196 protein-coding genes and 5 pseudogenes (2 of these 201 cut by a window edge) are annotated in these 230686 nt (G+C 68.8%); 88 read left to right on the forward strand and 113 right to left on the reverse strand.

Annotation, left to right across the window (positions count from 1 at the left end):
• From ACFX43_RS09970 to pafA, 9 genes are all read right to left on the reverse strand, one after another.
• Positions 1–144: the 5' end (the start) of a ferrochelatase gene (locus ACFX43_RS09970; protein ID WP_378820097.1), read on the reverse strand. 963 nt of this gene lie to the left of the window's left edge; 144 of the gene's 1107 nt are visible here — the first part of the coding sequence; its start codon is at positions 142–144; the stop codon falls past the left edge of the window.
• Between the two features lie 168 nt (positions 145–312).
• Positions 313–3093, reverse strand: coding sequence for a DEAD/DEAH box helicase (locus ACFX43_RS09975; RefSeq protein ID WP_378820100.1), 2781 nt, complete (start codon positions 3091–3093; stop codon positions 313–315).
• A 30-nt stretch (positions 3094–3123) separates the two neighbouring features.
• Complete coding sequence (locus tag ACFX43_RS09980) at positions 3124–4053, reverse strand: YegS/Rv2252/BmrU family lipid kinase (protein ID WP_378820103.1); 930 nt, start codon at positions 4051–4053, stop codon at positions 3124–3126.
• Between the two features lie 17 nt (positions 4054–4070).
• On the reverse strand, positions 4071–4922 hold the full coding sequence (gene tatC, locus ACFX43_RS09985) for a twin-arginine translocase subunit TatC (protein ID WP_378820106.1): 852 nt from the start codon (positions 4920–4922) through the stop codon (positions 4071–4073).
• Between the two features lie 12 nt (positions 4923–4934).
• The gene (gene tatA, locus ACFX43_RS09990; RefSeq protein WP_141804833.1) at positions 4935–5228 is read right to left on the reverse strand and encodes a twin-arginine translocase TatA/TatE family subunit; all 294 of its coding nucleotides are present in this window, start codon (positions 5226–5228) and stop codon (positions 4935–4937) included.
• Between the two features lie 38 nt (positions 5229–5266).
• Positions 5267–6298: a helix-turn-helix transcriptional regulator gene (locus ACFX43_RS09995; RefSeq protein ID WP_378820108.1), complete on the reverse strand. Its 1032-nt coding sequence runs from the start codon at positions 6296–6298 to the stop codon at positions 5267–5269.
• Positions 6295–7278 carry a helix-turn-helix transcriptional regulator gene (locus ACFX43_RS10000; RefSeq protein ID WP_378820111.1) on the reverse strand — a complete coding sequence of 328 codons (984 nt, stop codon included), beginning with the start codon at positions 7276–7278 and terminating at the stop codon, positions 6295–6297. Before ACFX43_RS10000 ends, ACFX43_RS09995 begins: the two co-directional genes overlap by 4 nt.
• 24 nt (positions 7279–7302) lie before the next feature.
• Positions 7303–8283, reverse strand: a complete 981-nt coding sequence (locus tag ACFX43_RS10005) for an FKBP-type peptidyl-prolyl cis-trans isomerase (RefSeq protein ID WP_378820114.1) — start codon at positions 8281–8283, stop codon at positions 7303–7305.
• Between the two features lie 99 nt (positions 8284–8382).
• The gene (gene pafA, locus ACFX43_RS10010; protein WP_355021337.1) at positions 8383–9744 is read right to left on the reverse strand and encodes a Pup--protein ligase; all 1362 of its coding nucleotides are present in this window, start codon (positions 9742–9744) and stop codon (positions 8383–8385) included.
• Positions 9745–9969: 225 nt separating this feature from the next.
• Between pafA and ACFX43_RS10015 the strand changes: the two genes are divergently transcribed.
• Together ACFX43_RS10015 and ACFX43_RS10020 are read left to right on the forward strand one after the other, a co-directional pair.
• Entirely contained in the window at positions 9970–11424 is a 1455-nt protein-coding gene (locus ACFX43_RS10015) for a SulP family inorganic anion transporter (RefSeq protein WP_378840823.1), read from the forward strand.
• A gap of 111 nt (positions 11425–11535) precedes the next feature.
• Positions 11536–11976: a VOC family protein gene (locus ACFX43_RS10020; RefSeq protein ID WP_378820116.1), complete on the forward strand. Its 441-nt coding sequence runs from the start codon at positions 11536–11538 to the stop codon at positions 11974–11976.
• A gap of 66 nt (positions 11977–12042) precedes the next feature.
• Here the strand turns inward: ACFX43_RS10020 and prcA are convergent, their stop codons facing one another.
• The 4 genes from prcA to dop form a co-directional block, all read right to left on the reverse strand.
• Entirely contained in the window at positions 12043–12891 is an 849-nt protein-coding gene (prcA, locus tag ACFX43_RS10025) for a proteasome subunit alpha (protein WP_378820119.1), read from the reverse strand.
• Complete coding sequence (gene prcB, locus ACFX43_RS10030) at positions 12888–13724, reverse strand: proteasome subunit beta (protein WP_378820122.1); 837 nt, start codon at positions 13722–13724, stop codon at positions 12888–12890. Before prcB ends, prcA begins: the two co-directional genes overlap by 4 nt.
• A gap of 3 nt (positions 13725–13727) precedes the next feature.
• Positions 13728–13925, reverse strand: coding sequence for a ubiquitin-like protein Pup (locus tag ACFX43_RS10035; protein ID WP_008356645.1), 198 nt, complete (start codon positions 13923–13925; stop codon positions 13728–13730).
• Positions 13926–14041: 116 nt separating this feature from the next.
• Positions 14042–15553 carry a depupylase/deamidase Dop gene (gene dop, locus ACFX43_RS10040; protein WP_357353853.1) on the reverse strand — a complete coding sequence of 504 codons (1512 nt, stop codon included), beginning with the start codon at positions 15551–15553 and terminating at the stop codon, positions 14042–14044.
• 168 nt (positions 15554–15721) lie between these two features.
• Here dop and ACFX43_RS10045 point away from each other — a divergent pair, with 168 nt between their 5' ends.
• Together ACFX43_RS10045 and ACFX43_RS10050 are read left to right on the forward strand one after the other, a co-directional pair.
• Entirely contained in the window at positions 15722–16348 is a 627-nt protein-coding gene (locus tag ACFX43_RS10045; RefSeq protein ID WP_378820125.1) for a GNAT family N-acetyltransferase, read from the forward strand.
• A gap of 6 nt (positions 16349–16354) precedes the next feature.
• Positions 16355–16978, forward strand: a complete 624-nt coding sequence (locus tag ACFX43_RS10050) for a class I SAM-dependent methyltransferase (protein ID WP_378820127.1) — start codon at positions 16355–16357, stop codon at positions 16976–16978.
• An 18-nt stretch (positions 16979–16996) separates the two neighbouring features.
• On the opposite strand, the gene ACFX43_RS10055 is transcribed toward ACFX43_RS10050, so the two are convergent.
• From ACFX43_RS10055 to ACFX43_RS10080, 6 genes are all read right to left on the reverse strand, one after another.
• Positions 16997–17338, reverse strand: coding sequence for a hypothetical protein (locus ACFX43_RS10055; protein ID WP_160023009.1), 342 nt, complete (start codon positions 17336–17338; stop codon positions 16997–16999).
• Positions 17339–17549: 211 nt separating this feature from the next.
• Positions 17550–18539, reverse strand: a complete 990-nt coding sequence (locus ACFX43_RS10060) for a zinc-binding alcohol dehydrogenase family protein (protein ID WP_378820128.1) — start codon at positions 18537–18539, stop codon at positions 17550–17552.
• Positions 18536–19057, reverse strand: a complete 522-nt coding sequence (locus tag ACFX43_RS10065; protein WP_378820130.1) for a PadR family transcriptional regulator — start codon at positions 19055–19057, stop codon at positions 18536–18538. Before ACFX43_RS10065 ends, ACFX43_RS10060 begins: the two co-directional genes overlap by 4 nt.
• An 87-nt stretch (positions 19058–19144) precedes the next feature.
• Positions 19145–20329: a thiolase family protein gene (locus tag ACFX43_RS10070; RefSeq protein ID WP_378820133.1), complete on the reverse strand. Its 1185-nt coding sequence runs from the start codon at positions 20327–20329 to the stop codon at positions 19145–19147.
• Positions 20330–20351: 22 nt separating this feature from the next.
• The gene (locus ACFX43_RS10075) at positions 20352–21986 is read right to left on the reverse strand and encodes a class I adenylate-forming enzyme family protein (protein WP_378820135.1); all 1635 of its coding nucleotides are present in this window, start codon (positions 21984–21986) and stop codon (positions 20352–20354) included.
• A gap of 7 nt (positions 21987–21993) precedes the next feature.
• On the reverse strand, positions 21994–23025 hold the full coding sequence (locus ACFX43_RS10080; protein WP_378820138.1) for an NADP-dependent oxidoreductase: 1032 nt from the start codon (positions 23023–23025) through the stop codon (positions 21994–21996).
• A 61-nt stretch (positions 23026–23086) separates the two neighbouring features.
• Here ACFX43_RS10080 and ACFX43_RS10085 point away from each other — a divergent pair, with 61 nt between their 5' ends.
• A complete protein-coding gene (locus tag ACFX43_RS10085; protein ID WP_378820141.1) occupies positions 23087–24043 on the forward strand; it encodes a zinc-binding dehydrogenase in 957 nt (318 codons plus the stop codon).
• A gap of 61 nt (positions 24044–24104) precedes the next feature.
• Here the strand turns inward: ACFX43_RS10085 and ACFX43_RS10090 are convergent, their stop codons facing one another.
• The 3 genes from ACFX43_RS10090 to ACFX43_RS10100 form a co-directional block, all read right to left on the reverse strand.
• Positions 24105–25247: an ABC transporter ATP-binding protein gene (locus ACFX43_RS10090; protein WP_378820143.1), complete on the reverse strand. Its 1143-nt coding sequence runs from the start codon at positions 25245–25247 to the stop codon at positions 24105–24107.
• A 74-nt stretch (positions 25248–25321) separates the two neighbouring features.
• Positions 25322–27022, reverse strand: coding sequence for an ABC transporter permease (locus ACFX43_RS10095; RefSeq protein ID WP_378820146.1), 1701 nt, complete (start codon positions 27020–27022; stop codon positions 25322–25324).
• Positions 27023–27062: 40 nt separating this feature from the next.
• Complete coding sequence (locus ACFX43_RS10100; protein WP_378820149.1) at positions 27063–28115, reverse strand: ABC transporter substrate-binding protein; 1053 nt, start codon at positions 28113–28115, stop codon at positions 27063–27065.
• Positions 28116–28255: 140 nt separating this feature from the next.
• Between ACFX43_RS10100 and ACFX43_RS10105 the strand changes: the two genes are divergently transcribed.
• Complete coding sequence (locus tag ACFX43_RS10105) at positions 28256–29005, forward strand: SDR family NAD(P)-dependent oxidoreductase (protein WP_378820152.1); 750 nt, start codon at positions 28256–28258, stop codon at positions 29003–29005.
• A gap of 13 nt (positions 29006–29018) precedes the next feature.
• Here ACFX43_RS10105 and ACFX43_RS10110 read toward each other — a convergent pair whose 3' ends face one another.
• Positions 29019–30953, reverse strand: coding sequence for an FAD-dependent oxidoreductase (locus ACFX43_RS10110; protein WP_378820154.1), 1935 nt, complete (start codon positions 30951–30953; stop codon positions 29019–29021).
• Between the two features lie 36 nt (positions 30954–30989).
• A complete protein-coding gene (locus ACFX43_RS10115) occupies positions 30990–31784 on the reverse strand; it encodes an SDR family NAD(P)-dependent oxidoreductase (protein ID WP_378820156.1) in 795 nt (264 codons plus the stop codon).
• A 126-nt stretch (positions 31785–31910) separates the two neighbouring features.
• Between ACFX43_RS10115 and ACFX43_RS10120 the strand changes: the two genes are divergently transcribed.
• Positions 31911–32279: a nuclear transport factor 2 family protein gene (locus tag ACFX43_RS10120; protein WP_378820158.1), complete on the forward strand. Its 369-nt coding sequence runs from the start codon at positions 31911–31913 to the stop codon at positions 32277–32279.
• Positions 32280–32303: 24 nt separating this feature from the next.
• Entirely contained in the window at positions 32304–32693 is a 390-nt protein-coding gene (locus ACFX43_RS10125) for a hypothetical protein (RefSeq protein WP_378820161.1), read from the forward strand.
• On the opposite strand, the gene ACFX43_RS10130 is transcribed toward ACFX43_RS10125, so the two are convergent.
• The 13 genes from ACFX43_RS10130 to ACFX43_RS10190 form a co-directional block, all read right to left on the reverse strand.
• On the reverse strand, positions 32683–33708 hold the full coding sequence (locus ACFX43_RS10130; RefSeq protein WP_378820164.1) for an MBL fold metallo-hydrolase: 1026 nt from the start codon (positions 33706–33708) through the stop codon (positions 32683–32685). The genes ACFX43_RS10125 and ACFX43_RS10130 overlap by 11 nt on opposite strands.
• Positions 33708–34025, reverse strand: coding sequence for an EthD family reductase (locus tag ACFX43_RS10135; RefSeq protein ID WP_141804858.1), 318 nt, complete (start codon positions 34023–34025; stop codon positions 33708–33710). The genes ACFX43_RS10130 and ACFX43_RS10135 overlap by 1 nt, the downstream gene beginning before the upstream one ends.
• 69 nt (positions 34026–34094) lie before the next feature.
• The gene (locus ACFX43_RS10140) at positions 34095–34715 is read right to left on the reverse strand and encodes a TetR/AcrR family transcriptional regulator (RefSeq protein WP_378820166.1); all 621 of its coding nucleotides are present in this window, start codon (positions 34713–34715) and stop codon (positions 34095–34097) included.
• A 54-nt stretch (positions 34716–34769) separates the two neighbouring features.
• Positions 34770–36269, reverse strand: coding sequence for a class I adenylate-forming enzyme family protein (locus ACFX43_RS10145; RefSeq protein ID WP_378820169.1), 1500 nt, complete (start codon positions 36267–36269; stop codon positions 34770–34772).
• Positions 36270–36323: 54 nt separating this feature from the next.
• Positions 36324–37379, reverse strand: a complete 1056-nt coding sequence (locus ACFX43_RS10150; protein WP_378820171.1) for an NAD(P)-dependent alcohol dehydrogenase — start codon at positions 37377–37379, stop codon at positions 36324–36326.
• Positions 37376–38134 (reverse strand): SDR family NAD(P)-dependent oxidoreductase, encoded by a 759-nt coding sequence (locus ACFX43_RS10155; RefSeq protein ID WP_378820173.1) that lies wholly within the window; start codon positions 38132–38134, stop codon positions 37376–37378. Before ACFX43_RS10155 ends, ACFX43_RS10150 begins: the two co-directional genes overlap by 4 nt.
• Before the next feature lie 42 nt (positions 38135–38176).
• Positions 38177–38932 (reverse strand): SDR family NAD(P)-dependent oxidoreductase, encoded by a 756-nt coding sequence (locus ACFX43_RS10160; RefSeq protein ID WP_378820176.1) that lies wholly within the window; start codon positions 38930–38932, stop codon positions 38177–38179.
• A complete protein-coding gene (locus ACFX43_RS10165) occupies positions 38929–40140 on the reverse strand; it encodes an acyl-CoA dehydrogenase family protein (protein WP_378820178.1) in 1212 nt (403 codons plus the stop codon). The genes ACFX43_RS10160 and ACFX43_RS10165 overlap by 4 nt, the downstream gene beginning before the upstream one ends.
• 21 nt (positions 40141–40161) lie before the next feature.
• Positions 40162–41145, reverse strand: coding sequence for a phosphotransferase family protein (locus ACFX43_RS10170; RefSeq protein WP_378820181.1), 984 nt, complete (start codon positions 41143–41145; stop codon positions 40162–40164).
• Positions 41142–42335: an acyl-CoA dehydrogenase family protein gene (locus tag ACFX43_RS10175; protein WP_378820184.1), complete on the reverse strand. Its 1194-nt coding sequence runs from the start codon at positions 42333–42335 to the stop codon at positions 41142–41144. Before ACFX43_RS10175 ends, ACFX43_RS10170 begins: the two co-directional genes overlap by 4 nt.
• A 2-nt stretch (positions 42336–42337) precedes the next feature.
• Positions 42338–43486: a thiolase family protein gene (locus tag ACFX43_RS10180; protein ID WP_378820187.1), complete on the reverse strand. Its 1149-nt coding sequence runs from the start codon at positions 43484–43486 to the stop codon at positions 42338–42340.
• Positions 43486–43866, reverse strand: a complete 381-nt coding sequence (locus ACFX43_RS10185; RefSeq protein WP_378820190.1) for a Zn-ribbon domain-containing OB-fold protein — start codon at positions 43864–43866, stop codon at positions 43486–43488. The genes ACFX43_RS10180 and ACFX43_RS10185 overlap by 1 nt, the downstream gene beginning before the upstream one ends.
• Positions 43867–43913: 47 nt before the next feature.
• Positions 43914–44705, reverse strand: coding sequence for an enoyl-CoA hydratase/isomerase family protein (locus ACFX43_RS10190; protein WP_350658766.1), 792 nt, complete (start codon positions 44703–44705; stop codon positions 43914–43916).
• 162 nt (positions 44706–44867) lie between these two features.
• Between ACFX43_RS10190 and ACFX43_RS10195 the strand changes: the two genes are divergently transcribed.
• Complete coding sequence (locus tag ACFX43_RS10195; protein ID WP_378820193.1) at positions 44868–46190, forward strand: FAD-dependent oxidoreductase; 1323 nt, start codon at positions 44868–44870, stop codon at positions 46188–46190.
• A 35-nt stretch (positions 46191–46225) separates the two neighbouring features.
• Here the strand turns inward: ACFX43_RS10195 and chvE are convergent.
• The 9 genes and pseudogenes from chvE to hemL form a co-directional block, all read right to left on the reverse strand.
• Positions 46226–47227 (reverse strand): annotated as a pseudogene (chvE, locus tag ACFX43_RS10200) (multiple monosaccharide ABC transporter substrate-binding protein); the annotation flags it as partial.
• A gap of 259 nt (positions 47228–47486) precedes the next feature.
• Positions 47487–48107, reverse strand: coding sequence for a hypothetical protein (locus ACFX43_RS10205; RefSeq protein WP_378820195.1), 621 nt, complete (start codon positions 48105–48107; stop codon positions 47487–47489).
• Positions 48108–48124: 17 nt separating this feature from the next.
• Positions 48125–48445, reverse strand: coding sequence for a DUF4229 domain-containing protein (locus tag ACFX43_RS10210; protein ID WP_378820198.1), 321 nt, complete (start codon positions 48443–48445; stop codon positions 48125–48127).
• Positions 48442–49443 carry a c-type cytochrome biogenesis protein CcsB gene (gene ccsB, locus ACFX43_RS10215; RefSeq protein ID WP_378820200.1) on the reverse strand — a complete coding sequence of 334 codons (1002 nt, stop codon included), beginning with the start codon at positions 49441–49443 and terminating at the stop codon, positions 48442–48444. The genes ACFX43_RS10210 and ccsB overlap by 4 nt, the downstream gene beginning before the upstream one ends.
• Complete coding sequence (locus tag ACFX43_RS10220; RefSeq protein ID WP_378820203.1) at positions 49440–51011, reverse strand: cytochrome c biogenesis protein ResB; 1572 nt, start codon at positions 51009–51011, stop codon at positions 49440–49442. The genes ccsB and ACFX43_RS10220 overlap by 4 nt, the downstream gene beginning before the upstream one ends.
• Positions 51008–51766, reverse strand: coding sequence for a cytochrome c biogenesis CcdA family protein (locus ACFX43_RS10225; RefSeq protein WP_160025716.1), 759 nt, complete (start codon positions 51764–51766; stop codon positions 51008–51010). Before ACFX43_RS10225 ends, ACFX43_RS10220 begins: the two co-directional genes overlap by 4 nt.
• The gene (locus ACFX43_RS10230; protein ID WP_378820206.1) at positions 51763–52329 is read right to left on the reverse strand and encodes a TlpA family protein disulfide reductase; all 567 of its coding nucleotides are present in this window, start codon (positions 52327–52329) and stop codon (positions 51763–51765) included. The genes ACFX43_RS10225 and ACFX43_RS10230 overlap by 4 nt, the downstream gene beginning before the upstream one ends.
• 34 nt (positions 52330–52363) lie before the next feature.
• A complete protein-coding gene (locus ACFX43_RS10235) occupies positions 52364–53041 on the reverse strand; it encodes a histidine phosphatase family protein (RefSeq protein ID WP_378820209.1) in 678 nt (225 codons plus the stop codon).
• Positions 53038–54363 carry a glutamate-1-semialdehyde 2,1-aminomutase gene (gene hemL / locus ACFX43_RS10240; RefSeq protein ID WP_378820211.1) on the reverse strand — a complete coding sequence of 442 codons (1326 nt, stop codon included), beginning with the start codon at positions 54361–54363 and terminating at the stop codon, positions 53038–53040. Before hemL ends, ACFX43_RS10235 begins: the two co-directional genes overlap by 4 nt.
• A 166-nt stretch (positions 54364–54529) precedes the next feature.
• Here hemL and ACFX43_RS10245 point away from each other — a divergent pair, with 166 nt between their 5' ends.
• Together ACFX43_RS10245 and ACFX43_RS10250 are read left to right on the forward strand one after the other, a co-directional pair.
• Positions 54530–55126, forward strand: a complete 597-nt coding sequence (locus ACFX43_RS10245) for a TetR family transcriptional regulator C-terminal domain-containing protein (protein ID WP_355229719.1) — start codon at positions 54530–54532, stop codon at positions 55124–55126.
• Positions 55127–55205: 79 nt separating this feature from the next.
• Positions 55206–57242: a discoidin domain-containing protein gene (locus tag ACFX43_RS10250; protein WP_378820214.1), complete on the forward strand. Its 2037-nt coding sequence runs from the start codon at positions 55206–55208 to the stop codon at positions 57240–57242.
• Here the strand turns inward: ACFX43_RS10250 and ACFX43_RS10255 are convergent.
• The 3 genes from ACFX43_RS10255 to ACFX43_RS10265 are packed head-to-tail and all read right to left on the reverse strand — an operon-like array spanning position 57230 to position 61248.
• Complete coding sequence (locus ACFX43_RS10255) at positions 57230–58627, reverse strand: GH1 family beta-glucosidase (protein ID WP_378820217.1); 1398 nt, start codon at positions 58625–58627, stop codon at positions 57230–57232. The two genes, ACFX43_RS10250 and ACFX43_RS10255, sit on opposite strands and share 13 nt — an antisense overlap.
• A gap of 10 nt (positions 58628–58637) precedes the next feature.
• Entirely contained in the window at positions 58638–59885 is a 1248-nt protein-coding gene (locus tag ACFX43_RS10260; RefSeq protein WP_378820220.1) for an MFS transporter, read from the reverse strand.
• Complete coding sequence (locus ACFX43_RS10265) at positions 59872–61248, reverse strand: GH1 family beta-glucosidase (RefSeq protein ID WP_378820222.1); 1377 nt, start codon at positions 61246–61248, stop codon at positions 59872–59874. Before ACFX43_RS10265 ends, ACFX43_RS10260 begins: the two co-directional genes overlap by 14 nt.
• Before the next feature lie 67 nt (positions 61249–61315).
• Here ACFX43_RS10265 and ACFX43_RS10270 point away from each other — a divergent pair, with 67 nt between their 5' ends.
• On the forward strand, positions 61316–61939 hold the full coding sequence (locus tag ACFX43_RS10270; RefSeq protein WP_378820225.1) for a TetR/AcrR family transcriptional regulator: 624 nt from the start codon (positions 61316–61318) through the stop codon (positions 61937–61939).
• Positions 61940–61958: 19 nt separating this feature from the next.
• Here ACFX43_RS10270 and ACFX43_RS10275 read toward each other — a convergent pair whose 3' ends face one another.
• From ACFX43_RS10275 to ACFX43_RS10285, 3 genes are read right to left on the reverse strand one after another with little or no spacing between them, the layout of a single operon-like run.
• Entirely contained in the window at positions 61959–63458 is a 1500-nt protein-coding gene (locus tag ACFX43_RS10275) for an aldehyde dehydrogenase family protein (RefSeq protein ID WP_378820228.1), read from the reverse strand.
• Entirely contained in the window at positions 63455–64639 is a 1185-nt protein-coding gene (locus tag ACFX43_RS10280) for an MFS transporter (RefSeq protein ID WP_378820229.1), read from the reverse strand. Before ACFX43_RS10280 ends, ACFX43_RS10275 begins: the two co-directional genes overlap by 4 nt.
• On the reverse strand, positions 64636–65844 hold the full coding sequence (locus ACFX43_RS10285) for an amino acid deaminase/aldolase (RefSeq protein ID WP_378820232.1): 1209 nt from the start codon (positions 65842–65844) through the stop codon (positions 64636–64638). The genes ACFX43_RS10280 and ACFX43_RS10285 overlap by 4 nt, the downstream gene beginning before the upstream one ends.
• A gap of 110 nt (positions 65845–65954) precedes the next feature.
• On the opposite strand from ACFX43_RS10285, the gene ACFX43_RS10290 reads away from it, so the two are divergent.
• Positions 65955–67289, forward strand: coding sequence for a D-arabinono-1,4-lactone oxidase (locus tag ACFX43_RS10290; RefSeq protein ID WP_378820235.1), 1335 nt, complete (start codon positions 65955–65957; stop codon positions 67287–67289).
• Here the strand turns inward: ACFX43_RS10290 and ACFX43_RS10295 are convergent.
• Genes ACFX43_RS10295 through ACFX43_RS10320 form a run of 6 tightly spaced genes read right to left on the reverse strand, consistent with a single transcriptional unit; the run spans position 67283 to position 73780 of the window.
• The gene (locus ACFX43_RS10295; RefSeq protein WP_378820237.1) at positions 67283–67759 is read right to left on the reverse strand and encodes an SRPBCC family protein; all 477 of its coding nucleotides are present in this window, start codon (positions 67757–67759) and stop codon (positions 67283–67285) included. The two genes, ACFX43_RS10290 and ACFX43_RS10295, sit on opposite strands and share 7 nt — an antisense overlap.
• Positions 67756–69147, reverse strand: coding sequence for a flavin monoamine oxidase family protein (locus tag ACFX43_RS10300; protein ID WP_378820240.1), 1392 nt, complete (start codon positions 69145–69147; stop codon positions 67756–67758). The genes ACFX43_RS10295 and ACFX43_RS10300 overlap by 4 nt, the downstream gene beginning before the upstream one ends.
• Before the next feature lie 3 nt (positions 69148–69150).
• Positions 69151–70095: a carbohydrate kinase family protein gene (locus ACFX43_RS10305; protein WP_378820243.1), complete on the reverse strand. Its 945-nt coding sequence runs from the start codon at positions 70093–70095 to the stop codon at positions 69151–69153.
• The gene (locus ACFX43_RS10310) at positions 70092–70769 is read right to left on the reverse strand and encodes a class II aldolase/adducin family protein (RefSeq protein WP_378820245.1); all 678 of its coding nucleotides are present in this window, start codon (positions 70767–70769) and stop codon (positions 70092–70094) included. Before ACFX43_RS10310 ends, ACFX43_RS10305 begins: the two co-directional genes overlap by 4 nt.
• Positions 70770–70778: 9 nt before the next feature.
• Complete coding sequence (gene sph, locus ACFX43_RS10315; RefSeq protein ID WP_378820248.1) at positions 70779–71720, reverse strand: sphingomyelin phosphodiesterase; 942 nt, start codon at positions 71718–71720, stop codon at positions 70779–70781.
• The gene (locus tag ACFX43_RS10320) at positions 71717–73780 is read right to left on the reverse strand and encodes a neutral/alkaline ceramidase (RefSeq protein ID WP_378820251.1); all 2064 of its coding nucleotides are present in this window, start codon (positions 73778–73780) and stop codon (positions 71717–71719) included. Before ACFX43_RS10320 ends, sph begins: the two co-directional genes overlap by 4 nt.
• Positions 73781–74071: 291 nt before the next feature.
• Between ACFX43_RS10320 and ACFX43_RS10325 the strand changes: the two genes are divergently transcribed.
• On the forward strand, positions 74072–75331 hold the full coding sequence (locus tag ACFX43_RS10325; RefSeq protein ID WP_378820253.1) for a lytic transglycosylase domain-containing protein: 1260 nt from the start codon (positions 74072–74074) through the stop codon (positions 75329–75331).
• Positions 75332–75556: 225 nt separating this feature from the next.
• Here ACFX43_RS10325 and phoU read toward each other — a convergent pair.
• Positions 75557–76108: pseudogene (gene phoU / locus ACFX43_RS10330) on the reverse strand (phosphate signaling complex protein PhoU); the annotation flags it as partial.
• Between the two features lie 120 nt (positions 76109–76228).
• On the opposite strand from phoU, the gene ACFX43_RS10335 reads away from it, so the two are divergent.
• The 3 genes from ACFX43_RS10335 (at position 76229) to ACFX43_RS10345 (ending at position 79216) form a co-directional block, all read left to right on the forward strand.
• On the forward strand, positions 76229–77386 hold the full coding sequence (locus tag ACFX43_RS10335; protein WP_378820256.1) for a sensor histidine kinase: 1158 nt from the start codon (positions 76229–76231) through the stop codon (positions 77384–77386).
• A complete protein-coding gene (locus ACFX43_RS10340; RefSeq protein WP_008360778.1) occupies positions 77383–78060 on the forward strand; it encodes a response regulator transcription factor in 678 nt (225 codons plus the stop codon). The genes ACFX43_RS10335 and ACFX43_RS10340 overlap by 4 nt, the downstream gene beginning before the upstream one ends.
• A 100-nt stretch (positions 78061–78160) precedes the next feature.
• Complete coding sequence (locus ACFX43_RS10345) at positions 78161–79216, forward strand: hypothetical protein (protein ID WP_378820258.1); 1056 nt, start codon at positions 78161–78163, stop codon at positions 79214–79216.
• Positions 79217–79309: 93 nt separating this feature from the next.
• On the opposite strand, the gene ACFX43_RS10350 is transcribed toward ACFX43_RS10345, so the two are convergent.
• Positions 79310–80647, reverse strand: a complete 1338-nt coding sequence (locus ACFX43_RS10350; RefSeq protein WP_378820260.1) for an MFS transporter — start codon at positions 80645–80647, stop codon at positions 79310–79312.
• Between the two features lie 72 nt (positions 80648–80719).
• Between ACFX43_RS10350 and ACFX43_RS10355 the strand changes: the two genes are divergently transcribed.
• Together ACFX43_RS10355 and ACFX43_RS10360 are read left to right on the forward strand one after the other, a co-directional pair.
• A complete protein-coding gene (locus ACFX43_RS10355; protein ID WP_378820263.1) occupies positions 80720–81703 on the forward strand; it encodes a GlxA family transcriptional regulator in 984 nt (327 codons plus the stop codon).
• Between the two features lie 200 nt (positions 81704–81903).
• Positions 81904–82806 (forward strand): DMT family transporter, encoded by a 903-nt coding sequence (locus ACFX43_RS10360; protein ID WP_378820266.1) that lies wholly within the window; start codon positions 81904–81906, stop codon positions 82804–82806.
• Here ACFX43_RS10360 and ACFX43_RS10365 read toward each other — a convergent pair.
• Together ACFX43_RS10365 and mshA are read right to left on the reverse strand one after the other, a co-directional pair.
• The gene (locus ACFX43_RS10365) at positions 82803–83330 is read right to left on the reverse strand and encodes a YbjN domain-containing protein (protein WP_378820268.1); all 528 of its coding nucleotides are present in this window, start codon (positions 83328–83330) and stop codon (positions 82803–82805) included. The genes ACFX43_RS10360 and ACFX43_RS10365 overlap by 4 nt on opposite strands.
• A complete protein-coding gene (gene mshA, locus ACFX43_RS10370; RefSeq protein WP_378820271.1) occupies positions 83327–84583 on the reverse strand; it encodes a D-inositol-3-phosphate glycosyltransferase in 1257 nt (418 codons plus the stop codon). Before mshA ends, ACFX43_RS10365 begins: the two co-directional genes overlap by 4 nt.
• Before the next feature lie 146 nt (positions 84584–84729).
• Here mshA and ACFX43_RS10375 point away from each other — a divergent pair, with 146 nt between their 5' ends.
• Together ACFX43_RS10375 and ACFX43_RS10380 are read left to right on the forward strand one after the other, a co-directional pair.
• Positions 84730–85473, forward strand: coding sequence for an SDR family NAD(P)-dependent oxidoreductase (locus tag ACFX43_RS10375; protein ID WP_378820274.1), 744 nt, complete (start codon positions 84730–84732; stop codon positions 85471–85473).
• A gap of 94 nt (positions 85474–85567) precedes the next feature.
• Positions 85568–86257 (forward strand): aspartate/glutamate racemase family protein, encoded by a 690-nt coding sequence (locus ACFX43_RS10380; RefSeq protein ID WP_378820276.1) that lies wholly within the window; start codon positions 85568–85570, stop codon positions 86255–86257.
• 3 nt (positions 86258–86260) lie between these two features.
• Here ACFX43_RS10380 and ACFX43_RS10385 read toward each other — a convergent pair whose 3' ends face one another.
• On the reverse strand, positions 86261–87556 hold the full coding sequence (locus ACFX43_RS10385) for a M4 family metallopeptidase (protein ID WP_378820278.1): 1296 nt from the start codon (positions 87554–87556) through the stop codon (positions 86261–86263).
• A 99-nt stretch (positions 87557–87655) separates the two neighbouring features.
• On the opposite strand from ACFX43_RS10385, the gene typA reads away from it, so the two are divergent.
• The 12 genes and pseudogenes from typA to ACFX43_RS10445 all read left to right on the forward strand — a co-directional run.
• Positions 87656–89548 carry a translational GTPase TypA gene (gene typA, locus ACFX43_RS10390; protein ID WP_160026809.1) on the forward strand — a complete coding sequence of 631 codons (1893 nt, stop codon included), beginning with the start codon at positions 87656–87658 and terminating at the stop codon, positions 89546–89548.
• Between the two features lie 76 nt (positions 89549–89624).
• Positions 89625–90458: a ketose-bisphosphate aldolase gene (locus ACFX43_RS10395; RefSeq protein ID WP_378820281.1), complete on the forward strand. Its 834-nt coding sequence runs from the start codon at positions 89625–89627 to the stop codon at positions 90456–90458.
• 160 nt (positions 90459–90618) lie between these two features.
• Positions 90619–91911, forward strand: a complete 1293-nt coding sequence (locus ACFX43_RS10400) for an ABC transporter substrate-binding protein (protein WP_378820284.1) — start codon at positions 90619–90621, stop codon at positions 91909–91911.
• A 3-nt stretch (positions 91912–91914) separates the two neighbouring features.
• Positions 91915–92907 carry a carbohydrate ABC transporter permease gene (locus ACFX43_RS10405; RefSeq protein ID WP_378820287.1) on the forward strand — a complete coding sequence of 331 codons (993 nt, stop codon included), beginning with the start codon at positions 91915–91917 and terminating at the stop codon, positions 92905–92907.
• Complete coding sequence (locus tag ACFX43_RS10410; protein WP_378820290.1) at positions 92904–93734, forward strand: carbohydrate ABC transporter permease; 831 nt, start codon at positions 92904–92906, stop codon at positions 93732–93734. Before ACFX43_RS10405 ends, ACFX43_RS10410 begins: the two co-directional genes overlap by 4 nt.
• Entirely contained in the window at positions 93731–95197 is a 1467-nt protein-coding gene (locus tag ACFX43_RS10415; RefSeq protein ID WP_378820293.1) for a glycoside hydrolase family 1 protein, read from the forward strand. The genes ACFX43_RS10410 and ACFX43_RS10415 overlap by 4 nt, the downstream gene beginning before the upstream one ends.
• A gap of 2 nt (positions 95198–95199) precedes the next feature.
• Positions 95200–96198, forward strand: a complete 999-nt coding sequence (locus tag ACFX43_RS10420; RefSeq protein WP_378840830.1) for a LacI family DNA-binding transcriptional regulator — start codon at positions 95200–95202, stop codon at positions 96196–96198.
• A gap of 113 nt (positions 96199–96311) precedes the next feature.
• Positions 96312–96812, forward strand: a complete 501-nt coding sequence (ectA, locus tag ACFX43_RS10425) for a diaminobutyrate acetyltransferase (RefSeq protein ID WP_378820294.1) — start codon at positions 96312–96314, stop codon at positions 96810–96812.
• A gap of 111 nt (positions 96813–96923) precedes the next feature.
• Complete coding sequence (gene ectB / locus ACFX43_RS10430; protein ID WP_378820296.1) at positions 96924–98237, forward strand: diaminobutyrate--2-oxoglutarate transaminase; 1314 nt, start codon at positions 96924–96926, stop codon at positions 98235–98237.
• A 28-nt stretch (positions 98238–98265) separates the two neighbouring features.
• On the forward strand, positions 98266–98682 hold the full coding sequence (locus ACFX43_RS10435) for an ectoine synthase (protein WP_378820298.1): 417 nt from the start codon (positions 98266–98268) through the stop codon (positions 98680–98682).
• Entirely contained in the window at positions 98679–99797 is a 1119-nt protein-coding gene (locus ACFX43_RS10440) for an SIS domain-containing protein (protein WP_378820300.1), read from the forward strand. Before ACFX43_RS10435 ends, ACFX43_RS10440 begins: the two co-directional genes overlap by 4 nt.
• Positions 99785–99889 (forward strand): annotated as a pseudogene (locus tag ACFX43_RS10445) (carboxyl transferase domain-containing protein); the annotation flags it as partial. The gene ACFX43_RS10440 and the pseudogene ACFX43_RS10445, both read left to right, overlap by 13 nt.
• On the opposite strand, the gene ACFX43_RS10450 reads toward ACFX43_RS10445, so the two are convergent.
• Together ACFX43_RS10450 and ACFX43_RS10455 are read right to left on the reverse strand one after the other, a co-directional pair.
• Positions 99873–101168, reverse strand: a complete 1296-nt coding sequence (locus tag ACFX43_RS10450) for a class II 3-deoxy-7-phosphoheptulonate synthase (RefSeq protein ID WP_378820302.1) — start codon at positions 101166–101168, stop codon at positions 99873–99875. The pseudogene ACFX43_RS10445 and the gene ACFX43_RS10450 sit on opposite strands and share 17 nt — an antisense overlap.
• Positions 101169–101279: 111 nt before the next feature.
• Complete coding sequence (locus ACFX43_RS10455; RefSeq protein WP_378820305.1) at positions 101280–102698, reverse strand: APC family permease; 1419 nt, start codon at positions 102696–102698, stop codon at positions 101280–101282.
• 189 nt (positions 102699–102887) lie between these two features.
• On the opposite strand from ACFX43_RS10455, the gene ACFX43_RS10460 reads away from it, so the two are divergent.
• From ACFX43_RS10460 to ACFX43_RS10475, 4 genes are read left to right on the forward strand one after another with little or no spacing between them, the layout of a single operon-like run.
• Positions 102888–103730, forward strand: a complete 843-nt coding sequence (locus tag ACFX43_RS10460; RefSeq protein WP_378820308.1) for a DUF1028 domain-containing protein — start codon at positions 102888–102890, stop codon at positions 103728–103730.
• On the forward strand, positions 103727–105196 hold the full coding sequence (locus ACFX43_RS10465; protein ID WP_378820311.1) for an FGGY family carbohydrate kinase: 1470 nt from the start codon (positions 103727–103729) through the stop codon (positions 105194–105196). The genes ACFX43_RS10460 and ACFX43_RS10465 overlap by 4 nt, the downstream gene beginning before the upstream one ends.
• Positions 105193–105660: a hypothetical protein gene (locus ACFX43_RS10470; protein WP_378820314.1), complete on the forward strand. Its 468-nt coding sequence runs from the start codon at positions 105193–105195 to the stop codon at positions 105658–105660. Before ACFX43_RS10465 ends, ACFX43_RS10470 begins: the two co-directional genes overlap by 4 nt.
• Positions 105657–106529 (forward strand): metallophosphoesterase, encoded by an 873-nt coding sequence (locus ACFX43_RS10475; protein WP_378820317.1) that lies wholly within the window; start codon positions 105657–105659, stop codon positions 106527–106529. The genes ACFX43_RS10470 and ACFX43_RS10475 overlap by 4 nt, the downstream gene beginning before the upstream one ends.
• A gap of 8 nt (positions 106530–106537) precedes the next feature.
• On the opposite strand, the gene ACFX43_RS10480 is transcribed toward ACFX43_RS10475, so the two are convergent.
• The gene (locus ACFX43_RS10480; protein WP_378820320.1) at positions 106538–107830 is read right to left on the reverse strand and encodes a DUF222 domain-containing protein; all 1293 of its coding nucleotides are present in this window, start codon (positions 107828–107830) and stop codon (positions 106538–106540) included.
• A 1590-nt stretch (positions 107831–109420) separates the two neighbouring features.
• Between ACFX43_RS10480 and ACFX43_RS10485 the strand changes: the two genes are divergently transcribed.
• On the forward strand, positions 109421–110089 hold the full coding sequence (locus ACFX43_RS10485) for a hypothetical protein (RefSeq protein WP_378820322.1): 669 nt from the start codon (positions 109421–109423) through the stop codon (positions 110087–110089).
• Here ACFX43_RS10485 and cofC read toward each other — a convergent pair.
• Complete coding sequence (gene cofC, locus ACFX43_RS10490; protein WP_378820325.1) at positions 110086–110727, reverse strand: 2-phospho-L-lactate guanylyltransferase; 642 nt, start codon at positions 110725–110727, stop codon at positions 110086–110088. The genes ACFX43_RS10485 and cofC overlap by 4 nt on opposite strands.
• A 61-nt stretch (positions 110728–110788) precedes the next feature.
• On the opposite strand from cofC, the gene ACFX43_RS10495 reads away from it, so the two are divergent.
• Both ACFX43_RS10495 and ACFX43_RS10500 read left to right on the forward strand, forming a co-directional pair.
• On the forward strand, positions 110789–111553 hold the full coding sequence (locus tag ACFX43_RS10495) for a lysophospholipid acyltransferase family protein (protein WP_378820328.1): 765 nt from the start codon (positions 110789–110791) through the stop codon (positions 111551–111553).
• On the forward strand, positions 111550–112554 hold the full coding sequence (locus ACFX43_RS10500) for an NAD(P)H-dependent glycerol-3-phosphate dehydrogenase (protein ID WP_378820331.1): 1005 nt from the start codon (positions 111550–111552) through the stop codon (positions 112552–112554). Before ACFX43_RS10495 ends, ACFX43_RS10500 begins: the two co-directional genes overlap by 4 nt.
• Positions 112555–112654: 100 nt before the next feature.
• Here ACFX43_RS10500 and ACFX43_RS10505 read toward each other — a convergent pair whose 3' ends face one another.
• Complete coding sequence (locus ACFX43_RS10505; protein ID WP_378820333.1) at positions 112655–114307, reverse strand: glycosyl hydrolase family 18 protein; 1653 nt, start codon at positions 114305–114307, stop codon at positions 112655–112657.
• A gap of 175 nt (positions 114308–114482) precedes the next feature.
• On the opposite strand from ACFX43_RS10505, the gene ggt reads away from it, so the two are divergent.
• Entirely contained in the window at positions 114483–116309 is a 1827-nt protein-coding gene (gene ggt, locus ACFX43_RS10510) for a gamma-glutamyltransferase (protein WP_378820336.1), read from the forward strand.
• On the opposite strand, the gene ACFX43_RS10515 is transcribed toward ggt, so the two are convergent.
• Positions 116306–117373, reverse strand: coding sequence for a trans-sulfuration enzyme family protein (locus tag ACFX43_RS10515; protein WP_378820339.1), 1068 nt, complete (start codon positions 117371–117373; stop codon positions 116306–116308). The two genes, ggt and ACFX43_RS10515, sit on opposite strands and share 4 nt — an antisense overlap.
• Before the next feature lie 87 nt (positions 117374–117460).
• On the opposite strand from ACFX43_RS10515, the gene ACFX43_RS10520 reads away from it, so the two are divergent.
• The 3 genes from ACFX43_RS10520 to ACFX43_RS10530 are packed head-to-tail and all read left to right on the forward strand — an operon-like array spanning position 117461 to position 120848.
• Positions 117461–118198 (forward strand): alpha/beta fold hydrolase, encoded by a 738-nt coding sequence (locus ACFX43_RS10520; protein ID WP_378820342.1) that lies wholly within the window; start codon positions 117461–117463, stop codon positions 118196–118198.
• A gap of 23 nt (positions 118199–118221) precedes the next feature.
• Positions 118222–119712, forward strand: a complete 1491-nt coding sequence (locus ACFX43_RS10525; RefSeq protein WP_378820344.1) for a Mur ligase family protein — start codon at positions 118222–118224, stop codon at positions 119710–119712.
• A 20-nt stretch (positions 119713–119732) separates the two neighbouring features.
• On the forward strand, positions 119733–120848 hold the full coding sequence (locus tag ACFX43_RS10530) for a hypothetical protein (RefSeq protein ID WP_378820347.1): 1116 nt from the start codon (positions 119733–119735) through the stop codon (positions 120846–120848).
• A 104-nt stretch (positions 120849–120952) separates the two neighbouring features.
• Here the strand turns inward: ACFX43_RS10530 and ACFX43_RS10535 are convergent, their stop codons facing one another.
• Positions 120953–121909: a D-alanine--D-alanine ligase gene (locus ACFX43_RS10535; protein ID WP_378820350.1), complete on the reverse strand. Its 957-nt coding sequence runs from the start codon at positions 121907–121909 to the stop codon at positions 120953–120955.
• Between the two features lie 39 nt (positions 121910–121948).
• A complete protein-coding gene (locus tag ACFX43_RS10540; protein WP_091049571.1) occupies positions 121949–122185 on the reverse strand; it encodes an Lrp/AsnC family transcriptional regulator in 237 nt (78 codons plus the stop codon).
• 155 nt (positions 122186–122340) lie between these two features.
• Here ACFX43_RS10540 and ACFX43_RS10545 point away from each other — a divergent pair, with 155 nt between their 5' ends.
• Entirely contained in the window at positions 122341–123297 is a 957-nt protein-coding gene (locus tag ACFX43_RS10545) for a thiamine-phosphate kinase (protein ID WP_378820353.1), read from the forward strand.
• Between the two features lie 58 nt (positions 123298–123355).
• On the opposite strand, the gene rpmB is transcribed toward ACFX43_RS10545, so the two are convergent.
• Together rpmB and ACFX43_RS10555 are read right to left on the reverse strand one after the other, a co-directional pair.
• Positions 123356–123541, reverse strand: coding sequence for a 50S ribosomal protein L28 (gene rpmB / locus ACFX43_RS10550; protein ID WP_141803692.1), 186 nt, complete (start codon positions 123539–123541; stop codon positions 123356–123358).
• Positions 123542–123666: 125 nt separating this feature from the next.
• A complete protein-coding gene (locus ACFX43_RS10555; protein ID WP_378820356.1) occupies positions 123667–124695 on the reverse strand; it encodes a methyltransferase domain-containing protein in 1029 nt (342 codons plus the stop codon).
• 239 nt (positions 124696–124934) lie between these two features.
• Between ACFX43_RS10555 and ACFX43_RS10560 the strand changes: the two genes are divergently transcribed.
• From ACFX43_RS10560 to ACFX43_RS10590, 7 genes are all read left to right on the forward strand, one after another.
• The gene (locus ACFX43_RS10560) at positions 124935–126569 is read left to right on the forward strand and encodes a DAK2 domain-containing protein (RefSeq protein ID WP_378820358.1); all 1635 of its coding nucleotides are present in this window, start codon (positions 124935–124937) and stop codon (positions 126567–126569) included.
• 13 nt (positions 126570–126582) lie between these two features.
• Positions 126583–128847: an ATP-dependent DNA helicase RecG gene (locus tag ACFX43_RS10565; protein WP_378820360.1), complete on the forward strand. Its 2265-nt coding sequence runs from the start codon at positions 126583–126585 to the stop codon at positions 128845–128847.
• Positions 128848–128856: 9 nt separating this feature from the next.
• Entirely contained in the window at positions 128857–129420 is a 564-nt protein-coding gene (gene rsmD / locus ACFX43_RS10570; protein WP_378820363.1) for a 16S rRNA (guanine(966)-N(2))-methyltransferase RsmD, read from the forward strand.
• A 20-nt stretch (positions 129421–129440) separates the two neighbouring features.
• Positions 129441–129932 (forward strand): pantetheine-phosphate adenylyltransferase, encoded by a 492-nt coding sequence (gene coaD / locus ACFX43_RS10575; protein ID WP_350661889.1) that lies wholly within the window; start codon positions 129441–129443, stop codon positions 129930–129932.
• 104 nt (positions 129933–130036) lie between these two features.
• The gene (locus ACFX43_RS10580) at positions 130037–130735 is read left to right on the forward strand and encodes a class I SAM-dependent methyltransferase (RefSeq protein WP_378820366.1); all 699 of its coding nucleotides are present in this window, start codon (positions 130037–130039) and stop codon (positions 130733–130735) included.
• Between the two features lie 108 nt (positions 130736–130843).
• Positions 130844–132550 (forward strand): hypothetical protein, encoded by a 1707-nt coding sequence (locus ACFX43_RS10585; RefSeq protein ID WP_378820369.1) that lies wholly within the window; start codon positions 130844–130846, stop codon positions 132548–132550.
• Between the two features lie 735 nt (positions 132551–133285).
• Positions 133286–134830 (forward strand): phospholipid carrier-dependent glycosyltransferase, encoded by a 1545-nt coding sequence (locus ACFX43_RS10590; RefSeq protein WP_378820371.1) that lies wholly within the window; start codon positions 133286–133288, stop codon positions 134828–134830.
• Here the strand turns inward: ACFX43_RS10590 and ACFX43_RS10595 are convergent.
• From ACFX43_RS10595 to ACFX43_RS10625, 7 genes are all read right to left on the reverse strand, one after another.
• Complete coding sequence (locus ACFX43_RS10595) at positions 134739–135710, reverse strand: hypothetical protein (protein ID WP_378820374.1); 972 nt, start codon at positions 135708–135710, stop codon at positions 134739–134741. The two genes, ACFX43_RS10590 and ACFX43_RS10595, sit on opposite strands and share 92 nt — an antisense overlap.
• Positions 135707–136795 carry a glycosyltransferase family 2 protein gene (locus ACFX43_RS10600; RefSeq protein ID WP_378820377.1) on the reverse strand — a complete coding sequence of 363 codons (1089 nt, stop codon included), beginning with the start codon at positions 136793–136795 and terminating at the stop codon, positions 135707–135709. Before ACFX43_RS10600 ends, ACFX43_RS10595 begins: the two co-directional genes overlap by 4 nt.
• 171 nt (positions 136796–136966) lie before the next feature.
• Positions 136967–137791 carry an enoyl-CoA hydratase gene (locus ACFX43_RS10605; protein ID WP_378820379.1) on the reverse strand — a complete coding sequence of 275 codons (825 nt, stop codon included), beginning with the start codon at positions 137789–137791 and terminating at the stop codon, positions 136967–136969.
• Between the two features lie 2 nt (positions 137792–137793).
• On the reverse strand, positions 137794–139407 hold the full coding sequence (locus ACFX43_RS10610; protein ID WP_378820382.1) for an acyl-CoA synthetase: 1614 nt from the start codon (positions 139405–139407) through the stop codon (positions 137794–137796).
• A gap of 65 nt (positions 139408–139472) precedes the next feature.
• The gene (locus tag ACFX43_RS10615; RefSeq protein WP_378820385.1) at positions 139473–142250 is read right to left on the reverse strand and encodes a YfhO family protein; all 2778 of its coding nucleotides are present in this window, start codon (positions 142248–142250) and stop codon (positions 139473–139475) included.
• 91 nt (positions 142251–142341) lie between these two features.
• Positions 142342–143097 (reverse strand): class I SAM-dependent methyltransferase, encoded by a 756-nt coding sequence (locus ACFX43_RS10620; protein WP_378820387.1) that lies wholly within the window; start codon positions 143095–143097, stop codon positions 142342–142344.
• Positions 143098–143120: 23 nt separating this feature from the next.
• Complete coding sequence (locus ACFX43_RS10625) at positions 143121–144221, reverse strand: glycosyltransferase (RefSeq protein ID WP_378820390.1); 1101 nt, start codon at positions 144219–144221, stop codon at positions 143121–143123.
• A 94-nt stretch (positions 144222–144315) separates the two neighbouring features.
• Here ACFX43_RS10625 and ACFX43_RS10630 point away from each other — a divergent pair, with 94 nt between their 5' ends.
• From ACFX43_RS10630 to ACFX43_RS10660, 7 genes are all read left to right on the forward strand, one after another.
• Positions 144316–145323, forward strand: a complete 1008-nt coding sequence (locus ACFX43_RS10630) for a lysylphosphatidylglycerol synthase domain-containing protein (RefSeq protein WP_378820392.1) — start codon at positions 144316–144318, stop codon at positions 145321–145323.
• Complete coding sequence (locus tag ACFX43_RS10635; RefSeq protein ID WP_378820394.1) at positions 145275–146813, forward strand: ArnT family glycosyltransferase; 1539 nt, start codon at positions 145275–145277, stop codon at positions 146811–146813. The genes ACFX43_RS10630 and ACFX43_RS10635 overlap by 49 nt, the downstream gene beginning before the upstream one ends.
• A 41-nt stretch (positions 146814–146854) precedes the next feature.
• Positions 146855–147409 (forward strand): DUF177 domain-containing protein, encoded by a 555-nt coding sequence (locus ACFX43_RS10640; RefSeq protein WP_355230142.1) that lies wholly within the window; start codon positions 146855–146857, stop codon positions 147407–147409.
• A 66-nt stretch (positions 147410–147475) separates the two neighbouring features.
• Complete coding sequence (gene rpmF / locus ACFX43_RS10645; RefSeq protein ID WP_008358292.1) at positions 147476–147661, forward strand: 50S ribosomal protein L32; 186 nt, start codon at positions 147476–147478, stop codon at positions 147659–147661.
• Between the two features lie 20 nt (positions 147662–147681).
• Positions 147682–148380: a ribonuclease III gene (rnc, locus tag ACFX43_RS10650; protein ID WP_355020137.1), complete on the forward strand. Its 699-nt coding sequence runs from the start codon at positions 147682–147684 to the stop codon at positions 148378–148380.
• On the forward strand, positions 148381–149226 hold the full coding sequence (gene mutM, locus ACFX43_RS10655) for a bifunctional DNA-formamidopyrimidine glycosylase/DNA-(apurinic or apyrimidinic site) lyase (RefSeq protein ID WP_378820398.1): 846 nt from the start codon (positions 148381–148383) through the stop codon (positions 149224–149226).
• 850 nt (positions 149227–150076) lie between these two features.
• A complete protein-coding gene (locus ACFX43_RS10660) occupies positions 150077–151723 on the forward strand; it encodes a DUF6119 family protein (protein ID WP_378820400.1) in 1647 nt (548 codons plus the stop codon).
• Position 151724: 1 nt separating this feature from the next.
• Here the strand turns inward: ACFX43_RS10660 and ACFX43_RS10665 are convergent, their stop codons facing one another.
• The 7 genes from ACFX43_RS10665 to ACFX43_RS10695 form a co-directional block, all read right to left on the reverse strand.
• Complete coding sequence (locus tag ACFX43_RS10665; RefSeq protein WP_378820403.1) at positions 151725–152960, reverse strand: TIGR02679 domain-containing protein; 1236 nt, start codon at positions 152958–152960, stop codon at positions 151725–151727.
• On the reverse strand, positions 152960–157168 hold the full coding sequence (locus ACFX43_RS10670) for a TIGR02680 family protein (RefSeq protein WP_378820406.1): 4209 nt from the start codon (positions 157166–157168) through the stop codon (positions 152960–152962). Before ACFX43_RS10670 ends, ACFX43_RS10665 begins: the two co-directional genes overlap by 1 nt.
• The gene (locus ACFX43_RS10675; RefSeq protein ID WP_378820409.1) at positions 157165–158304 is read right to left on the reverse strand and encodes a DUF2398 family protein; all 1140 of its coding nucleotides are present in this window, start codon (positions 158302–158304) and stop codon (positions 157165–157167) included. Before ACFX43_RS10675 ends, ACFX43_RS10670 begins: the two co-directional genes overlap by 4 nt.
• Entirely contained in the window at positions 158301–159833 is a 1533-nt protein-coding gene (locus tag ACFX43_RS10680) for a DUF2397 domain-containing protein (RefSeq protein WP_378820411.1), read from the reverse strand. The genes ACFX43_RS10675 and ACFX43_RS10680 overlap by 4 nt, the downstream gene beginning before the upstream one ends.
• 580 nt (positions 159834–160413) lie before the next feature.
• Positions 160414–161298: a DUF3039 domain-containing protein gene (locus tag ACFX43_RS10685; RefSeq protein ID WP_378820413.1), complete on the reverse strand. Its 885-nt coding sequence runs from the start codon at positions 161296–161298 to the stop codon at positions 160414–160416.
• Positions 161299–161478: 180 nt separating this feature from the next.
• The gene (locus tag ACFX43_RS10690; protein ID WP_378820416.1) at positions 161479–161877 is read right to left on the reverse strand and encodes a helix-turn-helix domain-containing protein; all 399 of its coding nucleotides are present in this window, start codon (positions 161875–161877) and stop codon (positions 161479–161481) included.
• Between the two features lie 269 nt (positions 161878–162146).
• The gene (locus ACFX43_RS10695; RefSeq protein ID WP_378820419.1) at positions 162147–162332 is read right to left on the reverse strand and encodes a hypothetical protein; all 186 of its coding nucleotides are present in this window, start codon (positions 162330–162332) and stop codon (positions 162147–162149) included.
• A gap of 1224 nt (positions 162333–163556) precedes the next feature.
• Between ACFX43_RS10695 and ACFX43_RS10700 the strand changes: the two genes are divergently transcribed.
• Positions 163557–164222, forward strand: a complete 666-nt coding sequence (locus ACFX43_RS10700) for a hypothetical protein (protein ID WP_378820422.1) — start codon at positions 163557–163559, stop codon at positions 164220–164222.
• Here the strand turns inward: ACFX43_RS10700 and ACFX43_RS10705 are convergent.
• Positions 164158–165255 (reverse strand): hypothetical protein, encoded by a 1098-nt coding sequence (locus tag ACFX43_RS10705; RefSeq protein WP_378820425.1) that lies wholly within the window; start codon positions 165253–165255, stop codon positions 164158–164160. The genes ACFX43_RS10700 and ACFX43_RS10705 overlap by 65 nt on opposite strands.
• 415 nt (positions 165256–165670) lie before the next feature.
• Here ACFX43_RS10705 and ACFX43_RS10710 point away from each other — a divergent pair.
• From ACFX43_RS10710 to smc, 9 genes and pseudogenes are all read left to right on the forward strand, one after another.
• Positions 165671–165775, forward strand: a pseudogene (locus tag ACFX43_RS10710) (zinc finger domain-containing protein); the annotation flags it as partial.
• A gap of 425 nt (positions 165776–166200) precedes the next feature.
• The gene (locus ACFX43_RS10715; protein WP_378820428.1) at positions 166201–167358 is read left to right on the forward strand and encodes a glycosyltransferase family 2 protein; all 1158 of its coding nucleotides are present in this window, start codon (positions 166201–166203) and stop codon (positions 167356–167358) included.
• Between the two features lie 85 nt (positions 167359–167443).
• Positions 167444–168247 (forward strand): DUF6576 domain-containing protein, encoded by an 804-nt coding sequence (locus tag ACFX43_RS10720; RefSeq protein ID WP_378820431.1) that lies wholly within the window; start codon positions 167444–167446, stop codon positions 168245–168247.
• 182 nt (positions 168248–168429) lie between these two features.
• Positions 168430–168627: a hypothetical protein gene (locus tag ACFX43_RS10725; RefSeq protein ID WP_141803713.1), complete on the forward strand. Its 198-nt coding sequence runs from the start codon at positions 168430–168432 to the stop codon at positions 168625–168627.
• Between the two features lie 307 nt (positions 168628–168934).
• A complete protein-coding gene (locus ACFX43_RS10730; RefSeq protein WP_378820434.1) occupies positions 168935–170971 on the forward strand; it encodes an acyltransferase family protein in 2037 nt (678 codons plus the stop codon).
• Positions 170972–170978: 7 nt separating this feature from the next.
• Entirely contained in the window at positions 170979–172829 is a 1851-nt protein-coding gene (locus ACFX43_RS10735) for a glycosyltransferase (protein ID WP_378820437.1), read from the forward strand.
• Positions 172830–172896: 67 nt separating this feature from the next.
• Entirely contained in the window at positions 172897–174558 is a 1662-nt protein-coding gene (locus ACFX43_RS10740) for a glycosyltransferase family 2 protein (protein ID WP_378820440.1), read from the forward strand.
• A complete protein-coding gene (locus ACFX43_RS10745; protein WP_378820443.1) occupies positions 174555–176051 on the forward strand; it encodes a glycosyltransferase family 61 protein in 1497 nt (498 codons plus the stop codon). The genes ACFX43_RS10740 and ACFX43_RS10745 overlap by 4 nt, the downstream gene beginning before the upstream one ends.
• Before the next feature lie 198 nt (positions 176052–176249).
• Positions 176250–179792 (forward strand): chromosome segregation protein SMC, encoded by a 3543-nt coding sequence (gene smc, locus ACFX43_RS10750; protein WP_378820446.1) that lies wholly within the window; start codon positions 176250–176252, stop codon positions 179790–179792.
• A 113-nt stretch (positions 179793–179905) separates the two neighbouring features.
• Here the strand turns inward: smc and ACFX43_RS10755 are convergent, their stop codons facing one another.
• Together ACFX43_RS10755 and ACFX43_RS10760 are read right to left on the reverse strand one after the other, a co-directional pair.
• A complete protein-coding gene (locus ACFX43_RS10755) occupies positions 179906–181111 on the reverse strand; it encodes an acyltransferase (protein ID WP_378820449.1) in 1206 nt (401 codons plus the stop codon).
• A 119-nt stretch (positions 181112–181230) separates the two neighbouring features.
• Positions 181231–181629 (reverse strand): nuclear transport factor 2 family protein, encoded by a 399-nt coding sequence (locus ACFX43_RS10760; protein ID WP_378820452.1) that lies wholly within the window; start codon positions 181627–181629, stop codon positions 181231–181233.
• Between the two features lie 33 nt (positions 181630–181662).
• Between ACFX43_RS10760 and ACFX43_RS10765 the strand changes: the two genes are divergently transcribed.
• On the forward strand, positions 181663–182238 hold the full coding sequence (locus ACFX43_RS10765; protein ID WP_378820455.1) for a TetR/AcrR family transcriptional regulator: 576 nt from the start codon (positions 181663–181665) through the stop codon (positions 182236–182238).
• Positions 182239–182306: 68 nt separating this feature from the next.
• Here the strand turns inward: ACFX43_RS10765 and ACFX43_RS10770 are convergent, their stop codons facing one another.
• Positions 182307–182501, reverse strand: coding sequence for a hypothetical protein (locus ACFX43_RS10770; protein WP_378820457.1), 195 nt, complete (start codon positions 182499–182501; stop codon positions 182307–182309).
• 25 nt (positions 182502–182526) lie between these two features.
• Between ACFX43_RS10770 and ACFX43_RS10775 the strand changes: the two genes are divergently transcribed.
• The 8 genes from ACFX43_RS10775 (at position 182527) to ACFX43_RS10810 (ending at position 192668) form a co-directional block, all read left to right on the forward strand.
• Positions 182527–183075: a CGNR zinc finger domain-containing protein gene (locus tag ACFX43_RS10775; protein ID WP_378820460.1), complete on the forward strand. Its 549-nt coding sequence runs from the start codon at positions 182527–182529 to the stop codon at positions 183073–183075.
• 60 nt (positions 183076–183135) lie between these two features.
• Positions 183136–184086, forward strand: a complete 951-nt coding sequence (locus ACFX43_RS10780) for an ATP-binding protein (protein ID WP_378820461.1) — start codon at positions 183136–183138, stop codon at positions 184084–184086.
• A gap of 267 nt (positions 184087–184353) precedes the next feature.
• On the forward strand, positions 184354–185451 hold the full coding sequence (locus tag ACFX43_RS10785) for a glycosyltransferase (protein WP_378820464.1): 1098 nt from the start codon (positions 184354–184356) through the stop codon (positions 185449–185451).
• Positions 185451–187169 carry a glycosyltransferase family 2 protein gene (locus ACFX43_RS10790; RefSeq protein WP_378820466.1) on the forward strand — a complete coding sequence of 573 codons (1719 nt, stop codon included), beginning with the start codon at positions 185451–185453 and terminating at the stop codon, positions 187167–187169. Before ACFX43_RS10785 ends, ACFX43_RS10790 begins: the two co-directional genes overlap by 1 nt.
• 48 nt (positions 187170–187217) lie before the next feature.
• Positions 187218–187670 carry an acyl-CoA thioesterase gene (locus tag ACFX43_RS10795; protein WP_378820468.1) on the forward strand — a complete coding sequence of 151 codons (453 nt, stop codon included), beginning with the start codon at positions 187218–187220 and terminating at the stop codon, positions 187668–187670.
• A 118-nt stretch (positions 187671–187788) separates the two neighbouring features.
• The gene (locus ACFX43_RS10800; RefSeq protein ID WP_378820471.1) at positions 187789–190938 is read left to right on the forward strand and encodes a glycosyltransferase; all 3150 of its coding nucleotides are present in this window, start codon (positions 187789–187791) and stop codon (positions 190936–190938) included.
• 18 nt (positions 190939–190956) lie between these two features.
• Positions 190957–191577, forward strand: a complete 621-nt coding sequence (locus tag ACFX43_RS10805; RefSeq protein ID WP_378820473.1) for a maleylpyruvate isomerase family mycothiol-dependent enzyme — start codon at positions 190957–190959, stop codon at positions 191575–191577.
• A 176-nt stretch (positions 191578–191753) separates the two neighbouring features.
• A complete protein-coding gene (locus tag ACFX43_RS10810; protein WP_378820475.1) occupies positions 191754–192668 on the forward strand; it encodes an FUSC family protein in 915 nt (304 codons plus the stop codon).
• A 187-nt stretch (positions 192669–192855) separates the two neighbouring features.
• On the opposite strand, the pseudogene ahcY reads toward ACFX43_RS10810, so the two are convergent.
• Positions 192856–194274, reverse strand: a pseudogene (gene ahcY, locus ACFX43_RS10815) (adenosylhomocysteinase); the annotation flags it as partial.
• 176 nt (positions 194275–194450) lie between these two features.
• On the opposite strand from ahcY, the gene ACFX43_RS10820 reads away from it, so the two are divergent.
• Together ACFX43_RS10820 and ACFX43_RS10825 are read left to right on the forward strand one after the other, a co-directional pair.
• On the forward strand, positions 194451–195620 hold the full coding sequence (locus ACFX43_RS10820; RefSeq protein ID WP_378820477.1) for a serine hydrolase domain-containing protein: 1170 nt from the start codon (positions 194451–194453) through the stop codon (positions 195618–195620).
• Positions 195617–196942, forward strand: a complete 1326-nt coding sequence (locus ACFX43_RS10825; RefSeq protein ID WP_378820479.1) for a flavin-containing monooxygenase — start codon at positions 195617–195619, stop codon at positions 196940–196942. The genes ACFX43_RS10820 and ACFX43_RS10825 overlap by 4 nt, the downstream gene beginning before the upstream one ends.
• A gap of 11 nt (positions 196943–196953) precedes the next feature.
• On the opposite strand, the gene ACFX43_RS10830 is transcribed toward ACFX43_RS10825, so the two are convergent.
• From ACFX43_RS10830 to ACFX43_RS10865, 8 genes are all read right to left on the reverse strand, one after another.
• The gene (locus tag ACFX43_RS10830; RefSeq protein WP_378820482.1) at positions 196954–197913 is read right to left on the reverse strand and encodes a DUF808 domain-containing protein; all 960 of its coding nucleotides are present in this window, start codon (positions 197911–197913) and stop codon (positions 196954–196956) included.
• Positions 197914–198020: 107 nt separating this feature from the next.
• Positions 198021–198839 carry a substrate-binding periplasmic protein gene (locus ACFX43_RS10835; RefSeq protein WP_378820485.1) on the reverse strand — a complete coding sequence of 273 codons (819 nt, stop codon included), beginning with the start codon at positions 198837–198839 and terminating at the stop codon, positions 198021–198023.
• A gap of 120 nt (positions 198840–198959) precedes the next feature.
• A complete protein-coding gene (locus tag ACFX43_RS10840; RefSeq protein WP_378820488.1) occupies positions 198960–199772 on the reverse strand; it encodes a substrate-binding periplasmic protein in 813 nt (270 codons plus the stop codon).
• Between the two features lie 264 nt (positions 199773–200036).
• Complete coding sequence (locus ACFX43_RS10845) at positions 200037–200849, reverse strand: substrate-binding periplasmic protein (protein WP_378820490.1); 813 nt, start codon at positions 200847–200849, stop codon at positions 200037–200039.
• A gap of 175 nt (positions 200850–201024) precedes the next feature.
• On the reverse strand, positions 201025–202056 hold the full coding sequence (locus ACFX43_RS10850; RefSeq protein WP_378820493.1) for an SIS domain-containing protein: 1032 nt from the start codon (positions 202054–202056) through the stop codon (positions 201025–201027).
• A 7-nt stretch (positions 202057–202063) separates the two neighbouring features.
• Positions 202064–202258 carry a Trm112 family protein gene (locus ACFX43_RS10855; RefSeq protein ID WP_373292290.1) on the reverse strand — a complete coding sequence of 65 codons (195 nt, stop codon included), beginning with the start codon at positions 202256–202258 and terminating at the stop codon, positions 202064–202066.
• Positions 202259–202275: 17 nt separating this feature from the next.
• Positions 202276–203679 carry a phosphomannomutase/phosphoglucomutase gene (locus ACFX43_RS10860; protein ID WP_378820496.1) on the reverse strand — a complete coding sequence of 468 codons (1404 nt, stop codon included), beginning with the start codon at positions 203677–203679 and terminating at the stop codon, positions 202276–202278.
• Between the two features lie 19 nt (positions 203680–203698).
• On the reverse strand, positions 203699–204151 hold the full coding sequence (locus ACFX43_RS10865) for a DUF3499 domain-containing protein (protein ID WP_091052677.1): 453 nt from the start codon (positions 204149–204151) through the stop codon (positions 203699–203701).
• Between ACFX43_RS10865 and ACFX43_RS10870 the strand changes: the two genes are divergently transcribed.
• Entirely contained in the window at positions 204150–204566 is a 417-nt protein-coding gene (locus ACFX43_RS10870; protein ID WP_378820499.1) for a metallopeptidase family protein, read from the forward strand. The genes ACFX43_RS10865 and ACFX43_RS10870 overlap by 2 nt on opposite strands.
• A gap of 475 nt (positions 204567–205041) precedes the next feature.
• On the opposite strand, the gene ACFX43_RS10875 is transcribed toward ACFX43_RS10870, so the two are convergent.
• From ACFX43_RS10875 to ACFX43_RS10885, 3 genes are all read right to left on the reverse strand, one after another.
• Positions 205042–206874 (reverse strand): DUF5719 family protein, encoded by a 1833-nt coding sequence (locus tag ACFX43_RS10875; protein WP_378820501.1) that lies wholly within the window; start codon positions 206872–206874, stop codon positions 205042–205044.
• Positions 206871–209777: a glycosyltransferase gene (locus tag ACFX43_RS10880; protein ID WP_378820503.1), complete on the reverse strand. Its 2907-nt coding sequence runs from the start codon at positions 209775–209777 to the stop codon at positions 206871–206873. Before ACFX43_RS10880 ends, ACFX43_RS10875 begins: the two co-directional genes overlap by 4 nt.
• Positions 209778–209923: 146 nt before the next feature.
• Positions 209924–210178 (reverse strand): WhiB family transcriptional regulator, encoded by a 255-nt coding sequence (locus tag ACFX43_RS10885; RefSeq protein ID WP_008361238.1) that lies wholly within the window; start codon positions 210176–210178, stop codon positions 209924–209926.
• A gap of 353 nt (positions 210179–210531) precedes the next feature.
• On the opposite strand from ACFX43_RS10885, the gene cofD reads away from it, so the two are divergent.
• From cofD to ACFX43_RS10900, 3 genes are read left to right on the forward strand one after another with little or no spacing between them, the layout of a single operon-like run.
• A complete protein-coding gene (gene cofD / locus ACFX43_RS10890) occupies positions 210532–211545 on the forward strand; it encodes a 2-phospho-L-lactate transferase (RefSeq protein ID WP_378820505.1) in 1014 nt (337 codons plus the stop codon).
• Positions 211546–211565: 20 nt separating this feature from the next.
• Complete coding sequence (gene cofE / locus ACFX43_RS10895) at positions 211566–212531, forward strand: coenzyme F420-0:L-glutamate ligase (RefSeq protein ID WP_378820508.1); 966 nt, start codon at positions 211566–211568, stop codon at positions 212529–212531.
• 41 nt (positions 212532–212572) lie between these two features.
• A complete protein-coding gene (locus tag ACFX43_RS10900; protein ID WP_378820511.1) occupies positions 212573–213355 on the forward strand; it encodes a DUF3105 domain-containing protein in 783 nt (260 codons plus the stop codon).
• Positions 213356–213438: 83 nt separating this feature from the next.
• On the opposite strand, the gene ACFX43_RS10905 is transcribed toward ACFX43_RS10900, so the two are convergent.
• The gene (locus ACFX43_RS10905; protein WP_378820513.1) at positions 213439–214515 is read right to left on the reverse strand and encodes a mannose-1-phosphate guanylyltransferase; all 1077 of its coding nucleotides are present in this window, start codon (positions 214513–214515) and stop codon (positions 213439–213441) included.
• 23 nt (positions 214516–214538) lie between these two features.
• Between ACFX43_RS10905 and ACFX43_RS10910 the strand changes: the two genes are divergently transcribed.
• Complete coding sequence (locus ACFX43_RS10910) at positions 214539–215270, forward strand: TIGR03089 family protein (protein ID WP_378820515.1); 732 nt, start codon at positions 214539–214541, stop codon at positions 215268–215270.
• Positions 215271–215278: 8 nt separating this feature from the next.
• Here the strand turns inward: ACFX43_RS10910 and ACFX43_RS10915 are convergent, their stop codons facing one another.
• The 8 genes from ACFX43_RS10915 to ACFX43_RS10950 all read right to left on the reverse strand — a co-directional run bounded on the left by ACFX43_RS10915 (position 215279) and on the right by ACFX43_RS10950 (position 225871).
• Positions 215279–217399 carry an N-acetylmuramoyl-L-alanine amidase gene (locus ACFX43_RS10915; protein WP_378820518.1) on the reverse strand — a complete coding sequence of 707 codons (2121 nt, stop codon included), beginning with the start codon at positions 217397–217399 and terminating at the stop codon, positions 215279–215281.
• A 122-nt stretch (positions 217400–217521) separates the two neighbouring features.
• The gene (locus tag ACFX43_RS10920) at positions 217522–218319 is read right to left on the reverse strand and encodes an ABC transporter ATP-binding protein (RefSeq protein WP_378820521.1); all 798 of its coding nucleotides are present in this window, start codon (positions 218317–218319) and stop codon (positions 217522–217524) included.
• On the reverse strand, positions 218316–219215 hold the full coding sequence (locus tag ACFX43_RS10925) for an ABC transporter permease (protein ID WP_378820524.1): 900 nt from the start codon (positions 219213–219215) through the stop codon (positions 218316–218318). Before ACFX43_RS10925 ends, ACFX43_RS10920 begins: the two co-directional genes overlap by 4 nt.
• Complete coding sequence (locus tag ACFX43_RS10930) at positions 219199–221214, reverse strand: glycosyltransferase (protein WP_378820527.1); 2016 nt, start codon at positions 221212–221214, stop codon at positions 219199–219201. The genes ACFX43_RS10925 and ACFX43_RS10930 overlap by 17 nt, the downstream gene beginning before the upstream one ends.
• Complete coding sequence (gene glf, locus ACFX43_RS10935; RefSeq protein WP_378820529.1) at positions 221211–222404, reverse strand: UDP-galactopyranose mutase; 1194 nt, start codon at positions 222402–222404, stop codon at positions 221211–221213. Before glf ends, ACFX43_RS10930 begins: the two co-directional genes overlap by 4 nt.
• A 37-nt stretch (positions 222405–222441) precedes the next feature.
• On the reverse strand, positions 222442–223344 hold the full coding sequence (locus ACFX43_RS10940; protein WP_378820532.1) for a glycosyltransferase: 903 nt from the start codon (positions 223342–223344) through the stop codon (positions 222442–222444).
• A complete protein-coding gene (locus tag ACFX43_RS10945) occupies positions 223341–224276 on the reverse strand; it encodes a glycosyltransferase (RefSeq protein WP_355224093.1) in 936 nt (311 codons plus the stop codon). Before ACFX43_RS10945 ends, ACFX43_RS10940 begins: the two co-directional genes overlap by 4 nt.
• A gap of 74 nt (positions 224277–224350) precedes the next feature.
• A complete protein-coding gene (locus ACFX43_RS10950; RefSeq protein ID WP_378820534.1) occupies positions 224351–225871 on the reverse strand; it encodes an LCP family protein in 1521 nt (506 codons plus the stop codon).
• A gap of 113 nt (positions 225872–225984) precedes the next feature.
• Between ACFX43_RS10950 and ACFX43_RS10955 the strand changes: the two genes are divergently transcribed.
• The 3 genes from ACFX43_RS10955 (at position 225985) to ACFX43_RS10965 (ending at position 228928) form a co-directional block, all read left to right on the forward strand.
• A complete protein-coding gene (locus tag ACFX43_RS10955; RefSeq protein WP_378820537.1) occupies positions 225985–227328 on the forward strand; it encodes an LCP family protein in 1344 nt (447 codons plus the stop codon).
• Positions 227329–227426: 98 nt separating this feature from the next.
• Entirely contained in the window at positions 227427–228155 is a 729-nt protein-coding gene (locus ACFX43_RS10960; protein WP_378820540.1) for an ABC transporter ATP-binding protein, read from the forward strand.
• Positions 228152–228928: an ABC transporter permease subunit gene (locus tag ACFX43_RS10965; protein WP_378820543.1), complete on the forward strand. Its 777-nt coding sequence runs from the start codon at positions 228152–228154 to the stop codon at positions 228926–228928. Before ACFX43_RS10960 ends, ACFX43_RS10965 begins: the two co-directional genes overlap by 4 nt.
• A gap of 12 nt (positions 228929–228940) precedes the next feature.
• Here the strand turns inward: ACFX43_RS10965 and ACFX43_RS10970 are convergent, their stop codons facing one another.
• On the reverse strand, positions 228941–230686 hold the 3' portion of the coding sequence (locus ACFX43_RS10970; protein ID WP_378820546.1) for an ExeM/NucH family extracellular endonuclease. It continues 192 nt past the right edge of the window; only the last 1746 of its 1938 coding nucleotides appear in the window; its start codon lies beyond the right edge, outside the window — the gene reads right to left on this strand; its stop codon occupies positions 228941–228943.

Consider the following 230686-nt stretch of genomic DNA (forward strand, 5'->3'; position numbering starts at 1 on the left):
GTAGTGCTGCCCCACCTCGACCAGCCGCTCCCGCGGGATCCCCCGCCCCCGGGTCACGTTCTCCAGGAACGGCACCACGTCCTCGGTCTTCTCCGGCCCCCCGAAAGAGACGAACAGCAGGGCATCGTAGGGAGAGACATCCACGAGGCCATCATATTCATCGCTCCCGCCGGTCGAGCCGCGAGGCCGCCCGCGGCCGAGCGTGTCGAGACCAACGCAGTCCCCTGTCACGCACGATGGGGCCGTGTTGGTCTCGACACGCCTACGCCGCCCTCGCTTCGCTCAGGTGCTCCGGCGGCTCGACCAGCGGAGCTACTCCACGACCGACGAATAGGCGACGACGCCGCGCTTGAGGAGATCCATGGTCTGGCGGGCAGTACGGCGCAGGGGGACGTCGCCGGCGGCGTCGGCGACCTGGCCGCAGAGGTCGATGAGCTGCTTGACCCAGCGGACGAAGTCGCCGGCGGCGAGCTCGACCTCGCTGAGGACGTCGTCGAGCTCGTCGCCCTCGGCCCAGCGGTAGGCGGCCCACGCGAAGCCGAGGTCGGGCTGGCGGAGGAAGTCGAGCTTGTGGTCGCGCTCGAGGGCGTCGAGCTGGCCCCACAGCCGCACGGTCTCGGCGATGACGTCCTTGACCCGGCCTCCGGGGAGGCGGGGCGGGGTGGCGTCGTCGGCGCGGCGGGCCTCGTAGACCAGCACCGAGAGGGCGGCGGCGAGCTCGGAGGGGGTCAGGTCGTCCCAGAGCCCCTCGCGGAGCGCCTCGGCGGCGACCAGGTCCATCTCGGAGTAGAGCCGCATCAGGTGCGTGCCGCGCTCGGTGACCGTCTCGCCCTCGAGGTAGTCGAGCGCGACCAGCACCTCGCAGACGCGGTCGAAGGTGCGCGCCACCGTGTTGGTGCGCGCCTCCACCCGGCGGCGCAGCGTGTCGGTGTCGCGCGACAGCTTGAACCAGCGCTCGGCCCAGCGAGCGTGGTCCTCGCGGTCGGGGCAGTCGTGGCAGGGATGCATCTTCAGCTCGCGCCGCAGCGCGGAGATCTGGGTCTCCGCCGAGCTCTTGCGCTCCTTGCGGGCGGTTGGCGACCCCTCGTAGGGCACCGGTCGCAGGTCGAGGGTCTTCTCCCGCAGCCGGGAGGCCATGTCGCGGCGCATCTGCGGGTTGCGGCCGTTGAACGACTTCGGCACACGCAGCCGGGTCTGGGCGACGATCGGCACGTTGAAGTCCATCATCGCCAGGCGACGGGCCTGCCGGTCCTGGGTGATCACGTAGGGACGCGGCCCTTCGGGGTCGAAGCCCGGGTCGACGACGACGGCATAGCCGGCGAACTTGCCCGTCGGCACGTCGATCACGTCACCGATCTTCAGCTTCGAGAGCGACTCGATGATCTCCTCACGACGGTCGGCACGCCGCTCGCGGGAGGAGGACTTCTCGACGTCGGAGATCTTGCGGCGGATCGCGGCGTACTCCATGAAGTCGCCGCGGTCGCAGGTCGCCGCCTCCTGATAGCCGTCGAGCGCGTCCTCCGCCTTCCGCACCTGGCGGGCCAGACCCACGACCGCCTTGTCGGCCTGGAACTGCGCGAACGACTGCTCCAGCAGCTCGCGCGAGCGCGCCCGCCCGAACTGGTGCACCAGGTTGACCGCCATGTTGTACGACGGCCTGAAGCTCGACCGCAGCGGATAGGTGCGCGTCGAGGCGAGGCCGGCGAGCTCGCGCGGGTTGAGCCCCTGCTGCCAGAGCACGACGCCGTGGCCCTCGACGTCGAGGCCGCGGCGGCCGGCGCGGCCGACGAGCTGGGTGTACTCCCCCGGCGAGAGGTTGACGTGGGCCTCGCCGTTCCACTTCGAGAGCTTCTCGATGACCACCGTGCGGGCGGGCATGTTGATGCCCAGCGCGAGCGTCTCGGTGGCGAAGACGGCCTTCACCAGGCCGCGCAGGAACAGCTCCTCGACGACCTGCTTGAACGCGGGTAGCAGCCCGGCGTGGTGGGCGGCGACGCCGCGGGAGAGGCCGTCGATCCAGTCGTGGTAGCCGAGGACGTGCCGGTCCTCGTCGGGCAGGTCGGCGCAGGCCTCCTCGACGTAGGCGAAGATCTCGTCGCGCTCGTCGGGCGTGGTCAGCCGAAGGTTGGCCTGGATGCACTGACCCACCGCGGCGTCGCAGCCGACCCGGGAGAAGACGAAGTTGATCGCGGGGAGCAGGTTGTCGCGCTGCAGGGCGGTGATGACCTCCACGCGCGACGGGATCCAGACCCGCCTCCCGTTGCCCACGCGCCGGTTCCCGTTGCCCTTGCGCTTGTCCTTGGGCGTACGCCGGTCGGTCATCCGTCCGGCCGCCCAGTCGTCGCGCGCCAGCCTCATCAGCTCGCCGTTGACCGGGGCGCCCTCCTTGACGAACCCTGCCGCGGCGTCGACGTCGGAGGAGGCGAACAGGTCCATGATCCGCCGGCCGGCCATCACGTGCTGGTAGAGCGGCACCGGCCGCTTCTCCTCGATGATCGTGGTGGTCTCACCACGCACCGTGGTGAGCCACTCGCCGAACTCCTCGGCATTGGAGACGGTCGCGCTCAGCGAGACGACCGAGACCGACTCGGGCAGGTGGATGATGACCTCCTCCCACACCGCGCCACGGGAACGGTCGGCGAGGTAGTGGACCTCGTCCATGACCACGAAGCCGAGGCCCATCAAGGTCTGCGAGCCCGCGTAGAGCATGTTGCGCAGCACCTCGGTGGTCATCACCACGACCGGCGCCTCGCCGTTGACGACGTTGTCGCCGGTCAGCAGGCCGACCTGGTCGGGGCCGTAGCGCTTGACCAGGTCGTTGTACTTCTGGTTGGAGAGCGCCTTGATCGGGGTCGTGTAGAACGCCTTGCGGCCGGTCGCGAGCGCCAGGTGGATGGCGAACTCACCGACGATCGTCTTGCCCGACCCGGTCGGTGCGGCGACCAGGACGCCCTTGCCCTCCTCGATCTCCTTGCACGCCTCGACCTGGAAGTCGTCGAGCCCGAAGTCGTAGAGCGAGGCAAAGTCCCGGAAGACGGGGAAGTCCTTGTCACGCTTGAAAGCGGCGTACTTCTCCGCTGGCGAGGCGTCCATGGTCCCGAGCCTATCGACCGACGCCGACAATCAGGACGGCGGCGGCACCAGTACGCCGAGAGCGGAAGGGACGCACTCGACGTCGAGCGGCAGCGGCCCGAGGCGCTCGCCGTCGCTATAGGCGATCACGCCGGGAGCGGAGGCGCTGATCCGGCGGGCACGGATGCGCTCGAAGGCCGGATGGGTGAGGTGCTTGGCCTGGCGTACGCCCGGGAAGACGCGCAGGAACTCCAGCCGCGAGACCGGCTTGATGAGGATGGCGTCCAGCAGGCCGTCGGCGGGGTCGCACTCCGCCGCGATCCGCAGCCCTCCCCCGTACGACTCGGTGTTCGCGATCGCCAGCAGCATCGCCTCCTGCTCGCGGACCGTGGTCGCGCCGGTCGCGTCCTCGATCTCGAGCCGGTAGGGCACCGGCTTCCAGCCGCGGATCACCGACAGCGCGGCGAGCGTGTAGCGCAGGTCGCCGTGGGGCCATCTCATCGCGTTGGCCCGCTCGTTGACCGCTGCGTCGAACCCGGCGGCCAGGACGGTCGCGAACCAGGTGTCGCCGGCCGAAGCGGAGCCCGAGGCAATGTGCCGAGCGCGGCCGAGGTCGATGCGGCGGGGGTGGTTGCCTACGACCACATCGGCGGCGGCGAGCGGGTCGCCGGCCGGGATCCCGAGCGCCCGCGCGAAGTCGTTACCCGTCCCCAGCGGGATGACACCGAGGCTGACCTCGGTCTCGGCCAGCGCCTGGACGGCGACGTGGACCATGCCGTCACCGCCGAGGGTCACGACCGTGTCGACCCCGTCGGCAGTCGCCTTCCGGGCCAGCTCGAGAGCGTGGTCGGCGTCGTCGCCGATCAGGTGCTCGACCACGGCCCCCGAGGCCGCCAGCCTCGCGGTGACCGCATCGAGGATCTGGTCGGCGTTGCCGCGGCCGGCGGTGGGGTTGGCGAGCAGGGCGATCTGACGCGTCACCCGGTGAAGACTAGTGGTCAGATCACCGACGGGACGTCAGGATCCCCGATCATGTCCTTGCGCTTGCTGGCCTTCCGCTTGTCGTGCGCCCGGGCGATGACCTCGGAGATCCCGAAGAGGACGACCATCGGGCCGGCCATGATCGTCATCGTGAACGGGTCACCCGACGGAGTCGCGACGGCGGCGAAGACGAAGGAGCCGACGATGATCCAGGCACGGTACTTGCCCAGGGCCGCACCGGGCAGGACCCCGATCCGGTTGAGCAGGATCACGAAGACCGGGATCTCGAAGGCGATGCCGAAGACCAGCAGCGTACGGCTCAGGAAGCTGAGGTATTCGCTGAACTCGACGATGTTCGTCAGGCCGTCGGGGACGAAGGCGAACAGGATCTCCAGGCCCTTGGGCAAGGTGACGTAGCCGAGCAGGACACCGACGAGGAACAGCGGGCCGGCGACAGCCACGAAGATCCTCGACATCTTCTTCTCGTGGGGGTGCAGGCCGGGCATCAGGAACGCCCAGATCTGGTAGAGCCAGATCGGCGCGGTGCCGATGAACGCGGCCAGGCCGCACAGCTTCAGGTAGAGCATGAAGCCGCCTGCGGCGCCGTTGACGGAGCTCAGCGATGCTGCCCCGCCTTCCCGGTCCATCATCTTGACGGCCTGGAGGTACGGGTCCATGACCAGGTCGAAGAGCTGCTCGAAGAAGAACAGCGCGACGATGAATCCGACGACCAGGGCCAGGGATGCCTTGATCACCCGCGCGCGGAGCTCACGCAGGTGGTCGGAGAGCGCCATCCGGCCGTCGTCGCCGATGGGGTGCTTGGGGGTGCCGCGGAAGATCGCGACAACACCGGCGATGGTACGAGCCATGAAGAGGTGGGCTCAGTTGCCGGAGAGGCGCTCGCGCTCGGCCTTGATCTCGGCCTCACGACGCTCGAGCTCGGCAATCCGCTCCTGCTCGGAGGCGGTCAGCTCGGCCGGCTTCTCGGCCTTGTCGCCCTTCTCCTTCTCGTCCTCGTCGCGAAGCCCCTTGGTCTCGGTCTTGAAGATACGCAGCGCCTGACCGGTGCCGCGGGCGAGCTCAGGAAGCTTTGCGGCACCGAAGACGAGGATGACGATCGCCAAGATGATGAGCCACTCGGCTCCCTGCGGCATACCGATCAATGGAGTGAACATGAACTACCTCATCTACGTCTAGGGGGAACGCCAGAAGTCTACGCGCCCGTACGGTACAGGCCGAGTGCCTGCCGCGCAGACGCGGCAAACGATTCAGTGAACTCTGTGCTCATCTGCGCCCTTCGGGCGTCCTCAGCCACGAGCTCGGCATAGGGCGCGAGCCGGAGCAGGAAGCGGGTGAGCCAGCGCTGGTCGTAGACCCGCAGCCCCACCTCGAGCCCGCCGTCGGGCAGCTCGACGGGGTCGATCACCGAATAGTATTCACCGACCCAGCGGGCCTCGGGAGCCAGCCGCACCCGGACGACCGTGCCGTAGTCCGTACGCTCCAGCAACCCGGCCGCGTCCTCGGCGCTCGCGCCGTCCTCGGGGTCGGTGGCCACCGGGGTGTCGAGCACCTCGGCGCCCCTGATCCGGTCGAGGCGGAAGCTGCGCGGCGCCTCGGCCGTGTGGCACCAGGCGTCGAGATACTCGATGTCGCGGATCGAGACCAGCGCGCGCGGATCGATGACCCGTGAGGACTCCTCGTCGCGCGCCGGGACCCAGTAGTCGATGCGTACCTGGCGACCCTGGTCGATCGCGGTCGCGATCGCGGCATGGATCTGGACGAGCGAGGTGTCGACCAGCTCCTCGCCGGGGTCGACGCGCGCCGCGGCACCTTCGGCGGCCGCCTGCTCGAGCTTGACCAGCGTACGGTCGACGACCTCCTTGGTCTCCGTGCTCACCGCTCCGCCCCGCAGCGCACGCAGCGCGACGATCACGGCGGTGGCCTCGATCGGGGTCAGCCGCAGCTGGCGGTCGAGGTAGTCGGCGTTGGAGATCCGGATGACCCGGTCGCCGTCGGGCTCGGTCAAGGCGTCGATGTCGACGTCGATCAGGTCGTCGGGGTAGCCGCCGGGCAGGCCGCACATGAAGAGCACCTGCAGGTCCTTGACCAGCTGCTTCTCCTCGACGCCGAGGTCGGCGGCCGCCTTGTCGAGGCGTACGTCGACCTCCTGGGAGTAGAGGTAGGGCACCAGCGTCAGCAGACGCCCGACCTGCCCCTTGGCGCCAGACGCACCCGTCACGCTCATCGTGCCGCTCCGTCCAGGTGCGCCACCAGCTGCTCCAGCCGCATCCCGACCTCGCGGCGCAGGTCCTCGGGCTCCTCGACGTAGGCGTCGGGGCCGTGCCCCAGCACCGCCCCGACGAGGTCGGCGGGCACCCGGGTCAGCACCACGCGGTCCCAGTCGTCGCTGCCGTCGGGTCCGGTCACCCCGGACTCGGTGGAGTCGGCGGCCCGCCGCAGGGTGTAGCCGCTCCCCTGCCGCAACAGCAGGACCGCCTTCCCGGTGGGCGGCGCCGGCGCCAGGGTCCGTGCGATATCGCGTACGTCGACCTCGGCCGGCACCTCGAAGGCATCGAACTCGCCGACCGCCCGAGCCTCCCCCAGGACGCGGGAGAGCCGGAAGATGCGGGTGTCGTCGCGGTCGACGTCGTGGCCGACGGCGTACCAACGGCCCGAGTAGCGCACCACGCCCCACGGCTGCAGCCGCCGATGGGACGGCTCGGGTGCCCGCGACCCGCGGTAGTCGAACTCGACGATCTGGCGGTCCTGGGTCGCGGCCACGAAGACGTCGAAGGAGCCCTCCTCAGCGGCCAGCCGCGGCTGCACGATCTCCAGCGCCGAGACGTCGGTCTCGAGCCCGGCTGCGTTGAGCTTGCGTACGGCCTCCGTGGTCGCCTCCGCCATCGAGGCGTTCTCCCAGACCTTGGTGGCCAGGGCGACCACCGCGAGCTCGTCGGCCTCGAGGGTGATCGGCGGCAGCGCGAACTGCTCGGGGCTGACCCGGTAGCCGATCTCGTCCTCGAAGAAGGAGTCGATCACCCCGGTCTCGATCGGCACACCGAGGCTGCGCAGCTCCTCCTTGTCGCGCTCGAACATCTTCTCGAACGCCTCACCGTGGGACGACGGGTAGAGGACCTCGCGGATCCGCTCCTTCGACACGTTGTCACGCTGCACGAGCAGCATGATGAGCAGGTTCATCAACCGCTCGGTCTTACCCGCCGCCACGGTGTTCTCCCCCTAGAGACTCTTCTACTGCGGCGCCGGGGTGGCTTCGGCCTTGACGACGTCGATGACGAAGTAGAGCGTGCTGTTGGCCGGGATCCCCGGCGTGCCGCCCTGGCCCGGCTTCTCCTCTGCACCGTAGCCCAGCTCCGGCGGGATCTGCAGCAGAACACGGCTGCCGACCTTGACGCCCTCCAGGCCGTTGGTCCAGCCCGCGACCACCTGGTTGAGGGCGAACGGAACGGCCTCCTTGCTGAAGCTCTCGTCGAAGGGCTTCTTGGCGCCGTAGGTCATGCCGAGGTAGTTGGCGGTGACCGTCTGGTCGGTGGTGATCTCCTCGCCGTCGCCCTCGGTGACGATGGCCCGCTTGAGCCCCTCGTCGGCCTTCGGCTTGGCGATGCCGGTGAAGTCGAACCCGGTCGGCTTGCCGTTCTTCTCGACGACCTTCGGGAGCTCGGAGGCGTCGACGTCCTGCGGCGTCTTGTCCGCGGCGGGCTTCACCACGTCGACGACGACCAGCAGCGTGTCGTGGTTGCCGATGCCCATCTGCGGGTTGCCGCCCTCGCCGAGCAGGTCGGCCGAGCCGACGATGGCCTCGATCCGGTCGCCGACCTTGGCGCCCTTCAGGATGGTGCTCCACGGCTTCTCCGCCGGGAGCTCCTCACCCTCGGGTGCCTGGCTCTCGTAGGCCCACTCCTTGTCCAGGGTGGTGGCGTTGCCGATGTAGATCTTGGCGAACACGCCGCGGCCGTCCGGGATCTCCTCACCCTTGCCCTCGGTCAGCGTCTTGACCTTGGGGTCCTTGGGGTAGGCGATCGCGGACTCCCACTTCAGCGTGGGCGCCTTGTCGACCGCGGCCGAGACCGTGACGCCGTCGAAGCCGGAGACGGTCTCGTCGCCGTACCCCGTCTTCTCCTCGCCGCCACAGGCGACCAGAGCCGGGATGAGCAGGGTGACGGCCAGCGCGCTGAGCGCGTGGCGCAGACGAGGCCGAGGAGCAGTGGGCACAGTGCAAACCTTCGTGACGTGAAATGGAGATAGACGACAGCGGAGCACACCATATCCGCCCGGTGGTTGCCCCGCAGCGAAGCCACCCCGCCAGGTGTCTCACATGCCGTCGATGAGCCGCTGAACGCGCTCGTCGTACGCCTTGAGCGGGTCCTTGCACAGCACGGTGCGCTGGGCCTGGTCGTTGAGCTTGAGGTGGACCCAGTCGACGGTGAAGTCGCGGCGGCGCTCCTGCGCCTTCTTGATGAACTCGCCGCGGAGCCGGGCACGGGTGGTCTGCGGCGGCACCGACTTGGCCTCGAAGATCTTCAGGTCGGTGGTCGCGCGCTTGACCGCGCCCTTCTTCTCCAGCAGGTAGTAGAGGCCGCGGTTGCGGTGGATGTCGTGGTAGGCGAGGTCGAGCTGGGCGACGCGGGCGTGGCCCAGCGGAATGCCGTGCTTGGCGCGGTAGCGGTCGATCAGCTTCCACTTGATCACCCAGTCGATCTCGCGGTCGACCAGGGAGAGGTCGTCGGACTCGATAGCCTTCAGGCCGCGCTCCCACAGGTCGAGGGCGGCGAGCATGGTCGGGTCGGTGATCTCGCGGCGGTCGACGAACTCGCGCGCCTTGGACAGGTATTCGTTCTGGATGTCGAGGGCACTGGCCTCGCGGCCGTTGGCCAGCCGCACCTTGCGGCGGCCGGTCAGGTCATGGGCGATCTCGCGGATGGCGCGGATCGGGTTCTCCATCGTCATGTCGCGCAGGACGACGCCCTCCTCGATCATCCGCAGCACCAGGTGGCAGCTCGCGATCTTGAGCATCGTGGTGGTCTCGGACATGTTCGAGTCACCGACGATCACGTGCAGGCGCCGGTACTTCTCGGCGTCCGCGTGCGGCTCGTCGCGGGTGTTGATGATCGGTCGGGACCGCGTCGTCGCCGACGACACGCCCTCCCAGATGTGCTCGGCACGCTGCGAGACCGCGAACCCGGCACCCCGCGGGGTGTGGGTGACCTTGCCGGCGCCGACGATGAGCTGGCGGGTGACCAGGAACGGGATGAGCACGTCGGCGAGCTTGGAGAACTCCCCGGCGCGGCTGACCATGTAGTTCTCGTGGCAGCCGTAGGAGTTGCCGGCCGAGTCGGTGTTGTTCTTGAACAGATAGATGTCGCCGGCGATGCCCTCGTCGTGCAACCGCTGCTCGGCGTCGAGGAGCAGCCCCTCCAGGATCCGCTCCCCCGCCTTGTCGTGGGTGACGACCGAGATCACGTCGTCGCACTCCGGCGTGGCGTACTCGGGGTGGGAGCCGACGTCGAGGTAGAGCCTCGCGCCGTTCCTGAGGAACACGTTCGAGCTGCGGCCCCAGCTCACGACCTTGCGGAAGAGATAGCGGGCCACCTCGTCCGGGCTCAGCCGCCGCTGGCCGCGGAACGTGCAGGTCACGCCGTACTCGTTCTCGATGCCGAAGATGCGCCTGTCCATACCTGAAACCCTAGACCGTCGACGGTGACTCCGGAGGCGTTCAGACGTACGACACGGCGGGGCGGGCCGTCCACCGGCACGCCGACCGCGAGCCGGCGCCGGAAGGGTCGAACCTCACATCGCTCACGAAGCCGGCGACGAGGACGGCCAGCCCTAGGATTGCGGCTCGTGCCCTCACCGCTGCCTTCGTCCTCCGCCAGCAACGAACCGGGCGTCCTCGCGGCGCTGCGTTCGCCGCGGCTGCTGCGTACGGAGGTGCTGGCGGGTCTCGTCGTCGCGCTCGCGCTGATCCCCGAGGCGATCTCGTTCTCGATCATCGCCGGGGTCGACCCGCGGGTCGGGCTGTTCGCGTCCTTCACCATGGCCGTCGCGATCTCGTTCCTCGGCGGGCGGCCGGCGATGATCTCGGCGGCCACCGGCGCGGTCGCGCTGGTGATCGCCCCGGTGATGCGGGACCACGGCTACGACTACCTGATCGCGACGGTGCTCCTGGGTGGCCTGATCCAGATCGGGCTGGCGCTGGCCGGGGTGGCCCGGCTGATGCGCTTCCTCCCCCGCTCGGTGATGGTCGGCTTCGTCAACGCGCTCGCGATCCTCGTCCTCGAGGCGCAGTTCGTCCACATGGTCGACGTGCCCTGGGCGGTCTACCCGATGATCGCCGCGGGCATCGCCATCATCGTCGGGTTCCCGCGGATCAACAAGATCATCCCTGCCCCGCTGGTGGCGATCGTCGCGCTCACCGCCTTCACCGTCATCGGCGCGGTCGACGTGCCGAACGTCGGCGACCAGGGCGAACTGCCCGACAGCCTGCCGACCTGGTTCCTCCCCGACGTACCTCTCACGTTCGACACGCTGCAGATCATCGCCCCCTACGCCCTCGGCATGGCGCTGGTCGGCCTGCTCGAGTCCCTGCTGACCGCCAAGCTCGTCGACGACATCACCGACACCCACTCCGACAAGACCCGCGAGGCCGGCGCGCAGGGTCTGGCGAACCTGATCACCGGCTTCTTCGGCGGCATGGGCGGCTGCGCGGTGGTCGGTCAGACGATGATCAACGTGAAGGTCTCCGGCGCCCGTACGCGCCTGTCCACCTTCCTGGCCGGCGTCTTCCTGCTCATCCTGGTCGTCGGCTTCGGCGACACCGTCGCGCTGATCCCGATGGCCGCCCTGGTCGCGGTGATGATCATGGTCTCGGTCAGCGCCTTCGACTGGCACTCGGTCCGGCCTGCCACCCTTCGACGGATGCCGCTCTCGGAGACCGCGGTGATGCTCACGACCGTCGCGGTCACCGTCGCGACCCGCAACCTCGCGATCGGCGTCATCGTCGGTGTCCTGGTCGCGATGACCCTCTTCGCGCGCCGCGTCGCCCACCTGACGCACACGCACCGAGAGGTGGTCGAGGACGCCGACGGCAGCATGAGGGCCGTCTACCGGGTCACCGGCGAGCTCTTCTTCGCCTCCAGCAACGACCTCTACACCCAGTTCGAGTACGCCGACGACCCCGACGAGATCGTCATCGACCTCTCCGACTCTCACATCTGGGACGCCTCCACGGTCGCGGCGCTCGACGCGATCACCCACAAGTACGCGACCAAGAACAAGTCCGTACGCATCGTCGGCCTGAACCCTTCCAGCGCCGACAGGCACGAGCGGCTGACCGGTCAGCTCAGCGGTCACTGACCGCGGCGCGGAGAATTCGTGTCGCCGACCATGTAGAGATCGGCGCGCCGGCCTCGTTCCCTCGTCGAAGGCACCCGCCACAACGACGAGCACAGTACGAGGATGGCAGTCATGACACACCTGTTGAAGTTCGACCACGTCGGCATCATCGTCGCCGACATCGACCTGGTCACGGAGTTCTTCGTCGGCCTGGGCCTGGAGATCGAGGGACGTACGTTCGTCGAGGGCGAGTTCATCGACACCGTCTGCGGGATCCCCGGGGCGCGTTGCGAGGTCGTGATGCTGCGCCCGCCGGGCGGCGACACCACCCTCGAGCTCGCCCGGTTCGTACGTCCCGACCACGTGCCCGGCTCGCCCGAGGCGATGGCCAACATGCTGGGCCTGCGCAACGTCTGCTTCCAGGTCGACGACCTCGACGCGGTCCTCGCCGCCCTGGCGGAGGACGGCTACGGGCTGGTCGGCGGCGTCGGCGTCTACGAGGACACCGTGCGGATGGCGTACGTCCGCGGGCCCGAGGGCATCGTCGTCTCGCTCTCGGACCAGATCGGCTGACACCTTGAATGTGACGTAGGAGTGCTGAGGTCACCAGGTGATCTCAGCACTCCCACGTCTCTGGGTTCAGTCGAGCGGCGGGGCGATCGGCGGCTCGCCGTCGTCGGCGGGCGGCGGGGCCAGCGGCGCGTCGCTGACCGGCTTCTCAGCCGGCTTCTCCGCCGGCTTGTCGGCGGGCGGCTCGACGGCGGCCGGCTTGGCTGCCTCGACCTCCGCGACGGCCGAACCGAGGATCTCGAGCAACGTCGCCGGCCGGATCCTGCGGAACTTGCGCGGCTGGGTGCGGTTGCGGTCGAGGACCGCGACCTCGAGGTCCTTGGCAGCGATCTCGCGGTCGTCGGTGTCGGTGTGGCCGAGCGCGGCGACCGCCAGCTTGATGGCGTCCTCGAGCGAGGCGCCCTCGGTGTAGCGCTCCTTGAGGTAGCCACCGACTGCCTCGGCCGCACCACCGATGGCCGCGAAGCCGTGCTCGTCGACGACCTGGCCGTCGTAGGTGAGCCGGTAGAGCTGGTCGTCCTCGGCGGAGTCACCGATCTCACCGACGAACAGCTCGACCTCGTAGGGCTTCTCCCCACCCGAGGAGAAGATCGTGCCGAGAGTCTGGGCGTAGGCGTTGGCCAGGCCACGCCCGGTGACGTCGCGCCGGTCGTAGGCGTAGCCGCGCATGTCGGCCAGCCGCACCCCGGCGATGCGAAGGTTCTCGAACTCGTTGTAGCGCCCGACCGCGGCGAAGGCGATCCGGTCATAGATCTCGCTCACCTTGTGCAACGCCGCCGAGGGGTTCTCGGAGGCGAACACGATGCCGTCGGCGTACTGCAGCGAGACCAGCGCCCGTCCCCGGGAGATGCCCTTGCGCGCGAAGTCCGCGCGGTCGCGCATCAGCTGCTCGGGAGAGACATAGAACGGAGTGCTCATCGGCCACCCTCCAGCTCGGCGATGGGACCGTCGGGCCGCTGCAGCCTCCCGGTGATGACGGCCTCGGCAACCGCTGCGACCTCGGCGTCGGGCAGCGTGCGCCCACCGTCAGCGGTGATCACGTGGACCAGAGGGAACAGCTTGCGGGACAGGTCCGGGCCACCGGTGGCCGAGTCGTCGTCGGCCGCGTCGTAGAGCGCCTGGACCAGGACCGCGACCAGGGTCGCCTCGTCGAGGTCGGCCCGGTAGAGCTTCTTGAGGGCACCCTTGGCGAACAGCGAGCCCGAGCCGACACCGGAGTATCCGGTCTGCTCGTAACGGCCGCCGGTCGGGTCGTACCCATAGATCTTTCCCTTGCCGGCCTCGGGGTCGAACCCGACGAAGAGCGGCACCACGACCAAGCCCTGCATGGCCATCGGGAGGTTGCCCCGGACGAGGGCGGAGAGCCGGCTGGCCTTGCCCTCGATCGAGAGCGTGGTGCCCTCGATCTTCTCGTAGTGCTCCAGCTCGGTCTGGAAGAGCTTGACCAGCTCGACCGCGAGCCCTGCTGAGCCGGCGATGCCGACCGCGGAGTATTCGTCGGACGGGAAGACCTTGCGCATGTCGCGCTCGGCGATCAGGTTGCCCTGGGTCGCCCGCCGGTCACCGGCGATGATCACGCCACCAGGGAAGGTGGCCGCGACGATCGTGGTGCCGTGCGGGGCGATGTCGTTCAGATTGCCCGGAACGGCGTCGCGTCGTGGAAGCAGCTCCGGGGACTGGGCCGTCAGAAAATCGGCAAAGGACGAGGTGCCCGGCGTCATGTAGGCAGCCGGGATACGGGATTCGGACATCTACTACTGCCCGCCCTTCTGGATGAAGGACTTCACGAAGTCCTCGGCGTTGGTCTCCAGGACGTCGTCGATCTCGTCCAGGATGTCGTCGACGTCGGAGTCAAGCGCTTCCTTGCGCTCATTCACATCGGTCTCGGGCGCGGTCTCGACGGACTCCTCCGTCTCGGAGGACTTCTTCGGCTGCTTCTGCTCCTGTGCCATGTCTTCAACCTATCCACTAGCACCGACAAACCTGAGGAAACAATGCCCGATTTCGCTACGGGAGGAAGCAGAAGTCGAACGTTGGGCCGAGATGTGGCACGAGTCGCGATCGACGCTCAGGAACCGGTCAGCCGGTTGAACAGGTCGACGGCGGTGTCGGAGGAGTCGAGCAGGCCACCCACGTGCTTCTTCGTGCCGCGCAGCGGATCGATGGTCGGGACCCGCTGCAACGACTCGCGCCCGGGCAGGTCGAAGATGACCGAGTCCCAGGAGGCCGCGGCGACGTTCTCGGAGTACTTCTCCAGGCAGCGTCCGCGGAAGTAGGCCCGGGTGTCGGTCGGCGGCTCGTGCATCGCCTTCTCCACCAGGTCGTCGGTCAGCAGGCGCTGGATCCGCCCGGCGCGGACGAGACGCTGGTAGAGGCCCTTCTCGGGGCGGATGTCTGCGTACTGCAGGTCGATCAGGTGGAGCTTGGGGTCGTCCCACTCCAGACCGTCACGGTCGCGGTAGCCGAGGAGGAGCTTGTACTTGGCCACCCAGTCGAGCTCGGTGGCGCACTCCATCGGGTCGCGCTCGAGGCGGTCGAGCACCGACTCCCAGCGCTCCAGGACGTCCTTTGTCTGGTAGTCGGCGTCGGAGCCGTAGCGCTCCTCGACGAACTTCTTGGCCAGGTCCAGATACTCCATCTGCAGCTGGACACCGGTCAGCTTGCGACCGTCCTTGAGCGTGATCAGCGTCTTCAGCGACGGGTCGTGGGAGACCGCGCGCAATGCCGAGACCGGGCCGTCGACGCTGAGATCGCGGGTGATGTAGCCGTCCTCGATCATGGCGAGCACCAGCGACGTACTCCCGAGCTTGAGGTAGGTCGAGATCTCGGCGAGGTTGGCGTCGCCGAGGATCACGTGGAGGCGGCGGTACTTCTCCGGGTCGGCGTGGGGCTCGTCGCGGGTGTTGATGATCGGTCGCTTGAGCGTGGTCTCCAGCCCGACCTCGACCTCGAAGAAGTCGGCGCGCTGGGAGATCTGGAAGCCGTGCTTGGGTCGCTCCTGGCCGATCCCGACCCGCCCGGCGCCGGCGAAGACCTGCCGAGAGACGAAGAACGGGGTCAGGTGCTTGACGATGTCGGCGAACGCGGTCGAGCGGCGCATGAGGAAGTTCTCGTGCGCACCGTAGGAGACACCCTTGTTGTCGGTGTTGTTCTTGTAGAGGTGGATCTGCGGGTTGCCCGGCAGCCGCGCGGCCGCGCGGGAGGCGTCGAGCATCACCTGCTCACCGGCCTTGTCCCAGCGCACCGCGTCCAGCGGGTTGGTGACCTCGGGGCAGGAGAACTCCGGGTGGGCATGGTCGACGTAGAGCCGGGCGCCGTTGGTGAGGATGACGTTGGCCAGCCCGAGATCCTCGTCGGTGAGCTGGCTGGGATCGGCCACCTGTCGCGACATGTCGAAGCCGCGCGCGTCGCGCAGCGGCGACTCCTCCTCGAAGTCCCAGCGCGCTCTCCTCGCCTTCAATGTCGAGGATGCGTACGCATTGACGACCTGCGAGGACGCCACCATCGGGTTGGCCTGGGGCTGTCCGGCCACGGAAATTCCGTATTCGACCTCCGTGCCCATCACCCGTCGTACGCTCATGCCTGCAAGGCTACCGGCCACGTGCACGAAGGCACGTGAGCATCCATACGCCACGCTGAGGTTTGCCCGAGGTTGTTCGGCTGGGCGGCACCAGGAGGAGACCGCTAGTGAAACGCGATGTCCCGGGGGTATGTCGGCGGCGGAAGCGGGTCATGGTGAGGTTGGGCCATGGGAACTCCTGAGATCCGGCGGGCCACCGCCGACGACCTCGACGACATCTTCTCGATCTGCCTGCTCACAGGGGCATCGGGCGAGGACGCCACCGAGTTCTATGACGACCCCCGACTGCCGGGGAACATCTACGCCGCTCCCTACATCGTGCTGCGTCTCGGGCTCGGGTTCGTGGCCGTCGACTCCGAGGGCGTGGTGGGCTACGTCGTCGGCACCCCGTTCACCCGAGCCTTCGAGAAGGAGTGCGAGGAGGACTGGTGGCCCGCGCTCCGCGTCGTCAACCCCGATCCGGGGCCAGACCACGACCGGAACGACTGGAACGCCCGGCTCCGCTCCCAGATCCACCGCCCGCCGCGGATGCTGGGCGAGATCCTCAGCGAGTTCCCGGCGCACCTGCACATCAACCTGCTCCCCCGCGCCCAGGGCCAAGGCGTCGGCAAGGAGCTGATCGGGATGATGCTCGGTGCCTTCCACGTCGCCGGCGTACGCGGCGCGCATCTCGGCGTCGCCGCCGGCAACACTCGCGCGATCGGGTTCTACCGGCGCATCGGCTTCACCACGCTCGTCGAGGGCGAGGACTCGATGCTGCTCGGTGTCCAATGGACCGGCGAGATGGAAGAGTGAGCTCCCATGGGACTCTGGGAGGCGCGGGTGGTGCCACACATCGTGGACCGCACCTGCGGCATCGCGCAGCTCGATCCGCTGCGCGAGCAGGCCTGTGACGGTCTCCACGGCCAGGTCGTCGAGATCGGCTTCGGCAGCGGGGGCAACATCGGTCTGTATCCGCCCGAGGTCACGGAGATCATCGCCGTCGAGCCCTCCGACGTGGCCTGGAAACTCTCGACCTCGCGCCGTTCGGCCTCATCGGTCCCGGTGAGCCGCGTCGGGCTCGACGGCGCCCGGCTCCCGCTCGCCGACGCCTCGGTCGACACGGGGCTGGTCACCTTCTCCCTGTGCACCATCCCCGATGTCGCCGGTGCCCTGGCCGAGATGCGCCGCGTCCTGCGCCCCGGCGGCACCATCGGCTTCGTCGAGCACGGCCTCTCCCCCGATCCTGGCGTCGCCCGCTGGCAGCACCGCCTCGACGGCCTCCAGCAGCGCCTCTTCGGCGGCTGCCACCTTGCCCGCGACATCCCACGGCTCGTCGAGGCCGCCGGCTTCACCCTCGACCGTCTGGAGCAGTCTTACCTCCCCGGACCGTCGCTCTCGCGCCCGTGGGGGTATCTCTCGGTCGGGCGCGCGGTTCCTTCGTAAAGGAGCCGCCCAGCACCCTCAGCGCTTACGCGTACGCAGCGCGTGGGCGACATTGACTCCGACGAGGCCGACCCAGGAGATCACCAGGGCACCGAGGTTGTCGGTGACGCCGAGGGTGATGCTGATCGGGATGCCGGCCACGGCCGATCCGGCGCCCAGGACGAACTGGAAGACCGAGGTGCGCGACTCGTTGCGCTCGGCGAGGGTGCGGGCGGCGGCGGTGGCGCCGACTCGCTCCTGAACGGTCTTCTCGATGCGGTCGGCGAAGCCGGCGACCAGTTCGGCGTCGAACGCATCGCCCAGCTCATGGCGGGTCTCCAGCCCTGCCTCGATGTCCTTGCGCGCCATCTCGTCTGCCACGTCGATCAACCTTAGGGGATCAGATGCCGGGGTCGATGTCCCCGACGTTGTGCTGAATGTTGGTTCGCTCGGCTCGACCGGACAGCACCACGACGACGACCGCGACGAGCGCCACCGCTCCCCCGTCCTCACCGGACCGCGAACGCTCAAACACTAGCCCCGCTCGACGCCGCCCGCAGCCGAATACACCCCGCTACGGGTTCGACGCCTTTCAGACGACCACGACGAGCTTCCCGCTGGTCGTACTCTCCTCCATCCGCTGGTGAGCCTCACGGATCCTGTCGAGGTCGTACGTCGTGTCGATCGGCACCACCGCACGACCGGCGGCCACATCGTCGAGGAACCCCTGGAGAACGTCGGCCGGGAGATCGTCGGCCTCACCGGCGTAGGCGGTGAGCCGAACACCTGTGGGGAGATAGTCGATCGGGTAGAACTCCTCGACGGTCCACACGTTGGAGAGCATCCCGGTGAAACAGACCGTGCCGTGGACACGGGTGGACCGTAGCGTGTCGGGGAGCGTCGGCGTACCGATCAGCTCGATCGCGCCGTCGACCCCTTCAGGAAGCAGGCGCCGCACCTGGGCCGCGACGTCGCCGGCGTCGATCAGCACGTCATCGACGCCGATCGCCTCGAGCGTCTCGGCCTTGGCCGCGCTCCGGGTCGTGGCGAGCACGCGAAGACCGCTCCGCTTGGCGAGCACCGCTGCCGCCATTCCGACCGACGAGGTGCCGCCTCGGATGAGAAGACTCTGACCAGGCTCGATGCCGACTCCGACGGTCAGGGAGCCGTACGCCGTCTGCAGCATCTCCGGCACGGCTCCCAATGTCGCCCAGTCGAGGTCGGAGTGGAACGGGATGACCTGCCCCGCGGGAACACAGGTGTACTCGGCGTAGCCGCCGTCGAACGTACGTCCCATCCCACCCATCATCGTCATCACCTGCTGCCCGGGCTCGAACTCACCGCTCGGCGCAAGATCCACCACTCCGGTGGCCTCGATGCCCAGCACCCGCGGGTACGTCACCGAGTCGCCGGCGAACCCCAGGCGGGTGTGCAGCTCCGAGCGGTTGATCCCGAACGCCTTGACCCGGATCCGCACCCAGCCCGGTTCGGGCTCCGGCAGGGGCAGGTTCCGGACCTGCAGGGCCTCCACCGGTCCGGGCGCCTCCAGGACAACAGCTCGCATGGTCTGGCTCGAGTTCACGAGTCGATCTCCTCTCTGATCCAGGCCCTCTCGGCAGCACTGGTGGCACGGGCGGTCAGCAGGAGACCGCGTCGGTAGGGGTCGGCGACCTCTTCGGCCCGGACCGGTCGGTCGCCCTCGTAGAAGAAGCTCGCCGGCGCCTCCAGGAACTCCAGTCGTCGACGAAGGACCGCGTGCTGGTCGGAACGGTGCGGCAGCAGCGACAGGAAGCTGAGCACGACGAAGAACCGGCTCGCGTCGGTGATGTCGTGGCCGTCGGCGGTGCGGATCGCTTCGAGCAGATGAGCCCGTCCTGCGTCGGTGAGGGTGAGTGTGTGTCGACCGGCCCGCCCACGTCCGGGCTCGGACTCCTTTGTCACGTAGCCGTTGCGTTCGAGTCGGTCGGTCGCGGGATAGAGCGTGCCGTCGCTGATCCGGCGGGTGTGGCCGTACAGCTGCTCGATCTTCCGTCGCAGCTCGTAGCCGTGCTGGGGTCCTTCGGCCAGGAAGCCGAGGACCATGACGTCGATGATGCTCACACCGCGGGATAGTACCTCGATCCGAGGTACTCGCCTAGCGGCGCCGCCTCGGCCAAGCCATACTCGGTCTCGTGGCCTCGAGCCAGATCAGTCGAGGCGACGGAACAACGCGGCGAGGGCCTGGCCGCCGCCGATACACATCGTGACGATGCCGAACTCACCTCCCGTACGTCGCAGGTGCTTGACCACCCGCAACGACAAGATCGCGCCAGTCGCCCCGACCGGGTGGCCGAGCGCAATCGCCCCGCCGTACGGATTGGTGCGCTCCGGATCGAGCCCCACGTCACGCGAGACCGCTACGGCCTGGGAGGCGAAGGCCTTGTTGAGCTCGACGATGTCGATGTCGGCAGGGGTGAGACCGGTGCGCTCGAAGAGACTCCGCAGGGCGAGCGTCGGGGCGTACCCCATCAAGCCCGGCTCCATCGCCGCGGTCGCCACCTGCTCGAGCGCGACCAGCCCGGTCGCACCGCGGTCACGAGCGGCCGACTCGGTCGCGAGCACGACCGCGGCGGCGCCGTCGTTGATCCCGGAGGCGTTGCCGGCGGTGACCGTACCGCCCTGGGCGAAGGCCGGCCGCAGCGCAGCGAGCACCTCCAGCGTGGTCTGTGGCTTGGGATGCTCGTCGGTGTCGACGACGGTGACGCCCCGTCGTCCCGAGATCTCGACGGGGACGATCTCCTCGGCGAAGGCCGCCTTGGCAGCCTTCTCCGCACACCGCTGTTGGGACCGGAGCGCGAACTCGTCCTGCTCCTCACGTGAGACGCCGTACTTCTCGGCCACCACTTCCGCGGTCACCCCCATGTGCACGCCGCCGAACGGATCGGTGAGGATCGCGACCGTGCCGTCGACCAGTTCGCGGTCGCCGAGCTGGTAGCCGCTGCGGGCGCCGAAGTCGTAGAACGGCATCCGGCTCATCGACTCGTCACCGCCGGCGACGGTGAATTGGAGATCGTTCCAGCGCATCTCCTGAGCGGCCGACCAGATGGCCTGCAGCCCGCTGCCGCACAGTCGGTTGACGGTGAAAGCGGGGACCGACGTGGGCAGGCCTGCCTCGATGGCGACCCGACGGGCGTTGTACGCATCGGGCCCGACCTGGCCGATGCAGCCCATCACGACCTCCTCGGCGTCCGCAGCGGCCACGCCGGAGCGCTCGAGCGCCGCGGTGACCACCGCCGCGCCGAGCTGGTGGGCCGGCACGTCCTTGAACTGGCCGCCGAAGCTGCCGATCGGGGTGCGGGCCCCGTCGAGCACGACGATGCGTTCCTTGGTCACTGTCTTCCACCATCTGATCCGGTCACGGCCGGGTCGTCGGCACGGCCTCGAGGCGGTCGCGCAGGTCGGTCTTGCGGATCTTCCCGCTCGGCGTACGTGGCATCTCGTCGATGAGCTCGAGTCGCTCGGGCAGCTTCTGGGTGGTCAGGCCGAGGACTCGCAGGTGGCTCGTGAGGGCTGCCAGATCGAGGTCGGCGCCGGGCTCGAGCACGACCCAGGCACAGACACGCTCGCCGAGCACGGCGTCGGGCACGGGCGTGACCGCGACGTCGGCGACGCCAGGGACCTCGGCGGCCAGGTCCTCGATCTCCCGCGCGCTGAACTTCTCGCCGCCGCGGTTGATGATGTCCTTGATCCGGCCCTGCACCGTCAGCCATCCACCGGCATCGAGGCGTACGAGGTCGCCCGTCCGGAACCAGCCGTCGGCGGTGAAGGCGTCGTTGTGCTCGGCATCGACGTACCCCGAGCACAGCTGCGGCCCGCGCCACCAGGCCTCACCGATCGAGCCGGACGGCAGGTCGCTGCCGATGCCGGGATCGACCACCCGCCCCTCGGTCGGGAAGAGCCAGTGCCCCTCGCTGCCCCAGCGCTGGAGTTCCGGGTCCCACGGCGAACCACAGCTGGCGTTGGGGCACTCGGTAGCACCGTACATCCGTACGACCGTGCCGAGCCGCCCATGAGCGCGGCGAGCAAGCGCCTCGGGTACGTCCGCACCACCGCACACGATCGTCCGGATGTGGTCCAGACGTACGCCACGTTCCTCCGCGACCTCGGTGAGGGCGGCCAGGAACGGGGTGGCGAAGATGAAGAAGGTCGTCCGATCGCGTTCGACCAGGTCGAACGCCTGCTGCGGATCCCAGGCCTCCTGGAGGGTGACCGAGCAGCCGAAGGAGACCGGGAAGAGGACGCTCAGCGAGATGCCGGTGATGTGGCTGAGCGGCGACGGGTTGAAGAGGACGTCGTTCTCGTTGAGCCCGAACGCGCGCTGACAGATGTCGCCCGAGGCCGCGATCCCCTCATGCGTATGGATCGCGCCCTTGGGGTCGGCGGTGGTCCCCGAGGTGTAGATGACGAGCGCGACGTCGCCGTCTCGCCCGGCGCTCCCGAGCGCGGTCTCCACGTCCACCGGTTCGGTACGCAGGGCATCCTCGAAACGCTCGCCACCTGCCCCGCCACGTACCCACAGGACGTGGTCGAGCCCGACGCCTTGACCGATCACTTCGGCGTAGAGGTCGCGGTAGGAGTATCCGCGGAACTCCTCGGCGACGATCGCGAAGCGGGCGCCGGTCTGGCGCAGGATGAAGCCGACCTCGCGCTGCCGCAGGATGCTCGTCATCGGGACCACGACACCGCCGGCCATCAGCACCCCGTGGAACGCCACTACCGCCTCCGTCCAGCTGGGCAGCTGGACGGCGACGGCCTCCCCGCGGCGCAGACCGCGCTCGCGCAACCAGCCTGCGAGAGCGGCGGCTCGGTCCCAGAGCTGGCCGAAGGTCAGCTGGGTCGTCGAGTCGCGGACCGCGATCTTGTCGCCGAAGCGGTCGACGCAGCGCCGCAGGTCGTCGGTGACGCAGGCCGGGCGCCACATCCCCGCCGCGCGGTAGAAGCGGTCGATCTCGGGTGCGGGCCGCCAGGTCGGCGCGATCGTGCGAGACATCCGGCCCTCAGATCCGGACCAGCGTCTTGCCGGTCGTACGTCCCGCCATCATGTCGGCGATCGCCTGCGGCGCGTTGGCGAGACCGTCGTAGACGCTCTCGCGGTAGCTCAACCGGCCCTCGGCGAGCCAGCCACCGACCCGCTGCTGCATCTCGTCGAGCAGCTGCGTGTGTGCGCTCCCCCGGAAGCCGCGGAGGGTGAGGTTCTTGGAGGTGGCGAGGAACAGGTTGTCGGGGCCAGCGGGTGCCCCTTCGTACTCCGAGATCGAGCCGCACAGGGCGATCCGGCCACGGTTGTTCATCGCCGCGAGGGCAGCCTCGAGGTGGCTGCCGCCGACGTTGTCGAAATAGAGGTCGAGCCCCTCGGGCGCGGCATCGCGCAGCGATTCCACCAGCGGGCGATCGCGCCAGCTGAAGGCGGCATCGACGCCGATCTCGTCACGCAGCCAGGCGACCTTCTCCTCGGTGCCCGCACTGGCGACGACCCGTAGGCCGGACAGCTTCGCGATCTGGCAGACCAGGCTCCCGACCGCTCCCGCGGCCGCCGAGACCCAGATCGTCGGAGTCTCGCCACGGACATCCAGCGCGTCGATCACGTGCAGCCCGGCGTACGCCGTCAGGCCCATCGGGCCTAGTGGACCGAGGTACGTCTGCGGGGAGAGCTGCTCGACATCGAGGACCCGCAGGTCGGCGACACCGTTCATCGCGACCTCGCCGGGATCGACGATCGCGTGGCTGCGCCAGCCGTAGGAGTGCCACACCGTCGCACCGACCGGAAAGCCCTCGGCACGGGACTCCTCGACGACACCGACCGTGAAGATCCCGTCCATCGGCTCGCGCGGCGGGAAGGCGGGGAAGTAGCCCTCAGGCGCGTCAGCACGCAGCCGGAGCCGCATCCCCGGGTCGACCGAGGTCCACGTGTTGCGGACCAGCACCTGACCGGTCCCTGGATCGGGCAGGTCGACGCTCACGAGCTCGAAGTGCTCCGGCCGTACGTCACCAGCCGGCAGCGTGACTACATGCACCTGAGTGCTCTTCACAGGACCTCCTCGATGTTTCGGCGCCTGGACACGGCACCTGAACCAAACTAACTTCAGTTCCATGAACACCGCAATGGGCGCATGGCAATGGACCGGGACCGGACGTCCCCTCACCCTCAACCAGGTGGCCGTCCCCACCCCCGCGGCGGACGAGGTCCTGATCCGCGTGCGCGCGGCCGGCATGTGCCATTCCGACGTGGGCGAGCTGGACGAGCCGTCCTGGGCCGTCAATATCACGCGCAACCCGATCACCCTCGGCCACGAGATCGCCGGCGAGATCGCGCAGGTCGGCACGGCGGTCACGCGGTGGCGGGTCGGGGACCGGGTCGGCGTACATCCTCTCGGCGCGACCGTGCCGGGCTACAGCCGCGACGGCGGGTACGCCGCCTACACCGTCGCTCCTGCCACCGACCTGGTCGCGATGCCCGACGGCCTTCCGTTCGACCTGGCCGCTGCCGGCACGGACGCCGGGATGACCTCCCATCATGCTGTCGCCGAGGTCGCCCGGGTCGGCGCCGGTGACCGCGTCGGCATCATCGGGCTCGGCGGGCTCGGCCAGTTCGGTGCCCGCATCGCCACCCTGCTCGGCGCCGAGGTGTACGCCGCCGACACCAGCCCCGCGGCAGTGGCGCTCGGCGAGCAGCTCGGCCTCGGCGCCGTGCACCCGCGAGCGGAGGACCTGATCGGCCTCGGCCTCGACGCGGTCATCGACTTCGCCGGCTTCGGCTCGACCACCTCGGCCGCGGTCAAGGCGATCCGCAAGGGCGGCACCATCGTCATGGTCGGCATGGGCACGGTCGAGACGACCCTCGTCACCGCCGACGTCATCCACCAGGGCGCCCACATCCACGGCTCCTCCGGCGGCACCCGCGAGGACATCGCGCAGGTGTATGACTACCTCGCCCGCGGTGAGATCACCCCGACCGTCGAGCATCTGGACCACGACCAGGTCCCGGAGGGCATCGAGCGCCTCCGGGCCGGCCGGGTCACGGGTCGGCTCGTGGTCACCACCGACTGACCCGAGGTCGAGCTGCTCGAGGTCGGGCCAGGCCGCTGCCCGCACAGCGACGTCGACCACCTCAGGACGCTGCGACCAGCGGCTTGGCCGCAGCCTCCGCCCCGGTCGATGCCGCATCCAGCGGATAGACCTGCATCGTCTCGGGGTGCAGCCCGATGACGACCTTCGTACCCTCCTCGGCGCGACGCAGCCACGACCCGTGGAGCGCGCTGCTCGCGCGGAGTCGGAACTCGTCCTGACCCGCGGCGACGGTGACGTCGTAGGTGCGTCCCCCGAACTCGGAGGAGAGCAGCGAGGCCTCGAGCGCGACGACGCCGGACGGCACCGAGGCCACGTCCCGGTAGAGCTCGAGGTCGTCGGGCCACAGCCGTGCGACCACGGCGTCCGAGTCGGGCAGATCCCGCTCGAGCGTGATGTCGACCCCCGCGTTCGTACGCCATCCGGCGGCGCTGCGGTGCAGCTCGAGCCGATTGGACATGCCGATGAACTCGGCGACGTAGTCGGTCGCCGGGTCGGCGAAGACGCGCTGCGGCGTGTCGACCTGCTCCATCCTGCCGGCGCGCATGATGGCCAGCCGGTCACCGAGCGCGAACGCCTCGGACTGGTCGTGCGTCACGAAGACCGCGCCGAAGCCGAGGCTCTCGTGCAACCGGTGGATCTCCGTACGCACCGTGTCCCGCAGTCTCGCGTCGAGGTTGCTCAGCGGCTCGTCGAAGAGCACCAGGTCCGGGCGCGAGACCAGGCCACGGGCGACGGCGATGCGCTGCTGCTGCCCACCACTGAGCTGGCTCGGGTAGCGATCGAGCAGGTGCTCGCAGTGCACCATCGCGGCAGCTTCCTCGACCCGCCCGGCGGCGAGCGCCTCGCGCATCTTGCGCACCTTCAGCGGGTAGGCGATGTTCTTGCGCACGGTCATGTTCGGCCACAGCGCGTACGACTGGAACACCATGCCGACGTCCCGCTTGTGTGCCGGCACGTTCACCCGTCGACCGGAGTCGAAGACGTGACGCCCCTTGAAGTCGATGACACCCGACTCCGGGGTCTCGAGGCCGGCAAGACAGCGCAGGGTCGTCGTCTTGCCACAGCCGCTCGGCCCCAGCAGGACCAGGAACTCGCCTTCCTCCATCTCGAGGTCGAGGTGGTCGACGATGACGTTCGACCCGTACGACTTGGTGAGTCCTTCGACTCGGAACTTGGCGGACATCGGCCATTCCTCCATGGGCTTGCTGGATATGGACTACGACGGGCGTACGCGCGGCGGATGCCGGGATCGGCCCCTCAGAGGTTGTCGAGCACGTTGCGGCCACCGACCAGCATCGCGATGGCGACACCGGCTCCGGTGACGGCGGACATCAGGATCGCCATCGCCCCGACCAGCGGGTAGGAGCCGTTGGTCCACTGGTCGTAGAGGAGCGTGCCCATCACCTGGGTCGTCGCCGAGCGCACCATGATCGAGGCGGCGAACTCGTGGGTGAGCAGGATGAACATCAGGGCGATGGAGCTCAGCACTGCTGGCTTGAGCATGGGAAGCGTGACGCCGAGCGCGGTACGCACCGGACCGGCGCCGCTCACCGCCGACGCCTCTTGATAGGTGGTGCCCAGCGACACCAGCGCCGTCAGCTGCATCCGGGTCGCGAACGGGATCATCAGGACGACGTAGACGAGCACGATGATCGCCTTGGTGCCGTACAGGATGAACGGCGGCTGGGTGTAGGTCAGCAGGAAGCCGACGCCGAAGATCACGGCCGGGATGCCGAGCGGCAGCGCGGTGATCAGGTCTCCGAGAAGGCGCACGAGGGGCAGATCCCGCCGCCGCACCATGAGCTGGGCGACACCGAGCCCGATGGGTACGCAGATCGCGACCGCGATCAGCGACGTGACCACGCTGGTCACCACCGACTCGACGATGCCAGGGGTCTCGAGCAGCGCGCGGTAGTTGTCCAGCGTGAACAGCCCCCACGACAGGTTGGCCGACCAGAACGGCGAGAGCGAGACCAGGGCCACCCCGATCAACGGCAGCACCAGCGCGACCAGTCCGTACCCGGCCACGGCGACTGCCGCCCAGGCGGACCGGCCGTGCGTCGGGGCGAAAGACTTGCCGCCGTGGGTGACGAACCGCGCCTGGTTGCCGAGCAGGTAGCGCTGGGCGAAGATCACCAGCAGTCCGAAGATCACCAATGGCGATCCCGCAGCCGCGGCAGCGGCGAAGTTGGTCGGCGACTCGCTCGTGCGTCGATACATCTCCGTGGTGAGTACGTTGACGCCCTCGTTCTGCCCGAGCAGCAGTGGCCCGGTGAACTGTCCGAGTCCGAGCAGGAGCGCGACGCCCGCGCCGTACACCAGCGACGGGCGCAGCAGCGGCAGCACCACCTTGAAGAAGACCCCGATCGTGGACGACCCACTGATCGCCGCCGCCTCGAGGTGCTCCGAGCCGATGTTCTGCATCCCCGCACTCACGAAGAGATAGACGAACGAGGTCAGCCCGAAGCCGGTGATGATGATGATCCAGGTCGTGCTGTAGATGTTGACCGGACCGCTCTCGAGGTCCTGCCACCACGGCAGGTGCCGCAGCATGGCGTTGAGGTAGCCGGGCCCCGGCGAGAGCAGGAACGCCCAGCCGGCGACGTTGGCCACCGACGGCATCACGATCGGGAGCAGCGGGACGACACGCAGGAAGCCGAATCGCCGCGGGAGCCGGCTCGTCGCGAACGCGAGGACGGTGCCGAGCACCATGGCGATGGCCAACGAGCCAACCGCGAGCAGGAGTGTCGTCCGGAGCGTCTCCCCGATGTCGTCGCGCCCGAACTGGGCCCGGTAGCCGCTCGCGCCGTCGGCGAACGCGAGCGACTGGAGCCGATAGAGCGGCACGACGACGAGATACCCGAGGATGAGGATCAAGGGCGCGTACGTCAGGCGTGCGCGCCAGGTAGCGGCGTCGCCGCGCAGACGCGGCAGTGGGCTGCTGACGATCGTGGTCATGAGGTCTTCCTCGAGGTCGGGGTGGGCGAAGGGGCGGGGATCAGCCCTGGAAGAGCGATTCCCACTGCTTCTGGTACTCGTTGACCGATTCCTGGTCGAGCGTCTTCGGGTCGGGAAGCTCGATGTCCTGCGCCAGCAGGTCCGAACCGGGGACGCCGGTCCCCTCGATGTCGGGCAGCACAGCCACGTAGTTGTGCGAGATCGCGGCCTGACCTTCGGGCGTCACCATGAAGTCGGCGAGCACCTGGGCGGCATTGGCGTGCGGCGCCGAGGCGAGCACCTGGCTGTACCACGGGACGCCGAACGGGTCCTCGGGGACCACGAAGTCGACCGGCGCACCGCTAGCCTTCGTGTCGAGCATCGTCGTAGCGGCCATAGGGGAGCCCCAGATCTCACCGGAGGCGATCGCCTGGTCGATGGCCACGGCGCTCGGGTAGAGACGCGGTTTCTGGGCGGCGAGCTTCTTCACGAACCCACCGCCCCAGTCGGCGTCGATCCGGCGGTACATGTCAACGTACGTCGGGATGCCGGCCGGGTTGGTGATACCCAGCTTCCCGCCGCGCGTGTTCGCGGCCAGGACGTCCTCGTAGGTGTGCAGGCCCTTCGGCAGCTTACGGGTGTTCCACCCGTAGCCGAAGACTGTCGCGCTGGAGAGGAACCACTTCTCGTCCATGATGCTCTCGGAGCGCTGGTAGTCCTCGTTGTCGAAGCTGGGGCCGACGACCTCGACGTTCCAGTCCTGCTTCGTGGCACGGTCCATGAAGCCCGCGTCGGTCGCCATCTGGACGTCCGCGGTGCCCTGGCCGGTCTGGATCTCGGTCTCGACCTTGGGGATGATGTCGGCGTCGGTGCCGCGTACATAGTTCAGCTTGATCCCGGGGTACTCCGCCTCGAACGCCTTCTTCAGCAGCTCGAGGTTGTCGGGGGCATGCGTGGAGTAGAGGGTGACCGAGCCCTCGTCCGTGGCCGCCGCGACGATCTCGTCCCAGCTACCGGCCAGCTCGGTCTTGGTGGCACCGCCACCGCAGGCCGTCAGGGTCGTCGCGACCGCCACCGTAGCGGCGGCCAGCGCGAACACGCGTCGTCTGATCATCTCGTCTCCCTTGAGGCACATCTTACTTACTAAAGTGAAGTTGGTTCAGGTAGACTGTATGGCGCACGTCACACGATGGCAAGGAAAAGTCTCATTGAATTCACTTGAGGATTCGAGGGACCGAGAGGACGAGGTGAAGGATGCAGCGGTACGCAGATCGGCGAGTGCTCGTGACCGGAGCGGGCGGCGGGCTGGGCAGGGAGATCTGCGCCCGGCTCAGCGCCGAGGGCGCACGGGTCGCCGCGGCCGACCTGGCCGGGACCGATCTCGGCCCCCTCGTCCGCTCTCTCACCGGCTCCGGCCACCTGGCCCTCGAGCTGGATGTCGCCGGCGAGGAGCAGTGGCGCGAGGCCACCTCGCGGATCGAGGCCGCCTGGGGCGGTCTCGACGTGCTCGTCAACAACGCCGCGATCGGCAGCATCGCAACCGTCGAGGACGAGGAACGCGCCACGTGGGACCGGGTGGTCGCCGTCGACCAGACAGGGGTCTGGCTGGGCATGAAGCACGTCGGACCGCTTCTGGAACGTACCGGCGGCGGATCGATCGTCAACGTCGCCTCGATCCTGGGCAGCACCGGCGGCCTCGGCAACAGCATCGCCTACCACGCCGCGAAGGGAGCGGTGCGCACGATGACGAAGAACGCCGCCCTGCACTGGGCCACCCGAGGCGTACGCGTCAACTCGCTGCACCCGGGATTCATCGAGACCCCGCAGCTGATCGAGCGGTTCGGCGGCTCGCCGCGCCACCAGGCGATGCTCGCCAACACCCCGATGGGCCGCCTCGGCACACCGGCCGAGATCGCCGGTGCGGTCGCCTTCCTCGGCAGTGACGACGCCGGCTACATGACCGGCAGCGAGGTGTACGCCGACGGCGGCTGGACCGCTCGCTGACGACCCGACGGACTCAGAGCTCGGCGCCGAGCCGGTATCCCTCCGCGATCGCATGCGTGACCCGCCGCGGCGTGAGGCAGTCGCCGATCACGCTCACGTTCTCGCCGGCGACGACACCTGGCAGCAGCACCGGCACCCGCGGCCGGTGCCAGACGGTGAGCACGGGCGCCAGATCCACCGGATCGCCTCCGAAGACCGGCGCCAGCCGGAGCGGTGCCGCCGGATCCTGCGGTACGACGACGGTGCTCGCGACACGGAGGTCGACCCCGGCAGCGCCGAGCCGGGTGAGCAGCGGACCCGCGCTCTCGGCGGGCACGCGGGAGGCGAGAGCGGCGAGTGGGGTCGCGAAGATGACCTGCCAGCCCGCGCGCACCAGTGCCTCGGCCGCGCTGTACGCCGGCCAGAACCCGTCTCCTTCGTCGTAGACGAGCGCACGCCGTTCGCCGACGTACTCGAGCTCACCGGTGATCACGTCGTCGACGGTTGCGAACGGCCGGCCGGCCAGCACCTCAGGCGGATCCGCCGGGCGCGATCCGGTCGCGATGACGACGTGATCAGCCATCTTGACGATCTCCTGGAGGTCGTCGGCCTCGATGCCGGCGGCAAGGTTCACGTCGACGCCGAGCCTCTTGAGCTCCCGCTCCTGGTAGTCGACGACGTCGATGAGGGTGGCCCGATGCGGAGACGCGGCGGCGACCCGCAACGTGCCACCCAGGTGCGGCGACTGCTCGAAGAGAGTGACCCGGTGGCCGCGGCCGGCCGCGATCCGGGCCGCCTCCAGGCCCGCCGGCCCTCCCCCGACGACGTAGATCTCCTTCGGGCGATCGGCACGGACACCGACGCCGGGATGCCGCCCGCGGCCGACCTCGGCGTTGACGGCGCAGTGCAGGTGCGGATCGAAGGCACGACAGTCCTGGTTGATGCCGAGACAGCCGCGCACCTCGCTCACCCGACCGGACTCGGACTTGGCGGGAAGGTCGGGGTCGGCGATCAGTGCGCGGGCCATCCCGACCAGATCGGCACGCCCCGTCTTCACGATGTGGTCAGCGGTCGCCGCGTCCCGGATGCGCTGTCCGACGAGGGTCGGCAGACCCGTGGCCGCCTTGACCCGCGCCGCCGACGGCACCGCGACGGCGTCCGGGTTCGTCGAGTCCTTGACGTACTTGCCGCGGGTGCCGTGCGTGATGCTGAAGTAGTCGACTCCGCGGCCGGCGAGATCCTCCGCGATGCGTACGCAGTCCTCGATGTCCATCCCGCCGGGGATCTCCTCCTCACCCGAGAGACGCACGCCGAGGACGAAGCCCTCGGGGATGACCGACTCCATCGCCTCGATGACGAGGTGCAGGAACCGCATCCGGTTCTCGAAGGAGCCACCGAAGGCGTCCTCACGCCGGTTGGTCAGCGGCGACATGAACTGCGCGGGGAGGTACCCGTGGGCGGCGTGGATCTCGACCCCGTCGGCACCGGCCTCCACCAGGTTCCTCGTCGATACCCGCCAGCCGTCGACGATGTCGTGGATCTCGGCGACGGTCAGCTCATGAGGCGGGTAGGCATCACGTCCCGTCTTGATCGGCGACGGCGCCACCGGAGGCGAGTCGGACTCGCCGCCGATGAACTCGCGCCCCAGATGGCACAGCTGCCCGATGAATCTGGCGCCGTGGCGATGGATGACGTCGGCCTTGGCGGCCGCGGCCGGCACGAACTCGTCGAGATAGGCCTCGACCAGCTTGCGGGAGCGCAGCGTGGTCGTCGGATGGACGACCGTGGCGCCACCGATGATCATGCCGACGCCGCCGGCGGCGAGACGCTCGAAGTGCTCGGTGTCGCCATGGGTCGGCACGCCGCCCTCGGCCATGCTGGTTCCGGCCGGGAGCGCGACCAGCCTGTTCTTCACCGACATCGGGCCGATGGTGAAGGGAGAGAAGAGGTGCGGGAACTCGGTGCCCATGGGTGTCCTTTCGTGGCGGGTCTCTGCGGTGGTTCCTCAGACGGTGAAGCGGCCGCCGTTGCTGAGCAGCACCGCCCCGACGACGTTCTTCGCGCCCGGCGAGGCGAGATAGCAGATGTTGTCCGCGAGGTCGTCGGCCGAGGCGTACCCGATGGCACCACTCGCCTCCATCGCCTTGCGCACGGCGCTCGGTGTGCGGCCGGCCATCGGGGTGTCGACCGGGCCGGGGGCAACAGTGTTCACCCGGATCCCGTACGGGATGACCTCCTTGGCAACGGACTGCGACAAGGCGTGCACGCCTGCCTTCGAGGCGGCGTAGTGCGGGTAGCCGACCAACGTGTCGTACGCCGCCGAGGAGCCGACGGTGACGATCGCTCCCCCACCACGCGCACGCATCGCCCGTACGGACGCGCGGAGCACGTGGAAGGTGCCGTCGAGGTTGATCGACATGACCCGGCGCCAGCCGTCGTCGTCGAGCTCGCACAGCGCGTCGACGGGCTCGCCCGACTCCTGGGCCGCGAGGATCCGCGTCTTGGCCGCGGGGTCGTCCACGCCGGCGGTATGGACGACGACATCCAGCCGGTCCTCTGCCCCGACGACCGCGGCGACGAGGTCATCGACCGCCTGGGGGTCGGCGACATCGACCACATGAGCGCTGCCACCCACGGACTCTGCGACCCTGGTCGCGTTGCCTACGTCGATGTCCGCGACATGTACCCGCGCACAGCCCTCCGCAGCGAGCCGCCTCGCCACCGCGGCACCGATGCCGGAACCACCTCCGGTCACGAGGGCGACCTGCCCGTCGAATCGCGCGGCCTGTTGCCCACTCATGCGCTGCTCCTTCGTCTCGTCCGGTCTGTGCACCGACCTCAAAGTCGAACTGAAGTCGGTTGAGATTGTAACCTCTATCACATCGATCCTCTGGACAACCCCTAGTCACTGAACTAAGTTCAAGTCATGTCGATCGAGGCCTCCCCCACGCTGGTCCGCTACTACTCCGCAGTCGACTCGAGCGACTTCGATACCGGCATGGCGCTCGTGACACCCGACGTGGAGTTCGCGATCCTGCTGCCCAACCGCGCCGTCCGCGGGATCGGCCGCAAGGACCTCGTGGCCTACCTGTCGGGCCGCGGCGACGTCGTACGCCGCCACGTACCGCAGCGGTCCTCGATCGCCGGCAACGTCGAGTTCGTCTACGGCGCCGTCCTCGAGGACGAGACGACCGTGACCGGCCACTTCCTCGCCGCCGCCCGGGTCGGCGAGGACGGCCTCATCTCCGCGTACCAGGTGGTCTTCGACCCCGAGCTCGGCCTGCTGCCCGACTGATCCGATCCACGAAGGAGACATCCCATGTCACAGACGACGAGTTCCAGCTCGACCCCGCTGCTGCACGACTGGTTCGAGATCATGGACTCGACCACTCCCGAGCGGGTCCTCGACATGATCACCGACGACTTCCAGCTCTCGATCCTCTTCTCCAAGGGCGCCGATCAGGCTGCGGAGTTCCGGGGCGACCGGGCCGGGCTGGTCGCCTACCTGGAGCAGCGCGAGGTCAGCATGCTCACCCACCATCTGCTCGCAGGTTCGCGGGTGGACGGCTCCGAGCTGGCCCTCGGCGAGACCCGACGTGACGGCGCCTTCGAGGCCTCCTTCAACGCCAGCGCCCAGCTCGACCCCGCCAGCGGCCGGGTGAGACGGTTGCTGATCTGCCGTACGCCTCAGGTGCGGTTCACCGACTGAAGCGGTCGACCCCGCAATCCTGGTCGACCGCGACATCGACGCGGTCGGCCAGGACGTCGAGGTGGGCGGCCGTCTCGCAGATCGCGATCATTCGGTTGAAGTCGTTGAGATCGGCATAAGGCACGTCGTGACGGGTCCACGGAAGACGCTCGGCGACCTCGGCTGCCGTCATCGCCCGCGCATGGGAGTCGAGGACGGCGACCACCTGACCGAACCGGTACTCGTGGTGCGCGAGCAGGTCGCGCACCCGTTCGTGGACGCTGTCGGTCGGGTGCCCGTGGGCGGGGATCAGCCGGGCGTCGGCTCGGTCCAGGAGCAGCGCGAGCGACTCCAGGTAGTGCTTGAGCGGCAGGTCCCACTCACCGAGCTCGAAACCGATCGACGGCGTGATCGTCGGGAGCACGTGGTCGCCCGAGAAGAGCAGCCCGCGCTCCTCGTCGTGAAAGACCAGATGGCCCTTCGTGTGGCCCGGCGTGTGCACGACCTCCACCCGCCATCCGGCGATCTCGAGCGGGCCGGCGTCGAGCCAGCCGTCGGGGTCTGCCCAGTCCGCGACGTCGTACGGCTCGACCTCGGTCTCCTTCTCGATGACCCGACCGAGATCATCCGCGCCCGATCGGCGGAGCTCACGCAGTGAGCTGACCGGGACGTTGTTGCCCAACTCCTGGATCGCGGCGAGACCGGGGCGTTCGAGCCGACCGAGGTGCACGCGCGGGCCGTACCTCTCCCTCAGCCGTACGGCGAAGGTGTAGTGGTCGCGATGGATGTGGGTGACCAGTACGTCACTGATCTCCTGCGGCGAGCGACCGATCATCGCCAGCGCCGACTCGAGCTCGTCCACCGCGGACGGCACCGCCCAGCCGCCGTCGACGAGGAGCAGGCCCTCGGCGGTCTCGACCGCGTACACGTTGACGGCACGCAAGCCGTCGTTGGGCATGCTCAGCGGGATCCGATGGACCCCGTCGACGACCTGGTAGCAGCCGGGCGCGCCCCACCAGGCCTTCGTGGCAGGCATCAGCCGACCATCGTCCGCTCTTCGCCCATGACGGCGATCCGGTGGCCGCGCATGCGGCCAACGTGCTTGATCGCCGCGGCCCACTCCTCGCTCGCGAGCGCCTGGTCGAGGGCTTCCTTGCTGTCGAAGCTCAGGATGGACACGCCGTCCCAGCCCTCCGACCGCTCCTCGAGAGCGACCTGGACATCGGTGTGCAGCCACCGGCGCAGACCGGGAAGCGGATACGTGACCTCCGCGTGCTCGCCACGCCACCACTCGATGAACTGCTCGTGAGACCAGTCCTCGGGACGAGAGGCCATCAAGATGAGGTTGTACATGTCACTCCTGATCTGAATTCTGTTTGGGTTCTGCGGACAGAGGTCCGCGCGGACCTGGAACGAGATGGGTCAGGGGCCGACGAGCCGCAGGACGGCGTCGGAGATGAAGTCGCGGATCTCCTCGAGCGTCGTCGGCCCGCCGGTGCGGTACCAGCGCCAGACGCTCACCACGAGGGCGAGCACCGCACGACTGGTCTGCTCGGGGTCCCGGTCGGCGAAGTCGCCCGACTCGATGCCACGCTTGACCAGGCCGGTCCAGTTCTCCTCGACCTTGCGGACGAGCTCGCGGGCATGCTGGCGCTCGGCCTCCTCACGCTCGGACTGCCGCGGGGTCGCCAGCAGGTCCATGTGGCTCTGCAGGATGCGCATCTGCAGCACCTCCTGCGGCGTCACGTCGTACGCCGCACGGACCGCAGCACGCAGCTGGTCGACGGGCGCGTCCTCGACGGAGACGACCCTCTCGAAGCGGCTGGCGCTGCGCTCGAGCTCGGTGCTCATGATCGTCAGCAGGCAGTGCACCTTCGACTCGAAGTAGTGGTAGAGCGCTGTCTGCCCGATGCCGACCTTGTCGGCGACGGAGGCCCACTTGGTGAGCTCGAACCCGTCGTCACCGAAGCTCTCGACTGCAGCACTGAGGATCAGCCCGCGCTTCGAACGGGGGCTCTCCGTCACGGTCGCCTGACGTGGCATGGCGGACCTTTCTCTCCTGGGACTTTCGCCGAGAATACCCGACTTGAGGTCAATTCAGTGGGCCATCGACCGTACCAGTTCGGCAGCCAGTCGGGTGGCATCCTTGCGCGCGAGCTTCCCGACGCGGTTCTGCGGAAGGTCCTCGACCACGAAGACGTACTCCGGCCACTGATGCTTCGGCGTGCCCTGTGGCTCCAGATGCGCGCGTACGGCCCGGAGGTCCAGGGACGGGTTCGGCGTGACGACCAGCGCGGCCGCCCGCTCCCCCAGCACCGGGTCCGGGACCGGGACGACGCAGACCTGGATCACATCGGGTACCGAGGCCACGGCTGCCTCGACCTCGTTGATATCGATGTTGCGGCCGCCACGGATGATGATCTGCTTCTCGCGACCGACGATGTTGATCGTGCCGTCGTCGTTGATGCGGGCGAGATCCCCGGTGAAGAGGAACCCGTCCTCGGTGAGCTCCGGCGGAACCGGAGCGCCTTCACGGGCGTACCCGGTGAAGAGCGAGGGCCCCTTGACCTGGGCTCGGCCGACCTCGCCGTCGGGAAGCGGCGCACCCTGGTCGTCGACGACACGCACCTCGATGCCGGGGAACGGCCGACCGTCGCGACTGAGGCGCACCTCTGCGGGGTCGGACGGAAGCGGGGTGGTGTGACCGAGACACTCCGACATCCCGAACACGCGTAGGAACCTGGTGCCGAGCAGCTCCTCGGCACGGCCGAGCGCGCCGGCATCCATCGGTCCACCACCGACGGTCATCGCCGTCAGGGGGGAGAGGCCGCCGGCAGCACCGTCGACCATGGCGAACTGGAGCGCCATGGTGGGCACCAGCATCGTCCAGCGCACCTGCTCCTCGCGGATCAGGTCGAGCGCGTCCGCGGGGTTCCACTTCGGCAGGCAGACCATGGTGCCGCCGAGCATGGCGGGCAGGTAGAGGCCGAAGCAGAGCGCCGCGACCGAGGAGAGCGGTACGAAGGCACCGACCCGGTCGCCGGCCTTCAGCCCGACGGCGTCGATCGTCGCCCGGCCGGCGAAACGGAGTGCCTCCTCGGACTGGACGACGCACTTGGGCCGGCCGGTCGAACCCGAGGTCATCGCGACCGCGGCGCCACCGTTCCACCGCTCGGTCCCCTGCGTCGTCCCGGGGACAGCGCGTACGGCCCAGCCGTCGAGATCGGAGGCCTCCGCGTCGAAGCCCTTCCGGGTGACGCCCCAGGCCGCGACACAGCCGTCGGAGGCGACCACCACGTCGGGACGTACGTCCTCGAGCACCAGGTCGAACTCGTCGGCCGTCGCGTGGCTGCTGAAGACGGCGACGAGACCGCCGAGGTGACCGGTGGCCAGCACGGTGGCCAGGGTGCGCCAGGAGTTGTCGGCCTGGACGAGGACCGTAGGGGCGCCCTCGACCAGTCGCGCGATGGTCGCGGCGAGCGCCTCTGCGGCGTGCCACACCTCGGCGGTGGTGTGCGCGCCGTCGGCGTCGATCACCGCCACCCGGTCCGGTTCCGTCACCACCCGGCCAGCGAACTCCTCGGCCAGCATCCGCATCAGCTCATCTCCTGACGTGCACTTGATTCATGGTTTGCCACCTGTGGTCCCGAGCTACGCACGCGAGGTCATTGTGGCGGGGATCACGACTGCGCGACCACGGATCTCTCCGGATCGGAGCCGGTCGTATGCCTCGATCGCCTCGGTGAGCGAGAACGTCTCGGTATGGGCGTGCAACCTCCCGGCACGGGCGAGCTCGACCACAGCCTCCAGATCGGGCTTGGGCCCCCAGAAGGGCGCCGAGACCGACCAGCCCTGCGCGAGGCCGAGGTCCTTACCGACCGGCAGGACACCACCGGCGCCCCCGACGACCCGTACCGAGCCGCCGGGGGCGAGGAGCGAGACGGCAGCACCCATGGTCGACTCGGCAGCGACGAAGTCGAAGACCGCGTCGAAGCGGCTGGTCGGCGTCACGGCCGTGCGGGCCACCGCCTTCAGATCGGGCAGCGTCTCGTGGGCGCCGAGCTCGGAGGCGAGCTCCCGGGCCGCCTGCTTCGGGTCGACCACGACGATCCTGGCCGACGTCTGCGCGAGCAGCTGGACGGCGAAGTGGCCGAGGCCACCTGCTCCGATGACGAGCGCGCGTGACTCCGCGTCGAGCTCGGGAAGGAAAGGCTTGAGAGCGTGGTAGGCCGTGAGTGCCGCATCCGTGAGCGGTGCCGCCTGCACAGGGTCGAGGCCGTCCGCCGGCACCAGATACCGGGTCGAGGGGACGGCCATGAACTCCGCCAGCCCGCCGTCGTACCCGAGACCGTTGCCGATCGCAGGCCGTCGATCGAGACAGTAGTTCTCCCGGCCGGCGCGGCACCGGCGGCAGGCGCCGCAGCCCCAGATGCCGTGGACGACCACGGCGCGGCCGATCCAGTCCGGGTCGGCGTCGTCACCGACGGCGACGACGGTTCCGGCGACCTCGTGCCCGAGCGTGAACGGGAGCGAGAACGGTAACCGGCCGGGCGGCGACTCCTCGACATGCAGGTCGGAGTGGCAGATGCCGGCGGCCATCACCTCGAGGAGCACCCCCTCGGGGCCGGGCTCGGGAATCGGTATCTCGCGCAGGCGGGCGCGTTCGCCCCAGGCCTCGAACCGTACGGCGAGCATCGTGTCGGTCATTTCGCGGTCCATCCGCCGTCGACGACCAGGACCTGCCCGGTGACGTACGAGGCGGCGTCCGAGGCCAGGAAGAGAACGGCTCCGTCGACCTCGCCGTCGCGGCCACCGCGGTTGAGCATGGTGCCGCGGCGCACCCAGGTCGCAGACTTGTCGTTGGTGAACAGCCCATCGGTCATCTCCGTATCGAACCAGCCCGGCACCACCGCGTTGACCCGGATCCCGCGACGGCCCCATTGACCGGCGAGCTCGCGGGTCATCCCGATCACCGCGGCCTTGGACGCGGCGTACCCGGCTCCGCCGATGGGCGCCGTGGAGCCGAGGCCGACGACGGAGGAGATGTTGATGATCGACGATGGGTGCTCGGGCGGCAGCGACCTGACGACCTCGGCCGAGAGGGCGAAGCCGGCGACCACGTTGAGCTGGAGCAGGCCCTCGAACTCCGGCACCGTCTCCGCCAGCGCGTCGGGGCCGCCGGCTCGGCCGGCGTTGTTGACCAGGAGGTCGATCGGCCCCTGGGCGGACGCGGTGGCGACGAGGCGACGGCGGTCCTCGTCATCGGTGACGTCGCAACGGACCGGGACGACGTTCGCCACCTCGGCCGCGAGCTTCTCGAGGCGGTCCACCCGGCGCGCGGCCGCGAACACGGTGGCACCGACGGCAGCGAGTGCCCGCGCGAAGCCCTCCCCCAGCCCGGACGACGCGCCGCTCACGATGGCGACGCGACCGCTCAGGTCAAAGGCGTGTGGCAGGTCCATGGTGTCCTTCCAGGGGAGAGATCGGATGAGGGGTCGGGCAGGTCAGTAGACGGCGGTACGGCCGCCGTCTACGGCGATGAGGGCGCCGGTGGTGTAGCCCGAACGATCGCCGGCGAGATGGACGACCATGCTCGCGACCTCGTCGGGCCTGCCGAGCCGACCGGCCGGCAGGTTGCGGGTGACGAGGTCGATGAACTCCTCGTCCCAGCCGGCGGCCATGTCGGTCTCGAACGCACCGGGCAGCACGCAGTTGACCCGCACCTGCGGGGCGTACTCCTGGGCGAAGGCCTGGGTGAGCGCGTTGAGTCCGCTCTTGGCGGCGGCGTACATCGCCTCAGCCGGGCTCGGACGTACGGCGCCGATGCTGGAGATGTTGATGATCGAGCCCGCGCCGCGCTCGCGCATGTGGGCGCCGGCGACGGCCATCAGCCGGAACGGACCCTTGAGATTGATCTCCATCGTCTTCTCGAGGAGCGCCTCGGTGACCTCGAGCAACGACGGCGCGAGCGGGGCGATCCCGGCGTTGTTGACCAGGATGTCGAGGTGCCCGAAGCGCTCGACGACCGTCGCGACGGCCGGCTCGATCTCGTCCCAGTGGCCGACATGCAGCGGCAGGGCGAGCGTCGCGACGCCGTACGTGGAGGCGATCTTCCCGGCAACCTCGCGGCAGGCGTCCTCCTTGCGGCTCGACACGACGACCGTGGCCCCCTCGGCCGCGAGCGCCTGTGCGATCGCGAGGCCGAGGCCACGGGTGGCACCGGTGACAAGAGCGACCTTCCCGGCGAGCTCCCCGCTCATGCACCGACCTCGTGGTTCTTCAGCTCCAGGCGGGCAATGGTGCGCAGGTGCACCTCGTTGGGGCCGTCGGCGATCTGGAGGGCACGGGTGATGGCGTAGAGGCGTCCGAGGATCGTGTCGTCGCTGACCCCGGCGGCTCCGTGGACCTGCACGGCACGATCGACGACGCGGTGCGCGGTCTCCATCGCGGCGACCTTGATCGCCGCCACGTCGGAGCGCGCGGACCTGTTGCCCTGGGTGTCCATCAGCCAGGCGGCGCGAAAGGTGAGCAGCCGGATCTGGTCGATCTCCATCCGGCTTCGCGCGATCCACTCGCGGATGACCCCACGCTCGGCCAGCGGCTCCTTGAAGGCGACCCGGGAGACTGCTCGCCGGCACATCAGGTCGAGCGCCCGCTCGGCGAACCCGATGGCCCGCATCGCGTAGTGCATCCGGCCCGGACCGAGTCGACCCTGGGCGATCCTGAAGCCGTCGCCCTCCTCGCCGAGCATGTTGGCTGCCGGCACCCGCACCTCGGTGAACTGCACCTCGCCATGGCCGAGCCGGTCGCGGTAGCCGAACATCGGCAGGTCGCGCAGCACCTCGATGCCGGGGGCGTCTGCCGGCACCAGGATCATGCTCTGCTGGCGGTACGTCGGGCCGTCCGGATCCGACTTGCCCATGAAGATCACGAGCTTGCAGTCCGGGTCGAGGATGCCGGAGGTGTACCACTTGCGGCCGTTGAGGACGTACTCGTCCCCGTCACGGGTGATCGTCGAGGTGATGTTGGTGGCATCCGAGCTGGCCACCTCGGGCTCGGTCATCGCGAAGGCGGACCGGATCTCGCAGGCGAGCAGCGGGTCGAGCCACTGCCTCTGCTGCTCCGGGGTGGCGTACATCGCCAGGATCTCCATGTTGCCGGTGTCCGGGGCGGAGCAGTTGATCGCCTCGTTGCCGATGATGGAGCGGCCCACGATCTCGGCGAGCGGGGCGTACTCCAGGTTGGTGAGCCCGGCGCCACGGTCGCCGTGGGTCATGAAGAGGTTCCAGAGCCCGCGGTCGCGAGCGATCTTCTGCAGGTCGCGCATGATCTGCGGCTGTTCGTGCGGGTTGTCGTTCTCGGCGATCTGCGCGTCGTAGACCGGCTCGGCCGGGTAGACGTGCTCGCTCATGAACCGTTCGAGCTCGGCCTTGAGCTCCTCGGTCCGCAGTGAGAGTGCGAAGTCCATGGTCATCCCTCCTGGTGGGGCTCAGCCGAGCCGCTCGAGTCCGCTGCTGATGAGCCGGACGATGGTCTCGGGCAGGCGCTCCTGGTCCGGATCGTGGTGCCTGCCCTCGCGGTGCCGCCGCAGGTTGTGACCCATGATCGCGGCCATCTTGAAGCGGCCCAGGGCGTTGAACCAGTCCATCGCCTCGGGGCCGCGGCCGCCCGCTGCGTACGCCTCGAGTAGCGCCTCCTCGGTGGGCAGGCCCGGGACCTCGCGACCGACCCCGGGGAAGTTCGAGCCGTCGGCGAAGACGAGGAACCAGCCGAGCTCGACGCGGGGATCGCCGATGCTCCAGATCTCCCAGTCGATGATCGCGGCGGGCTCGTTGCCGGTGCAGATGATGTTGCCAAGCCGGTAGTCACCGTGCACGAGCGTGACGTCACGAGCGTCCGGTACGCGGCGGGCGAGCCGCTCCTCGAGATCGACGGCACCCGGGACGAGCTCGGCGGGGACCGCGCCCATCGTCTTGACCCACCGGGCGAGCTCTTCCTGTGGGGTCAGCGGATCCCCGCCGGCAGGCAGGCTCGCCACCGGGACCCGGTGGAGCCGCGGCAGGATCTCCGCGGCCCGCAGCATCCGAGCAGAGGCGACCTCAGGGCCGATCGCCGGGTCGTCGAGGGTCGGCTCGATCGACTCGCCGGGGATGAAGTCGACGGCGAACCAAGCCGGTTCGGTCTCGTCGACGGCGCGCACCGGCGGCACCGGTACGTCTGTCGCGGCCAGGGCGGTCATGATCCGCGCTTGCTTGAGCATGTCGTGACGGCCGATGGACCGCTGACCGCGAGGGACGGCCTTGACCACGAGGTCGTGACCCTCTCCCACCGGAAGCCGGTAGGTGAGGCCGGAGTGACCACCGGGGAGGACGGCGAGCTCACCGATCCCGGTCGGCCCGGCCAGGTCGGTGCGCTCACGCAGGACGGCGGCGATGCGCGGGCCGAGCTCGAGCTCGTACGGCTGCTCGGTCATGAGCGCGGCTCCCGGGGTAGGCCGAGCACGCGCTCGGCGATGATGTTGTGCTGGATCTCGTCGGTGCCGCCCGCGATCCGGTAGCCGGGAGCGCCCAGGACGTGCTCGGTCCACGCCCACGTACCCCACCGCCCGGAGTTCGCGCTGAGCTCAGCACCGAGCAGGGCACGTACGACCTCCGAGGTACGCGCCATGGTGTCGGTGGCGAGGAGCTTGCCGACCGACGCCTCGGGGCCAGGGTCCTGACCGGAGACCACTGCCGCGGCGACGCGCATCCCGGTGACCCGTTGCACGAAGCTGCGGGTGATCAGGTCGGCGACGTGGTCGCGCTCGAGCGCGTCGAGCGGACGGCCGAGGTTACGTGCGAGCTCGACGGCCCGGTCGGCATTCTCCAGACCCAGGGTCCCGGAGTCGAGCCGCTCGGAGGCGAGCACGGTGAGGGCGACCTTCCAGCCCTGGCCCTCGGGACCGAGCCGCAGGGCATCATCGAGGACGACCCCGTCGAGATAGACCTCGTTGAACGAGGTCCCGCCCGTCATCTGGCGGATCGGACGTACGCTCACGCCCTCGGCGTCCATCGGCACGATGAAGACGGTGAGGCCGGCGTGCTTGGCAGCCGCGGCATCGGTGCGGGTGACCGCGACGCCGTAGTCGGCGACCCGGGCACCCGACGTCCAGACCTTGTGCCCGTCGAGCCGCCAACGGCCGTCGTCCAGACGGGTCGCCCTGGTGCGTACCGCCGCGAGGTCGGAGCCCGCCTCGGTCTCGGAGAAGAGCTGGCAGGCGATCAGATCCGTACGCAACATGGCGCGGACGTAGGTCGCCCGCTGCTCCTCGCTCCCCCACTGCGCGATGGCCGGCGCGATGAGCTGCTGGGTGACCGGGAACATCTCGGTGCGCCGAGGCACGTCGTACTCACCCTCGAGACGCCGGAAGGCGAGCAGGTAGGCGACCGGGAGGTCGCGGCCTCCGTACTCCGGCGACCAGGTGATCGCACCGAACCCGGCGTCGAACTTGGCCTGCTCGTACGCCCGGATGCGATCGGTCTCGGCACGCTCCTGCTCGGCGGTCCAGTTCTCGAAGACCGCGACGGAGTCCGAGCCCTCGCCCCAGGCGTGGGTGGTGCGTACGTCGGCGACCGATGCCAGCCAGGAGCGGCCCTCGGCCAGGAACTCCGTCAGCCCGATCATGCTCACACCCCCAGGACTGTGCACGCGCTGATACCGGGTGCACCGTAGACGTGGGTGAAGCCGAGCTTCGGGCTGCCGGGGACCTGCCGGTCGCCGGCCTCGCCGCGCAGCTGGGTGACGATCTCGTGCACCTGCCGCAGACCGGAGGCGCCGATCGGCTCCCCGTTGGCGATGCAGCCACCGTCGGTGTTGATCGGCAGCTGACCGCCGATCTCGGTGGCACCCGAGGCGATCAGGTCCTCCTGCTCGCCGTCCTTGCAGAAGCCGCACTCGGCCAGGTGCATCACCTCGGCCCCGCTCTCGGTGTCTTGGACCTGTGCGACATCGATCTGGTCGGGGGTGACCCCTGCCATGGCGAACGCTGCCGCCGCCGCGTCCGCGCTGACGCTCGAGGGACGGCCATGGCCCTGGACGGCCGGGCTGAAGACCTCGAACGAGCCGAACCGCCGGGTGCGTGCAGCCACCGACAGCAGCTGTACGGGACGTACGCCCGCCTTCCGGGCGGCCGAGTCACTGGCGACGATGATCGCCGCACCGCCCTCGCCCGGCGAGCAGAACATGAGCCGGGTCAGCGGGTCGTTGACCATGTCGGCGGAGAGGATCTCCTCCTCGCTGATCGGGTCGCGACGCCAGGCGTTCGGGTTGAGCGCACCGTTGCGGTAGGCCTTGGCCGCGACACGGCCGAGCGTCGCGTCACTGATCCCGTACTCGCGCATGTAACGAGCGATCTTGATGCCGAAGAACTGCGTGGTGACCATCAGCCCCGCCTCGCCGTAGCCGGGGTCGAGGCCCCAGTCCTCCGGGCGCGGATCGAAGGCACCCCGCGGATGCTTGTCGAAGCCGACCGCGAGAGCCACCTCGGCCTGTCCCGAGCGGATCGAGTTGACGGCGGAGAGCAGGGCGCTGCCACCGGTGGCACAGCCGTTCTTGACATTGGTGAACGGGATCCCGGTGAGGCCGAGGTCGGCCACGAGGGTGTCGGCGAGACCGGCACCGTCGCTGCCACCGAAGGCGACCTGGATGTCCGACCACCCGAGCTGGGCGTCGGCGAGCGCGGCATGGATCGCCGTCACCGCCATCTCCCGGCCCGGCACCCCGTGCTGGCGACCGAACTTCGACAGCCCGGCACCGATGATGGAGACGTTCGACATCAGCTCTCCTCCCGCGCGGCGCCACCACCGGTCGCCGCGAACCGCGGCACCGGAGTGGTGGCGACCAGCTCGACCTGCGCCTGCTCCTCGAGGTCGGCGAAGTCGGAGCAGTCCAGGACCGCCTCGACCTTCACTCCTTCGGGCAGCTCGACGTACCCGACCGCGAAAGGCCGGAAACCGTCGGCCGGAGGAACGTACGGCGGCGACTTCGGCGCAAACCGCTGGATGGTGAAACCCCACACCGTGCCACGCCGTCCAAGGTCCACCGGCTCCATCGCCACCGCGCCACAGCGTTGGCAGCCCCGCGCCTCGGGGAAGGCCACGTTGCCGCAGCCGGCACACCGGCTCCCCTTGAGGGCAGGGGTCTGCACGTCCGTCACTTCACTCTCCTCACCAGGGATGACTCGTCGGTCGGGTCAGCTGCGGATCAGCGGCCGACCCACTTGGGCTCGCGCTTGCCGAGGAAGGCCTCGACACCCTCCTTCGCGTCCTCGGACTGGAGGGCGTTGCCGACGGCGAGGTGCTCCATGACCATGAGCGAGCGAACGTCCGCATCGAGACCCTGGTTGATGGCCATCTTGGTCAGCCGCATCGCGAACGGGCTCTTGTCGATGATCGGCGCGACGAAGTCCTCGACGAGCTGATCGAGCTGCTCGGCCGGGGCCGAGTCGTTGATCAGGTCGAAGTCCTTGGCCTCCTGGCCGGAGAGGAGCTTGCCGGTGAGCATGAGCTCCTTGGTCTTGCGCAGACCGATCATGCGGGGCAGGCGGTAGATCGGGCCGGCGCCGCCGAAGAGGGCGCGACGGATGTGGAAGTCGCCGATCTTGGCGTCGTCCGAGGAGACCGCGAAGTCACAGGAGATCATCAGCTCGAAACCGCCGGCGGTCACGTACCCCTCAAGGACTGCGACGGACGGCGTGTTCATCTGGTAGAGCCGGTCGCAGACCTGGGCAGAGAGCACGGCGACCTCCATGGCCATCGTGTTGCCCACGTAGTTCTCCAGGAGCTCGTCGAGGTCGAAGCCGGAGCAGAAGGTGTTGCCGCGGCCGCGGAGCACCAGCACCTTCAGGTCGGGGTCCTCGTCGACCTCCTTGATGATCTCGTCGAGGCGGTGGAGCAGCTCGACGGTGACCGCGTTCTTCTTGTGCGGACGGTTGAGCCAGACGCGGGCGACGCCGCCGTCCTTCTCGAGAACGACGTGGTCGGTGTTGACAACCATGGCCGGGGCCTTTCGGTCGGTGGAAATATGAAGTGGATTCACTTCAGTATGCGATGTCCGTCACTCTCCGTCAATCGTTGAACTGAAGTTAGTTCGATTGATACGGTCACGAGGACACGACCACGAACCCGGGCGCACTGCCGGGCAGGACGAAAGGCACTCATGGACCTCTCCCCCGATCTCCTGGTCATCGGCGGTGGCATGGCCGGACTCACCGCCGCCGCCCATGCATCGCGCGACGGACAGCGGGTCACGGTCGTCGAGGTCTCGGCCGACGTCGGCGGCTCCGGCCGGTTCGCCGGCTACATCTGGACCGCGCCGTCGGACGCGGTCATGGACGAGCAGAATCCCGACGGCGACGAGGCCCTCAAGCGGGCTCTTGTCGAACGATTCGCCGCCGCGGTGGACTGGATCCGCAGCACCGGGGTCGAGGCCGGCCCGCCCCAGCCGATCCTCTCATTCGGTCAGGGACACGGCTTCGACACCAACCAGTACATCGACACCTGCCGTCGCATCGTGACCGAATCAGGCGGTCAGGTACTGCTCTCGACCACGACCGAGGAGCTCCTCGTCGACCACGGCGCCGTCGCCGGCGCCCGCCTGCGCCTGCCCACCGACGAGGTCGTGGAGATCCGGGCACGCAACACGGTCCTCGCCACCGGTGGTTTCCAGGCCGACCCCGCGATGCGCGAGGAGTTGGTCGGCCCAGGCGCCGGCGCCCTGCCCCTGCGGTCCAACCCGAACAGCCAGGGGGACGGGCTGCGCCTGGCGACGGCCGTGGGAGCCGCGACCGGTCACGAGCGCGCCGGGTTCTACGGCCACCTGGTGCCCAGCGGCGTAGCGTTCAAGGACTCCGGCGACTTCGTCGACCTCTCGCTCTACTACAGCGAGCACGCGCTGCTCTTCAACCTCGACAACGAGCGGTTCGTCGACGAGACGCTCGGCGACCACCTCACCACGGTCGCACTGAGCGAGCAACCCGAGGCGCGCGGACTGCTCATCGCCGATGCCCGGGTCCGTCGCGACTGGATGGTGCCGGCATACGTCGAGGGCGCGGTGAGCGTCGACAAGTTCGCGCTCGCCTCGAAGCGCGGCGGACGTACGGGCCTGGCCGAGTCGCTCGAGGAGCTCGAGTACCTGCCCGAGGAGTGGGGCTACGACGGGGCCGCCATCCGCTCGGCCATCGAGCGTTTCAACGCGGAGGTCACGGCGGGGACCACCCCGGGCAGGAAGCTCGATGCCACGCCGCTCGACGAGCCGCCGTACTACGTCATCGAGACCACCCCGGCGATCACGTTCCCGTTCACCGGGCTGTTGATCGACGACCGTTCGCGCGTCGTGACGGCCGACGGTGCTCCGATCCCAGGCCTCCTGGCAGCCGGGTCCGACACCGGAGGGCTGTGGAACCGGGCGTACGCCGGCGGTCTAGCCACGGCGATCGTGTTCGGGCTGACCGCGGCGCGCACGCATCTCGAGACAGCCTGATCTCCTGGGCCGAGCGGGGGGTGGNCGTCCTTGGTGACCACGACCGGGTCGAGGAGGTAGGACGGAACGACCTTCTCGCCGTTGTCGTAGGTCTCGGTGTCGTTGACCTCGGGCTCCTCGCCCGCACCGACGGCGACGATCATGTCGACGGTCACCTTCGCGAGCTCGCGGGTGTCCTTGAAGATCGTGGAGTACTGCTCACCGGCGTTGATCGACTTCACCGACTGCACCTCGGCGTCCTGACCGGTCACGACCGGGAGGTCGGCGGTGGTGTAGCCGTTGCCCTTGAGTGCGGCGATGATGCCGAGAGAGAGGCCGTCGTAGGGCGAGAGCACGCCCTGGACCTTCTTGGAGGCGTACGTCTTGGTGAGGATGTCCTCCATGCGCTTCTGCGCGGTGGCGGGGTCCCAGCGCAGGATCGCGGCCTGCTTGAAGTCCGTCTGACCGGAGGGGATGACGATCTCGCCGGACTTGATCAGCGGCTCGAGCACCGACATGGCGCCGTCCCAGAAGAAGGTGGCGTTGTTGTCGTCCGGCGAACCACCGAAGAGCTCGACGTTGTAGGGGCCCTCGCCCTTGGCCTTCAGGCCCTCGACGAGCGAGGTGGCCTGCTGCACGCCGACCTGGAAGTTGTCGAAGGTCGAGTAGTAGTCGACGGCCTCGGTGTCGCGGATGAGGCGGTCGTAGCTGATCACCGGGATGTCCTGCGACTCAGCGGTCTCGAGGACCTCGCCGAGCGCGGTGCCGTCGATGGCCGCGACCACCAGGACGTCGACGCCCTTGGTGACCATGTTCTCGACCTGGGAGACCTGGGTCGGGATGTCGTCCTCGGCGTACTGCAGGTCGACGTCGTAGCCCTCAGCCTCGAGCTGCTTCTTGATGTTGTTGCCGTCTGCGATCCAGCGCTCCGAGGACTTGGTCGGCATGGCTACACCGACAGTGCCCTTGTCGCCGCCCTCGCCGCCGTCGCCGCCGCCGCATGCCGCGAGGCCGAGCGCAAGCGCTGCCGCGGTGATCGTGGTGAGTACCTTGCGCACTTACCTGCTCCATTTCATCTACGGCCGCGTCGGTAGGCCTACGCGCCGCTGTCGGGGGGTGCCGGGAGATCGGCGCACGGGCCGGCTCCCAGGTGAGTCACATCACAGATGTGAACGCTCACATCGAGACAATGTGCCTCTTCATGTCCGAATGCGTCAAGTGCAGGACGACGATGTTTCCGACTCGTGACTTACGGGAGGCTCCGTTGATCATCTGCGCTACACAGCGGACTCACAGACAAGCCCCGAGGCCGTCCCGTCACAGATGACGTACGCCGACCAGCGCCCCGGCGCCGTCCGGCCAGGTGACCTGGATCGACTCCGCGCCGTCGGCGTCGGAGCCGTCGACGACGCGCTTCACGACGATCGCGAAGCTGCCCGCGTCCACGCGGGTGTCGGCACCGTGGGAACGGATGGTGACGCCGTCGAAGTGCGGCACCGCGTTGCGCGACCACGAGCCGGTGCCGGTCGCGGTGACGACGCTCTCGCGACGTTCAACCAGGCGGCCCCGGTCGTAGACGTCCATCGGCTCCTGGGTCGCGCCGGTGAGCGCGGCCGTCAGCAGGGCCCGGACCGCCACCGCGTCGGCGGTGGCGTCGTAGACGTAGCGCGTGCCCAGCGCCGAGTGTTCGGTGGTTGCCATCAGGAAGTCCTCGGCGCCGTCGAGGGGCGCCTCCCGGTAGGAGACCGGGAGGTGGACGACGGACTCGCCGACCTCGAGGAGCACGCACTCGATCCCGACCCGTCCGGCCGGGTCGTCGAACCGGTAGGAGCCGATCGTGCCGGTCAGGTCACCCTCGCACCACGTCCGGGTGGCGAGCCAGGCGCCGAAGATCTCTCTCTTCGACGGGGTGAGGGTGGCCTTGTGAACGATCGACATGACCGTTATCTACCAGTTCAGGACACCTTGTGGCTATCGCCTTCGCCGTTCGGGGTGGTGTCGCCCTCGGAGCCGGCCTCGGAGTCGATCTCGGCGTCCTCCTTGGCGCGAGCGGCCTCGACCGCCTTCGCGGCCCGGGCCTCGACCTTCTCGGCGAAGGCCCGGCGCTGCGGGTCGAGCACGAAGAAGGAGAGCACGCCGCTGATCACGAACGCCAGGATCACCGCGAAGAAGATGTCCACCTCGCCCGCGACGAGCGACCAGATGCCCGCCACGATGCCGAAGGTGGCGACCAGCGACAGCAGCCGCAGGCCGGTGTAGATCCAGAACTCTTTCATCGTGAGGCTCCCTCGGTGAGCTCGACGACCGCCGGTGCTGCGGGCGCAGCGTACGAATGCTGCGAGGTCGAGGAGAAGTAGTTGATGCCGATGAAGTTGAACCACAGCGTGGCCAGCCCGATCAGCGCCACGATCGCGGCCTTCTTGCCCTTCCACCCGGCGGTCGCGCGGGCGTGCAGGTAGCCGGCGTAGACGACCCAGGTGATGAACGCCCAGACCTCCTTGGGGTCCCAGTTCCAGTAGGAGCCCCAGGCCTCGTGTGCCCAGATCGGTCCGGAGATCAGCACCCCGAAGGTCCACACCGGGAACGCGAAGGCGTGGATCCGGTAGGAGACCCGGTCGAGGTTGTCGAGATCGGGCACCCGCGCCAACAGAGCGGCGTCGGGGAAGCGGCTCTTGAGGAGGTACGCCGCCGAGGCGATGCCGCCCAGCGTGAACCCACCGGTGGCGATGATGGCCGCGATGACGTGGATGACGAGCCAGTAGGAGTTGAGCGCCTCGGTCAGCGGCGCGACCGGCTCGTAGAGCCCGACCACGGCCAGCATCAGCACCACGACGGTGAAGCCGAGCACCCACGGCGCCATCCAGGACAGCTTGAGCCGCCGATGGAGAGCGACGTACGCAGCCGCCACCACGAACGAGCCGGAGATCGTGAACTCGTACATGTTGCCCCACGGCACCCGGTTGGGGTCGGCGGCCATCCCACGGCCGACCAGCGCCAGCAGGTGGCACGCGACCGCGATGGCGGTCAGGAGCAGGCTGAGGCGTCCGAAGAGAGCGGCGCGCTGCTCGCGTACGGCAGCGGCGGGGTTCGCTGCGGCGTCGGTGTCGTCTGCCGGGGCACCGGCGCCGACGAGCTCCTTCTCCGCGACCTCGGCCCTGGCGCGCGACTGCCAGGCCGACCACTCGACCAGCGCGCAGAGCAGCGCCAGGAAGTAGACGACGCCGGCGGCCGTGATGGCCTGGTTGCTGAGAACGCCCCAGGTGTGGTCAGTCATCGGTTCTCCTCCTGTGTTCGCGCGCCTCGTAAGGTCTCCGCAAGGCCGGCGACGACGGCTGCGGTGTCTCCACCGCCGGAGCGGTCGAGGGCGGCGATCTCGACCAGTGTGCGCCCATCGACTCGGCGGGCGCGAACCCACACCCGTCGCGAGCGGATGAAGAGGGACCCGAGCAGCCCCACGAGGGCGAGGGAGACGCCGAGGAGCGCCCACTCCTTGCCGGGTGACTTCGAGATCTGCACCCGGTTCCACTGCTGGACGTCGTCGAAGGAGATCGACCCCAGTCCGTCGGGGAGCTCGGCCGTCTCCCCGAGGCGCAGGTTGAAAGCCTTGCCGGTCTCGTCGGGCGACATCATGTTGGCCTTGGAGGTGTCGAGCGCGTAGACCGACTGGGGCCCGGCGTCGAGGTTGAGGTCGCCCCGGAAGCCCTGCAGCGAGAGCATCGCGTGCGACCCGTCCCCGATGTCGCCCATCAGGTTGACCGGCTCACCGTCGACGGTGCCCTCGAACGGGTAGAACAGCCCCTGGAAGCCGAGCTCCTCGGGCGAGGCGTAGGGCGCCTTCACGACCCCGAAGGAGAGCAGGTTCTGGCTCTGCGGGAGGAAGATCGTCGGGCCGGAGTAGGCGACGTCGCCCTTGCCGTCGCGCACGGTGATCACCGGCGCGTAGCCGTGGGCGAGCAGGAAGACGTCGGTGCTGCCGATGGTCAGCGGGTGGTTGACCCTGAGGTCGTAGGTCTTCTCGTCGCTCGTTCCCGCTGTGTAGCGGATCTTCGAGTTGAACCCGCGCGCGGTCCCGGCGCCCGCGCCTGTGCTGAGCCACTCGGCCTTGAAGTCGTCGATCTTGAAGCTGAAGTCGTCGAGGTCCTCAGGAGCGAAGAGCGAGCCGGACTTGAAGTCGTCGTACTGCGACAGCTCGTTGGCGAAGCCGTACTCCTCCCCCACCAGCACGATCACGCCGCCCTTGTAGCCGAACAGGCTCCCGGTCGCGAACGCGACCAGCACGATGATCAGCGACATGTGGAAGATCAGGTTGCCGGCCTCGCGCAGATAGCCCTTCTCGGCCGAGACGGAGTCGCCGTCAGCGTCTTTCCGGATGCGGTAGCCGCGCAGCTGCTTCCGCGCCGCGGCGAGCACCTCCGCGGGCTCCTCGTCGGTGACGTACGTCGTGGAGTCGGGCAGCCGGGTCAGCTTGGCCGGCGTCGCCGGCGGCTCGGCCCGCATGGCCCGCGCGTAGACGAGGCACCGCGGGATGATGCAGCCGACCAGCGAGACCATCAGCAGCAGGTAGATCGCCGCGAACCACGGCGTCGAGTAGACGTTGAAGAGCCCGAGCTTCTCGTAGATCGGCGTCAGCGTCGTGTGGGCCTCGCGCCACTGGTCAGCCTTGAGCGAGTCGACGCCGTCCTGCGGGATCAGCGACCCCGGGACGGCCGCGAGCGCGAGCAGCAGCAGCAGGATGAGTGCCGTACGCATCGAGGTCAGCTGGCGCCAGCCCCAGCGTGCCAGCTCGCGGGCGTTCAGCTCGCCCGGGCGGCGTACGTCCGCCGGCTCTTTCAGATCGGTCACAGCGCGATGCCCTCCCAACGCTGGACGAGCTGGACCTGCAGCCACTGGACGCCGTTGTCCCACCAGCCGGTGAGCATGGCGACGCCGATGAGGATCATCAGCACGCCGCCGATGATCGTGATCGCGCGGGTGTGCCGGCGGAACCAGGTGAGCGCGACGGTGGCCTTGCGCCACATCACCGCGACGAGGATGAACGGGATGCCGAGCCCGAGCGCGTAGACCGCGAGCAGCAGGCCGCCGCGGGCGGCGGTGCCCTGGTCCCAGGCGAGGCCGGCGATGACGCCCAGCGTCGGTCCGGTGCACGGGGTCCAGGCGAGCCCGAAGAGGAAGCCGAGCAGCGGCGCCGCGGCCAGGCCGACCGCCGGCACCTTGTGGAACTTCAGGTCGCGCTGCAGCAACGGGATGAAGCCCATGAACGCGATCCCCATGATGATCGAGAGCACGCCGAGAACCTTGGTGCCGGTCTGCTGGAACTCGAGCAGCTTGTACGCGATCCCGCCCACGGTGATGCCCATCAGGACGAAGACCACCGAGAACCCGGCGACGAAGAGCAGGGCGCCCGCGAGCATGCGGCCGCGGCGTACGTCACCGGAGGCGAGGTCGGCGCCGGACAGGCCGGTGGCGTAGGAGAGGTAGCCCGGGAGCATCGGCAGCGTGCACGGCGAGACGAACGAGAGGAACCCGGCCAGCAGCGCGACCGGGATGGCCAGCATCAGCGACCCGCTCCCGGCGGTGCTCGCGAACCAGTCCGTCACGACTTCTCACCAGCCGCGGAGATGAGCTCGTCGAGCGTACGTGCCGAGGGGATCTCGCCGCGGATCAGCGCCGCCACGCGCCCCTCGGTGTCGAGGATCGCGGTGGCCGGGATGGCGCGCGGCGCCAGCGAGCCCTTCAGCGCGAGGACGGCGGCTCCGTCGGGCGAGTAGACCGACGGGTACTCCACGCCGTAGTGCCGTTCGAAGGCCAGCCCCTGGGCGGCCGAGGCGTCGCGGGTGTTGAGCCCCACGAAGGCGACTTCGTCGCCCAGCTCCTCGTAGGCGGCCTGGAGCATCGGCATCTCCTTGCGGCACGGCGCGCAGCCGGTCCACCAGACGTTGAGCACCGTGACCTTGCCCCGGGTGTCGGCCAGGTCGAACGGCTTGCCCTCGAGGGTCTCGCCGGTGAGCTCGACCGGCTCCCCGCGGTCGGCGACCGGGATCTCCTGGGTGCGGCCGTCACCGGAGATGTAGCCGGCTTCGTTCGTGCCGGTCTGCCCGCAGGCAGCAAGCAGCCCCACCATGACCACGGTGAGGAGAAGACCGCCAAACCTGTAACGCACGCCCAGGACTCTGCCTAACAAAACTGAGAGACTTCTAATCTTCCGAGTCGCCGGCCGAGAACGGCGCGTACTTGTCCTTCGCCGGGAGCATGTCGCCGGCCGGCTCTCCGTAGGAGAGCGCGACGAACTCGTCGTCGACGAAGTGCAGCGAGGTCAGCGAGCACAGCGCGCACTGGCGGCGGCGCGGGTCGTGCAGGAAGCTGCGGCCCTCGATGTGGAGCCGGGTGGTCCAGATCGGCAGCTGGTGGGAGACGATGACCGCCTCGTGGCCCTTCGCCTGGTCCCGGGCGTCGTGGATCGCGGCCATCATCCTGGCCACGATCTCCAGGTAGGGCTCGCCCCACGACGGCTTGAACGGGTTGACCAGCTTCGGCCAGACCTTGGGGTCCTTCAGCGGGCCCAAGCCGTCCTTGAAGCTCTTGCCGACGAAGAGGTTCTCCGACTCGAGCACCCGCTCGTCGAGCGAGATGTCGACGCCGAGCGCCTTCGCCAGCGGCCCGGCGGTCTGCTGGGCGCGCTCGAGCGGGCTGGAGATGACGTGGGTGATGTCCTGCCCGCCGATACGGTCGGCGACCCGCTCGGCCATCCGCAGGCCGAGCTCGGAGAGGTTGAACCCTGGCCGGCGCCCGTAGAGGATCCCCTCCGGGTTGTGCACCTCACCGTGGCGCAGCAGGTGGACCGTGGTCTCGATGCCATTTCCCTGGGACGTCATGCCTTCACCTTTACAGCAGCCTCGGCGGCGTAGGGAACCGCCTCCGTGATCTGGGAGAGCGCCCGCTCGTCGTGGGCGGAGGAGAGGAACCAGGCCTCGTAGGCGCTCGGCGGCAGGTAGACGCCCTGATCGAGCATGGCGTGGAAGAAGGCCTTGTACGCCGTCTCGTCGGTGGTCTTGGCCTCGTCGAAGTTGCGCACCGGCTCGTCGGTGAAGAAGACCGAGAACATCGTGCCGGTGGACTGGATGACGTACGGGAGACCGACCTTGGTGAAGCTCTCCTCGATCGCGGCCTTCACGACGTCGGCGGCCCTGGTGATGTGGTCGTAGACCTCGTCGGTCGCCAGCCGCAGCGTGGTCAGGCCCGCGGTCGTCGCGACCGGGTTCCCGGAGAGCGTGCCGGCCTGGTAGACCGGCCCGTCGGGGCTGAGCGAGCCCATCACGTCGGCGCGGCCGCCGAAGGCCGCCGCCGGGAAGCCGCCGCCCATCACCTTGCCGAAGGTGACCAGGTCGGGCGTCCAGCCCTCGTTCTTGCCGTCCAGACCCCACTGCCCCTGCTTGCTGGCCCGGAACCCGGTCATCACCTCGTCGGAGATGAACAGGGCGCCGTTCCTCGTGCAGGTCTCGCTCAAGAACTGGTTGAACCCGGGCTCCGGCGGCACGATGCCCATGTTGCCCGGCGAGGCCTCGGTGATCAGGCAGGCCACCCGGCCGGCGTACTCCTCGAACGCCGCCGTGACCGCGGCTCGGTCGTTGTACGGCAGCACGACGGTGAGCTCGGTGCTGCTCTCCGGGACGCCCGGGGTGCCGGGGATCGCGTGGGTGACCAGCCCGGAGCCGGCGCTGGCGAGCAGCGAGTCCACATGGCCGTGGTAGTTGCCGGCGAACTTCAGGATCACGTCGCGCCCGGTGAACCCTCGTGCCAGCCGAATGGCCGACATCGTCGCCTCGGTGCCGCTGCTGACGAACCGCACCTTCTCGACCGGCGCTCGCTCGACGATCGCCTCGGCGAGCTCGACCTCGGGCGTGGTCGGAGTCCCGTAGGACGTGCCCCGGGCGACGGCCTCCAAGACCGCGGCCTGGACCTCCGGATGTGCGTGGCCCAGCAGCATCGGGCCCCAGGAGCAGATCAGGTCGACGTACTCGTTCCCGTCGACGTCGGTCAGCCACGCCCCCTTCGCCTCCCGGATGAAGCGCGGCGTCCCGCCCACCGCGTTGAAGGCGCGCACGGGCGAGTTCACGCCGCCCGGCGTCACGGCCTTCGCGCGGGCGAAGAGCGCTTCGGATGCCGCTGCGGACAGGGGTGCGATGTCGTGAGGCACCGCAGCATTGTTCCCCAGACCACGTCGATTCCCCATTTCTCCGCCCCGGCGCGGCACAGCGCAGCGGCGGATCTGCGCGGCGGCTCCGATGACAACCCGGATCCTGGTCATTCGTCTTGGTCACCTACGCTGGCGGCATGGGCTTCCTACTGGCGAAAGACCTCTGATGGCGCGCGTCTCAGCCGACGTACGCCGCGAACGCTTGGTCGAGGCCGCGATCCGGGTGATGGTCCGTGACGGCGTCGCCAAGACCACGACGCGCTCGATCGTGGCGGAGGCCGACATGCCGCTCGGGGCCTTCCACTACTGCTTCCGCTCCAAGCAGGAGCTCCTGGAGAACGTCATCGAGGCGATCACCGGGCACACGCTCAACCTGGCGCTGGTGGAGATGCGCGGCGAGGAGTCGTTCGAGGAGAAGCTGCAGGCGGCGCTCAGGGCGTACTGGCAGCACGTCATCGCCAACCCCGACGAGCACCAGGTGACCTACGAGCTGACGCAGTACGCCCTTCGTCAGCCGGGCCTGGCCACGGTCGCACGCCGTCAGTACGAGACCTACCTGGAGGCCAACACCCAGGTCCTCACCGTGCTCGCCGAGTCCACCGGGGTGACGTGGGACCAGCCGATCCCCATGCTCGCGAGATACCTCACCGCCAACATCGACGGCCTCACCCTGCTGTTCCTCAACGAGGGCGACGCCGAGGCCGCCGGCGCCGCGCTCGACTTCGCCGCGGCGCACGTCGCCTCCATGGCCAGATCGGCGTAGCCACCGGGTCTTTGGACCGTTGACCCGGTCATGCGACCAACTCTAGGATGCGGCGTACGTCACACACCCTGGAGGCACTGTGAACGCCATCCGCACGCTGCTCTGTCTGGTTCTGATCGGCTTCGTGGCGTTCGCCCCGCCGGGATGGTCGTCGCCGCCGGACCAGTGGTGGGAGCCGGCCGACCGGCCGGCGCCCGACTCCCAGGTCAACGTCACCGGCAAGCCGTTCACCGGCACCGATGCCAAGGGTGACGTACGCGGCTTCGCCGACGTCCACAACCACCTGATGACCAACGAGGCGTTCGGGGGCGAGCTGGTCTGCGGCAAGCCGTTCTCCGACGCCGGGGTCGCCGACGCGCTCGAGGACTGCGCGGCGCACTACCCCGACGGCTCCGGCGCGCTGCTGGAGAACCTCACCGGCGCGGAGCCGGACGGCAAGCACGACCCGGTGGGCTGGCCGACCTTCAAGGACTGGCCGTCATACCGCACGATGTCCCACCAGCAGAACTACTACTCCTGGCTGGAGCGGTCGTGGCGAGCCGGGCAGCGCGTCCTGGTCACCGACCTGACCAGCAACGGCGTCATCTGCTCGATCAACCCCAACCGCGATCGCGGCTGCGACGAGATGGAGTCGATCCGGCTGCAGGCGGAGAAGACCTACGACCTGCAGGACTTCGTCGACACGATGTACGGCGGCGAGGGCAAGGGCTGGTTCCGGATCGTCACCGATCCGGCACAAGCCCAGCAGGTCATCGAGGACGGCAAGCTCGCCGTGATCCTCGGCGTCGAGACCTCCGAGCCGTTCGGCTGCAAGCAGGTCCTCGACGTCCCGCAGTGCAGCAGGGCCGGCATCGACCAGGGCCTCGATGAGCTGCACGCCCTCGGCGTACGCAGCATGTTCCTGTGCCACAAGTTCGACAACGCGCTCTGCGGGGTGCGCTTCGACTCGGGCACGACCGGGACGATCATCAACGTCGGCCAGTTCCTGTCGACGGGCACCTTCTGGCAGACCGAGAAGTGCCGCGGCCCGCAGCACGACAACCCGATCGGCGACGCGCCGGTCCCCGAGATCGAGGAGAAGCTGCCCTCGGGCACCGAGGTGCCGACGTACGACGACGACGCGCAGTGCAACACCCGCGGCCTCTCCCGGCTCGGCGAGTACGCCATGCGCGGGATGATGCAGCGCGGCATGCTCGTCGAGCTCGACCACATGAGCGTGAAGGCCACCGGCCGCGCGCTCGACATCCTCGAGTCGGCCGACTACCCCGGCGTCATCTCCAGCCACAGCTGGGCGGACCTCGGCTGGGCCGAACGCGTCTGCGGGCTCGGCGGCTTCATCGGTGAGTACATGTTCGGGCCCGAGGAGTTCATCGGCGCCGCCGGGCGGACCGAGGCGCTGCGCACCGAGTACGACAAGGGCCTCGGCATCGGCACCGACTTCAACGGCCTCGGCTCCCACCCCGCTCCCCTGGGTGCCGACGGACCCAGCCCGGTGACCTATCCGTTCCGCAGTGTCGACGGCGGGTCGCTGATCGACCGGCAGGTCACCGGCGAACGGGTCTGGGACGTGAACACCGACGGCGGAGCCCACGTCGGCCTGGTCCCGGACTGGATCGAGCAGATCCGCCGCCTCGGCGGCACGGAGGCCGTCCAGGACCTGATGGGCGGAGCCCAGTCCTACCTCGACACGTGGGGCGCCGCCTCCGACTACACGCCGCCGAGCAACCTCGCGGCCGGGTCGCGTGCCACGGCGAGCTCGTCGGAGTGGAGCGCCTTCACCAGCTTCGCACCGGGACGCGCCATCGACGGCGACACCGGCACCCGCTGGGCCAGCGACTGGAGCGACGACCAGTGGTTCGCCCTCGACCTGCGCAGCGAGCGGACCGTGGGCCGCGTGGTCGCCGACTGGGAGAGCGCCCACGCGGCGGCATGGAAGGTCGAGGTCTCCTCGGACGGTACGACGTGGCGGACGGTGTGGTCGACCGACACCGGGAAGGGCGGGGTCGAGACCGCGACCTTCGAGCCGACCACCGCTCGCTACGTACGCATCCACGGCGTCAGCCGCGCCACCCGCTACGGCTACTCCCTGTGGGAGGTCGGGGTCTATGACCGCTGACCTGCGCGGGCGGCGATGAGCTCCCGGAACCAGCGGAACGAGTCCTTGGGAGTACGCCGCAGCGTGTCGTAGTCGACGTGCACGAGCCCGAAGCGCTCGGCGTACCCCTCCGCCCACTCGAAGTTGTCGAGCAGCGACCACGCGAAGTAGCCGCGTACGTCCACGCCCGCGGCGATGGCGTCGGCCACCGCCCGCAGGTGCGCGTCGTGGTAGTCGATCCGGGCCTGGTCGTGGACTCCCCCGTCCTCGGCGACGGTGTCGTGGAACGAGCAGCCGCTCTCGGTGACGTAGACCGGCGGCAGCGCGTCGGCGTACCGCTGGTGGAACTGGGCCAGGATCTCGGTGAGCCCGTCGGGGACGATAGCCCACCCGAAGTCGGTGGTGGGTACGCCGACGAGCTGGCGCGGCTCGAACGGAAGCCCCTCCGGCATGATCGCGCCCTCGAGCGCCGGGCCCTGGTCGCCGCCGGATCCGGGGGCGCCGACCAGCACCGGCTGGTAGTAGTTGATGCCGTACCAGTCGAGCGGCGTCGAGATCACCTTCAGGTCCTCCGCCACAGGTCCTGGCATCATCGAGGTGATCAGCTCGTCGGGGTACTCGCCGCGCAGGATCGGGTCGGAGAACAGCCAGTTGGTCAGCGTGCCGAACATCTCGGCCGCCTCCCGGTCCTCGGCCGAGTCCGACGCCGGCCGGGCGGGCTGGTGGTTGGACGCGATGCCGATGTTGCTCGCTCCGGCCGCCCGCAGCGCGGAGACGGACAGGCCGTGGCCGAGCAGAAGGTGATGGGCCACCGGCAGCGCGTCGAAGCCGAGCGCCTGGCCGGGGGCGTGGGTGCCGAGCGCATGCCCGAACATGGTGACCACGACCGGCTCGTTCAGTGGCATCCACATCGAGACCCGGTCGCCGAGGCGCTCGCCGACGATCGCGGCGTACTCGGCGAGGCGGAGCGAGGTGTCGCGGTTGAGCCAGCCGCCGGCGTCCTGCAGAGTCTGCGGCAGGTCCCAGTGGTAGAGCGTCGCGGCCGGCTTGATGCCCGCCTCCAGCAGCCCGTCGACGAGCCGGTCGTAGAAGGCCAGACCCTCGGCGTTGGCCGGCCCGGAGCCGGTCGGCTGGATACGGGGCCAGGCGACCGAGAACCGGTAGGCGTCCACGCCGAGGTCCTTCATCAGCGCGATGTCCTCGGGGTACCGGTGGTAGTGGTCGCACGCGACCGTCCCGGTATCACCGTTCTTGATCCGGCCCGGCTCTGCGCAGAACGTGTCCCAGATCGACGGCCCACGGCCGCCCTCCTCGACGGCACCTTCGATCTGGTACGACGCGGTCGAGACGCCGTACACGAAGTCGGTGGGGAGCCGCAGGCTGGGCAGATCAGGGTGGGTGGTCACGAGTTGTCTCCTATCGAACGGACTTGATCCGGTAGACCAGGACGGCGCCGGTCAGCGTCACTCCGGCGGCGACGGCGTACAGGGTGGAGTAGCCGCCGAGCACGCTCACGATCGGCGCGGCGACGACGGGGGCGAGCACCTGCGGCAGCGAGTTGGCGATGTTGACGACGCCGAGGTCCTTGCCGCGGTCGATCGCCTCGGGGAGTACGTCGATCATCAGCGCGAGGTCGACCGAGGTGAACACGCCCATGCCGAGACCGAGGACGGCCACACCGATGATCGCGGCCGTCCAGGAGTGGAAGCCGGCCAACGAGAGGGTGCCGGCAGCCATCACGACGCCGGCGACGGTCACGAAGATCCGGCGGCGGTCGAACCGGTCCGACAGCCATCCGCCGACAACGACCGTGATCAGCAGAGCGAGGGAGTTGACCGCCGAGAGCAGGAAGACGCCGGCCTCGGGGTTCTCGTGGTGAACCGCGTCGTCGAGGTAGAAGAGCAGGTAGACCAGCCCGATCGAGAACCCGAGGTTCATCAGGAAGCGGGTGAGCCACGCCCAGCCGAAGTCGGGGTGCAGACGAGGGCTGATCCAGAAGCCACGGAGGAACGTTCCCCACGAGAACGATGGCCGGTCAGCGAGGCCGAGGACCAGGTCGCGGCGCATCGCGACGTACGGCGCGCTCGCGATCACCAGGAAGACCGCGCACGCGAGATAGCCACCGACGATCCCGCCCGCAGCCGCCGCGAGCCCGGCGCCGACGACGGCGCCGACGGTCTGGGCGAGGCCGAGGAAGCCGCCGATGGTGCCGCGCTGCTGGTGCGGCGCATGGTCCGGCACGGCCGCGGTGATCGCCGCGAAGTTCGCGTTGAGGGCGATCTGGGCCAGGCACCAGCCGATGGCCACCACGACGAGGTTCGGCGCGAAGGCCAGCAGCACCAGGCTGGCCACGCCTCCACAGATGCCGAGGACCGTCCACGGCAGTCGACGGCCGTAGCGCGACGTGGTCCGGTCCGACAGCGCACCGAAGACCGGGTTGGCCACCGTCGAGCAGAGCGCGCCGATGCCGACGACCCAGGCGAGCGCGGCCTCCTTGTCGTCACCGGCGAACCGCTCCGCCTGCATCCCGAGCAGCGTCAGGATCGGTCCGAACCATGCGGTGAAGAGACCGACGTTGGCCAGCGAGATCGCGGCCACCCATGACTTGGGGGCAGGCTTGACCGGCTCGTCCAGCGCCGACCGAGTGAGCTCAGAGCTGGTCACGTTGGCCGCCGATCAGCTGCTGATACCAGGAGTAGGAGTCCTTCGGCGTCCGCACCAGGGTGTCGTAGTCGATGTGCACGAGGCCGAACCGCTGGGTGAAGCCGTGGGTCCACTCGAAGTTGTCGGTCGGCGACCAGACCCAGTAGCCACGGACATCCGCGCCCTCCTCGATCGCCTGGTGCACGGCGCGCACATGCGCGTCGAGGTAGGCGATCCGGCCGTCGTCGTGGATCCTGCCGTCGGCACCGGGTTCCTCGGTGCCGGGCTGCTGCGAGGTGCCGTTCTCGGTGACGATCAGCGGCGGCAGGTTCTCGCCGTACCGCTCGGTCAGCGTCAGCAGGACCTCGCGCAGGCCGTCGGGGCTGATCTCGCCGCCGAGCCCGGTCTTGGGCCCGTCGACCTCGACCGCCCGGAACGGCATCTCCGCCGGGATCTCGTGCTCCTGGATCAACGACGGCTCACCGGTCGGGGCGGCAACTCGCTGCGGGCTGTAGTAGTTGACGCCGTAGAAGTCGAGCGGGGTCGAGATGACCTCGAGGTCTTCGGCGACCGGACCGGGCATCCCCTCGGCATACCCCTCAGGGTAGCGACCGAGGAGGATCGGGTCGCCCCAGATCCAGTCGGTGAGGTCGGCGCTGAACGCAGCGGCGGCGAGGTCCTCCGGACTGTCGGTGGCGGGCCAGGTCGGTGCGTGCGGGTTGGCGGTCCCGACGCTGCGGCCGCCGGCCGCACGGATCGCCTGGACGCTGAGGCCATGGGCGAGCAGCTGGTGGTGGACGGTCGGCAGCGACTCGAAGAGCAGCTCCTGCCCGGGGGCGTGGCCGCCGATCGCATAGCCGAGCAACGAGAGCACCACCGGCTCGTTGAGCGGGATCCAGTACGCCGCGCGGTCGGCCAGCCGCTCGGCCACGACCGCGGCGTACTCACCGAAGCGGAGCGCGGTGTCTCGGCTCATCCAGCCGCCGGCTTCCTCGATCGGCAGCGGGGTGTCCCAGTGGTAGAGCGTCGGCGCCGGCTTCAGACCGGCCGCCAGCATCTCGTCGACGACCCGGTCGTAGAAGTCCAGGCCCTTCGCGTTGACCTCGCCCGACCCGGTCGGCAGGATCCGCGGCCAGGCGATCGAGAACCGGTAGACGTCGGCGCCGAGGTCACGTACCAGCGCGATGTCCTCGGGATAGCGGTCGTAGAAGCCGGCGCTGGTCGCCGGCGTCGATCCGTCGGCGATCCGCCCGGGCTGCTCGCAGAACACGTCCCACGTGGACCGTCCCCGCCCGTCGGCGCCGAGCGCGCCTTCGGTCTGGTACGCCGAGGCGCCGACACCCCACTCGAAGCCAGCGGGGAATCGGGGCGGCAGCCGGGTCATGGCCCTGACGATAACGCGAATACCGAATGTCCGCTAGGTTTTCGTTCGGGCCACCTAGACTGCCACCATGTCCAGCCGAGCCCGTGGTCCTTACGCCAAGTCCGCCGACCAGCGGCGCCGGATCCTCGACGTGGCTCAGGACGTGTTCGGGCGCCGCGGCAGCCATGGAGCGTCGCTGCGGGAGATCGCGGACCTGGCCGGCATGAGCCAGGCCGGGGTGCTGCATCACTTCGGCTCGAAGACGGGTCTGCTGATGGCCGTGCTGGAGGAGCGTGACCAGGCCTCGCGCCAGCAGCCGGACACCGGCGCCACCTGGGACGAGCAGGCCCAGGTGGCGCGGAGCATGTTCGAGCGGGCCATCGCCGACCGCGGGCTGACCCAGCTGTTCACCACCGTCACCGCCGAGTCGATCGTCCCCAGCCACCCGGCCCACGACTTCACCGTCGCCCGCTACCGGCGTACCGTCGCCGAGTTCACCGCAGCGCTGACCGAGGCCGCACCGGCCGAGCCCGAGCCGGGCGTGGCACCCGCTACGGACCTGGAGGGCGTCGCGCGCCTGGTGATGGCGGCCATGGACGGCCTGCAGCTGCAGCACCTGCTCGACCCGGACGCGAACGTGCTCGGAGCCTTCGACATCCTGCTCGAAGCGCTACCTCTTCTCGCCCCGCGCTCGCCCGGCTCGACGGACTGACCGACGTTCCGCGGAGAGCTCAGTCCTTCGTGTTGCGGGGGTGGCCGTAGAGCGTCTTGATGAGCCGGGTGAGCGTCCGGATGTTCGTGGCCTTGAACGGCATGCCATGGAGCTCGTTCTTCATGCCGAAGCGGGTCACCAGGATCGACTGCCGTTTGGTGAACTTCCGGATGCCGTCCCGCCCGTGCCGGGCACCGAGACCGGAGTCCTTCCATCCGCCCATCGGCAGCTCGAGCGCGAAGTAGTTGGCCAGCGCGTCGTTGACGGTGACGGTGCCGGCCTGGAGCTCGCGCGCGATGCGCTGCCCCTTGGCGAGGTCCTTGGTGTAGACCGCCGCCTGCAGGCCGTACGCCGAGTCGTTGGCCAGCCGCACGGCCTCGGCCGCGTCGGCGACCTTCATGATCGGCAGCGTCGGGCCGAACGTCTCCTCGCGCATGCACGCCATGTCCTGGTCGACATCGACCAGCAGCGTCGGCTCGAAGAACCGCCCCTCGCCCTCGCGTACGCCTCCTCCGGTGAGGGCCTTCGCACCGCCGGCCACCGCGTCCTCGACGTGCCGGGTGACGGTGTCGAGCTGCGGCGGGAAGGTCAGCGACCCCGACTCCGAGGTGCCGAAGCCGGTCGACTCACCGACGCGCAGCGACTCGAAGCGCTCGGTCATCAGGGCAACGAACTCGTCGTAGACCGGCGCCTCGACGTACACGCGCTCCGAGGAGGTGCAGGTCTGGCCGGAGTTGTGCATCGCGCTGAAGAGCGTCACGTTCGCGGCGCGCTCGAGGTCGGCATCGGCCAGCACGATCACCGGGTCCTTCCCGCCGAGCTCGAGGCTGCACGGGATCAGCCGCTCGCCGCAGCACCCGGCGACCTTCTTCCCGGTCCGGGTGGAGCCGGTGAACATCACCGCATCCACCTGCTCCACGAGCGCCGCGCCCGCGGCCCCGGAGCCGGTCGCGACGCCGAAGACGCCGTCGGGCAGGCCGATCTCGCGGGCCATCTCGGCCATCAGCACCGACGTGAGCGGAGTGACCTCCGACGGTTTGAGCACGGCGGTGTTGCCGGCCGCGAGCGCCGGGATCACGTCGCCGAAGTTGTTGAGGAGCGGGTTGTTCCACGGCCCGATCACGCCGACGACGCCCACCGGCTGGTAGCGGACGACCAGCTTGCGCCCGAGCACGAACGGAGACCGGCTGGTGATCTTCTCGTCGGCGAGGTACTCCGAGGCGTGCTTGGCCCAGAACGCGCTCGCGACAGCGCCGTACATCACCTCGATGTTGGCCTCGTCGATCGACTTGCCGTTCTCGGCGTGGATCGTCTCGGCGATCTGGTCGGCGTTGTCGAGGAACCACTTCTGCATGCGGCGCAGGTAGCGGCCACGGCCGGCGTACCCGAGGGCGGCCCAGGCCGGCTGCGCGGCCCTGGCGGTGGCGACGAGCGCCTCGACCTCGGCTGGACCGAGGTCGGGAACGCTCTCGATCGTCCTGCCTGTCGACGGGTTCTCGACCTCGATGACAGCACTCATGCCTTGCTCCTTACCTGGGGGGCGAACCGGGATGCCATCAGCAACAGGACCGGGCTGAGCAGCAGCGGCAGCACGAACATCGCGCGGTGGCTGACCTGCTCGGCGACGGTGGCGATGGCGACGGCGGCCACGAGGTAGCCGACGTAGTTGGACACGTTGACCCGGGCGACGGCCTGGCCGCCACCGTCGGCGTCGAGATGACCGGCCGCGACGAACGACAGCGGCGGGATCATCGCCAGGCCGGCGCCGAGCAGGCCGAAGCCCACGATCGCGACCCACACCGACGGCGCGGCGACGACCAGCGCCATCGAGACGATCGCGACGAGCCCGCTGATGCGCACGGTCTGCACCGGTCCGATGCGGCGTACGACCTTGTCACCGAACAGCCGGGTGATCAGCAGCACCGCCTGGTACGCCGTGAAAGCCAGGGCCGCCGCGCTCTGCGTCGACGACAGCCCATCGACCAGGTAGATGCCACCCCAGGCCGAGATCGACGAGTCGAGGAACCACATCACGAAGGTGGGTACGGCGAGCAGCAGGACCGGCAGCCACGGCACCTGCGGTGCGTGCGGCGTGTGATCACCGGCGTCGACATGGCCGTCGATGGGGTCGACCACCAGCAGGTCGCCCAGCAGCGCGACGTTGAGCACGAGCCCGACCGCGCAGATGATCGCGAACGACAGCAGGAGCGACCAGCCCAGCTCCAGGGTCAGCGCCGCATAGCCGCCGCCGATGACCGCGCCGAGGCTCCACATGCCGTGGAAGCCGACCATGATGCTGCGGCCGTAGCGGTCCTCGATGCCGACGCCCTGCATGTTCATGGCCGCATCGATCTGACCGACGAAGAGCCCGTACGCACACACCGCGACGACCAGGCCCGCGACGCTGTCCGGGAGCGAGACGAGCAGCGTCGCCACCGACGCGCCGACGAGCGCGACCCTGAGGACCCTGGCGCTGCCGAAGCGCGCCGCGGCGTAGCCGGCCAGCACGCTGCCGACGGTCGACGCGATCGCCACCCCGCCCAGCAGCATGAGCACCTGGTAGTCGCTCAGGTCGTGCTGGTCCTTGATCGTGGGCAGCCGGGTGATCAGGGACGCGAAGGTGAAGCCCTGGATGCCGAAGGCCGCCCAACAGGCCCGGCGGGCCGCGCGTGGGGGCGCGGCGGTGGCGGTCGTGGTCATAGGAACGTCTTTCCTTCTCCTCGGTAGGTCGCGACGGCGTCGACGACGCTGCCGTCGTCGACGAGCACCAGCTCGTCGACGTGCTCGCAGAGCTCGCCGGCCTTGGTGTGGCGGAACCAGACCCGGTCGCCGATCCGGAGACGGGCAGCCGCAGCACCGGTCAGCGGCGTCTGCACCTCGCCCGCTCCCTCGGACGGCACCAGACCGAGGCCGCGCGGCCACACCGGGATCGGGAGCCGGTCCTTGCCGGCCGCTCCGGAGGCGATCCAGCCGCCGCCGAGCACCGTCGCGTGGCGCGGTGAGGGGCGGCGTACGACCGACAGGACGAAGTACGCCGCAGGCTGGGGGTGGAACCGGGTGTAGTGGTCGAACAGGTGCGGGGCGAGCAGCCCCGAGCCCGCGGCCACCTCGGTCACGGCATCCTCGGCGGCGCTGGTCTCGATGCTGCCGGTGCCGCCGCCGTTGACGAACTCCAGCGGCGCGACGCTTCGCACAGCGGCCACGGCGGCGGCGCGTCGTTCGGCCAGCTCGTCGACGGACCTCCGCTGCATCGCCCGAACGAGGTGCTTGGACAGACCCGGCTGGTTGTCGCCCATCCCCGCGATCTGGCCCTCGTAGGCCATCACGCCGACCAGCTCGCAGCGCGGGTGGGCCACGACTGCCCGGGCGAGCGCGGCCGCCTGCTCGGGCGCGTGCACGGGCGAGCGCCTGGCGCCGAGGTGCACTCTGCCGGAGGCCAGGCGGAGGGAGGCGTCGAGCTCGATGCAGATCCGGATCCGCGGACCGCTGGCGCCGGCCGCGGCGGCGATCAGCTCCAGATGCTCGACGCTGTCGATCATCAGCGTCACCCGGGAGGCCAGCAGGTCGTCGTCGGCGAGCCGCCGGATGGCGGCCGTGTCCGCGGTCGGGTAGCCGACCACCACGTCGTCGATCTCGCGCGCGAGCCAGAGCGCCTCGGGCAGGGTGTAGGCGAGCACACCCTGGAAGCCCGGCATCGCCAGCGTGCTCCGCATCAGGGCACGGCAGCGCACGGACTTGCTCGCGACGCGGATCGGCTTGCCGCCGGCCCGCCGAACCAGGTCGGCAGCGTTGGTGCGCAGCGCGGCCACGTCCACCACGGCGTACGGCGTGGGGAGGTCGGCGGTGGCGGCTTCGAGGTCGTCGAAGGAGGCGCGCGCCCGCGTCGGGACGGTGAGATCCAGCATTCATCGAGCATGGACCGACCCCCGAATTAGGTCAAGTGTCCAAGACTATTGACCTTTGTTGTGACCTGCGTCATCCTGAGGCCCGACTGCCCACAGAAGGGAACCCATCCATGAGCACTCGATGGCGCAACTGGGCCGGTACCGAAGAGGCGACCCCCGCCCGCGTGGCCACGCCCGCGACGACCGATGAGGTCGCGGCCGCCGTGAAGGCTGCCGTCGCCGACGGCCTGACGGTGCGCGCGATCGGGTCCGGGCACTCCTTCACCGGCGCGGCAGTCGCCCCCGGCCTGCAGCTCCGGCCGGACCGGCTGGACGGCGTACTCTCCGTCGACGCCGAATCGGGCCTGGTCACGGTCGAGGCCGGAATCCCGCTGCACCGGCTCAACCCGATGCTCGCCCAGCACGGGCTGGCGATGGAGATCCTCGGCGACATCGACCGGCAGACGATCGCCGGCGCGGTCTCGACGGGAACCCACGGCAGCGGCGAGAGGTTCCGGAGCATCTCCAACCAGATCCGCGCGCTCGAGCTGGTGCTCGCCGACGGGTCCGTCGTGACGTGCTCGCGCGAGGAACGACCGGAGCTCTTCGAGGCCGCGCGGGTCTCGATCGGTGCGCTCGGCGTGATCACCAAGGTGACGCTCCAGTGCGTCCCGCTCTACGCGCTACGCGCGGTCGACGCGCCGATGCCGCTCGATGACACGCTCGACGGGCTCGACGAGCTGGTGGCGAGCAACGACCACTTCGAGTTCTTCTGGTTCCCGCACACGACGACCGCGCTGACGCGCCGGTTCCAGCGGCTGCCGGGCGACGCCGAGCTCAACCCGATGAGCACGCTCGCCAGGACCCTCGACGACAAGATCGTCACCAACATCGGCTTCGAGGCACTGCTGCGCGTCGGCACCCGCTTCCCTGGCCTGGTGCCGGGGATCACCCGGTTCGTGACCCGCGCGGTGTCGTCCAGGGACTTCACCGACCTGGCCCCGAACGTGTTCGCGTCCCACCGCGACGTGCGTTTCCGCGAGGGTGAGTACGCCGTCCCGCGGGCCGCGATCGGCGACGTGCTCCGCGAGCTCCGGCAGTGGGTCGACACCCATGACGAGAAGGTGTCGTTCCCGCTCGAGGTCCGCTTCGTGAGGAGCGACGACATCTGGCTCTCGCCGGCGTACGACCGCGACGTCGCGTATGTCGCCTTCCACCAGTACCACCGGATGGCCCACGAGCGCTGGTTCTCCGTCTGCGAGGACATCCTCGGCGCTGCCGACGGGCGTCCGCACTGGGGCAAGATGCACCGGCTCACCGCGGCCGACCTCGCCGAGCGATACCCGCGATTCGGCGACTTCACCGCGCTACGTGACGAGCTGGACCCGACCGGCGTCTTCGCCAACCCGTACGTCGACCGGGTCCTCGGCCTCCCCAAGCACCAGACCTCGCCGACCCGTCACTGACCTTCGGCGACGATCAGGTCCTCCAGGTTGCGCATCGACTGCTGGAACGCCTTCCGCAGCCCGGGCTGGGTGATCTTGTCGATCACCGCACCGAGCGGGCCGAGACCGACGCGGTAACGGACGGCGTACGTCATCTCAGTGCCGGCGTCGTCGACACCGTCGACAGCGACCGGCCGGAACCGGAAGACGTTGGTCATCTCGTGCAACGGGGCGAAGCCCTCACCGGTGTCGATGCGGGTCGTCAGCGGCTCGATCTCCCTGACCGTCCAGGTCGACCGCGTGGACAGCGGTCCGATGGTGCGGTTACGTTCGGCGTAGGTGCGGCCGACCTCGGCCTCGCCGTGATGGTCGGTCACCTCGAAGACGCCGTCCACCCACTCGGCGTACCGGTTCGTTGCCGACACCACCTGCCAGACCCGCTCCACAGGGACGGCCAGCACAGCGGTCTCGCTCAGCTCGGTCATGCTCATCTCTCATTTCCTTCCATCACGTCGATCACGGCAGCCGCGGCGTCGCGGCCGGAGCGGACGGCGCCGTCCATGTAGCCGTTCCAGTAGTCGGCGTGCTCCGCACCGGCCCAGTGCACGAGCCCGAAGGGCCGGTCCCGCCAGGCGCCGAGGGCGGTGAGTACGCCGGGGGCCAGAACCGAGGTCGGCCCGCCCCGGGTCCACTCCTCGCTCGACCAGTCCTGCTCGAAGTAGTCGCGCGGGCGCAGCGCCTCCCGCCCGACAGCCCGCGCGAAGGTACGCAGCACGGCGGCCCGGCGCTCGCGAGGCGGCCGGTGGGACAGCGCCCGCCAGGCACGGCCACCGAGGAAACCCATCAGCACACCGGGTCCGCCGCTCGGCGGGGTGTTGTCGAACATCGAGCAGATCGCCGAGTCGGGCGAGCGGAACGTGGCCTGCCCGGAGAGCCCGTCCGCGCGCCAGAACGGCTCGTCGTACACCGCCTCACACTTCATCAGGTTGCCCATCGGCATCCGATCGAAGAGAGCCGCCTGCGGAGCGGGCAGCAACGGTGACCACGAGATCTTGCCGGCGAGCGGGGGCGGGACGGCGACGATCGCATGCCCGGCCTGCCACACACCCGCGTCGGTACGCAGCTTCACGGTGCGGCCGTTCTGCTCGATCGCGCGCACCGAAGCGTTCGGCACCACCCGGTCGCCGAGCTGCTCGGCCATCGCCAGCGAGACCCCCTGCGACCCGCCGACGAAACGATCCTGCTGAGCTCCGCCCTCCACACCGATCCCACGGGTGATCGAGCCGGGGTGGTTCTCGTCGCCCATGCCGGCGACGTAGTGGAGGCTGAACAGAGCCGAGGCATCCGCCGCGGTGCCGCCGTAGGCCGAGCCGAAGAAGATGTTGACCAGGTCGACGCCGGCGGCACTGACAGTGGTGTCGCGGATCCACGAGTCGAATGTGACCGCGTCCAGCCGTGCGGCGTTGCGTGCCTGCCACGGCTCGCCCAACGGAATGCGCCGGGCGAGCCGGTCGATACGCGCCAGCGTGACCGCGACATCCGCCAGGGCCGCCGGGTCCGGAGGGATGTCCCCGGCGTAGCGCTTGGCGCGGCCGCCGCGGACGTAGACCGCCTCACCCTCGGTGTACGCCGGGAAGGTCTTGACGTCCAGCTCGGCGGCCAGCCCGAGAATGTGGTTCTGGGTCGGTCCGACGAACTGCCCGCCGGCCTCCACGACCTGGCCGTCGCCGAGGTCGTGGTTGAGGGTGCGGCCGCCGACCCGGTCGCGCGCCTCGAGTACGACGACGCTGCGGCCCGCGGCCACCAGGGCACGAGCGGCGGTCAGCCCGGCCAGGCCGGCGCCGACGATCGCCACGTCGACCCGAGCTGCCCGCGGCACTGCTCAGGCCTCCTTGAGCGCCGCGTCAGCGGCGAAGCTCTCGACCGAGGCGAGATCGAAGCTGCCGAAGTCGGACCCGAGACCGCCGGCGACCTGAGCGGCGGTCGCACAGCCCAGCCCGGCCGCCTCGGCGGGCGTCCGGCCCAGCGCGAGACCCCGGATGTAGCCCGCCGAGAACGCGTCGCCGCACCCGGTGGTGTCGACCACCTCGATGTCGTACGCCGGCACCCGGACCGTCTCGTCCGCAGTCACCACGACCGCGCCCTGGGCGCCGGCAGTCACGGCCACGCAGCCGGCGCCGGCCTCGACCAGCTTGCGGCAGGCCGCCTCCAGGTCGGCGGCGCCGGTCCAGCCGAGCGCCTGCTCGTCGTTGACCAGCAGGTGATCGACATAGGGGAACGCGGCCGCGATCCACTCGAACATGCCGGGGTCGCCGGGCGCGAGGGAGTCGAGCGAGGTGGTCACGCCGTTGTCGCGCGCGTGGGCGAGGATCTTCGCAGCCGCGTCGCCGCCCATGAACTCCGGGCCGCCGAGGTGCAGATGGTCCGCCGCGGCGATCACGTCCAGCGGCGCGTCGTCGGCTCCGTAGGCGCCGTTGGCACCGATCACGTGGAATGCCGGCCGCGACCCGTCGGGGCGGATCGGGAGCACGCTCGCCGAGGTCTGGTGGTCCTCGCGGCGTACCAGATGCTCGGTGTCCACGCCGTCGCGCTGCAGCAGCGAGAGCAGCTGGTCGCCGACCGCGTCGGTCCCGATCGCGCCCGCGCTGACCACGGTCGCGCCGAGCTTGGAGAGCACCAGCGCGGTGCCACCGGCGGGGCCGGCCGCGGTGACCCGGATCTCGTCGACCAGCTGGCCGTCCTGTCCTTCGGGGATCGACTCGACGTGGCGTACCAGCGTGTCGAGCACGTGTGCGCCGAGGGTGACGACGGTGGGGGAAGTGGTCACGAGTTCTCCTGTGATGAGGGGCGGGTGGTGCCGTAGCTGCGGGTCAGGGCGGCGTGGATCACCGCGGCCTGTTGGTCTTCGTCGAGGACGCGCGGGGTGCCGATGGCGGCAGCGCGCCAGTAGACGGTGCAGCCCCACTCCAGGAGCAGGGCCAGCTCGACCGCCTTGGCCAGGTCGGCCGCATGGGTGATCGCGCCGTGGTTGGCCATGAGCGCGCCGGCGCGGTCCTCGAGTGCCTCGATGACCAGCTCGGCGAGCTCCGGCGTACCGAAGGTCGCGTACGGGGCCACGCGGACCGTGCCGCCGAGCGCCAGCAGGCCGTAGTGGACGCACGGCAGCTCGGTAAGGACGCACGACAGCGCGGTGGCCATCGGCGCGTGCGTGTGAACGATCGCGCCCGTCTCCCGGCGGCGGTAGAGCCCGAGGTGCAGGTCGACCTCGGAGGTCGGCGCGAGCTCACCCGCGACGACCTGCCCGTCGAGGTCGAGGACGGTCACCTGCTCTGCGGTCATCTCGGCGAACGACGCCCCGGTCGCGGTGATCGCGACCAGGTCACCGGAGCGCACGCTGACGTTGCCCGCCGTACCGATGACCAGGCCCTCGGCCGCCAACGCCCGGCAGGCATCGGCGACCGCCTCTCGCTCGGCGGCCAGAGGGTTCGACGTGACGGTCATCGGAGCTCCTCAGCTGCCTGCGACGGGATAGTGGTCGGAGTAGTCGGTGTAGGACGTCCCGGCGTACTCCCAGGTCGGCGACGTCGGCGTGAGCACCGTGTTGGTCCACACCCGCGGGCGTACGTGGCCGCGGCGATGCAGCACGTAGTCGAGGTGCTCCTGCCCGCCCGTGGCGAGCGGGTTCGTCGTCGGGTCCCAGCTGAACGGGTGCCCGGCGTACGACGTCGGGGCGACGGTGTCGGTGGCCGCGAGCATGTCGGCGTACTCGGGCGAGGCCTTGTCGACGTTGAGGTCGCCGGTCACGATGACCTGTTCGTCGGCCGGGATCGCCAGGCCGTCCAGGAACTCGTCGATCGCCGCGAACTGCTCGGCGCGTACGGCCGCGCCGTCGCCGAAGCAGAGCGGGTCCTCCGCCTGGACGTGGGTGCCGACGACGTGGACAGGAGTGCCGTCGACATCCAGCTGCACGTAGACGAAGCCCTTGTTGGACAGCGCGTCGGCGCCGCAGCCGCCGCTGTAGACGTACTGGATCCTGTGGGTGATCGGCCACTTGCTCAGGATCGTCACGCCGCCGTCCTCGGGGGTCAGCCAGGAGTAGGCGCCGAGGGTCTCGTCCCAGCCCGACCTCGAGCGCCCGAGCACCGGCGTCTGGTGGGGATACTGCGCCGCGAGCCGGCTCTTGAGGGTCTCCGAGGGACCGTTGTCGAAGGCCTCGTCGAAGACCACCACGTCGTAGCCCTTCACGTAGTCGGCCTTCGCGATCAGCTCCGCCCGGGTGCCGTTGGCCTTGCCGCCGATGATCGCCGGCAGCATCTGGACGTTGTGCGTGAGCACTCGCACTCGCGGCGTGTCGGCCGCCGCTTCGGGCGCGGCCGCGGCGGTTCCCGGGAGCGCGAGCCCCGACGCCGCCAGCAGAGCGACACCCACCACCCGACCCACGACCCGGCTCACGAGCTGACCCCGAAGACCGGCGAGGTGCCGGTGAACGGCGAGACCGTCCCGAGCAGGCTGCGCGCATCGCCGAAGTAGCGGATCCGGTAGCTCCCTGACGCCGTGCCAGGTGGGACGTCCCACGTGATCGTCACCTTGGAGGCCGCGATGCCGTCGCGCGCCCAGCGGAACTTCGTCGACCAGTCGCCGTCGTCGGCGATCCGCTGCCAGGTCGTACCCACCTTGCGCTCGACGGCCAGGTAGCTGCCACCGAGATGGAGGTTGTTGTTGGGGTGCGCGCCGGCGAAGACCACGCTGACCTGCTGGCCGGGGCGGTAGATCGAGCCCGGCGCGCTCAGCACGTCGCCGAAGCTACGGCCGATCTGCGGCGCATCGACGAGTACGGCACCACTGGGCGACGGCAGCTGCCAGGCGCTCCGGTCGGCCTCCTTCTCCCCCTGCGGTACGTCGACCTCGGCGCGCATCGCCGTGCCGAGATCGGCGGCCACCTGCATGAAGGCCGGCAGCTCGTAGCGACCGAACAGCGTGCTCGCGCCTTCGTACTCCTTGGAGTCGTACTCCTCCGGCGTCGTCAGGTAGTGCGCGTAGGCGTTGGCGTAGCCCTGGACCAAGACGTTCTCGAGATCGGTGCCTACGGCCTCGGCGACGGCCCGTCGGATCCGCAGACCCGACACCACGGTGACCTCCGCCGGCATCCCGACCATGTAGAAGTCGCCGATCTTCATCAGCTGAACCGGCAGCTTCTGCTGCACCAGGTCGAGATCGCCGACAGGGAGCAGCACCTCCTTCGGCGCCTGGCAGGCCTTGAGCTCGGGCGACCCGGTGTAGAGCGCTCCGGAGATCAGCCCGACCAGGGGGTTGCCGCCGTCCTTGCCCTCCTTGAAGATCGGCAGTCCGCCACCGCCGTCCTCGGTGCTGCCGGCTGCGAAGGAGGCGCCGAGCGCAGCCGAGCAGGTGTTGTGCGGCTTGCCGTCGGGTGTGAACTCCGGCCGTACGGCGACCTTGCTGAGGTCCACGTAGACGATGCGCGAGTCGATGCCGCCCTCGAGCGACCGCTTGTCGGACTCGAGCCCCTCGCGGGCCGCGTCGAACATCCGGGTGCCGATGATGCGGGTGTTCTCGAACTCGTCCTTGGTCGGGCCGTCCGTCGGCTGCAGGTTGAGGTTGGGCGACATGTCGCCGGCATTGGACTGCGCGAACGACGCCACGAAGTCGGGATCGGTGTCGTCGATGTAGTCGACACCCCGCACCTGCCGCTCCCAGACGTACTCCGCATAGCCCTTGTTGTCGGGACTGATCAGCGTGTTGTTGGTCGACATGCTCGTGGCGTGCACGGGGAACCAGTTGATGATCCCGTCGAGCTCGCCTGCGCGCCGCACCTGAAGAGTGGTGCTTCGGGTGTCGGTGCCGTTGGGGAAGTACGCCCTGTCGGCCTCCGGGTTGCGGTCGAACGCCTGCTTGGAGCGGTTGACGTTGGCGTTGGTGAGCTGGCTGGTCGACAGGCTGAGGTCGGCCGGCGCGAGGTCGGCGTCGGCGCGTCCGATCGCGGCGACGATGCCGTCGACGACCGCCCGGAAGGTCTTCTCGTGGTAGCCGAGCGTCGTGATGTTGTAGAGGTTGTGGTGCGAGAACCCGCCCGGCCCGGCGTGGGTATGGGTCGCGGTGAGCATGACGTTGCGCTCGCCGTAGCGGTCGCCGTACCGCTGCTCGAGCTTGGTGAGCACTGCGTCGCGCACGCCCTGGAAGATCATCCCGACGTCGGCCACGACGTGGACCACGCGCTCACCGCTCGCCGCGTCGGCGATCACGAAGGCTCGGGCGCGCTGACGCATGTGGAGGCCCGTCGTGCTCTGCGCGAGGTCGGCGTAGCCCATCATGCCGTTCTCCCCCGGCTCGCCGGTGACGTCCGCGATGCCACGGCCGACGAGGTACGCCGACTCGGAGGCGGCGCTCGCGCTGCTCGGCCCCGGCCCGGGTGATGGCCCGAGCACCAGCACAGCGGCGGCAAGGGCGGCGACCAGCAGTCTGGCGCACGTCGTACTCGAACGGTGATGTCTCATCGGTCGGATCCTCTCGCCGGGTTGCGGTGTGATGAGGATTACCTTTTTCATTCGTTCGGTCAATCGTCCTGGTCACTTGACCCACATATTGGGACCAGAATGTTTCGGATCCGGGTTCGGCGTCATGAACTGGAGCTTTCATCCGTCTCACAGGCGTCTCGATTAGTGGAACGCTATGTTCACGTAAAACGTGACGCGCGTAACTTCGACGTGAGACGGTTCGTTTGAACGTTGCATGAGGGAGCACGACCTCCGTACGATTTCAGTGCGGTGATCACCAGGGGAGATTCGATGTCCGCTTCGCGCTACAGCCGCCTTCAGAAGGCGACCGCGCTCGTTCCGCTCGCCGTGCTGAGCGCGGCCTGGACGGTCAACGTCACCGGTCTGACGCAGTCGAGTGCCACCGCATCAGGGACCAGATACGACGACGCGTTCAGCCTGCCCGACGGGACATCGGTCCCGGCCGAGGCGATCGAGGCGCCGGCCAGCGTGTCGGCCTCGACCAACGAAGTCGACAAGTCGCTGCCCGGGACGGCCAGCGCCGCCGGGATCCCGTCCGCCGCGCTCGCCGCCTACCAGCGTGCAGCCACCGTCATCAACGCCGCCGACGCCGCCTGCAAGATCGACTGGCCGCTGATCGCCGCGATCGGACGGGTCGAGTCCAACCACGGGCGCGCCAACGACAACCGCCTCAGCGCCGAGGGCGTCTCCACTCCCGGCATCTACGGGGTCCCGCTCAACGGCAAGGGCAACGTTTCCCAGATCACCGACACCGACGGTGGGCAGTACGACGGCGACACCAGCTACGACCGCGCGGTCGGCCCGATGCAGTTCATCCCCTCCACCTGGGCGATGGTCGGCGTGGACGCCGACGGTGACGGCAAGCGCAACCCCCAGGACATCAACGACGCCGCCCTCGCCTCCGCCGTCTACCTCTGCTCCGGCAACGACGACCTCTCCACCGACCAGGGCGCGCGGGCAGCGGTCTTCCGCTACAACCACAGCCAGTCGTACGTCACGACCGTGCTCGGTGTCGCCGAGGCCTACCGCTCCGGCGACTTCACCTCGATCCCGAACAGCACGGTCCCGGTCGACTACGCGATCCCGCGGATGGAGGCTCCCAAGTCTTCGAAGCAGAAGGACCGCGAGTTCCGAGCAGGCGGCCAGCAGGCCGGCCCGCGCGGCGGCTCCTCGCAGTCTCCCTCCGGCCCCTCCAGCGAGGCCCCGTCCGGTGGGACTCCCGGAGGGAGCAACGGTGGTGGCACCGGGGGCGGCGGTGACGACGGCGGCGGCACCACCACCGACCCGGGGAAGGCGCTCGAGCCGGTGACCCAGCCGGTCGAGAAGGTGGTCGCGACCGTCGCCGAGCTGACCACGATCTGCACCAATGCGGTGATCGACCAGGTCGGCTCCGTCCTCGCCCGCACCGTCCCGCAGAGCACGATCACCGACTGCGTGGCGCAACTGCAGGGGAAGACCGTGAACGAGGCGACCGGTGCTGTCGGCGGCATCCTGACTGGCCTGCTGAGGCTGCTCGGTCTCGTCAAGTAGCCAAGCCAAATGCGAAGCGGCCCCACCATCCGGAGGGGCCGCTTCGGCACATCTTGAGAGTTGATCGCGGGTCTGCCGCCGCTGTAACACGTCGTTCGTAGGACTATCTGGTCGTTCTGATAGGGCGAGTAGTCCTACGAACGACGTGTTACAGCGGCGCGGGCANACCCGGTTGGCGACCGTGACCGCGTGGTCGGCGATGCGCTCGTAGTAGCGGCCCAGGAGAGCCACGTCGACGGCGGGCTCGACGCCGTGGGTCCAGTCCTGGCCCAGCAGCTCGGCGAAGGACTTGCGTCGCAGCTGGTCCATCTCGTCGTCGTCGGCGACCAGGTCCTGAGCGGCGGAGACATCGCGGGTGCGGAGGATCTCGCAGGTGCGCTCGACCATCTGCTGGGCGATCTCGGCCATCTTGGCGATGGTCGGCTGAGCCAGCTCGGGGACGGCCTTGTTCGGCGTACGCAGCCTGGCGATCTTGGCGACGTGGACGGAGAGGTCGCCCATCCGCTCGAGGTCGGAGATCATCCGCAGCGCGGCGACGACCACGCGCAGGTCGCCGGCGACCGGCGACTGGAGGCCGAGCAGCTCGAGGGCGTTCTCCTCGATGCGCTCGCGGGCGTCGTCGATCTCGACATCCTTGTCGATCACCTGCTCGGCGAGGTCGTTGCGGGCCTCGAGGAGAGCGGTGGTGGCGTCGCGTACGGCCACCGACACCAGCTCACAAACACTGGTGAGATCGGTGAAGATGGCATCGAGGTCCTCATGGAAAGCAGCGCGCATGGGCCGATCCTAGACACACGACATGTACTGATCTCCATCCCGAGTGAACCGACGGTGAACGTTCGGCGCGGAGACGTCCAGAGGTGAAGAAAGGGTGTTTGATGGGCTTACCCTGATCGTGTGGACTCGACGACGCAGGCCTTTCTTGCTGCGCTCCTCGGCGCTGTCGTCGCCGGAGCGGCGGTGCTTGCGTGGGCGATGAGCGAACGTTCCCGCCGCCGGATCCCCGAGGTCGAGCCCCCGAAGGTTCCCTCCGAGGTGGCCGCGGTCCTCTCGGTCCTGCGCAGCAGCGCCGTCGTCGTCGACGAGCACGACACGGTGCTCAAGGCCAGCGCTCCGGCGTACGCCCTGGGTCTGGTGCGCGGCACCTCGCTGGTCTCGCCCGAGCTCTCCGAGCTCGTCCACGGTGTGCGCCGTGACGGCCAGATCCGGGAGACCGAGCTGGTGATCTCGCGCGCCAACGGGGCCTCCCGGCACGTCACCGCCCGGGTCGCTCCGCTCGGCACCCGCCTGGCGCTCGCCCTGGTCGAGGACCGCACCCGAGAGCGCCGCGTCGAGGCCGTACGCCGCGACTTCGTCGCCAACGTCAGCCACGAGCTCAAGACGCCGGTCGGCGCGATAAGAGTGCTCGCCGACGCGGTCACCGAGGCCTCCGACGACCCCGAGGCCGTACGCCGCTTCTCCAACCGGATGATCACGGAGTCCGAGCGCCTGACCGAGCTCGTCCAGCAGATCATCGAGCTCTCCCGGCTCCAGGGCGACGAGCCCCTGGAGGCTCCGATCGCGGTCGACGTCGACAAGGTCATCGCGGCCGCCGTCGACGCCTCGACGGTCGATGCCGACGCCAAGGGCATCAAAGTGGTCAGCGCCGGCACCGCCGGGCTGCACGTCTTCGGCAACGACGAGCAGGTCTCGACCGCGGTCACCAACCTGGTCTCCAACGCGGTCGCCTACTCCGACCCCGGCTCGACCGTGACCGTCTCGACCCGCGCGACCGACGGCTCCGTCGAGATCTCCGTGGTCGATCAGGGCATCGGGATCCCGTCCACGGAGATCGACCGGATCTTCGAGCGCTTCTACCGCGTCGACCCGGCCCGCCACCGCTCCACCGGCGGCACCGGGCTCGGCCTGTCGATCGTCAAGCACGTCGCCGCTACGCATGGTGGCGAGGTCAAGGTCTGGTCGCAGGAGGGTCAGGGTTCCACCTTCACCCTCACCCTGCCCCAGCACCTACCAACTGCCGGGAAGTCCGGCACAAGCAAGGAGGAACGCCCGTGACCCGGGTACTCGTCGTCGAAGATGAAGCCAGCTACAGCGAGGCACTGTCCTACATGCTCCGCAAGGAGGGCTTCGAGGTCGCCGTCGCCGAGGACGGCACCGACGCTCTGAAGGAGTTCGACCGCAACGGGGCAGACATCGTGCTGCTCGATCTGATGCTTCCCGGTCTCTCCGGCACCGAGGTGTGCCGGCAGATCCGGGCCACCTCCTCGGTCCCGGTCATCATGGTGACCGCCAAGGACGACGAGGTCGACAAGGTCGTCGGTCTCGAGCTCGGCGCCGACGACTACGTGACCAAGCCCTACTCCCCGCGCGAGCTCGTCGCCCGGATCCGTGCCGTCCTCCGCCGAGGCACCGAGCCCGACGCGGCCCCTGCGACGCTCGAGGCCGGGCCGGTCCGGATGGACGTGGAGCGCCACGTCGTGACCGTGGACGGCAACGAGCAGCGGCTGCCGCTCAAGGAGTTCGAGCTCCTGGAGATGTTCCTGCGCAACCCCGGCCGGGTGCTGACCCGCGGCCAGCTCATCGACCGCGTCTGGGGCTCCGACTACGTCGGCGACACCAAGACCCTCGACGTACACGTCAAGCGCCTGCGCGCCAAGCTGGAGCCGGACCCGTCGGAGCCGAAGTTCCTGGTCACCGTGCGCGGGCTGGGCTACAAGCTCGACCTCTGACGAGCCCACGGGACGTGGGAGTTCTGAGGTCACCAGGTGACCCCGGGACTCCCACGTCGTTCTTTGCATAGCTCGAACGGGCCATGTTCACGGTCGGATCGTGCTGCTTAGCATGCCGTCGGCAGCCCGCATTCCCGCGGTGCCGGATGAAAGGTACGCGACGATGCGACGGTCGGCCCTCCTGCTCATGTTCTCGCTCGCGGCGCTACTTGTGCCGATCGGTTCGGTCGTATCGACCACGTCTTCCGCCGAGGCCGCATGCGCCCCCAGGATCAAGAGCCTGACAGCGGCACAGACGACGATCGTGAGCGGCACCTCGACACGAATGACAGTGCTGCTCACCTGTGCGCCGCGCAGCCGGAAGAACGTCTTCCTCAAGTCCGATCATCAACCCAACATCTACCCGAGCGCGACGTTCGTCACCGTCAAGGCGAGGCACCGCACGGCGACGTTCACGCTCTATACGAACTACAGGCCGACCACAGTGCGGGCGAAGGTTCAGGCACGGCTGGAACGCACATCGCGATGGGTTGCCTCGACGCCGCTGATCAGAGCCAGTGCCGAGGCGTGCAACGTGAAGGCGATCATCACCCCGCACCTTGTGTACGCCGGGCCGGCGGCTTCGGGAACTGTGAGTCTGACGTGCGTACTGGATGTGCCCAAGACCGTCTACCTGGAGCTTGACCCTGCCAGTGGTAGCAATCAGGTCCCGTCGTTCTTCCACGTGCCGACCAGCGTGACCGTGCCGGCGAAGCGGTCCTCGGCTCCGTTCCCCATCTCGTTCGGCACCTCAGCTCACCCGCAGTTCGCGTCGGTTCGTCTCAAGGGCTCGGGAAAGATCCTCGGTGATATCCAGTTTTACCCCGGGCTCTCCCTCCTCTCCGTGGAGAGCGTGGCTCCGGATGTCGGCATGCGTCAGCTGCGAGTCGGTGTGTACACGAGATACCCGGCACCGCGGAACTTCGTCGTACGCCTCTCGAGCAGCAGTCCGCGCTACTCACTTCCCCCGACGGTGACGATCCCGGAAGGGACAACCGGGGCGCAGGTCGTCTCTGTCGCGGTCCCTGCGCCCGAGCTGGACGAGCCGGTGACGGCTACCGCCTCCCCGCAGGGCTCCACGCAGGAGCTGACGCAAGAAGCGCTCGTGCTGCGATGACCTTGCCGTAGCCCTGTAGTCCGGGCGTACGAAACGGGCTGTCACTTGGCGGTAGAGGTTTCGCGGTCGCTCCTTTCACGGAGCTACGCGAGGTCAGGGAGCCTCGACCGAGATACCTCGGTGAGCATCCAAGGCGCCCCGTGGCACCACCAGCGACATCAGCGCGGCGGCGGCGCACAGGGCGCCGGCCGCGTACCAGACCAGGTCGTAGGACCCAGTGACGTCGCGTACGACGCCGCCGACCCAGGCGACCAGGCCGGCTCCGACCTGGTGGGAGGCGAGGACCCACCCGAAGACGATCGGGGCGTCCTCGGGCCAGACCTCGCGGCACAGTGCGAGCGTGGGTGGCACGGTGGCGACCCAGTCGAGGCCGTAGAAGACGATGAAGAACACCATCGGCAGGTGGACCTCGGACGAGAGCAGCATCGGCAGGAAGATCAGCGAGATCCCTCGGAGCGAGTAGTAGACGCCGAGCAGCACCACGGGGTTGAAGCGGTCGGTGAGCCAGCCGGAGAAGATCGTCCCGGCGACGTCGAAGATCCCGATCACGGCGAGCAGCGAGGCGGCCGCGACCGTGGCCATCCCGTGGTCGTGCGCGGCGGGCACGAAGTGGGTCCTGATCAGCCCGTTCGTGGTGATTCCGCAGATCGCGAAGGCACCGGCGAGGAGCCAGAAGGCCTTGGTACGCATCGCCATCCCGAGAACGCGCACGGTCCGTAGCGCGGCGCCGGTCGCCGGTGCGGGTCGCGGCACGATCTGCGAGGCGCCATAGGGCGCCAGGCCGATATCCGCCGGGTAGTCGCGGAGCAGCAGCAACACGAACGGGATCACCGCGGCGGCTACCAGGGCGATCGTGACCGAGGCGGCCCGCCAGCCGAACTCCCCGATCAGGATCGCCAGCACCGGCAGGAAGATCAGCTGTCCCGAAGCGCCGCCGGCGGTCAGCAGACCGCTGACCAGGCCCTGTCGCTTGTCGAACCAGCGGGTGGTGATGGTCGCTCCGAAGGCGAGCGCCATGCAGCCGCTGCCACCGCCGACGAGTACGCCCCAGCCGAGGACGAACTGCCACGACTCGCTCATCCAGACGGTGCCGAGCGAGCCGAGGGTGATCATGGTGAGCGCGACGGCGACCACCGGACGGATCCCGAAGCGGTCCATCAGAGCGGCGGCGAACGGCGCGGTCAGACCGTAGAGCGCGAGCTGCAGCGTGATCCCGACGCCGATCGTGCCGCGCGACCAGCCGAACTCCTCGTGCAGCGGACCGACCAGGAGGCCCGGTGCCGCGGTGAAGGCCGCGGCTCCGACGATGGTCACGAACGCGATGGCGGCCACCCACCAGGCCGGGTGGATGCGGGGGCGGCGCGCGGAGATGCGGCCGGCAGGCGGCGGGGTCGTCGTCTGGGCGGTGTCCTGAGCCTGTCGAAGGGTCATGTGAGCAATCGTTTCGCGTGCGCGCCCCCACCGAACAGTGGCCTGATTGACATCTATCGGTAAGATCCAGCCATGAGCGACGCATGGGTGGCTTCCCCGCATCGGGTCGCGGTGCTGATCCAGGACGGGTTCATCCCGTTCGAGATCGGCATCCCGCACCGGATCTTCGGCAGGGCCCGCGACAGCGAGGACCGACTGCTCTACGAGGTCGTCACCTGCACCACCGGCGGCCCCGGACCGGTGCAGTCGGACTCGGACGTGGTCGTCCTCGCGCCGCACGGCCCCGAGGCGCTCGCGGACGCGGACACCGTGGTGATCCCGAAGTTCGGCCTCGACTACCCGACGGTCTCGGACGGGGTCCTGTCGGCGCCGCTGAAGGAGGCGCTCGACATGATCCGGCCCGGCACCCGGATCATGTCGATCTGCACCGGCGCCTTCGCGCTGGCCGCAGCGGGGCTCCTCGACGGCCGCCCGGCGACCACCCACTGGTCGCACACCGACGACTTCCGCGCCCTGTTTCCGCAGGTCAAGCTGGACCCGGACGTACTCTTCGTCGACGACGGTGACATCCTCACCTCCGCCGGCGTGGCCTCCGGCCTGGACCTCTGCCTGCATGTCGTACGCAGCGACCACGGCGCCGCGGTCGCCAACCGCGTCGCCCGCGTGACGGTCGTACCTCCCCACCGCGACGGCGGGCAGGCCCAGTTCATCCGGCACCACGCACCCGCCCCCGGCGACACCGGCATCTCGGCGGCAACCGCCTGGGCCCTCGCCCATCTCGACCAGCCCCTCACCCTGGAGGCGATGGCGGCCCAGGTCTCGATGTCCGTACGCACCTTCACCAGGCGGTTCCGCGACGAGACCGGCGACTCCCCCGGCCGCTGGCTGCAGCGTCAGCGCATCGAGCTCGCCCGCACGCTGCTGGAGGCCACCGACCTCTCGATGGAGCAGGTCGCCGCCCGCTGCGGCCTCAACACCGCCCAGTCCCTCCGCCTCCACTTCCACGCCGCCCTCGGCATCACCCCCACCGCGTACCGCCGCACCTTCCGCGGCTGACCCCCAGCCGAAGCGTCACCCCGGTCGCCCGAAGCGTCGCTCCGGTCGGCCGAAACGGCACCACCCTGACCTCTCGGCCGACGCGCGTGACGTCTCGGCCGACGCTGCCGACGCCTCGGCCAGGGCTAGATGGCGGGATGTCGAACATCCTTGGCTGATATCCGCTCGCGCTCCGGGGCGTGGATCTTTACCCTTTTATCGTGACGACGACGATTAGCCCCGCGCCCGCTGCGACCACGCCGATCTGGAAGCCACTGATCGCTTGTGGGATCACGCTGGTTCTGTGGGCATCGGCGTTCGTGGGGATCCGTCACCTGGGCGACACCGTCCCGCCGGGGAGCCTGTCGCTGGGCCGGCTGGTGGTGATGGTGGCGGCGCTCGGTGCCTACCTCGCGCTGAAGGGCGGGTTCCGGCTGCCGACCCGCAAGGAATGGCCGCTGATCGCGCTGGGCGGTGCGTCCTGGCTGGGCGTCTACAACCTGGCGCTCAACGAGTCCGAGCGCCGGATCGACGCGGCGACGGCGGCGCTGATCGTGCAGGTCGGCCCGATCGTGGTGGCGCTGCTGGCGGGCCTCGTGCTCAAGGAGACGATCCACCGGTGGATCCTGATCGGCACCGGCGTCGGCTTCGCAGGGGTCGTCGTCATCGGCCGTGCCTCGGCCAACGGTGACACCGGCGACTGGATCGGCGTCGCCCTCTCGGTCGTCGCCGCGCTCACCTTCGCGGTCGGCGTCCTCACCCAGAAGAAGCTGCTGCCGACGATGAGCGCGCTGCTGCTGACGTTCTGGTACGCCATCGCCGGCCTCGTCATCTGCCTGCCGTGGTCGTTCGAGCTGGCGACCACGCTCCCCGACATCAGCGTCGGCAACATCGGCTGGATCGTCTACCTCGGCCTCTTCCCGAGCGCTCTGGCCTTCGTGACCTGGGCTTATGCCCTGTCCCACTCCGATGCCGGCAAGTTCGCGCAGTCGACGTTCCTGGTGCCGTTCATCACCGCGCTGATGGCGTGGCTGGTGCTCGACGAGGTGCCGCCCGCGCTCGCCTTCGTCGGTGGCGCGATGTGCATCGCGGGTGTTCTGATCACCCGGCGCCAGCCGCGCTAGTCCGTCGGGTCCTTGGTCGCCTCGAGCCAGCCCCGGAAGGCTTCGAGGTTGGCGGTCGACTCACCGCGGAGCTTGCGCCACTCCCACTCCTTGCGGATCGAAGAGGCGAAGCCGAGCTCGAGGATGGTGTTGAAGGACTCGTCCGCGTACGTCAGGACCGAGCCGAGCAGCCGGTCGAGCTCGCCCGGTTCGACCATCGCGAGCGGCAGCCGGCCGTCGAGGTAGATGTCGCCGAGCCGGTCCAGGCCGAACGAGACCCCGTAGAGCCGCAGGTTGCGCTCGAGCAGCCAGCGGTAGACGGTCTCGTGGTTCTCGTCCGGACGGCGGCAGACGAAGGCATGTACGCCGAGGGCGTGCTGCCCCAGGTCGAGCCGGACCGGCGTCTGCAGCTTGCGCTCGCCCGGGAGCGAGAACGAGAAGACCACCTCGCCACCCGGCTGGGACGTCTCGTCCCAGGTCAGGTCGTTGGACTTCAGCCAGCCGCGTACGACCTCTTCCTGATCGGTCCGCGCATCTACGGTCATGCCGTCAGCTCCTCACGCATCAGCATCTTGGCCTCTTCATAGACCTCGAGCGTATTGCGTGCGGTGAGATCCCAGGAGAAGTCCTGGGCGTGTTCGCGGGCGCCGTCGGCCAGAGCCGACCAGCGCGAGTGGGAGGCGATGGCGTTGGTGAGCGCGTCGGCCCACTGCGCCGGGTCGTGCCCGTCGACCAGGAGCCCGCTGCGGCCGTGGTGCACTGCCGTGGTCAGGCCGCCGACCGCGGCCGCGACGACGGGCGTGCCGCAGGCCTGGGCCTCGACGGCGACCAAGCCGAACGACTCGTTGTAGGAGGGGACGGCGACGACGGAGGCTGCGGAGTACCAGAGCGCGAGCTTGTCCTGGCGCACCGGCGGGACGAACCGGACCACATCGGATATCCCCAGCTCAGCGGCCAGATCGGCCAGGCCCGTCGGGTGCTCCAGACCGGAGCCGGAGGGACCGCCGACGATCGGCACGACGAGGTTGCGGCGCAGCGACGGGTCACGCGCGAGCATGACCGCGGCCGCCCGCAGGAGTACGTCGGGAGCCTTGAGCGGCTGGATGCGACCGGCGAAGAGGAGCACGTGAGCCCGGGCCGGCAGCCCGAGCGCGGCACGCGCCGCGGCCCGCCCGCGCGGACGGAAGACCCGCAGGTCGACCCCGGGATGGACGACGGCGACACGGCCTGGCTCGGCGTCGTACATGTTGATCAGCTGCTTGGCCTCGAGGTCGGTGTTGGCGATCAGCATGTCGGCGGCGTCGACGACCTGCTCCTCGCCGATCACGCGGGCCTCGGGCTCGGGACAGTCGCCCTCGGCGAGCGCCTCGTTCTTGACCTTGGCCATCGTGTGCATCGAGTGGACCAGCGGCACGCCCCAGCGGTCGCGGGAGAGCGCACCGACCTGGCCCGAGAGCCAGTAGTGGGAGTGCACTGCGTCGAAGTAGCCCGGCGGGTTGGACGCCTCCGCGCGGAGCACCTCGCGCGCGAACGTGCACAGCTGCCCCGGAAGGTCACCCTTGGCCAGCCCCTCGAACGGACCGGCGTGGACGTGGTGGACAGCGACCCCGTCGTACGCCTCCACGACCTGCGGCAGCCGCGAGGAGGTCGCGCGCGTGAAGATGTCGACCGCGATGCCCTGGGTGGCCAGCCGCCGGGAGAGCTCGAGCACGTATACGTTCATGCCGCCGGCGTCGCCGGTGCCGGGCTGGTCGAGCGGAGAGGTGTGCAGACTGACCATCGCTACGCGGTGGATCATTCCTGCCCCTTTGTGTATATGCCGATGGTCCCGTCTCTCAACACTCGGATCTCACTCATCATTCCCGGGCGCGTGAACCCGCGTGGATCGTCTTCGATCGTGGGACCCGGTGGGCAAAGTCGAGCGAGCGACGAGAGAATGACTCCATGTCGTCCAAGAATGCTGTCGTCACCGGCGCCTCGAGCGGGATCGGCGCGGCCACCGCCCGCCAGCTCGCCAAGGAGGGCTACCACGTCTTCCTCGCCGCTCGCCGGGCCGACCGGATCGAGGCCCTGGCCGAGGAGATCGGTGGCACCGCGATCGCGACCGACGTCACCTCCGACGACTCCGTCGCCGCGCTCGTCGAGGCGGTCGGCGACCGTCTCGACCTGCTGGTCAACAACGCCGGCGGCGCCTTCGGGGTGGACAAGGTGGCCGAGGCCGACCTGACCAAGTGGCAGGCGATGTTCGAGGTCAACGTGATCGGCCTGACCCGGGTGACGAAGGCGCTTCTCCCCGCGCTGATCGCTTCCGGCGCCGGCGCGGTCATCAACGTCGGCTCGATCGCCGGCCGTCGCGCCTACGAGGGCGGCGCGGGCTACAACGCGGCCAAGTTCGGCACCCGCGCGGTCACCGAGGCGCTGCGCCTGGAGATCGTCGACAAGCCGGTGCGGATCATGGAGATCGCCCCGGGCATGGTCCAGACCGAGGAGTTCTCGCTCGTACGTCTCGGGGGCGACCAGGCAGCGGCCGACGCGGTCTACCAGGGCGTCGCCGACCCGCTGGTGGCCGAGGACGTCGCCGACGCCATCGTGTGGATGGCGACCCGTCCGGCTCACGTCAACATCGACGAGCTCGTCATCAAGCCGCGCGCCCAGGCGGCCCCGCACAAGGTGCACCGCGAGGGCTGATCGCCCTTGATCCGGCCTCTGACCTGGTCTAGTCCAGGCCTGAGCGACGCCGAGGATTCAGTACGCAACAGCCGACGGTGTCACACTCGATGACGTGCAGACGATCGGACTCATCGGCGGCATGAGCTGGGAAAGCACCGCCGCTTACTACGAGGGACTCAACAAGGGTGTCCAGGAGCGGCTCGGCGGTCTCCACTCCGCCAAGATCGTGCTGGCCTCCGTCGACCTGGCCGAGCTGACGGCACTGCAGGAGAAGGAGTCCTGGGACCAGGTCGCCGAGATCCTGATCACCGCGGCCCGCAGCGTGGTGGCCGGCGGCGCCGACTTCATCCTGCTGTGCACCACCACCTTCCACAAGGTCTACGACGAGGTGGCGGCCGCCGTCGACGTACCCGTGCTGCACCTGGCCGACGAGCTCGCCTCGAAGGCCAAGGAGCTCGGCATCACCAAGGCCGGGTTCCTCGCCTCCCGCTACACCGTGGAGAACGACTTCTTCGCCCAGCGGATCTCCGACCACGGCGTCGACGTGAACCTGCCCGACACCCTTCACGTGGAGATGCTCGACTCGATCATCTACGAGGAGCTCATCCACCGGAACGTCGTGTCCGGCTCGCGCAAGCGGGTCCTCGAGGTCGTCCACGAGCTGTGGGACGCGGGTGCCGACGGCGTCATCCTCGGCGCCTCCGAGCTCAGCCTCCTGGTGCGGCCGACCGACGTCGACGTACCCATCCTCGACGCCATCACCGTGCACGTCGAGGCCGCGCTCGACCGCGCCCTCCCCTGAGGCTCAGCTCTCCAGAAGCTCGTTGGCGACGGCGCGCAGCTCAGGGCTCATGTCGCCCTCGTGCACGACGACGGTCCGGCCGTCGACCTCGAACTCGTAGATGTAGCGGTCGGCGCCCTTCGGCTTGGAAGGAGCGGCGCCGCCGGCAACCAGGTTCCGCAACGCGACCACCTGCGTGGCCGACGGTGCGAGCTCGGCGACCCCCTCCTTGGTACGTCCCAGGAACCCGCCGCTGCGGCGTACCTTCACCACGGTCGGCCCCTCGCCGTCGGGTGCGGGCGTCCCTGACGTCGGGGTGACACCGACCTCGGACCACGCGGTGGTGACCGCCTCGGCCTGGTCGCCGGCCTCGGCGATGGTGGCCGCGGCGAAACCGGCGAAGTCGGTGTCGGTGGTGACGGCGCCGCCGGTCAGTGCGGCGTACCAGATCTTGCCGGCACCGTCCCAGGAGTTGCCGCCGATCGCCTTGGCGGCGAGGGCGAAGGCGCGGTTGGGGATGCCGGAGTTGATGTGGACGCCGCCGTTGTCGTCGGTGCCGTCGTAGATGTCGTCCATGTGGGCCGGCTGCGGGTCCTTGCCCAGGCTGGGGTCGTCGTAGGCGGTCCCGGGCTCGAGCATGTGCCGCAGCCCGATGCCCTGGACCGACTCGGTGAAGAGGCCCTCGCCGATGATCCAGTCGGCCTCGTCGGCGCTCTGGCCTAGGAGGCGCTGCTTGAGGCAGGAGCCGAACACGTCCGACATCGACTCGTTGAGCGCGCCGGGCTGGCCCTGGTAGACGAGCCCGGCGGTATGCTCGGTGACCGCGTGGGAGAGCTCGTGGCCGATCACGTCGACGGCCTTGGTGAACCGCTGGAAGATCTCGCCGTCGCCGTCGCCGAAGACCAGCTGGGTGCCGTCCCAGAAGGCGTTGGCGTAGTCGCGGTCGTAGTGGACCGTCATCACGACCTCGATGCCCCGGCCGTCGTAGGAGTCGCGGCCGTAGACCTCCTCGAAGAGAGCCAGCGAGCCGGTGATGCCGGTCGCGGCCTCGTCGACGCTCTCGTCGCCCGACTCCGGCTCACCCGCGGCGCGGATCTTCTCCCCCGGCAGGTCGGTGCCGTTGTTCGCGGTGTAGACCGTCCAGTCCCCGGCCTCGGCGGTGGTCTCGCCGGCTTCGGGGGCGGGGCGCTGGGCGAGAACCCTGGTCAGGTGCTCGGCCCGAGCGGCTCGAAACGCGTTGTCCTGGTCGAGGCGGCCGGCGTTGAGCCGCTGCATGAGATACGGGGGCACGATCTGGCAGACGTGTTTCCGAGAAGTCATGGGCCTCAGCCAACCGTCATCTCCGGATGCGGGTCAAGGAGGTCACGGCGGATAAGATCAGACGTCCCGTCCCGCGCCAGAAATCGAGCCGCTTCGCACATGTCCGAGATCCTCAAGGCCAATCTACGCAACGTCGCCATCGTTGCGCACGTCGACCACGGCAAGACCACGCTGGTCGACGCCATGCTGCGTCAGGCAGGCACGTTCACCGAGCACGAGGCCGAATCGGTCGCCGACCGGGTCATGGACTCCGGTGAGCTCGAGCGCGAGAAGGGCATCACCATCCTCGCGAAGAACACCGCCATCCACTACACCGGGCCGAGCGCGCCCGAGGGGATGACGATCAACATCATCGACACCCCCGGCCACGCCGACTTCGGTGGTGAGGTCGAGCGCGGCCTGTCGATGGTCGACGGGATCGTGCTGCTGGTGGACGCCTCCGAGGGCCCGCTCCCCCAGACCCGGTTCGTGCTGCGCAAGGCGCTCAACGCCGACATGCCGGTCGTGCTGGTGGTCAACAAGGTCGACCGCCCCGACGCCCGCATCGAGGAGGTCGTCGACGAGACGTATGAGCTCTTCATGGACCTGCTCGACGACTCCCACAGCCAGGACGCCCTCGACTTCCCGGTGATCTACGCCTCGGGCAAGGCCGGCGTCGCGTCGCTCGAGCAGCCCGGCAACGGCGAGCTGCCCGACTCCAAGGACCTCGAGCCGCTCTTCCAGACGATCATGGACACGATCCCGGCTCCGACGTACGTCGAGGGCGCGCCCCTCCAGGCCCACGTCACCAACCTCGACGCGAGCCCGTTCCTCGGCCGCCTCGCGCTGGTCCGCATCCACCAGGGCACCCTGAAGAAGGGCCAGAACGTCGCCTGGATGCGCCGTGACGGCGAGGTCAAGAACGTACGCATCACCGAGCTGCTCATCACCGAGGGCCTCGAGCGCAAGCCGGGCGAGATCGCCGGTCCCGGCGACATCGTCGCCATCGCCGGCATCCCGGACATCACCATCGGCGAGACCCTCGCCGACCCGGAGAACCCGGTCGCGCTGCCGCTCATCCACGTCGACGAGCCGGCCATCTCGATGACCATCGGCACCAACACCTCGCCGCTGGTCGGCAAGGTCAAGGGCTCGAAGGTCACCGCGCGCCTGGTCAAGGACCGCCTCGACTCCGAGCTCATCGGCAACGTGTCGCTGAAGATCCTCAACACCGAGCGTCCCGACGCCTGGGAGGTCCAGGGCCGTGGCGAGCTGGCGCTGGCGATCCTGGTCGAGCAGATGCGCCGCGAGGGCTACGAGCTGACCGTCGGCAAGCCGCAGGTGGTCACCAAGGAGATCGACGGCAAGATCCACGAGCCGTTCGAGCGCCTGACCATCGACGCGCCGGAGGAGTACCTCGGCGCCATCACCGAGCTGCTCGCGAACCGCAAGGGCCGCATGGAGGGCATGACCAACCACGGCACCGGCTGGGTGCGCATGGAGTTCATCGTGCCGGCGCGCGGCCTGATCGGCTTCCGCACCGAGTTCCTCACCGAGACCCGCGGCACCGGCATCGCCCACCACATCTCCGAGGGCTACGACCGCTGGGCCGGCGAGATCCGCTCGCGCAACAACGGCTCGCTCGTCGCCGATCGGGCCGGCGCGGCCACGGCGTACGCCATGACCTCGCTGCAGGAGCGCGGCGTCATGTTCGTCGAGCCGGCGACCGAGGTCTACGAGGGCATGATCGTCGGCGAGAACTCCCGCGCCGACGACATGGACGTCAACATCACCAAGGAGAAGCAGCAGACCAACGTCCGCTCCGCCACCTCCGACAACTTCGAGAAGCTCATCCCGCCGAAGAAGCTCTCGCTCGAGCAGTGCCTGGAGTTCTGCCGCGAGGACGAGTGCGTCGAGGTCACCCCCGACATGGTCCGCATCCGCAAGGTCGTCCTCGACCAGAACGACCGCGCCAAGATCGCCTCGCGGGCCCGCAAGGCCAACAAGTCCTGACCGGCTTTCGTGACGGCCGCCGACCCTCTTGGGTCGGCGGCCGTTCTCGTCGTCGGCTGCCTGCGACACTTCGACCATGACCCTCACGACCACCGCCTCGCTGATCAGGTCGGCCTATGAGGAAGGCCGCGGTGTCGCCGCCTTCAACGCGATCAACCTGGAGACCGTCGAGGCGATAGCCACCGGAGCCGAGACCGCGAACCGCCCGGTCATCGTGCAGATCAGCGAGAACGCGGTGCGCTACCACGGCGGCCTGGCGCCGCTGGCCCATGCCGCGATCGCGGTCGCGTCCGGCTCGACGATGCCGATCTCGCTCCACCTGGACCATGCGACCGACGAGCGCCTGGTCGGGATCGCGGTCGATCTCGGCTTCTCGTCGGTGATGTACGACGCCTCCCAGCTCCCCTACGAGGACAACCTCACCCGCACCGCCGCCGTCGCCCGCCGCTGCCACGACCGCGGCGCCCACGTCGAGGCCGAGCTCGGCGAGGTCGGCGGTAAGGAGGGCGTCCACGCGCCCGGCGTACGCACCGACCCGGCCGAGGCGGCCGCGTTCGTCGCCAGCACCGGCGTCGACGCCCTCGCCGTCGCCGTCGGCTCGAGCCACAAGATGACCACCCGCGACGCGGCCCTGGACGAGGCGCTGATCGCAGCTATCCGCCGCGCCGTCGACGTCCCGCTGGTCCTGCACGGCTCCTCCGGCGTGAGCGACGACGGGCTCCGAGCCGCCATCGCCGCCGGGATGACGAAGATCAACGTCGCCACCCAGCTCAACAAGGCCTTCACCGGCGCTGTCCGCGAGACCCTCGAAGCCGACTCGGCCCTGGTCGACCAGCGCCGCTACCTCGCTGCCGGCCGCGACGCGATGGCCGCTGAGACCGCCCGGCTGCTCACCGTCATCTCGGCCTGACCGAGGCTGCCGTTTCCCCAGTTTGATGGAAGCGCTCCCACACCACACGAAATCGTTACCTCCGCGCCTCTTGACACAGACGTGTGAGCACACTCACACTCTCCCTAGTCCCGAGAGTGGAAGCGCTCTCACTCCCCACACAGACGTGCAGGAGCACCCCGTGTCCAAGATCTCCAAGTCCTGGCGCCGCGGTCTAGCCGCTGGCGCGGTCGCCACTCTCGTCGCTGGCCTCGTCGGGGCCTGCGGCGGCAGCGACGACACCGGCGAGCAGGCCAAGCTCGGCAAGGACGACACCCTGACCATCACGACCTTCAGCGAGTTCGGCTACGGCGACCTCATCGAGCAGTGGAACGCCGACCCTGATCGCCCCTTCAAGGTCAAGCAGACCGTCGTTGCCGAGTGGGACACCTGGAAGCAGAGCCTCACCACCGGCCTGCAGTCGGGCGAGGGTCTCACCGACATCGTCGGCATCGAGGGCGACATGATGCCCGCGCTCGTCGCCGAGGGCGCCTCCGAGCAGTTCGTCGATCTCACCGACAAGGAGCTCGACAGCCGCTGGATGGAGTCGAAGTACCTCGAGGGCCAGACCGCCGACGGCAAGCAGATCGGCTATCCGACCGATGCCGGTCCCGAGGCGTTCTGCTACCGCGCCGACCTCTTCGAGAAGGCCGGCCTCCCGAGCGACCGCGAGGCCGTGAAGGATCTCTTCAAGGACTGGGACACCTACTTCGCCACCGGCGAGCAGTTCAAGAAGAAGATGCCGAAGACGGCTTGGTACGACTCCAGCGGCGCGATCGCCCAGGCGATGCTCAACCAGGTCGAGTACCCCTTCCAGACCAAGGACCAGAAGATCGACGTCGACAACCCGGAGCTCCGGGAGGTCTACGACACGGTCGCGCAGTACGCCCCCACCCAGTCGACGAAGGTCGAGCAGTGGGGCGAGGACTGGATGGCCAACTTCACCAACGACGGTTTCGCCACCATCCCGTGCCCGGGCTGGATGTTCGCCAACATCAAGGACTCCGCGCCTGACGTGAAGGGCTGGGACATCGTCGACGCCTTCCCGGGCGGCGGCGGCAACTGGGGTGGCTCCTACCTCGCCGTCCCGGCGCAGTCGGAGCACCAGGACGAGGCCAAGGAGTTCGCCAACTACCTGACCAACGCCGAGTCCCAGGTGGCCGCGTCGAAGGTGGCCGGCAACTTCCCGGCCAACCTGGAGGCGCAGACGGTCCTGGCCGACGAGAACGCCACCGACCCCTACTTCAACAACGCCCCCACCTCGCAGATCCTCGCCAGCCGCGCGGAGGCCGTGCCGGCGGGTGTCCCGTTCAAGGGTGACAAGTACTCCGACATCCTGGGCCTCTTCCAGCAGGCGATCCGTCGTGTGGACGAGGGCACCGACCCCGAGAAGTCGTGGGCGACCTTCGTCGAGGGCGTCGAAGGAATGTCCTGATCCATGCCGACCACCACCTCTGCCCCGGTCGAGAACGCCACCCCGGCGCCCTCGACCGGGGCAGCACCCCGCCGCCAGGCGTGGCGTAACCGGCTCTCCCGGTGGGACTTCAAGTTCTCGCCCTACCTGTACGTCGCGCCGTTCTTCCTCGTGTTCCTCGTCATCGGGCTCTACCCGATGCTCTACACCGGCTACCTGTCCTTCTTCTCCTGGCCCGCCTACGGGTCCGAGGTCGGTCCGTGGGTCGGCTGGGACAACTACGCCCACGTCCTCGGTGACTCGGTGTTCCGTAAGGCCTTCTGGAACACCATCGGGATGTTCCTGCTCTCCTCGGTGCCGCAGATCATCGTGGCGACGATCCTCGCCGCGCTGCTCGACACCCGGCTCCGGGGCCGCACCCTGTGGCGGATGAGCATCCTGCTGCCCTTCGTGGTCGCTCCTGCGGCGTCCGCGATGATCTTCGGCGCGATCTTCGCTGACGGCACGGGCCTGATCAACCAGACGCTCGACGGCTTCGGTTTCCCGAAGGTGCCGTGGCACGCCGATCGGTTCGCGAGCTGGACCGCGATCGCGACCATGGTCAACTGGCGCTGGACGGGCTACAACGCGCTGATCATCCTCGCCGCCATGCAGGCGATCCCGCGCGATCTCTACGAAGCGGCCGAGATCGACGGCGCCTCCAAGGTGAAGCAGTTCTTCAACGTCACCCTGCCCTCGATCCGGCCGACGATGATCTTCGTCATCGTCACCTCGACCATCGGTGGCCTGCAGATCTTCACCGAGCCCCGGATCTTCGACACCAACCTGCGCTTCCAGGGCGGCTCCGACTTCCAGTACACGACCTTGACGATGTACGTCTTCAACACCGCCCAGTCCACGACCAACCCGTATCCCCGTGCGGCCGCCGCCGCCTGGGTGCTGTTCCTCATCATCGTGGGGATCGCCTTGGTCAACTTCCTGGTCACCCGGGCCGTACAACGAAGGAGCCTTCGATGAGCAGACGACCTGGATTCCTCGTATATGGCCTGCTCACGGCATTCCTGCTGGGTTCGGCGTTCCCGCTGTACTGGTCGTTCGTCATCGGCTCGGTCACCCGGCACCGGGCGATCCAGTCGCCTCCGCCGCTGGTCCCGGGAGGGCACTTCTTCGAGAATGCTGCCCGGGTCTTCGACCGGATCGACTTCTGGTCGGCGCTGCTCAACTCGATCATCGTCTCCGGGATCTCGGCGGCCTCGGTCGTGCTCTTCTCGACCCTGGCGGGCTACTCCTTCGCCAAGCTCCGCTTCCGCGGTGCCAACGCGGGGATGGTCTTCGTCGTCGCCACCCTGGCGGTGCCGACCCAGCTGGCGCTGGTGCCGATGCTCAAGCAGTTCTCCAACCTCGGCCTGACCGGCACCCACGCCGCCGTGATCCTGCCGTGGGTGGTGACCGCGTTCGGTGTCTTCTTCATGAGGCAGTACCTCGTCGACGCGATCCCCGACGAGCTCATCGACGCGGCCCGCGTCGACGGTGCGTCCATGATCCGTACGTTCTGGACCGTCGCCGTCCCAGCGGCGAGACCCGCGATGGCGATCCTCGGCCTGTTCACCTTCATGCAGGTGTGGACCGACTTCATGTGGCCGCTGATCGTGCTGCAGGGCTCCGACGTACAGACCCTGCAGACCGCGCTGGACGCGCTCAAGGTCGCGCCTGGACAGGGGCATGCCGACATGGCGCTGGTCCAGGCCGGAACGATCCTCGCGACCGTGCCCCTACTTCTGTTGTTCATCGCCACCGGCCGCCACCTGGTGTCCGGCATCATGCAAGGAGCCGTCAAGGGATGAATCTCTCGACAAACCCAGCCCGCGCCGAGCGTACGTTTCCCCAGGACTTCCTCTGGGGTGCGGCGACGGCTTCCTACCAGATCGAGGGAGCCATCGACGAGGACGGACGTACGCCCAGCAACTGGGACACCTTCACCAAGGTGCCCGGGGCGATCCTCAACGGCGACACCGGCGAGGTGGCCTGCGACCACTACCACCGGGTGCCCGAGGACGTCGCGCTGATGAAGCGCCTCAACCTGGCTTCGTACCGGTTCTCGACGGCGTGGCCGCGGATCCGTCCCGATGGCGGGAAGGTCAACCAGGCGGGGCTCGACTTCTACAGCCGTCTCGTCGACGAGCTGCTCGAGGCCGAGATCGCGCCGTGGATCACGCTCTACCACTGGGACCTCCCGCAGGCGCTGGAGGACCAGGGCGGCTGGACCAGCCGTGACACCGCCTACCGGTTCGTGGAGTACTCCACCACCGTCTACGACGCGCTCTCCGACCGCGTCGACAACTGGACGACGCTGAACGAGCCGTGGTGCTCGGCCTTCCTCGGCTACTCAGGTGGCCAGCACGCACCGGGTCGCCAGGAGGGTGTGGCCGGCATCGTCGCGGCTCACCACCTCATGCTCGGGCACGGCCTCGTGATCAACGAGCTGCGCGCCCGCGGCGCGACGCCGGAGAACGGGAAGTCCCTCGGCATCACCCTCAACCCGACGGTCGTCGACCCCTACGACGCCGACCGTCCCGAGGACGTCGACATGACCCGGCGGATCGACGGTCTGCACAACCGGGTGTTCCTCGACCCGCTGTTCCGGGGCAAGTACGCCGACGACCTGGCCGCGGACACCGAGGGCCTGACCTTCCAGGGCCGCCCGTGGCAGGACTGGGTGCTCGAGGGCGACCTGGAGGTCATCTCCGCGCCGCTCGACGTGCTCGGGGTCAACTTCTACTTCGGCAACGCCATCGCGGCGGAGCCGTTCGAGATCGACCCCGACCAGGTGCTGGGCAGTCGGCTCGTGCACTCCGACCTGCCGCGGGGGAACCCCTACCCCGGCGCCGAGTTCGTCACCCCGCGCACGGGCCGCGCCACGACTGCCCGCGACTGGGAGATCGACCCGGTCTGGCTGACCCGGCTGCTGACCCGGCTCAGCGGTGAGTACGGTGCCCCGCCCATCTACATCACCGAGAACGGGGCCTACTACGATGATGTGGTGGAGGATGGCGCCGTGCACGACACCGCCCGCCTCGACTACATCGACGAGCACCTGCGCGCGACCCTCGACGCGATGGAGCAGGGTGCGGACGTACGCGGCTACTTCGCCTGGTCCATGCTCGACAACTTCGAGTGGAGCTACGGCTACGCGCATCGGTTCGGGATCGTGCACGTGGACTTCGAGACCCAGGTGCGTACGCCGAAGGACAGCGGCCTCTGGTTCGCCGATGTGGCGGCGAACAACCGGGTGCCGGCGCGCGCGTGAACATGCCCACCCTCGACGAGGTCGCCCGGCTGGCTGGTGTCAGCCGGGCGACCGCGTCGCGCGCGATCAACGGCGGCTCGCGCGTCTCCGCGAAGGCCGCCGAGGCCGTCGCCGAGGCCGTCCGCACCCTCGGCTACACCCCCAACCCGGCGGCGCGGTCGCTGGTGACCCGGCGTACCGACTCGGTCGCCATGGTCATCCCGGAGGCCGATGAGCGGGTCTTCGCCGACCCGTTCTTCGCCCGTACGCTGCGCATCGTCACCCGGGCCCTCTCGTCGCGCGACCTGCAGGTGGTCCTGCTGATCGCGCGTCCGGGCGAGGAGGAGGACCGCATGCTGCGCTACCTGCGCGGTGGTCACATCGACGGCGCCATCGTCGTCTCCTCGCACCGCAGCGACCTGCTCGCCGACCACGTCGCCGACCTCGGTCTGCCGGCGGCATTCGTCGGCCGCCCGTGGACCGGCGCCCACCGGGTCTCCTACGCCGACACCGACAACTTCGCCGGTGCCCGCGAGGTCACCCAGGTGCTCATCGACCGCGGCTGCCGCCGGATCGGCACCATCACCGGTCCTGCCGACATGAGCGCGGGCGCCGACCGGGTGGCCGGCTGGCGGGCGGCCCTGGACGCTGCCGGGCTCGCCGCCGACGCGGTCGTCGAGGGCGACTTCACCGAGGACGGCGGCGAGGCTGCCTGCGAGATCCTGCTGGGCAGCCATCCGGACATCGACGGCCTCATGGTCGCCTCCGACCTGATGGCCGCGGGTGCGCTCCGCACCCTCGGCCGGGCCGGCCGCCGCGTCCCCGACGACATCGCGGTCGTCGGCTACGACGACCTCGGCATCGCCGAGCGCACCACTCCCCCGCTCACCACGGTCAAGAACCCGATAGGCGACATGGCCGAGGAGGCCGCCCGGCTCCTCCTCGCCCAGCTCGACGGCACCACCACCATCCCGCGGCGCGTCGTCTTCGCGCCCGAGCTGGTGCGGCGTACGTCTGCGTGATCTGACGCGCCGCTCGTCCGCCCGCATATCGGAGTGCGGACGCGACCCAGGCATACCTGCCGCAGGGCTGTTAGCGTCCTGACGCGATGCCACATCGCAATTCGACTGGCAGCGTGCCCCGCCTGAAGTCGGCTTCCCGAGTCGACTTCCGCTCACCGGACCTCGAGGACGGTCAGCACCTGTGGCGGATGGCAACGAAATCTCGGGTACTCGACGTCAATGCCTCGTATGCCTACCTGCTGTGGGCGCGCGACTTCGCGGAGACGTCGCTCATCGCGACCGTCGATGACGATCCAGGAGGATTCGTCACCGGCTACCGGCGTCCGGAGAAGCCGGAGACCCTGATGATCTGGCAGGTCGCCGTCGACGAACGGCACCGCGGCCAGGGTCTGGCCCGCCGCATGCTCGACGGGCTCGTCGACCGTCTGGCCGTCGACCAGGGCATACGTCACCTGGAGACGACCATCACCGCGGACAACAGCGCCTCGATCGCGCTGTTCACCTCGTTCGCGAACGCACGCAGCGCCCCGATCGAGCGCACGCCGCTCTTCGACGCCGCGATGTTCCCGGACGGGCACGACACGGAGCTGTTGTTACGCATCGGCCCGTTCTGACCGCACGATCCGCCCGCACGATCCGTCCGCACGATCCGACCGCACCCGGTCCGCCGGGCGCGTTGTGCGCCCGCGTAATCGGGATCGACGACACACGGAGGTGTCATTTCCATGACGACGACCACCGAACCCGCCCATACCGACACGCCTCAGGCCGCTGGCGGCACCGCGATCTTCGACTCCCTGGAGTCGCAGGTCCGCAGCTACTGCCGCAGCTGGCCCGCCGTGATGACCCACTCCCAGGGCTCCACCCTCACCAGCGAGGACGGGCGTGAGTTCCTGGACTTCTTCGCCGGAGCCGGCGCGCTCAACTACGGGCACAACAACCCCGCGCTGCTGGACCCGCTGCTCGACTACCTGCGCGAGGGCCGCATCCTGCACTCGCTGGACATGCACACCAGCGCGAAGCGGGACTTCCTGCAGGCCTTCTCGGACCTGATCCTCGAGCCGCGCAACCTCGACTACAAGGTGATGTTCCCCGGTCCGACCGGGACCAACTCCGTCGAGGCCGCTCTCAAGCTGGCCCGCAAGGTGACCGGGCGCCAGCACGTGCTGTCGTTCACCAACGCGTTCCACGGGATGACGCTCGGCTCGCTGGCAGTGACCGGCAACTCGATGAAGCGCAAGGGCGCGGGCATCCCGCTGACCAACAGCTCGAAGATCCCGTACGACGACTACTTCAACGGTGCCGTCGACGACTTCATGTGGCTGGAGCGCGTGCTCCAGGACAGCGGCTCCGGCGTCGACAAGCCGGCCGCGATCATCGTGGAGTCCGTCCAGGGCGAGGGTGGCCTCAACGCCGCTCGGCTGGAGTGGCTCAAGGCGCTCTCGGACCTGTGCCGCGAGTACGACATCATCCTGATCGTCGACGACGTGCAGGCGGGCTGCGGGCGTACTGGCACCTTCTTCAGCTTCGAGGAGGCCGGGTTCTCCCCCGACATCGTCTGTCTGTCGAAGTCGATCTCCGGCTTCGGCCTGCCGATGGCGCTGACTCTGATCCAGCCGGAGCTGGACCAGTTCGAGCCCGGTGAGCACAACGGCACCTTCCGCGGTCACAACCTCGCCTTCGTCACCGGCCGGGCTGCGCTGGAGAGGTACTGGGCCGATGACTCCTTCCAGAAGGACGTCCAGGCGAAGGCCGCCGACCTGCGCGCGGGGCTGACGAGGATCGCCGAGCGGTACGAGGGCGCGGCCGTCCGTGGTCGCGGCCTCCTGATCGGCATCGCCTTCCCAGATGCCAGCGCGGCCGGGAAGATCGCGACGGCGGCGTACGAGCTGGGCCTGCTGGTCGAGACCTCCGGACCCGAGGACGAGGTGCTCAAGACGATGCCGCCGCTGACCATCACCTCCGAGGACCTCACCCGCGGTCTCGCCGTCCTCGAGGAGGCCACCGCGTCCGTCCTGGGTGACGGCGACCCGGCCTGACCACCCCCGACAGCTGAAACGAGAGAACATGCGCGTCACCTATCTGGAAGACCTCGACGAGACCGACCGAGACGTACGCGTCGAGTCCGAGCACGGCGTCTGGCGCAGCCGCCGGATCGTGCTGGCCCGCGAGGGCGTCGGCTTCTCCTTCCACGAGACCAACATCCCCGCCGGGACGACGAACGAGTTCTGGTACGCCAACCACATCGAGTGCGTCTATTGCGTCGGCGGTGAGGGCGAGCTCCTCGACCGCGAGACCGGAGAGACGTACGAGATCCGCGACGGGATGTGCTACCTGCTCGACAAGCACGACAGGCACACCGTCACCGCCACGACCGACCTGCGTCTGATCTGCACCTTCAACCCGCCGGTCACCGGCCGGGAGGTGCACGACGAGAACGGCGTCTACCCGCTCCTCACCGAACCCAAGGAGGTAACTGCATGACCGCTACCACCGAACACGCCGAGGACGTGTACCCCACCCGTCTCGAGGAGGGCTTCAGCACGCTCCCCCGCCAGGACAAGGTCGTCTGGGGCACCGCCGCCGACGGGCCGATGGACCAGCAGACGCTCGACTCCTACGACGAGCGCGGCTACCTGACCGTCCCCGATCTGATCACGCCCGAGGAGGTCGCCGAGCTGCGCGCCGAGCTGCACCGGCTCAGCAACGACCCCGAGACCCGGGCCGACGAGCGCACCATCATCGAACCCGCCTCGCAGGAGGTTCGCTCGATCTTCGAGGTGCACAGGACCAGCGACCTCATCGCCCGGCTGGCGGGCGACCCGCGCGTGNTCGTGGCTTGCGGAACGAGCTACCATGCCGGTCTTGTCGGGAAACAATATATTGAAATGTGGGCAAACGTACCGGTTGAAGTGCATGTAGCGAGTGAATTCTCTTACAACATGCCGCTTCTGTCTAAGAAGCCGCTCTTTATCTTCCTTTCTCAAAGCGGAGAAACAGCGGACAGCCGCGCCGTGCTTGTTCAAGTCAAAGCGCTGGGTCACAAAGCGCTGACAATTACAAACGTTCCGGGATCAACGCTTTCTCGTGAAGCGGATTACACATTGCTTCTGCACGCAGGCCCTGAGATCGCTGTTGCATCAACAAAAGCGTATACGGCTCAGATTGCCGTCCTCGCGATCGTTGCGTCCGTTGCAGCAGAATGCAACGGCGTTGATATCGGTTTTGATTTGGTCAAAGAATTAGGTATTGCGGCAAACGCCATGGAAGCCCTCTGCGACCAGAAGGACGAAATGGAAATGATCGCACGTGAGTACCTGACTGTTTCAAGAAACGCTTTCTTCATCGGCCGCGGCCTTGACTACTTCGTGTGTGTCGAAGGTGCCCTGAAGCTGAAAGAGATTTCTTACATCCAGGCGGAAGGCTTCGCCGGCGGCGAGCTGAAGCATGGAACAATCGCTCTGATTGAAGAAGGAACACCGGTCTTTGCGCTTGCGACACAAGAACACGTCAACCTGAGCATCCGCGGAAACGTGAAGGAAGTCGCGGCCCGCGGCGCCAACACTTGCATCATCTCGCTGNGCACGCCTCCGGGGTGATCCCGCAGATCAGCCTGATCATGGGCAACTGCGCCGGCGGGCACGTCTACTCCCCCGCGGTCACCGACTTCACCATCATGGTCGACAAGACCTCNGCGGGTCGACGACGGACTCGTAGCGGTGCACGAGGCCGGCCTCGTCGAGCTCCTCGCCGCCGCCGATGATCTCGGTGACGTCGTCGCCGGTGTTCTCGACGAGGATGCCGCCGGGGACGGTGCCCAGGGCGTGGTGGACGTCGAAGAATCCCTGGACCTCGTCGAGGACGTCCTCGAAGCGGCGGGTCTTGTAGCCGTTGGAGGTGGAGAAGGTGTTGCCGTGCATCGGGTCGGAGATCCAGGTGACGTTGACGCCTTCGGCGGTGATCTTCTCGACCAGCCCGGGCAGCCCGTCGCGCACCTTCCCCGCGCCGAAGCGGGTGATGAAGGTGAGCCGGCCCTCCTCGTTCTTCGGGTTGAGCTTGGCGGCCAGCGCGAGCGCGTCGTCGGGGGTCGCGGTGGGACCGAGCTTGCAGCCGATCGGGTTGTTGAGGTGGCGGAAGTATTCGACGTGGGCGCCGTCGAGCTGACGGGTGCGCTCGCCGATCCAGACGAAGTGGCCGGAGACGTTGTAGGGCGTCTCGGTGCGCGAGTCGATGCGGGTCATCGCGTGCTCGTACTCGAGCAGCAGCGCCTCGTGGGAGGAGTAGAAGTCGACCCGGTGGAACTCCTCCGGGTCGGCGCCGATGGCCTCCATGAACGCGATCGCGCGCTCGATCTCGGAGCCCATCGCCTCGTACTTCGCGCCGACGGGCGAGTTGCGCACGAACTCGGAGTTCCAGGTGTGCACCTGACGCAGGTCGGCGTAGCCACCGGTGGTGAACGCGCGCACGAGGTTCAGCGTGGAGGAGGAGGCGTGGTAGACGTCCAGCAGCCGCTGGGGGTCGGGGATGCGGGACTCTTCGGTGAACTCGAAGCCGTTGACGGCGTCGCCGCGGTAGGCCGGCAGGGTCACCCCGTCGCGGGTCTCGGTGTCGGAGGAGCGCGGCTTGGCGTACTGCCCCGCGAGCCGGCCGATCTTCACGACCGGGACCGAGGCGGCGTAGGTCAGGACCACGGCCATCTGCAGCAGCACGCGCAGCTTGTTGCGGGTGTTGTCGGCGGTCGCCTCGGCGAAGACCTCGGCGCAGTCGCCGCCCTGCAGGATGAACGCCTCACCACGGCCGGCGGCCGCGATCGAGCTCTTGAGCTGGTCGCACTCCCCCGCAAAGACGAGCGGCGGCTGGTTCCTCAGCTTCTCGACCGCCGCGGCCAGCGCGGCCGGGTCGGAATAGGTCGGCTGCTGAAGGGCTCCGATGGCGTGCAGCTGCTCGAGGGAGGGGAAGGCGTCGTTCACGAGCCTCAGGGTACGCGGATCACCCGGTTGTTACGAAGTCATCTCAGACACGACAGGGCCGGCGTACGTCCTCGAGAGTTCGTATGCCGGCCCTGACCGAAGACACCTTCGTTACTTGTCGTCCTCGGGGTTCACGTCCATGTGCTCGATGTCCTGGAAGTGGGGCGGCTCGTCGTCCTTGTTGGCGAACTTGTTGATGAGCCAGGTGATGGCCCACAGGATCACGCCGATGACCATGAGGCCGCCGGCGATCTCGTAGACGATCCCGTCGCGGTCGACCCACGGGCCGGCCAGGTAGATGCACAGGATCGCGGCGAGCGGCGGCAGCCACCTCGGCGCGGTGAAGAACACCTTGTCGGTGTCGGCACGTCGGTTGCGCAGGACCACGCAGGCGATGTTGACGATCGCGAAGACGCACAGCAGGAGCAGCGCGGTCGTCGAGCCGAGGTTGGAGACGATGTTGCTGTCCGGGTCGCTGGAGACGTACCAGATCAGGCAGAGCGCCAGCACCGTGGTGAAGATGATGGCGATGTACGGCGTGCGGCGGCCGGGCAGGACCGCGCCCAGCTGCTTGGGCAGCACCCGCTGCTTGGCCATGCCGTAGACGAGCCGGCTGGCCATCAGCATGTTGATCAGCGCCGTGTTGGCGACGGCGAAGACCGCCAGGAACGGGAACACCTTGTCGATCGGGAAGTCGGGAGCACCCTTGGCGACCACCTCGAGCAGGGCCCGGCCCTCGGACTCACGGATCGTCTCGAGCTCTCCGGGGGTCAGGACACTGACGACCGAGACCGCGACCAGGATGTAGAGGAGCGCGGCTGCACCCAGGCCCATGAACATGGTGCGCGGGAAGATCCTCTCCGGCTCCTTGGTCTCCTCGACCATGTTGACCGCGTCCTCGAACCCGACCATCGCGAAGAACGCCACCGAGGTCGCCGCGGTGACCGCGAAGACCACGCCCATGTCGGAGTAGTCGTCGAAGGAGACCAGCTCGGACATCTCCGCCTTGCCCTGGGCGATCACGTAGAAGCCGACGCCGATCACGATGCACAGCGCGACCATCTCGACGATGGTGAGGATGATGTTGAACTTCACGCTCTCGCCCACGCCTCGCAGGTTGATCAGCGCGAGCAGGACCATGAAGCCCAACGCGACCAGTGTGACGACGCCCTCGCTGGGCGCGTCCATCCAGCCGTTGATCTCCAGACCACCGAAGAAGTTCTGTGCCAGCGTGTTGGCCGAGGTCGACGCGCTGGTGATGCCCGAGCAGGCGACCGCGAAGGTCACCATGAAGGTGAGGAAGTGGATGCCGAACGCCTTGTGCGTGTAGAGCGCGGCACCGGCGGCGCTGGGATACTTCGTCACCAGCTCGAGGTAGGAGAACGCCGTCATGGTGGCCACCACGAAGGCGAGCAGGAACGGCAGCCACAGGATGCCGCCCACGTAGCCGGCCATGGTCCCGGTGACGGCGTAGACGCCGGCTCCCAGGATGTCACCGACGATGAAGAGCAGAAGGAGCCAAGGCCCCATCACTCTCTTCAACTCGGGTGTTTCTTCTTTCGCCAGGGTTGTCATGATGTCCTTCCTGGTCACGTTCGAAACTCAGTTCCGAAATTGGGATGAAGGGATCCCTCAATCAAAGCCCAACCTCGCCGTCAGGTGTACGACAATTCGTCAACACGCCGTAACCGGACGAAATTTCGTGGATAGGGTCACGCCATGACCTTCTCCATCGTCGCCAGAGCAGTTGATCCAGGCACCGGGGAGCCCACCTGGGGTGTGGCCGTCGCTTCGAAGTTCCTCGCCGTCGGATCGGCCGTCCCGGCCGCCGTCGCGGGAGTCGGAGCCATCGCCACCCAGGCCGAGGCCAACGTCGCCTACAAGGGTCTCGCGCTCGCTCACCTCGACGAGGGTGCGACCGCTTCGGTCGCCCTCGAGAGGCTGCTGGAGGAGGACGAGCGACGGGACCACCGTCAGGTCGGCATCGTCGACGTCGACGGCAACGCCGCTTCCCACACCGGATCGTCCTGCTTCGCCTGGGCGGGCGGCCGGACGGGCTCCACCGAGGATGGGGCGTACGCGATCCAGGGCAACATCCTCACCGGCCCCGAGGTGGTCGAGGCGATGGAGGCCGTCTGGCTGGCTTCCTCTCCCGAGGAGCCGTTGCAGCACCGGCTGCTGGCGGCCCTGGCCGCCGGCGACGAGGCCGGCGGTGACAGCCGCGGCCGGCAGAGCGCGGCCCTTCTGGTGGTGCGCGAGGAGGCCGGCTACGGCGGCAACGACGACATCGCGGCAGACCTCCGGGTCGACGACCACGCGGCGCCGATCACCGAGCTGAAGCGGCTCCTGGATCTCAGCGACTTCTACCTGACCGCGTCGACCGAGACCGAGAAGGTGCAGGTCACCCCGGAGATCGAGGCCGAGGTGGAGACGTACGCCGCGGCGCAGGGCGCCTCGGGCTTCCTCGCCTGGGTCGCCACCGAGAACTACGAGATGCGGGTGGCCGAGGACCTGTCCTGGATCGACCGTCGCATCCTCGACATCGTCAGGACGTCGAAGTGAGCTCGATCCTCGCCATCGATGCCGGCACCACCGGGGTCACGGCCCTGATCGTGACCGAGAAGGGCGAGGTCGCGGCTCGGGGCTATGAGGAGTTCGACCAGCACTTCCCCAGCCCGGGCCGGGTCGAGCACGTGCCCGAGGGGATCTGGCAGGCGACCCTGGAGGCGTGCCGTACGGTCCTCGCGGCCCACGGCAAGGACGACCTCGTCGGCATCGGGATCACCAACCAGCGCGAGACGGTCGTGCTGTGGGACCGGGAGACGCTGGGGTCACCGCGGCGGGCGATCGTGTGGCAGGACCGGCGTACGACCGCGATGTGCGCCTCGATGGCCGACCACGACGCCCGCGTCCGGGAGCTGACCGGGCTCCGCCTGGACCCCTACTTCAGTGCGACGAAGCTCGCCTGGATCCGTGAGAACGAGCCGCACACCTGGGCGCACGTGGAGTCGGGGCGCTACGCGATCGGCACCGTCGACTCCTACCTCATCGCCCGGATGACCCGCGGCATGCACCACGTCTCCGACGTCTCGAACGCGTCGCGGACGCTGCTGTTCGACATCGGCGCCAACGACTGGTCCGACGAGCTGTGCGACCTCTTCGGGGTGCCGCGCGACGCGCTTCCGGAGATCGTCCCCAACTGGGGCCAGGGCGTGGTCACCGACCCGCGCTCCTTCCTGGATCTCTCGCTGCCGATCGCCGGGGTGGCCGGGGACCAGCAGGCGGCGCTGTTCGGGCAGGCCGCGTTCGAGGTGGGCGACTCCAAGTGCACCTACGGCACCGGCTCGTTCGTGCTGACCAACACCGGCACCACCCCGCAGCGGTCGGACTCCGGCCTGCTCACCTCGCCGGGCTGGATGTCGCCCGACGGAGAGGTCACCTACGTCCTCGAGGGCTCCATCTTCGTGACCGGCGCCGCGGTGCAGTGGCTGCGCGACGGCCTGCAGATCATCGGCTCGGCCGCGGAGACCGAGGCCCTGGCGCGCACCGTCACCTCGCCCGAAGGCGTCGTATTCGTGCCCGCCCTGACCGGCCTCGGCGCACCCCACTGGGACCCCGACGCCCGCGGCACGATCATCGGCATCACCCGCGGCACCACCCGCGCCCACATCGTGCGGGCGACCCTGGAGGCGATCACCTTCGAGGTACGCGACGTGATGGCGACCATGCCGACGCCCGTCGCCTCGCTCAACGTCGACGGCGGGGCGGCCGCCAACAACCTGCTCTGCCAGCTCCAGGCCGACCAGCTCGGGGTCGACGTCTCCCGCCCCCGCTATGTCGAGACCACGGGTCTCGGCGCGGCCTTCCTGGCCGGCCTCGGGGTCGGCGTGTGGTCCTCGTTCGACGAGATCCGCGAGACCTGGGCCCTGGACCGCACCTTCTCCCCCGACGCGTCGCGCCGCGACGCGGCCGATGAGGCGTACGCCTCCTGGAACCGGGCCGTCGAGCGCTCCCGACAGTGGGCATGAGCACCGCGCGGCGCGGCGTTCCGTGGTGGGCCTGGCTGCTCGTCGCGGGCGCCGTGTTCGTGGTCGTCGCGGGAGTCGGGCTCGTCGGGCTGGTCGTCTGGGTGGGCACTGACCTGGGTGAGTCGGGCGAGGCCGTGTCCGCCGACTGCGTCGACCTCGCGCAGGCGGTCGGGCTTTCCGATCTCCCGGCCGGAAGCTCGAATGCCTCCTGCACCTACATCGGGTTCCAGGACTGGCAGATCGAGGGCGCGATGACGGTCCCCCGCGCCGAGCTCGACACCTGGCTCGCCCGCCTCCCCGGCTCACCGGTGCTGGCCGAGAGCGGCTGCACCGACGCGGTGGCCTGCGTCCAGGTCGACCTCACCCAGGTCGAGGACGAGGTCGACGCCCACTACCTCGACGTCGCCGTCCTCAGCGAGAGCGACGGCATCGCCGAGGTCCTCATGTCAGCCTTCACCACATGACCCGAATCCTGCATCTCTCCGACACCCATGTCACCGCGACCGGCGTCGACATGGACGGTGTCGACGCCGTCGCCGCCCTCGAGCGCATCCTGTACGACGCCCGCCACGTGCCCGGATTGGACGCCGTCGTGGTCAGCGGCGACATCGCCGACGACGGATCGGCTGCGGGCTGCCGCTCCGTCATGGAGCGGGTGGGCGCGTTCGCGGCCGAGCGCGGCATCCCGCACCTCTACTCGACGGGCAACCACGATGCCCGCGGCCCGTTCCGCGAGGTGCTCGGCAGCGGGCATCGCGATCCCGACGGGAGCGACCGCGGCCGGCTGCTGGATCCGGACTCGGACCTGTGCGCGGCGGTCAGCTACCTGGGCGAGCTCAGGGTCATCACCATCGACAGCCTGGTCCCGGGCAAGACCCACGGCTTCCTCGACGAGCACCAGCTGGCCTGCCTCGCGAACGAGCTGGCCACTCCGGTACGCGACGGAACCGTCCTCGTCCTGCATCATCCGCCCCTTCACCTCGCCTCGGTCCCCTACGTCGCCGATGTCGTCCTGCGAAACATCTCCGCCCTCGGCCGGGTGGTGCGGAGCAGCGACGTACGCGCCATCCTCACCGGACACCTGCACTTCCAGGTCAGCGGATTCCTCGCCGGCGTACCCGTCTGGGTGACGCCCGGCGTCGTCACGCGCATCGACGCCACCGCTCCCCCGCATCTCGTACGCGGCGTGCTCGGCGCCGGCGCGACCGTCGTCGACCTCGCCGACCCGGCCTCCCCCACCTTCCACGTGCTCTCCGCCCGCGACCCACGCGCGGGCGAGCAGGTCTACCTCTACGACCCCGCATCCGGAGAGGACGCCCTCGAGGAGCTCTGATAGCTCGCTCAGGCAGCTGCCGTGTAGTCGAGCAGCATGTCGCGCAGCCCGAACTCGGCTCGGGACCAGGTTGGCGGGGGTTGTGCCCAAGTGTCTGGGGGTGGGCTGATGTAGGTGTGCCCGGTGGGTGTGATGGTGATGATGGTGCCGTCGGGTCCTGGCCTGGCCCGCCAGCCGAGGGCCTCCTTGGCTTGATTGCACCTTTCGCACAACCCTTGAAGGTTCTCGGCGCTCGTGGCGCCGCCGTCGGCATGGCGTTCGACGTGGTCGATGTTGCGGATCGGGGCGTCGCAGCCGTTGGTGCGGCAGATCCCGCCGTCACGGGTGGTGATGAACTCCGCGAGCCCGTCGGGTGCCTTCCTGGCGCGTGATTCCATCGCGACCAGTTGCCCGGCGGGGTCGGTGAACAGCCGCCGGACGAAGACCTCGGCATCGGCGAGGGCTTCACGGGCCCAGGCGGCGGGGACGGGTCCGTAGCCCTCGACCATGGCCGGCTGATCCGCGGCGCTGGTGAGGGCGTCGGCGGTCATCACGATCTTGACCTCGATCCGAGGCTTGGCTCCCTCAGCACGGCCGGTGACTCGGTCGACGAGGGTGTCGGCCATGACCTGCCCCCGGGTCCGATCGTCGCCGGCTGCGTGGGCAGCCTTCGCCGCCTGGTCCAGTGCCGCGAAGACCGCGACGCCGTCCTTGACCGGGAGCAGGGCACCGAGCCAGGTCATCGTGTCCGGTGCCGGCCGCAGGCTGACCCGGCGGTCCTTCTCTGCGCTCGCGGCGCGGGCGACGACGGATTCTTGGTCGAGGGTGATGGCCAGCTTCTTGGCAGCGTTCTCGAGCTGGCGTAGCCCCATCGCCACCGCCTTAGCCGGTTCACCGCCCGGCCCGGTGGCGCAGAGTTCGTAGTCGATGAACCTGCGGTCCTCCACCGACAAGCACGCGGTTTCACGAGCCAGGATGGTGGCCTGCCACTGGGAGAACAGCCCGGCTCTCATCAGGGCGAAGGTGTGGGGCATCTCGTTGGTCAGGATCTTCGCCAGCCCGAGCAGCTTGGCGCCCTTCTCCGGCGAGACCCGCCGCGCCAGCGCAACCTGGGAGGCCACGCCCTCGCCGAGCTTGCGGGCAGGAACCCCAGCCTCGGCCTGGCGTGCTCGGACGGCTTCCTCCAGACGTACCGCCGCTTCGGCCTGCACCGCCTCGGCGGTGCACTTGACCGCTTCGAGACCAGCGATCCAGTCGACCAGCTCAGCCTCGGACGCGCCCGGAGGCGGCCCTGCGAGGAGGTGGTCGATGGTCTCGTACACGCGCCTTATTATATGCGAAAGAGACCCATGCGGCGACCTATTTAAGCAGGTCAAACCCAAGTTATGCGGTCAGCGAACAAGCAACGTGAACTCCGCGCCACTCTCTCGCCGCCGCCCCGTTATAGGCGAAATCTTTCTCGATCGGGTGCCGGGTCAAGGATGGCCGAAGGCCNGTCGGCACCACGCTGGGAGCCGGTGACGCGGTCGCAGGAGCCGGTGTCGACCCAGCAGCGGAGGTACCAGGACTCGGCCGCGGTCGCGGTGTAGAGGACGACGCTGCGGTCGGACTCGAAGCCGGCGACGCGTACTTTCTCGACGGAGTCGGGTACGCGAAGGTCGATGTGCTCGGAGGTGCTCATGTTGACCGCGATGCCGCGCTCGGCGCCGTAGCTGATCATCCCGGGGTCGCTGGGGTTGCGGGCGATGGCGACGATCGAGCCGTCGGGGGAGTCGGCGACGGATCCGGGCAGCGGAGCGTGGACGCCGGGCTGGGTGAGGCTGCCGTCGGCCTCGATGGCGGCGAAGCGGGCCTCCCACTCGCTGGGGTTGTGGAGGAGTACGCCGCGGCGCAGCGGGATCAGCTGCTGGTAGCCGAGCGGCAGCGAGATCCGCTGCGTGGCCTCGCCCGGATCCCAGGCGGTCACCGGCGGCCGGGAGACGGTGAGCTCGCCGTAGTTCCCGGGCACTGCCGGCGGGGCGGGCACGATGCCGGTGCGCATGTAGGCCCTGGTGCGGTCGGTGCCGAGGACCGCGGTGGCGGCAGGGGTGCCCTCGAGCACGAGCCGGTCGGTCTCCTCGCCCGTCGTGGTGTCCACCGCGACGAGGGCGGAGACGGCGTCGTCGGTCTGCTGGAGCGCGAAGAGCTGGTTGCCGTCCTTGCTCAGGACCGGCTGGGTCCACAGGCCGGGGACCTGGATGGTCGACCCCCGCCGCGCGATCCACACCGGACCGGGCTTGTCGGCGCGCTCGTACATCAGCACCGTCCATCCGGCCACGCTCATCTGCGAGCCGAAGACCTTCTGCGGCTTCGCGCCGAGCTGGAGGCGACCGGCCTGGTCCACGAACGGCAGCGTCGTCGCGGGGCCGACGGGCAGATCGGCGTACGTCGCCGGGATGGCCGGCTCGCTGTTGCGGACCGTCGGAGCGGGTGGCGCCGGCGTCGGCACGTTGGCGCCGGTGCGGCCTTCGGCGAGCCGGGTCGTGTGGACGGCCAGCCAGGCCACGGAGGCGATCAGGGCGAGGATGATGCAGGCCGAGAACAGGATCCCGGCGCGGCTGGGCCTCGCCGTGGGCTGCGGCTCCTCGAGCACCACGGTGGGCTGCTCCTCGTCGATGTGCACGTCGGTGATGGTCGTACCTTCCTCGTCCTGTCTCCCGAAGGCTGCGATGTCGAAGCGATGCTGCGGACGTGCCCCGAGTCTCTCCACGGTAACCATGTCGAGGCGTCGGAATCAGGAGCGATCAGGTGAACAATCCGTTTTCGCATGCCGTCGGTATGTTCGGAAGCCCCGGAGATGGCTTAAGGTCGATCGGGTGGTGAGAAAACGAGTAGCTGATGCAGGCAAACAGGCCGGAAGAGTAGTCGGCGCGGTGCGGGAGACGGCCGGGAAGCTGGTCGCCGACGTGGTGTCCGGCAAGGTCAAGGTCCCCTCCGTCCCGAAGGTCAAGGTGCCGCGGCCAGGACGCAAGGCGCCGCCCAAGGCCGCTGAGCCGGTCGTGGAGCCGCCCGCCAAGCGGGTCGCCGAACCGGTCGCCGAGCCGGTCGCTGAGCCGGTGAAGCCCGAGCCCACCGTCGAGGCCGTGGCGGACCCGGTGGCCCAGGCGGACGAGAAGGCCGCGCCGGCGAAGAAGACCGCCGCCAAGAAGACCACTGCCAAGAAGAGCCCCGCGAAGAAGACGACGACCGCGGCGAAGAAGACGACTGCGACGAAGGCTCCGGCGGCGAAGAAGACGACCGCGGCGAAGAAGACGACTGCCAAGAAGGCTCCCGCGGCGAAGAAGACCACCGCAGGCGCGGCGACTCCGGCGACGGAGACCTCCGCCGCAGCCACCCCTGCGGAGACGACGGCCGCCGCCAAGAAGACGGCTGCGAAGAAGACGGCGGCGAAGAAGACGACCGCAGCCAAGAAGACGACGGCCAAGAAGGCTCCCGCGAAGAAGACAGCGGCGAAGAAGACGACCGCGGCGAAGAAGGCTCCCGCGAGCGGGACCTCGACGAGCCCGACGACCGGGACCGAGACGCCGTCAGGCGACTCCTAGCCCGGACTCCCGACGCGCACGGAGGCGAGGGCCGTGCGCGGCCCGAGCCCCAGGCTGCGTACGGTCTCGAGATCCTCGAGGGTGTCGACGTCGTGGCGCAGCGAGTGGAGGTCGCCCTCCAGTGGCTGGGCGCCGCCGTCGCGGTGGGCGGCGGCGGACCCAGGCCCGAACGCGGGCCGGAACCGGTCGTGGGTCGCGGTGTAGAGGGTCGTGCCCCCACCCGCCGCGTCCTCGACGTACGCAGCCCCGAACCCCTCCGCCGCGCTCAGTGCCGCGTCGAGGTCGGCGGAGCGGAGTGCGGGCAGGTCGCCGCACAGGGCAGCGGGGCGGAGCCCCGGCCAGCGGCGCCGGGCCTCGAGCGCTCCCTGTACGAGGGTCTCGTTGAGGTCACCGCTGACCCCGTCGGGGATGACGGCGGCGCCGAGGCGGGCGACGTCGGCGGCGAAGTAGGAGTCGTCGGTGATCACCAGGACGGCGCCGACCCCGGAGGCGGCCAGGCACGACTCGGCGGTGTCGAGGGCGAACGAGCGGGCGAGATCGGCGCGTTCGTGCGACTCGATTCCGACCAGCCGGGACTTGCCGCGCGCCGGAGGCTTGACGGGCAGCAGTACGACGTAACCGGGTGCAGGTACAGGCATCGAGGTAGATCCTGACAGGTATCTCACAACCACGCGGAGACGGCCCGGTAGCCTGCCTTGCGTGGGAAAGTACCGGAAGTTCCAGGAGGGCAAGCTCGGCTGGCCATGGGTCGTGGCTGTTGGCATCGTGAAGCCCGTCCTTCTCGCCACCACGAAGCACCAGTGGGTGGGCGGCGAGAAGATCCCGGAGAGCGGCGGAGCGGTGTTCGCGCTCAACCACGTCTCCGAGATCGACCCGTTCACCGCCGCGCACATCGTGTGGGACTACGGACGTAGGCCGAGCTATCTGGCCAAGGCCGCGTTGTTCAAGGGTCCGTTGGGCAAGTTCTTGCGGGCCGCCCGGCAGATCCCCGTGGACCGGACGGCCGGCGCGTCGGCGTTCGACGCGGCCGTGAAGGCCGTCAACGAGGGCAGCATCGTGGTCGTCTACGTCGAGGGGTCCATCACCAAGGACCCGACCGGCTGGCCGATGCGCGGCAAGTCCGGTGCGGCGCGGATCGCGCTCGCGACCGGTGCCCCGGTCTACCCGGTGGGACAGTGGGGAGCCCAGGAGCTGCTTCCGGCGTACTCTCTCAAGCCGCACCTGATCGGTCGCAAGATGATCCAGATGAAGATCGGTGATCCGGTGGATCTGAAGGATCTCGAGGTCCAGGAGCACACGCCGGCGGTCGTCAACCAGGCGACCGACCGGATCATGAAGGCGATCGTCGGCCTGGTGGCCGACATCCGGGATGAGGAGCCGCCCAGCGAGCTCTTCGACCCGAAGAAGGCCGGTGTGAACGCGACCGGCGACCCCCGCAAAACGAAGAAGAAGGACAGCAATTGACTGGCAAGGTAGCGGTGTTTGGAGCGGGCTCATGGGGCACCGCGTTCTCGGTCATCCTCGCCGACGCGGGCAACGACGTGACCATGTGGGCGCGGCGTGAGGAGGTCGCGGCGGCGATCAACGACACCCACGAGAACCCCGAGTACCACCCGGGCACCGAGCTGCCGCACAACATCAGCGCCACCCACGACATCGAGAAGGCCGCACACGGAGCCGATCTGGTCGTCCTCGCGGCGCCGTCGCAGACGCTGCGCGCCAACCTCACCGACTGGGCGCCGTTCCTGCCCCAGGACGTACCGCTGGTCTCGCTGATGAAGGGTGTCGAGCTCGGCACCCTCGAGCGGATGAGCGAGGTGATCGCCCACGTCACCGGTGCGGGGCCGGAGCGGATCGCGGTGGTCAGCGGTCCCAACCTGTCCAAGGAGATCATCCGTCGCGAGCCCGCCGCCGGTGTGGTGGCGTGCGCCGACGAGGAGGTCGCCAAGACGATCCAGGCGCGGGTGCACTCGCCCGCGTTCCGTCCCTACACCTCGACCGACGTGGTCGGCTGCGAGATCGGTGGGGCCTACAAGAACGTGGTCGCGATCTCCACCGGGATGGCCGCCGGCATGGGGTTCGGCGACAACACCCAGGCGTCGCTGATCACCCGCGGACTTGCCGAGACCGCCCGGCTGGCGGTGCAGCTGGGCGCCAACCCGATGACCCTCATGGGTCTGGCCGGCCTCGGAGACCTGGCCGCGACCTGCTCCTCGCCGCTCTCCCGCAACCGTACGTTCGGGGAGAAGCTCGGCAAGGGCATGACCACCGCCGACATCCTCGCCTCCAGCCACCAGGTCGCCGAGGGCGCCAAGTCGTCCCACTCGCTGCGCGAGCTGGCCGCGAAGGTCGGGGTGGACGTGCCGCTGGCGCAGTACGTCGACGACGTCGTCTCCGGTGCCAAGACCGTCAGCGAGATCATGGACGAGATGCTCGAGCGGCCGACGAAGGCCGAGACCGAGTAGGTTCCTTCGTCAAGGTATGCAGCCGAAGGCCCGCTTCCCGTGCGGAGTTCCGCGCGGGAAGCGGGCCTTTCTCTGCATACCTTGATGGAGGATCAGCGGGTCAGGCGGTGCCGAGGTCCTTCCACGGGCCCCACTCCTCGGTGCCGGGGGTGTTGCCCTGGGTCCACCACTTGGCCTCCCACAGGTGACCGCCGTAGGTGACGCGGTCACCGGCGACGTACACGGTGGTCGCCGACCATGCGGCCGCCCCGCCGGGCGGGTCGGTCGGTTCCTCGGTCGGCGGATCCGTGGGCTCCTCGGTGGGCGGGTCGGTCGGGTCCGGCTCCTCGACCGGGCCGCCGGTGCCGTTGCGCATGGCGTCGGCGAAGGTGCCGATCAGCTCGCCCTGACGGTCACCGGAGAGCTCCCACCACATGCCTCCGCCGAGGCCCTTGGAGATGGCGTACGCCGCCTTCTGCGCGATCGTGCGCTTGTTGTCGTAGCTCCACCACTGGTTGCCGTCGTAGCGCCACCCGGCGCCGGTCGCGGCGTCGTAGTGGTCGGTGCCGCGGGACTTGAGCTTGTCGTAGTCCTCGTTGCCCGCCTCGTACGTCCCTGGTGCCGCGGCGGTCGCCGGGCCCCAGGGGGCGGAGGAGGTCGCACCCTGCCAGCCACGGCCGTACGCGGCCATGCCGAGCCCGAGTTGGGCCGGTGAGATGCCGGCGTCGAGGTACTCCCGGACCGACTCGTCCACGCTGAACCGCTTGCCGTCGGGGCGCGGGTCGGCGGGGTCGGCGTAGAGGTTGCCCTGGTGGCCGGTCAGCGTCGGGTCCCAGGCACCCCACAGGTCGTAGCCCTGGATGTTGCCGAAGTCGAGGGAGTTGAAGATCGCCGGGTCGTTCCAGCCGCCCGCCTCGATGTCCTGCGGGTTGGCCGGGAGGAACGCGGAGAGCTGGTAGTCCTTGCCCGTGGTCGATCCCAGCGCGTCCAGCTGGGAGCGGAACTCGGCCAGCAGCGCCTTGAAGTTGGCGCGGTCGTTGACCGGGTCGACGTGGTTGCCGGTGTTGCCGTTGGGCGAGCCCGGCCACTCCCAGTCGATGTCGAAGCCGTCGAAGACGCCGGCGGCCGCTCCGGCGCCACCGCGGCCGTCGATGACCGGCAGGTTGCCCTTGATGTAGAGGTCGATGCAGGAGGAGACGAATTTGCGTCGCGACTCCGGCGTGGCCGCCGCGAGGGAGAAGTTCTTCGACCAGGTCCAGCCGCCCAGCGAGAGCAGGACCTTCAGGTCGGGGTGCTTCGCCTTGAGCTGCTTGAGCTGGTTGAAGGAGCCGGCCAGGGGCTGGTCCCAGGTGTCGGCCGTGCCGGAGACGGATGCGTCGGCTGCGTACGACATCCCGTAGTCGGCGTAGGCGTCACCGGCGCCGTCGGAGCCGTTGGGCCCCTCGCCCTGGGCCTTGTTGGCCTCGAAGCAGGTCAGCGTCTGGTGGTGGATGTTGCCGAAGGCGTAGTTGAGGTGGGTGAGGTCGTCGGCGACGCCGGACGTCTCCAGCTGCTTGAGCTTGAAGGCTCGGCCGTAGACACCCCACTGCACGAAGTAGCCGACGTTGCGGTAGCCGTTGATCGCTGTCGGCTCCGCGGCGGCCGTCTTCAGCGATGCGCTGGACGGGGTGCTGGTGAGGACGAGCGTGCCGGTGAGGGCGAGCGCTCCGGCGAGTGCGCCGATGAGAAGGCCGGCTGTCCGGCGTGATCTTCGTGAGGGCAAGGCGACATGCATGGTGACACCTCCGAGGTGATGGCTGGCTCGGGCACCAGGCGCCCGAATCGCCATTCGATGGTGGCAGTCGGTTTGTTTGTAAGCAACCCTTACTAATTAAGGAATTTCAGAACGTAATTCGAGGTCGGCGCCGAAGTAGTACGTTCGATGGGCCGCCAATCTCTGGGAGATCGCCATGCTCGGACGCCGCTCTGCAGTTGTCGCCACACTGACCGGAGGCGCGCTCGCGCTGGCCACCCTGGTCCCGTACGCCGGGGCGGCCGCCGCCCCGGAGGACAGGCTGGCGCCACCACCGAAGGTGCCCACCGCGGTCGGCTACGGAGGCGCGGTGGCGAGCGTCGACGCCGACGCGAGCCGGGTCGGGCTCGAGGTGCTCCGCAAGGGCGGCAACGCGACCGACGCCGCGGTCGCGACGGCTGCGGCGCTCGGTGTGACCGAGCCCTACTCGGCCGGGATCGGCGGGGGCGGCTTCTTCGTGCACTACTCCGCGCGCACCGGCGAGGTCGAGACGATCGACGGTCGGGAGAAGGCGCCGGCCGCGATGCCGCGCGATGCGTTCATCGACCCCGAGACCGGGAAGGAGTATCCGTTCTTCCCTGACATGGTCACCAGTGGCGCCTCGGTCGGAGTGCCCGGCACCCCGCTGACCTGGGACAAGGCGCTGAGGAAGTGGGGCACCCGGTCGCTCCGTCAGTCGCTCGAGCCGGCCGCGCGGTTGGCTCGCCGGGGCTTCGTCGTCGACCAGACCTTCCGCCAGCAGACCGTCGACAACGCGGAACGTTTCGCAGCGATCGATTCCACAGCCGAACTATTCCTTCCCGGAGGATCTGCGCCCGAGGTCGGCAGCCGGTTCCGCAACCCAGACATAGCCGCGACCTACGACCTGCTCGGACGCAAGGGCGTGAAGGCCTTCTACCGCGGCCCGCTGGCGGCCGAGATCGCCGCGACGGTGGCCGAGCCGCCCAAGACCGACGACACCGACCTGCCGGTTCCGGCCGGCTGGGTGACCACCGATGACCTCGCCGCCTACACCGCCCCCGACCGCGAGCCGACCCACTCGACCTACCGGGACCTGGACGTCTACGGGATGGCACCACCTTCCTCGGGTGGCACCTCGGTGGGCGAGGCGCTCAACATCCTGGAGCGCTACGAGCTGGCCGGGATGACCAACACCGAGGCCTACCACCATCTGCTCGAGGCGAGCGCGATCGCCTTCGCCGACCGGGGCGCCTACCTCGGCGACCCCGACCACGTCGAGGTACCCGTCGAGGCGCTCCTCGACGACACCTTCGCCGCCGAGCGGGCCTGCGGCATCGACCCCGCGGCGGCCCAGCCCAAGCCCGTAGCGGCCGGGAATGCGTACGACTTCGACGGGGTCTGCGACGGCGCGGAAGGCGCCGGCGAGACCGCGAAGGACACCGAGAACCTCGAGACCACCAACCTGACCGTCGTCGACCGCTGGGGCAACGTCGTCGAGTACACCCTGACCATCGAGCAGACCGGAGGATCCGGCATCACCGTGCCCGGCCGCGGCTTCATCCTCAACAACGAGCTGACCGACTTCTCGACGACCTACCGGGCCGACGACCCCAACCGGATCGAGCCCAACAAGCGCCCGCGCAGCTCGATGTCACCCACGATCGTCCTCTCCGACGGCCGGCCTGTGCTGGCGGTCGGTTCACCCGGCGGCTCGACGATCATCACCACGGTGCTCCAGATCCTCATCGAGCGGTACGCGCGCGACCGGACCCTGCCCGAGGCCATGGCGGCGCCGCGGGTCTCCCAGCGCAACGGAGCGAACACGGGTGCCGAGCCGGCGTTCATCGAGGCGTACGGAGGGCCGCTGACATCGCTGGGCCACACCTTCGCCCAGACCGCTGAGCTCGGCGCGGCCACCGCGATCGAGATCGGCCCTGACGGGCTGCTGACCTCGACCGCCGAGCCGTGGCGACGCGGTGGCGGGTCCGCGCTGGTGGTGAGCCCGGAGTCGCCGACCCACTAGCTCCCGATGCGGTCCAGCGCCTGGAGGAGGTCGGCCCAGAGGTCGTCGACGTCCTCGACCCCGACGGACATCCGCACCAGCCCGTCGGGCACCGTCGCCGACTCGGTCTTCCAGCGGCGACGGCGCTCGAAGGTTGACTCCACGCCGCCGAGGGAGGTCGCATGGACCCACAACGAGGTGGAGTGGGTGAGGAGGTCGGCCTGCTCCGCGGTGGGGAGGACCGCAGCGAGCATGCCGCCGAACCCGGGGTAGCGGACCTCGGCGACCGCCGGGTGCGCTGCCAGGCGCTCGGCGAGGGTCGCCGCGTTGGCGGAGGAGCGCTCGACGCGCAGGTGAAGCGTACGGATGCCGCGAAGCGCAAGCCACGCCTCGAACGGGCCGGGAATCGCGCCGAGCAGGTCGCGACGGGCCTTGAGCACGTCCCACAGCGTGTCGTCGGAGACGACGACCGCGCCCATGACGACGTCGGAGTGGCCGGCGATGAACTTGGTGGCCGAGTGGATGACGATGTCCGCGCCGAGCGCGAGCGGCTGCTGGAGCAGGGGAGTGGCGAAGGTGTTGTCGACCACGACCCGCGCTCCGGCCTTGTGCGCGGCGGCGATGACGGCCGGCAGGTCGGCGAGCTGCATCCCCGGGTTGGTCGGCGTCTCGACCCAGACCAGCGCGACCTCGCCGTCCAGCTTCTCGAGCAGCTTCACGACCGCGGCGGTGTCGGAGAAGTCCGCGAGGCGTGCGGTCAGCCGGCCGCGCCCCTCGAGGTCGGCCAGCTGGCCGATGGTCCCCAGATAGCTCTGCTCGGTCGCCACGACCACCGAGTCGTTGACCAGGTCGAGCAGCGTCGCGATCGCCGCGAGCCCGGAGGCGAACGACAGCGCCCGCCCGCCCTCGAGCTGCCCGAGCGCCTCCTCGAACGCCACCCACGAGTCGTTGGTGTAGCGCCCGTACTCCTTGTCGCCGCCGGCCACATAGGTCGAGGCCATCGTGATCGGAACGTTGAGCGGCTGGTCGGGCTCGTGGGCCGGCCGCCCGGCGTGGACGGCGATCGTGGCGGGCTTGTGATCCATGACTTCGACCCTATTGCCCGCTCGACAACCGGGCTCACGCGCCGCGCGGTTACGGGTCAGCGCATGGTCCCGGATAAGGTTGCGGCCGTGTTGACGACCCTGCTGGATGGACGTGCCTTCGGTGAGAAGCACGGCAAGGATGCTGCCACCGTCGTGGCCCTGCACGGCTGGGCCCGCAACCGCAGCGACTGGGGCTCGACGCTCGAGGGCCTGGACGCGCTCGCGCTCGACCAGCCCGGCTTCGGCGCGACCCCGGCCCCCGATGAGGCCTGGGGAAGCAAGGAGTACGCCGAGTGGCTGGCCCAGATCCTCGAGGGCCTCGACCGCCCGGTGCTCGTCGGCCACAGCTTCGGCGGCCGGGTGGCCGTCCAGCTCGCCGCGGCCCGCCCGGAGCTCGTCCGTGGCATCGTCCTCACCGGCGTGCCGCTGTTCCGCCCGAAGACCGGTGGCAAGCCCAAGCTCGCCTACCGGATCGGCCGCTGGCTCCACTCCAAGGGGCTGATCCCCGAGGCCCGGATGGAGGCGCTGCGGGAGAAGTACGGTTCGACCGACTACCGCAACGCCAAGGGCATCATCCGCGACATCTTCGTCAAGGTCGTCAACGAGTCCTACGGCGACCAGCTGGCAGCCATCCCGAAGGACCTTCCGGTCCGCCTGATCTGGGGTGAGAACGACACCGCCGCACCGGTCTGGATGCCCGGTGAGGCCATGGAGATCCTGGGGGCCAACGCGACCCTGGAGATCGTCCCCGGTTCCGCGCACCTGCTCGACGCGGGGCTGGTCAAGAGCCTTCGAGGCGCCATCGACGAACTTCGTACGAACTGAATCTGAGGGGCTGAAGAAGAAGCATGTGGATAGTCCTGGTCACCTCCGCGCTGACCCTGGTCTCGTACTACCGCTGGCTGCGGGTCGCTCAGCGTGAGCACTACGAGCCGACGCGGCTGTTCGCGATCGAGTGGATCTGGATCAAGGCACGCCCGGTCGAGGCGATCCTGCTCGGTGCGGTCGTCGTGGTCTGCCTGGCCTCGTTCGTGCTGCCCTACGGCGCGCTCGTCGGCGCGCTGCTGTTCATCGGCTGGCCGGTCGGGATGAGCTTCACGGGCGCCAAGCGGCTGGTGTGGACCGACCGCGTCAAGCGCCTGGCCGGCGTGCTCTTCGTGCTGCACGCGATCCTCACCGTCGTGATCGCGCTCGTCGTCCCGGCCGCTGCCGGGCTGCTCCCGATCCTCGCGGTCCCGCTGGCCGAGGCGGCGCTGGCGATCATGTGGCCGATCGAGAAGGCGATGGCGAAGAAGTGGCAGGTCCAGGCGGCCGCCACGATCAAGAAGGTCAACCCGCGGATCGTCGCGATCACCGGCTCCTACGGCAAGACCTCGACGAAGAACTACGCGACCCACCTCATGCAGGGCCGCTGGTCGACGCTGGCCTCGCCGGCGAGCTTCAACAACGCGATGGGCCTCTCCCGCGCGGTCAACGACCGCCTCCAGCCCGGCACCGACATCTTCGTCGCCGAGATGGGCACCTACGGCCCCGGCGAGATCGCCGAGCTGACCGAGATCTTCCCGCCCGAGGTCGCCGCCATCACCACGATCGGCGAGGCCCACCTGGAGCGGATGAAGTCGCGCGAGACGATCGTGAAGGCCAAGTCGGAGATCCTCCCGAAGGCCTCGACCGTGGTGCTCAACATCGACGTACCCGAGCTCGCGCTCATCGCCGAGAACCTCCGCGCCAGCAAGCGCGTCATCGCCTGCTCCGCCGTGCCGGGCACCACCGCCGAGGTCGTGGTGGCCGACGGCGCGCTTCAGATCAACGGCGAGACGTACGCAGTCCAGCTGCCCGACGAGGTCGGCCACCCGATCAACGTCGCGATCGCCGTCGGCCTCGCCCTCGCCGTCGAGGTCCCGATCGAGACGATCACCCAGCGGCTGGCGTCGATCCCCGGCACGCCCCACCGCGCCGAGGCCAACAGGACGCCCGGCGGCGTCTGGGTCATCGACGACACCTTCAACTCCAACCCCACCGGCGCCGCCGCCGCGCTCGCGAAGGCCAAGCGGCTGGCAGGGGAGTCGGGCACGGTGTGGACCATCACGCCCGGTATGGTCGAGCTGGGCAATGAGCAGGCCGCGCGCAACATCGAGTTCGCGCAGGCTGCCACGGCCTCCGACAAGATGCGGCTGTGCATCGTCGGTCGCACCAACCGAAAAGCGCTGCGTTCGGGGGAGCCAGCGCGGACCACTGCGTTCGAGAGCCGTAAGGCGGCAGCGGATCATGCTCTGACCGCGGCCAAGGAGGGCGACGTGGTGCTGTACGAGAACGACCTCCCCGACCACTACGCGTAGGACCCCCAGGAGCTTTCACCATGAGCGTAACCAAGGCCACCATCGTCTTCGGCGGTCCCAGCGCCGAGCACGACATCAGCATCCTCACCGGCCTTCAGGCCGAGCGGGTCCTCTCCGGTGCCGGCGTCGAGGTGACGTGCCTCTACTGGGCGCGTTCCGACAAGTGGTTCCTGGTGCCCGCCAAGCAGGAGGCGCGTGACTTCCTCGGCGGCGAGCCGAAGGGCTCCAAGGCGGTCGAGTTCCGCCTTGGGTCCGAGAAGGGCGACGGGTTCTACACCGTCGGCGGCTTCGGCGGCGGCAAGCGCCTCGAGACCGGCCCGATCCTCTCCGCCTTCCACGGTGGCGCGGGCGAGGCCGGCGGCATCCAGTGGCTCTTCGAGCTCGCCGGCCTCAAGGCGACCGGTGCGACCCCGGCCGCGGCCGCGCTCGGCATGGACAAGCTCGCCTTCGGCGCGGTCATGCTCAACGCCGGCCTCCCGTCGCTCCAGCGTGAGCTGCTCTCGCGCTACGCCGCCCCGTCCTTCGAGGGCCCCTACATCGTCAAGCCGCGCTTCGGCGGCTCCTCGATCGGCATCGAGGTCGTCGACGACTACGAGACCGGCCTGGCGCTCCTCAACACCTCACCGCACCTGCGTGCGGGCGCGGTCGTCGAGCCGTACCGCCCCGACCTCTTCGACCTCAACGCCTCGGTGCGCACCGCGCCCGAGGTTGCGGTGAGCGACGTCGAGCGTCCGCTGCGCTCGGATGAGGCGAAGATGTACGACTACTCCGCCAAGTACGTCCACACCGACGGCCTCTCCTCCTCCCCGCGCGAGTTCCCGGCGCAGGTCGAGGAGTCGGTCACCAAGCAGATCAAGGATCTGGCCGTACGCGTCGTGGAGCTCACCGGCCTCACCGGCATCCTCCGCATCGACTTCCTCTCCGACGGCAAGGGCGAGGTCTACATCAACGAGGTCAACTCCATCCCCGGCGCCCTCTCGCTCTACCTGTGGCCCGACACCCCCGCCTCCGAGGTCCTCACCAGCGCCATCGCCGAGGCCGAGAAGCACATCCCCCAGGTCACCCGGAACTTCGAGGAGGGCGTCGCCCTCAAGGCCGCCGGCGGCATCGCCGGCAAGCTCACCGGCCTGAGCTGAGCCCGAGTCGGCGCAAGCTGACCGAAAACCACGCCGAGTCGGCGCGTCTTAACGCGCCGACTCGGCGTGGTTTTGCGTCAGGACGAGCCGACTCGGCGTGCGGGTCAGCGGGAGAGGGCGCGCTTCAGAAGGGCGAGGGTGACCTCGCCCATCGAGGTGCCGTCGTGCTTGGCGGCGAAGGGGAAGACGCTGGTCTCGGTGGCACCGGGGGTGATGGCGACCTCGAGGACGACGAAGCTGCCGTCGGGGGTGACCATGAAGTCGGTGCGGGAGATGTCACGCATGCCGAGCATCTCGTGGGCGCGTACGGCGGTCTCGCCGAGCTCGGCGAGCAGCGCGTCGGGGAGGTCGGGGCGGCCGAAGCCGACGAACTCCGCGGTGTAGCGCGCCGCGAAGTCGAACTCGTGGCCCTTGCTGAAGTCGATGGCGATCGGGGTCAGCGGCTTGACGCCGTCGTCGGTCTCGTGGACGACCACGGAGACGTCGATGCCGGCGTAGAAACGCTCGATGAGCGCCTCGTCGCAGTAGGCGTAGGTCTTGACCAGGGCCGCGGGGAGGGCGGAGAGGCCGTCGACGCCGGTGACGCCGAGGGCAGAGCCGCCGCGCGAGGGCTTGACCACGACCCGCTCACCCAACCGCGAGATGACGTGCTCCATCAGCACCGGCGCGCCGACGTCACGGAACGTCGTGGACGACAGCGAGACCGAGTCCGGCACCGGGATGCCGCCGCGGCGCAGGAGCTCGCGGGCGGCCGTCTTGTCGAACGCGACGCGGCAGGAGGTGGAGACGGTGCCGACGTACGGGATCCCGATCAGCTCCAGGAGCGTCTGGATCTCGCCGTCCTCACCGAACTGGCCGTGCAGAGCCGGCAGCGCCACGACCGCCTTGTCGCGTTCGAGGTTGTGCAGCAGAGCCCGGTCGAAGTCGTACGCAGCCACCTCCACGCCCAGCGCCGACAGCTCGCGCACGAGGTTGCGGCCAGAGGCCAGCGACACGTCGCGCTCGTGGCTCAGCCCGCCGGCGATGACGGCGACAGGTCCGGAAAGGGGAGGTGTGCTCATGAGTTCGTTCTAACAGACGGCCGGGAAGAGCCGTCAATCTCAGATGTGGACGACCGGGCAGGTCAGGGTGCGGGTGATGCCTTCGAGGCTCTGGACTCGGGCCACGACCAGCTTGCCGAGCTCGTCGACGTTGCGGGCCTCGGCGCGGACGATCACGTCGTACGGACCGGTGACGTCCTCAGCCAGGGTCACGCCCTGGATCTTGCCGATCTCGGTGGCGACCTCTGCGGCCTTGCCGACGTCGGTCTGGATGAGGATGTACGCCTGTACGACCATGGTGCTGCTCCTGTTCTCCGTGCCTTCCTTGGCACAACGTCAGGCAAGTAACCTATCGCGTTATCTATCGATCGACCTACACCGACCCTGGGGATAAGACACGGTGATGCGTGTCCCGGTATCTCCGCGCATCGCGAGGAGGGTTGGATGGAGCCATGGCTTTTCCGAGGGACACGACGCTCGCCGACATCGGTGAGTTCGGGCTGATCACCGAGATGACCAAGCACTTCGCCCAGGGGGAGCAGGTGCTGGTCGGTCCCGGCGACGACGCCGCGCTGGTGCGGGTCAAGCAGGGTCATGTGGTCGTCTCGACCGATCTGCTCGTCGAGGGCCGCCACTTCCGGCGGGACTGGGCCGAGGCGTCCCACATCGGCCACCGGGCGGCGGGCCAGAACCTCGCCGACATCGCCGCGATGGGTGGCGTCGCGCACTCGATGACCCTCGGGCTAGCCCTTCCCTCGGACCTTCCCGCCGAGTGGGCCGTCGACTTCGCGGAGGGGTTCGCCGCGGAGTGCGCGCTGGTCGGGGCCTCGGTCGTCGGCGGTGACGTCACCGGCGCCGACCAGATCGTCATCTCCGTGACCGCCATCGGTGCGGTCGCCCAGGCGCCGGTGCTGCGCTCGGGCGCGGAGCCCGGCGACGTACTCGCGCTGTGCGGTCGCCAGGGGTGGGCCGCGGCGGGCCTGGCGATCCTCAAGCGAGGGTTCCGGTCACCACGGGTGCTGGTCGACGCCTACCGCCGCCCGCAACCGCCGTACGCAGCCGGCCCCGCCGCAGCGGCGGCCGGTGCCTCGGCGCTGATCGACGTCTCCGACGGGCTTCTGTCCGAGGCCAGGCACATCGCCGATGCCTCAGAGGTCTCGATCGACGTGCACACCGCTGCGCTGACCATCCCCGACGAGCTCAACGCGGTCGCCTCGGCGACCGGCGCCGACGCGCTCGCGTTCGTGCTGGGCGGGGGAGAGGATCACTCCCTGCTCGCCGCGTTCCCGCCCGACGTCGAGCTGCCGCAGGGGTGGACCGTGATCGGGACGATCGGCGAGCCCGGTGGGGAGCCGGTCACGGTCGACGGGAAGGTCTACGAGGGTTCGACGGGCTGGACGCACTTCTGAGAACGACGAAGGCCGCTGCCCGAGTGGGCAGCGGCCTTCGTGCGAGGAAGAACCCGGGTCAGCGAGCGACCTTGCCGGCCTTGATGCAGGTCGTGCAGACATTCATGCGCTTCGGGGTGCCGTTGATGACGGCGCGAACGCGCTGGATGTTGGGGTCGAAGCGGCGCCTGGTCGCCTTCTTGGACCACGGCCGGTTGTTGCCGAAGCCCGGCTTCTTGTCGCAGATGTCGCAGACGGCAGCCACCGTGAACTCCTGAGGTTGAATAGATGATCGAGGTCGATTGGATAGTGTCGGCGGGCGCGATGAACGGCTGCCCTGCCGAGACAACCGAACAAGCGTAGCCCGTCTGGCTGTGCCCGGCGAAATCGTCAGTCGTCCGAGCGGCGATCCCGCCACCTGTCCAGCGGCGCGGCCAGCGCGGTGGCCAGCTTCCACCGCTTCGACCCGCGCAGATCGTCGATCTCGGCGCGCTGGCCGGCGAGCTGCTTGCGCTGCGACTCGAGCCGCCGCCGCTGGTCCGCGACGACCTCGCGGAGCCTGGCGACCTCGTCGCGGAGCTCGAGGCCGTGCTCGACCCAGTCCGGGATCGCGGGCACCGCGGGGAGGTCGGGAGAGAGGCCGCGGCGCAGGACGACGTAGAACTCGATGTCGTTCTCGGGCACGGGCAGAAGGGACTCGACCGACCAGCCGGTCAGCCCCAGGCGGCGCAGCTCGGCGATGATCTCGGGGAACGAGCGGTCGGTGTAGGTCCACACGTGGCAGTCGACGTACTCGCCCCGGCGGGCGCGCTCGACCTGGGCTCTGGTGTAGCCGAGGTCGTGGATGCAGGTCTCGGCCTCGCTCGGCCCGCGGTGGTGGAGGCGTTTGGCGTCGCTGTTGACCGCGGCCCGGTGGTGGTCGAAGACGGCCCGCACCGACGGGGTCGTGTCGCCTGCCTCGTACGCCTGCAGGATCTGGCCCATCGTCGTGGGCGGGCGATGGGCGTCGAAGGTGTAGCGCCGGTCGGGGACGACCAGGACGAGGGCCCCGTCGGGAGCGACGACGGCCTCGACCTGCGCCAGCCATCCGACCAGGTCGGGAACGTGCTCGACGACGTGGCTGGCCAGCGCCCAGTCGAACGGGGCGCCCTCCTTGGCGGCCTCCTCGAGCGTACGCATCCGGGTGCCGTCCCACATCGGATAGTCGATCTCGGGGATGGTGTCGTGGTTCACCTGGGGTTGCTCGGCGTACGACTCGTAGAGCCGGTCGCGGTCGTAGAGGTCCAGATAGGAGACGGTCGCGGCACCTCGGGGGATGAGCGGTTGGTGCAGGGGGCCGATCTCCAGGCCGCGCCCGGCCGAGAAGTCGAAGAGTTCGTTGACGCGTTTCGCGCGTGGGGTCGGGGTCGGGATCGACATCCGTGAGTCCTTCGGCGTTGGGGAGGTCTCCACACTAGGGATGGATCGTCACCGGCGCAGGGGATGACTCGGTAGAACTTGTTACTCGCTCGTGTCTTTGCTGCAGCCTCGGATTTGTTCACCCGTCGTTTACCCCGTACCCAGAGACCGCCTACCCTTGGGGCCGCGATACCGGGAATTGTGCCCGGCGTCACGGTGTCTGGGTGTATGCAGGGGTGTCGAGGAGTAGGGAGGGCAGCGTGGCCGAGGTCAAGCTCGATCTGTTCCGCCGGTTCGGTGACCTGGCGACCGACGCGCTCGCGTCGCACCGCGAGGAGATCGACGCGCTCAACGTCTTCCCGGTGCCCGACAGCGACACCGGCACCAACCTCTACCTCACGATCGCCGCGGCCCGTGACCGGCTGCGCGAGTTCACCGGCTCCGACTGGCGTGAGGGGCTGCGTGCCTTCTCGCGCGGCGCGCTCCTGGACGCGCGTGGCAACTCGGGCGTGATCCTGGCCGAGATGATCGGCGCCCTGCTGCGCCGCCTGGTCCAGGCCACCGAGGAGGAGCGCACCGCCACGGTCTTCGCCGACGCGCTGCGCAAGGCGGCCAACGCCGCGTACGCCGCGGTGGGGGAGCCCCAGGAAGGCACCATGCTCAGCGTGCTCCGGGCCGCCGCCGACGCGGCCGAGGCGTGCGTCGAGATCGACGAGACTGCACGCACCCGCGATGTGATGTCGGTCGCCGCCAGCGCGGCCCGCGCCGCGCTTGCCCGTACGCAGGAGCAGCTGCCCATGCTCGCCGCTGCCGGGGTCGTCGATGCCGGCGGCCGCGGGATCTGCGTGCTTCTCGACGCCTTCGAGACCGCCCTGACCGGGCGCCGACCCAGTCCGCAGGAACCCACCCCGCACATCCCGATCCCGATCCCCGCGGCTCTGGGCGGAGCCGACGGCCACGCCCTGGAGCCCGGCGGGCCGGCGTACGAGGTGATGTACCTGCTCGACGCCGAGGACGCCGCGATCCCCGACCTCCGCAAGCGGCTCCAGCCGCTGGGCGACTCTCTGGTCGTGGTCGGCGGCGAGGGCATCTGGAACGTGCACGTCCATGTCGACGACGTCGGCGCCGCGATCGAGGCGGGGATCAACGCCGGGCGGCCCCACCGGATCCATGTGACCCACTTCGCCGAGCAGATCGCCGGCCAGGCCCATCGCCACGCGACTCGCGGTGGTCGGGCGGTGATCGCGTTCGCGGCCGGGCCGGGTCTGGCCGAGCTCTTCCGCGGTGCCGGCGCGATCGTGATCGAGGGCGGCCCGCACCGGCGCCCGACGACCTCCGAGCTGCTCGAGGCGATCACTGCCTCCGGTGCCGCCGAGGTGATCGTGCTCCCCAACGACTTCCCGACCCGGCAGTCGGCCGAGGCCGCGGCCCGCACCGCCGAGGACGACCTCGACATCAACGTCGCGGTGATCCCGACCCGCAGCCAGGTGCAGGGGCTGGCGGCGATCGCGGTCCACGAGCCCGGGCGGAAGTTCGACAAGGACGTGCTGGAGATGACCGCCACCGCGCGACACGCGCGGCATGGTGCGGTCACCATCTCGAACACCCGAGCGATTACCATGGCCGGGCCGTGTATGCCGGGTGACGCGCTCGGGGTGCTCGACGGAGACTTCGTCAAGGTCGGCCAGGAGCTGGAGACATGTGCGACCTACGTGCTCGCCCGGCTCATCGGTGGTGGCGGCGAGCTGGTGACGCTGGTCTCCGGTCTCGAGGACCCCACGGGCGAGCTCGCCGGTGCCGTCGCGGCGTGGCTGGCTGCCAACCACCCGGCCGTTGATGTGATGGTGTACGACGGAGGCCAGGAGCGCTACCCCCTCCTGATGTCGGTGGAGTAGAGGAGAAGAGACGGTGCCGATCACCCTCGAGTCGCCGATCGAGGCCGTGCTGGGCAACAGCAAGCACGCCACGAAGTTCACCAAGGGTCTCGGGCTGCGCACCGTCGGCGACCTGCTCTACCACTTCCCGCGGCGCTACCTGCGCACCGCCGACCTCAGCCAGACGCCGCAGCTGCACGAGGGCGAGATGCTCACGGTGCTCGGCGAGGTGGTCCGCAGCGTCGTACGCCAGCACACCGACCGCCGCACCGGCCGGCCCGCCTTCCGCGTCGAGACCCAGCTCAAGGCCGGCACCGCCGACCTGCAGCTCACCTTCTTCTCCAAGTCCCAGCGGATCGCCGAGTGGCGCCGCGGCGTGCTCGCCCCGGGCGTCCGGGGCGTCTTCGTCGGCAAGGCCGGATCCTTCCGCGGCGAGTGGCAGCTGGCCAACCCGCAGATGGTCGTCTTCGGTGACCCTTCCGACTCCGAGAACGCCGCCGAGGCGGCCGACAACCAGATGGCGGTCGAGGAGCTGACCGAGCTCTTCCCGATCTACCCGCTCACCGCCGGACTCCAGCACTGGGACGTGATGCGCGCGGTGCGGTTCGCCCGGCAGGTCGTCGAGGACGTCACCGACGTGCTCCCGGAGCGGCTCAGGGAGACGTACGCCGTTCCGGGGCTGCACGACGCCCTGGACCTGATTCACGCGCCCCATGAGCTCAAGGACGTCCAGCGCGCCCAGCACCGCTTCCGGTTCGAGGAGGCGCTCGGGCTGCAGCTCGTGCTGGGGCGCCGGCGACGGGCGCTCCAGGCGCTGGGCACCACCGCCCGCACCGGCGGCGTCCACCATCTGCTCGAGGCCTTCGACGAGCGGCTGCCGTTCACCCTGACCAAGGGACAGGAGGAGATCGGGGAGGAGCTCGAGGCCGCGCTGGCCCAGCCCCACCCGATGAACCGCCTGCTCCAGGGTGAGGTCGGCTCCGGCAAGACGCTGGTCGCGCTGCGCGCGATGCTGCGGGTCGTCGACTCCGGCGGCCAGGCCGCGCTGCTGGCGCCGACCGAGGTGCTCGCCCAACAGCACTACCGCTCGATCACCGCGATGCTCGGCGATCTGGCCGCCAGCGGCCTGGCCGGCGGGCTCTTCGCCGGCGACCAGGAGCAGACCCATGTCGAGCTGCTCACCGGCTCGATGACCAAGACCCAGCGCAAGGGGCCGCTGAGCCGGCTCGCCACCGGCGAGGCCGGGATCGTGGTCGGCACCCACGCGCTGCTCCAGGACCAGGTGATGTTCGACGACCTCGGCCTGGTCGTCGTCGACGAGCAGCACCGCTTCGGCGTCGAGCAGCGAGCCGCACTGACCGATAAGGCCGGCACCCCACCGCACCTGCTGGTGATGACCGCGACGCCGATCCCGCGCACGGTCGCGATGACCGTCTTCGGCGACCTCGAGGTCTCCACGCTCACCGAGCTCCCCGCCGGACGCGCCGAGATCCAGACCAACCTGGTCTCGCTCGTGGACCATCCGGCGTGGATCGCCCGGGTGTGGGAACGCGTCAAGGAAGAGGTCGAGAAGGGCCACCAGGTCTACGTCGTCGCCCCGCGGATCAGCGGCGACGAGTCCGAGCAGGGGGAGAGCGACCAGCGCGACTTCGACGCCGACGGCAACGAGGTCAAGGCCGCCCCGGCTCAGCTCTCGGCCGTCGACGAGGTCACCGAGGAGCTGACCACCGGTCCGCTGCAGGGGCTGAGCGTCGCCAAGCTCCACGGCAAGCTCCCCGCCGAGGAGAAGGAGCGCACCATGAGCGCCTTCGCCGTCGGCGACATCGACGTGCTGATCGCCACGACGGTGATCGAGGTCGGCGTCGACGTACCCAACGCCACCACCATGGTCATCCTCGACGCCGACCGCTTCGGGGTCTCCCAGCTCCACCAGCTGCGCGGCCGGGTCGGCCGTGGCGGGCTGCACGGACTGTGCCTGCTCGTCTCCCACGCCGAGGCCGGCACCCCGGCCAGGACCCGCCTCGACGCGGTCGCCCAGACCACCGACGGGTTCGCGCTGTCCCGGGTCGACCTCGACCAGCGCCGCGAGGGAGACGTGCTCGGCGCCTCCCAGTCGGGCCGGCGATCGAGCCTGGAGAGCCTGCGTGTGCTCCGTGACGAGGAGACGATCCTGGAGGCGCGCGAGGCGGCCGAGGCGCTGCTCGAGGCCGACCCGGATCTCGTGACAGCACCGCTCCTGGCCGAGCGGGTCACCGAGATCGAGGAGTCCGCTTCCGCCGACTACTTGGAAAAGTCCTAAGGTATCCCAATGACTCGGATCATCGGTGGCGTCGCAGGAGGGCGACGCCTACTCGCTCCCAAGGGGGTGCGGACCCGTCCCACCACCGATCGGGTCCGCGAGGCGCTCTTCTCGGCGATCGAGTCGTCCTACGGCTCCCTGGCCGGGCTGCGCTTCCTCGACCTCTACGCCGGCACCGGCGCGGTCGGGCTGGAGGCATGGTCCCGCGGTGCCGGGGTCGTGACCCTGGTCGAGTCGGACCGGCGTACGGCCGGGGTGATCCGGTCCAACGCGAAGGAGCTCGGCTTCCCGCGGGCCCACGTGGTCGCGGCCACCGTGGCTAGCACCCTGGTGACGTCGCCGCCGGCCCCCTACGACCTCGTCTTCCTCGACCCGCCCTACCCGCTCTCCGACGACGCCGTCTCCGAGGACATCGCGCTGCTGGTCAAGCACGGCTGGCTGGTTCCCGGCGCCCTGGTCGTCGTCGAGCGGTCCGCACGCAGCCCCGAGCCGGTCTGGCCCGACGGGTTCACCGACCAGAAGTCGAAGAAGTACGGCGAGACCACGCTCTGGTACGGCCACGCGCCGGACTGACCGAGAGAGAGAAGAAAACAATGACGCGTCGTGCGGTGTGCCCGGGTTCGTTCGACCCGCCCACGTTCGGCCACCTCGACATCTTCACCCGCGCCTCGGCGATGTTCGACGAGGTCGTCGTCGCGGTCGGGGTCAACCCGTCGAAGTCGAAGCGCCTGTTCACAGCCGAGGAACGGATGGAGATGATCACCGAGGTGACCGCTCCGCTGGGCAACGTACGGGTCCAGGGGTTCACCGGCCTGGTCACCGACTTCTGTGTCGAGATCGACGCCCAGGCGATCGTGAAGGGGCTGCGCGGGGCGCCCGACCTGGAGTACGAGGCGCCGATGGCGCAGATGAACGCCCACATGACCGGCGTCGAGACCGTCTTCCTGCTCAACGACCCGCGCTGGGCGGCGGTCTCCTCCTCGCTGATCAAGGAGATGGCCCATTTCGGTGGGGATGTGTCGGCTTTCCTGCCGCCGGATGTTCTTGCACGACTCACCAAGCGTTTGGCAGAACGTTCCGAGTAAGGGGCACTGTTCGCCGGTATCGTCTACTGGGCAGTTCCTTTGGGCTACCCCGACAATCCTTTCCCTGGAGATCAATGTCCACCTCAGGCCGTTCCCCGCTTTCCTTGGCCAAGCAGTCTTATGCCGCTTCCCTCAAGGCCGTCGGTCGCGGGCTGACGAAGACGGGACTCGCGAAGGAGACCGCGCCGCCGGTCGAGCAGCGCTGGCGTCACTGGGCCCACTCGCTCACCAAGGTCTACGACTCGCTGGCGATGGCGAAGCTCGACGTGCCGTGGTGGACCTACGACGCGATCGCCGCGGTCGACGCCTGGCTGAGCGAGCGTGAGCGCCCGATCCGGATCTACGAGTACGGCTCCGGCGCCTCCACCATCTGGCTCTCCCGTCGCGCCGACGAGATCCACTCCGTCGAGCACCACAAGGGTTTCGGCGAGATGATGCAGGCCGAGCTCGCCGGCGAGGAGAAGATCTCGCTGCGCGTCATCGAGCCGGTCGCCAGCGACAACCCCGTCATCCCCTCGCAGAAGGAGGGCCACGCGGGCCTCGACTTCGAGGCGTACGTCAACTCCATCGACGACGTCGACGGCGAGTTCGACCTCGTGGTGATCGACGGACGTGCCCGTGAGGCGTGCCTGGAGAAGGCCAAGGACCGGCTCGCTCCCGGCGGGATCATCGTCTTCGACAACAGCCGCCGCAAGCGCTACGTCGAGGCCATCGCCGCCTCGGGGATGAAGGAGACCATCCACGCCGGTCTCACCCCGACCCTGCCCTACCCCGAGCGCACCTCGGTCCTGACCAAGGGCTGACCTCGTACGTTTCGTGAGCGGCGGCGTGGATTGTCCACGCCGCCGCTTACGCGCTCTAAGGTCTGGCGCATGGCATCACCGGGGGAGCGAAACGAACCAGTCGGAGCTGTGCGTTGGGCGACGTTCGCCGGGGTATGCGTCGTGGCGCTGGTCTGGGCGGCCTACTCGGTCGGCGCCCAGAACGGCTCGTTCCTGACCCAGGACTTCGGCGCGCAGTACCACCTGGCCGAGATCACCGCCCACGGCGCGATCCCGCTTGTCGACTTCGAGCACGGCTGGAACGCCGGCTCGTTCTGGGTCAACGCGGCGCTCTACGCGATCGCCAGCGGCAGCCCGACGATCTGGTACTTCCTCTGGGGCCGCCTGCTCGGCGCCGGCCTCGGCGCGGTCCTCGCCGCCGCCATCGGGCTCCGTCTGCGGCTGCACCCGGCCGTGATGATCGCGCTCGCGCTCGGGGTGCTCCTGCTGGCCACCCCGCTGCACATCAAGTACACGATCTGCCTGCTGTGGGTCTTCGTCCTGCTGCCGACCGGTTGGCTCGAGTCACGCCCGCGCCTGGCCGCGGCCGCGCGGGTGCTCCTCCCGGCCCTCGTCTTCTGGCAGTACGTCGAGCTGGCCGTGCTCCTCACCGGCGCCTCGGGCCTCTTCGAGCTGTTCGCACGGCGCGCGGCGCCCTGGCGTACCCGGATCCTCAACTGCGTTCAGCTGGCTGGTGGGTTCGTACTCGGGCTGGTCGTCCAGGCGGTGGCGTACAAGGTCTTGTGGGGGCTCTCCTTCGCCGACTTCAACCGGCAGGTGATCCTCGGGCAGACCGAGACGCACGAGGGTTCGCAGTACGCCGTGTGGAACTTCTTCGACCTACCGACCGAGTCGGGGCGCTTCTTCATCCTGGCGCTCTACCCGTTCGCGCTGCTGATCCCCTTCGTGCCGCTGGTGTGGCAGCGGATCTCGGACTCCACCCGCCTGATCGCGCTGGCCGGCCTGGTCCTCGTCGTCGTCCCGATCCGGCGCGTCGACAACCCCCACACCACCACCGTCTCCGCCCTCGTCCTCCTCGCCGTCGTCCTGGCAGTGGCCGAGCTCTACGAGCGCCGCGCCTCGCTGGTTGAGCCGCCGGAGCCGCCAGGCGGAGGCGTGTCGAAACCAACACGGTCGGCTTTGGTGCTACTTCTGGCCGCAGCCGGCGGAGCCTGGGCCGCCGCCATCCTCTGGATCGGCTTCGGCCTGCAGAGCATGCTCGGCGCGGTCCTCCTGGTGGCCCTGGCGATCGCCGGGGCGGTCCTCGGAGGAGCGTTCCTCCGAGGAGCCATCGCAGCGGTCTCTGCCGGCGCGCTGGTCGTGCTGGGCTGCGTACCCGCTCTTGCCGCCATCGACCACCTCGACGACATGCGCCGCGACGCGAAGTCCTTCGCGGTGAGCGACTCGATCGCCCGCTGGGCGGGCCCGGAGTACGAACGCTGCAGCGGCGGCACCCGCGAGGCACTGGTGATGCCCAACTATCTCGAGCTCTACGACGCGCTGGGGATCACCAACCCGACGCCCTACTACCTGTTCCACTACGACTTCGCGCAGTACGAGGACGTGCTGGTGCCTCAGCTCGAGGACGGGTCGATCCCGGTCATCATCGAGACGATGCCGTTGCACACTCCGCAGCCGTGGCTCACCGATGCCATTCGCGCCAACTATGTTCCGTGCTCGGTCGTGAGGATCGAGAAGCAGGCGACGACTGTGACGATCTGGACTCACAAGTCTCGTGGTGATGTTCGGCAGCGGGATCTCACTGTTCGGGGTGGGGCGATGGGGTTGACGCGCTGAGGTTGCTGAGTTTTTGTGGTTGGGGTTTGCCGCCGACCCTTTCTGGGAGGGTGTTCTCAACGGATCCCGGAGTAAAGGACGGCCTGCGGCCGCCGGCTTCGCCGGTCGCCTGCGGCGATCCTTGACACCGGGATCCGCCGAGAATTTTGGCTGGCTATCGGGTCGGCGGCAGGGGTTTGGTGCGGCGATTTGGGTTGGGTTGGGGTTAGGGATCTTGGGCGAACGAATTTTCGTTCGTCCGGGATCCGCCCCCGGGACTCGCGCGGGGATTCGCCTCACGGCGAGGCGAACGAAAATTCGTTCGCCGCAAGATGTCGCCTCGGCCGCGGTGGGGTTGGCGGCTGGAAGAAACTTTTCTTTCACGCGGAGGCCCCCTGTCTGGCGTAGGCGTGGAGCGGTCACCTTCCGTGGGTGAGTGTTCCGCGGCCACACCCGGGCCGCCGCCCCGATAGCCAGCCAGATCTTTTCTCGACGTGGTCCGGTGTCAAGGACCGCGAAGCGGCCGGCGTAGCCGGCGGCCGAAGGCCGTCCTTGACTCCGGGGCAGGTCGAGAAGACCCTCGAAGAACGGGTCGGCGGCCCAAGACCAGCCCCACACAACAGTCGAAAACACAAGATCAACCCCGCACAAGCCCAAAGACAAGAGCCCCCAAACGACACGCCACAAGAGCAGGAGTACACCAGCGAAACACGCATAGGCTCACCAAAAGCCCACACGCCCCACCCGAAGGTCCAAATGCTCCACTCCACCCAAGAGGACCGCACCGACGTACGTCTCCCAAGACGGCTGCTGGCGGCGATGGTGCTGGTCGCGATCTTCGCGCTGAGCCTGAGCAGCTACGTCGCGCTGACCCGGGCGCTGCAGTACCAGACCCGCGACGAGGGGCCGAACGCCGGCTATGCGGTGGAGCTGTCTTCGGGACGGCTGCCGACGATCGATACGCCCGTGACGACTGATGCCCGCCGGTATCCCCAGGTCGTCGAAGGGCTGGGGACCATGGTGGATGAGCCGCACCGCCACATCTGGACCGCCAACCATCCTCCGCTCTACTACCTGATGTCGCTGCCGTTCGTGGCTGCGGCCGGTGCGCTGGATGCACCTCAGGTGATGGTCGTCGGGATGCGGCTCATCAACGCGGTCGGCTCCGCGCTGTGCGTACTGCTGGTGGGCCTGATCGCGTTCGAGGTGACCAGGCGGGAGGCGGTCGCGTTCCTGGCCACAGGGATCAGCGCCTCGTGTGCCGTACTGGTGACCGCAGGCGGGCACATCGCCAACGACGGGGTCGCGGTGGCAGCGTCGTCGCTGACCCTGCTGGCGACGATCCGGATCCTGAACCGCGGCCTGTCGCCCGGGCGCCTGGCACTGGTCGCCCTGGCCGGGGCCGCCGCGGCAGGGGCGAAGGCGCCTGGGGTCCTGACCGTCGTCCTGTGCGGTGCGGCCATCGCGGTGGCTCTGCTGCTGAGGGACCACTCGCGTCGCGGCGTGATCCGCGCTCTGGGGGCCTCGGCCGTGGCCACCGGTGTTCCTGCGCTCGCCACCGGCTGGTTCTACGTCCGCAACATCGTCATCTACGGCGACCCGACCGCCTCGGATGCGCTGCTGGACAAGTTCGACCGGGAGCCGAACGGGACCTGGTGGCAGGTTGTGACGGACGGTTCGCTCTGGAAGGACTGGTACGAGCGACTGTGGGTGCCGTTGCTGGCGGAGGGGTACGTCGTGGTCGTCGATGTGCTCGCCGTCGTCGCGGCGGCAGGCCTTCTCGTGCTGCTCGTCCGGCGGCGGATCGCCGAGCCGGCGGATCAGCCCTCTTCGGCGGCCGGATGGCTGCTGCTCACGGTCCATGCGGCGGTCATCCTGGCGAACCTGGTCGGGTTCGTCGCCGGTGGCGGGAACCCGAACGACCGGTATCTGATGCCCCTGATGCCCCTGCTGGCCACGGCGCTCGCCGTCGGCGTCATGGCGCTCATCGACCTGATCCCGGTCGGCGCCCGTGAGTCGCGGGCGCAGCTGGCGGCGGCCGCGATGACCCTGGCGCTGGGCGGGTACGCCCTGCTGATCTTCGACTGGTTCGTCAGCTCGACCATCTACGCCGGACGGCTGCCGAACTCCGGGGCGCGAGGGGCCGAGCTCGTGGTCGCCGCGGGCGTGGCGTGCGGTGTGCTCGCCGTCTGCCTCGCGGCCTGGCCGGTCAGGACGTACGCCGCCCGACAACCGCTCCCAGAGCAGCCAGCAGCACGTCAGCAAGGAGCAGGAGGACGCGCGAGGCGAGCGCAACGGTGAGCGCCTCGGGGACCCCGATGATCGGGCCGAGGGTGAGGGCGAGCAGCCCCTCGCGGATCCCGGCGCCGGCCGGGGCGGGGATGAACGCGATCCCCGCGGCCCACGCCAGGGCCATCCCGCCGGTCGCGGCCGCGACCTCGAGCAGCCCGATGGAGGCGTACGACTGCATCATCACGGCGAGATGGAGACCGAAGGCGACCCAGGCGAGCACCGCCCAGCCGATGGCGGTGAAGAGGCCCCGCGCGGTGAGGCGTACGTTGAGGGGTTCCCGGCCGAGCCGGGCGAAGAGCCAGTCGAGCACGCCCGGCACGACACGCGGGTGCAGGCAGACGGCCAGCGGCACCAGCAGGAGCAGCAGCCACCAGTAGCGGTCGAGGCCCTCGGACGACGACCAGGGGAGCAGGAGCGCGCCCATGCCGATGCCGCTGGCGACGACGACGCCCATGAAGAGGATGTTGGCACCGAGCATCGTCCGGCGCGCGACGCCCCAGCGCAGCCCGAACTGCATCTGCGCGACGACCGGCCACACCGAGCCGGGCAGATATTTGCCCAGCTGGGAGACGTAGAAGACCGAGTGCGAGTCGCGCAGCGACGGCCGGATGCCCATGCCGTGCAGGAGGGCGACCCAGATCTGGCCGATCAGCATGGTGCCGATGATCGCCAGGACCCCGGCGATCGCGACGCGGCCGAGGCTCAGCTCCTGGACCGCAGTGGCCAGGTCGGCGCGCTGGCGCCAGACCAGGTAGGCGCCGCCGAGCACGACGACGAGAGCGAGCGCGATCTTGAGCAGCCGCTTCGTCAGGCTGGGTTTCGCGGGGCTGGGCGTAGCCGACGACCCGGCCCCCGTGGCGGAGACCGGGCCGGAGTGGGTCGTTGTCACAGGCTGGTCGTCCACGTCTCGCCGGACTGGGCAGATGACTTGCTCGCGCGCGGCGTGTGCGGCAGGTCGAACTCGGCGACCGAGGTCTGGTCGCGGAGCATCTCGGTGCCGGACTTGCCGAAGCGAGCCTTCTTGGTGTGCTCCAGGTCGTCCTCGATGAGCACCCGGTTGGTGCGGATCAGGTCGGAGATCACGCCGAGCATCGCGGACATGAAGGCCAGGTTGATCAGCACGCCACCGAGCAGCAGCGACTGGATGTGGTTGCCGTTGTCGCCGCTCAGCCACAGCACGAGGTAGCGGAAGAACGGGATCGCCCCGAGGACGAAGAAGAAGGCGGTGAGCCAGACGAAGATGGCGTACGGCTTGTACATCATGTAGGAGCGCACGATCGCCGCGCCCGACTTCATGATGTGCTCCGGCATCGACTTGAACAGCCGCGACTCACGCGTCTTGGCGTTGGTCTCGATCGGCACCGAGGCGATCTTCATCCGCTTGTTGCCCGCCTGGATGATCGTCTCCATGCAGTAGGAGAAGCGGGTCACGGTGTTGAGCAGCATCAGTGACTCGCGCGAGTAGGCGCGGAAGCCGCTGGCCGCGTCGGGCAGGTCGGTCTCGGCGGCCATGTTGACCACCTTGGAGCCGACCTTCTGCAGCTTCTTCTTCAGCCCGGAGAAGTGCTCGATCCGGTCGACCTGCCGGTCGCCGATGACGATGTCGGCCTGGCCGTTGATGATCGGCTGGACCAGGTCGGTGATGCGGTCCTGCGGGTATTGGTTGTCGCCGTCGGTGTTGACCACGATGTCGGCGCCCAGCTCCAGCGCGCGAACCACCCCGTCGTGGAAGGAACGGCCAAGCCCTTGGTTGCGGGAGTGGTGCACGAACTCGCGGACGCCGTGCTCCTTGGCCACCTCGACCGTCCGGTCGGTGCATCCGTCGTCGACGATCAGGATCACGATCTCGTCGATTCCGGGGATCTGCTTCGGAATCGACTCCAGCACGGACGGGAGCGTCTCCTCCTCGTTGAGGCAGGGGACTTGAACGACAAGCTTCACAGGGACCTCAGGGCAAGTAGTGGGACCGAACACGGGGATTCGGGCAGATGAGGGGCTTCTGAGCTGCCACATTACCGCGTGGATTCCGCGGCCCCACGGCCCCTCGCGGGTGTCATCCGGCGTATGTGCTAAGGCAACCTGGTGTTCAACACCGGTCTACGCCGTGTCCGCTCCTTCGCCTGCGAGCCGGGGTGGCTCGGTGGGCTAGGGACGGGCCTGAGATCGGGGCAGGTCGTCGCGGAAACGTGCCGGCCGCCCCTCCTTGCGGGCGCGCGTGGCTTCCTCGAAGTTGTCGGTGAGCAGCCGTAGGTAGAGCTGGCCGATGCCCTCGATCGGCATGTAGCTCTCCATCGAACCGGCTGCGATGCCGGCATGGAGCGACTTCTTGGTCAGCTCGATGCCAGGTTGGGAGAGCTCCGCGATCCGCGTCCCGATCGCGATGGCCTCCTCGAGCACCGGGTCGGCCAGACGCGAGACGAGCCCGATGCGGGCGGCCTCCTCAGCGCTCAGGTCGCGGCCGGTGAACATCAGATCCGCCGCATGGCTGGAGCCGACCGCCCGCGGCAGCAGATAGCCGAGGCCGAGCTCGCTCGCGGTGAGGCCGTTGTTGATGCCGGCTGCACGGAAGTACGCCGAGGTGGAGGCGATCCGGACGTCGCAGGCGAGAGTCAGGCAGAGCCCGCCACCGATGGCCGCGCCGTTGACCGCTGCGATGACCGGTTGGTGCAGGCGCCGGATCGTTCCGATCACGTCCTCCAGGAGATCCAGCGACCGTAACGCGTAGCCCGGTCGGGCGAGCCCTTCGGTGTGCGGTGGCCGCCCGGCCGACTCCTGGTCCGCGCCGGCACAGAACGCCCGGCCGGCGCCGGTGATCACGATCGCCCGGACGCTGTTGTCGTGGCCGGTCTCGACCAGCTGGTCGCGCACCGGCACCATCACGTCGAACGACATGGCGTTCATCCGCTCGGGACGGTCCAGGGTGAGGACGGCGACGCCGTCGGCGGGGCGGTCGATCGTGACGTACGACATGGTCAGCTCGCCTTCTCGGCGCAGAGGGCGTCGGAGATCTCCCGGGCACGGCGATAGTCGGCCTTGCCGGTCACGTGTCGTGGCACCTTCTCGACGACGTGCACGGTGCGCGGGACCTTGTAGCCCGAGAGCCGGGCGCGCAGGTGCGCGCGGACGTCCTCGACGTCGAGCGCGACACCTGGCCGGGGCTCGACGAGGGCTGCGACCTGCTGGCCGTAGGTCGGGTCGGGAAGCGCGAAGACGAGGGCGTCGAAGACTCCCGGGTGCGACTTGAGGGCGACCTCGACCTCCTCGGGATAGACCTTCTCGCCGCCCGTGTTGATACAGCCGGACCCGCGTCCGAGCAGGGTCAGCCGATGGCCCTCCTCGATCTGGACATAGTCGCCGGGCACGGCGTACCGGGTGCCGTCGATCTCGATGAACGTGTGCGCAGTCTTCTCCGGATCGCCCAGGTAGCCGATCGGGATGGTGCCCGAGCGTGCCATCAGCCCGATCGCACCGACCTCGCTCGGATCGATGATCCGGTGCTGTTCGTCGACCACGGCGGTTCCCGGGCCGAGGTGCACCAGCGATCCCTTGTCCGCCAGCGTCTCGTGCTCGATCCGTCCGTTGCCCGTCATCCCGGTCTCGGAGGAGCCGATGACGTCGAGCACCACCGCGTCCGGGAACGTCTTGATCCACCGCTCCTTGACCTCGACGGAGAAGAGCGCGGCCGCGCTGGTCACGGTAGTCAGCGTGCTGCCGTCATAGGTGCCGCGCTCGAACTCCTCGATCAGCGGTCGTGCCATCGCATCGCCGACCAATGAGATCGTGTTGATCCGTTCGGCCTCGAAGGTCCGCCAGATCGTCGGCGGGTCGAACTTGGGAAGAAGTACGTTGGTCTGCCCGGTGATGAACCGCATCAACATCGCCCACTGCCCGCTGGCGTGCATGATCGGCCCGAGCTGGAGTGAGACCAGTGGCGATGGATCCTCGGCCGCGGCCCGTGACGGCGCGAACTCCTCGATCGGCTCCCGGGTCGCGAAGTCGGTGCCGCCACCCAGCGCCCGCCAGGCATCCTCCTGCCGCCACACCACGCCTTTGGGGTAACCCGTCGTCCCGCCGGTGTAGATGATGAAGACGTCATCAGCGCTGCGCTCGCCGAACCCCCTCGTCACGGGTTCGCGATCGAGCGCCGTCCGCCAGTCGATGGATTCGTACGCCGCGCTCTCGCCGCTGCCGTCGCGGATCGACACCACGTGCCGAAGGCGCTCGTGCCGCGACACGACCCCGGCCAGCACCGGTGCATAGCGCTCCTCGTGGACGAGGCCGACGATCCCGGAGTTCTCGAAGAGATAGTCGAGCTCCGCCTCGAGGTAGCGGTAGTTGATGTTGATCGGCACCACCCGCGCCTTGAAGCACCCCAGCATCGCGACCACATGCTCGGCCACGTTGCGGGCCATCAGCCCGACATGCTCGCCCGGCTCGATCCCGGCACCGAGCAAGTGGTGAGCGAAGCGATTGGCCTCCGCGTCCAGCTCGGCGTAGGTGTAGCGCACCTCGCCGGCGATCAGCGCCGGTCGCTCCGGGACGACATCGACCACATGCTCGAACAGGTCGGCGATCTGAACAGCCATGAGCGAGACCTTGGTACGTAGGCGGACGCGTGTCACGCTTGCGGTGTCGCTGGGTGGAACGTGTTCTAGATGCTGGCATCCTTCGTGGCCAAGGAGTCGTTCCTGCTTCGCCGCCTGTGGAGCACGGTCGGGATGAACAGGAGCGCAAGAAGAACGAGAACGCCGACTGCGGAGATCACCGCCCCGGCCCGCAGACCGGGCGCGTCATAGCGGAGGGTGACCGTGTGGGTTCCGTCGGGGACGGGCACGGCGGCGAAGGCGTGGTTGCCGGCGACCAGGTCCACCGGGCGGCCGTCGACCGTCGCCGACCAGCCCGGGCGGGCGATCGAGTCGGCGACGACGAGGTAGCCGGCTCCGTCGGCGGTGACCTCGGCCGAGATCGTCTCGGCCTCGTCGCGGCGTACGTCGACCCGGGCCGTCGAGCTGGACGCGGCCGGCGTCGAGTCGTCGTCGAGGAGCACCGTGCCGGGTGCGACGCCCTCGGTCAGCCGCCGCACTCGCGTGGGCCCGTCGGTGACGACCTCGCTGGTGCCGGCCCAGCGGATCCGCGGCAGCGCGCTCGCGCGCTCGTAGATGACCGCGCCGGCCGAGGCGTGCACCACCCGCAGCCCGTCGCCCTTCTCCGGCCGGACCGCGGCGCAGACCGCGGACCCGTCGGTGGGACCGGCCAGCTGGACAGGCTTCTTCTTCCCCGAGAACGAGATGGTGACCGGCACCGGACCGGACGCGAAGCGGTGGTCGGGGACGGCGACGCGCAGCTTCTCCCCGCGCTTGAGCGGCCGGTTCACGGCGATGGCCCGCTCGGAGGTGACCTTCTCTGCGCCGGCTCCGACGCTCACCCGGACGACCGTCGGCGTCTGCGCCCGCGGCTTCAGGCCGTCGGGCACGGTGACCTCGATCCCGCGCAGGTCGCCCTGCGGAACCCGGCACGTCGCCTGCTGGCCGGGCATCACCGTCAGCTTCTGCCGCTGCGCGACCGGCACCGGTGTCGGCTCGGAGACCCCGATGACCTCCATCGGCTGGGTCACCCAGTAGCGGACCGAGAGCTGGTCGAGCACCGGCTGACGCCCCGGCGTGGGCACGTTGGCGGGGAAGTCGCTGTAGGTCGGGGACAGCTGCGCATCAGGGCTGACCGCCGCGATCAGCGCCTTCCACTCCGGCGAGGTGAACTCATGGCCCGTCGGCGTACGCAGTCGGTAGTGGTCGGCGACGCCCGTGTGCTCCCAGCTCGAGGCGCCGTAGCGCTCCTCTCCGAGATTCTTCTTGAGGAACTCGTGGGCAGGCGTGACCGGGTAGAACTCGTCACGGTCGGTGAGCGGCAGCACCTCGCGTGCGAACATCGTGCTCTGCGCGAGCACCGCCAGCACGAGCACCAGCGGCCCCAGCAGCCGCAGCCGGCCCCGCAGCAGCAGCGTCGCCGCCACCGCGAGGACCGAGACCACTCCCAGCAGCGCCGGTACCCGCAGCTTCGCGGCGAGGTCAGGGATCGGTCGCGAGTCGCCGTCGATGTAGACGTACGCCGCAAACAGGAAGTACGCAGCCACCCCGGCGGCCGCCAGCAGCACGACCAGCGACATCACCAGACGCGGACGCCAGGACCGACCCTCCTCCTCAGCAGACCGCGACACCTCGGCCCGCTGGACGAGACGCTCCAGGCCGATCCCGGCCAGCACCGCACACAGGAACCCGAAGATCGAGTTCGCCCGCCCGAAGCTGTTGGAGCTGTAGCCGGGCAGCTTCTGGAGCAGCTCGAGCGGCAGACCGCCGATCCACAGCAGCCAGACGACCGCGGCCAGCACGACCGCGAGCAGGGCGGGCGTCGAGGGGCGGCGACCGCCGGGGAGCCTGACGACCAGGGCGCACAGCGCCAGGATCAGCGCCGCGACGCCGACGAACGCGATCGACTCGATCGGGTTGTCCTCGCCGGCCCAGAGCCCGTCGACACACGTGCCGTAGACGTCAGGGGCGACCGTGGTCAGCACGAGACTGGCAGGCTTGACCTGGTTGGGGACCCGCTCCTCGAGCCCGAGAGCGCTCATGTTGAGCACGAAAGGGAGCAGCTGGACCGAGGAGAGCGCGACCCCGAGACCGACGCCGCCGGCGGCGATGCCGCTCGCGACGAGCGTGCGCCGCACGTTCCTGAGCGCGAGCGCGCGCACGACCACGTAGATCCCGCCCAGGGTCAGCGCGAACATCGTCACCGCCGGGAACCCGCCGAGCAGCATCGCCGCGACGACGAGGCCGACGGCGGCGAGGTCGCGCGCGCCGCGCTCCTGCACGGCACGGTCCAGGGCCCACAGCAGCAGCGGGACCAGGCAGGCGACCTTGGTGTGCGGCCAGTTGGTCCACATCATCATGAACCCGGAGGTGAAGAAGACCAGCCCGGCGACCAGCGCGATGCTGCGCCGCACCCCGAGCCGGCCGAGGAACAGCACCATTCCGGCCAGCACCAGCACCAGCTCGGTCACCTTCACCCAGGCCGGCGCCAGCCACAGAGGCATCACCCAGTAGGGCCACGAGACCGGGCTCAGCACGGCGTGGTTCGGCAGCGAGGCCAGCGGCGTGCCGCCCACCTCGTAGGGCGCCCAGGTCTGCCAGTTGCCGTGGCGCGCGCCTTCGACGATGTTCTCGACGCCGGGCAGGTAGTAGTCCCAGGTGTCGCCGCGGCACCACAGCGTCCCTCGGGGGATCGGGCCGTCGGCGGCGTACGGCATCATCGCGTGCAGCCATCCGGTGTCCAGCAGCATGCCCTGTCCCACGAGCGCGGGACCGAAGGTCACCGCGACGAAGAGGACGAGAAGTGCCAGGACGACGCCCGAGCGCCACCGATCGGATGGGATCACAAGCCGGAAATCTATGAGTAGTCGGGAACGGGCGCCGGTAGCGCGCGCGGTAGGTCGTTCAAGTTGTCTTTCGGTCGTTCCGGCCGACGGGTCAGTCGCGCCTGGTCGCGACGGCCACCAGCCCGGTGCCGGCGTCGGGCCGTAGCCGCTGCAGGGCCATGAACGGGCTGGTCGCGAGGGCGATGGCGGCGCCCTTGAGCTGACCGCTGGGCTGGAACGTACGCCCGGTCGCCCGGGTGAGCTCCTCGGGTGTGAGGTCGCCCACCTCCTCCAGCTTCCTGGCGTCGATCCGGTTGCGGACCGCCTCCAGGGCGTAGCCGAGCGGCCAGCCGTAGACCGTGATGTCGACCTCGCCCAGACCGGCCTCCTCCAGCCGGTGGGTCAGCTCCTCGGGGCTGTAGCGACGGAAGTGCCCGGCATGCCGGTCCATCGGCCCGAACCGCTCCTGGAAGGCCGGAACCGAGAGCACCAGGTGGCCGCCGGGTCGGATGTGGGTGACCCACTCGGCCAGCGCTCCCTTGTCGTCCTCGATGTGCTCGAGCACCTCGAAGGCGCAGACCATGTCGTACGCCACTCCGGTCTCCAGCTCGGACGACATCGCGTTGAGCACCGTGCCGCCCAGGCACGTGATGCGCTCGTACGCCACCGCGAACGAGTCCGCGTCGGGCTCGACGCCTAGGTAGTCGGCGCGGGTGGCCAGGCGGGCACCGAAGGCGCCCTGACCGCAGCCGATCTCCAGCGCCGTGGCCGGCGCCAGCCGGTCGATGATCCGGCTGACGACGTCGTAGCGGAGCCACGCGCGGGGTGCGAGCGGCGGCAGCGGGCGTTCGGTGGCGGTGAGCGGCATCTGGTTCCTGGGTCGGGTCGGTATCACATAAGACATTCGAGGATGGGGGAGGCGACGGCCTGCGGGGTGTAGTGCTCCCGCGCCTGCTCGTAGGCGGCCTCGCGCAGGCGCTGGGCCTCGTCGGGGTCGTCGGCGAGCTTGGTCAGGGCCGAAGCGAGCTCCTCGGGACTTCCCGGGGAGACGAGCAGGGCCGCGCTCTCCAGCATCCGCCGCTGGGGCGCGGTGTCGGAGGTGAGGACGACCGCGCCTGCGGCGGCGCCCTGGAACGCCTTGTTGGGCACCACCCGGCGCGCTTGCGGGACGGTGCCGAAGATGCCGAGGCTCACGTCGAACCCGGCGACGAAGTCGGGAAGGTCTTCGGCGTCGACCCAGTCGACCCAGGAGACGCGCGGGTTGCCGGCCGCGAGGCGCCGTGCCTCGTCGTACTGCTGGCCCTGGCCCACCATCGTCACCTCGATCCGCTCGTCGTCGGCGAGGATGTCGAGGGCGTCGGCGATCACCGGCGCGCCGTGGGTGGGGGAGAAGAGGCCGACGAAGACCGCCTTCAGCGGCTCCTCGGTCGGCCGCTCGAGCGCCCTGGCCCCCACGTCGAACCACTCCGTGGTGGCACCCACCGGGCACACGACCGAGTGCCGGCGTACGTCCCCGGGCAGTCCCTCCTGCTGCTCGACCGTGTCCACGATGACCACGTCGGCCTGCTTCAGCGCCATCGCGTCGATCGCCTTCATCAGGCGCAGCTTCAACCCGCCCGAGCCGGCCAGCCGCCGGTTGGTGGCGACCCCGGCCGCCGAGACCATGTGGTCGAGCAGGATGGTCGAACGCGGGTGGAGGAGACGGGCCAGGTGCACGTCGAAGTGGCCCAGATAGCCGACCAGCACGGCGTCGGGACGCCCGCGCCGTCGCAGCGACTCCACGACCAGCCCACTCCAGCAGGTCAGCAGGCGCAGCACGAGCAGCGGCAGACGCCACGGTTGTCGCAGGATCGCCACCCTCGCCGCGGTGTCCAGGCCGAGCGGCCGGTTGACCTCGGTGACCTCCGCGCCACAGGCGCGCAAGCCCTCGATGAGTACCGCGACCCGCGGATGGGAGGCCACGTCGTAGGTGCCGAAGGCGACGATGTGCATCACCTCAACGTTAGGGTCGAGGTCAAGGAAAGTTCGAGCAGCACACCCCGCATCTGAGATGTCGGTACCCGAAAAGTGCTGCCAAGGAGGACCCGTGGGCCGAGGTTGGACGAAGGCGGTGCCGCTCAAGGCGGTGATCGTCGCGATCGTCGTCCTGGTGGCGGCGTACGCGGTCCACCGCAACTGGAACGCGCTCGTGCGGGGCTTCGAGGAGCTGCCGCTGTGGGTGCTCGGGGTCGCCTTTCTGCTGACCGCGCTCGCCCAGGGGGTGGCGCTGCTGATGTGGCGGGTGGTGCTGACCGATCTCGGCTCGCCCCTGCCGCTGGTGCCCGCGGCCAGGATCTTCTACGTCAGCCAGCTGGGGAAGTACCTGCCCGGCTCGGTGTGGACGATCCTCGGACAGATGGAGCTCGCCCGCGCCGAGCGGGTGCCGCGGCGTACGTCCCTGACCCAGGGTGTGCTCGTGCTGGCGATCGCCGTCGGCGCCGGCGTCATGGTGTCGGTGCTGCTGATGCCGTTCCTCGGCCAGGAGACGTTCGCGCGCTACTGGTGGGCGGTCCTGCTCCTACCGCTGATCCTGGTCGCGCTGCATCCGCCTGTCTTCGCGAAGGTGGCCGACACCGGGCTTCGGCTGCTGCGTCGCGAGCCGCTCGAGGTGCTGCCGACCTGGCGAGGGATCGGCACGGCGCTCGCGCTGCAGAGCCTGGTCTGGCTCCTCCTCGGCCTCCAGATCTGGGTCGTCGTGGTCGGCCTGGGCGGCGACCCGCTGCCCTCGTTGCTGGCCAGCGTCGGCGGCTATGCGCTCGGGTTCAGCCTGGGCATGGCCGCGATCGGACTCCCGGCCGGCGCCGGGCTGCGCGAGGCCGTCCTGGTGGTCGCCCTCTCCGGCGTCCTCTCGCCCGGGCTGGCCCTGCTGGTCGCCCTGCTGGCCCGCGGGATCGCCGTCCTGGCCGATGCCGCCGCCGCCCTGGTCGCCGCCTTCCTGACCCGTCGCGCCGGCGACCTTCCGACCCCCGCCCCGTCACCAGCCAACGAACCACTCGGGAGACCCCTGTGCCAACCGCACGGCCCACCGCACCGCAGCTCTGGACCGCCGGCCTGATCGCCAACCTCATCACCTGCGCCGGCGTGTGTGCCGGCTACGCGCTCTCCTCGCCGCTCTACGGCACCAAGGACGAGGTCGCCCATGTCGACCACGCCTACCAGCTGTGGCACGGCACCCTGATCAGCATCGGCGACCCGATGAGGATGCCGCAGATCTGGGGCTACACGCTGCCCTTCGACTGGACCGGCCAGCATCCACCGCTCTTCTACCTGCTGCTGGCACCCGTGGTCGGACCGCTCACCGACGCCGGCCACCTGCTCGCCGCCGGGATGGCGGCCCGCGGCATCGCCCTCGTGATCACCTGCCTGGTCGTGGCCGCGGTGATGTGGACGACGCGCCAGATCGTCCCCAGCCGCCCCGAGGTGTCGGTCGCGGCCGGCCTGGTCACCGCGCTCAGCCCGGCCCTGACCAGGCTCGGTGGCGTCGTCTTCAACGACAACCTGTTCGTGCTGTGGGCCACCCTCCTGGTCGGCCAGACGGTATGGCTGCTTCGCAACGGGTCCCGGACCGGCGGGCTGGTGCTCTTCGGTCTGTACGCCGCAGCCGCCCTCGGCACCCGGCTCCCCGGTGTCGTCTTCATCGGCCTGTGCGCGACGACCCTCGGCCTGGTCTGGCTCCTCGGCCCGCGCCGTGACTGGGCGGGCATCCTGCGCCTGGGCGTCGGGGTTCTCCTCGCCGTCGCCGTCAACGCGTGGTTCTACATCCGAAACTTCCGTGCCACCGGCAACTGGTCCGGCATGCAGACCGACCTCGTCGGCAAGCCCGGTGGCCCCCTGCAGGAGCGGGAGGTACGCCCCGTGATCGACGTCGCCACCGACTCCGACATCTGGCGCCAGCTGCTGATCCCGCCGGCGCTCCAGGAGCACGTCACCATCGGCGCCGTGCTCACCATCGTCCCGCTCGTGCTCGGGCTGGTCGTCGGTCTCCGCGCGTTCTGGGAGATCGCGCGGCCGTGGCCGCCTGCTGCGCGCCGCGATACGGGCGCGCTGGCTGCGTTGTCGTCTCTCGACGGTGCAACCAGACCGCCTTCGAGGCTCCGCCTTGCCAGCACACCCGTCTCGCGACGCTCGCGACGACGCCCCCAGCCGCGCGATCTCCCGTCGCGGCGGGAGCCCGTCCGGGTGGCGACGGCGCTGCTGCTGCTCGCCCTGACCGCGGTCATCGTCGGGATCCAGCTCAACTACGCGGCTGGTGGTGGCGGAGCGTACTGGCGCTATCTGATCCCACTCACCGTCGTGACCAGCCTGCTCACCGCGCTCGGGCTCGCCGCCACTCCGCGCCTGGCGGGGCCGGCGGTCGCGGTCTGGGCCGCGGCGGCGTTCGCGGTCTTCGCCGCCCACGTCGCTCCGCCGAACCCCTCCGGTGGCGACCTGGCCACCGCACCGGTCTTCCAGTCGGCGGCCTGGGTCGCGACGGGCATCGCCGGTCTAGCGTGCATGGCCGGTGTGGTGACCGTCCTTTTGGTCGCCGTCGTCCGGTCCCGGTAAGATCTCATCTGATCTGTCGTGCCCTCATCCGGAAGTGAAACATGACTGCCCTGGACCCGAGAGCGCCGCTCGTGCTCGATACACGCGAGCTCGGCCGCCGCCCGGGGTCCGAGCGTCACGTGGAGCTGACGGTGCCGGCGCCGGCGGATCTTGGTATCGAAGTCCTCTCTGTCCCCGAGGGTTCGCCGGTCGAGTTCGACCTGCGGCTCGAGGCGGTCATGGAGGGTGTGCTGGTCACGGGGACGGCTTTTGCTGTCCTCGAGGGCGAGTGCGTGCGGTGCCTGGAGCCGATCGAGGATGAAGCCGAGGTCGACATCCAGGAGCTGTACGTCTACAACGACTCTCGTGACGGCCAGGCCCCTGACGAGGACGACGAGACCAGCCGGACCGAGGGCGATCTGATCGACCTCGAGCCGGTGCTCAGGGATGCGGTGGTGCTCGCACTGCCGTTCCAGCCGATGTGCCAGGACGACTGTCCGGGACTGTGCCCCGAGTGTGGGGCGCGGCTCGCGGACGAGCCCGGGCACAACCACGGCGACAAGGTCGACCCGCGCTGGGCGGGGCTGGCTTCGCTGAAAGATGAGCCCAGCAACTAGAGTTCGCCAGTAACTAGGCTTCAGTAGCCGGTCGAGATCCGACCGGCCGAATAAGAGGAGAAAACAGTGGCTGTCCCGAAGCGGAAGATGTCGCGCAGCAACACCCGTCACCGCCGCTCGGCCTGGAAGGCCGTTGCGCCGACCCTGGTGACGTGCGCGAACCCCGCCTGCGGCGCCAAGCACATCCCGCACCGTGCGTGCGGCGAGTGCGGCCAGTACGGCGCTCGCGCCGAGCGTCGCCAGGTCCTCTGATCTGACACGCGGTTAGTCTCCTGACCAACTACGCCGAGCTTCGCAAAGCGCTCGGGGATCCGATCCTGGACCCCGAGCTGCTTGAGCGTTCGCTGACCCATCGGTCCTACGCCTACGAGAACGGTGGCCTGCCCACCAACGAGCGCCTGGAGTTCCTGGGCGACTCGGTGCTCGGCGTCGTGGTCACCGAGACCCTGTATCGCATCCACCCCGACCTGCCCGAGGGCAAGCTGGCCAAGCTGCGGGCGGCAGTTGTGAACGCCCGCGCCCTGGCCGAGGTCGGTCAGGCCATCGGCCTCGGCCAGCACATCAAGCTGGGCCGTGGCGAGGAGGCCACCGGTGGGCGCGAGAAGGCGTCGATCGTCTCCGACACCGTGGAAGCGGTGATCGGAGCGGTCCACCTCTCCGGTGGCATCGAGGTCTCCACGGTCCTCGTCCACCGACTCTTCGACCCCCTCATCGAGGCGGCCTCCGACCTCGGTGCCGGGCTCGACTGGAAGACCTCGCTGCAGGAGCTTGCCGCCGAGCGTGCCCTCGGTGTGCCCGAATACGTCATCACCGACGAGGGCCCCGACCACATGAAGACCTTCACGGCGAAGGTCCGAGTCGGCGAGCAGCTCTACGGCAACGGCGTCGGCCGCTCCAAGAAGGAGGCCGAGCAGGCCGCCGCGGAGACGGCCTACGGCGAGATCCAGGCCGCCGCCTCTTCTTCTGCCTAGATGCCTGAGCTTCCCGAGGTCGAGGTCGTACGCGCCGGTCTCGAGCGCCACGTACTCGGCGCGAGGATCGTCGCCGTCGAGGTCCTGCACCCCAGGCCCGTACGCCGCCACCTCGCCGGTGCCTCGGCCTTCGCCGAGGAGCTGAGGGGCCGCGTCCTCACCGGTGCCCGCCGCCGCGGCAAGTATCTGTGGCTGCCGCTCGATTCCGGTGACGCCCTCATGGCCCATCTGGGCATGAGCGGCCAGATGCTCGTCCAGCCGCCGGAGTCGCCCGACGAGCGCCACCTGCGGGTCCGCATGCGTCTCGACGGGGCCGCCGAGGGCCGCGAGCTCCGGTTCGTCGACCAGCGCATGTTCGGAGGCCTCTCGATCAGCCCCGGGGGAGCCGAGCTCCCGCCCGAGATCGTCCACATCGCCCCCGACCCGCTCGAAGCCGCCTTCGACGCGGAGGCGGTCGTGGCCCGCGTACGCCGCTCCTCCAGCGGCATCAAGCGGATCCTGCTCAACCAGACCGTGATCAGCGGCGTCGGCAACATCTACGCCGACGAGGCCCTGTGGCGCGCCAAGCTGCACGGCGAACGGCCGGGGGACCGGCTGACCGGCCCGAAGGTGCGCGAGCTGCTCGGCCACGTACGCGACGTGATGACCGAGGCGCTGTCCCAGGGTGGCACCTCCTTCGACGCGCTCTACGTCAACGTGAACGGCGAGTCGGGCTACTTTTCGAGAGACATTGACGTTTATGGCCGAGAAGGTGAGCCATGTCGCCGCTGCGGGACCCCGATCCGACGGGTTCCATTCATGAACCGCTCGTCGCACTTTTGCCCGCTCTGCCAGCGGGAACGCTGAATTGTCGCCGCGGACATGTGCCCGTACATGGGTTGCTCCGCGCTGGACTGGGTGGACACCATTGGACACTCTCGGCCACGTGAACGTCACACGCTGTCGTAATGGGTCGGGCTCGGTGTCGGACGTTGAGAATAGGCAGAGGTGTCCAACCGTGTCTGGCGTTGAGATCGTATGAGCTCAGTCGGTGGTGTGGAGGCTGAGGTCGAACCGGGCGCGCGTCGGTCTTGGAGCGACCTGTCGGCGCGTTCGTAGCAACAGACGACGAGGGTGAAACCGGTCGCTCTCCGTATGCATTCACCTTGTGGCGACCGTTCCAGCCCTCAGCGCGGCCCGAGAACCTCAATCGACCAGCGATCCGTCAACGCATGCCTCCCAACGCGAAGGCGCAGCGGGATGTATCCGGGCGGTGGCCATCGCTGCCGGCAACGGACTACTCCGATCCGACTGGCCGGGAGAGTAGGAGGGGCGGCCGGGATGAGATCCGTCTCGGCCGATCCGCGGCTTTGGAGTGGCCGCCGTCAGGTCAGACCAGTGATGCCGAGAGACCGTCATCGAGCACGTACGCGCTGCCTGTGATCCGCGTGGCCCGGTGTCGGCAGGAGAGCTGTCGATCCAGCGCCACAACGCGGGGATGACGACCCAACGTCAGCACGAACACGACGATGGGGTACTGACCCGTCTCAGCAGGGCCATCTGGCACGGTTGTCGGCTGCCCTTAGTCCTAATCGGGTAGTACCGCAGAAGGGGTACTCAACGGTGGGTCGGACCGTATTGCCCTCATTCGCCACCCGACTGCGCTCTCATGCCTACGGTAAATACCGTAACCCGGTTCAGGAAGGTGAGAGCAGCGATGCCCGACGAGGATCCTCCGAAGCTCATGTTCAACTGCTACCTCCTGGACAAGTCGCTCTCTGATCCAGAACACGCCCTACGTCCCAAGTACCGTTCGGGTGGCGAACATGAGCTATTGAAGCTGGCGGCGACCTCTGCGGCACCCAGCGGTGCCATCGCATACTTCGGGACCAGCGACCCCAAAATGCCAAAGTGGGCGGAGTTGTTGTCACCGATGTTCAACGGGCTTGACGTGCTCAATCGGACCAATCGTCTGGTCATCTTCATGCCTGTGAAGAAGCGAATATTCGCACTCTGCTTTGGATATGGCGGTGGCGCCCTCGAGTGGGATCGCTTGGAGACCTCGTTCGGGCTCCGGCTCGCAGCCCGCAAGCTCAAGCCAAACGAAATGACTGAGCTGCGCAGCAGGAGGATCGACGCTACGGCGCGGACACAGGATGTGTCGGTCGCTTCGGGGGGAGATCTTCGAGACCTCGGCGTGGAGCTCGAGGGAGAGTTCGTCCGAAAGTTGGTTGGTCGGCTCGATGTCGGCATCGATGGCATCGGCGGCAGTGTGGTGGCGGGCGACTCGATCGCCTTCCGGTCCGGGACAGACCTCTATCTCGTCAAGGAGATCCTCGGGAGGATGCTGGACGAGGTGACCGGTAGTGAGGCGCAGGATGAGTTCGAATTTATCGATGCTCTGGATCCGTTGAGGAACTCCAGCCAGATAGTCAAGGATCTAATGGTGCTGCTCGGGAGCAAGGTCCTCGAGAGAGATGAGGACCGGATCCCTGACCAGGTGAGCGCGTTCGACGTCCAGGTCGTCGAGTTCGCTCCGCCTGACGATGTGCGGATGGACCAGGTGGATTCATACCAGCTGACATACAACTCGAAGTCGGTCAGCTTCGATGTTCCGTCGTTGGAAGCCTTGCGCTCGGCCATGGCCGAGGCGGGTGTAAAGCGCGGGCACTCCTTCCTGATGAACGCTCGAGTGATAGCCATCGGCGCAGACGGAGACGAGCGGAGCCAGGACCTTGCATTGGTTCACTGGTTGGTCTTCGAGGCAGGGACGTCCTCCGACAGGTACGTGCTCACGCTCGGACGCTGGTTCCAGCTGAAGGAGCACTACACCGAGAAGCTCAACGCTGACCTCAAGAAGATCCGTGACGTTACCGACGAGCTGGGACTTGAACCGTGGCCGGCTGGCGACGAGGGTGAGTACAACGTGGCAGCAGCCGAAGCGGACGCAGACCTTCTCCACATGGACAAGGATCAAGTCTGGGCGGGCGGGCGGGGAACGATTGAGGCCTGCGATCTCCTGCACATCGACGGCTACCTCATTCACGTCAAGCGATACAACGGCAGCCAGACGCTGAGCCATCTCTTCGCCCAGGGGGCTGTGTCGGCGTCGCTGCTCAACGGCAACGAGAACTTCCGGCGACGGTTTGAGGAGAAGGTGTATGCCAAGGACCCCCGGTTCTCGGCGATTGCCATGGCAGCGCCGCAGATGGTCACCTACGCGATCGGCCTCGCCGACGAGCGGAACCTGCCTCTCGACTTGCCGACGTTCAGCAAGGTCAATCTGCGGGATCAAGCGCAACGACTGCGCAACGCCAGGGTCGAACCAACCTTGGCCAGGATCAATATGGGTACGGTCACATAAGTCAGATCCTCAATTGAGCAAGGTCTGTCAGCAGGTCTCCGAGAAGCCGCTCTTCGTGGACCGGGATGCGTGTAGCGGCGTAGTGGATGCGCAGCTCGTCGAGTGCGTTCGAGAGTCCATCTAGTGAGGCGGCGGGTTGGGGGTCGAGGTTGCACAGGGCGGCGTAGGTGGCTGCGTCGTAGCGCCAGGAACGCGCGAGCGGGGCGACGGAGAGGACTTGGTCGGCGATGGTGAAGCCTGCTTGGTCGAAGTCGGCTCGCGCTCGGATGATGCAGCCGCTCTCGGACAGGCCAGCGATGAGATCGAGTGCGGCGCCAGAGGCTATGCCGTCTGTGCAGACCATGGGCGGACAGCCTGAACCGAGGTCGTCGGCGGCAGCTTGTGCGACGGTGACGTTTTCGCACACGAAGATCGTGGTTGGCTGGCCAAGTGACCAGCGGCTGGACAAGGTACGGAGCGTGAGCCAGATGGGTTCGCCGTAGGCGTTCGCGCATTGACTCGCGGCAGGGGAGTTGCCCGTGAGTGGGAGGTTCAGGGCGAGTACGCGTGAGGAGATGGCGTCGCAGGTGACGCCGATGCTTGCCCAGGCGTTGCGCCAGTCGTGTCCAGCGCGTTGAGGGCGCGGCATGTCATGTGCGATCGCGGCGAGGCGCGCGGTGGCTCGGCCGAGCGGTTGGTTTGCGTCGAGTCTGTGAGCGTCGTTGAAGACGTCGGCGGCAAGTTGGGCGAGCCAGATCTTGCCGTGTGATTGCTTGATGTGGGTGAGAACCTCCACGACCTGGTCTGCGAGGGTTTGCAAGTTGCCGGTGCCCGGCTGGGGGAGGCCGCGGTCATTGAGCCATTGCTCGATGGTCGAGGGAACAACTCCGGCGGTGGCAAGCGCGGCCGCCACAGCGGCTCGCTCATGTCGGGCGGCGTCGGCCGCACGTTCGCGGCGCGCGCTGTCAGGCTCGATCGCCGCGCCGTGGGAGCTCTCGGCAAGTTGGCGCACAGAAAGACCGTGTTCACCCAGTCGTGCTGCGAGGTCTTGAAGTCGGACGGGTCTTCCTGAGAGTTCCCAGGGGGTGCCGAGCAGCTGCGCGACCTGGTTGCGTTCCTCGGGGGTCAAGGTGATGGTGCTGAGAGAGCCGTACTCGGTCTTGAACCCGCGGCGGGCGCGTATGACGACGGCATTGAGTATGGTGGCGGGCCCGGGTAGACGAACCCAGTTGCTGAGCGCAGCTGGTATTGGACTCATCAGGTCTCCGTCTGGGAGAAGAGTCCATCGGCGACCGATAGGTCTTCGGCCGAGATCGTGGTCGGGCCGACATCGACTGTGGTCCATTCGCCGCCGGACCACAGGTAGGGGACGGCGTCGACACCGGGGAGTCCCTTGTGGCGTGCGAGATCGTAGACCGCGACGGCAGGCACAGTGGTGTACTTGCACCATTCATCGTGTGCGGTGAGCATGATGTCGAGGTCGAAGTTGACGGTCAGGCCCATGAAGGAGGCCTTGATCTCCTCATCGACGCCCGTCATCGCCTCGTCAAGCCAGACGCAGCGTGGTGCGTGTTTGGAGGCGGCGTCGTAGGCGACGACGGCGGCTGCGAACAGCGGTTGGGAGAGCAGGACGACCTTTTCGCCGCCTGACTTGGCGCCGTGTTTGGCAGCGTCGAATGGCACCCATCTGCTGGTCGAGCTTGGTCTGTACTCCAACGTGATCCGCAGCCAGCTTCGATAGTCGAGCGCTGAGGACAGTTGCTCTCGCCAGTCCGCGGCACCGTCGGCTGCAGCGTCTCCCCGGGCTTCGTCGATCTTTCGTGCCAGGAATGCGCGGACGTCGCTCTGCTTCTCAGGGGTTAGCAGGTGGTAGCCCTGGGTGAGTGCCTCGACCACTGTTCCTGCGTCGTGATCGGCGGGATCGGGCCCCCACTTGAGGTTTACGGCGTTGCCGTGCCGGGTCGGGTGGCTCTCGAGTTGGGTGTTGATCCTCGCGAAGGTCCTCGCTGTGTAGTCGAGCCGGTCTTTGAGGTGCTCGATGAACGTCGAGCCGAGCAACGTCGTCAGGACGCTTTGCTGTTCGGTATCGAACGTCTCCTCCTGCCGCCGGACCTGTTCGGCCAGCAGATCAGCCGCATCAGATGGGTGTTGCCAGCCCGCTGTGCTGTCAGCCAGGATCACAACCTTCTGCAACCCATCAGCGACCTCGGATTCCAGCACCTGTGCATCGCGGTCGGGGAGCAGGACCTGACGAAGCGACTCCAGTTCGCGGTAGCACGCACGCCATGCGCGCTCGTGGTCGGCCGCCGGTCCGAGTTCTCGTCGCGCGGCGCGTGTCGACTCGCGGGCTGAGTCGACGCTTCGGCGCTCGGGTTCGAGCAATCCGATGGGAACGGCCAGGCCGGCGTCGTAGGTCTCCCACCACGCAGACATCGCTGCGTCTCGGACCAGTTCGGCCTCTTGGCGGCTGTCTTCATGCCTGTTCAGCGTCTCCTGGGCCTTGGTAGCGGCAACCCGCGCGTCCGCTACCTGACCGTTGATCTTCTCCAGCAGCTCCTCGGCTCTGGCGAGTTCTAGGTCGAGTTCTCCGCGTCGAGCGAGCTGGGCTTTGGCGTCGAGGCTGAGGGCTTCCTCTGCGGTGCGGAGGCGGACTTTGGTCTGCCTGATGGTGTTGGCGAGGGTGTTCGACTCGTTCTGAGTGGCGTCGAGACGCTGCTGGGCAGTTTGGGCGGTTGCTTGGGCACGTTTGCTCTGCGCTTGGTGGAGGCCGAGCAGCTCGACTTTCGTGGCGAGAGCGTCCAGCGCGGTGCCATACCGGGCGAGACCTCGTTCATATTCGACGAGGTCTTGCAGCGGGAACGCGTGATCGCCGGCGTAGCGGGTGAACTCGCCCCAGGCGGCGTCGCGTTCGTGTTGTCGGTCCTGATGCAGTTGGCGGGCGTCGTCGACCTTATTGCTGGATTCGATGACGTGTCGCTCATGTACGCGTACGCGTTCGGCTACGCGGGTGAGTTCGTACTCGGCCGGTACTCGTGCCTCCTCCGCCTGCAACACGGACAGGTTCGACTCGGAGGCGCCAATGAGTTCGTCGAGGGAGGCGATCAGTGCGTTGAGCTCGCCCAACCGTGTGCGGATGCGGGAGATCGCGCGTTGTTTGGCTGCCTCTCGGGCAGTGGCGCCCACGTAGGAGGCCGGCTGGATTGGCTGGGTGCGGCCTGTCAACGAGGCCCAGCCCCAGGTCCCGTCCGCGGCCAGCCATGTCTGTGGTGAGACTTGTGTCGAGCCGCGTGCCTGGCTGTCACCGGTAGGTGCGGTCGGCCACCAGCCAATGGATGCGAGCACACCGTGGATGACGGAGACCGGGACGCCGTCGGTGGGGGTGGGTTCCAAGACAGCGGTGAGGTTGGGCGTTCCCAGTTCGGCCGAAGGAGTCAAGAACGTGTCGGAGGGGGTCTCATCGGCTCTGTGCAACTGTCCGTCAGGCAGGATATAGGCATCGAGCAGGCCAGCGGCCGCGAGAGTTGCCTCCAGGAGATCTAGTTGGCGCGTGCCGATGCCGGTGTGGGGTTGCACGCACTTCCAGAACGGAGCTCCCTGACCGTCAGCACTCGAGCGGTCGCGCCGCTGCCAGAGCGTAGGCGGATCCGGTGGCCGTTCGACATTGTCGAGGAGGTCTTCGAGATCGGCACTGAGGTCTGCGTGCTCCTCGGTTAGCGGCTTCTTGTCCTGGATGAGCACCGCTTGCCGCTTTCGGATGTCGTCTCGCACGCCGTCGATGTGTCGCCGGATGGCGAGCGCCGGTGTTTCGACCATGTCGTCGGGTTCATCGGTCGCCAAGCTGACGACAAGGTCGCACCAGTCCTCAACCTGTTCGGCGGTCGCGGTGCTGACCGTGTTGCCGAGATTCCAGTCTCGAATCTGGGTCTGAAGGGTGTCCTTGGTGTTTTCCAGCTCCTGCTGAGCCTGGGCGAGCTTGTCGTTGACGTCTTGGAGGTCCTTCATCCGGCCGGCCAACGCTTCAGCTGCCGTATCAGTTGCTCGCTCCGCAGTGCGGTGCGCGCGTGAGAGGTCGCGCAGCCTGCGAAATCGCTCGTTTCGCACACCCAGGTCCGAACGTAACCCCGGTAGGTCTCGTGTCGGCATATGCCGCGAGGCGGACTCCTCCAGTCCGATTGCCTGCGCCTGCGACGCCGCCACCTCGGCAGCTTCCCCGGTTTCAAGCTCGGCACCCGCGGTCTCCGCGGCGGCCTCAGCTGCCGCCTCTAGGTAGTCGTCAAGCTCGTCCTGCTCACTGGTGCGCCGATCCTCAACGTTGTGCTGTTGGGTCTGAAGCGACTCGAGGTGGCCGCTCAGGGAACGAACTCGATCTGCAGCACTGACTGCGTCCTGGTAGGCGGGACTGTCCTGGAGCTCCCGTAGTTCGGTTGACAGGTCTGTACGCCGTTGCTTGTTCGTACTGAGCTTCTCGTTCAGCTCCAGCACTACGGCTTCTGCATTTGAGAGGGCATTCTCGGCGTTTCGGCGCGCGATGGTGGTGTCGTTCAACTTCGTGGTGGCCGAGGCGAATGCATCGGCGCGCAGACGCACGACCGTTCGGGCCCAGGGAAGCCACCCGTTGCGGGTGAAAGCGGCGACGCGGGTGGCTGCCGTGCGGATCTCATCGACGGACTTGCGTAGCTTCTCCAGGTTGTCCCAGCCGTCGGCGAGCTGGTTGATCTCGGTGCTTGCCAGCGGTGGCAGGGCGGCCCGCAAGGTGTCTGCGAGGCTCGCGGGGTTGAGACGTTCGCCGAGCTTGGGCCGTCGAAGCTCCTTGAGGAGTGCGGAAAGGTTGTCGAATCCTTCGGGGCTGAGCTCGAACAGGTCCGTGGCTAGCTTGGCCCGGTACTTGGTGGGGTTATCGAGCGGTTCGATCCCGGGGAGCTTGAGGAAGTCCTTCTTGTCGAGGGGGCGTTGACCGGTGACGAACTGGAAGTCCAGTCCGGGGCGCTTTCTGGTGGTGAAGTGCCACCGCGTGGGGGAGGTTGTCCCGCTGCCGCGTCGCAGGCTGAGGCCGAGGCCACAGACGAAGTAGTCCTCGTTGCCGGCCGCGTCGATTCGGCCGTACTCGGCCCAGGCATAACCCAAGCCGGCATCTGAGGGTGGACGTGGATCATCGTCGTCACCGCTAGGTAGCAGGTTGAACCGCATCGTGCGGTGCTGCGACCCGAACGGGTCCAGGACCGAGGGAGCAATCTCGCCTCGCAACAGCATCAGGGTCGTGAGCTCAAGAACCTTGGTCTTGCCAGCGCCATTCCCGCCGCGCAAGACGAGTCGACCATCAGCGAACCAGAACTCGCCCTCGTCGTACTCCCAAAGGTTGACGATGCCGACGCGCAGCGGTTGCCAACGCTCTCGGGTCGGACGAGGTAGGTCACCGGACAGAGCAGCGGTGAGCCACCTCTCGCTACCGCCGTCATGGAAGGTCACTGGTCATCTCCCTCATCGAGCCTGTTGGTGACTGTGACGACTCGTGGGTCGCGAAAGCGAGCCGCTGGGGGCGTCAGAATCCAGGAGTCGGGTTCATCAGTTCTGCGGAGCAAGTCCAGGGCACCGAGGATCTCCACGGTTGCTGTCTCGACGGCCTGGACTGGCTTCATGTCGTTGGTCAATGCCTTGGGATAGGTTGCCTTGACGCGCTCTGCTGCGGCGCTCAGGTTGTCGCAGGTGACTGGGACACCGATGCCGTGTCGTCGGATGAGCTCGTCGAGGACCACCAGAGCGAAGAAGTCGGGGGCTCGAAGTCCCGGAAACGGAAGGTCCGTGTCGCCTTCCTCTGCCGCTACGAGCGCGATGCCCTCGACCCGTTGCTCGGCGCTCCATCCGGTCATCTCGGCACACCACGCCAGCACTCGGTGTCGTTGACTGGTCAGGTAGACACGCTCAGCCTCGGTCAGGTCGTCGTAGAGCAGCACCGGTAGTTCGATGAGTCGGCGAAGTAGACCAAACCGGGTAGCCGACTCATTGGGTGCTTCGATCTGTTCACCGAGTGCCGCGCGCAGGGATTCTGGGTCCACCATCCGTAGGAGCAGGTCCCGTCGTATGTCGTAGGCGCCGCCGACCTGGTTCCTGCTGTGGGCCCAGCCCTCCCGCTGCTCGTCGTCGTTGCGACCCGTTGGCTGTAGAGCGCCGGCCAGAACCAGGAGCTGCATGGCCTTGATGAACAGCATCCGTTCGGCGAACCGGTCCGGATCGTACGGTGCTACTGCGACATCGTCGTGGGTGGACAGGGCGCGCACACGATCGGAGAGATCCTGAGTGGTGGTGATGTCTTCGGCGTCCTCAGCGGCGGCAGCAGCGAGAATGGCCAACACAAGCACCCGCCGCGGCGGTGGACGGAACCGGCGCGGGGCGAGCGCGATGCCGTTCAGCGGCAACCGGAACAGCCGTGCGGCGGAATCAGTCACCACCAATCGGTACCCGAGGCGGTGCGCGAACCACTCGATCAAGATGGTCCTGTTGGCGCGAACCAGCGGCCATACTTCAGGGTGGGAGATCCGGTCCAGGACGGGGGAGCGGAGCAGCGCTATGAAGGCGGTCTGCCGCGCAGTGGCATCACGAATCACGTCGGCTCCATCGTGAAGTGCCAGTCGAGCGTGGCGAGCTGCCCACCCGGCGTTCGGACAGTCGTGGTCTCGGCTGCGGCTTGCGGCTTGCGCAGTCCGATCCGCCAACGTCCGTCGCTGGTGACCGAGACACCTGATGGAGACCGCCGGGCCACACCGACGTACTCCAGGAAGAGATCGAGCTCAGGTTCGCTGATCTCGCCCCACGCCGACAAGGTCGTTCCCGATCGTTGACGCAACGACGCCTCGGCTGCGGTGCGCGCGGCCAGAGCCGCGACCCTCGCCGCTCGGGCGGCCTTCTTCCCGGTTGAATAGTTTGGAATTTTCGTACGCTGGCCCGTTGACGCGCGCTGGCCGTGTTCGCGATAGCGGGCTGTGACCGGTGCCCCGGGGGCGTCGAGCCAACTGAGGCTGTGATTGTCGGTCGTTTCTGGGACAAGAAGGAGGTGCCGCGTCGAGAACAGACTGGTGGCGGTATCCCAGATCTGCCAGGCCGCGGTGTCGCTGGGAGCGCGCTCGATCGCGCCTACGAGCTTGATCAGTTCCGCCCGTCGGGTGACTGCGCCCCCGGTGTCGAGGAGAATGTTCATGTTGCGCGCCCACGGCGCGACGAGATTGCGGAGCTGACGGCGAAGGTGGCGCGCCTGGCTGTTCTCGCCGGTGAACCACGCGGACAAGGCGTCCCAGGTATGCGTCCAGCGCTCCGCTTGATCCAGCACCAACTGATCTTCGACGTCTGTATCGACCGAGGCGCGAACACAAGCCCGCCAAACCTCCGAGGTCAGGAGAGGTTGGAGCTGACCCATCTGTTCTGCGATTCCGGGGCTGTGCACATCTACCTGCTCGCCCCACATGCCGACATAGGAGCGCAGGGTGTTCCACAACAGTTCCTGCTTCGCCGGATCGGGGCCACCCGAGAGGGCATGGGCTAACGTCCGCTGCCAACCACGAGCTGCCGTTGCCATCGCGACGTGAAGTGCGGAGACTTGCTGGAACTCTGTCGCCGCGTCGGTGTAGACCTCGCTCCGAACCGCATCAGCGAATGCCGCCAGCCGATCGTGGATCGCTCGCGGCGCCAAGGTCAGATCGCTGGCCGCCTCCTCAACATCACCCGCAGCGGCCCAGAAGACATGCAGACTCGCGGCCCGCGGGGTGAGCTGATAGCGGTCGCGCCTTCGCAGAAAGTCCTCGCCGGTCCGGGCTGGTTCTTGCCAACGCGTGATCACCTTCCATAGCACCAGCCGGTCGAGCCGAGCGTCGAGATGCAGCACAGCGGGGTCCAAGAGTCGGTCCGCGACGTCATCGGTGACCCGCTCGCGGAGGTAAGCACGCATCCCCGCTGCCACCATGTCGTACGACAACCCCGTCAAGCTCGTGTCTTGCTCGGCGAGCAAGACTTCGACGATCGCCCGATACTGCGCGGCAAGCGGAGATGTCAGATAGGCAGGCACCAGTTCCTGGCTGGGCAGCACGGCCGACCAGGGGTCGGTTCCCTCCACCGCCTCCGGCAACTCCCGCGGATCATTCATTGGTTCGAGGATACGGTCGGTTCTGTTCAGCGTCTTAGCTTCATTCAAAGGAGCGTCGCCAGCGTGAAATGTAGGATTTCCTACACTCGATGAGGTGCGTGATTGGGAGATCCGAGTCACGAACGAGTTCCTCGTCTGGGCCGAGGAAACTCGAGGAAGCATCGATGACGCAGGTGATTGATGCGATCGACCGACTGGCGGATGCTGGCCGGCGCTCGGCCGCCCGTTGGTGGACAGACTCACCGCATCGAACATTCACAACCTCAAAGAGTCCGGCCTGGATCGGTCTTCGATGTCTCGAGGTTACGACGACTCGGCCGACTCGTCACCCCGTGCTTGCGCGACGTACCGCCCGCGAGATTCGGATATGTGCTGCCGGAACCCTCCGGAAACGCCGGAGGCAGCTGTATCAGTCATCCAGGGAAGGCGGAGTGAACTGTCTGCCAGCGTGGATCGACCATGGCCGCCCAGAGGGACGTCGTCCCGATGTTCCTCTGGACTAGGTCTTCGCGCCGGACCCTGGGCCGGGCTGAAGCTGGCAGCAGTGGTCACGAGCGTCCGTGCGGACAGGGTCCCAATGTCACCGGGGGAGTTCGGTGAGTCGCTCCTGGCAGGTGGGGCAGGCTGGGAGTGACTCGTGGTCCTGCGTGGATACGAAGTAGACCCCGCACAGTGCACGGACGGCTTGGCCCTCGATGGTGCGTCCGGCGAGGTGCTGGCGGTGGGTGAGGTGGCTGGTAGACCCGGGTTCGGAGACGGCGAGGTCACCGGACTCGACCGTCTTGGCCAGCGACTCGACCCGGTTGGTCCACGCTCCAGGTTCGCCGATATTGGCGTAGGTGTCACCGACGCGGTCCCAGCCCTGCTCGGGCGGCTCGATCGAGATCAGGACCCGAATGGTGAGCTGCCACAGGAGGACGCTGCCGGCGTGGGTGCTCTCGGGGAGAACCTCGACCAGCACCTCATCGGCGTCATAGCCGGCCTCGCGGACCAGGGCAACGGTGATCTCCACCTGGGCCAGGCGTCCGTGCCCCGGTACGGGGTGTGGGACATCGAACCGTCGACTTCCTCCTTCATTGACCGCGCTCAGGACGTCGAGTACGGAGCGCTGAGTCGCGAGCTCCCATGTTGTTCGCAGTCGCGCGGCGGTCTCCTGTTTCAGCATCTTGATGTCTTGCTCGCTGGGCAGCCACAACGTGGGGTCACCGTGGTCGTTCTCACGCTGGACCCGTTGGTAGAAGTCGTCCCTATCCTGGTGACCGCCCTTCGCCAGCCCCGCGACCACCAGCCAGCACACGCCGGTCTCTTCGTCCTCCCAGACCCCACCGCGCCACTGCGACTGCTTGATCTCGAGCAGCCGGAGGCGGGTCGAACTAGCGATCGGGCCGACGAAGTTGTCCTGACCCTGTATTGAACCGAAGGAGTCGGCCGCCTTGGTGACGATCGGATGGGGCAGTTCGCTCATTGGGTGCAACTCGCCGTATCGCCCCTCGGCGACTCGGCGTTGCACGTGAGGGGAGGCCCAATCCGAGGTGAGGTCCTCGCGAAGGACGCGGAGTGTGGGGCGGGCGCGGCGGTTGTGCACGTATCCAGTCTGCCCGACCGCAACGACGATGATCGTCACCGTGCGGTGTGTCAGTGCCTGTCAGATCAGGGCGGCGATCTCGTCGTTAGCAGCCTCGGTGGTCGCGTGCTGGTGTGCAAACCGCTCGGCGAGTTCGCGACGGTCACGCTGACGCTGCTCCTCGAAGGCGGCCAGGTCGTGGAGGCGGATGCGGCGGTCGCGGCCGACGCGGTGGAACACGATCTCACCACGGTCAAGGAGCTTGTACAGATGGGTACGGCTCATCCCGAGACGCTCGGCGGCCTGACTCGGCGTCACGGTCTGGGAACCGTCGATGGCGACGATTTCATCGCCGTCCCGTACGCAGCGAGACAGGCTGAGCAGCAGATCACGAAGCTCGGGGCCAGCTGTGGACGCGGCGAACTGCTCGAGCGCGGTGAGCTGCTCGACAGGGATCGTGGCGGTCTCAAGAGTCTTCATGGCGTCATCCAGGGTGTCGCAGATGGTGTAGATGTCACAGATGATTCTAGTTGACTATCGGTCATCAAGCAATCGAAGGTTGACTTGGTCCCGCCTCAGGCCCGGCAACGTGTCCTCGACGGTAGCGTCGAGGGCCCCGGACCAGGTCGGTACTGGCCGGTTGCGTCGTCGGTGAGGTAGATCTCGTCGCCGCGTCCGTCTAGCCGTGTTGGACGTCCGGAGGGGTTCACGTCGGCGCCGAGCGATTCGAATAGGGGCAAGGCTTGTGTTCATCCGAACCATCGCTGGACGGTGTCGATGGCGCGGAGGGTGCTGATCACGAAGGTGAGTATCGGGTTCGCCCGGTCGACCCAGATCGCGACCTTGTCGTAGGCGCCGTGTGTGTTCGGTTCTCGATCGCGTCGGCTACGAGCGCGTCGGATGGCTTGGTCGTGGGAGTTCGGGGTGGTGGTCATCAGGGTTTCCTCCTTGGGGCTGTTACTTGAGGCAAGTGCTGCGATTGGCTCTTGTGTGACACGGTTGGCCAGACGTTCTTGGCGGATCTCTGCTCAGTGATCAGAAGGCATCCGGCCGGCGCCTCGTGCTCACAGTCGTCAAGCCGAGTGTCGGCTGGCCCTCTTGGTCTTTGCGTACGGGGATAGGCAGCAGGGAGGGGTCGGAATCGGACAGCTGGCCGGGGATGGATTCATCGCGCTCGGGCGTCTTGCCGATCGCCCTGAGCCCGGCGACGGGCACCTCGTCTTGGAAACGCACAAGACTGACCTCAACGTGACCTGGCCTACGCGCGAGGAGACTGTCGAGACCATCCGTGGCCGGGTCGACGCAATGTTGAGCGGATTCGCCGCCGTCGCTGGCGATAGCGCCTGCTTGATGATCCAACCTGATGATGCAATGAGCTGACGGCGAAGGACCTGGTTGGAGGTTGGCACGATGCGGCGGTGGGACAAGCTCAACGAGCGGCAGTTGGCGATCTTGAAGCGAATCGCTGTCGGGGAAGACCTGGCTGGTGACGTGAATATCCCGGCACGGACTTCGGCGGGCGCGCTGCGTAACCGGGGTCTGGTGGCCATCCATCGTCGCGGAGGTTCCTGGGACGCGGAGATCACCGAAGCCGGACGTTTCTATCTCGCCAACGGACATCATCCGGACGACCCGAGACACCAAACCTCGAAGCACCAGACGCCGAAGCCGGCGGGCACGCCTGTCCCGCGGAAGGTGGCTGTGGTGCGGAAGCCCACGATCACTGATCAACGACAGGAGGCTGCCAAGGCGTTGATGGAGCGGCTGGCTGCTGAGCGGCGGGTGAGGCTGAAGCTCGATGTTGACGGTGGCGTGGACGGTGGCCTGGACTATTGGCGACGTGTCATCGACTTCGCCAAACGGCACGATATGGCGCCTGAGGGGACCAGGATCGAGAAGTCACAGACGTTCCTCGGTGACGAGCTCGTTGTTGAGCTCGTGAACGGTGTGCACCCGAACAGTGCCTCGGTAGAACAGGCGTGTCCTGCGGTACCTGTGCCAGATCAGCTCCGTTCGCTGCATCCAGTCGTCGCTGCGGCTCAGGGCGGACAAGCAGCGTTTGATGATGCCCGCATCGATCCGGCACCGGAGTTTACGTGTTCTGCAGGCGCTGGCGGCCGGGTTGGTCAAGCGGGGGCCACACCATTCATCCCCGTGCGGTGGCCGAGCGCCACGTCGGCTATCACTACGCCGGGCGCCATGAGCCTCGCTATGCACGCCGGGATGGCCAGATCGATGTCGTCATCGGCGAGAACACCTATGAAGTCAGCATCAGCCAGGAGTCTCCCAACTCTGCCGACGAAGAGAAGGTTGCCAGGCTTCTCCTCGAGTTGTCGGGCTACCGGTCGATCAATCGCTACAGGTGGGCAGATCGCAAACGCAGGCGGGTCGAGGACTGGCTAAGCGACGTGTGTGATGAACTCGAAGCCCGTGCCACGGCAGACGACCAGTATCGGATCGACCAGGCCCGGGAGGCGGCCGAGCGCCGTACGCGCTGGCAAGCTGCGATGGACCGAGCCCGCTTCCATGCATTGGAGGCGCACCGAACCAAGGTGCTCACGGCCCAGGTCGAACAATGGACTCTCGCCAACGCGATCAGGACCTATTGCGATGCGCTGGGTCAGAGGTTGGCCCAGATTGAGGACCCCGACGAGTCTGCCGCAGAATGGCTGACCTGGGCTCGCGCCCGAGCGGCGTCTCTCGACCCGCTCACTTCGGTCCCCACGATGCCTCCCGACCCTGAACTCACCGCCGAAGAACTCAAGCCACACCTTGGCCGCTGGAGCCCATATGGCCCCGATGCCGGACGGGCAGGCTGGCGATGAGCCAGTTCGGATCTGCTTGTCTCCGATTCCGCACCGCCATGCCGACACATGTGACGCGCTGTTCTGGGCCGTCAGTTGGAGACCAGCTAGAGACCGGTTGGAGACTTGCTGGGAACCAGATGGCGGCCAGGCGCGGTCCCGTCGCGCCGATCCATGCACCCAGGCTGGACAGTGGATCGGCGCTGGCCAGGTCAAGCCCGGGTGAAGCCCAGGTGCGGCGCCGTATCGGCCACACGGGGCCCAATCGCGGGCCACCGGTGCGAATGGTCGGGGATATCGCTCGCCGCGGCTGGGACCATTGGGGCGCACGAAGTGGCCGATGGCGTGGATCGGCCCCGGTCTGATGGCGGGTGATCCGGCGGCTGCGGTAGTAGTAGAGGGTGGTCTCGCGACGTTCGCGGGGCAGGTTGCCGTACTCGTCGACCACGCCCTCAGGGTCACCGACGACTGGTGCTAGCCGCTCGATCTCGGCTTCAAGTTGAGCCACGGATTTCTCAAGTTTGCTCACCTGGGCGGCGCGACGCTCCGGGTCTATCTGCGGGAACGACTCACCGGATCGCATCTGGGACAGTTCCAAGCGCCGACGGGCCAGGATGTGCCGTTGCTCGAGCAAGTCGAGCCGTGCGGCCTCGCGTTCGGCGTTGTACGTCGCGAGGTTTCTTTCGCGCTGCCGTTCACGTTCGGCTTGCTCGCCTTCGAAGTCGGCGTCGCGTTGAGCCATCCATTCTTCGACCTCGGACGCGGTCCATTGCCGGAAGCCGGGCTCGGCGCGTTTCCACTGCTCGACGGTGTCCTTGGCCCGTTCCAGCGCCTCTGCGGCTGCTTCGAACCGCCATGGGTTCCAGTCCCTGTCGTTGTGGAGGTCTTGGAACAGTTCTCGTGCCTCGAGGAGATCCTCGAACGTGGTGGTCGCGCCAGGTTTGGCGCGCCACAGGAGCGCGCCGTCACTGTAGACGCCCTCGGGCAGTGGTCCTGGGTCGCTGGCCGGGTCGTCGGCCAGGTCGTTGGTCGATGGGGTCTTGTCGTGTGTCATCGGTTCTCCACCAGGATGGAGAGAGCCCCGAGTTGCAGCACCTCGCGGGCGTCCATGCTCCGAGGCTACGACGACTCGGTCGACTCGTCACCCCGCGCTTGCGCGGCGCGCCCGGACCCAGGCGCCGACGAGATCGACCGCCCCTTCGTGGAGGTCTGAACAGCCGGGGGAACCACCACGTGCGCTGTCCCACTCTGTCCATGCCTGTCCACCCCAGATGCACCGGAGCAGCATTAGAACGGGGTCAAGAGACGTCGAGAACGCCCCGTTGGTGGGCCCAAAACCCGCTCACAGCGCGGGATCGAGGAGATTGGACACACCTGGACACCGAGGGCCACCTCAGCGTTACCAGCTGACCTAGTCGGGCAACTTCGAGAGGTCGCTCGCTGCGTACGGACGTGAGGGCGAGCCCTGCGATCGGTGCGGTGCCCCGATGCGCCGCACCGCCTTCATGAACCGCTCCTCCTACTTCTGCCCCACCTGCCAGCCGGCACCTCGAGCCCGGCGAATCCCGGGGTAGATAGTCCATCTGGACTATTGCTCACGGCCCCTTCGGATCACCCGAATGTTGCGTGCCCGTGACAGTTCCGACGATCCTCAGCGTTGGTTAAGGAAACCGGATTCCGGTGGGCTAATCTCTGGTCCGTTCGTCTCCGTTCGTCCTGGGTGCAGCGATGCACCGGCTGGGCGCAGCAGACGACGCACCGCCTTGTTCGGGCTGGCGGTTTTAGCCGGGTGGCGACGTGGTCATCCGGATCTCGGGGAAGACAACCACGGCCCACCCATACCGGCACAGACGTGAACGACAGTTGCTGCCATCGGTTGGTCAACAGCTCGACAAGGACATCAGGTGGCTCCCCACAAGCTCCCGGAAGGACGCCCAACTGTGAGAGTTGCTCGGGCGTGACGGGCTGGAGGAGGCTGGGCGAAGCCGGTGTCCGTCGAGTGAGAGACCTGGCGAGGTTCAGGCCGACGCTCAGCGTGGTCGTGCCGGTCTACAACGTGGCGGAGTACGTCGAGAAGAGCCTGCGCAGCATCTTGGACCAGCCGCGGAGCGAGATCTCGAAGCTCGAGGTGATCGTCGTCGACGACGGCTCGACCGACGGGTCGGCGCAGATCCTGCGTCGACTGGCCGCGGAGGAGTCCTGCATCACCGTCATCACCCAGCCGAACTCGGGGGTCTCGCGGGCGCGTCACACCGGGATCGACGCCGCGACAGGTGAGCTGCTGACGTTCGTCGACCCCGACGACACCCTGCCGCATGATGCATGGTCGGCGATGGTGCGGTCGCTACGGCGTACGGGCTCCGACTTCGCGGTCGGTGCGGCAGAGCGGGTGGCCGTCGAAGGCGGGGTCGAGCGCAGGTTCATGACGCCGCTGATGCGCCGCAACCACGCGGAGGAACGGCTCAGGTGCCGGATCGAGGACGCTCCGTTGATGCTCGCCGACATCTTCGTCTGGAACAAGATCTTCCGGCGGTCGTTCTGGACGGAGAACGCGATCGCCTTCCCCGAGCGCACTCGCTACCAGGACCAGGTCGCACTCACCCAGGTGTTCCTCGCCGCGGACTCCTTCGACGTCATGACGGAGATCGTCTACGACTGGCAGGTCCGCTCCGACCGGTCCTCGGCGACGCAGAAGCGTGCGCAGATCGCGAACCTGGTCGAGCGGATCGACACCAAGCGCCAGACCATCGAGCTCGTTCGCGCGGCCGGCTCGGCGAAGCTCATGGAGACCCTGCTCGTCGAGGTCCTGCCGATCGACATGTGGGAGCACTTCCGCGCGGCCGTCCACCCCGACACCGAGGACCCGAGCCGCTACTGGAAGCTGCTGCGCGCCGCCGTCCTGGAGTTCTGGTACGACGCCGGGGTGCCGTTCGAGAACACGGCGGTTCCACGTGCTCAACGGCTGATGGCGTGGCTGGTCGCCCAGGACCGTGCCGAGGACCTCGTCGCGCTGATCGCGATGATCGACAGGTACGGCGCCCGCGCGGCCTTTCGGCAGCATCCGTGGCGCAACGATCCGGCGCTGCCCCCGGATCTGAGCAACATCGAGAAGGTCGGTGGGAGTGCCCTGCTGACGCGGCAACCAATGCGTGGATAGGCTCGGCCCCGTGCGAGAACGTTTCCGGTTGACCCCAGGCGGTCGTTACCCCCACGAGCCTTGGTTCCACATCGGTTCATTGGGGGTGACCACGACGTGGCTCGTGGTCTTCGCGAGCATCGTCGGGCTGATCCTCTTCGCCGTGATGGGCGGCCAGGGTGTGCTGGCCGGGCTGGCCCTGATCCAGCCCAATCTCGCCGAGCTCAAGCTGTGGACGCTGTTCACCTGGCCGTTCGCCTACCCGCAGTTCAGCATCTTCGACGTCCTGGCGATCTTCTTCTTCTGGTACTTCGGCTCCGACCTCGAGCGCAACGAGCTCGGCCGGGTCCGGTTCGCCTGGCTGCTGGTGGCCTTCACCGCGGTGCTCTCGTTCTTGGCCGTCCTCTTCGGCGCGGTGCTGGACCCGAACTACGTTCTCGCCGGCCTCGGGATGCTGGAGATGATGGTGGTGCTGCTGTGGATCGCGCAGTGGCCCGACCGGATGTTCATGTTCAACATCCCGGCTTGGCTCTTCGGCGTGATCCTCGTCGGCATCCAGCTGATCCAGTACCTCGGCTACCGCAGCTGGGTGATGCTGCTGGTCTTCGTCGTCGGCCTCTTCGTCAACGCCTTCGTGGCGCGTCAGTTCGGCCTGCTCGACCGGTTCCCCTGGATCCCGCAGGTGGCCGGCGGTCCGGGGCAGCCGAGGGCGGCCAAGCCGGCCAAGGCCAAGAAGCGCAAGTCGGGCCCGACCGTGGTCACCGGTCCCTGGGAGTCCTCGACCGTCTCCAAGGACGACCAGCGGATGGACGAGCTCCTCGAGAAGATCCACGCCGAGGGCGCCGACTCGCTGACCAGCAAGGAGAAGAAGGAGCTCATGCAGCTGCGGGAGCGCCGACGCCGCGGCTGAGGCGGAAATCGGCCGAAGTTGAGTGCGATCGACTCAAATCTCGGCCGTATTCGCGGTGAATGCATGGTCGGAGGTCCCGGCTTTGGACGCGTGACGTTGACGCTTGTCGATAACGGTGTCACTCTTGTAGACGGCCCGGTATCGCGGGAACTTCTAGTGATTCCAACGAAGGAAACGTATTCATGGCGAAGGCGCTGATCGGTTACATGAGCAGCGACCTGCGGACTCCCGCCCACCTCACCGCCGAGAATGCTCGGTTGCGTGCACGTGTGCGTGAGCTCGAGGATCTCGTTCTCACTCTGAAGACGGAGAACGACGCTCTGGTCGCGGCTCACACCGCCGACCTGGACACCTCGATGCAGGAGATGCAGCCCGCCTGACCTGCGGGCAACTCTGCAACACCACGAGCGAGAGCTATTTCGTGTTTCACGGCTAGCTTCGTTCAGGGGGAACCGACTCTGAAACTCAGGGTCGGTTTCGACCTTTTCGGGCGGACTACTCGCTGGTTGCGGAGCATCCCCTGAAATTCACCCTTCAGGTGGCGAGGAATAACCGACTTGGTTAAGATCACGCGGTTCGCCGCGGACGGCGGACCTCCGCATCCTCCCCCACAGGAGCTCCTCCCTTGTACTCGTTGTGCCATGCCCTGGACTCGGCGTGCGCGCCGCTGCCACCACAAGCCGCACGATGAAGGGCCGTCCTGGCCCGCGACTCGACATCCAGGCGCTGCGGGCCGTCGCGGTGTCGCTCGTCGTCGTCTACCACTTCTGGCCGCACCGGCTCACCGGCGGCTACGTCGGCGTCGACGTCTTCTTCGTCATCTCGGGCTTCCTGATCACCACGCACCTGCTGGACCACGTCCCGTCCTCGCTGCGTGACCTCGGTGAGTTCTGGGGGAGGCGGATCCGGCGGCTGCTCCCGGCCGCGCTGAGCGTGATCGCGGTGACGCTGGCGGCCACCTGGTGGATCGCTCCGGCGACGCTGTGGGACGCTACGGCCCGGCAGGCGGTCGCCTCCGCCATCTACGTGCAGAACTGGTTCCTTGCGGGGGAGGCGGTCGACTACCTCGCTGCCGACAACGCCGCCACGCCGGTGCAGCACTACTGGTCGCTCTCGGTCGAGGAGCAGTTCTATCTCCTCTGGCCCGTGCTCCTGCTCGCCGTCGGCGTGGTCGCCCGCCGCCGCAGGATGTCGGTACGCCGCGTCGCAGGCGTGGCTGTGGCGCTCCTCGTGGTCGGCTCGCTGCTCTGCTCGGTCCTGATCACCGACGCCTCGGCCTACTTCGTGACCCAGACACGGGTCTGGGAGCTGGGTCTGGGCGGCCTTGTCGCGATCGCCGCACCACGCCTGGGCCGATTGCCGGACGTCGCCCGTTTGGCGCTGGTCTGGAGCGGGCTGGGGCTGGTGGCGTACGCCTCGGTGGTGTTCGACCACGCAACCGTGTTCCCTGGCGCCGCTGCGCTGGTCCCGGTCGTCGGTGCCGCTCTGGTCATCGCCGCCGACGTACGTCGCGGCCCGCTTTCTCCGCTGTGGCTGATGGCAAGGCGTCCGTTGCAGGTGCTCGGCGACCTGTCCTACTCGATCTATCTGTGGCACTGGCCGCTGGTCGTCCTGCTGCCCTACGCGCTGGACGGTCCGGTTCCGGGCGTGGTCAAGCTCCTCGGCCTGTGTGCTGTCGTGCTGGCCGCGTGGGCGACCAAGACCTACGTGGAAGACCCGCTGCGCGGACGGCGTCCGCTCGGTCTTCCACTGCGCCGCAGCTTCGTCTTCGCGCTGGCCGGAGCACTGATCATCGGCACCTGCGGGTTCGCGCTCCACCGCGAGTCCGAGGCGCAGGCTCGGCAGACCGCTGCGCCCTCGTCCACGGAGGACCCCTGCTACGCGGCGGCTGCGCTGTCTCAGGCGTCGTGCGCCCCGCACGGCTCGGGAGAGCTCTACCTGCCGCCGCTGGCCGCTGTCGACGACAGGTCTCGCCTCTTCGAGAATGGATGCGTCCTGCAGATGGACGACACGTCCCGGCGTACCTGCACCTTCGGGAGCGACGCACCCGACGCAACCCCGGTCGCGTTGGTGGGCAACTCGCATGCCGCGATGTGGGCGCCGGCGCTGGACCTCGTCGCCCGGGAGCGCAACTGGCAGGTCACGGCCTACCTGAAGTACGAGTGCTACACCGTTGACCGGCCGGTTGAGCTGCCGGACCAGGCGGCGACGAAAGCGTGCGCCGACTGGAACACCTATGTCATCAACCGGGTCGCGGGTGGTCGGGAACGGCTGGTGGTGGTCAGCAACCGCTACTACCGCACCATGGCTGCCGCCGACGGTGATCGGGGCGAGAGCCTCGAGCTGGCCCGTAAGGCGTCCGGCCGGGTGCTGAAGCGTTGGGTGGCCGCCGACAAGAGGGTGCTGGTGATCGAGGACCCGCCCACGCCGCCGACGCCGAACACGCCGAACTGCGTCGCCGCCAACCCGCGTGATCTCGGCGCGTGCGACGGGAGCGTGAAGCAGACCGCCTCACCGGACCCGATGGCAGCCGTCGCCCGCACCTCACCCCTGGACGGTGTCGAGGTGCTCGACACCACCACCGACTTCTGCCGTGACGGCAGGTGCTACGCGACGATCGGCGGGGTGGTGGCCTACTACGACCGCTCGCACGTGACCGCGACATACGTGAAGAGTCTGACCGGCCGCCTCGACGCGGCCACGACGGCAGCCCTAGGAAATTGAAGGACCCATGCCCACACACCCCGTGACAAGTGCATCAGCCGAACCCCGTGAGGACGAGGTGCTGGCGAGCGCCGAGGACGTACGGACCTATCTCGCGCAGCTGCCGCGGCCCGCCAGCCAGGTGTCGATCGTGGTCGCCGACGTGGACCTGGTCCGCGTCCTGACGCTCGCCGACCCGGAGGTCACCGCGAAACGGTTCGCGATGCGGATCGAGCGGTGGGAGTCCCCGCACAGTCGGTGGAACGGCCGCCTCGGCTGGGCGCCGGGAGTGCTCCGCCAAGAGATGCGCTATCCACGCAGCGGCGTCGGCACCGCCGAGGTCGAGATCGTGCTACGCGAGCCGATCCCGCTCGCCGCGATCGTTCGCGCCGTCTACCCGCTCTTCGCGGTCACGCGCGGGCAGCACGGCTACGGGTACGTCGAGCTCGGCACCGACGCGCTCGCGCCCGCCGGGCTCGGGCTGCTGCCCACGCCGACAGCCCCGGGCATCCCGGAGCTGCCGGTCGACCACCTCAGTGGCGTCGGCCTGAGCTTGGCCGACTTCGGCCTGGTCAGCGACCCGTCGCGGCTGGCCGAGCTGACCGCAGTCAAGGACGACCCGGCGAACACGGTCTTCCGGCACCCGCTGGCCGTCGACCCCACGACCGGACACCTGGTCGTCTCCGACCGTGGCATCGCGCCGTTGGTCGACCTCAACGTGCACAATCCGGTCGGGCGGTTCCAGGGTTGGTACGACCCCGACGGCTGGCTGACGGCGACCCTCGCCTCCGGGCAGCTGCGGCTCGAGCCGACCGCTGCCTCGACCTCCGCGGCGACGGGGTTCGCTCAGGCGCTGACGGAGCCGCTGCGCGCCGCGGACGTGCGCAGCCTGCGCCGGATCGAGTCGGTCGATCTGTCCGGCCTCGAGGTGACCGACGCCGGCGAGGAGCGTGCGGTATATCGCCGGCTGGCCGAGCTGGCGGCCACCGGCGTCATCCTGCACTCGCTCCCCGCCGCGATGCGGCTCGCCGAGGACGTACTCGGCAAGGAGCTGGCTGCGATGCTGCGCCTGCCGCACCGACCGAGCAGCGGCCTGGTGCGCGAGCTGCGGTCGGTGCCCCAGCGACGCGAGGCGATGGAGCGCTTCGGCGGCTTCTTCGAGCTCGCCGGCCACGCCCAGGAGCACGGGCACCGGCTGCTCCCCAAGGTCAGCGCCGTCCTCTCCACAATGCGGCCGGGCCGGGTCGCCGGGGTGATCGAGGCACTCGCCGCGCAGCGTTATCCGCACCTGGAGATCATCGTTGCCGTCCACGGTGCCGAGGGGCCGCTCCCGCCGCGGCTGGAGAAGGTCATCGCAGCGACCGGCGCGATCCTCACCCGCCACGAGAAGGCGAAGGCGTTCGGTTCCGTCCTGGCCGATGCGGCGCGGGTGGCGTCGGGCGACCTGGTCGTGAAGATCGACGACGACGACATCTACGGCCCGCAGGTGATCGGCGACCTGGTGCTCGCCTACCTCTACTCCGGTGCCGACATGGTCGGGAAGACGACCGAGTACCTCTACCTCGAGGCGCTCGACCACACCGTCCACCGCACCTTCGCGACCGAGGCGTACCACTACCAGCTCGCCGGCGGCGCGATGATGCTCTCCACAGGCATGCTCAACGAGATCGGTGGATGGCGGCCCACGCCCAACTCGACCGACCGGTCGGTGCTGATCCGGGCTGGGAACGTGGGTGCGATCGGCTATCGCACCCATGGGCTCGGCTACGTCTACATCCGTCACGCCGACGGACACACCTGGCGGCGTGACGACTCCAGCCTGGTCGCCGGCTCCTACGAACAGTGGCCACGCTTCATGCCCGAGATCGTCGAAGGCTGAGCGCTCACACGCTCGGCCGTCCAGAACCCCCTAGCGAACCCCCACAGAAGGCCCAGAGAAGGACTCCATGCCGAAGTCATTGACCCCCAATCCCGCGCTCAGCGACGTCGTCTTCAAGAACCAATGGCGCGACGTGTTCGACGGCACCGTCCCGGACGGCTGGGAGCCGACGCTGAAGGTCTCGGTGGTGACCGCCGCCTTCAACTCCAAGACCCTCGATCTCACCCTCGCCTCGCTCGCGGCGCAGGACTATCCCGAGGAGCTCCTCGAGGTCATCGTCATCGACGACGGCAGTGAGCCGGCGGTCGAGATCGGGACGTACGCCCCGAAGAACACGCGACTGATCCGAGTCCACGAGGAGCTCGGCGAGGGCTGGGGACGCTCCAACGCGCTGCAGATCGGTATCGAGGCCTCCGACGGCGACATCATCTACTGGGTCGACTCGGACATGATCCTCTTCTCCGACAACGTGCGTGAGCACGCGAAGTGGGCGCACTTCATCCCCGAGGCGGCGACCATCGGCCACAAGGGGTTCGTCGAGGAGTGGGACTTCACTCCTGAGCAGGTCTTCGATGAGGTCAGATCCGGCGAGATCCGCAAGCACCACGACCTGGAGACTCTGCACCGGCACTGGTCGCTGGACATCTACGAGGAGACCGACGACCTCAACGCCAGCGGTGGTCGCAACTACTCCACGCACATGGGGGCGTGCGCCACGGTCACCCGCTCGGTCTACGAGCAGACCTTCGGGCAGCGTCCTGAGCTGAAGCTCGGAGACGACACCGAGATCGCCTACCAGATCTGGCAGCGGGGCGCGGTCTTCATTCCGGTGCAGTCGGCCCAGACCTATCACCTGGGTCGTGCGACGGTGCAGGACAAGGGCCGCGAGGTCGCTCACTTCAACGACGTCCACTTCGCGCAGCGGATGCCGATCCCGCGCTACCGGCGCGCCGCGACGAACCGGCAGTGGGAGGTGCCGTTCGTCACCGCGGTGGTAAAGGTCGACATCGACACCGCCGAGGTGGCCCGGCGCTGCGTAGACATGCTGCTCAACCAGACCGAGTCCGACCTGCAGGTGCTGCTTGTCGGTCCCTGGTCGACGCTGGAGACCGGGCGCCGTCGGGTGCTCGCCGACGTGGCGGTAGAGCTTCACCTACTGCAGGAGTGGTATCGCTGCGAAGGCCGCGTGACGATGGTCGAGGACGACCCCGACGACGTCTTCCCCTCGCCCTACCGCCTCGACGTACCGGTCACCCTCGGACTGGGACCCAGTGCGCTGAACGAGATCATGCGGGACGTCTACGGCAACGACCTCGGCGTGGTGAACTACTTCCCGCCCGAGGGTGTCGAGCAGTCCGAGGTTCTCACGATCAGGCCGACCCAGGCCTACAGCCGGGCGTTGCGATACGCCTCCGAGACGGTCAGCCCCATCGAGGCCCTCGACGCCGTGTGGGGCGTCGAGTGGCGCTCCAGCAAGGAGCTCGGTCTCGTCGACCTTCGCACGGCCGAGCCGGTCAAGAAGATCACCCGTGGGGACAGTGACCTGGCCGTGGCCGATCTGCGGGAACAGCTGGCGATGGCACGCCAGCGGATCGAGAACGTCAGGAACCGGGCACACGCCAACCGGAAGCGCGCCGAGGTCGCCGAGGCACGCGCCGAGGCGCTGGGCATCAAGCGCCGCGTCCGCAGCAAGGTCGGGCGGGTTGCGCGCGGTCTGCGGCGTTCATGAACGGGATCACCGAGGAGCAGATTCAAGGGCTCGTCGAGGCCAGAGACGTCGCCGGAGCCGTAGCCGCGCTCGAGGCGTGGCGCCAGCAGAGCGGGCGGAGTCCTGACGAGGGACTGTTGATCGCCGCCGAGGCCCTGCAGCACGGTGCCGGTCGTCTCGTTGCTGACCGTCTGGTCCGGCCGGACGGGACCCTTGACGGGAGCGGGTTCAACGCCGCCGTGCGCTTCCTCAGCTTCTACGGGTTGCAGGATCTGGCGGCCGGAGTGGTCGGCGAGGTGGAGCAGCTCGGGTTGCTCCCCGGCGGCGACCAGCGGTTGGAGAGCGCCAAGAGCGTCATCGACGGCGTGCGTCGCCAGCTCGAGGAGTTCACCAAGCACGTCGACAGTGGGGCATACGAGCTCGTCCGGCTCACCGAAGCGCGCGAGTTCGAGCGCCGTCCGATGCCAGATCGCCTTCCGCTCGACACCGAGGCAGACCTGGTCTGCTTCCAGACCGGGTCGAGGATCGGGGATCATCCGTCCACCTTCGACCAGGACTTCGCCGCGCTGCCGGTCGACCAGCGCGAGGCCCTGCTGGCGGCCGGGTTCGACCGCGGGCACACCGAGACCGACGTCGAGCGGGTCTTCCTCGCCCGAGACGTGCGTTTCTGCATCAGCGACGAAGATGTCGCCACGGCCTTCACCGGACAGCGCCGTACCCGCGTGATCCGCGCCTCCCGGTACGCCAAGGCCAGCAGCCTCAACGTCGCCGCGCCCGTCACTGACCAGATCCCTGCTGCGTACGTCTTGCCGTTCGCGCACAACTACGTGAACTACTATCACGCGATCGCTGAGACGGCGGCTGGCCTGCGGAGCGTCCACCGGGTGCCCGACCACGTCCCGATCGTCTACGTCGAGGACCGCTTCGGTGTCCTGCCGTTCGTCTTCGAGCGGCTCGGGCTCGATCCGTCCCGCCTGGTCGCCGCCAAGGATCTCGAGACCACCCTCGTCGCCTGTGCCTACTGGCCGGACCCGCCGCCATTCCTGTGGGCGAGCTGGGTCTATGACTTCTTCGGCGCACTGGGGTCGGGCGACATCGACCGCCGCTACCGACGCGTCTACCTCTCCCGGGCCCGGTCGATACGCTCGTTCGACAACGAGGCCGACGTCGAGAGTGCCCTCGCCCGCCTCGGCTACCAGATCGTCTACGCCGAAGACCTGGACATCGACGAGCAGGCACATGTCTTCGGCGCCGCCGACGTCATCGTCGCCCCACACGGTGCCGGCCTCACCAACCTGGTCTTCTCCCGCTCCGGCACCCGGCTCGTGGAGCTGTTTCCCTCGACGTTCGTGAAACCCAACTTCTATCTCAGGTCCAAGCACCTCGGGGTCGACTATCGGGCCATGGTCGTATCCGACAACACCGTCGACCTGAGCCTTCTCCTCCAGCTCGTCGGGAGTGTGGATCGGCCGTGGGCTCCGGGCTGGTTGGCTGCGTGGTCGGTGCGGCGCTGAAGGCGGGGCGTCACCTGTGGCGGGTGGCCGGCGACAGGCTCGAGCTCGACGTCCGTCGATGAGTGACCTCCGCGGGTTATCCTCGACCCGCTGGGGTTCCCCTGAGCAGCGGCGATTAGATTTGCTGGCTCACCTCAGCCACGCTGATGTGTTGCGAACTGTGTACGACCACGTGGTCCTGAGCCGGGGGAGAAGCCGATGTACCTCAAGCGTCTGACGCTGAAGGGTTTCAAGTCGTTCGCCTCCGCTACGACCCTCGAGCTCGAACCGGGGATCACCTGCATCGTCGGCCCCAACGGCTCGGGCAAGTCCAACGTCGTCGACGCGCTCGCCTGGGTCATGGGCGAGCAGGGCGCCAAGAGCCTGCGCGGCGGCAAGATGGAGGACGTCATCTTCGCCGGTACGGCCGGGCGCGCCCCGCTGGGCCGCGCCGAGGTCTCGCTGACAATCGACAACACCGACGGCGCGCTGCCGATCGAGTACGCCGAGGTCACCATCTCGCGCACGATGTTCCGCAACGGCGGATCGGAGTACGCCATCAACGGCAGCCCGTGCCGGCTGCTCGACGTCCAGGACCTCCTCTCGGACTCCGGCATCGGCCGCGAGATGCACGTCATCGTCGGCCAGGGCCAGCTCGACACGATCCTGCGCGCGACCCCGGAGGACCGTCGCGGCTTCATCGAGGAGGCCGCCGGCGTCCTCAAGCACCGCAAGCGCAAGGAGAAGGCGCTGCGCAAGCTCGACTCCACGCAGGTCAACCTGGACCGGCTCCAGGACCTGCTCGTCGAGATCCGCCGCCAGCTCAAGCCGCTCGGCCGCCAGGCGGAGGTCGCCCGGCAGGCGCAGACGGTGCAGATGGACGTACGCGACGCGAAGGCCCGCATCTACGCCGACGACCTGGTCACCGCCAAGACCGAGCTCGACAAGGAGCTCGCCGACGAGGGTGCGCTGCTGGCCCGGCGTGCCGAGGTCGAGGAGACCATCGCGGAGGGACGCGAGCAGGAGGCGGTCCTGGAGGCCGCTCTGCGCGAGGACCTGCCGGCGCTGGCCGCCGCGCAGGAGACCTGGTTCGCGCTGAACTCCCTGCGCGAGCGGTTGCGCGGCACCCAGTCGCTGGCCTCCGAGCGGGTGCGCAACGCGGCCGGCTCCGAGGACCTCGAGGTGCGCCAGGGGCGCGACCCCGAGGAGCTCGAGGCCCAGGCCGAGGTGGCGCGCGAGCAGGAGGAGACCGCCGACGCCGAGGTCGAGGAGCTTCGCTACTCCCTCGAGGAGGCCGTCGAGTCTCGTAAGGAAGCGGAGGATGCCGCGGCCGAGGAGGAACGCCGGGTCAAGGGGCTCGAGCGCGCCGCCGCCGACCGTCGCGAGGGGCTGGCTCGGTTGACCGGTCAGGTCAATGCGCTCAAGTCGCGCGCCGCTGCCGCCGATGACGAGGTCGGGCGCCTGACCACTGCTCGCGAGGAGGCGCTGGCACGCGCCGAGCGGGCCCAGCGCGACTTCACCGCCCTGGAGACCAAGGTCGCCGGGTTGGACGCGGGGGAGGAGGGCCTCGACGCCGAGCACGAGGCCGCTGCCGCCGCGCTCGAGGACATCGAGGAGCGACTGGCCAAGCTGCAGGCCGAGGCGCAGCAGGCCGACCGGGACCGCTCGACGTTGGCCGCCCGCAAGGACGCCCTGGAGATGGGTCTGAACCGCAAGGACGGCGCCGGCGCGCTGCTCGGCTCCGACCTTCCGGGAGTGCTGGGGTCTGTCGCCTCGCTGCTGGCGGTGCGCTCCGGCTATGAGGCCGCGGTCGCGGCGGCACTCGGGACCGCGTCGGACGCGGTCGTCGTCGAGTCCGCCGAGCGTGCCGTCGGCGCGATCGAGCACCTCAAGACCGAGGACCTCGGCCGGGCCGGGCTGCTCCTGGGCGGCTCGCCCGAGGAGACCGGTGGATGGCCGGCGCTGCCCGCCGGCGCCGAGTACGCGTTGGACGTGGTCGAGTGCCAGCCGGTGCTGCGGCCCGCGGTGGCGCGGCTGCTCGACAAGGTCGCGGTGGTCGAGGACCTCGCCACGGCCCGCGCGCTCGCGGCGGAGAACCCCGAGATCACCGCGGTGACCCGCGAGGGCGACCTGATCGGCGCTCACTTCGCCTCCGGCGGCTCCTCCAGCGTGCCCAGCCTGATCGAGGTGCAGGCCGCGGTCGACGAGGCCACCGCCCAGCTCGCCGAGGCCCATGCCGTCTCCGAGCGGGCCACCTTCGAGACCTCCCGGCTCGAGGCCGAGCGGCTGGCCGCGCAGAAGCGCGTCGACGTCGCGCTGGCCAAGCTGCACGAGTCCGACGCGACCCTGGCCGCCGTCGCCGAGGAGCTCGGCCAGTTCGGCGCGCAGTCGCGTGCGGCTCGCGGCGAGGCCGAGCGGCTGCTGGCCGCCGTCGAGCAGGCGCAGGAGGCGCGCGAGAACGCCGTCGCCGGGCTCGCCGAGCTCGAGGAGCGCCTGGCGATGGCCGAGGAGGACCCCGAGGACGAGCCCGACCTCAGTGCCCGCGACGGGTTGGCCCAGGCCGCCGCCCGCGACGCACGCCAGCGCGAGATGGACGCGCGGTTGGCGCTGCGTACCTCCGAGGAGCGTGCCCGTGCACTGGCCGGTCGTGCCGACGGACTGCTCCGCGCGGCCCGTCAGGAGCGCGAGCAGCGCGCCAAGGCGGCCGCCCGCCGCGAGCAGATGCGCCGCGAGGGCGAGGCCGCGCGAGCGGTCGGGACCGCGGTGGCGTACGCGCTGGACCGTCTGGAGGTCTCGGTGCAGCAGGCCGCTCGCGCCCGCACCGAGATCGAGGAGTCCCGCGCCGGGCGCGAGCAGGCGCTGCGCGAGTGCCGCTCGCTGCTGCGCAACCTCGGCAAGGAGCTCGAGGAGCTGGTCAACTCCGTCCACCGCGACGAGATGGCCCGCGCCCAGCAGCGCATGCGGATCGAGCAGCTCGAGGAGCGGATCCTCGAGGAGCTCGGTCTCGACGCCGAGGCGATCGTGAAGGACTACGGCCCCGACCAGCTGGTCCCGCAGCACCCCGACGAGGACGGCAACGAGCGCGAGCCGATCGCCTACGTCCGTGCCGAGCAGGCCAAGCGGCTCAAGATCGCCGAGAAGAACCTGCGCGCGCTGGGCAAGGTCAACCCGCTGGCCCTGGAGGAGTTCGCCGCCATGGAGGAGCGTCACAAGTTCCTCACCGAGCAGCTCGAGGACCTCAAGCAGACCCGAAAGGACCTCCTCGACATCGTCAAGGAGGTCGACAACCGCGTCGAGCAGGTCTTCACCGAGGCCTGGGAGGACGTACGCGTCGCCTTCGACCACGTCTTCGCGCGGCTCTTCCCGGGAGGTGAGGGCAGGCTAGTGCTCACCGACCCGGACAACATGCTCACCACCGGCATCGAGGTCGAGGCCCGGCCGCCGGGCAAGAAGGTCAAGCGGCTCTCGCTGCTCTCCGGTGGCGAGCGGTCCCTGGTAGCCGTAGCGTTCCTGGTCTCGCTCTTCAAGGCGCGCCCCTCGCCCTTCTACATCCTCGACGAGGTCGAGGCCGCGCTTGACGACACCAACCTCGGCCGGCTCCTGGAGATCTACGAGGAGCTGCGTGAGTCCTCACAGCTGCTCGTCATCACTCACCAGAAGCGCACCATGGAGGTCGGCGACGCGCTCTACGGCGTCACCATGCGCGGCGACGGCGTCACCACCGTCATCTCGCAGCGCCTCCGCGACGCCCAGCCGGCCTGACAACCAGCTCCTACGCGATCGGACTGCGCGGAGGATCGCGCTGGATCCGAACACCGCAGCGCACGTTGCAGCGCGCCCTCGCCTCGGGTCCGGCGGACTTCATCCGGAGGGTCCTAGAGGATGCGACCCACGTACGGCACCCGGCGGATGACGAGCCAGGCGAGTGCGAACGATCCCGCGACGCCGCCGGTCGCGACGGCAAGCGCCTTCACCTCCGCCGGAACCGGCAGCGGCCGCAGCGCGACGGCAAGGCCGATCAGGACAAAGCCTTGCAGCATGAATGCGGCGTAGGCGCTGCGGCTGATGGCGGGGCCCGCCCAGCGGATGCGTCGGCCCAGGTATCGCTGCGCCACGCCGAGTAACCACACCGGACCGAACACCGCAAGGACGCTCTCCAACGCGGCGAACACGAGCGCGGCCCAGTGCCAGCCTCCCCAGAGGTGCTCCTCGACGCCGAGGGCGCTGGCGATGCCTACGAAGCCGGCCAGGACGACGACGGTCACCAGAGTCGTGGCCCGACTAGGACGGCGAAGCTGGTCGGGGACGGCGTCTAGCCATCCCCGCGTGGAGGCGGCGATACCCAGCATGAAGAGCGCGAAGCACGCCGGCCACTCCCACAGGTTCAGGTCCCAGAAGCCGCTCTCGCTCCCGAACGAGTACACGACGCGGACCAGGAACGACAGCAGGGCAACCGCGGCAGCAAGCAGCGCGAGGTGGCGTGCCGTGAGCTCGCCCGCCCCGTGCCGACCGAGGTACGACGGTCGCAACCGGACCCAGCCCGCGTAGGCGAGGGAGAAGATCAGCAGGACACCCACGAACCAGAGCGGACCTGCGTCGAGCTCACCCTCGTCGCTGAGGAACTCCTCCCAGTAGGAGCCCGGCGCCGCGCCGAGAGGGTGGTAGAGCGCGTACATGAGCATCGGCTGCAACATCAGGACGAACACGACGAAGGGCACACCGAGACGCAGCAACCGGTCCCTTGCGAACCGACCTACGCCCTTGCGTTCCAGCGACCCCGGGGTCAGCATGCCAGCGACCAGGAACAGCAGCGGGATCATGAACAGCGCGAACGGACCCGCTACCACGACGACAGCGGCCTCGATCGCCGGACTGAGGGTGACCTCTTGGACGTCGGCGTACGACCAGTACCGGTCGGAGCCGACGTAGCTCAACACGCCGTGCAACGCGATGATGGCGGAGATCAGGGCGACCTTGAGGTTGTCCAGGTAGAGCCGTCGTCCCTCGGCCCACGCCTCGGCCTTGGAACCATGCCGGCCGGGCGCGGACCCACGAAAGGAACCTGAGTCGCTGACTGCCACAACCCCACAGTCCGGTGTCTCGGGAGCAGACACCAAGAGCCGTACGTCCTCACGGTGCGGGCCGTCGGGCCTGATCCCTCCGCGCGCTCATCGGCGATAGGACACGGGGTGGGCTGCGTTCAGGCTGGCCGTGACGGAACGACGATCCGAGCGCTGATGCGCCACCCGTTGGCCGTTCGCACCACGTCGTCCTTGTAGACGACCGTGCCCGTGCGTCCGTCCGCCATGACCGAGAGGCCCTTGGAGCGCACGCTGGCCCGGTCGTCGCGATCGGGATCGGCTGTGACGATCACGTTGGTGACGTGGTGACCGACGGGCTGATTGCCGGGCGCGGAGGCGAAGAGCTCGATGAGCGCCGGCAGCCCCTTGACCACCCCAAGGTCATAGGCGGTCACGTCATACGACGCCTCGGGCGTCAGCAGGAGTCCAAGGTCATCGGAGCGCCGGTCGTCGGCCAGATGCCCGTGCAAAGAGACCAGCTCGTGGATGGCCAGCCGATCGGCGGTAGTGAGAGGCACTGGGGCTCCTGGGCTTCGTGGAAGTATGTGAACGTGACTGATCCTAAACGGGGCGCGCGCCCCGCTTCAAGCGCGCCGCTCCGTGCGGACGCGGTCGCCAACCGCGCCAAGGTGGTGGCCGCGGCGCGCGCTGCGTTCACGGCCGAGGGGCCTGACGTGTCCCTTGACGAGATCGCCAGGCGTGCCGGCGTCGGCGCAGGCACCGTCCACCGGCACTTCGCCACCAAGGCCGATCTGGTCGAGACGGTGCTCGCGGCGGCGGTTGAGGATCTTGTCGCCACGGCGTCGACGTACGCGGAGTCCGAAGAGCCCGGCGCGGCCCTGCGTGCCTTTCTGGTGCACCTGGTCACAGAAGGAGCTGCGACCCACGAGCTCGCTGCCCGCCTGCGTGTTCGTGCCGGCGACGTCGACGCCGCGGTGTCCGGCCCGGTCGCTGACCTCGATCGCGCGATGGCTCTCCTTCTGTCTCGTGCTCATGACGCGGGCGCTGTCCATGCGGACGTCGACGAGCGCGACCTGGCCGCGATCGTCGCGGCCGCGCACGCGGCTTACGTCCATCCCCTGGGCGGCGAACGCGCGGTGGCACTGGTGCTGCGGGCGCTCGACTGATACGGCACTTCCGAGCCGTGGACCGCGATCAACGTCCGCACCGTGGCGGAGGAGGGACGCTCCTCCGCTCACCCCTGCTCGCGGCTCAGCGGTCGCGGCGGTAGGAGCGGGTGAGGCTGGAGGTCGACGCGACGTACGCCGCAGACTGCGCAGCGCACGTAGACGACTCGGCCCTCCGATGTCTGATGGCTGGACTCGGTGAGCCAGCCGTGGTCGTGGGTGGCGTCCGTGCGCCGGGACTCCTCTGTTGCGCTGTCGGTCATGGCGCCACTCTGCTGTAATGGTCTTATGCATCTCAACCCTTACGGCGAGTACGCCGTGCTCCTGGCCGCTTCGCTGGCCGACGACTGGCCCGAGGACCGGGTCGGGATCGAGGCCCGGACCCGGGAGTTCGGGATGACGATGGACTTCGCGGAGTCTCCGGACGACCACAGTCGCACTCGGCAGGTGATCGATGAGTGGCTTCGCGTCGTCGATGCGTCGGAGCCGGGGGAGAGGGCGCGGTTGCTCAACGAGCTGATGGCGCAGGCGACCGCGTACCCGAGGCTGACCGATCACGGGCGGGAGGGGTGGCACATCCACTACCGCGACGACACCAACGATTCTCTGCCGGATGTGCTGCGAGCGGTGATCAGCGTGGGCACGGCACTGCACCTGACCACTCGGGGCATCCATCGCCTGAGCCGGTGCGAAGCGGGGAAGGTGGAGGGGGACCCATGCTCTTCGGTGGTCGTGGACGTGACCCGCAACGGACGCCAGCGCTACTGCTCTGTCCGCTGTGCCAACCGTGCTGCGGTCCGCCGGCACCGCGCCCGGCGCTCCCAGACCACCTACTGATCAGCACAATGTCAGGTCGAGTCGGTGACGGCTGGCGCGGACGCGAGGCACACTGACCCCATGATGTCCGTGCACGACGGTGGCCGTCCTGAGCTGCGGGTGCGCCTCGCCGCTGAGACCGCCAGCGTGCCGGGCGCGCGCAGATTCGTCACCGACGGTCTCGTGGAGTGGGGCCGTGAGCATCTCGTCGACGATGCCGCCCTGTGCATCACCGAGATGGCGGCGAACTCAGCCCTGCACAGCGGCAGCCCCTACATGCACATCCGGCTGCGTGACCTCGAACCGGCCGTGCGGCTCAGCGTCGAGGACGACGGCGCACTGGTCCCGCTCCCGGCCGTGGCCCCGCCGCCTGTTGAGAGCCAGGGCACCACCGGGCGTGGGTTGGTGATCGTGTCGGTGCTGGCGAAGTCATGGGGGATCGAGGAACGTGCCGACGGGCGGCGTATCTGGGCCGAGCTCGCCGGCGATGGCGTCGAGCACGACGTACGGCCTCCCATGGTGGAGTACGGCGAGCAGGCGATACCGGAGCCGACCGCCCTCCCCGCGGACTGGGTCACTGTGCGGCTTCCCGCCTGTCCGGTGCAGCTGGGGCTCCAGATCGACCAGCGTCTCGACGATCTGGTCCGTGAGCTCCAGCTCATCGACTCCGAGGACGGCCCGACCCCGCCACGCGAGCTCGGCGAGCTCATCGAGCGGCTGGTGACCCGACCGGCCTTCGCACGCCACCTGGGCCGGCGTACCGCCCTGGACGCGGCCGCGGCGGGGCTGGAGTACGTCGACATCGAGATGACCCTTCCCCGCGAGATGGGCGCCGTGGTGCGTGAGCTGCTGGCCGCGGACAACCTGGCCGACGAGCTCGGCGAGACCCACCAGCTGCTCACCCTGCGCTCCACGCCGGAGATGGTGTCGCTGCGGACCTGGTTCACCGAGAGCATCGTCGGGCAGGCGGAGAACGACGCCGACCCGGTGCCGTACGACGAATGGGTGAACGCGCGAGACGGCGCAGGGTGATGTAGTGGTTGACGCCTGACTGCTACTTGGATATGGCATCAGACCAGGTCCTCGGCGATATGAACGCGTATGTCTCATGAACGTTCAATGAACAAAAGGTCAACGCGCGCTAGCAATGGCGCTGATTGGTAAAGGCGGTCCTCTTGAGCCGTCTAGAATTCCTCAGCCGCCGGCTAATTGGTGGCTCCGGCGAGACCCGTCTCGTCATGTTGACGTCCGTCCGGGGGAGCGTCACGTCATAACGAGAAACCTTCGAGGACCCCCCACATGCCTTCGACCCTGCTGTCGTTCCCCCATTACGCGAGCAACCCGTACCTGACCATGCTCACCGTGGCGCCGCGAGCCGCGGGCTGGGATGTCACGGACGGCATCCGAGGTCTACGCCGGCTAGAGGCGCGCGCGGAGCACATGGGGCGGGGAGATGTGCTTCACGTCCACTGGACCTCGCCTGTGACGGCCGGCTGCGAGAGCGTCGAGGAGGCCTGGGCCAACGCGGCCCGGTTCGAGGACGTGCTGAGCGGCCTGCGTGACCGTGGTGCCGACGTGCTGTGGACGGTGCACAACTCGATCGCTCACGAGGCCGACTACGTCGATGTCGAGCTCGCGGTCGCCAAGGCGCTGGCGAGCTACGCGACCCGGATCATCCAGCTCAACCCGGCCACCGTCGAGGAGACCGCGGCCTACTACGCGCTCCCGCCGGACAAGGTCGTCGACCTGCCGCACTCGTCCTACCTCGGTGTCTACCCCGACGGTGGTGACGACGCCGCCTCGCGCGAGCGCATCGGGGTCCCGCAGGGGGTCCCGACGGTCGGCTTCATCGGTCAGATCCGGGCGTACAAGGGCCTTGACGTGCTCTGCCGGGCGGTAGAGATCGCTGCCGAGCAGGTTCCCGACCTGACCTTCGTCGTGGCCGGCAAGGTGGTGCCCGCCTCCGACGTGGAGACGGTCGAGGAGATGCTCTCGGCGCCCAACATCGTCAAGCGCCTCGGGTTCGTCGAGGCCGCAGACTTCTCCGACTGGATGCGGGCCAGTGACGTCGTGGCGCTGCCCTACCGCCGCATCCTCAACTCCGGCTCGCTGCTGGCCGCCGGCACCTTCGGCCGCACCGCCCTGATCCCGGAGGACACCCCGGTCGCGCGGCAGTACGCCGACCAGCCGTGGGTGGTGTCGTACGCGCCGGAGCCCGATGAGCCGGTGGCGCTGGCGGCGGCGATCCTGGAGGCCTTGGACGGGCAGAAGTCGCGGCATCGGGCCGCTCAGGAGTTCACACGTGCGTACACGCCCTACGACATGTCGCGCGACTACCTGCGGCTGCTTGACGGGCTGGCGAGCGATCTGGCCGGCGACCTGGAGAGCGCGGCCTGATGACCACACCGGAGCTTTCCGTGGTCGTCCCGACGCACGATGTCGGCCTGTGGGTCGGCGAGCTTCTCTCCTCCATCCTCGAGGACCAGTCCACGCCCGCCGATCCGGTGGACCTGGAGGTCATCGTCGTCGACGACAGCTCGACCGACGAGACGTTCGAGATCGCCGAGGCGTACGCCGCCCGCGACCAGCGCCTGACGGTGGTCCGCTCGCCGGGGAAGGGCGGGGGACAGGCGCGCAACCACGGTGTCTCGCTGGCGCGCGGCCGCTTCCTCGCGTTCGCGGACGGCGACGACCTGGTGCCCCGCGGGGCGTACGCCGCGATGCTGCGCATGACGCGGGAGACCGGCTCGGACATGGTCGTCGGCCGGTTCTTCAAGCTCTTCAGCGACCGGGTCTGGTGGCCGGTGCGGGCGTGGCCGGCGTTCGACGAGGAGCGCACCCTGGTCACGCTGGCCGACGCGCCGTCCGCGTTGCGCAACCGAGCATGCTGGAACCGGGTCTTCCGGCGCGACTTCTGGGACGCGGCGCAGATCTCGTTCCCCGACGCCTCGCGCTCCAACGACATCGAGCCGATGGTGCGCGCGCTTACCATGGCCCGCTTCGACATCGTCACTGAGACGGTCTACGTCTACCGCGACCGGCCCGGACCGGGATCGATGACGGCGAAGTCGCACTCGCCGGCGGGGATCATCAGCTACCTGGAGCAGGAGCTGCGCTGTGCCCGCAGGATCGTCGCGCTCGGTGACCCGAAGGTGTGCGCGGAGTACGCCTCGCTGGTCTTCGATGCCGACGGTTGGACGGCGATCGTCCGGGCGCTTCGCGGGATGCCGGTGATCGACGCGGCAGCGCTGGAGCCGGCGCGGCTGCTGGTCGGTGAGCTGGTCGGTCTCATCGGTGAGGGTGTCATTGACGAGCTGGACAACGTGAAGCGATGGGGCTGGCGTCTGGTCGAGTCGGGCAGATGGGCGACCGTAGCCCGGCTGATCGGTGACGAGGTCCGCTGGGATGACCGGACCGTTGCTGATGTCCTCGAGACGCTTGGACTGGTCGCTGACAGTGGCGTGGTGCCGCTGCGTACGCTCCAACGGCCGCTCGTCAACGCCTTCGCGACCCTCTCGCTGAGCGACGAGACACTCCTCGGCGACGACCTCGCCGACCTGGTGCTCAAGCATCGCGACCTCTTCACGGCGGTCGCCGAAGCTGCCGAGACGCCCGGTTGGCGCCTGAGCCGGATCATGACGGCGCTCGAGGACGGTCCCGAGCTGCTCCGCCAGGTGGTCGCGGGCGCGACCGACCCGGTGACCGCCATTTCGCTCTCGCTCGTGGACGGACGCGCTCATCTGCGGCTCGCTCACACGATGGTGGGTGCTGAAGGTCTCCGGGTGGTCTTCCTCCACGACAGCCGGCGCCGAACGTTCGACTACGCCGCCGCTGAGCTCGCTTCGGGCAGGCTCGAGGTGGCGCTGCCGACCTCCGCGCTCTCGGGCGGTCGCTGGCGGGTGCGGTTCGAGGGACGCGACGCGCTGGGTGAGTTCGACGGGCCGGTCGTCATCAATGCGGACGCCGTCGGTGAACGCATCGGCGAGGGGGCCCGAATCGTCGAGCTCGAGGGCCGCGCGCGCCATGGGATCGACATCGAGCCGAGCATCGCCGAGCGGGGGGTGCGCAAGGCTCGGCGCGTGGCCGGGCGGATCGCCCGACGAGTCCGCCGGTGACGGCGTCGAGGGCGCGGCCCTCCTGGGTTCTGCTTATGATCAGCCGCGATGAGCACTCCTGACCGCAAGGCCCCGACCCGCGCCGACTACGTGCACTGGCGCACGATCACCACCCGCTGGCGCGACGACGACGCGTACGGTCACCTCAACAACGCGACCTACTACGAGTACTTCGACACCGCCGTCAACGCCTACCTCTTCGAGACGACCGGCGTGAACGTGCGGAAGCTGCCGAAGATCGGGATCGTCGCGGAGACCTCGTGCCGCTACCTGCGCGAGATCGGGTTCCCCGAGCCGGTCGAGGCCGGGCTGGTCGTCGACAAGGTCGGGAGCTCGTCGGTCATCTACCGGATCGGGCTCTTCCAGGGACCGGGCGAGGAGGCCGCCGCCGAGGGCCGGTTCGTGCACGTCTACGTCGACAACACCGACCCATCGCGTCCGGTGACGCCGATGCCCGACGAGATCCGGGAAGCGGTCACGCCGCTGTGGCGGCAGAACTGACGGTGACGCCTCGCTAAATCTTGCGTGGCGCCATTCACCGTTCTCCGGCACTGTGACAGGCTGATCCACCGCCGTAGCACGATCTAGAGCGTCTTGGGGGACCTCTGTGGACGAAGAGTTGAAGCGCATCGCACGTGGCGGACTGCGCAGGGGCCGAGACCTTGCTCGCAAGGTCTACAACGACTCGCCCCTCTACAGCCGGGCCGACGACGTACGACTGCTCGTCGACTGCCCGCTGTTCGACCACGAGTGGTACGCGGAGCAGGTCGGTGAGCGCCTCGACCGCAAGCGGGCCGCCCGGCACTATCTCGAGCAGGACCCGGCCAAGCCGCTGGCGCAGCCCAGCCCGCTCTTCGACCCGGAGTTCTTCGTCGCGCGGCTGACCCCGCGGCTGCGCAAGCAGATGGGCGATCAGGACCCGTTCCTCTACTGGCTGCGCGCCGAGCTGTGGCTGCAGCCGACGCACCCGCTCTTCGACACCGACGGCTACACCGAGCGGCGCAAGACCGAGAACTTCTACGGCGGCGCGATCGGTCACTACGTCGACCGGGGCGCCCGCAACGGACGCCGCGCCAACGACTGGATGGAGCAGGTCGACGGCCGGTTCCCCGACCTGCGCGACTGGATCCGCGACCGGCGCGCGGAGTGGCAGGCCCGGCAGGGCGGCCCGAAGACCTGGCGGCCGGACATCGACCGCGCCCCGGCTGCCCCCGCCGGTCGTGAGCCGGTCGGCACGGTCAGCGTCATCGTCGATCTGGGCGCCTCCGACGAGTTCGCCCGGGCGACGCTGGACAGCGTCGCCGCCCAGACCGGGCTGAGCACCGAGGTCATCGTCATCGACCGTGGCCTGACCCCGTCGGTCGCCGAGGTCATCGCTGAGGTCACCCCTGGCGCCCTGGTGGCGCTCGGCGACCCGGACCGCGGTGAGCCCGGCGTCGTCGCGGCGTTCTCGCAGGTGAGCGGCGACTTCGTCGCGTACGTCGCCGGGGGAGATGTCTGGATGCCCGGCCGTCTCGCGCGGCTGGTCTCGGCGGCCGCGGCGGCCGGGAATCCGCTGGTCGCCGACGTGCTGGAGCGTCCGTGGCAGGCGGAGCAGCGGTTCGCCGTCGACGTACCTCCAGCCTCGCCGGGACCCGATGTGCCCGGTCCGTTGATGCGGACCCTGCTCTCGCGACTGCTGATCTCGGCGCCGCTTCTGGCGGAGGTCGGTGGTCCCCGTGACGACATCGGCTTCGGCTGGGCCTACGACCTCGCGCTGCGGCTGACCTCGAAGGCCACCGTCGAGGTCGTGCCCGAGGTCGGCGTCGAGCGCCGCCAGGGCATCAACCCGCGCCGTCCGCGCCAGGACCGGCTCCCGCTCGACCCCTTCGACCTCGAGTCGTGGGACGACGTCGTACGCAACCGGACCTTCATCGACTGGTCCGCGCTCGGCTCGCGCACCCCTGACCCGGACGTGGTCTCGGTGGTCATCCCGACCTACGACGACTCGCTGCTGACCGTGGGCGCGGTCGAGGCCGTGATGGAGCACGGCGCGGGCGAGAAGCGGCTCGAGATCGTGGTCTGGGACAACGGCTCCTCGGCCCGCGTCTCGGCGGTGCTCGACTCGCTGCCGCTGCGGTTCCCCGAGGTGAAGGTGGTGCACAGCACCGTCAACCACAACTTCGCGCTCGGCAACAACCTCGCCATCCCGTACGTCACCGGGGAGACCGTGGTCTTCCTCAACAACGACACCACGGCGCTGGCCGGCTGGCTGGAGCCGCTGGTCTCGGCCCTCGAAGATCCCGAGGTGCTCGCGGTCCAGCCGCTGCTGCTCTACCCGAGCGGGTCGGTGCAGTCGGCCGGGGTCGTCTTCCCGCCCTTCGGTGGGCTGCCCTACAACATGCTCGCCGAGTACCCGCCCGAGGACGCCGCCGGTCTCGACGGACACCCGTTCTCCGCGCTCACCGGCGCGGCGCTGGTGATGCGCTACCGCGACGTCGTCGCATGTGAGGGGTTCGACCCGATCTTCACCAACGGCATGGAGGACGTCGACCTGTGCCACCGGCTCGCCGCGCAGCGTCCGGGCTCGTTCCGGGTCGTGACCTCCGCCGAGGTCGTCCACCACGAGTCGAAGTCGAAGGGTCGCTTCGCCCGTGCTCCGCGCAACCGGCTGATCTACCTCGACCGCTGGGCCGGGCGCACCGAGCCTCGTGACGACGTGGCCGCCTGGGCGGCCTGCGGCTACCAGGTCGTCGGCCGGGCGGCGGCCGGGAACCCGACCGGTCCTGCGAAGACGTACGCCGCCACCCGCCCGATCCTCGCCCCGATGCCGCGGGCCTCGGTCGTCGAGGGCGTCCCGCAGCTGCGCTGGTCGATCAAGATCTCCGCGCCCGGGGCGCCGGAGGGGGAGCGGTGGGGTGACACCCACTTCGCCCGTGCGCTGGCCCGCTCGCTGCGTAGGCTCGGCCAGTCAGCGGTCGTCGACCACCACTACGAGTGGGAGCGGCCGAGCGCGCTCGACGACGACGTCGTGGTCACCCTGCGCGGCCTCTCGCGCTACTTCCCCGCGCCCGACGGCCGGATCAACATCGGCTGGGTGATCTCCCACCCCGACGCGGTCACCCGCGCCGAGGCGGCCTCGTTCGACCGGCTGCTGGCGGCCGGGCCGATCTGGGCCGAGCGGATGTCGGCACGGTGGGGCATCCGCATCGACCCGCTGCTGCAGGCCACCGACCCCGAGCTGTTCAACCCCGACCGGGCGCTGCCCGACTCCGGTCACGCGGTGCTCTTCGTCGGCACCTCGCGCGACGTCGAGCGCCCGATCATCCACGACGCGGTCTCGGCGGGCCTGCCGCTGTCGGTCTACGGCCACGGCTGGGAGCCCTACATCCCGCGCCACTACGTCAAGGCCCAGCACATGTCCAACACCCGGCTCGGCGCCGAGTACCGGGCCGCTGGGGTCGTGCTCAACGACCACTGGGCCGACATGCGCGACTACGGCTTCATCTCCAACCGGCTCTTCGACGCCGTCGCCTCCGGTGCCCGGGTCATCTCCGACGACGTCGTCGGCCTCCGCGACGTCTTCGGTGACACGGTGCAGGTCTACGAGACCCCCGAGGACCTGGTGAAGTGGTCCTCGATGCCCGACCCCTCGGTCGTCTTCGGCACCGACGAGCACATCCGCGCCGAGGCCGCCCGCATCCACCGCGAACACGGGTTCGACGCCCGCGCCCGATCCCTCCTCGACATCGCGCTCGAGGAGCGCGCCAAACGCGACCGCCCCGAGTGACCCTGTCAGAGTGTCCGCATGACGAAGCTGTCGGTGACCCAGCTGCGCGAACGGGACGCACTGGTCGATGACCTCAGGTCGCTCTCGCCCGAGCAGTGGCGCTCGGCCACCCTCTGCGGGGAGTGGGACGCGGAGGAGGTCGTGTCGCACCTCGGCGCGGCCTCGCGACTCTCGTTCCCGGCCTGGCTGCGCAGCATGATCGGGGCGCGGTTCGATCCGGACGTACACAACCGCAGGCGGCTCGAGGAGTTCCGCGGATCCTCGCCGGAGGAGACGCTCGAGATGTTCGCCGGGATCGGTCCCATCAGGCTGCCGAGGAAGGAGAGCGTCGGCGGGCTGGGGGAGATGATCGTGCACGGCGAGGACATCCGGCGGCCCCTCGGCATCCGGCACGACCCCGACCCCGAAGGGCTCTCGGCGGTCGCCAGGCTCTTCGCCACCAAGGACTTCGCGGTCAACAGCAAGTCGCTGGTCGAGGGACTCCGGCTCCGAGCGGTCGACGCGGAGTTCGTGGCCGGAGATGGTCCCGAGGTCAACGGGCGTCTGCTCGATCTGGTCATGGCAATGGCCGGAAGGCGCCAGGTGCTCGAGGACCTGAAGGGAGACGGGGTCTCCGAGCTGCGGCGCCGGCTGGACTGAGCACTCCGAACCATCTGGTTCGTCCAGGGGGCCGTAAGGTGGCTGATGCGATGACGGCACCACGGTATGGGGGAGACGGGTTGGGCAGCGACCGGAGTCGGCTCGAACGGTTGATGCAGGAGTCCGTCCGGGTCTCCCCGGCGCCAGGAAGCCATTCGCCTGCCTGGCGCGCGAGCGTGACGCTGCTCGTCGGATTGGTGGCGCTGGCCGGCATCGGACACATCGAGCTGGCCGCGTACGCCTGTTTCGGCACCTTCGCCTCGATCTACGGTGGCCGCCAGCCGCTGCGAGGACGGTGGCGGACCCAGGCTGCGGCCGGGGCGCTGATGTGCTTCGCGGTCCTGTGCGGCGCGCTCGTGGCGACCTCCTCGCACCGGGCCTGGCTCGTCATCCCCGTCGCTGCGGTATGGGCCGCGGCCGGGTCGATGCTCTCGGACCGGTTCGTGCTGCGGCCTCCGGGACCGATGTTCCCGGTCTTCGCGGTGGCGACCTGTGCCGCGCTCCCGGTGACCATGCCGGGGGTCGTGGTGGCGGTCGGCGTGGCGGCCGCCGCGGCCCTGATCGCGGTGCTCCTCGGGCTGCTCGAGGAGCGCCTGGCCGGCAGTGGAGCCTCGGTCGAAGCGAGCCGTGGTGAGGTACGGCTCGACCACGCGACGGCCGTCGTGGTCGCGGTCGTGGTCGCCGGCACGATCTCCACCGCGCTCGGGCTCAGCCACACCTATTGGGCGATGGTGGCCGCGGCGGTGCCGTTCGGCGTCACCGGGCTGCTGGCGCAGACGACCCGCGGACTGCAGCGTGTGGTCGGCACCCTGGTCGGCCTGGTCCTGGCAGCGGTGCTGCTCTCGGTCTCGCTCCCCGCCCTCGTCGTCGCGGTGGTCGTCGCCGCGCTCCAAGCGGTCACCGAGCTGCTCGTCGGACGTCACTACGGCCTCGCCCTCGTCGCCATCACCCCGCTCTCGCTGCTGATGGTCCAGCTCGGCCACCCGCAGCCCGTCGACGCCCTGCTCTGGTCCCGCCTCGCCGAGACCCTCCTCGGCGTCGTCGTGGGCCTCGCCGCCGCCCTCGCCCTCCGCGAGTTCCGCCGCCGCTGACCCGCCGAGGCGTCACGTACGTCGGCCGAGACGTCACATATGGCGGACGAAACGGCACTTACGTCGGCCGAGACGTCACGGCAGTGCCAAGTCGGCCGTCCTAAGCGACGCTTCGGCCGTCCTCAGTGACGCTTCGGGCGTCCGGACGCCGAGGTAGAGGATTTCGGGCCGAGGCGGCGCAACCNGACTTGTAGGGACCCTCGACCGGGACGCCGAGGTAGTCGGCCTGAGCCTTGTTGAGCTCGGTGAGCTCGACGCCGAGGGCGTCGAGGTGGAGGCGGGCGACCTCCTCGTCGAGCGCCTTGGGCAGGACGTAGACGCCGATCGGGTACTCGTCGGTCTTGGTGAAGAGCTCGATCTGCGCCAGCGTCTGGTTGGTGAACGAGTTCGACATCACGAAGCTCGGGTGACCGGTGGCGTTGCCCAGGTTGAGCAGGCGACCCTCCGACAGAACGATGATCTTCTTACCATCGGGGAAGATCCACTGGTGGACCTGCGGCTTGATCTCGTCCTTGACGATGCCCGGGATCTTCGCGAGGCCGGCCATGTCGATCTCGTTGTCGAAGTGGCCGATGTTGCCGACGATGGCCTGGTTCTTCATCTTCTCGAAGTGCTCGACCCGGATGATGTCGAAGTTGCCCGTCGTGGTGATGAAGATGTCGGCGGTCTCGACGACCGACTCCAGGCGGCGGACCTCGTAGCCGTCCATCGCCGCCTGCAGAGCGCAGATCGGGTCGATCTCGGTGACGATGACGCGAGCGCCCTGGCCACGCAGCGACTCCGCGGAGCCCTTGCCGACGTCGCCGTAGCCGCACACGACCGCGACCTTGCCGCCGATCATCACGTCGGTGGCGCGGTTGATGCCGTCGATGAGCGAGTGGCGGCAGCCGTACTTGTTGTCGAACTTGGACTTGGTGACCGAGTCGTTGACGTTGATCGCCGGGAAGAGGAGCGAGCCCTCCTTGAACCGGTCGTAGAGGCGCAGGACACCGGTGGTGGTCTCCTCGGTGACGCCCTTGATGCCGTTGGCGATGTTGGTCCAGCGCTGCGGGTCGTTGGTCAGCGAACGGTCGAGGACCCGGAGGACCTCCTTGAACTCCTCGTTGTCGGTGGAGTCCTGGCCCGGCACGGCGCCGGCCTTCTCGAACTCGACACCCTTGTGGACGAGCAGCGTGATGTCGCCACCGTCGTCGAGGAGCATGTTGGGGCCGACCTTGTTGCCGTCGGCGTCGGTGAAGTCGAAGACCTTCTCGGCCTCGTCCCAGTATTCCGCCAGGGTCTCGCCCTTCCAGGCGAAGACCGGGGTGCCCTGCGGGTCCTCGGCGGTGCCGTTGCCGACGACGACGGCAGCGGCGGCGTGGTCCTGGGTGGAGAAGATGTTGCAGGTGGCCCAGCGCACGTCGGCGCCGAGCGCGGTCAGCGTCTCGATCAGGACGCCGGTCTGGATCGTCATGTGCAGCGAGCCGGCGATGCGGGCGCCCTTGAGCGGCTGGTCCTTGCCATAGCGCTCGCGCATGGCCATCAGGCCCGGCATCTCGTGCTCGGCGAGGGAGAGCTCCTTGCGGCCGAACTCGGCCAGGCTCAGGTCGGCAACCTTGTAGTCCATGGTTATTCCTTACCGAAGTTAATGCGGGCCTGCGTCGCGCATCTGCGCATCAGCGGGATCTCCCACGCAGGTTGCTCTCAGACTACAAGCGCTGGTTGACGGGAGCGGTAATCCGCAACCAACAGTTCGCCTGTGACCCTGTCGGAAACTAGAACGAGTTCCTATTATTGGCGGGCATGATGGCACCCACACCCGACCCGCACACGGTCCAGGGCGACTGCGCCCCTGCGTACGAGCCCTTGCGCGACCGGCTCGCGCGCAACCTCTCCTCCGGAGCCGACCTCGGTGCCTCCGTCGCGGTGATCCGTGACGGCGAGCTCGTGGCCGATCTGTGGGGTGGTGAGGCCCGGCCGGGCGAGGCGTGGCAGGAGGACACCATCGTCCGGGTCTGGTCGGTGACCAAGACGATGGCTTCTCTGACCGCACTCGTACTCGCCGACCGTGGCCACCTGGACCTGGACGCTCCGGTCGCGGCCTACTGGCCCTCGTTCGCCGACGAGCGGGTTCTCGTCCGCCACCTGCTCTCTCACACCTCCGGCATGTCCGGGTGGACCGAGCGGCTCTCCACCGAGGCGCTCCTGGACCTGCCGCTCGCCAACGAGATGCTCGCCCGACAGGAACCCTGGTTCGAGCCGGGCTCGGGGTCGGGGTACCACATGGTCTCCTACGGGCATCTGGTCGACGGCCTGGTCCGTGGCGCCACCGGGAAGCCGCTCTCGGAGGTGTTCGCCGAGCTGGTCGCGGGGCCGCTGAGGGCCGACTTCCACCTGGGTGTCCCGGAGAGCGAGCTCGGCCGCTGCGCCGACCTCGAGGCTCCCCCGCCCGGAGGGATCGACGTCGCCGCGCTGCCCGAGGGCAACCTGATGATCCCGACCCTGGTCAACCCGAAGCTGGATCCGGCCGAGTTCAACACGGGCCCGATGCGAACGGTCTCGTTGGCGGGGATCAACGGTCACGGCAACGCCCGCTCGATCGCCCGGATCCAGTCTGCCGTCTCCCACGGCGGGGAGGTCGACGGCGTACGTCTGCTGTCACCGGCCACCATCGAGCGGATCTTCGAGGTGCAGGCCGACGGTGTCGACCAGGTGCTGCTGACGCCGATGCGATGGGGAATCGGCTACGGCCTGCCGCAGCCGGTCGCGGCGCCGGCGGTGCCCGAGGGACGGGTCTGCTGGTGGACCGGCTACGGCGGTGCGATCGTGGTCAACGACGTGGAACGGCGGGTCACGGTGGCGTACGCGATGAACCGGATGACCCAGCACATGACCTCCTCGGAGCGCACCGACGCCTACGTGCGCACCGCCTTCGAGTGCGTGGAGGCGGCTGGCATGGAGGTGGCCCGATGAGCGAGGTCAAGGTCTGCATCATCGGTGCCGGTTGCTCGGGCATCACGACGGCCAAGCGGCTCAAGGAGTTCGGGGTCGCCTACGACCAGTTCGAGCTCTCCGACGACGTCGGCGGGAACTGGTACTTCCGCAACCCCAACGGGCTCTCCTCGGTCTACGAGTCGTTGCACATCGACACCTCGACCAGCCGGCTGGAGTTCGAGGATTTCCCCGCGCCGGAGTCGTTCCCGCACTTCCCGCACCACACCCTGATCCACCAGTACTTCCGCGACTACACCGACCACTTCCGGCTGCGGGAGCAGATCACGTTCAACACCGGGGTCGAACGAGCCACGCAGCGCGAGGACGGCTCCTGGGAGGTCACCCTGTCGACCGGGGAGACCCGCTCCTACACCGACCTGGTGGTCGCCAACGGCCACCACTGGTCACCGCGGCTGCCTGCGTGGGAAGGCGAGTTCGCCGGCGAGATCGTCCACAGCCATTCCTACGTCTCCCCGTTCGAGCCCGTCGAGATCCGCGGCAAGCGGGTGATCGTGGTCGGGATGGGCAACTCGGCGATGGACATCGCCTCGGAGCTGTCCTCGCCCTGGATGGCGTCGAAGCTGTACGTCTCCGCGCGACGAGGCGTGTGGGTGCTGCCGAAGTATCGCAACGGGCAGCCTGCCGACAAGGTGATGGCGCCGCCCGACATCCCCAAGGAACAGGCGTTGGCGGCCTCCCGCGAGCTGATCCGCGGGCTGGTCGGGTCGATGTCGACGTACGGGCTCCCGGAGCCCGACCACGAGCCGCTGTCCGCGCATCCGTCGGTCAGCGCCGACTTCCTGACCAAAGCAGGCTCGGGCGACATCCACATGCTTCCCGAGATCGCTCGGTTCGAGGGATCGACGGTGCATCTCGTCGACGGCTCGTCGGTCGAGGCGGACGTGGTGATCGCGGCAACCGGCTACGACATGTCGTTCCCGTTCTTCGACCCCGCCGAGGTCTCGCTGCATCCCGACGCCGACCACCGCTATCCGCTGTTCAAGCGGATGATCAAGCCGGGCGCCGACCACCTCTATTTCATGGGGCTCGCCCAGTCCTCGCCCACCATCGTCAACCTCGCCGAGCAGCAGTCCAAGCTCCTGGCCCGCCTGCTCACCGGGAGCTATGCGCTTCCGCCTGTCGAGGATCAGGAGCGCATCCTGAAGGCCGACGAGGAGGCTCACCTGGAGCAGTACTACGCCGCCCCACGCCACACCATCCAGATCGACTTCGCCCGCTACGTCATCGACCTGATGGCCGAGATCGAGGCCGGGGAGGCACGAGCAGCCGGGGCCGGGTAGGCGCAGGTGCGTCAGTGCTTCTTCTTGAACGGCAGCAGGTGGAGTACGCCGACCACGATCGCGCCGACGATGAGCCCGACGAGCGCGGAGAAGAAGGTGTTGACCAACCAGGCGGCGGCCGCGCCGACGGCGCCGAGGGCGTGGTGAACCTCCTCCTCGAGGTGGTGCACGGTGTCGTAGGGCCACGCCCAGCCGGGGTGGCCGGCGGCGAGGCCGTTGACGTCGTGGACACCGACCAGGATCAGGTGGCCGCCGACCCAGAGCATCGCGATGGTGCCGACGATCGAGATCACGGTGAGCACCTTCGGCATCGCCGAGACCATGCCCAGGCCGAGCCGCTGGGCGAAGGCGCCGGGGCGCTGCGAGAGCGACAGGCCGGCGTCGTCCATCTTCACGATCAGGGCGACCACGCCGTAGACCACGATCGTGATCAGGAAGGCGACCGCCACCAGAGCGCCGAGGCGCATCCAGAAGCCCTGGTCGATGACCTCGTTGAGCGCGATCACCATGATCTCCGTGGAGAGGATCAGGTCGGTGCGTACGGCACCCGCGATCATCGTCTTCTCGGCCTCGGGCCCTTCCAGGGCGACCGGCGTCTCGTGGGCCTCCTCGTGCGGCCGGACCCATTCCAGGACCTTCTCGACGCCCTCGTAGGCGAGGAAGGCGCCACCGAGCATCAGGATCGGGGTGATCGCCCAGGGCGCCCACTGCGCCAGGATCAGCGCCACCGGCAGGATGATCAGCAGCTTGTTGCGCAGCGAGCCGAGCGCGATCTTCTTGATGATCGGCACCTCACGCTCGGCGGCGATGCCGTGAACGTACTGCGGCGTCACCGCGGTGTCGTCGATGACGACCCCGGCGGCCTTGGCCGAGGCCTTGCCGGCGGCAGCGCCGACGTCGTCGACGGACGCAGCCGCCAGCTTGGCGATGGCGGCTACGTCGTCGAGGAGTGCGAAGAGTCCGGCGCTCATGCCGTCGCCTCCGTAGTGGAGGGCGAAGAATACGGACGCGACGGCCTGAGGCCTACTGTCGCTCGCTGTCGCTCGCTCATGACTCGAACCTTAGCGGGCGGGCCGTGCTACTCGACGCCCTGCTCCCGGAACCGCTCCGAGAGCGGGTACTCCTTGAAGTAGTCGGTCTTGATCCTCAGCCAGTCCCCGTTGACGATCATCTCGTCGATCGCGTCGTCGGCCTGGTCCCTGAGCCCGTCGCCCTTGCGGAAGACGAAGGCGATGGGGGCCTTGTCGGACGGAAAGACGATCCGCTCCTCCATCGGGATCGGGGCGCTCTTGATCAGCCCCTCGGTGAAGGGCGCGTCGTAGAAGAACGAGTCCGCCTTGCCCGTGGCGACCGCCTCGAGCGCGGCCGCCTCGTTCTTCCGCTTCACGATCTCGGCCTTCGGGAAGCGTGCCTTGAGGATGCTCTCCTGCGCGGTGCCGTCCACGATGGCGACCCTGGTGCCGTTGACGTCCTTGAGCTTCTTGATCGGGGAGTTCTTCGGGGTCGTGAAGGACAGGTAGGTGACGAAGTAGGGGTGCGAGAAGTCGTACGCCTCCTCGCGCTCCTCGGTCACGCTCACCTGGGAGGCGATCATGTCGATCTTGCCTTCGTCGAGCGCGGTGAACAGGTCGGCGAAGTCCATCGGGACGAACGACGGCTTGATGCCGAGCGACTCGGTGACGCCGAGGGCCACCTCGTAGTCGAAGCCCTTCACGGTGGAATCTTCGGTGTAGTAGACCGGCGCACTGTCCAGCACGCCGATCTTGAGCTGGCCGTCATCGGCGGCGCTGCTGCGCCTGGCGGAGGAGGGGCCGGTCGTCTCAACCGTGTTGGAGACCACGATCAGGATCACCAGAAGGGTGACCGCGCCCGCAAGGATGAACTTCAGGGATTTCATACGACGTCCTGGTTGGGGGGAGGGGTGCGCCGAGACACTGTGACCTGGCTGCGCCAGGCCAGCGGGCATCGTAGGCTACTGGACTTCAGGCGCCCCAAAGTGGGGCGAGCCGCGTCAGGCTCAGGCGCCCTTGTCCTTGAAGACCTCCGAGAGCGGGTACTCCTTGAAGTACTCCTTCTTGATCTTCAGCCACTTCCCATCGAGGATCATCTCCTCGAGGACTCCGTCGATCGTCTTCTTGCGCTCGTCACCCTTCTGCATGACGAACCCGATCGGAGCATCGTCCGCCGGGTAGACGATCGCCTCCTTCAACGTGATCGGCGCCCGGCCGATGATCGGCGCGGTGTAGGGCGCGTCGTAGAAGAACGCGTCGGCCTCGCCGGTCTCGATCGCCTTGACCGCGGAGTCCTCGTCCTTGGCCTTGATGACGTTGACGTTCTCGTACTGCTCGTCGAGGTAGCGCTCGTGGATGGTGCCCTCGACGACAGCGATGTTCTTGCCGTTGATGTCGTCGCGGGTCTTGATGGGCGAGTCCTCCGGGGTGAGGAAGGACAGGTAGGTGACGAAGTAGGGCGCGGTGAAGTCGAAGTCCTGCTTCCGCTCCGCGGTCTCGGTGACCTGGGCGCCGATCATGTCGATCTCGCCGGCCTCGAGCGCGGTGAAGAGGTCACTGAAGTCCATCACCACGAACTCCGGCTTGGCGCCCAGACCCTCGGCGACGCCGAGCGCCATCTCGTAGTCGAATCCTTTGGTCACGCCGTCGACCTTGTAGTAGGCGGGCTCGGTGCCGTCGACGCCGATCCGCAGCGTGCCTCCTGCGGAGGCGCTCTTCTCATCGGTCGCTTTGGGGGCTGGGTCGGCGAAGTAGCCGCCGATGACCAAGACCCCTAGAAGGGCCAGGGCGCCGGCGACGACAAACTTGATGTGATTCATGCGGAAGTCCTGTGTTTTCGGGATGGTGGGGCATGCCCGTCACGTCGGCGCCGAGAATCCGAGACGTGCTGGCCAAGAGTGGCCGGACGATGTTGCATCAAACACCTGTCTGCTCCCCCGCGTCCAGGTTTTCGTCCATCGCTGTCACGATCTGTCACGATCCGTGACCGAACCTTCACCGCCCTGCGTGACACAGATCACGCACATCGTTCACCTTTGAGAACCCGCCCCAGGTGAACGGAACCAAACACAGACACCCGTGCCTCAGGCGCCCTTTTCCCTGAAGACCTCGGAGAGCGGGACCGCCTCGAAGTAGTCCGTCTTGATCTTCACCCACTCCCCGTTGAGGACCATGTCCTCGATGACCTCGTCGATCTGCTCCTTGCGCTGATCGCCCTCCCGAACGACGAACCCGATCGGGGCGTCCTCGGCCTGGTAGACGATCGGCTCGGTCAGCGGGATCGGCGCACCCTTGATGACCGACCGGGAGTAGGGAGCGCCGTAGAAGAACGCGTCGGCCTCGCCCCGCCCCATCGAACTGACCGCGGCGTCCGCGTTCGGAGTCTTGATGACGGTGACGTCCTCGTACTGCTCTTCGAGGTAGCGCTCCTGGACGGTGCCCTCGACGACGGCGACCTTCTTGCCGTCGATGTCGTCGCGGCTCTTGATGGTCGAGCCCTTCGGGGCGAGGAAGGACACGTACGTCACGAAGTACGGAGCGCTGAAGTCGTACTTCCGCTCCGCCTCCTCGGTCTTGGTGACCTGGGCACCGATCATGTCGATCTCGCCCGCATCTAGGGCCGGGAAGAGCTCGTTGAACTCCATCTCCACGAACTCCGGCTCCGCACCCATGCCCTCGGCGACACTGCGCGCCATCTGGTAGTCGAAGCCCTTGGTGACGCCGTCGACCTTGTAGTACGCCGGCTCCGCGCTGTCGACGCCGATCCGGAGGGTGCCGCCGGCCGCGGCACTCGCCTCGTCGGTCGCGGGCGGGGCGGGGTCGGAGAGTCGTCCACTGAAGACGATCGCGCCCAGGAGGGCAAGGGCACCGACGACGACGAACTTGGTCTGGCTCATGGGAGGGGGATCCTGTTCCAGGGAGGGGCCAGCCTTCGATGTGGCTGAATTGTTGCCAAATCCAACAGCGGGCCACTCCCCGGCGTCCAGGGTCTTCAACTCATAGCGAGATGGCGCCTACGACCCTGACCGTGCGATATGAGCCAGATCACACGTTTCCGTCCGTCATTCGGAATTAACCGTCGTTAACCAGGCCCAAACGAAGATACTCCGCGGAGTATGTGCCCTGGAGCAGCAGGGACGCGTAGCGGGCGACCTCCGTGGTCGCGTTCGCCTCGACGACCTCCACCCGTACGCCGCGCGTGTCCGCGGCCTCGGTGAGCAGGCGTCGCTGCTCGACCATGATCGGATCGGTCGCGCCGTCGTCGAGGATGACCAGGACGGGACGTACGGACGCCTCCTCCTCGGCGAAGGGGTCGTCGAAGACGTTGCGCGGCCGCGCCGCCTCGAGGACCGGGAGCAGGTCGTCGGCGTCACCGGCGATGGCACCGCGGCCGCTGGCCCGGCGCAGGTTCTCGGCGACACGACGGGCCGCGCGGGCGGCCAGGACGGAGCCACCCCACACGACCGGGAGCGAGTCGGCCAGCGAGATCGCCAGGATCTTGCCCGGGTTGACCGAGATGTCGCGATGCGGCGAGCAGGCGGTGGCGACATCGTCGAGAGCGTCGGCCACCTTGTCCGCGTCGGCCTCCGGACCGAGACCGACCGAGTTGAGGTAGGTGAGCATCAGGATCGCCATCGCGAGCGTGTCCCCGCCCTCGACCGGGAGCAGGGTGCTGTCGCGCCCCTCGGCGTGCTGGGCGACCAGCGACTTCTCCGGAGCGGCCACGACCAGCTGGGCGCCACGGCGGACGGCCTCGGCGGCGGCCGAGGCCTCACCCGGGTCGGAGCCGGTCGGGGCCAGCACGACCACGAGGTCGAGGCTCCCGGCCCAGCCCGGCAGACCCGGGGCCGGCCAGGCGACGAACGGAACCGGGCAGAACGGCTCGAGGACGGCGCGCAGCAGACGCGAGTCGGGACCCGCCGCGACGACGGCCCGAGGTCGGCCGGACTCTGCGGCGCGGCGTACGGCCTCCTGCAGGGGCTCTGCGGCACCCGCAGCTTCCCGGCGGACCCGGGCTCCGGACTCGGCCAGCGAACGCAGCAGCAGGTCGATACCGGCCAGCGCTCGCTCGTCGTCCAGCCTGGACTCGTCGAACCAGGTCATCGCGGCCTCACTCGCCCTTGGTGGGACGGGCCTCGTCGATGAGCAGGACGGGAATGCCGTCGCGGACCGGGTAGGCCAGCCCGCACTCCCCCTGGCAGACCAGCTCGCCATCCTGGTCGGGCACAGTGGCCTCGACGGGCAGCAGGTCGCCGTGGCACTGCGGGCAGACGATGATCTCGAGCAGCTTCTCGCTCAGGCCCAGAGGTGTCGTTGCGCCAGTCATGCGCCTCGCCTTTCGTTCGGTGGAGTCTTTCGGATGATCGCGAGCGCCTCGTCGCGCACGCGCTCCATGGTGAGTGTGTCCTTGCCCTCCGCGTTGAGCCGCAGCAGCGGCTCGGTGTTGGAGGCGCGTACGTTGAACGACCAGTCGGCGTGGGAGAGGGTCAGGCCGTCGAGCTTGTCGACGGTGACACCGTCGCGCCCGGCGTACGCCTTCTCGATCTCGGCCACGGTGGCGGCCTGGTCGGGGACGGTGGAGTTGATCTCGCCGCTCATCGGATAGCGAGCGTAGGCAGCCAGCAGCTCGCTCAGCGGCTGGTCCGTCTCGGCAAGGGCCGCGAGGACGTGCAGCGCGGCGAGCATGCCGGAGTCGGCGCGCCAGAAGTCGCGGAAGTAGAAGTGGCCGCTGTGCTCCCCGCCGAAGGCCGCCTCGGACTCGGCCATCACGGCCTTGATGTAGGAGTGGCCGACGCGGGTGCGTACCGGGGTGCCGCCGAGCTCGCTCACGATCTCCGGAACCGCGCGGGAGGTGATCAGGTTGTGGATGATCGTCGCGCCCGGCTCCTGGGCCAGAGCACGCTCGGCGATCAGCGCGGTGATCGCGCTCGGGCTGACCACCTCGCCCTTCTCGTCGACCAGGAAGCAGCGGTCGGCGTCGCCGTCGAAGGCCAGGCCGGCGTCGGCGCCGGTCTCGCGCACCTTGGCCTGCAGGTCGACCAGCGTCGTCGAGTCGAGCGGGTTGGCCTCGTGGTTGGGGAAGGTGCCGTCGAGCTCGAAGTACATCGGGATCAGCTCGACGGCCTCCGCGCCCAGGCGACCGAAGACCGCGGGCGCGGTGTGGCCGGCCATGCCGTTACCTGCGTCGGCGACGACGGTGAGCCGGCGACCCGTGACCGGGGCCAAGCTGAGCAGGTGCGCGGCGTACGCCTCCAGCACATCGGTCTCGCTGATGTCGCCGGAGACATCGGCGATCGGAACCTCGCCGGAGATGACCAGATCACGGATCTCGTCGAGCCCGGTCTCGGCACCGACCGGGACCGCGTTGGCCCGGCACAGCTTGATGCCGTTGTACTGCGCCGGGTTGTGGCTGGCGGTGAACATCGCGCCCGGCAGGCCGAGGTGACCGGAGGCGAAGTAGAGCTCGTCGGTCGAGGCCAGCCCGATCATCGTCACGTCGGCACCGGCCTCGGTCGCACCATCGGCGAAGGCGCCGGCGAGCGCCGGGGAGCTGGGCCGCATGTCGTGACCCACCACGATCTCTCCGCCACGGGCGTCGACGACGTGTACGAAGGCGCGCCCGGCGAGTCGGGCGAGGTTCTCGTCGATCTGGTCAGGGACGGTGCCACGGACGTCGTACGCCTTGAAGACGGCGTTGGCGATGTCGGGGTCGACTCTCTCCGGCATGTCCGGAACTCTAGTCGTCCTACTCCGACGTCAACACGCGGAGGTGCCCGCGGCGGGTGCCGCCGGGGCGGGGCTGGCCGTCGTTCGCCCCCGGCTCGTCGGCGTCGTCCTGCCCGGGCGCCCCGACGGGTCCTCGCGGGGACGGAGCCGGCGGCCTCGCGGCCTCACGGACGGCATCGGCCAGAGCCAGCAGGTCATCGCCCTTGGGCTGCGGGTCGACGGGCTCACGGGCCAGCCTGACGACCTCCCAGCCCCTGGGCGCGGAGAGCCGCTCGGCATGCTCCTCGCACAAGTCATAGGCATGCGGCTCGGCATAGGTCGCCAGCGGGCCGAGAACGGCCGTCTGGTCGGCGTACACATAGGTGAGCGTGCAGACGGCTTGACGCTGGCAGGCGGTACGCGAACAACGACGAGCAGTCACGGGTGAACCGTACTCCCCTGAGGCCAGCCGCGCAGTTAGGCTCGCGTACATGACCAGGCACAGGGATCGGCACGGCCGTGGGAGACGCGGCCCGATGGCCGTCCCGACCGACCCGAAGGTGCCGGTCCTGCGCACCCGCCGCGAGCGCTTCGACGACATCGCGCTCGCCATCGTCACCGAGATCGACGGTCGCTGGCAGTCACGGCTGGGCCTGATCGAGTACGCCGTCGAGGAGTCGCCGGACATCCCCAAAGAGTGGACCGTCGAGGACCACATCCCGCTCGGGTCGCTCGAGCGTGGCGCCGGCGCGAAACCCGCGCGGCTGGTGATCTACCGGCGGCCGATCGAGCACCGCTGCCACACCCGGTCCGAGGTCGAAGCGATGGTTCTCATGGTCGTGGTCGAGCAGATCGCGGATCTGCTCGGGATCGCTGCCGAGGACGTGGATCCTCGGTATCAGCCCTGATCTGTGTTTGCAGGGCGCTTGCGGGCTGTGTGTTCGTGGTTGGTGTGGGCCCCAGGTGCTGGCTCCTCCGGAGGTAGCCGTTTCCGAGGCGAACGAAAATTCGTTCGCCCCACCACCGCACCAGGAGGAGCCCCACCCTGGGTGAAAGAAAATTCTCTTTCACCCTCCAACCCGGTCCCTCCGGCGAGGGGTGCCCGGGCCCGAACGAAAATTCGTTCACCCCACCGTCCAGCCACCCGTCCCAAGCCCGTGCCCAACCGAATCGCCGCACCAAACCCCTGCCGCCGGCCCGATAACCAGCCAAATCTTTTCTCGGCGACGGCCGGTGTCAAGGATCGCCGAAGGCGACCGGCGAAGCCGGCGGCCGCAGGCCGTCCTTTACTCCGGACGCCGCCGAGAACACCCTCCAAACAAGGGTCGGCGGCAAACACCAACCCCAAAACACACCAACCCGCCGACGTGCAGTGCTGAAGACTCAGCGCTCCAACGGAAGCGGCAACCCCGGAGCAACCCCAGCAGTACGCACCTCGGTCCGCAGCGGACGGAACGGAACCACCGCATCCCCATCCCCGCTCATCACCACGGCCGCGTTGATCTCCACGCCCGCAGGCACGAGCTGGATCAGCGCTGCCTCCGCGGGCACCTCGACCTCGGCACCCAGCCCGGGGCCGACATCGACGGACTTGGCCTTGAGCGCCTTGCCCTTCGCGGTCATCGGGACCACCTTGACGGTGCCGCTGGTCCCGGTCTTGGCGACCGGCCCGGAGATCAGGACCCGCTTCTTGCCGACGCCGCCGCCGGCCGGGACGACCACCGCGGTCGGCTCCGAGATCGTCTCGGTGGCCGTGGTGATCGCGACGTCGCCGCGGTCGACGGAGCGCATCGCGGTGGCGACCGGGCCGGTGGCGACGATCTCCACCCCGTACGCGTCACCGGCGCTGTCCTTGCCGAGCAGCCTGGTCAGGTCGACCTGCGTCTGCCCGTTGGGCGGGACGCTGATCTCCGGAGCGCCCTCCGGGGTGAGCACGTTCTTCGGGGTGAGCAGGCGCAGCTCCGCGCTCACCTGGGCATCGCCCGGATTGGTGACGGTGAGCGTGCGGCTCGCGGACTTGTTGGGGTAGCCGACCAGCAGGTTGGTCTCGGCCGGCGTCGACTGACCCGGGAAGTAGTCCTCGGTGCCCTTCTCCGTCTCGAGCGCGATCGCACGGTCACGGACCATGACCCCGGCCTGGCCGCGTACGACCGTGGTCTTCAGGGAGAGCTCGCCCTTGCGCGGGATCACGTGCAGCAGGTCGAAGGTGCGGGTGGTGTTGCCGGGGATCGCGACGCCGCGGAGGTCCTCGGGGACCGCCACGACGCCCTTCTCGTCGTAGAGCGAGATGTCGACCGTGGCCGCGCCGCTGTTGGGGTTCGTGAGCTCGAGGATCGAGTTGTGGGTGGCACCCGCACCGACGCCCGGGAACCAGGCTTCCGCCTGCGGAGGCAGGCAGCCCGTCGCCGCGAGCGGCTTGGTCGTCGAACGTCCGGCGACCAGCCCGGGCGCGACCTCCTTGCCCGCCTTGACCACGACCGAGCCGGGCTTGACCGACGCGCTGGTGACCTTGCCGGACCCCGCGGTGGTCTCGGCGCCGTCGCCCGCGCCTGGGCCGCTCAGCGTGACCTTGCCGGACCCCTTGGCAGCATTGGTGACGGCGACCTGGTCGGCGCCGGACTTCGGCTTGCCGGGGCACACCACGGTGGCCGCCGTGGGCGCGCTGCTGTCGGCGGCCAGCTTCGGCTGCTCCCACTGGTGGGGCCGGTTGAGCAGCAGCGCGACGGCCATCGCACCGACCAGACCCAGTGCCACCAGCACGGTGTTGTCGAGGCGGCGGCCGCGCTGCCTGCGTACGCGGCGCAGCCGGGGTCGTGCAGCGGCCGCCGCTGCGGCGGCAGCGGCCATCCGTCCGCCCTTGGCCCGCTCCTGCTCGGCCTCCGGCTCCTCCGCCCGCATCTCGTCGGCGGTCGGCCACGCCTCGAACTCCGGCTCGAAGCCACCCCGGAACTCGCCGGTCCGATAATCGCCGGTCTGATAATCGCCTTCGTACGCCGGCGGGTAGCCCGTCTGGGCGAGCATCTGTCCCGTCTCCGGGCCCGGCACGTAGGGCTCCTGGGCGTAGAGCTGCTCCGGGGTGTAGCCCTCCGGCGGCGTCTGGGCCGTCTGACCCGTGTATGGGTCGGCGAACGGGTCCAGCATCCACGGCTCCTGGCCGTAGACGTCGTCGGCCTGCGGCTCGTGCGAGCGGTCGTAGGGGTCTCGTGAGTGACTCATGCCGACTCCCTCCTCTGGATCAGCGTCGGCAGGCACAGGACCAGGACCACGAACAGCCCGATCCCGGCCAGGACCAACAGGATCGTACGGATGATGGACTGCGACTCGGTCACGCCCGGGTCGCTCGGCTCGGAGTCGAGCAGCCAGGCACGCGTCGAGCGCTCGACGGTGCTCGCCTGGGTCACCGACCCGGAGGCGTCGATCCCCTCGGCGACCGAGGAGTCGGCCGGCCCGGGCATCACGATGTAGGCCACGCCCTGGGCGGCCAGATCACCGATCACCGCGTCGTCGGGGTCGGCGGCCAGGCGGCGTACGACTCCGGTTAGCTCCTCGGAGCCACCGGCGACCTGCGCGATCTCGTCCTCACCGAGGGTGATCCCGTCGTTGCGCAGGACGGCGTAGCGGATGCCCTCGTCGACCGAGCCGCGCAGCACGAGGACGCCGTCCTCCGGGCCGAGGGTGGTCGAGGTCGGGTCGAGCATGTAGGAGGGCACCCCGATGTGGCCGAGGGCCCGGGTGTTGTCGGTGAGGTCGCCGGTGCCGGCGTAGACGAACCAGCCGAGGCTGCCGACGACGCCGACCGCCGCGACCGCAGCGGCCGCGCCGACCATGACCTTCCGCAGCCCGTTCAGGCCGTCGAGGATGGCGCCCTGGGCACCCAGCACCGCCGCGACCACCGCGAAGCCCTGGATGGCGACCAGCGGGAAGCCCCAGCCGACCCGGGCGATGCCGGCGTCGAGCGGGATCGGGATCCAGGACAGCAGCATCGTGACGACCGCCGTCGCGACCGCGCCGATCCAGCAGACCATGACCGGGATCCGCGTGCGGCTCGGGATCAGCGCGAGCACGGCCAGCAGCGGCAGTGCCAGGCCCAGCCACCATGGGGCGCCGAGATCGGCACCGTCGAGCCCGGTCAGGCGGCCCACGAGCAGGTCGAACCCGCCGGCGGCCGGGGCCGGCAGCCGGCCCGGGTCGAGCAGCAGAGCGGCCCAGCCACCGGAGAAGAGCGCCGGCAGCCACCACGGAAGCAGCAGCCCGACCGGTGTCGCGATGGCCGCGGTGGGCGGACCCCACTGGTCGCGGTCGCTGAGCACGGCCGGCATCAGCCGGCGGGCGACGATGAAGATGACCGCCGCGAAGACGGCAGCGACCAGGAAGGCCATCGGCGCGAAGGCGGTGATGACGGTCAGCAGCAGACCGGTGCGCCACCCGGCGCGCCAGCGGCGGTCGGCGACGGGGTCGCTGAACCCGAGCGCGGCATGGGCGAGCCACGGCAGCAGCGCGCCGACCACGACCGCACCGATCCGGCCGTCACCGAAGGCACCGCTGACGTAGGGAACCAGGGCGTACGCCGTCGCGCCCCACAGCAGCAGCCAGCGCGGGGCGCCGAGGTGGCTGATCAGCCGGCCCGCGACCCGCAGCAGCCGCCACGCACCGCCGAGCGCGATCGGGAAGCTGAGCAGCATCACGGCGGCGACCGCCAGGCTCGGGTTGCCGCCGAGGATCGTGGCGAGCACCGCCAGCGGGAAGACGTGCGGCGGCGCGGGAACGCCGGTGCCCTGCGAGATCGCGTGCCACGACTCGAACTGCAGCTGCCACCAGTCACCCACGTTCTGGGGCGTCGGCCCGAGGCCGCTGCCGGCCACGCCGCCGAGCGCGGCACGGGCCCCGATGACGCCGAGGATGCCGATGACGACCAGGAGCACCGCGACCGGGTTGGTGAACAGACGCACCAGCCATCCGGTCTCGGCGGGGATCTCGTCCTCCTCCAGCTGGGCCCGGTCGGCCTGCCGCTTGGCGGCGAAGGAGGCCGGGTCGGCCTCGGCCTGCGCCATCTGGCGCCGCTCGGCGATGTCGGAGGCCTGCAGGGTGACCGCGGTGGCGACGTCGGAGACGAAGTCGAGGCCGTGACGGTAGGGCAGCCACGGCGGAGGCAGCAGCGCCTTGACCACGTCCTTGTCGGCGTGCGCCTGCTTCCGGCGCCGCCGCTTGGCGAGCATGATCTGGCCGGTGTGGCCGTAGATCCAGCCCAGCGCGGCCAGGTCGTCGAGCGCGGTCCCGGGGTCGCGCACCAGGATGAAGCCGAGCATCCGCCACAAGGTCTGGAAGAAGAACCTGACCATCCACAGCGCCAGCGTCCCCGGCCGGCCGTTGACCAGCAGCGTGTAGAGCGCGGCCCGTCGCTCCTGGTAGTGGATCCGGCGACCGGTCAGCTGCGTCTTGCGTACGCCGCGGTGGGCCGCCTCCACGTGGAAGACGACCGCATCCGGGACGGCGATGGTCGTGAAGCCGGCGTTGGCGGCCCGCCAGCCGAGGTCCATGTCGGTGCCGAGCACCGGGAGGTGCTTGTCGAAGCCGCCCAGGTATTCGAGGACCTCGCGGCGGATCAGCATGCCGGCAGTGTTGACGGCCAGGACGCGGCGTACCTCGTCGTGCTGGCCCTGGTCGTACTCGCCCCGCTCCAGGCCGGTCTCCCGGGCTCCGGTGACCGAGATCGAGACACCGAGCTCGAGCATCCGGCGCAGCGAGGGCCACTCCCGGATCTTGGGGCCGAGGATGTCGGCCTCCGGGTATTCCGCGGCGGCGTCGAGCAGGGTCGAGAGCGCGTGCGGGTCGGGGGTGGAGTCGTCGTGGAGGAACCAGATCCACTCCGGCGGCTGCGCCGCCTGGTGGAGGATGGCGAGCGCCTCGTTGGCCGCGTCCGCGAACGTCGTCGACGCCGGGAGCTTGACCACCTGGGCGAAGGTCTCCTCCAGGATCTCGACCGACCTGTCCGTCGAGCCGGTGTCGATCGTGACGGCAAAGCTCACCGGAGCCTGCTGGTTCCTGATCCCGTCGATGACGGTCGGAAGCCAGCCGGCGCCGTTATGAGAGACGAGGACGAGGGCGACCGACGCATGCACGATCGGCAACCCTAGTGCCCAACTGGTGATAGACCGAATGGACCTGTCGAGCGATCGGCCACGCCCCCGCAGGTATTTGTCCGGAAAAGATCAGCAGGCCCAGACCATGATGGTCCGGGCCTTGCTGGCTCGTGCTTGGTATTGCCTCAGACTGCGCGCTTCTTCAGCTTGCGGCGCTCTCGCTCGGAGAGTCCACCCCAGATTCCGAAGCGCTCGTCGTTGCCCAGAGCAGACTCAAGGCAGTCCTGGCGCACCTCGCAGGTCTGGCAGACCTTCTTGGCCTCCCGAGTCGATCCACCCTTTTCAGGGAAGAACGCCTCCGGATCCGTCTGCGCGCACAGGGCGCGCTCCTGCCAGCCCCCTTCGTCGGTGTCCGGCTCGAGGAGAAACAGCTCTCTCATCGTCTTTCCGACCTTTCGACCCTATTCAGCTTGTTTTCGGGACCGTGACCCCATCTTGGGCCAGTCACCTCACGCCATCGGCAGGTAACCGATCCCCCCGTTTTTTGCGGGTACTGCATCTTGTTACGGCCTAGGCCATCACTTTGATGCAGTTCCCTGCCGAAATCTTCCCGAGATTTTCAAGCGCTGTCGCCACCGCTATCGGTCCCCGTTTCAATTTCGAATCACACTGATGAAATTACATGCCTGTCGGTGCCACAAGTCAACCCTCAAATCTGCTAGGGCCGCTCTAACACAGGCTTTCCGCACCGGCTGGAGCAGGGTTGCTGGCCCCCGTCTGAGAGGCTAGGGCCATGCGTGACATCACCGTTCTCTCCGGCGGCCATGGTGGTTCGAAGTTCATCTCCGGGCTCCTCCACGGCATCTCTGCCGGCCGTCTCCCGGGCATTGAGGAAGATGCCCGGGTCACCGTGATCGCCAATACCGCCGACGATCTGTGGATGCACGGCGTCAAGGTCTGCCCCGACCTCGACACGGTGATGTACACCCTCGGCAACGGATTCGACCATGAGCGCGGCTGGGGCCGCAAGGCCGAGACGTGGTCGATCAAGGAGGAGCTCGAGGCCTACGAGGTCCCCGGCACCTGGTTCGGGCTCGGCGACCGCGATATCGCCACGCATCTCGTACGCACCCAGATGCTCGAGACCGGCTTTCCGTTGTCGCAGGTCACCGCCGCGTTGTGCGAACGCTGGCTGAAGCCTGTATGGGGCGACCGCGTGCAGCTGCTGCCGATGACCGACGACCGCGTCGAGACCCATGTGGCGATCAAGGACGAGAATTCACCCAGTGGACTCTCGGTCGTTCACTTCCAGGAATACTGGGTACGCCTCCGGGCCGGCGTTCCCGTCGAGAAGCTGATCTTCGTGGGGCAGGACGAGTCGAAGCCGGGCCCCGGGGTGATGGACGCGCTGCTGAAGTCCGACCTGGTGATCGTGCCCCCGTCCAACCCGGTCGTCTCGATCGGGACCATCCTCGGCGTACCCGGGATCCGGGAGGGATTGGTCGCCACCTCGGCCCCCGTGGTGGGGATCTCGCCGATCATCGGCGGTCATCACGTACGCGGCATGGCCGAGCAGATGCTCGCCGCCATCGGCGTCGACGCGACCGCCGCCGGAGTCGGTCTGCATTATGGGACGCGGGGCTCGGGCGGGGTCCTCGACGGCTGGCTCGTCGACGCCACCGACGCCGCCGCGGTCCCCTCGCTCGCCGAGTCGGGGCTGAAGGCGGCCGCCGTACCGCTGTGGATGTCCTCCGAGGACGCGACCGCCGACATCGCCGCCGCCGCGGTCGAGCTGGTCACCCGATGACGCGGTCCACGAGCGGGCCGATGAGCGGACTGGGCATCACCGTCACCGCCCCCGACGGCGTACCCGAAGTGCGTAAGGGCGACGACCTCGCCGCCCTGCTCCTCGACGCCCTGGAGTCCCCTCTCATCGACGGCGACATCGTCGTGGTCACCTCGAAGGTCGTCTCCAAGGCCGAGGGTCAGGTGCGGGAGGGCAACCGGGACGATTCGCTCCCCGGCGAGACGACGCGGGTGGTGGCCCGACGCGGGCCGACCCAGATCGTGCGCAGCCGGCTCGGGCTGACGATGGCTGCCGCCGGGATCGACGCCTCCAACGTCGAGGCCGGTCACATCGTGCTGCTCCCCCTGGACCCCGACGCCTCCGCGCGTGCCCTGCGCGCCACGTTCCGTGACCGCACCGGCGCGAACGTCGGGGTGATCATCACCGACACCGCCGGACGCGCCTGGCGCGACGGACAGACCGACATCGCCATCGGCGCCGCCGGCCTCGAGGTGCTGGAGAGCTTCGCCGGCCAGGTCGACGCCTACGGCAACGATCTCGTCGTCACCGCCCCCGCCGTCGTCGACGAGATCGCCTCGGCGGCCGAGATCTCCCAGGGCAAGCTGGGCGCGCGGCCGTTCGCGGTCCTGCGCGGCCGGGCGGACCTCGTCCGCGAGCCGGGCGACGACGGGCCGGGAGCGAGCGCGCTCATCCGCCCCGAGGGATCGGACTTCTTCGGCTTCGGGGCCAGGGAGGCCGTCGTACGCGCCCTGAAGGGTGCCGCCGAGGACCAGGCTCCGTTCGGTGCCACGGCAAGCGTCGAGGAGCTCTCCGCGGCCGTCGCGGAGGTGACCGGGACCGCCCCCGTCCCGCACCGGGACGGGCTTCGGGTGGCCAGAGCCGACCCCGCGGTGATCGCCGCGCTGGCATTCGCCCACGGCTGGCGATGCGAGCGCGAGGAGAATAATCACGGGGCAACTTCCCTTCTGCTACCACTGACCACCTAGAATCTGCGCGTCCCGACAAAAGACCCGAGGTACGCCGAACCGTGGCCAACAAGTCGCTCAACAAAGACCGCCGTGCGGTCATCAACGACATCCGCAAGAAGCAGGGCCGCGCCGAGCGCGTCCGAGGCTGGGCGATCATCGGTGTCTGCATCGCCTTCGCCGTCGTGATCGTCGGCGCTGCCGCATGGACGCCGATCAGCGGCTTCATCAAGGACAGCGAGTACAAGGACGTCGCTCTGCCGGACATCGGGAAGAGCGCCAAGGCGGCCGGCTGCCAGAAGGTCACCGAGATGGCGGCCGACGGGAACCAGAACCACATCGCCACCGGCACCGAGCAGACCTATACGACTGCTCCCCCGGCATTCGGCCCTCACTGGAACGAGGCCAACGTCGCGCCGGCCGACATGTCGCGCAAGTTCTACACCCCCGAGGACCGTCCCGACCTCGAGGCTCTGGTGCACAACCTCGAGCACGGCTACACGATCGTGTGGTACGACGACACCGTCTCCGAGGACGAGCAGGACGAGCTGCGCGCGATCGGTGACAAGTTCGCCGGCACCTCCAACTTCCGCTACAAGTTCATCGCGGCCCCGTGGACCGCTGCCGACGCCAAGGAGACCGCGGTCGCCGGCGACAAGAAGACCGAGTTCCCCTCGGGCACCCACATCGCGATGACGCACTGGTACGCCGACGCCGCCAACCCGACCGAGGCGTCCACCCAGAAGGGCGTCTTCCAGTACTGCGAGGGCGTCTCCGGCGAGGCGATCAAGGACTTCATGGAGAAGTACCCCTACACCGACAGCCCCGAGGCCCAGGCCATGTGATTCTGGCCCTCAGGACGTACGAAGCGGCCGTCTCCCTTCGGGCAGGCGGCCGCATCTCATTTCCCCTGGTCGATCTCCCAGCCTCAGGTGAGGTCGGTGCGGTCGGAGTCCTTGAGGGCGGCGACGATCTTCTTGACCTGCTGGGCATGCGTGCGGGTGGTGACCAGGACGGCGTCGTCGGTGTCGACGACGACGATGTCCTCGAGACCGATGAGGGCGACCATGCGGCCCGAGTGGGGCACGACCAGGCCGGTGGAGTCGAGGGCGTGGACGAGCGAGGCATCGCCGAGGATCGTGGGGCCCTCGGGCGATGCGGTGGCGGCGGCCTGGAGCAGCGTCGCGAGCGAGTCGAAGTCGCCGATGTCGTCCCAGCCGAGGTCGGCGGGCACCGTGGCGACCTTGCCGGCGGCGGCAGCGGGCTCGGCGACCGCGTGGTCGACCGCGATCTTCGGCAGCGTCTCCCACAGCTCCTCGAGCCGCGACGGCTCGGCGGCGATGGCCCGCAGCCGGTCGGTGAAGCCGGGGTCCGACTCCGCGAGCAGGTCGAGGAGGACCGTGGGACGGACGACGAACATCCCGGCGTTCCAGCGGTAGCGGCCGGTCGCGAGATAGCCGGCCGCGACCTCCGCCGACGGCTTCTCGACGAACTCGTCGACCAGGTAGGCCCCCGGGTGGCCGTCCAACGGCTTGCCCTCGGCGATGTAGCCGAACGCGGTCGAGGCGAAGGTCGGCGAGATCCCGATCGTCACCAGCCAGCCGTCCGCGGCGATCGCCGCGGCGCTGCGTACGGTCTCGTGGAAGTTGTCGACGTTGCGGATCACGTGGTCGGCCGCGAAGGAGCCCATCACGGCCCCTGGGTCACGCCGCTCCAGGAAGGCCGCCGCCAGGCCGATCGCGGCCATCGAGTCGCGCCCGCTCGGCTCGGCCAGGATCGCGTCGTGCGGCACCTCGGGCAGCTGCTCGCACACCGCCCGCTCGTGGACCGCGCCGGTCACGACCATGATGCCGTCGGAGACGGGCTCGAGGCGGTCGTAGGTCTCCTGCAGGAGGGTACGTCCGTGGCCGGTGAGGTCGCGCAGGAACTTCGGCTCCGAGGACCGCGAGAGCGGCCACAGCCGCGTGCCGGCGCCGCCGGCGGGGATCACTGCCCAGAACGTCATGCCGCACACCTTAGAGTTTCGATGTGAGCAGCTCTGCACGGACGTACTCCGAGACCCTCGCCCAAGCCCTGCGGACCGACCCGGGCGGTCCGTTCGTGACCTTCTACGACGAAGCGAGCGGCGAGCGCCAGGAGCTGTCGACCACGACGTACGCCAACTGGGTGGCCAAGGCCTCCGGCCTCCTCCTCGACGAGCACGGGCTGGAGCGCGGGGACAGCATCCGGATCGACCTGCCCACCCACTGGCTGGCCACCGTCTTCCTCGGCGCCGCCTGGAACACCGGGCTCGTGGTGACCGACTCCGACGGTTCCGATTCCTCTGGCCCTGACGCCGTCGTCTGCGGCCCCGAGACGCTGCCCGCCTGGGCGGACGGGGCCGGGAAGCGGCCGACGCTGGCGTGCTCGCTGCTGCCGTTCGGCGTACGTTTCGCCGACCCGCTCCCCCAGGGCGTGCACGACGTCGGCATCGAGGTCTGGGGACAGCCGGACGCCTTCACCCCCTGGGACCCGCCGGCGGCGGACGACGCGGCCACCTCGTGGGCCGGCGTCGAGACCAGCCACGCTGACCTCTTCGGAGGCGACGGGAAGGCCGTACGGCTGCTCTCCACCGACCCCCCTGCCTCGCCGGCCGGCGCAGAGCTCCTGGCCTCGCTGCTCGCCGGCGGCGGCTCGCTGGTGCTGGTCACCAACGCTGCCGAGGACCGGCTGACAACCCTGGCCGAGTCCGAGCGGGCTCAGGGCCCGACCAGGAACTAGCCGGACCCTCAGCCGAACTGGTCGTAGCCCCGCACGACGCCCATCTGGGACTTCCGGTCCCAGCCGCCGCTCTGGTTGTGCTCGTAGGCGAACCACATGCCGTCGGACTTGCGACGCAGCAGCAGGTCGCCGCCGGTGGAGGCGCCGCGCAGGTCCTTGGTCGCGAGGATGAAGTCGAAGACACTGGCGTCGATCCCGGGGTCGGAGTAGGTGGTCAGGCCACCGGGGCCGTTGGTGCGGAAGATCAGCAGCTTGCTCGAGACCCTGACGACCACCTCGGGCGAGCCATCGTCGGCGTAGAAGCGGCCGGCCCCGATGACCTGGGTCGAGCCGCTCACCGCGCTGCGCATCCGGTAGGAGGCGCCCAGGGCGTTGGTGCCGCGCCCGGGCCAGACCCGGATCTCGCCGGAGGAGTGCTTGCCCACGAGGTCGGGCCAGCCGTCGCCGGTGATGTCGCTGACCACGTCGATGACCGAGACGGACTCGAAGCCGCGCCCGATGATGACGCCGGTGGCGAACGCCTCGGTGCCGTTGCCGCGGTTGACCCGGATGGTGCCGTCGGTGTGGCGGATCAGGATGTCGCCGTCGCCGTCGCGGTCCCAGTCACCGGCGTTCATCAAGGTGGCCGAGGTGCCGCCGACCAGGTTCGTCGCCCGTGGCGTACCGAAGCGGGCGTTGCCGTCGGTGCGGATCACGACGATCCGCCGGTCGCTGGACCGCCGGGCGACCAGGTCCGGGTAGCCGCGGCCGCTGATCTGTGACTGCAGCTCGCGCGCCGCCCAGCTCGCCTGCTTCGAGCCCGCCTGCGAGCGGATCGTGCTCAGCTTGGCATAGAGGTAGCGGCCCGGGCACGCGGTGGAGCCGGCGTCGCGATGGCCCATGATCGCGTGCGAGAAGGTGCGGTCGCCCATCCGGGTGGAGCCCTTGTTGCCGCGGACACCGTGCAGCGACAGCTTCCACGCGAACAGCGTCCCGAAGGCGTTCACCAGCGCGGTCGGAGGTGCGACGTTGTCGAAGTTGCCGATCGCGGAGGCGCCGAAGCCGTAGCTGTTGTGACCCGAGGTGTGAGCACCCACGACGGGGCGGTCGACGCCGCCGTAGCGGCCCTCCCAGATCCGGCCGAACTTGTCGACCAGGAAGTTGTAGCCGATGTCGCGCCAGCCCCGGCTCTGCACGTGGTAGGCGTAGATGCTCCGGATGATCCCCGGCACCTGGTCCCTGGTGTAGGAGTTGGTGTTGACGGTGTGGTGCACGAACCCACCGCGGACCTCGTGGTAGTCGGGCGGGCCGGCCTCGCGCACGCTCTCGTCGGCGCCCCACTGGCGACGGCTGTAGATGCTGGGCTTGGAGGTGTACGCGGCCGCCGACAGCGTCGCCGCCTCCCCCTTCTCAGCGCTCTGGGTGCCCTCGACGGCCTCGGCCGGCTCCGGGGCGTCATCAGCCCCGGTCTCGATCTCGGGCGACTCGCTGCGGCTCGCGTCGGCCTTGCCAGGCGTGATCACCGCCAGCCTGAGATCGGCCGGCACCTGGGCACCGCTCAGCCGCAGCCGGGTCTGCACCTGGTCGACCTCGCCGACGACCGCCTCCATGGTGCCCGGCCTCGACCCGTCGGCCTCCGCGGAGTCCGGGTCAGGAGCATGGTCGTCGACGTGGACGTCCAACGCCTGCCAGTCGCTCCACGTCCCGTCCTCCAGCGTGCGTACGTCGGCCCCGACCGCCTCCTCCGCGACGACCGCGCCGGGCGCCCAGGTGAGTCCGACGGTCCCGAAGCCGTCCACCGGCTGCGGCAGACTGGTGACGGTCACCGCATCGCCCGCAGAGGTGGCCTTATTGGCCTCGGCGGTGATCCGTCCGGCCACGCCGTGCCCGGACGGGGCGGTCAGCGAGATCTCCTCGAGGTGGGCGTCGACCGGGTCGGAGGGCACCTGCGCCGCTGACGGCGCCGCCACCTGGCTCCCGGAGACGGGAACCTCGCCGGGTCGGACCACCTTCAGGTCGACGACGGTGCTCGCCGGGACCAGCGCGGCCAGGACGAACCCGAGCACGAGCAGCTGCTGGGTCGAGGCGACATAGCGCGACCGAGCGCGCTCGACGTCGCTCGACTGCTCTTCTCCGGCCTGCGAATGCACGTATGGATCCCCCTGGTTCCGTAACACCAGGGAACATCTTTCACATCAGCCACAGACGTGGGAAGAGCCTGCGGGGAACTACAGATCTGTAATTCCCCGCAGGCTCTCGCCCTGAGCTCAGCTCAGACTTCGGCCCCAAGGGCGCTGTCGGCTGCCTCGAGCTGCTTGAGCTTGGCCGAACCCTTGGCGTCGTCCTCACCGTAGTGGAGGTACTCGATGCCCTCGTCGACGTCGCCGTCGAAGACCAGGCGGCCCTTCTCCAGGCAGATGACGCGGTCGCACATCCGCTTGACCGAGCCGGCGGCGTGGCTGACGTAGACCACGGTGCGGCCGCTGTCGCGGATCTCCTCCATCTTCTCCATGCACTTCTTCTTGAAGGGCTTGTCACCGACGGCGAGGACCTCGTCGGCGAGGAAGATGTCGGAGTCGATGTGGACGGCGACCGAGAACCCCAGGCGTGAGTACTGCCCCGAGGAGTAGTTGCCGACCGGGGAGTTGAGGTGGTCGCCGAGCTCGGCGAAGTTCACCACGTCGTCGTAGATCTCGGCGGTCTCCTCGGCGGAGAGCCCGTAGATCGCGGCGTTGAGGAAGATGTTCTCCCGGCCGGACAGCTGCGGGTGGAAGCCCGCACCCGTCGCGATCAGGCCGGCGATCTGGCCACGCGTCTTCACGACACCGTGGTCGGGACGCATCACTCCGCTGATCAGCTTCAGCAGGGTCGACTTGCCTGAGCCGTTGAGGCCCATCAGGCCGACCGACTCGCCCTGCTTGATCGTGAAGGTGACGTCGTCCAGCGCCTTGAAGGTGTTGGAGACCGCCCGTCCCTTCATCTTGGCGACGGTGATGTCCTTGATGCTGCGGTGGTAGCGGAGCGTGAAGTTCTTGGTGACTCCGTCCACCACGATCGAGTCGGCGGTCATGTCAGGCGCTCCGGAATCTTGTTCTCGTACTTGCTGAAGATCACCTGGGCGATCACCAACAGAACCAGCGAGACACCGAACGCCCCCAGACCCCACATCCACAGATTGTCGGGCAGGTGCTTGGCGGCGGTCGCCTCCGGGTTCTCGGTCACCCCGACCCAGAAAGCCTGCTGGAAGAGCAGCACGGCGTCCGAGATCGGGTTGAGCAGGTAGATCCAGTACTTGTCGCCCAGAGCCTCCTCGATCATCGAGAACGGGTACATCATCGGTACGCCGAACCGGATGTAGTTGGTCAGGATGTTGACCGCGCTGCCGAAGTCGCGGAAGAAGACGTTGGCAAGGCTGAAGACCAGCGCCAGGGCGGTGCCCAGTGCCATCACGATGCCGAGCGCGAGCAGGAGCGAGGGAACTGTCTCCCAGGTCGGCGTCCATCCGCTGAACACGCAGACGATCACCAGGATCAGGGTCGCCGGCACGAGGTGGTAGAGCGAGACCAGCATCGAGGCGACCGGGAACATCTCCTTCGGCATCGCCATCTTCTTCAGCAGTCCCTTGTTGCCGAGCAGGGAGCGGGTCCCTGCCCCGAAGGTCTCGGTGAAGAAGTGGACGATGACGAGGCCGGCGAAGAGGTGGACCGGGTAGTTGTCCATCCCCTTGTCCGCGCCCATGATCTTGCCCATGAAGATCCAGTAGACGCAGAACTGCGTCAACGGGTTGATGTAGGACCAGAAGACGCCGAGGATCGAGTTGGAGTAGCGACCGCTGATCTCCCGCTGCACGAGCAGCTTGAGGAGGTAGCGGCGCTTGAAGACCGAGAGCAGACCGAGGTTCTCCGCCGGGGGTGCCAGCGGCGCGTCGACGATCCGTACGGGGCGTTCATCAACTCCGGTTGCCATCGGACCCCTTCTCCTCAGCGGCCTTCCACGGCTCGAAGGTCTTCTCCCAGGCCTCGGGCGAGGTGAAGTCGCTCAGCTTGGAGCGGTACTCCTCGGCCAGCTTCGGCCACTGGCGCTTGAGCCGGCGGTGCACCTTGACGGTGTCCTTCAGCATCTGGTTGAAGAGCTTCTTGTCGCGGCGGTAGAAGGCAGCACCCTGCTGGTCGTTCATCGACACGATGGCGCTGTCGTACTTGGTGATCCGGTACCACTGGTTGTCCATCGCGGCGAGCTCGGCCTCGGGGAACTCCGTGGAGAGCTTGCGCGGCTTCATGATCTGCCGGATCGGCGCCTTCAGCGCGGCCAGCTTGACCTCGCGGTTGGTCGGGACCTCGGTGTCCTCCTTGCCCTTGCGCGGCGGCTTGTGGCGGCGCACGGGCGGGAACTCGTCACGGTCGGCCTTGAGCTGCGCGTCCGGGTAGTCCTTGACCATCTCGCGTACGGCGGGAAGCTGGGTCGCGAGGGTCTCGTGCAGCTTCTCGGGGCCGGCGAGCACGTCGAGCAGCGCCTGGTGGCGCAGCAGAACCGTCGAGTACTGCATCGAGACCAGGTGCTTGATCTGGTGGGAGAACGACTCGGTGACCATACGGCCGCCGTCGTCGTAGATCGAGTGCAGCAGCGCGGCCACGAAGCGGTTGCGCTGGTGGAAGTAGGACTGCCAGTCGAGGGCGTCGTTCTTGTCGGTCCACGGGACGTGCCACACGGCCGCACCTGGGAACGACACGGTCGGGAAGCCGGCCGCCTTGGCGCGCAGGCCGTACTCGGAGTCGTCCCACTTGATGAAGACGGGCAGCGAGAGCCCGATCTCCTCGATCACCTTGCGCGGGATCAGGCACATGAACCAGCCGTTGAAGTCCACGTCGACGCGCTTGTGCAGCCAGCGGGTCGAGCGCAGGTTGCGGGCGCCGAAGTCCCAGTCGCCGTAGACGCCGGGAGCCGACTGCCACCAGAAGCGCCACGGCTGGACGATCTCGCCGTAGGAGTGCAGGCGGGACTTGGCGTAGAGCGAGAACATGTGGCCACCGACGATGGTCGGCCGCTTGGCGAGGTCGCCGAAGGTGATCGCGCGGATGATGCCCTCGGGCTCGCAGACGACGTCGTCGTCCATCATCAGGGCGTACGTCGCGGTGCCCTTGCGCAGCGACTCGAGCTGACCACGGGCATAGCCGCCGGAACCGCCCAGGTTGCCCTGCTCGATGATGTGCAGCAGGTCGCCCAGGGCCTTCTCGGCCGCGGGGAACTCGACGTCGTCGGCGACCTTCTTGGTGCCCTGCTCCATCACGAAGACGGTGTCGAGGTAGGGGCGCAGCGCCTCGTCCTCGCCCATCTGGGCGAGCAGCTTGGCGCAGAAGTCGGGCTTGTTCATGGTGGTGACGCAGATGTCGACGGTGCCGTGCTCGGCGCGGTCGTCGGGGACCTCCGCGGTCCACTCGGCCGAGGTGATGACGGCGTCCTCGTCGGAGGCGACGATGTCGTACCAGTACCAGCCACCGTCGACGAACGGCTTCAGCGGCAGGTCGAAGGTGAAGGTGCCCTCGGGGTTGGTGCCGGTGTCCGCGGCGTCGACGCGCTGCGAGCGGCCGTTGGCCATCGACTTGTAGACGATGACGCTCGCGCCGCGACCCTGGAGGGCGACGGTCAGCTTCACGCTGTCGACCACGGTGTGCCGGCGCCAGTAGCTGGCCGGGAACGCGTTGAAGTAGGTGCCGAGCGAGAGCCGCTCGCTCTTCAGGATCCGCAGCGCCGTACGCGACTCGATCTGGTCGGGGTGGATCTGGGTGCCGTCGTTGATCGACTGGCGGATCTGGGCGTTGTTCAGCGCCTGGGCCGTCTTGTCGGAGCCGACCTCGTACTTGTCGGCGTCGAGGATGGCAGCCTGGTTGTCGACGTAGAGCGGGAGTACGTCGGAGTCACGGTCCAGGGGCAGGATCTGCCGCTGGAGCAGTCGGGTCACGCTCATTCGTCAACGCCTCCGGAGGTGAGCGGGGTGCCGTCCTCGAAGTGGGGACGGAGCTTGTTCTCGAACATGGTGAGCGCCGACGCGATCGCCATGTGCATGTCGAGGTACTTGTAGGTGCCGAGGCGGCCACCGAAGAGCACCATCGGCTCCTTCTTGGCCAGGTCGCGGTAGACCAGGATCTTCTCGCGGTTGTCGGCGGTGTTGATCGGGTAGTACGGCTCGTCGCCCTCCTGGGCGAAGCGGCTGTACTCCTTCACCACGATCGTCTTGCCGGGCTTGTAGCGGTCGGCGCGCTCGGGGTGGAGGTGCTTGAACTCCAGCTCACGGGTGAACGGGACCTCGGGGTCGTTGGCGTTCACCACACCGGTGCCCTGGTAGTCGTCGACGTCGAGGATCTCGGACTCGAGGTCCACCGTGCGCCAGGAGAGCTTGCCGGCGGAGAAGCCGAAGTACTCGTCGACCGGGCCGGTGTAGACGATCGGGACCTTGCCCTTGTAGTCGTCGACCACGGTGAAGAAGTCGGTGTCGAGCATGACCGTGATGTTCGGGTGATCCGCCATCCGCTCCAGCCACGCGGTGTAGCCGTCGACCGGGAGACCCTCGTACTTGTCGTTGAAGTAGCGGTTGTCGAAGGTGTAGCGGACCGGGAGGCGCGTGATGATGTCGGGCGACAGCTCCTTGGGGTCCTTCTCCCACTGCTTGGCGGTGTAGCCCTTGATGAACGCCTCGTAGAGCGGGCGGCCGATCAGCGAGATCGCCTTCTCCTCGAGGTTCTGGGCCTCTTCGGTCTTGAACTCGCTGGCCTGCTCGGCGATCAGCGCGCGCGCCTCGTCGGGGGTGTGCGACTTCCCGAAGAACTGGTTGATCAGCGCGAGGTTCATCGGCAGGGAGTAGACCTGCCCCTTGTACTTGCCGAAGACCTTGTGCTTGTAGTCGGTGAAGTCGGTGAACTTCCGCACGTAGTCCCACACCTTCTCGTTGGAGGTGTGGAAGAGGTGGGTGCCGTACTTGTGCACCTCGATGCCGGTCTCCTCGTCGAACTCGGAGTAGGCGTTGCCACCGATGTGTGGGCGGCGCTCGATGATGAGCACCTTCTTGTCCAGCTCGGTGGCGGCGCGCTCGGCGATGGTGAGGCCGAAGAGGCCGGAGCCGACGACGACGAGGTCAGGAGTGGTTTCAGGGAAGGACACGATCGCTCAGTCTAGGTCTCTGTGGGTAAGGGGTCGGTCAGGAGGAGGTGGGCAGGGTTCGCATGCCCCGCGCTGCGCGCAGGGCCTTGATCACGTTGACGGCTTCGTGCTTGCCGCCTCGCAGCGGGCTGAGGAGAACCACAGCCGCGGCGATGAGCCAGGGCTTGAGACGTACGAGGACGTTCTCGCCGTAGCGGAAGTGGACGACGAAGAGGTTGCGGTACATGTAGAAGCCCTTCCAGCCGGCCAGGTCGTGCTGCTGGCTGAAGTCGAGCTGTCGCACGAGCACCGCGTCGCGTACGGCCCAGATGGTGCGGCCGGCGCGGCGGGCGCGGATCGCGAGATCCACGTCGTCGTAGAAGATGAAGTAGGTGGGATCGGGAAGCCCGATCTCCTCCAGGACGGTGCGGCGGATCATGAAGCCTTCGAAGGCAACGTTCTCCACGGCCACCCGCTCCGGAAGCGCGTCGCGGGTCGGGTAGGTGTCCATGACAGAGGCGGTCTTGGGCTTGATCGCGAGCGGGTTGCGCAGGTCGAACTTCAGCGCGGCCAGCTCGATCAGGTTGCCGTTCTTGTCCTCACGCACGGAGAAGAGGCAGTCCTCGTCCTGGGCGAGCAGCACCTCGAGGCAGTCGTGGGCCGGGACGACATCGTCGTCGATCAGGTAGAGACGGTCCCAGCCCTGCTCGACCGCGGCCTTGGTGCCGAGGTGGAAGCCACCGGCGCCGCCGAGGTTCTCCGGGCTGTCGATGACCTGCAGGTTGGGTGTGATCGCCTCGGCGAGGACCTGCGCGGTGTGATCGGTGGAGGCGTTGTTGACGACGATCACCGCGTCTGCGGGCTGGTCGAGCTTGGTGAGCCCGTCGAGCAGCCCGCGCAGCATGTCGGCGCGGTTGTAGGTGACGACGACGATCGCGACCGTCTCACGGGTGGTGCTCAACGAAGGAACCTCTCGTGTCCACTGAAGTCCCCCCGGATGGCAGCCCACCACGCCTGCGCAGAGAGCCGGATCCGCTTCGGCTGCGGCTTGGTGAGCAGGTAGAACCATAGAGTCTTCGCCACGAAAGCCAAAGCGAAGGGCCACCCTCGGTAGTCGCGCAGGTTGAGCAGGTTGTTGCGCGCCATGCAGTAGTGCTTCAGGTCGCTCGGCGTGTGGTTGTACGTCGCCCTCCCCCACGCCATCGGGGTGCCGAGATCACCGACGGACGGATGGCGCACCTGAGCGCCGACGACGGTCGCGATCCGCGCCCCGGCCTTCTCGGCCCGGAGACGGTATTCGTGGTCGTCGCCCCAGATGAAGTACTCCGCTCGGGGGTAGCCGATCCTCTCCACCAGGTCCCGGGTGACCAGGACCCCGTTGAACGGGATCACGATGTCCTTGATCAGGCCGTCGGTGGCGGCCGCCTCGACGTCGGCGAGCTGGTGCACGACCTTGGAGCGGCCCGGGAGCCGGATCGGGAACACCAGGCGGCCGGGGTCACCCTCGTCGACGACGAGCGGCCCCCAGAAGTCGAGGTCGGTCTGCTTGAGCAGCAGCCCGAGGCAGTCGGTGTCGGGCAGGCCGTCGTCGTCCATCAGCCAGACCAGGTCGGCGCCGCGCTCGATCGCCATCTCGAGGCCGTCGTGGAAGCCACCGGCGCCGCCGCTGTTGCGCTGCAGGGTGCGGGCGATCACCGGCACCTGACGCTGACCCGGCTCCTCGGCACCGTCGAGCTCGGCGAGCCACTGCGACGTGCCGTCGGTGGAAGCGTTGTCGATGACGATCACCTCGTCGAGGCCGTCGACCACGTCGAGCCGCTCCAGCAGTCGCTGCAGCAGCTCGAGACGGTTGAAGGTCACCACGACCGCGGCGACACGATTGCTCCCTGGCACGGATCCAGACTAGCCGCGACCGCGGGGTATCCCGGGAATCAGCGAGTCGCTGTGACCTGCGCTTAACCCGTTGTTCAACACGCTGAGGCGAGGTCGTCGGTCTCGTTGGCCTGGTAACCCTTGTTGCGCGAGCCCAGAGAACCGCCGGTGACCGGGCCGCCCTTGTCGGAGCCGGCCTCGGAGTCGCCGCCCGCCTTGGGCTTGCCCTCGGCCTTCTGCGTGGGCGCCTTGGTCTCGCCGTCGTCGCCGGTGCCGGGCGACTTGAAGACCTCCTCCTTCTTCGGGGTGGCCTTCTTCACCGCCCTGCGCACCTCGGCGTGGATCTCGGACATGTCCGGGTCGGCGGTGTTGACCAGCGGAGGCACCAGCGACAGCGTCGAGATCTTCTGCGACTTCGCCTTCAGCGCCAGCGCCGAGAACCGCTCGATCTCGCTCGGCGGGACCGAGGTGGTGATCGTGGAGCCGGTCGCCTTCGCGACGTCCTGGTAGTGGCGTACGACGTCGGCGGGGCTGGTCTGCTGCAGGATCGCGTTCAGGACGCACTTCTGGCGGGCCATCCGGGAGTAGTCGTCGGAGTCGTGGCGGGCCCGGGCGTACCAGAGGGTCTCCCAGCCGTCGAGCTTCTTCGTGCCGGGCTGGATGTGGGTGTAGAAGCTGTCGGAGGGGAGGCCGACCGGGATCGGCTGGCGAACCTTCAGGGTGACTCCCCCGATGGCGTCCACGATCTCCTCGAAGCCGTTGAGGTCGACGATCGCGTAGTAGCTGATCTGCAGGTCGGTGATGCCCTCGACGGCGTCCACGGTGGCGGCCATCCCGGGGTCCTTCTCGCCCTTGTAGAGCTCCTTGTGCTCACCGGCCCAGGTGCTCACGCCGTTGAGGTAGCAGCCGTCGCAGTCGAAACCGCGCGGAAACTCCTCGTCCATCGGTGAGCCGTCGTCGAAGGTGAAGTTCTGCATGTTGCGGGGCAGGCCGATGAGCACCGTACGTCCGGTCACGGCGTCGATGGAGGCGACCGTGAGCGAGTCGGGACGCAGGCCCCAGCGGGTCTTGCCGCCGTCGGAGTCGGCGCCGGCGAGCAGGACGTTGAAGCGGCCGTTGTGGGCCTCGGCGGCCTCGGCGCCGGCGAAGATCGCCTCGACCATGCCCTTGTGGACGCCGACCAGGTGGGCGCCGAAGATCAGGGTCGCGGCCACCGAGAAGGCCAGCGCGCCGTTGATCGCGACCACGATGCGGCGCTGCTTGAGGTCGAGCTCGAGCGGGCGGCCCAGGCGCCAGGCGTCGATGAAGAGCCCGGCCCAGGCGATGGCGCCGGCGATGAGCGCGATGCGGAACAGGCCCAGCAGCCACGGCGTCGTGCCGAGCCGGAAGATCAGGCCGTGCCACAGCAGGGAGATCAGGAAGACCAGCCCGGTGGTGACCGCGAGACCGATCACGGTCCAGATCGCGATCCGGCCGACGCGGCGGTTGCCGGCGACGAGCTGGGCGGACCCCGGCAGGAGCAGCGTGATCAGCAGCAACGCCATGGCGCGACGGAACCGCACGCGGGAGGCGCGCTCGGCGGCCGTACGCTGGGGCCGGTAGTTCTGCTCAGCCATCTGGGGTCCCTCGAGTGATGAGTTTGCACCGCCAGTATCACCAGTCACACGAGTAACAGAGTGGTGCGACGCGCCGACTAACTTTAGCGGGCCGGCACGGTACCTTTGAGCGCATGCCAAACCCCCGCAACCCTGGCAGCCCCAACGATCCCCGGTCGCAGCAGTACGGCTGGGCGTACGGCAATGGCCAGCATGCTCAGCCCTCGGGGCCCGAGCCCACCAACGTCATGCCCACCGTCCGGCGCCCGTCCGGCGGCGCGCCGCCTCCGGCGCCGCCGCGTGGCGGCTATGACCGGCCGCTGCCCCAGCCGGGGCAGATCGCGCCGACCCCTGGGCAACAGGGCGGGTATGGCAACCAGGGCTACGACCAGGGCTACAACCAGGACTGGAGCCAGCCGAGCGAGTACGGCGGCAACGGTGGCAACGGCGGCTATGGGGGTCCGGGCGACGGTTACGGCGGTCGCGGGGGCCGTCAGCCCAAGCCCAAGAAGCGCCACCCGTTCCGCCGGTTCGTCGCCATCGTGATGATCCCGGTGCTGATCCTGGTCGGCGCGGTCGCCTGGATCGGCATCAGCGCCTGGAACAAGGTCGACAAGGTCCCCTACGAGCCGACCGCGGGCGAGCGGCCCGCGGACCAGCCCGGCACGACGTACCTCATCGTCGCCAGCGACTCCCGCGAGGGCCTGACCGCCGAGGAGAAGAAGAAGCTGCACACCGGCGATGCGGCCGGCAGCCGCACGGACACCATCAAGCTGCTGCACACCGGTGCCGGCAAGACGATCGTGGTCACCATCCCGCGGGACTCGCCGGTGGACGTCCCCGGTCACGGCACGACCAAGATCAACGCGGCCTTCGCCTACGGCGGTCCCGAGCTGCTGACCCAGACGATCGAGCAGAACACCGGCGTACGCATCGACGGCTACGTCGAGATCGGCATGGGCGGCCTCGCCCGGCTGGTCGACGGTGTCGGCGGCGTCGAGATCTGCCCGAAGCAGGACATGAAGGACCCGCTTGCCGGGTTGGACATCGAGAAGGGCTGCCAGGAGGCCGACGGCGCGACCGCTCTGGCCTACGCGCGTTCACGTCACGTGGAGAGCACCGGAGACCTGGCGCGAGGCGTCAACCAGACCGAGGTCATCTCCGGTATCGGGAAGAAGATGACCAACCCGGCCACCGTGCTCAACCCGTTCAAGCTCGCCGAGATGGGCAAGGGCGCCGAGGGCCTCAAGGTCGGCAAGGGTATGAGCGTCATCGGCGGCGCGAAGTTCGCCTGGGCCTTCAAGGCTCTCGCCGGCGGCTCCGCGATGACCTGCGGTGTCCCGATCGTGGGCATGAGCACCCAGTGGGATCGGGAACGTGCGCTGACGATGTTCGGTCACATCAAGGAGGACACGGTCGACGACATCCCCGCCGACCTCTGCACGCCGACCGGCCTGCCGAAGAGCGTCACCGGATAGCTCCCGCCTCCTCACAGCCGTCCCTACTGACCTTCGTCGGTAGGGACGGCTGCTTTTCGTCCACTGTGCCCGGCCGCGTACGTCCCTAGGTTCGAGGCATGATCACTCTGGACCACCTGACCAAGAGATACGGCGCGACCACCGCGGTCGACGATCTCACCCTGCAGATACAGCCCGGCCGGGTCACCGGCTTCCTCGGCCCCAACGGCGCCGGGAAGTCCACGACCATGCGGATGATCCTCGGCCTGGACCGGCCGACGTCGGGGAGCGCCACGATCGACGGCCGTCCGTACGCCTCGCTGCGGCGCCCGCTGCGTGAGGTCGGGGCGCTGCTGGACGCCAAGGCGGTGCACCCCGGTCGCCGGGTGCGTACGCATCTGGTGGCGATGGCGCGGAGCAACTCGATCCCGGTGGCCCGGGTCGACGAGGTGCTCGAGCGCGTCGGTCTCGCCGGTGTCGCCCGGCGGCGGGCCGGCAGCCTGTCGCTCGGGATGAGCCAGCGGCTCGGGATCGCGGGGGTGCTGCTCGGCGATCCGCGGGTGATGCTCTTCGACGAGCCGGTCAACGGGCTCGATCCCGACGGGGTGATGTGGATCCGGAAGCTGCTGAGGTCGCTCGCCGCGGAGGGGCGTACGGTCCTCGTCTCCAGCCACCTGATGAGCGAGATGCAGCAGACCGCCGACCACCTGGTCGTGATGGGGCGTGGACGGCTGCTCGCGGACGCTCCGATGAGCGCGTTCCTCGCCGGGCACCAGTCGCTCGAAGAGGCGTACTTCCGGCTGACCGCGTCGAGCGTGGAGTACTCCGGGACGGAGGTGGCCTCGTGATCGCCGCCATCGCATCGGAATGGACCAAGCTCTGGTCGGTCCGCTCGACCTGGTGGTGCCTGATCGGCGCGGCCGCGCTGATGGCGCTCTACTCGGTCCCGCTGGGCTTCGACGCCGCCGAGCCCAACCCGGAGCTGTCCCACGCCGACCAGCTGCTCCATGTCGAGGAGGTCGCCGCCGCGGGGCTGCTGTTCACCCAGTTCGCGCTGATCGCGCTGGCCCTGCTGACTGTGACCTCGGAGTACGCCTCCGGCAGCATGCGTACGACCCTGCAGTGCGAGCCCCGGCGCGGCCGGGTGCTGGTCGCGAAGCTCGTCGTCGTCGAGGTCGTCGCGCTGGTCGCCGGAGCGCTCCTCGCCGTCCTGGGCGCCGGTCTCGGCTACCTGACGGCGGGCGACTACGGCGTCTTCGACGTCGCCTCGGTGGCCGAGGTGGCCGGCAAGATCAGCGTCTACATGGGCGTGGTCGTCGCGCTGGCCATCGGGCTCGCCGTCGGTCTGCGCAGCACCGCCGGGGCACTGGTCGTGGCGTTCCTGGTGCTCTTCCTGCTGCCGATGGTGCTGATGATGAGCGGGATGGACCTGATGACCGACGTCTCCTACTACCTGCCGGGAACGGCCGGCACGGAATACCTCGGCATCGGGATCGCCACCCTCTTCGGGCTCTCCGACGGACTCCCCTACGGCCGCGACGGCGGGCTCGGGCTCTTCACCGCCTGGTCCGTGGCCACCCTGCTGGCCGGCTTCCTGGTGTTCCGCCGGCGCGACGCCTGAGGCCTCCGCCTGCTAGCGGGCCTCGCTCACGAGCCCNGAGTCGGTGTGCAGGTCGACACCGGTGTAGTTGTAGCGGCTGTACTCCATCAGCAGGGACTCACCAGAGTTGATCCCCCAGATGTCCGAGCCGGTGAAGCGGCGCTGGGCGTGCCGGTTGAGCAGCACGTGGTCGAGCGATCCGGCGAGACCCGAGAAGGAGTAGCTGTACTCGTCGTTGCCGCTGAGCGTCTCGGAGTCGGCATAGCCGGCCTGGTAGAGGACCTGCATCGGGTCCTCCTGGGTGTAGGAGTTGAAGTCGCCGGCGAGCGCGACGTCGGCGACCCCGGTCTGGGAACGGATCGAGGAGACCCAGGAGACCAGCGCGGTGGCCTGGCGAACCCGCGACTCGTTGGAGGCACCCTGGCCGTCGCCGGTGTCGCCGTCGCCCGGCCACGGGCCGGGCGAGCCCTTCGACTTGAAGTGGTTGACCACGAAGAAGAACGGCGCGCCGCCGTCGGCGGGCTTGAAGATCTGGCCGATGGGCTCACGGGCGTTGCCGAAGGCCTGGTCGTCGCCGCTCTGGTCGCCCAACGCACGGGCCTCACCGATGCGGCGTACGGCCGAGCGCTTGTAGATGATCGCGTTGGTGATCACGTCGGCGCCCGATGCATCGGGCAGCTCGGCCGAGGACGGGTTGGCCGTCCAGACCTTGCGCCCGGCGGCCGCGTTGAGCGCGGCGACCAGCGAGTTGGTCGCCTCGTCCGGGGTCTCGCCCAGGCGGGCGGAGTTCTCGATCTCCATCAGGCCGACGACGTCGGCGTCGAGCGCGTTGATCGCCGAGACGATCTTCGACTGCTGGCGACCGAAGTCGGCCGGGTCCCAGGCGCCGCGCTGGTCGCAGCCGCCGCTGACGTTGTTGCCGTCGCCGGCACGGTCCTTGTAGGCGGTGCAGCCGCCGTCACCGACGTTGTCGTCGTCGGCGTCGCCGAGCGTGGTGAAGTAGTTGAGCACGTTGAAGGAGGCGATCTTCACGTCGGCACGGCGGCCGATCTTGCGCTCGTCGGGAGCGTCGGTGCGTACGTCCTCGAAGTCGGCCGGCCACGACGCCGGGTCGGCGGTGGCGACCTGGGTCGGCTGGAGGCGGTAGGTCGGCGCAGAGGGCGAGCCGCCCTCGGAGAGGATCACCGGGCCGCGGAAGTCGACGGAGGCACCGACCACGACGGGCGCGGTGTTGGAGACATAGGGGATCGTCCGGCTCGTCGGCGGGCGCAGCGTGGTCGAGGAGCCGTCGTCGAGCACGATCCCGCGAGCGGCGTTGTCGGCCTCGACGGCCTCGGCCTCGGCCGATCCGGGACGGGCCACCTCGGTCGGCTGGAGCAGCGGGTGGTCGCCCTGGGCGAGACCGAGCTCACCGAAGTTCTCGACCCCGTAGGTGTTGCTCACCGTGATGTCGCCCTGGGGCGCGACGAGCATGCCCTCCAGCGACTCCTTCTGCGCGGCGGTCGCCGGCCACTGCGACACGACCGGGTCGATCGACCCGGTGCCGTCGGTGACGATGTCGGCGGCCGTGGGCACCGAGATCTCGGTCAGCCCGGCGTACTCGGTGACCGCACCGGTCACGGTCACCGCGTCGCCCGGCTTGACCGTGACGGCACCCGCCGAGCGGGGCTGGTAGACGAAGACCGCGTCGGAGGCGTCGTGGGACCCGAGGTCGAGCGACCCGCCCGTGCCCGGGGTCTGGAGGTAGAAGCCGAAGAAGCCGCCCGAGGGGTAGGCCGC

This window comes from Nocardioides sp. YIM B13467 (genome assembly GCF_042788075.1).
Classification (GTDB): domain Bacteria; phylum Actinomycetota; class Actinomycetes; order Propionibacteriales; family Nocardioidaceae; genus Nocardioides.

What these genes read in the sequence shown, in the direction of transcription:
- ACFX43_RS10170 (WP_378820181.1), bottom strand. Translation starts at nt 41,145, where the DNA reads ATGACCGAGCAGCCGTACGAGCTCGAGCTCGGCCCGCGCATCGCCGCC.
- typA (WP_160026809.1), top strand. Translation starts at nt 87,656, where the DNA reads ATGTCCGAGATCCTCAAGGCCAATCTACGCAACGTCGCCATCGTTGCG.
- ACFX43_RS10235 (WP_378820209.1), bottom strand. Translation starts at nt 53,041, where the DNA reads ATGACGTCCCAGGGAAATGGCATCGAGACCACGGTCCACCTGCTGCGC.
- smc (WP_378820446.1), top strand. Translation starts at nt 176,250, where the DNA reads ATGTACCTCAAGCGTCTGACGCTGAAGGGTTTCAAGTCGTTCGCCTCC.
- ACFX43_RS10625 (WP_378820390.1), bottom strand. Translation starts at nt 144,221, where the DNA reads ATGCACATCGTCGCCTTCGGCACCTACGACGTGGCCTCCCATCCGCGG.
- ACFX43_RS10090 (WP_378820143.1), bottom strand. Translation starts at nt 25,247, where the DNA reads ATGTCCGCCAAGTTCCGAGTCGAAGGACTCACCAAGTCGTACGGGTCG.
- cofC (WP_378820325.1), bottom strand. Translation starts at nt 110,727, where the DNA reads ATGCCTGTACCTGCACCCGGTTACGTCGTACTGCTGCCCGTCAAGCCT.
- ACFX43_RS10045 (WP_378820125.1), top strand. Translation starts at nt 15,722, where the DNA reads ATGGGAACTCCTGAGATCCGGCGGGCCACCGCCGACGACCTCGACGAC.
- ACFX43_RS10620 (WP_378820387.1), bottom strand. Translation starts at nt 143,097, where the DNA reads ATGCCGCTCACCGCCACCGAACGCCCGCTGCCGCCGCTCGCACCCCGC.
- prcB (WP_378820122.1), bottom strand. Translation starts at nt 13,724, where the DNA reads ATGTCCGAATCCCGTATCCCGGCTGCCTACATGACGCCGGGCACCTCG.
- tatA (WP_141804833.1), bottom strand. Translation starts at nt 5,228, where the DNA reads ATGTTCACTCCATTGATCGGTATGCCGCAGGGAGCCGAGTGGCTCATC.
- tatC (WP_378820106.1), bottom strand. Translation starts at nt 4,922, where the DNA reads ATGGCTCGTACCATCGCCGGTGTTGTCGCGATCTTCCGCGGCACCCCC.
- ACFX43_RS10740 (WP_378820440.1), top strand. Translation starts at nt 172,897, where the DNA reads ATGCCGAAGTCATTGACCCCCAATCCCGCGCTCAGCGACGTCGTCTTC.
- ACFX43_RS10850 (WP_378820493.1), bottom strand. Translation starts at nt 202,056, where the DNA reads ATGACCTGGTTCGACGAGTCCAGGCTGGACGACGAGCGAGCGCTGGCC.
- ACFX43_RS10460 (WP_378820308.1), top strand. Translation starts at nt 102,888, where the DNA reads ATGACCTTCTCCATCGTCGCCAGAGCAGTTGATCCAGGCACCGGGGAG.
- ACFX43_RS10120 (WP_378820158.1), top strand. Translation starts at nt 31,911, where the DNA reads ATGTCGATCGAGGCCTCCCCCACGCTGGTCCGCTACTACTCCGCAGTC.
- ACFX43_RS10960 (WP_378820540.1), top strand. Translation starts at nt 227,427, where the DNA reads ATGATCACTCTGGACCACCTGACCAAGAGATACGGCGCGACCACCGCG.
- ACFX43_RS10265 (WP_378820222.1), bottom strand. Translation starts at nt 61,248, where the DNA reads ATGACCCGGCTGCCGCCCCGATTCCCCGCTGGCTTCGAGTGGGGTGTC.
- ACFX43_RS10035 (WP_008356645.1), bottom strand. Translation starts at nt 13,925, where the DNA reads ATGGCACAGGAGCAGAAGCAGCCGAAGAAGTCCTCCGAGACGGAGGAG.
- ACFX43_RS10210 (WP_378820198.1), bottom strand. Translation starts at nt 48,445, where the DNA reads ATGAAAGAGTTCTGGATCTACACCGGCCTGCGGCTGCTGTCGCTGGTC.
- ACFX43_RS10805 (WP_378820473.1), top strand. Translation starts at nt 190,957, where the DNA reads ATGACGAAGCTGTCGGTGACCCAGCTGCGCGAACGGGACGCACTGGTC.
- mutM (WP_378820398.1), top strand. Translation starts at nt 148,381, where the DNA reads ATGCCTGAGCTTCCCGAGGTCGAGGTCGTACGCGCCGGTCTCGAGCGC.
- ACFX43_RS09995 (WP_378820108.1), bottom strand. Translation starts at nt 6,298, where the DNA reads ATGAGCGTGACGGGTGCGTCTGGCGCCAAGGGGCAGGTCGGGCGTCTG.
- ACFX43_RS10920 (WP_378820521.1), bottom strand. Translation starts at nt 218,319, where the DNA reads ATGACCGCCGACTCGATCGTGGTGGACGGAGTCACCAAGAACTTCACG.
- ACFX43_RS10725 (WP_141803713.1), top strand. Translation starts at nt 168,430, where the DNA reads ATGGCGAAGGCGCTGATCGGTTACATGAGCAGCGACCTGCGGACTCCC.
- ACFX43_RS10865 (WP_091052677.1), bottom strand. Translation starts at nt 204,151, where the DNA reads ATGTACGCGAGCCTAACTGCGCGGCTGGCCTCAGGGGAGTACGGTTCA.
- ACFX43_RS10320 (WP_378820251.1), bottom strand. Translation starts at nt 73,780, where the DNA reads ATGAGACATCACCGTTCGAGTACGACGTGCGCCAGACTGCTGGTCGCC.
- ACFX43_RS10930 (WP_378820527.1), bottom strand. Translation starts at nt 221,214, where the DNA reads ATGAGCGTGACCCGACTGCTCCAGCGGCAGATCCTGCCCCTGGACCGT.
- ACFX43_RS10555 (WP_378820356.1), bottom strand. Translation starts at nt 124,695, where the DNA reads ATGTCGATCCCGACCCCGACCCCACGCGCGAAACGCGTCAACGAACTC.
- ACFX43_RS10545 (WP_378820353.1), top strand. Translation starts at nt 122,341, where the DNA reads ATGGCTTTTCCGAGGGACACGACGCTCGCCGACATCGGTGAGTTCGGG.
- ACFX43_RS10110 (WP_378820154.1), bottom strand. Translation starts at nt 30,953, where the DNA reads ATGGGCACCGAGTTCCCGCACCTCTTCTCTCCCTTCACCATCGGCCCG.
- ACFX43_RS10745 (WP_378820443.1), top strand. Translation starts at nt 174,555, where the DNA reads ATGAACGGGATCACCGAGGAGCAGATTCAAGGGCTCGTCGAGGCCAGA.
- ACFX43_RS10325 (WP_378820253.1), top strand. Translation starts at nt 74,072, where the DNA reads ATGTCCGCTTCGCGCTACAGCCGCCTTCAGAAGGCGACCGCGCTCGTT.
- dop (WP_357353853.1), bottom strand. Translation starts at nt 15,553, where the DNA reads ATGAGCGTACGACGGGTGATGGGCACGGAGGTCGAATACGGAATTTCC.
- ACFX43_RS10135 (WP_141804858.1), bottom strand. Translation starts at nt 34,025, where the DNA reads ATGTACAACCTCATCTTGATGGCCTCTCGTCCCGAGGACTGGTCTCAC.
- ACFX43_RS10105 (WP_378820152.1), top strand. Translation starts at nt 28,256, where the DNA reads ATGCAGCGGTACGCAGATCGGCGAGTGCTCGTGACCGGAGCGGGCGGC.
- ACFX43_RS10290 (WP_378820235.1), top strand. Translation starts at nt 65,955, where the DNA reads ATGAGCACTCGATGGCGCAACTGGGCCGGTACCGAAGAGGCGACCCCC.
- ACFX43_RS10730 (WP_378820434.1), top strand. Translation starts at nt 168,935, where the DNA reads ATGAAGGGCCGTCCTGGCCCGCGACTCGACATCCAGGCGCTGCGGGCC.
- ACFX43_RS10680 (WP_378820411.1), bottom strand. Translation starts at nt 159,833, where the DNA reads ATGAATGATCCGCGGGAGTTGCCGGAGGCGGTGGAGGGAACCGACCCC.
- ACFX43_RS10160 (WP_378820176.1), bottom strand. Translation starts at nt 38,932, where the DNA reads ATGAGCGGGGAGCTCGCCGGGAAGGTCGCTCTTGTCACCGGTGCCACC.
- ACFX43_RS10885 (WP_008361238.1), bottom strand. Translation starts at nt 210,178, where the DNA reads ATGAGAGAGCTGTTTCTCCTCGAGCCGGACACCGACGAAGGGGGCTGG.
- ACFX43_RS10820 (WP_378820477.1), top strand. Translation starts at nt 194,451, where the DNA reads ATGATGGCACCCACACCCGACCCGCACACGGTCCAGGGCGACTGCGCC.
- ACFX43_RS10830 (WP_378820482.1), bottom strand. Translation starts at nt 197,913, where the DNA reads ATGAGCGCCGGACTCTTCGCACTCCTCGACGACGTAGCCGCCATCGCC.
- ACFX43_RS10875 (WP_378820501.1), bottom strand. Translation starts at nt 206,874, where the DNA reads ATGAGTCACTCACGAGACCCCTACGACCGCTCGCACGAGCCGCAGGCC.
- ACFX43_RS10355 (WP_378820263.1), top strand. Translation starts at nt 80,720, where the DNA reads ATGAGCGACGCATGGGTGGCTTCCCCGCATCGGGTCGCGGTGCTGATC.
- ACFX43_RS10785 (WP_378820464.1), top strand. Translation starts at nt 184,354, where the DNA reads ATGCCTTCGACCCTGCTGTCGTTCCCCCATTACGCGAGCAACCCGTAC.
- ACFX43_RS10050 (WP_378820127.1), top strand. Translation starts at nt 16,355, where the DNA reads ATGGGACTCTGGGAGGCGCGGGTGGTGCCACACATCGTGGACCGCACC.
- ACFX43_RS10395 (WP_378820281.1), top strand. Translation starts at nt 89,625, where the DNA reads ATGACCCTCACGACCACCGCCTCGCTGATCAGGTCGGCCTATGAGGAA.
- ACFX43_RS10245 (WP_355229719.1), top strand. Translation starts at nt 54,530, where the DNA reads ATGGCGCGCGTCTCAGCCGACGTACGCCGCGAACGCTTGGTCGAGGCC.
- ACFX43_RS10665 (WP_378820403.1), bottom strand. Translation starts at nt 152,960, where the DNA reads ATGAGTCCAATACCAGCTGCGCTCAGCAACTGGGTTCGTCTACCCGGG.
- ACFX43_RS10535 (WP_378820350.1), bottom strand. Translation starts at nt 121,909, where the DNA reads ATGAGCACACCTCCCCTTTCCGGACCTGTCGCCGTCATCGCCGGCGGG.
- ACFX43_RS10375 (WP_378820274.1), top strand. Translation starts at nt 84,730, where the DNA reads ATGTCGTCCAAGAATGCTGTCGTCACCGGCGCCTCGAGCGGGATCGGC.
- ACFX43_RS10295 (WP_378820237.1), bottom strand. Translation starts at nt 67,759, where the DNA reads ATGAGCATGACCGAGCTGAGCGAGACCGCTGTGCTGGCCGTCCCTGTG.
- pafA (WP_355021337.1), bottom strand. Translation starts at nt 9,744, where the DNA reads ATGGACAGGCGCATCTTCGGCATCGAGAACGAGTACGGCGTGACCTGC.
- ACFX43_RS10130 (WP_378820164.1), bottom strand. Translation starts at nt 33,708, where the DNA reads ATGCCTGCCACGAAGGCCTGGTGGGGCGCGCCCGGCTGCTACCAGGTC.
- ACFX43_RS10100 (WP_378820149.1), bottom strand. Translation starts at nt 28,115, where the DNA reads ATGATCAGACGACGCGTGTTCGCGCTGGCCGCCGCTACGGTGGCGGTC.
- ACFX43_RS10640 (WP_355230142.1), top strand. Translation starts at nt 146,855, where the DNA reads ATGACTGCCCTGGACCCGAGAGCGCCGCTCGTGCTCGATACACGCGAG.
- mshA (WP_378820271.1), bottom strand. Translation starts at nt 84,583, where the DNA reads ATGATCCACCGCGTAGCGATGGTCAGTCTGCACACCTCTCCGCTCGAC.
- coaD (WP_350661889.1), top strand. Translation starts at nt 129,441, where the DNA reads ATGACGCGTCGTGCGGTGTGCCCGGGTTCGTTCGACCCGCCCACGTTC.
- ACFX43_RS10195 (WP_378820193.1), top strand. Translation starts at nt 44,868, where the DNA reads ATGGACCTCTCCCCCGATCTCCTGGTCATCGGCGGTGGCATGGCCGGA.
- ACFX43_RS09975 (WP_378820100.1), bottom strand. Translation starts at nt 3,093, where the DNA reads ATGGACGCCTCGCCAGCGGAGAAGTACGCCGCTTTCAAGCGTGACAAG.
- ACFX43_RS10285 (WP_378820232.1), bottom strand. Translation starts at nt 65,844, where the DNA reads ATGCTGGATCTCACCGTCCCGACGCGGGCGCGCGCCTCCTTCGACGAC.
- ACFX43_RS10175 (WP_378820184.1), bottom strand. Translation starts at nt 42,335, where the DNA reads ATGATCGGGCTGACGGAGTTCCTGGCCGAGGGCCGCTCCTGGCTGGCA.
- cofD (WP_378820505.1), top strand. Translation starts at nt 210,532, where the DNA reads ATGCGTGACATCACCGTTCTCTCCGGCGGCCATGGTGGTTCGAAGTTC.
- ACFX43_RS10660 (WP_378820400.1), top strand. Translation starts at nt 150,077, where the DNA reads ATGCCCGACGAGGATCCTCCGAAGCTCATGTTCAACTGCTACCTCCTG.
- ACFX43_RS10415 (WP_378820293.1), top strand. Translation starts at nt 93,731, where the DNA reads ATGAATCTCTCGACAAACCCAGCCCGCGCCGAGCGTACGTTTCCCCAG.
- ACFX43_RS10525 (WP_378820344.1), top strand. Translation starts at nt 118,222, where the DNA reads ATGTGGATAGTCCTGGTCACCTCCGCGCTGACCCTGGTCTCGTACTAC.
- ACFX43_RS10540 (WP_091049571.1), bottom strand. Translation starts at nt 122,185, where the DNA reads ATGGTCGTACAGGCGTACATCCTCATCCAGACCGACGTCGGCAAGGCC.
- ACFX43_RS10405 (WP_378820287.1), top strand. Translation starts at nt 91,915, where the DNA reads ATGCCGACCACCACCTCTGCCCCGGTCGAGAACGCCACCCCGGCGCCC.
- ACFX43_RS10770 (WP_378820457.1), bottom strand. Translation starts at nt 182,501, where the DNA reads ATGACCGACAGCGCAACAGAGGAGTCCCGGCGCACGGACGCCACCCAC.
- ACFX43_RS10270 (WP_378820225.1), top strand. Translation starts at nt 61,316, where the DNA reads ATGTCCAGCCGAGCCCGTGGTCCTTACGCCAAGTCCGCCGACCAGCGG.
- ACFX43_RS10125 (WP_378820161.1), top strand. Translation starts at nt 32,304, where the DNA reads ATGTCACAGACGACGAGTTCCAGCTCGACCCCGCTGCTGCACGACTGG.
- ACFX43_RS10155 (WP_378820173.1), bottom strand. Translation starts at nt 38,134, where the DNA reads ATGGACCTGCCACACGCCTTTGACCTGAGCGGTCGCGTCGCCATCGTG.
- ACFX43_RS10410 (WP_378820290.1), top strand. Translation starts at nt 92,904, where the DNA reads ATGAGCAGACGACCTGGATTCCTCGTATATGGCCTGCTCACGGCATTC.
- ACFX43_RS10515 (WP_378820339.1), bottom strand. Translation starts at nt 117,373, where the DNA reads ATGGATCACAAGCCCGCCACGATCGCCGTCCACGCCGGGCGGCCGGCC.
- ACFX43_RS10735 (WP_378820437.1), top strand. Translation starts at nt 170,979, where the DNA reads ATGCCCACACACCCCGTGACAAGTGCATCAGCCGAACCCCGTGAGGAC.
- ACFX43_RS10605 (WP_378820379.1), bottom strand. Translation starts at nt 137,791, where the DNA reads ATGTCGTACGTCACGATCGACCGCCCCGCCGACGGCGTCGCCGTCCTC.
- ACFX43_RS10775 (WP_378820460.1), top strand. Translation starts at nt 182,527, where the DNA reads ATGCATCTCAACCCTTACGGCGAGTACGCCGTGCTCCTGGCCGCTTCG.
- ACFX43_RS10140 (WP_378820166.1), bottom strand. Translation starts at nt 34,715, where the DNA reads ATGCCACGTCAGGCGACCGTGACGGAGAGCCCCCGTTCGAAGCGCGGG.
- ACFX43_RS10115 (WP_378820156.1), bottom strand. Translation starts at nt 31,784, where the DNA reads ATGAGTGGGCAACAGGCCGCGCGATTCGACGGGCAGGTCGCCCTCGTG.
- ACFX43_RS10020 (WP_378820116.1), top strand. Translation starts at nt 11,536, where the DNA reads ATGACACACCTGTTGAAGTTCGACCACGTCGGCATCATCGTCGCCGAC.
- ACFX43_RS10790 (WP_378820466.1), top strand. Translation starts at nt 185,451, where the DNA reads ATGACCACACCGGAGCTTTCCGTGGTCGTCCCGACGCACGATGTCGGC.
- ACFX43_RS10455 (WP_378820305.1), bottom strand. Translation starts at nt 102,698, where the DNA reads ATGGGGCCTTGGCTCCTTCTGCTCTTCATCGTCGGTGACATCCTGGGA.
- ACFX43_RS10205 (WP_378820195.1), bottom strand. Translation starts at nt 48,107, where the DNA reads ATGTCGATCGTTCACAAGGCCACCCTCACCCCGTCGAAGAGAGAGATC.
- ACFX43_RS10385 (WP_378820278.1), bottom strand. Translation starts at nt 87,556, where the DNA reads ATGACTTCTCGGAAACACGTCTGCCAGATCGTGCCCCCGTATCTCATG.
- ACFX43_RS10365 (WP_378820268.1), bottom strand. Translation starts at nt 83,330, where the DNA reads ATGACCGTAGATGCGCGGACCGATCAGGAAGAGGTCGTACGCGGCTGG.
- ACFX43_RS10085 (WP_378820141.1), top strand. Translation starts at nt 23,087, where the DNA reads ATGAACACCGCAATGGGCGCATGGCAATGGACCGGGACCGGACGTCCC.
- ACFX43_RS10470 (WP_378820314.1), top strand. Translation starts at nt 105,193, where the DNA reads ATGAGCACCGCGCGGCGCGGCGTTCCGTGGTGGGCCTGGCTGCTCGTC.
- ACFX43_RS10845 (WP_378820490.1), bottom strand. Translation starts at nt 200,849, where the DNA reads ATGAGCCAGACCAAGTTCGTCGTCGTCGGTGCCCTTGCCCTCCTGGGC.
- ACFX43_RS10825 (WP_378820479.1), top strand. Translation starts at nt 195,617, where the DNA reads ATGAGCGAGGTCAAGGTCTGCATCATCGGTGCCGGTTGCTCGGGCATC.
- ACFX43_RS10705 (WP_378820425.1), bottom strand. Translation starts at nt 165,255, where the DNA reads ATGACACACGACAAGACCCCATCGACCAACGACCTGGCCGACGACCCG.
- ACFX43_RS10925 (WP_378820524.1), bottom strand. Translation starts at nt 219,215, where the DNA reads ATGGCAACCGGAGTTGATGAACGCCCCGTACGGATCGTCGACGCGCCG.
- ectB (WP_378820296.1), top strand. Translation starts at nt 96,924, where the DNA reads ATGACGACGACCACCGAACCCGCCCATACCGACACGCCTCAGGCCGCT.
- prcA (WP_378820119.1), bottom strand. Translation starts at nt 12,891, where the DNA reads ATGAGCACTCCGTTCTATGTCTCTCCCGAGCAGCTGATGCGCGACCGC.
- ACFX43_RS10610 (WP_378820382.1), bottom strand. Translation starts at nt 139,407, where the DNA reads ATGGCTGTTCAGATCGCCGACCTGTTCGAGCATGTGGTCGATGTCGTC.
- ACFX43_RS10870 (WP_378820499.1), top strand. Translation starts at nt 204,150, where the DNA reads ATGACCAGGCACAGGGATCGGCACGGCCGTGGGAGACGCGGCCCGATG.
- ACFX43_RS10145 (WP_378820169.1), bottom strand. Translation starts at nt 36,269, where the DNA reads ATGCGGATGCTGGCCGAGGAGTTCGCTGGCCGGGTGGTGACGGAACCG.
- ACFX43_RS10475 (WP_378820317.1), top strand. Translation starts at nt 105,657, where the DNA reads ATGACCCGAATCCTGCATCTCTCCGACACCCATGTCACCGCGACCGGC.
- ACFX43_RS10095 (WP_378820146.1), bottom strand. Translation starts at nt 27,022, where the DNA reads ATGACCACGATCGTCAGCAGCCCACTGCCGCGTCTGCGCGGCGACGCC.
- ACFX43_RS10950 (WP_378820534.1), bottom strand. Translation starts at nt 225,871, where the DNA reads ATGGCTGAGCAGAACTACCGGCCCCAGCGTACGGCCGCCGAGCGCGCC.
- ACFX43_RS10150 (WP_378820171.1), bottom strand. Translation starts at nt 37,379, where the DNA reads ATGACCGACACGATGCTCGCCGTACGGTTCGAGGCCTGGGGCGAACGC.
- ACFX43_RS10190 (WP_350658766.1), bottom strand. Translation starts at nt 44,705, where the DNA reads ATGGTTGTCAACACCGACCACGTCGTTCTCGAGAAGGACGGCGGCGTC.
- cofE (WP_378820508.1), top strand. Translation starts at nt 211,566, where the DNA reads ATGAGCGGACTGGGCATCACCGTCACCGCCCCCGACGGCGTACCCGAA.
- ACFX43_RS10780 (WP_378820461.1), top strand. Translation starts at nt 183,136, where the DNA reads ATGATGTCCGTGCACGACGGTGGCCGTCCTGAGCTGCGGGTGCGCCTC.
- ACFX43_RS10435 (WP_378820298.1), top strand. Translation starts at nt 98,266, where the DNA reads ATGCGCGTCACCTATCTGGAAGACCTCGACGAGACCGACCGAGACGTA.
- ACFX43_RS10165 (WP_378820178.1), bottom strand. Translation starts at nt 40,140, where the DNA reads ATGGACTTCGCACTCTCACTGCGGACCGAGGAGCTCAAGGCCGAGCTC.
- ACFX43_RS10590 (WP_378820371.1), top strand. Translation starts at nt 133,286, where the DNA reads ATGCTCCACTCCACCCAAGAGGACCGCACCGACGTACGTCTCCCAAGA.
- ACFX43_RS10505 (WP_378820333.1), bottom strand. Translation starts at nt 114,307, where the DNA reads ATGCATGTCGCCTTGCCCTCACGAAGATCACGCCGGACAGCCGGCCTT.
- ACFX43_RS10075 (WP_378820135.1), bottom strand. Translation starts at nt 21,986, where the DNA reads ATGTCTCGCACGATCGCGCCGACCTGGCGGCCCGCACCCGAGATCGAC.
- ACFX43_RS10795 (WP_378820468.1), top strand. Translation starts at nt 187,218, where the DNA reads ATGAGCACTCCTGACCGCAAGGCCCCGACCCGCGCCGACTACGTGCAC.
- ACFX43_RS10840 (WP_378820488.1), bottom strand. Translation starts at nt 199,772, where the DNA reads ATGAATCACATCAAGTTTGTCGTCGCCGGCGCCCTGGCCCTTCTAGGG.
- ACFX43_RS10955 (WP_378820537.1), top strand. Translation starts at nt 225,985, where the DNA reads ATGCCAAACCCCCGCAACCCTGGCAGCCCCAACGATCCCCGGTCGCAG.
- ACFX43_RS10530 (WP_378820347.1), top strand. Translation starts at nt 119,733, where the DNA reads ATGAGCGTAACCAAGGCCACCATCGTCTTCGGCGGTCCCAGCGCCGAG.
- ACFX43_RS10180 (WP_378820187.1), bottom strand. Translation starts at nt 43,486, where the DNA reads ATGTCGAACGTCTCCATCATCGGTGCCGGGCTGTCGAAGTTCGGTCGC.
- ACFX43_RS10275 (WP_378820228.1), bottom strand. Translation starts at nt 63,458, where the DNA reads ATGAGTGCTGTCATCGAGGTCGAGAACCCGTCGACAGGCAGGACGATC.
- ACFX43_RS10350 (WP_378820260.1), bottom strand. Translation starts at nt 80,647, where the DNA reads ATGACCCTTCGACAGGCTCAGGACACCGCCCAGACGACGACCCCGCCG.
- ACFX43_RS10420 (WP_378840830.1), top strand. Translation starts at nt 95,200, where the DNA reads ATGCCCACCCTCGACGAGGTCGCCCGGCTGGCTGGTGTCAGCCGGGCG.
- ggt (WP_378820336.1), top strand. Translation starts at nt 114,483, where the DNA reads ATGCTCGGACGCCGCTCTGCAGTTGTCGCCACACTGACCGGAGGCGCG.
- rsmD (WP_378820363.1), top strand. Translation starts at nt 128,857, where the DNA reads ATGACTCGGATCATCGGTGGCGTCGCAGGAGGGCGACGCCTACTCGCT.
- ACFX43_RS10685 (WP_378820413.1), bottom strand. Translation starts at nt 161,298, where the DNA reads ATGAGCGAACTGCCCCATCCGATCGTCACCAAGGCGGCCGACTCCTTC.
- ACFX43_RS10905 (WP_378820513.1), bottom strand. Translation starts at nt 214,515, where the DNA reads ATGACGTTCTGGGCAGTGATCCCCGCCGGCGGCGCCGGCACGCGGCTG.
- ACFX43_RS10690 (WP_378820416.1), bottom strand. Translation starts at nt 161,877, where the DNA reads ATGAAGACTCTTGAGACCGCCACGATCCCTGTCGAGCAGCTCACCGCG.
- ACFX43_RS10310 (WP_378820245.1), bottom strand. Translation starts at nt 70,769, where the DNA reads ATGACCGTCACGTCGAACCCTCTGGCCGCCGAGCGAGAGGCGGTCGCC.
- ACFX43_RS10860 (WP_378820496.1), bottom strand. Translation starts at nt 203,679, where the DNA reads ATGCCGGAGAGAGTCGACCCCGACATCGCCAACGCCGTCTTCAAGGCG.
- ccsB (WP_378820200.1), bottom strand. Translation starts at nt 49,443, where the DNA reads ATGACTGACCACACCTGGGGCGTTCTCAGCAACCAGGCCATCACGGCC.
- ACFX43_RS10280 (WP_378820229.1), bottom strand. Translation starts at nt 64,639, where the DNA reads ATGACCACGACCGCCACCGCCGCGCCCCCACGCGCGGCCCGCCGGGCC.
- ACFX43_RS10835 (WP_378820485.1), bottom strand. Translation starts at nt 198,839, where the DNA reads ATGAAATCCCTGAAGTTCATCCTTGCGGGCGCGGTCACCCTTCTGGTG.
- ACFX43_RS10695 (WP_378820419.1), bottom strand. Translation starts at nt 162,332, where the DNA reads ATGACCACCACCCCGAACTCCCACGACCAAGCCATCCGACGCGCTCGT.